Here is a 211,299-nt window from a genome sequence, read left to right on the forward strand (position 1 = left end):
CAGCTAATCCAGAACAACTTATAACTAAAGATCTTTTTTACTGCTTGCTTCCTTTCGAAGCGGGGTGCAAAGGTAGATAACCTTTTTCTTTTCACCAAATCTTTTTGAAGATTTTTTTCAAAGTCTTTCCAGCTTTTATACCGGAAAATTTTTAAACCCCAACATCTTTAAGAACTGCGCCTGGCCTGCTTCTCAGCGTTTCAAGCGGGTTGCAAAGGTAGATAACGTTTTTCTTTTCACCAAAACTTTTTTCAAAGTTTTTTATCCCGTTTCTGTTGCTGTATACTATAATATAGTATCACTCCAAAACTCTCCTCTGTTAACTCCACGCTATATTTCTATGAACTTTCCCTTAAACCGTTCCGCTAAGGGAGCGCAAAGATAGAAGTCCTATACCGTTCCACAAAATGTTTTTAACAGATCGATTGAGCTTTGTTTACCATATCTCAGTAACAGCAACACTTACAAGCCAGATATATTTTTTGAATTCAAGTATTGAGGGGGGAGATGTTAGGTATTAGATGTTAGATAATAGATGTAAGTAGTGAGATGGTAGATGTGAGATGTTAGATGGCAGATGGTAGATGTGAGATGGTAGATATGGGATGTGTCATCCTGAGCGCAGCGAAGGATCTTAACGGAGGGAGCACGACTTGAAATTAGCAATAAGCATAACTATATAAAGCCAGCTAACAGAGGACAGCCTTCGTGAAGCAGGATGAGCCCCCCACTCCCTCTTAATAAAGCCGGCTAACTGATGAGATCCTTCGCGAAGCTCAGGATGACAGCGAACACTTCAACAGTTTAAAATTCAAAACTCAAAATTCAAAATTACCCAGCTGCGCTCAGGATGACAATCGTCCTCTTGATACTTGATACCTGATACCTGATACTTTAATGACTTCATATTATAAAAGGAGCGCCCGGGTGGACGCTCCTTTTATAATATGATAATCGCTTCTATAGTTTTATCAGAACCAGCTTCCGATAAAGGCTTCGTTTACATTATCACCCTTACGGAGCCGCTGCCTGCGACGACGCACATCGCGCCTGTGCCTGATGGCGGTGATGATCATAAGCGGGATGAACAACAGGGTAAGCGGCGGAATACCCATAAAGGAAATCCACTTGCCGCCATAATGCCTGCGCATAGGACGCTTAAGCCGCTCATAGATCAGGTACATACTCGGCACCATAATAAGGGTCATAAAGAAGGCGAACGCCAGACCAAAGATGATGGTCCAGGAAAGCGGCTTCCAGAACATAACGTTATCGCCGCCAAAGAAGATGCGGGGATTAAGCTCGGAGAACAGGGTAATGAAGTTGATATTGAAACCCACAGCCAGCGGTATCAGCGCCAGGATTGCCGCCAGCGCGGTAAGCAGTACCGGGATGATACGGGTTTTACCGGCCTGGATCACGGCTTCCCTGGTTTTCAATCCCCTACCCCTGAGCTCATCGGCAAATTCAATGACCAGGATACCATTTTTGATTACAATGCCCGCCAGGCCAAGGATACCCACACCGGTCATTACTACCGATACTTCCATGCCGGTAATGGAGAAACCAAGCAGCACACCAATTACACTGAATATGATCTCGGTAAGGATAATGACAGATTTACCCACAGAGTTAAACTGTAATACCAGTGTAAACAGGATCAGCATCAGGGCTATACCCAGGGCTTTACCCAGGAATGCACCGGTTTCGGCCTGCTGCTCCCCTTCCCCGGTCTGGGCAATGGTAACGCCTTCGGCTTTTCCTTTAAATGCTTTGATCTCCTTGGCCAGCTGCACATTGACAGCTGTAGGCGTATAACCCTGCAGCACATTGGAACGCAGGGTGATTACCCGCTTCTGGTTTTTACGTTTTACACTACCCAGGGTATTACTGTAGTCGATCTTAACGAGCGAACTGATAGGAATGCTTTTAACAGCGCCACCCGCAGCCATATCCTGGAAGGTTACATTCATATTAAGCAGGTCGACGAGGTTTTTACGCTGTGTAAATTCATTACGCAGCTGGATCTTATACTCATCCTCACCCTCTTTTACCTTGGACACTTCTTTACCGAACAATGCAGTCCTGATCTGTGCGCCGATCTGCGCCGAAGATACCCCTTCCATCAGGGCCCGCTCCCGGTCTACCGTGAGGGCGATCTCGGGATTGCTGAGGTCGATATCCATTTTCAGCTCTTCCACACCGGGCACCTGCAGGTTATCCAGGTAGTTTTTCAGGGCAACGGCCGTCTTGATCATCTGGTCGAGATCTTCGCTGGCTACCTCGATATTGACCGGCGGGTCGGTAGGCGGACCATTCTGTTCTTTATCCACAGAGAGCTCCGCGCCCGGTATACCTTTTACGATCTTGCGGATAGAATCGAGGTAAGGAGCAGTTTGCCTGCCATGCCTTTTTTCATATTCCACGAAAGAGACCTGGATCCTGCCCAGCTCGGGACGCGTACTGCGATCACCGCTCGACGGATCGGATGCGCCGATGGCCACGTTGGCGATCACACTTTCCACGATGGGGTTCTTTCCTCCCTTATCCATACCCAGTACTTTGTTGACCTTGGTCTCCAGGGTGCGGGTAATGGAATCGGTGTATTCAACAGCCGTACCGGCCGGCAGTTTCAGGTATACATAAATCTGGTTGGGTTGTCCTCCCGGGAAGAATACCACCGGAACCTTACGTACCCCAAAAAACATAATGGAGAAGAAGAACAGGCCTACAGCACCCAACAACAGTTTTACCGGCCGCCAGCCCGCCAGTGCCCATACCAGCAGGGTCTCGTAATGGCCCATGATCCAGGGCAGCACTTTATTCTGGAAGCTGTGGATCCAGCCATCCAACACATATTTATTGAATACGATCAGCAGGGCTACGAACAGCAACAGGTTGCCCAGGAAGAAATAAGGCGCCTGCGGTATAGGCGGTTCGCCCAGCAACTCGTCCATCTTAACCGGAACAGCCGTGGCCTTAACGATAAAACCGATGATGAGCAGCAACAAACCACTGCATAAGGGTATCAGGAAGGAAGGCTTGCGGAATACGGCCGATTTCTTCGGTTTTTCATGATGCTCCTCAGGGTGGTTCATAAAGTCTACGGCAAATACCGGGTTCATGATAAAGGCCACGATGAGGGAAGCCACCAGGGTAAATATGAGCATGGTAGGCAGGTACACCATGAACTTACCAATAATACCCGGCCAGAACAGCAAGGGGAAGAAGGGTGCCAGTGTAGTGACCGTACCCGCGAGCACCGGCACGAATACTTCGCCCGCGGCCATCATGGCCGACTTCTGCGCATTGACCTCGCCCTTTCCTTCGGTAAATATCCTGTGGGTATTTTCGATAACCACGATCGCATCGTCCACGATAATACCCAGGCCAAACAACAGGGCAAACAATACCATAAAGTTGAGCGTGACATGCGCCCCGACGATAAGATCGGCCGCCGGCAGGAACATAAAGGCCACAAACATACTGAGCGGCACGGAAAGCGCCACGAAGAAGGCATTGGTAACCCCCATAAAGAACATGAGGATCAGCAATACCAGTACGAAACCGATAACGATGGAGTTAACCAGGTCGTTAAAAGAGGTACGGGTCGACTTACTCATATCGCCGGTGATCACCAGCTTAAGATTGGGCGGGAAGGTGGAGGCCTTCATTTCGGCTACGGTCTTCTTAACCAGGTCGGAGGTCTCGATCAGGTTTTCTCCCGAACGCTTAATGATATTGAGGGTGATTACATTCTTGCCGTTCAAACGGGCAAAACTTTCATGCTCCTTGATGGTGTCTTTGATCTCGGCAATGTCTTTGAGGTAGATGGCTGCGCCCTTGGTATTGCGCAATACCACTTTCTCGATATCTTCGGCAGTTTTGATCTGGCCTTTCAGCTGTAGGGTACGTTTCATATTCCCTACTTCCAGCAAACCACCAGATATATCCATATTCTCACGGGCTACGGCACTCTCGATATTATCGAAGGTAATGCCGGCAGCCTGCATCCGCATATTATCCACATTGATCTGGAACTCGCGCTCCGGGGCGCCTACAAGGTCTACACGGTTGATCTGCGATAAGGATTCCAATTGATCCTGCAGGTCTTCGGCATATTTTTTAAGTCGCACCATATCGAAGTCGCCGCTCACGTTTACATACATGATCGGCTGGTCCGAAAAACTGACCTCCTGTACCGTAGGCTCTTTAGTAAGATCGGTAGGCAGGTCCTGCTTGGCCTTATCCACCGCGTCTTTTACCTTCTGTAGGGCTACGTCTACCTTTACGCTGGCATCGAATTCCACCATAATCGCGGAGAAGTCCTGCACGGATGTACTCGTGGTCTTGGTGATCTTGGCGCCGGTAATACCTTTGATCTGTTTTTCGATCGGCTGGGTTACCAGGTTCTCCATATCCTTGGGAGAGTTGCCCACATTGATCGTCTGTACATAAATAGTAGGAATAACGATATCGGGAAACTGTTCTTTAGGCAGGGTCATGAACTGGACCACACCCACGATCGTGATGATGACCATCAACAGGTATATCGAGCTCCTGTTCTTCACCGACCAACTGGTCAGCTTAAACTCTTTAAATTTATCTGTAAAGTTTTCTAAGGCACTCATAAGTTTTTAGTTTAGCTGTATTGCCCGCCCGGCATGCAAGCCGCGGGTAATTACAGGAGTAGAGGAAATGATACCTGCCTGTTGTTATGGATTGGCAAGCGTTACACGCTGACCGTCATATAAGCTCTGGAAGCCTTCTGTAATGATGTTTTCCCCGGCGGAGAGGCCGTTTTTCACTTCCAGCTGATCGCCATACAATTCACCGATCTCAACCGGCCTTTTACGGGCTATCAGTTTTCCTTTTTCTTCTACTGCTACCAATACAAACTTGCCTTTATCATCAGTCTGCAGGGTATTTACCGGTATAGTTATCGCATCTGGCACGGCATAATCCTCGATGCGTACCATGGCCATCTGGTTAGCCCGGATATCTTTGTCCACCGGTATTTTTCCTTCTACATAAAAGGAACGGGTAATGGGATCGATGAGCTTACCAGCCACGTTCACCTTTGTCGATATGGTTTTGTTGTTCGATTCGGGCAGGGTAACCATAAGCGTGCTGCCCATTTTTACACGGTCGATGTAATTTTCGGGAACATTTACGGTCACTTTAAGATCGTTGTTGTTTACAACCTGGATCTGTTGAGCGCCGTTAAAGAACTCGCCTACTTTAACGTTTACGGCATTAACCACGCCACTGATCTCGGAAATAACATTGGTGGTATTGACCTGCTCCTGGGCCAGGCTGATATTTGCCTTGGCTGCGTTGTACTGGCTCTGCAGCGCCTCCATATTGGTTTTGGCGTTAAGCACCTGGATTTCGGTACCGATGTTTTGCTTCCAGAGGTTTTGCTGGCGCTGGTAAATGCTCTGTGCCTGGTCGAGCTGGGCTTTTACGCCACTCAGCTGCTGCTGCGCCGCTGTAAGGCTCTGGCGCAGTACGGCATCGTCGAGTTTGAGCAATACCTCTCCTTTTTTAACCTGGTCGCCCTGTTTTACATATACCGCTTTTACAAAGCCGCCCTGTCCGCGCGGGGCCACGTTAGCCACGTTGTAGGCATCTATTTTACCCCTGAGGTCGATAAAATGGTTAAACGCGCCGGGGCCGATGGGCTTAATGGTAACCAGTTTAGCATTGGCGTTGGCCGATGTGGGATCCAGTTTATCGATCTCGTCCTGCAAAGTGCCCACTTTTTCGGCCAGGGTTTTCTGTTCGGCTTTGAGCTTTTCGAGCTCCGCCTTTTTTTCGGTGAGCGGATCTTTTTTAGCCTTACCACCGCAAGCGGCCATGAGCAGGACCAGCGAAGACAATACGGTTACTGTGAGGACGCGGTTTCGCATGTTATGTATGTTTAATTTCATTGTTTACGATTTTGAAGGGTTACAGTTTGCCGGTGGCTTTGAGGAAATCCACTTTAGCAATAATGGCGTCGTACAACGCATTGATATAATTAGACTGTGCTGTTTTCAGATCGGTCTGCGCGGTATTGATCTCGGTCTGCGAGCCGGTTCCTATTTCAAATTTCTTCTTGGTCTGACCATATACCGTTTCGGCCAGTTTCATATTTTTCTTCTGGTAATCCATTACGGCTACTGCCGATTTGAAACTGTTCTTGGCTGTTTCTATTTCGTTGTCGATACTGAGCTTCAGGTTATCGACCTGGTTGTTGTTCTGTAGCACAGCCAGCCGGGCCTGGTTGATCTTGGCATTGGTAGCAAAACCCCGGAAGATGGGCCAGGAAACCCGTAGCGCGATATAGGAAGCTGTAAACCAGTCGCCGCCGAAATTGAGCTCGTTACGCTGTATCTGTTTGTTATAGTTGGCAGCCAGCGAGAAGGAGGGTAATTTGCTGTACTGGTAGCGCTTCACATTATATTCGTTAAGCCGCTTCGACAATTGCAGGTACTGGAAGTCGCGGCGGTCTTCGTACTGGAAGTCGGCGGTTTGCAATACACCGGCTTTGATCTGCTCGTCGTTAAGCGTATCGGTCAGCACCAGTTCGTCGCGCACCGGGATACCCAACAGGATCTTCAGGCCATTGTAGCCGGTAGTTACCGACAGCAATACCTTTTCCTTTTCCGTTTCGAGGTTGGTGAGCTGCACATCGCTTTTATCCACGTCCAGTTTTTCGGCAAAACCATTGTCGTACATAACCTGGGCGTCGTGTTTCAGCTTTTTCAACAGGTCTATGTTCGCATCCAGCAGGGCTATTTGTGTGCGGCTCAGCACTAACTGATAATAGACTTTATAAACATTGGTACGGATCATCTCTTCGGTGATCTCGGCGTTTTTGGCTTTCCAGGCCAGCGATGTTCTGCGTGCCTGCAGCCCCACCAATACCTGGCCGTCGAATACGACCTGGCTCAGGTCGACACTGCCGCTGGTGATGTACTTGGTACCGAAAGTTACCGGTACAAAGGTACCCGGGGGCTGCCCCAGAAATTCGCCGGGCAACAGGGTGGTCTGCAGTTTCAGGTTGTCCGTGATGCTGCCGCTCGCTGTTATAGACGGATAAGCCGCCGCAGCTACTTCGCGGTTGGCCTCCTTTTGTATGCGGATATCCAGCAGGGCATTTTTGACCTGTGCATTGTTCTTGCCCGCATAGGCCAGCGCCTCCTGCAAAGAGAAACTATGCCGTACAGGTGCGGACGGCTGCTGCGCTGCTGCGCCGTAAGCGCCGGCAACAAGACCTGCAACTACGAGTAAAGAGTGTAAGGTTGCTTTCATTATTAAGTGTTTCAAGAAGTAATTTCGGGAACAGTGAGCCTGGGGCCGGCATGCTGGGGCCTTAAGGATTCCAGTTTGTCGGCAGTGGCCTTGATGGTATTTATGGTTTGTAAACGGTCTTCGGAACTGAAGGCGGTAAAGATCTCTTCTTCGATCTTTTTCATAATATTCTTGATCTGCTGGGCAATGAAGGAGCCCGTATCGGTGGTTTGCAGGATATTTTTCCGCTTGTCGGTCTCGTCGCCGGAGATGCGTACCAGGCCTTTTTTCTGCAATGCCGTAATCGTACGCTGTATCGACGATTTGTCGCGGCTGGTTATATCGGCCACTTCCTGTTGCGATACTTTACCGGTATTGTAAACGGTCATCAACACAGGCAATTGTTCGATCTTAACCGGTACCGCGGCTTCGTGGATCAGGGTATTGGCTACGCGGAACATTACACTATGTACGCGATGCATCTGGAACAAGAGGGTGTCTCTCATATCCGGGTAACAATTACTCCAGGGCAACATATCCGGTTCGTTGCGCTTTTTCTTACGCATAAGTATCAGGGTTAACAGGTTTTCGGCAAAACCGATAGCTATTTTTTAGCCGCTATCGCTATCGCCGGTCAGGATATCGGATCAAAGAACGCGTTAAATATATTAAAAATTCAATAAGTTGATCTGTCCACTAATGAAACATGAAAGATTTTCATTTTATTTAACGAACCAAAAGTAAGCATGCCTTATAGCCGGGAAAATATTTTTTATACCAACCAACGGATACCTTCGATAAACCGACGATATTTATCGGTAAACGGTTTGGCCGCGATACCACCACTTAATTCCCCGGGCAGGTACCCGGTAAAAGCGTAAAAATTACGATACCGGTGTCTACTTTATATTTAGACTCTACCGCACAAATGCCTTTCAACCCATGACCTGTCTCCTGTTACCGATCGCGGTACAAACCTACAGCGACCGGGGCGATATAAGGTGGTGTAAATACGGCAATTTAGGGGGCCGGCTGCGCCATATGGAGCAACATAAGGATGCAACAGCGATAACAGGCTGCAGGTAAGAAGCAAAAACAGACAAAAACAGGGAGAAGGACGGGGTGTAAAGGCCGGGATGAAGGCATACTTGTTGTCCGGGCTACATGACCCTGTTGGCCATGCAGCACCGGGAACGAGATAACGGCCTGTAGAAAATACAGCACTGGTCCAATAAAAAAGACCTGGTTGCGTTAGTTTCGGAAAAATGCCGATGGCTGCAAACAGTATCAGCTAAATAGTTTTCAGGAATGGGATAGTTCCGATAGGATTCAAATATAGGATGCGGCTATAGCTTCGGGATATTATTTGTATCAACCGCCCTTTTACGGGGACTAACCTGTTTATGCCCGGTACGAGCCTAAACTTGCACCGGATGACTTGATCTCTAAACAAAAAAAATCCTGATTTTTTTAATGATCAGGCAACCTGCAGTATTTTTCCTGCATTTATAATACCAAGACCAAAACTATACGAACCGACCCTATGACCGAGACCGTGTTAATTGAAGCCTGCAAAAGACGGGAGTCTTTTGCGCAGAGGTTGCTATATGACCGGTTCGTAGATAAAATGTATGTGCTTTGCCTGAGGTATATCGTCAGCCCGACCGATGCAGAAGAGGTACTCTCCGATGGTTTTTTTAAGTTTTTCCGCAATATCGATCAGTTCACTTATATCGGCGAAGGCAGTGTGCAGGCCTGGCTGAGTAAGATCGTCGTCAACGAATGCCTGATGTTCCTGCGCAAAAAAAAGCAACTGGTACTGACTATAGACGATCATGTTACCCACAGCAACCTGGCCGAAAACGATACCGCATTGCAACAGATGGCCACCAAAGATATACTGCGCTATATACAGGAGATGCCTGCCGGCTACCGTACCGTACTTAACCTTTATGTATTCGAAGACCGCAGCCACAAAGAGATTGCCTCCCTGCTGCAGATATCGGAGAGCACCTCTAAATCGCAGCTGTTTAAAGCCAGGGCTATGCTCCGGCAGCGCATAGCCGGGGTCGGGTACAACAATTAATATTTACTGATGCTATTAAATACAGTGAGATGAGCAGTTCATTTGAACAACAGTTGAAAGAGCGACTGGAGCAAAGCAGCCCGGAAGACCTGGGATACCGGCCTGACCGGGAGCAGCTCTGGAACAAGATAGCGACACAGCAAAAGTCCAGGAAGATCCCGCTCCGTCTTTGGGTATCGCATGCCGCCGCCATTGCCGCAGGTTTGCTGATCGGCGTTTTTTTCCTGGCCACATATAAAGACCGCGAAGGCGATAGCGGTCTGAAGCCGTACTCTGCGCCACAGGTAACAGCTGTAGCGCCACAGCAGGAGGCCGCCCCACCCGCCACTACAGGCAATACACCCGGAGCTCCTACAGCCGCTACGCAACAGGCAGCCGTACTGCCCCAACAAAGCTTGCCGGTGCAACGCCGGCAAGTGGCCTCACCACCGCAGGGTACAGCGGTTGCCACCAAAACGCCGGCAACAGGGCCCAATGCACCACCAGCACAGGACCTGCCGGCTGTACAGGAAAAAGAACAAACCCCTGTTGTGGCCCAGGCCGAACGCCGTAAACCCAAAGTACTGCACTTGATGGATATCGACAATGAGAACACCCGCGTCATGCGCAGTCCGCAGCAACAGAATATGGCCTGGGCCTGGCTGGTACCGCCCAACCAAGCCACTTCAGCAGGCACCAGCTTCTCTGCACAGTTAAAGCAGGACATTCTTAAATTTAAAAACTAACAGCAGCCCTTACCTTATTTATGCGATCCGGACTTTATTTTTTGTTATGCCTTGTGCTTGCCTGCACCTGCTCCTATGCTCAAAACAGGACACCCCTTTCGACTGACGAAGACCGCCCGGCTCCGGCACCACAACTCTTTAACCTGAATCCCCTGCAGGAAAACCATCACTTCCACATCAAACTTCCCAACGATGGCCTGCTCGATATCGATTTCCAACGGTTGAGCGACTGGGGCGATCAAAACCGGCTGCTGGATATGGCAACAATAGCCAATACCCAGGTACAACAACTAAAGGACTCCTTCCGCCAGGGATATACAGCCAAACTAATAGCCATTAATATCCCCATCCGGGAAGACATTATCTCAGTCAGCTATGGCGAAGACGTGTCGAAGAAAAACCAGCTGGCCTATCGCAATGGCAATTATTACGAGCTGAAAACAGACTTCGATACCGTACGGATTATCCGCAACGTGGGTATACGGCAGAAACCGGGTATCGATTCGGGCCTGGTACAGATCCGGTATAATTTTGTGCTGAAAGACCTGGACGATCTCGACAAACTGGTGCATAATGCGGCGCTGTTCGACCATATAGGCCGGGAGATCGACCGTGCAATCGCAGATAAAAGAAAAGCCTGGCGCCGGCCCGACGCCAGCTACTACCAACTGCTGCTCGATTACGACCCGGACAAGCCCGAGCCCATGGAGGTTGTAAGCGACCGTAAGATATGGTCTCCTTTTATACAAAAGAAGATAGGCCTATACCTGAGCCTTGGCGCCGTTTTGTACCAGAGTACCGTTTCGCCTTATTTCGATTATACCCTGGCCTATTTATTGCCTTCCCATGGCAGGTCGCAGCGGTTTGTAGGACTCAACTTCACCTCCTTTGCACGTTTTAACAGCGATATGTCGTTAAGACGGAATTATACCGCACTGAACGTAGAATTTGGTGTGTTCAGCGCGGGCCGGGGTGGAACCGGGTTACTGGGACAGAAAACCGCGCTGGCCTATGGTATTATGTTCGATGCCCAGCATAGCGACAAGCTGATGTTCAATATGTCGCTCAGCTTCGGCCTCACCTCTTACATGTCTTTTGGTTTTGGCGCGGCATCGAACTTTACCAAAGACCCGGAAAGCAGCCTGCTAATGATGAACCTCAAATTTAATTTATAACAAACGCCGGTGCAAAAGGCTGCGATCGGCGATACTTAAAGGCGGTCATGCTCCCGGCGCAGGTTAAGGCGGGCCTGTGTTTCAAACCGGTCGGAGAAATGCTCCGTTTTGAAGATACGGGGCATAGCCAGGAAGCGCGCCAGTACTGCTTTGCGCCCTGGCAGGTATAAGGCGTCGGGAAATACGGCATACTCGCTGCGTACCTGCAGGCTGTACCGGTCATAGGCTGCTTCGTCGCGCCCGAGTATGGCCAGGTCGGCATCGGTAAACAGGTCGGTATCTTTATCGTTTGTTGCCCGGTGATGCGCGGTAGCCAGTATAAGCTGCCTGCATTGGGCAACCCTTCCGGCCGGCACACCGATGCGCTGCATCATGTCGCCGGCCTGCACCGCGCTCTGGGCCTCGTTGTCATCCGCCCTTACCTCGTAAACGATATCATGATAATACAGGCTGAACCATACGGCATCCGGGTCATGGAACTGGTGCTGCACCTCGCCCAGGTCAGCCAGCAACTGCGACAGGTGATTAAGGGTATGATAGTGCCGGCCACCGGCGCTATAGGCTGCTTCGAGTTGTTGCCAGCCGGCCGATACCAGTTCGCGGTCTTGTGTATAACGGCCCAGTAATGAGGCATAGGTTTCCTGGAGCATAGGTTTTATTTAGACCAAATATACGTTAATACCCGGGGGCATAAAATGCCCCCGGCAGTATACAACTTTGTAATTCACCAAAACACATCCTATGAAGAAGCAAAAGGTAATGCTCAAAAAACTATCTATCCATAAAGGCACGATTGCCGCACTGACCGATAACCTGCAGGAAGGTGCAAAAGGCGGTGCATCGGGCACCGGCTGGGGTTGTAAAGGTCCCAGTTACTGCGAGTGGAGTAAGCCGCCCGAGTGCACACAACCTACACAGCTTTGCCCCGTTACCGTAAACCTCTGCGGTCCTTCGGTAGATATCATCTGTATACCATAAGCCGGCTATTGCCCGGCGCAAAGGAGCTGCAGTATCGCGGCTCCCTTACTATGCTATCCTGCCCCCGTCTTAGCCGCCAATCAGGTTTGCAACAACAAGCCCTGTAAGCTGTTTCCAACCGGCAACGCATCGTTGATCCTGCGAATAACGGGGTTGGTACCAAAAACTGGTCGTGTGCTGTAATAAGGGGTAATTTTATTTTAAATATTTAAAGCCTGTTCTTGTATGAAAAAGAAAAAAGTAGCGCTGAAAAGCCTTAAGCTTGATAAAGCTCACCTGTTAAACCTTAATGCTATTGAAGGCGGCAAGGGTGTTGAAGGAAAAACAATCATCAAAATCACAACTGATGATCCAAACAACCCTACCAATGCCACCTGGTGTTTCTTCTGTCCTCCTAACCAAAGCCTGGACAGGCTCTGCCTCTGATTCTAAAGAGCAGTGGCAACAAAAGCCCGGCAGCCTTGGCTTGCCGGGCTTTTGTTATGCCCCAACCCGGCCGGTGTACAGCCGCACGAGCCGGTAACAAGCCCTGCAAACAGGGGCATTTTTTGCCCCCATGACGCCGGATCTTTGTTCTTCACCAAACAAAATCCGGCCTTATGAAAAAAACGATCCTCTTCCTGTGCTGCTGCCTGCTGGCTACAGCCGGGCTGCGCGCCAATCAGCTCACCATTGTCAATACCCTGCTCTGCGACTTCGACTTCTATTTTATGATGGGCTCTCCCGACATCCATTCCAACAACGTCTTTATTCCTGCCAATTTCAATACCGTATATCCCGATGGCACCGCCGTACCCACGATCTGGAGCATGCCCCTTACCCCGGCACAACTGGCAGCCGCCAATTTCACCTCGGTTATGTTTCACCCGATCGATCCTACACCCGGCAGCAGCGGTTATGGTTTCCTGAGCCCGACCAATACGACCTACAGCAGCACGCCGTATGCACCCGCCTGTAATAGCAGCACCGCATACAACGCGACCTGGATACCAGCACCGCCCAATGTAATTGTATTGCTTTATTAGGCAAACACGACCCGGACCGGGCCTGCAGCATTTGAAATATTTTACACTATTTCGGCTTACTTAACAGTAACTATCCTGCACCGCAGGTACATTTGCCTCACCTTATAGATTTTGCTTAGGAATTAAGGTTTTTTATCTCATGAGCGAAGGGCGCCCCCTACAGGCGCCCTTTGTATTTTTCCAGGGGCGACCGCTATTTCGCTCCCAGCCATCGGTCCTTTCTTTTATTTGCCGCGCTCCGCAGCCCGATTTAACGGCGCTTTTCGCGGGCAAGTTGTAAAAGAATGCTTAACTTTCAGCTCCTGGAATAGCCGCCGATAGCGGTTGTTGATCCCCCCGATCCTACAGGAAAAAATTGCAAGACACCGGCATGGACAGTACAGAAAGTATACAGAAATTAAACGAGCGACAAACAACAGCCCCATCATTTTCAGAAGCGTTACGGTTTTGGTTTATTTTAGGCTGGATCAGCTTCGGCGGCACCACCGGCCATATCACCATCATGCACGACTTCCTGGTCCTTAAGAAACGATGGATCAGCAACCGCAAATTTTATCATGCCCTGAATGCCTGTATGATCCTGCCCGGACCCGAAGCCCACCAGTTATCGATATTCCTGGGTTGGAAACTGCATGGCGTCAAAGGCGGTATTGTCTCCGGCATTTTCTTCATACTGCCCTCTATAGCCATCCTTACCGGGTTAAGTATTATTTATGCCATTTATGGCAATACCCCACTGTTGGGATCTATCTTCAATGGGTTAAAGCCGGCGGTACTCGGCATTATCATTTATGCCACCTGGAAGGTAGGCCGCCAGGCACTGACTTCCCCTGCGCATTACTGCGCAGCGATTGCAGCCTTCGTGCTCTCTTATTTCGCAGGCGTACCCATGCCCTGGATTATTTTAGGCACGATTGTTTTCGGCATCTTACTAAGTTTTGTTCCGGTAAAATATAGCGGGCTAAAAAACAGCAAACGTAAAACAGCAGAAAGTGCGGAGCCGGAAGACCTCTATTACATCAACAGTGATCAGCCCCTGCAAAAACAGCCATCCCGAACCCTGGTAAAATATGCCGTGGTATTCCTGTTGCTCTGGCTGGTTCCTTTTGTCATATTAATCTGCTGCTCGGCCGATGCCGCTTTTTGGCAAAAAACATCATTGCTGTTTACCCGGGCGGCCTTCCTGACCATCGGTGGTTCCTATACCGTGATCCCCTATGTAGCCGGCCTGGTAACTACCAAACTGATGTGGCTCAGTAAAACACAAATGATCGACGGCTTCGCGCTCGCCGAAACAACGCCCGGCCCATTGGTCGTTGTACTCTCTTATGTAGGATTCATGGCGGCTTTCAATCATTTCCACGGCTCGCTGTTAATGGGCACACTGGGCTTACTGGTCGCCAGCTATTTTACGTTTCTGCCCAATTTTATCCTGATTTTTATGGGAGCAGGTTTTATCGAAAAGACCCAGGACTATCCCGTTATACAAACTGTTTTATCCTTAATTACCGCTACTGTTGTAGGCGTTATCGTCAACCTGGCCTGTTACCTGGGCGGAGCCATCCTGTTCGGGCAGCAGGGCGCCGGGCTTTTTGCAATCGATTGGGTATCCCTGGCCTGGGTGGTATTTTCGTTTATCCTGCTGGCCCGCTACCGGATCAATATGCTTTACCTGATCCTGCTCAGCATCCTGTTCGGGTTACTGCGCTTTGGTATTGAGATGTGAGATGTGAGATGTGAGATGTGAGATGTTAGATGTGAGATGTTAGATGTGAGATGTTAGATGTGAGATGTGAGATGTGAGATGTGAGATGTGAGATGTGAGAATTGAGAATTGAGAATTGAGAATTGAGATGTGAGGTGGGAGATTTCAGATGTCAGATATGAGTAGTGGGGTGCGCACAATGGTGTTGTTCCGGATCAGGCGGAATTTCTGGGGGAGTGAAGATCGAGTCTGCAGATCTGTCCGTATGTTATTTATTTAAGGAAATTAATAGGGAGCGCTTTAGTTATTCAGGATAGATAAATACACTGCAATACCAGTTCCTTGCCGGCGAATGTGATGCTGTGCATTTCATTTTTTCTCGCAGCGATACGGCGACGCAGCGAACGGGTGCATATTGGTCGTAACATCTGGTCACTAACCGCGTAGAAATGCTTTGCCCAACGCCCATTACATGCACTGCCGGGACGTCAAGCCAGGAAACAACCAAACATACCGACCTTTAGAAAAAGGGCGTTAATAAAATGCCGCAGGACGCCGTATAGAAAGAAATACAGCTCCCACAGTCTGGCCCTGTACTTTAGTTCGTTTGTCATTCCTTCGTCCATTTTTTTACTACTGCCCGGACTTATTTCTTTTAGGCGTACAAGGCATTTTTAGCACTTTTTCTACAGTCTTGATTTTTGCTTCTTTGTATTAAGACAAAGAAGAATAAAAAATTAGGGTAAGTACACCGGAGTACCCCAACTTTTCCGCTTGATCCTCAATAAACGGACCTTAGGTTAAGGTAGCCGATGAAAAAGTGAAAAGAAAAAAGCAGCCCGTGTGGACTGCTTTTGTGACCCTGTCAGGATTCAAACCTGAAACCTTCTCATCCGTAGTGAGATGCTCTATTCAATTGAGCTACAGAGCCGGAGTAGGCTGCGAAGGTAAGCATATTTCCCCGAAATCGCCAACAAAATTTTCGAAACACGGCCCGGTCTCCTCCATCTTATAATCCCGCGAAATGCTTACCCATGGCGGGCCGGCATTACCAGCCACCCTGTATTTAAAAGGAAAAAAGCAGCCCATGTGGACTGCTTTTTGTGACCCTGTCAGGATTCAAACCTGAAACCTTCTCATCCGTAGTGAGATGCTCTATTCAATTGAGCTACAGAGCCATCGTTTTGATTGGATTGCAAAGGTAAAAACATTTTTTTAATTACCAAAAAAAACTTTCTTTGCATCAAAATCAAAAGCGAAAATGAATATCGAGATCTGGTCATTAGGTAAAGCCAACGAGGATTTTATTGCGTCCGGGCTTCAATATTATTTTCAGAAAACAAAACCCTGGAACCCTGTAGAGCTGGTCATTCTTCAGCTCCCGAAAAAGGCGCTGACCAGCGATGTGGCCCGCACAAAACTACAGGAGGAAGAATTGATCCTGAAAAAACTTCAGTCCCATCATTACCTGGTATTGCTCGACGAGCGGGGCAAGGCCTTGAATTCGGTGCAGTGGTCGCAACAGTTCCAGCAATGCATGAACCAGGGGGTAAAAACGCTGGTGATCCTGATCGGCGGCGCATTTGGTGTTACCGATGCCATCCGGAATCATGCCCGGCAATGCTGGTCGCTATCCAATCTCGTATTTCCCCATCAAATGGTACGCCTGATCGTGGCCGAACAGGTCTACCGCGCCTTCAGTATCCTGAACAATTCGCCTTATCATCATGAGTGATATTAGATATCAGATATTAGATATCAGATATTAGATATTAGATATCAGATATTAGATATTAGATATTAGATATTAGATGTGAGATATTAGATGTGAGATGTGAGATGTGAGATGTTGGATATTAGATATTAGATGTGAGATGTTGGATATTAGATGAGGAAGGACCATTGTTATATGGCTACTCCCGATGTTATCCTGATACTTGATACCTGATACGCTAATAAAGCCGGCTTATGGGCGAGATCCTTCGCTGCGCTCAGGATGACAATCGTTCTCTTGGTAATTGATGTTTGCCCTTCTAATACGGCCAGCTAACCGATGAGATGCTTCGCTGCGCTCAGGATGACAGGCATCTTCCTGATACCTGATACTTGATACGCTAATACGGCCGGCTTACCGGTGAGATCCTTCGCTGCGCTCAGGATGACAGGCTTCCTCTTGATACTTGATACTTGATACCTGATACCTGATACTAATTATACCATCTGCCGGCTTTTCAGCTCGAGGTATTTGTTTACCACATCAACGGTCAGGTCCTGGGGGGTAGTGAGTACCGAAATGATCCCATAACGGCGCAGTTCTTTTACGATCTGCTTTTTCTCAAAATCAAAACGGTCCGCGATCGTTTTGATATAGATGCCCTCCAGGGTATCGGCATGTCCCTCGCGGATCTCTTTCAGCAAGGTATTCTGGAAGAACACTACGCATAACAGGTGACGGGAAGCCAGTTTGCGCAGGTAATGCAGCTGTCTTTCGAGCGAAGCCATAGTCTCGAAATTGGTAAAGAGCAGCAGGAAGCTGCGATGCGAGAGTTTATGCAATACCGTAGCCGTAAGCGCTTCGTAACTGCTGTCGCTATAGTCGGTTGTTTGCCGGTAAAGTGTTTCGTTGAGTTTATGTAATTGGGTGGAGTTGCGTTCGGCAGCGACCAACTCGTTAATTTTGGATGAGAAGGTAATCAATCCTGCGCGATCCTGTTTGAGCAGGGCAACATTTAAAAATACGAGTGCGGCATTGATCGAGTAGTCCAGCAGGCTGAGCCCGTCGAACGGCATTTTCATGCCCCGGCCTTTATCGATCACACAATAGATCTGCTGGCTGCGGGCATCGATAAAGTTATTGACCATAAGTCCGCCCCGCCTGGCAGTCGCTTTCCAGTTGATACTGCGCACATCGTCGCCCTGCACATAATCCTTTATTTGTTCGAACTCCATACTATGCCCCACCCTGCGTATCTTTTTACTGCCGGCAAACTGCATATTGTCGCTCAGGGCCAGCAATTGGTATTTGCGCAGGTACCGGGTAGAGGGATATACTTTTACCAGTTGCTCGGCCTCGATACGGATACGGCGCTGCAACAGGCATAAAGGGCTGCTTACATAACAGAGTATGCGTCCGAAGCGGTATTCGCCACGGGATAAGGGTCTTAAGGTATAGGGTAATGTGGTTTTGTGCCCGGCAGGAATGGTAAGGGCACGTTTAAAGTTACGCTCCTGGAACTGGACCGGCAATTCGTCGAGCACTTCGGCATGCACCGGGAAGGGAAAGAGGTTAAGCAGGCTGATACCGATCTCGTTTTCATCGCCGAGATTCAGTCGCTCGCCGGTAATACGCCGGGCCTGCAAGCCGCGGTTACCGGCAAACAGCAGGAGGTATTCGAGCAGGGTTAATCCGCCGAAAACAAGCAGTACTACCATAGCCACGCTCCAAAGCCAGGGTATAAAAAAAGCGAAAAGAAAAAGGAAGGCCGTAATGCTGATCCCGATATACCAGCGGGTATGAATAAAAAGGTCTTTGATGAAATGCTTCTTCATGAGCGGCCTGTATATCAAATAATAAAGCCCTTAAAAAAATTAAGGGCTTTACAAACATAAGCATTTTATTTTACCGGGAATCGCAATTTATTATTTAACCCAGATAGAAGAATTGGTACCACCGCCGAAGCCATAGTCGTTAACACTGCCATCGCCTGACACTACCCTGTAGTTCACTACCAGCTTGCCATGCAGGCCATAGAAAGCCTCGGGCACCACATAACCTTTACCTTCGATCGTTTTGGTATCTTCGCCCACTTCGATCGTGGTCAGAGGAATATGGATGGTATCGCCTTTTACTTTGGCAATTACTTCTTTATTAAACAGGTTGTTGAAATTACGGATCTTCACTTCATCGATCGAGCCACCATCCTCAACAGATACGGCATATTGTGCAGGGCTGCTCGCAGTACCATCTTCAGTTACGCTCCAGGTACCTTTAAATTTGCTGCGGGTAACGGTTTCGCAACGCTCTCCTTCATAACCTGTAGGACAGGTGCAGGATCCATCATCATTACATACACCACCATAAGCACATACGGTCGTTTTGCATTTATCTTCAGAACAAGAGGTGATGGTTAAAGTGGAGAAAAGAGCGAACACTCCCATTGCTGTAAGTAAAAATGTCTTCATTTGATTGCGCATGTTTTTATTAGATTTTAAGAATGCTGCGAAATACCGCCGGACGGGCATAGTTTCATATCCTGTATTTCGAGGCTTAAAAATAGATAAAGAAATTGAAAAAGCAAATTTTCACCTAAAAATACCTTCGAAAACAAAAAGGGTCAGCCCTCCCAGCTTAAAGACGCTCCTGCAGGCCTCCACGTTGGCTATATGCCCCGTTCTTTTTTAAATATCCGGCATTAACGGGTCAGCTCCATAAACCTTGCTTCCAGGCTTTTTTGTTTCAGGCTCAGGTGGCTGAGCACGATACCCTGTTCGAAACAGTAGCGGTTCAGGTCGCCTGCCGTAAGCGGTTCGTCCAGCACCAGGCTCAGCACTTTACCCTTATGTGTCAGTGCCTGTACGCCTTTAAGTCCCTGCAATACCTGCTGCAGCCTTGCCAGGTCGGCAGCACCTACTTCCAGCATATCGCCATCGCGGAATATTTCGGCGACATCGCCCGAGAGCAATAAGGCGCCCTCTTTCAATATGGCGGCATGGGTGCATACTTTTTCCACTTCGTCGAGCAGGTGGCTCGCCATGATCACGGTAATCCCTTCGGCGTTCAACGTACGGATCAGCTCGCGGATCTCGGCAATACCTTCGGGATCGAGTCCGTTGGTAGGCTCGTCGAGCAGCAATACCCTGGGCCTGCCCAGTAGCGCATTGGCAATGGCCAGTCTTTGTTTCATACCCAGAGAGTAGGTACTGAACTTTGAATCTTTACGATGGCTGAGCTTTACGATATCGAGCACGCGACCTATATCATCCTGGCCGCGCCCTTTGATGGCTGCGTTGATCTCGAGGTTACGTACTGCGCTCAGGTAATGATAAAAATTAGGCGTTTCGAGCAGGGAGCCGATCTGGCGCCGTGCCGCCTGGTGATCGATACCGCCAAACCAGGCGAAGCTACCGCCATCGGCCTGCAGCACATCGAGCAGGATACCCAGCAGGGTGGTCTTACCGCTGCCATTGGGCCCCAGCACGCCAAACACACTGCCTTCCGGCACATCGAAAGAGATACCTTTTAAAGCCTGTACGGGGCCATAAGCTTTTGCAATCTGCCGGATAGAGAGTATCGGAGCCATAGGGTTGTGTTTCAGGGAGGGGTTACATACCCGCAAACAAAGATAACCAGGATTCATAAAGCAGGGTTCTTTTTTTGCAGCGCCACGGCATCGTGTCGCTGCAGGCCTTACCTTTATACCTCTTGTTCCCTTTTTTAAAAAATCGAATGTACAACCGTTATACGTAGTTTTGCATTCAAATTATTCAATCTATTGGCAGCGATCAAACAATTGGCCGGACAAACCCTGTGGTACGGCGTCAGTAATATTGGAGCGAAGTTTCTGAACTACCTGCTTACCCCTTTAATTACCTATTTGCTGAAAGACAGTTCGGGCGTAAAGGAATACGGCGATTACAGCTTGATGTATGTGTGGATAGCGGTACTCAATATCATTTTCACTTATGGATTCGAAACGGGCTATTTCCGGTTTTCCAACCGCGAAAACATAGATCGCAAGAGCCTGTTCCAGACCACCTTCGGATCGATGGTGATCAGCACAGTGGGCCTTGTGTTCCTGTTTTCCCTGTTCCGGGTACCTATTAATAATTTCCTGGGCCTCGAAGGCCATCCTGAATATATAGTCTGGGCCCTGTGCCTGATCGGTTTCGACGCGCTCTCCGCCATTCCCTTTGCCAAGCTGCGCCAGGAGAACCGGCCGAAGAAATATGCCTTTATCAAGATCGCCGGCATCCTGGTCAATATCGTGGCCGTGGTCTTCTTCCTGGTATACCTGCCGCAGATGGCGCTTAAATCGCCGGGCAGCTGGCTGGCCAACTGGCATGCGGGCAACAACCGGGTAGGCTTCCTGCTGATGGCCAACCTGCTGCAGACGATCTTCGTATTCCTGATGCTGTTTCCCGAATGGAAGATATTCCGTTTCCGGATGGACCTGGACCTCTGGAAAAAGATATTTGCCTATAGCGCGCCGATGATCATTATCGGTCTGGCGGGTATGATCAACGAGGTGATGGACCGCCAGATGCTGGCTAAGTTCCTGCCCATGGCGCCCGACGAAGCCAAGCGGCTGGTCGGTATTTACTCTGCGAATTATAAACTGGCCATTTTTATTACCCTGTTTATCCAGGCTTTTAAGATGGCGGCCGAGCCCTTTTTCTTTAACCAGGCCAACGACAAGAATGCGCCGCAGACCTATGCCCGCGTTATGAAATGGTTTGTAATCGTACTGGCGCTGGCCTTTCTTTCCACGGCGCTATACCTCGACATCCTTAAGTACTGGATCAGCCAGGCCTACCACAGCGGCCTGGGCGTGGTGCCCATATTGCTGTTTGCCAATATCTGCCTGGGCATGTATTACAACCTTTCGGTATGGTATAAACTTACCGACCGTATGAATATGGGTCTGTATATTACCCTGGCGGGCGCCATCATTACCCTGGTGGGTAATTACTATTTCATACCCGTATACGGCATATACGCCTCTGCCTGGTCTACGCTGATCTGCTACCTGTGTATGACAGTGCTGGCTTACTTCCTGGGTCAAAAATACTTCCCGGTGCCCTACCCGGTAAAAAAGATACTGGCCTACCTCACGGTGATGCTGGTGTTTTTCTTTATCAAAAAAGGCGTGGACTTCGCTACTGCTTCGCTGAATACCTTGCCGATGCTGGCGATAAGGGTGGTTGCGGCTACGGTATTAATGCTGTTGTACCTGCGCCTGATCCTGAAAGCAGAAGGTAAAGAACTGAAATCGATGCCGTTTGTAGGCCGGTTTGTGAAAGGGTAAGGTGGCTGGTTGTTACAGCCAGCTAACCGGTGAGATCCTTCGCGATGCTCAGGATGACAACACTCCCCTTGGTGCTTGATGCTTTGCACGCTAATAAAGCCTGCTAATGGGTGAGATCCTTCGCTGCGCTCAGGATGACAGGCGTCCTCCTGGTGTATGCCCCTTTAATACGGCCAGCTAATGGATGAGATCCTTCGCTGCGCTCAGGATGACAATCGCACACGTGATACTTGCTACTTGATACCTGATACTAATAAAAATGAGATCCTTCGCCGCGCTCCCGATGACAGGCTCACCCTTATTATCTAACATCTCATATCTAACATCTCATATCTAACATCTCATATCTAACATCTCAATACTAAATACTCAACTAACCCAACAATTCGCAGGGCTTCATGCCTGCAATTTTCTTAAAGGAAGTGCTGAAGTGCGAGGCGCTGCCAAAGCCCATTTTAAAGGCCACTTCATTGATGGAGAGATTGCCCTGCAATAACAATTCCTTGGAACGCTCGATGCGCTGGAACTGCTGGAACTCGTGAATGGTTTTCCCGAACATGGCCTTAAAACCTTTCTTCAGGTAACATTCGTTCATCCCTACTTCGCGGGAAAGCTCTTTGATGGTTAAAGGCCGGTCGAGATGATCGAGGATAATACGCTGGGCATCGAGCACCTTATCGCGTTCGCCGGAATGGCTCAGGAAGCTACAAGCCGGCAGGCGGTTGGCTTCATCAGGTACCAGGAAGGCTTCGAGCGCATGACGCAGCAAGGCTATTGCAGCCTCCTGGCGGCGCAGGGCATGGATAAAATCGTCTGTTTCGGCGCAGGGTTTGAGCAACAACTCAAGCGATTCGCGGCTTTGCGCATTCAGGGCAAAGGCCTGTTCGGTGCTCCTGTCAAACCGGAAAGGCTGTTTTTTACAGATCAGTCCATTGGACCACTGGCAGAAGAATGCCGGGTTAAACACCATCTGGACAACACGGTAGCTATCGTCGGCCGATTTGACGCCACGCTCGGGCAGGAAAGAAAGCTGGAGGTAATAGTTGCCTTCATCAACCGGGTAAAAATTCAGGAAAGCGACTTCCTCCGGCTGATCCTGGGCGGGAGAAATCATCACATCGGCATAGTGCAATTGCACCCCCGTACTGATAATCTCCTTATGAGTTTCTACGGCCACCACATCCTCACCAAAAAACCGCTGAAGAAATTCAGCTTTAGGACGGATGATCTCGGTAACTGGCGCCATAGTCATTTTCATAGCTCGCAAAGATAAATCAAAAAGTGGATCGGGCAGTCGATATTCTCTATAGGCGCATTTCCTGACCGATGTCAACCTGCTGGTTTAACGGCGTACGAACACCCGCGTTCCCGGCCATACGAACCGGTAAAAATCGTTGATATCTTCGGGTTTCATGGCTACACAGCCATCGGTCCAGCCCATACCCCAGTCTACCATTTTTACCCCGCTGGTAAAGGTGCCGTGTATGCCTACCGAATTGCCGATAGAAGCGCCCGAAGGGATAAGACCATCCTGTTTTCTTTTATTGAATTTGGCATAGGACTCCTCGTTGGGGTAGTCGATCAGGATAAATTTCTGCCAGTTGCTGTGCTCTTTTTTACTCACGATTTTAAACCAGCCTTCGGGCGTATTACGGTCGCCGGCCATCATCTTGTCGACGAGCGGCGTAGGCCCGAATACGGCCCGGTATTGCCTGATCCGTTTTCTTTTATACACGATCGCTACCAGGTAATTGCTCTTTTCGACCAATACCAGCACCGAATCCCGGTTCAGGGTATCGGGATCGACTTTAGGACGCTCCTTGATACCCGGGAAGGGGGGCATAATGATCTCCTGGGTGATTTTAACATTGCCCTCGTAGTACTGCACCTTGCGTATGGTATTCCCATGCCGGTCCTTCACTTCACTCACAACTTTAAAATCTCTTTTTTCTTTTTCCTTCTGGGCATGGGCAAGCGGGCCGGTTACGACAAGCGCTACACCCAGAAGCCAAAAAGCAAAGGGCAACACGTTAAACTTCATTACAGAGAAAATATTTGGATTTTATGCAAGAGACGAAGATAAAGTTTTTAGCCGAAAAGTAAAAGGTAGCCATAGCTGCATCCTTCGGGCCCGCTTTGCCCGCAACTGGTCCGGCAGGGAACCGGGAAGCCTCCTTTGCAGGCCAGGCTGCATTCTCCATACACATAGCCTCTAAATTACTGGTTATCAAACTACTGACAAAACCCTGAAGCCAGGGAGGATTTTACCACAACATGCCTTAGTTTGATTTCCAATACATATATTTACTGAAAATCACTACAAAACAAATAAAAAACCAAATCCATACCCAAGCATAAAGACCGGGTACCGACACACAACCGCACACAAAGTCAAATCCTCCAGACAGGCAATACCAGGGTAATCATCGCCGATTTTACAAGATAATTAAGGGATTCGCATTTGTTGGCCCAACAGACAACAAACAAAAACGACGGCAACAGGCTTGCCGCCACTGACCGCTTTATTCTTTAACCATTAAATTTTCTTTCATGAGAAAAGTGTCCCTTTCCTTAATTACTTTGCTCGCCCTGGCCTCCTGCCAGAAACAACAGCCCGACAGCCGGCCCGCAACCGACCAGAAAATGGTTGCCATGAACGGCGACGGCAACGGCGATGTGTTTACCCCTTCGATGCCGGTTGAAGTAGACCATGGCATGTATGTTTTTGCCGATTACAATGATTACGGAAAATTCCTGTCCGAAATACAGGACGCCACGCCGCAAGCCGTGCAACAATGGGAAGATGCGGCGGGCGTACGCACCATACGGACCCGGTTTAACATGATTGCCAAAGCCGAGGCCGACTACGACGCCTACCTGGAAACCCTGCCCGATGCCGAGCAGCAAACCCTGAGAAACGGCCCCGAGCAGCATACCACCGAATATACCCAGGGCATGGACGACGGCATTATCGTTGCCCACGACGACCCGCAAGCCGCCGCCTGGGACTATGCTGTTTGCCAACCGGGCGATGCCGGTGCGCTGAACGAAGGCGGTTTTGTAAAAGTGGGCACCCGCATTTACCAATATACGACTACCGCCACTAAAATTATCCTGGACGGCGATTTCAATAAAATACCCGAACTCAGCAGCCACAACCAGGACTTTTACCAGCAGGGCAACCCTATTACCGTAGACGTATTTACCGCGGCTAAAAAGACGGCAAGCCTGTACACCTCTTTCTCCAGCTCCGTACCCGACTGGCATTACGACGGCAACCGCAAACGCAGTAAAATGTGGATCAGCGGCTATTCCTACCCCTGGGCCATTTTCGGCACAGGTGGTCTCAGCAGCGACTGTACCCAGTTCCTGGGTTGCGTGTTCGAGATCCGTACCGAGGCTCAGAACAAAAACTTCTGGGGCAAATGGGTGTTCAACAGCTATTGGCCTTCGCTGATCATACAAAACGGCAACTGGAGCTATTATTACCGCCGGTATAACGGTGGCGGCTGCGGGCTCTCCACCTTTACTTCGGGCAATAACCTGGTGTATTCTTCCAGCCCGCATCCCTGGTACCCCGTTATTACCAACCGTAATGTAGGCGGCACCAACAAAGGCTTTTTCCGTTGCGTGCCCCATGGCGTATGGTCGGCCAGCTTTAACCCCGGTTATTTCGCCAGCGGCTTTGATGTCCATTACAATTTCAACTTTAGCTACGGCGGCAAAAACTATAACTATACCTTCTAAATACCCCAACCTTCACGCATCACGAAAACAAAAAAAGGCTGCCCTCGGGCAGCCTTTCCTATGATCACGAATCCGGTTATCTCCGGCTACCGAAAAGGCGCAGCAGGTAAATAAACAGGTTGATAAAGTCGAGGTACAGGGCCAGGGCGCCCAGGATAGCGCCTTTTTTACGGTCTTCTTCGCTTTCCAGCAGCGCATAAGCTTTGATCTTCTGGGTATCGTAAGCGATAAGGCCAACGAAAACAGCCACACCTACATAGGAAATGATCCAGTAAAGGGTAGTGCTATGCGCAAAAATATTTACCACGGAAGCTATGATAACACCTACCAGCCCCATAAACATAAGCTTACCGAAAGAAGTAAGGTCCTGCTTGGTGAAATAACCTACAGCCGCCATGATCGCAAAAGTACCCGCTGTAATACCAAATACAAAGATCAGCGAACTCATCTTAAACATTGCAAAGAGGAGTGCAAATGTGAGACCATTTAATGCTGCATATCCTAAAAAGACGGCAGTAGCCGTCATAGAGCTCATTTTATGAACCCGAAGTGCCAAAAAGCCAACCATTACAAGTTGCCCGATGAAAAAGAGCATTCTGAAGTTATATATAGAAACAAGCAATTGCGGCGTTGAAGCGATTAATATTCCGACTGCCCCGGTAATTAAAAGGCCTAAAAACATCCAGCCATATACTTTGGCCATGTATTGGGCAATATAAGAGCTGTTGATCTGGGCCGGGTTACTGTTGTACTGGTTGTAAGAGGAATGTCCTGAAATCTGATTAGGGTCCATATTCAATTTTTATTTTTTGTTGTACCAAAGATACGGAATTTTCGGATGCCCACCCGGGGCCGGGGGAACCGGACACCCTGGTTCTGCGCAGATTAACCAGTATTTAGGAAAGCCGGCGCCATGCAGAACAAAGCAGCCGGCGCCGCGCCGACCGGGCATTTCCGGGGGCCGCCGGGGCGGCGGCACCGGAGCCCGCAGGCCGGCATGCGACCCTGTTTATGCCTATTTCCGGGCGGGGCAGGTATTTTCTAAATAAAAAACTATTTTCGCCTACCTTTTCAAATCAATTACCTTTGCACACCGGTTGGCGCCTCCGGGTATAGAACCAGAATACATTTTAATGAAACACCTTCCCAATATCTGCACGCTGGCCAATCTCTTTTTCGGTTGTACGGCGATCACCTTTATCCTGAACGCTCCGGCATTTTTAAATACGATTACCGGCGAAGACTACTTCCCGGTGATGGGCATGGAGCAGATGTACTATGGAAGTGTGTTTATTGCGCTGGCGGCACTGATGGATGTGCTCGACGGTTTTGCAGCCCGCTCGCTTAAGGTGCATTCGCTGATCGGCAAGGACCTGGACTCGCTGGCCGATGTGGTTTCGTTTGGTGTAGCCCCCTCCATGATCCTGTTCAAATTCCTTTGGTTTGCCTATATGTCGGAGCCCGGTGCACTGGATGCGCCTATGCTGGCCACTACGCCTGCCTTCCTGGTTGCCTGCTTCGGGGCCCTGCGCCTGGCTACGTTCAACCAGACCAGCGGTCAGCAGCAAAACCATTTTGTGGGTATGCCTATACCGGCTGTTGGCCTTATTGTGGCCTCCCTGCCGCTCCTGGTATGGTTCCCCTCGCCTATCGACATCAAGCCTTTCCTGTACAATAAATGGTCGCTTTATATCCTGATCGCCCTGTTGTGCTTTTTTATGGTGAGCAAGATCCGTTTCCTGAAATGGAAAGCATCCGGCAAAGGCATCGGCGCCTGGTGGCCCCAGATCCTGATGCTGGTGGTACTTGCCGCGGGCGCGCCATTTCTTAAATTTGCCGTGGTACCGCTAGTGTTTATCGTATATGTCCTTTGCTCGATCGTATACCGTTATCCACAGGCGCAAGAGCAGGTTAAGGCCTGAAGCTCCCTTGAAAAACTGTAATTTTTTATTTTAAATATTCAAATAGCAACGATGAAATTCACTGCACACGTAAATGTAATGCCTCTTAAAGAATTGCTGGATCCGCAAGGTAAAGCGGTAACAGAAAGCCTGCATAACCTCGGCCTTACCCAGATCGATAATGTGCGTATCGGCAAACACATTACCCTGCTGATCGAAGCGGCATCTGAAGAAGAAGCAAAAGCCAAAACCGAAGAAGCCTGCAAAAAACTGCTGGCCAACCAGGTGATGGAATCTTTCGACTTTACGTTAACAGCCAACGCCTAAGCGTATATCCATGAAATTGTATCTGGTGCCCACACCCATCGGCAACCTTACCGACATTACCCTGCGTGCGCTCGACGTGCTGAAGCAGGCCGATGCCGTGTTGTGCGAAGATACCCGTACGAGTGGCTTTTTGCTGAAACATTACGACATCAAAAAGCCACTCTACGCTTACCACCAGCACAATGAACACAAAGTGCTGGAACAGCTGATCAGCCAGCTGCAATCGGGTAAGACCCTGGCCTTGCTTACCGATGCGGGCACCCCGGGCATATCCGACCCTGGTTACCTGTTGCTGCGCGAATGCCTGAAACACGACATTCCCGTAGAATGCCTTCCCGGCGCAACAGCCTTTGTACCCGCCCTGGTACAAAGCGGATTACCCACCAACAGTTTCGTATTCGAAGGTTTCCTGCCACTTAAAAAGGGCCGTAAGACCAAACTGGAGCAACTGGCCACAGAGCCCAGGACCATTATCCTCTATGAATCGCCGCATCGACTGGCCAAAACACTGGAAGAAATGAAGGCTTTTTTCGGCGCCACACGCCAGGCAACGGTAAGCCGCGAACTGACGAAAATGTTTGAAGAGACCCGCCGCGACAGCCTGGAAAACCTGGCCGCACACTATGCCCAGCATGCCCCAAAAGGCGAGATCGTGATGGTGATCGAAGGCTACCAACCGCCATCAAAAAAGGCAGCTTACAAAAGGGACGACGAAGACGAAGATTAACCTGCAGCCGCTTCGCAACCCCGGCGCCAGCCTCCCGGAGCCGGTAAAAAATGACAGTACTATTACAATAGCCTATAGCGCTATCCGGCTTTTCCTTGCCGACTTTGCTATCTTTGCAATCCGGTTTTCCGGGGGAATAATCCTGCGATTTAATCTTAGAAAACAATGTCAAAAAACGAATCCAAAGCATCGCTGCTGGTAGTGGAAGACGAGGAAAGCTTAAGGGAAGCGATAAAGCTGAACCTTGAACTGGAAGGTTACGAAGTAACTACGGTAGACAACGGCGCCTCGGTGCTGAAGGCCGTGAAGCACGAATATTTCGACCTGATCATACTGGACATTATGCTGCCCGAAATGGATGGCATTACCGTATGCGAAAACATCAGGATGCAGAATAACGAAGTGCCTATCCTTTTCCTGTCGGCCCGTAACAGCGGCGCCGACCGCATCGAAGGACTGAAAAAAGGCGGCGACGACTATATGACCAAACCCTTTAACCTTGAAGAGCTATTGCTCCGCGTGGAAAAGCTGGTGGTCAAGAACAAAAAACTGAAAGAAAGGAATGCAGCGCCTGATGTGTATGCGTTTGGCCGTTGCAAGATCGACTTCTCGGCACAATCGGGCAAAGACAAGGACGGCAAAACCCTGGAACTCAGCAAAAAAGAAATGGCCCTGCTGAAACTGCTGATCGAGCACAAGAACGAGGTCGTATCGCGCGAGCATATCCTGCAGGTGGTTTGGGGCTATAATGTATACCCAACCACACGTACGATCGATAATTTCATCCTGAATTTCCGGAAATATTTCGAGAAAGATACCCGCAATCCCCGGCACTTTCATTCTGTAAGGGGCGTGGGTTATAAGTTTACCGAATAATTTTTTTGATTTTCTGAATGGATTGTATATTTTTAACCATTCAATTTTTACAATCCATGATGAAAAAATACGCTTTGCTGTTTGCCGGTACCATCCTGTTGTCTGCCTTCGTGGCCTGCAATAAAGATAAAGACATGGTAGATGCCACCATTGTAGATACCGGCGATATCACCAACGAAGGCTGCGGATACCTGCTCCAGCTGGAAGACAAAGCCGTAGTACAGCCCAGCTACCTGCCCTCGGCTTACCAGCACGGCGGTCTGAAGGTAAGGGTAAAGTACAACCACACCGGTATTAAAGACACCTGCAAATTCGGCAGTGTGATCTATGACCTGGTCTCTATCCAGGAAATAAAAAGGAATAACGATAATTAATCCAAGGCCGGTTACCAGGCCAGGTCGTCATCGGGCCGGGTACTCCTGAATTGATTTCTCGATATAATTTTCTCCAGTTGCCGTTCGTATATCAGAACGGCAATTTTTTTTGTCACTTCGTGATCCAGCGCCATGGCCGCCTTGATACGGGCTTCCGAGATATCGAGCCGGTACAGCATCGAGAACAGCTGGTCGGGGTTGCCGGCTATAAGCTCTTCCACGCGTAGGGTAAGCGCTTCGATAATCTTCTCTTCCGATACCAGGTCGCTAATGGCCAGGCCAAAGCTCTGGGCCAGGGTATCTCTTAATACATCTGTTGGGTTGGGCGCCATATGCTAAGCATTAGCGTTGCACCGGGAAGTATCCCGGTGCAACGCCTTATTTTTATTTTTTCACAAACCTGTAGGTACTGCCGTCGGCGAGCTTCAGGAAGTAGATACCCGAAGCCCAGCTGCGCACTTCTATTCCGGCCACAGCCGTGACGGTAAAATGCGTAACCTGCCTGCCCTGCAGATCGGTTACATAAGCCGTAGTACCCAACAGCGCCTCGTCGGCTACGAGCAGGTTAAGCTGTGCCGTGGCCGGGTTGGGGCTGAGGCTTACCGAACCGCCGGTAGACCGTATCACCTGCCGTACCGGGCTGTACACATCATTGCCACCGGCATAGCGCATCTTTAAGCGGTAAAAGGAACGGCCGGTCAGCGGGCTAAGATCGGCATGTTGGTAAGCCGCCGGATCAGCATTAACGGCAGCTACCGTTGCCAGGCGGTTAAAACTGCGACTGTCTGTACTCCGCTCCACGTCAAAACCGGTGAGCGCCTGATCCGAAGTTACCGTCCATTGCAACAGGGTCTTGGCCGGCTGAGCGGTGGCGGTAAACTGCAACAGTTCCAGGGCCAGGCCTACCGCGGTATTGGTTATTTTACGCACACGCCGGTTCTTTTCATCCGCCACATACAGGTCGGTTCCTTTAATATAAAGATCCGAGGGCAGGTTGAGTGCCGCGCCGATAGCCAGGCCGTTGTCGCCGCCAAAAGCACCGGTGGCGTTACCGCCGGCAATAGTACTGTGTGTACCTGCCGTTATTTTACGGATGGCGTTACCTGCAGCACCGGTAGTTACAAAGATATTGCCGGCATCGTCGACCGCTACGCCGGTAGCGGCGCCGATACCGGTACCGGTAATAGCCGTAGTGCCATCGCCGGCAACCGTAGTAATGGTTTGCGTGGCCAGGTCGATACTGCGGATGCGCCTGTTCTTACAATCGGCCACATACAGTTTATTGCTGCTGACGTACAGGTCGGCGGGCAGGTTAAGCGTGGCCGCAGCAGCGGCATTGTTATCGCCCGAGAAACCGGCAACGCCCGTACCGGCGAAAGTAGTCGTTACGCCGGCAGGCGTTATTTTACGGATCATATTGCGCGCACCGGTGGCGGCGTAAATATTGCCCGCCGTATCGACGGCTATAGCATTGGCCGCGCCGATACCGTTGCCTGTAATGCCTGCCGTTCCATCGCCGGCAACCGTGGTTACTGTATTGGTCGCCAGGTCGATCTTACGGATCCGGCGATTGCCGGCATCGGCTATATACAGGTTGTTGCGGCTGATGTAGAGATCCTGTATATTTTTAAATGTAGCGGAGGCCGCAGTATTGTTATCGCCCGAGAAACCGGCGACTCCGGTACCGGCAAAGGTAGTGACCACGTTGGCAGGTGTTATTTTGCGAATGGTGTTTAAGCCGCCGGTAGCCACATAGATATTACCGGCCGTATCGACGGCTACGCTATTACTGCCCCCAATACCTGCTGCCCCGATCGCGGCACTGCCATCGCCGGCCACCGTACTGATGGTTTGCTGGGCAGCGCTATGCCAGGCGCCGACAGTAAGCAGCAGCCCGGAGAACAAGCAACCTAACCTGCGATAATGTATAAACTTGTGTTTCATATCGTACAGATTAAAGGTTATGGAGTAGGGAATATGCCTTGCAGCGAAATGATAAAGGTTACCGAAAGACTGGGTTGCTTAATAGGCACCGGTATACCGCTACCGGTGGCCGAAACAGTAGCGGCATTTAAGGTAGTATTAGGCGCTGTAGTACCGAAGGCATTGGCGCGCGACAAGTCGGCGTTTTGCACCAGGGACAGGTATGACGTACTGCCGGACAGCGAATCGAGGGTACCGGAACCGTTGTAAATATTGATCAGGTGATTGTGTGGTGGCAGGTTGGCGGTAACCAGGGTAACCTGTTCGGAACCTTGCTGCATGCCGGGTATAGTAGGCGTAAGCCCGGGGCCATTGCCCGTACCCATCGGCACCCGTCCGCGCATATCGGGCAAGGCAAAGGTATTAATACCATCGCCGCCATAGGTAGTACCCAGCAGCGCAAACAGGGGGGTATACTGGGCGATAGACAACAACTGACCTTCACACTTCATCCATCCCTGGGGCGCAAAGGTACCGGCAAACATCTTGATCTCGCCCACATACTGGTTTTGGGCAAAACTGCGGGACAAAGGTGCAGCAAAAAGGGCCAGCAGCAGGGCCAGGAGTAAACATGTCTTTTTCATAATGCTATCTTTTAGCGGAAAAAAAATTCACTACAAAGCTACGCGCCATTCCCCTGAATTTCCTTCTTTTTAACACGAAAAATAACGGGCAACCCCATAAAAAAAAGCCCGAAAAACCCGGGCTTTTACACAGTATAATCATCCTGGTTAAGCGTTGATCGCCTTCATCACGATATTTTTCACTTCACTCATCGGCACCCTTTCCTGCTCCATAGAGTCACGATGACGGATGGTAACCATCTGATCTTCCTTGGTCTGGTGGTCGATGGTTACGCAGAACGGCGTACCGATGGCATCCATACGGCGGTAGCGCCTGCCGATCGTATCTTTCTCTTCGTAGAAACATTTGAAATGCTGCCTGCACTCTTTCATCAACTCTTCGGCCAACTCAGGTAAACCGTCCTTTTTCGTCAGCGGCAAAATGGCCAGTTTGATCGGGGCCAGTTTGGGTATAAACTTCAGCACCACGCGGCTGTCCTGTTTTTCTTCGGTGCTCAGGTCTTCCTCTACATATGCCTCGCTCAGGATCATGAGTACCGTACGGTCCAGGCCGATCGAGGTTTCGATTACATAAGGAATATAGTTGCCGTATGCCTTACCGTTCTCGTCGAGGTCGGCATCGAAGTACTGCATTTTTTTCTTGCTATAGGTCTGGTGCTGGGTCAGGTCGAAATCGGTGCGGCTGTGTATACCTTCTAGCTCTTTAAAGCCCATCGGGAAGTCGTATTCAATATCGCAGGCAGCATCGGCATAGTGCGCCAGTTTTACGTGGTCGTGGAAGCGGTATTTGCTTTCGGGTATACCGAGGGTGCGGTGCCATTCCATACGTTGCTCCTTCCAGTATTCGTACCACTGTTTTTGTGTGCCGGGGCGCACGAAGAACTGCATTTCCATCTGCTCGAATTCGCGCATACGGAAAATAAAACCTCGGGCCACGATCTCGTTACGGAAAGCCTTACCTACCTGGGCGATACCAAAGGGGATCTTCATCCGGCCGGTTTTCTGTACGTTCAGAAAGTTGACGAAAATACCCTGGGCTGTTTCGGGACGCAGGAAGATCTCGTTAGACTCTTCGGCTACAGAACCCACCTGGGTAGAGAACATAAGGTTGAACTGGCGGATATCGGTCCAGTTTACCGTACCGCTCACACCGCATTTGATCTTATTATTTTCGATCAGGGTTTTCAGGCCGGCAAAGTCGTCGGCTGCCAGCAATTGCTCCATCTGCTCCAGCAGGGCTTTCCCGTCTGCTTCGGGCAGGGTCTCTGCAAAACCTTCGATCAGGTGATCTACGCGGTAGCGCTTTTTGCTGTCTTTATTATCGATCATGGGATCGCTGAAATTATCCACGTGACCGCTTGCCTTCCAGGTAGTCGGATGCATAAAGATAGCGGCATCGATACCCACGATGTTCTGTTCGTTCATCTGGGTCATCCAACGCCACCAGTAATCGCGGATATTGCGTTTCAGCTCCACACCCCATTGCCCGTAATCGTATACCGCACCTAAACCATCATATATTTCGCTCGAAGGAAATACAAAACCATATTCCTTTGCATGGCCGATAATGGCCTGTAATTTGTTTTCGTTTGCCATAATAAGATATGCCGGTTTTACGGAATCCTGCTGTTTGCACAGCGGTGGGCTGAGGCCTTAACCGGTCGGCCTTTTTTAGATCGGTGGCAAATATACAGCTAATTAGAAGTGCTGAAAAATCATCTTTAAGAAAAACACATTTTCCTGCCGGGTGTATCCTGTGGTAGGTACCACCGCCCTGCAAGTGCAATTACTCGATCAGCCTGCACGGCTACCAGGCATCGTTCAGCGGCTAAGCAATCCTGCTTTATCCTTGCCGATAAGACCGATAACTTCAAGGAACAAAAATGTATGTTTTATGAAAAAGAAAGTAGTTGTTTTGAAAAAACTAAGCCTGGATAAGCAAGTAATTGCCGCACTTGACCAGGTGCAACAAGACCAGGCTCGCGGCGGCGCTAACAGTATATGGGAAGCCTGTGCCTACACCAGGGCCCTCTCCTGCGGAGCCGGTTGCGTTACCGTAGCAGGACTCACCTGCACCCCTGACAACCTCTGCAAGGGCACCCTTAATGCCCAAAGCTGTATTTCCTGCCGCGGCGATTCCGGCTGCCCTTCCCAGGCGCCTTATTGCATTTCGCAATAGACTGCAGGCTCTACCTGCTTTCCAAAAGCGATGCTCAAGCGGGAATGCGCTTTTTTAACCGGTAGTAAATACGAGTGAAAGAAAAACAATAATATGACGATGCATACCGGCAAACTTTCGTACGGTCTTCCGGTGTGCAGTTAAATGCAGTTATCACTCAATTGTATAATCGCCCGTATCACCAGCTAAGTTGCAGGCTGCCAGGCGCTTGTTTCCCGGTATCTTTAAGGAAATCAAATTACAGGATACATGAAAAAGAAAAAAATTGCCCTCAAAAAACTCAGCCTGAACAAGGAAGTGATTGCAGCCCTGGACGGCGTACAGCAACAGCGCGCCCTGGGCGGCGGCGACAGCGTAATCAAGTGGGAAATGTGCAACTACAGCCAGCAACCTTCCTGCAACGACAACTGTGTTACGGTAAAAGGACAGACCTGCGAACAGCTCGCGTTCTGTATCGGCACCAATAACAGCTGCATTTCCTGTGCAGGCGGTACGGGTTGCCCTACCCGTCCGCCTTATTGCCAGATCGGCAACTAAGCCCTGATTTTCCTTTATTCCAAAGCCATCCCGCAACCGGGATGGTTTTTTTTGTGCTACCCGTCATTACGATAGGCCACAAGAGCCTGATCATGCCCACCGTAAAGCCTGGTTCATTTTTTCTTTTCTTTGACAAATGGCCTTCGCTTAAAAGCCTACCTTTAAAGGGCTTGCGGCCGCGCCGGGCTCCCTTTTTGTTCGTTTGTTTATTAAAACTTAACATTGGGGAGCAAAAAGAAAAATATTTTTGCGCTGCCATAACACACATTATTTATGAAAAAAACAAAAAATACGTCTATAATCCGGGATATGAGCTGGCTGGCCTTTAACGACAGGGTGATGCAGGAAGCCAAAGATGACACCAACCATATCTACGACAGGCTACGTTTTTTGGGCATTTTTTCCAATAACCAGGATGAATTTTTCAGGGTGCGGGTAGCGGCATTATCGCGTATGTTGAAACTGGGTAAAGCTGCCAAGATGCACCTGGAGCAGAACCCGGAGAAAATACTGCAGGCGATCCAGGACCGTGTAAAGGAACAGCAACGCGACTTCGACGCCACTTATGCGGGTATTATCCGTGAACTGGGCAAGAACAATATTTTTATCAAGAACGAAAAACAGCTCAGCAGCAAACAGCAATCGTTCATAAAAGCCTATTTCGAAGAAAAAGCACGTACACAGATCGTGCCGTTGATGATCGAAAGTATCCCGCAGCTGCCGCTGCTGCACGACAAATCCATATACCTGGCCTGTGTGCTGGGCAGTAACGAGAACCCGATGATGCAGCGTTATGCGCTGATCGAGATACCGACCCGCAACCTGCCGCGCTTCGTGCTGCTGCCTTCGGAAAAAGATACCCGCGATATCATCCTGCTGGAAGATATTATCCGCTGGAACCTTCCTAACCTCTTTGCGCCATTCGGCTTTAACCGTTTTCTCGGTTATATCATTAAAGTAACACGCGATGCGGAGTTCGACCTGGATTACGATGTAAACAAGAACCTTGTAGATGAACTGGAAAAAGGGGTTAAGAATCGTAAAAAGGGCAAGGCCACCCGTTTTGTTTACGACCGGCATATCGATCCGGGTCTGCTCGATTACCTGACCAAAAGGCTGAGCCTTACCAAAAAAGACAACCTGATCGCAGGCGGGCGTATCCATAATTTTAAGGATTTTATGGACTTCCCCTCCACGATCTTCCACGACCTGGTACCGCGCCAGAAGCCGCTGGTGCACCCCTTGCTGATACAGCCCTGCCGCATTATGGAAGTGCTGAACCGCAAAGATGTAATGCTGCATATGCCTTATCACTCGTTCGATTCCATTATCGACCTGTTGCGCGAGGCTGCGATCGATCCTTTTGTACAAAGCATCAAGATAACCTGTTACCGGCTGGCCAAAGATTCCAAGATCGTAAACGCCCTGATCAATGCCGTGCGTAACGGTAAAAGCGTGACGGCCGTACTGGAACTGCGCGCCCGCTTCGACGAGGAAGCCAATATGCTGTGGAAAACCCAACTGGAAGATGAGGGTGTGAACGTGATCCTGGGTCTGCCGGATATGAAGATCCACGCCAAAATCTGCGTGATCAAAAAACGCGAATTCGAACATACCAAAGAATACGGCTTTATCAGTACCGGTAACTTTAACGAGAATACGGCCCAGTTTTATGGCGACCATTGCCTGCTGACTTCCGATCGCAGGATCATGGCCGATATCAACCGGGTATTTAACTACCTCGAATTCCCGGTGCAGAAAGCCGCACAGCTTAAGGCCTGCAAAACACTGCCTACTTCGCCGCTAACGATGCGCAGTGCTTTCGTAAACCTGATCGACAAGGAGATAAAAGCCGCCAAAAACGGCAAGGAAGCCGGTATCATCGTAAAGCTGAACAGCCTGGTCGACACCGTACTGATCGATAAATTATACGACGCGGCCAATGCGGGTGTAAAAGTGAGCCTGATTATCCGCGGTATCTGCTGTGTACTTACCAAGCAAAAGACCTTTAAACAGCCGATAAAAGCCATCAGCATTATCGATGAATACCTCGAGCATGCCCGTGTTTTTGTATTCCACAACGACGGCGATCCGAAAGTATACCTCTCCTCGGCCGACTGGATGGTACGTAACCTCGACCACCGCGTAGAGGTAGCCACCCCGATATTCGACAAGGAAATTGCCCAGGAACTGATCGATATCCTGAACATACAGCTGTCGGAAAACGTTAAAGGAAGGATACTGGACAACAACCAGCGCAACGAATATGTACCCGTAGAGGAGGATGCTCCCGAAATTCGTTCCCAGGTAGCGATCTACGATTTCCTGCTGAACAAGACCATTGCTATATAAAAACTTAAACTGTTTTGACAGGTTTCGGTAATGATTTAAGTTTGCCTGAATTTTCCCTCTAAAAAAATTACGCTATTGATTTTAGCCGCGATAGACATAGGATCCAATGCTGCACGCCTGCTGATTACAGAAGTAAAGAACTATAAGGACGGGACGGTCGATTATACCAAGCTCAACCTGCTGCGTATACCTTTGCGCCTGGGTTTCGACGTATTCCAGACCGGCACTATTCCACCCGCCAAGGTAAAAAAGCTGGTCGACACCATGAAAGCCTATAAGCTATTGCTGGAGATTTATAACGTGGAAGCCATAAAAGCCTGCGCCACATCGGCCATGCGCGATGCCAGCAACGGCCCGGATATTGTACGCGAAGTGAAAGAGACCACGGGTATCGAGATCAATATCATCAGCGGCAGCGAAGAGGCTAATATCATTTACGAAACCCATATTGCCGAGAATATGAACAGCGGCCAGTCCTACCTCTATATCGACGTAGGCGGCGGCAGCACCGAGCTTACCATGTTCTCCGACAACCATATCGTGTTTAAGGAATCGTTCAATATCGGTACGGTGCGTATGCTCAGCAATAAAGTATCGGATACCCAATGGGAGCATATGAAATGGGTTGTGAAGAACTATACCAAGGATATGAACAATATCAAAGCCATCGGCTCCGGGGGTAATATCAACAAGGTGTTTTCAATATCGAAACGCAAAGAGGGCCGCCCGCTTAACCTCGACCTGCTGAAGGACTATTATAAAGAACTGAGCAGCTCGACCGTGGAGGAACGCATGCACCTGTACAACCTGCGCGAGGACCGCGCCGACGTAATCGTACCGGCCTTGCAGATCTATACTACCGTAATGCGCTGGGCCAATGCCGACGAGATCTTCGTACCCAAGATCGGGCTGGCCGACGGACTGATCAAAGTACTCTATGCCGAACGGACGGCAACAGCAGGATAAAATATGGAAACGCAGCCAGGAGGCTGCGTTTTGCGTTCGGGGCCAATGCCCGGACTTTAGCCCTTGTTCGTGGCGAGACGCTACGACCTTTACCCCAACGCTTGTTGTTCCAATATGCTCTGCGCCGCGATATAACCGGTGGTCCAGGCATTCTGGAAGTTAAAGCCGCCGGTAATGCCATCTACGTTCAGCAACTCCCCGGCAAAGTAAAGACCGGGTATTTTTTTGCTCATCAGGGTATGACTGTCCACTTCGTTTAACTCGATACCACCCGCGGTCACGAACTCTTCCTTGAAAGTTGTTTTCCCCTTTACCTCCAGCTCATAAGCGCACAGGTATTTTACCAGGCGGTTCTGTTCTTTGGCGGGCAGTTCGGCCCAGCGGCAATCTTCGGGCACACCGGCCTCCTGCAGCAGGAACTCCCATAAGCGGGCAGGCAGGCCGAAAGCATTGCGGTTAGCAACCTTTTGCGTGGCCTGGGCAAAACGCAGGCGTTGCATTTCTTCTTTAAGGGTTTCTTCGTTATACGCCGGCGCCCAGTTTACCTGCACCGGGAAGTGCCAGTTTTTATCCGACAGCTCGCGTGCGCCCCAGGCGCTCAAACGCAGTATGGCCGGGCCACTCAGCCCCCAGTGGGTAATCAGCACCGGGCCGGTTTCTTTTAACCTGGTACCATTTATTCTTACAGCCGCGGTCTCCAAGCTGATGCCCATCAGCCGGGTAAGACCATGCGCCGGTATATTAAAAGTAAATAAGGAAGGCACGGGCGCTTCGATGGTATGCCCCAGGTTGCGCATCCAATCAAACATACTTGCCTTGGGATACCCGCCGCTGGCCATGCATACATAATCGGCTTCAAGTGTTTGGCCATTGGCCAGTTGCAGTTTAAAACGATCCTCCTTATGCTCCAGGCTTTCTACACCGGCGCGCATGCGGATTTCCACATGATGCCGCGCCGCCTCCTGCAACAGGCAGTCGATAATGGTCTGCGAGCTATCGGTTACGGGAAACATACGGCCATCGGCTTCGGCCTTCAGTTCCACACCCCGTTGGGCAAACCAGTCGATGGTGTCCTGGGTAAAGAAACGATGAAAGGTTTTCTTCACGAAATTACCGCCCCTCGGGTATTTTTTCGCCATTTCGCTGATACTGAAGCAGGCATGGGTCACGTTACAACGCCCGCCGCCGCTGATCTTTACCTTACTGAGCAGCTTATCGGATTTTTCCAGTACAATAACCCGCAAACGCCCGCCTGCTGCGGCGTTTACCGCACAGAAAAAGCCGGCAGCACCGCCGCCGATCACCACCAGGGTGGGTACACCTCTTTGTTTACTCATAACCTAATGCCTCGTAGATATAACTCTGGGCCTTGACGCGCACCTTAAGACTGTTGATCAGCTGGTTGTCGGCCGAAGGATTGATCCTGTTGGAAAGAAAAATAAAAATGATACCGGTCTCGGGGTCTGCCCAGGCACAGGTGCCGGTAAAACCCTGGTGGCCGAATGTGGTTTTGGTACAATCATCGGAAGCCGGGCCGCCGTCTCCGCGGGCCTTCTCCGGCTTGTCGAAGCCATAAGCACGGCGGCTTATGGTAGAGCGGTAGCCGGTAAAGAGCTGTACGGTTTCTTTTTGCAGGTAACGCTGTCCTTTATACACACCGCCGTTCAACAGCATCTGCATGATAACGGAAAGGTCCCTGACATTGGAAAAGATACCGGCATGTCCGGCCACACCACCAAGCATGGAGGTACCCGGATCGTGCACATAACCCTGGATGTGCTGGAAGCGGAAATATTTATCGTTCTCCGTAGGCACACACTGGCGGGTCAGGTTCCGTTTCCAGGGATTGTACATCGTGTACTTCAGGTTAAGCGGTTTGTAAAAGTTGGTTTGCACATAAGGTTCCAGCGTAGTGCCGGATACTGCCTCCGCTACCTTTTGCAGGAAGTAGAAGTCCAGGTCGCTGTATACATAACGTCCACGGTCCATCGGGCTGGTCAGGATATCTTCCCAGATCGAATCTTCGTAGTCGTTACGCATATAAAAATTGGCGGCAACCGGTACGGAGAAGGTCTTATCGGGATAGGTATGAAAGAGATCGGTACGCGGGCTGCCGGTAAGCGGGTCTATCGTTTTTTTGTAAAAGGGGATAAAGGCCTTGAGCCCGGCCTGGTGCAGCAGCAGGTCTTTAATGGTAATATACTCCTTGCTGGTACCTTTTACGAAGGGCAGGTAATTGCGCAGGTAAGCGTCTATATTGATCTTGTCCTCTTCGTACAGTTTCATAATGGCCAGCGTGGTAGCGGCTACCTTCGTTACCGATGCAATGTCGAAAAGCGAACTATCGGTAACCGGCTGCATACGGTCGTAAGAGAAATAACCGAAATTTTTCTGGTAAATGATCTCGCCGTCTTTAGCGGCAAACACCTGGCAACCGGGGAAGGCGCCCTGGCTGATACAACTGCGGATAAAATTATCGAGGTTGACCAGGGCCTGCGGGTTCTTTACCAGTGCCGAAGTACCCGAACGGTCGCCATGGATCACCGATACTTTATCGAAAGCGCCTACACCACTTGCGGGCGGCTCATAAGAACGGGCCGGTGCTGCGGTCTTTTTCGAAGCTTTCCCTTTTTTCTTTGCGGCTTTCGCGCTTTTCGCTTTATGAGCTCCGGCACTCCGGCCTGCTTTCCCTTTTGCTTTGCGCGACTGGGCATGGGCGGGATCTACCGCAAACAGCAGCGCTAAGGCTGCCAGGCAAAAGAAGACTTTCCGCATAGCGATATAAATTAAAAGGCCGGCGAAGCTAAGCTTCCCGGCCCTGTGTTTTTTTCCGGGTGAATAATTAAAGATCCTGCTTTATTTGCAGGGCTTTACAGGCAGCCTGCCCCCGGGGGTCAGAGTCCCCGTAAGCACGTCAAATACAGCCTGTTCGGCAAACTTATCGTCTTCGTAAGTTACGATGGCCGCCTTAGCTGTGCAAATATATTTAACCAGGTAAGCATTGCCAAATACGGCAAAAATTACCTGTTTCTTTTTGGACAGTTCTTTCAACCCGTTTACCTGTTGGGTATCGAGCCCGTAGGTACCGGTTTTGCCTGGGTACCAGGCCAGGTCGTGTATGCCCACGATCACGGCATCATACTTATCTGCACTGCTCACCACTTGCTTAACGGTAGCGGCAGTAACCTTGGCCGGCAGCCGCATCACCTGTATGTCGGCAAATTTCTTTTTAAGCGCGGCCTTCAAATGGGTACTGTCTGTACCGTTTATATTGATATAGGCCAGTTTGCTGCCGGCCTTTATTTTAGGGATCAGCTTCTGCTGGTCCCGCACCAGCGTAATGCCGGCGCGTGTTGTTTTTTCACGGATCAGGTCGATGTCTTTATTCAGATCGGCCGTAGCATTGGCCGCTTTTAATGATTGGAAGTGATAAAGACCTGCATCGTATTTAGCGTTCAATACCTTTTTCACACTAGCTTCCAGCATCTCCGGCGCAATCTTGCCGGTCTTCAGCGCCCAGGCAATCTTCTCGATCGCCAGCGGTACGTTCTGTGAAAACAACAGTACATCGTTACCGGCCATAAATGCACGCAGGTCGGCTTCGCCCGCCGGGTAATACTTGGTCAGCCCGCTCATGTTCAGCGCATCGGTAAATACGAGCCCGTTGAAACCCATTTCTTTTTTCAGGAGATCGGTCACCACTTTTTTGGACAGGGTAGTCGGCTGGTTTTTGGTATCGTCCAGCGCCGGCACGCTCAGGTGCGCGATCATAGCGCCCTGTACGCCACCTTCGATCAGTTTACGGAAGGGATAAAACTCGGTTTCTTCCAACTGGGCGCGGGTCTTATTGATCACCGGCATATCCAGGTGCGAATCTACCGACACATCGCCATGCCCCGGAAAGTGTTTGGCACAGGCCATTACGTCATGATCCTGCAGGCCGCGCATATAAGCCAGGCCCAGGTTGGCCACCCAGGTTTTGTCTTCGCCGAAGGAGCGGAAGTTGATCACGGGGTTTTTAGGATTGTTGTTAACATCGACGTCCGGTGCAAAGTCGACATGCACCCCCAATCGCCTGCACTGTGCTGCCACGGCCGTTCCCATTTCGTACATCAATGCCGTATCGCGCGTAGCGCCGATCATCATTTGCCGCGGAAAGTTTTTAACGCCGGTCAGCCGCATACCCAGCCCCCACTCGGCATCCATACCAATCAATAAATGCACCTGGGCATTCTTCTGGTATCGGTTGGTCAGTCTTACCTGCTCTTCGGGCGTGCCCTGCATAAAAATCACACCACCGATCTGGCGATCGGCAATCAGCTTATCGATCAGGTCCTGGTTAAAGTTCTTGCCCCCGCTGTAAGCGGCCACCATAAACAGCTGCCCTATACGCTCCTGGTCGTTGAGCGCGTTATACACGCTGTCCACCCAACGCCGTTTAAAAGGCTGGGCCTGGCTTTGCAAGGTCATAAAACAGGAAAGGATCAATACAAGAAAGCGTAGTGTTTTGCTCATATGCGTACAATAAATGATTTACAAAGTTCGGACAATAGCCGCAAAAGCAGCTTAACAGGCCTTACAGCCCTTCCAATGTCTTTTGCAGGCCAAACATCTTATCACGCAGCCTTGCTGCTTCCATAAAGTCCAGGTCTTTGGCGGCCTTTTCCATTTCTTTCTTGGTCTGGGCAATCGCTTTTTCCAGTTGCGGTTTGCTCAGGTACTCCACATCCTCCTCGGCGGCTACCTGCACCAGCTCCGGCGCTGCCAGGTCGCTGTCTTCGTCATAACCTTTAATATCCAGCACCGAGGTCTGTTTCAGGATCTGGTCTACCGACTTACGCACGGTAGTCGGGTTGATGCCATGTTCTTTATTGTAGGCCACCTGCTTTTCGCGGCGCCTGCCGGTCTCGTCCATCGTGCGCTGCATGCTTTCCGTGATCTTATCGGCATAGAAAATAACAAGCCCGTCGACATTACGCGCCGCACGGCCTGCCATCTGCGTCAGGGAGCGTTCGTCGCGCAGGAAACCTTCCTTATCGGCGTCCAGTATCGCCACCAGCGATACTTCGGGCAGATCGAGCCCTTCCCTCAGGAGGTTAACGCCCACCAATACGTCGATATTGCCCAGCCTCAGGTTACGCAGGATCTCCACCCGTTCCAGGGTATCTACTTCGGAGTGGATATAGCGGGAGTTGATATTGATGCGCTGCAGGTATTTATCCAGCTCTTCCGACATGCGTTTGGTGAGCGTGGTTACCAGTATGCGGTCGCCCATTTTGATGCGTTTGTCGATCTCTTCCAGCAGGTCGTCGATCTGGTTTACCGAAGGCCTGATCTCGATGGGCGGATCGAGCAGCCCCGTGGGCCGTACCACCTGCTCTACCACCACACCTTCGGACTGGTCCAGTTCGTAAGCTGCCGGTGTGGCGCTTACAAACACAGTTTGATTGAGCATGGTTTCGAATTCGTAAAAGTTAAGCGGCCTGTTGTCCAGCGCCGAAGGCAGCCGGAAGCCGAAGTCTACCAGGTTTAGCTTACGCGACCGGTCGCCACCATACATACCGCTGATCTGGGGTATGGTAGCATGGCTCTCATCCACGAACAGCAGGAAGTCTTTGGGAAAATAATCGATCAGGCAGAAGGGACGTGTACCGGGCGTACGACGGTCGAGGAAACGCGAATAGTTCTCGATGCCGCTGCAGTAGCCCAGTTCCTGGATCATTTCGATGTCATAACTTACCCGCTCCTTAATTCTTTGCGCTTCGATATGTTTGCCGATGCCTTTAAAATATTCGACCTGGGCCGTCATTTCATCCTGGATATCGCGGATGATCTGCGCCATCTGGTCTTTGGGCGCCATATACAGGTTGGCCGGGAAGATAGCGGCATTGGTCATTTTACCGATACGCTTACCCGACTCCACTTCGAAGCTTTCGATCTCCTCGATCTCGTCGCCGAAGAAGGTAACCCGGTAACCATAATCCACATAAGGCAGGTTAATGTCCACGGTATCGCCTTTTACCCGGAAGGTGCCCCGCGTAAAGTCGCCCTGGCTGCGGTTATACAGGGAGTTGACCAGACTATGGAGGAAAGCGTTGCGCGGTACATTGTCGCCGGTATTGATCCGGATAATCCCGTTTTCGTATTCGGTAGGGTTACCCATACCGTAGATGCAGGACACCGAAGCGACCACCAGGATATCGCGCCTGCCGCTCAGCAGGTTGGTAGTGGTACGCAGGCGCAGCTTCTCCAGCTCTTCGTTAATGGCCAGGTCTTTTTCGATATAGGTATCGCTTACCGGCATATAAGCCTCGGGCTGGTAGTAGTCGTAGTAAGACACGAAATACTCCACGGCGTTATCGGGAAAGAACTGCCGGAACTCGCCATAGAGCTGCGCTACCAGCGTTTTGTTATGGGTAAGCACCAGGGTGGGCTTCTGTACCTCCTGGATGATATTGGCCATGGTAAAGGTCTTACCCGAGCCGGTTACGCCCAGCAGGGTCTGGAACTTTTCTCCGTTAATAATACCTTCGCTCAGTTCTTTTATCGCCGAAGGCTGATCGCCGGCGGGCTGGTAGGGTCGTTCTATCTTAAACATAACAGAACGAAGTTAAGTGTTTCAATGCATAGCCCTTATACCGCCTCTTCCAATTTTTCGCCAGGGTTTAATTTTTAGAACAATCCTAACAATCCGGCCTACAGAGCGCTGCTGCACCTCCCGTACCCGGGCATACCGGTAACCGGACATAAAGCGGGGCATGACCGGGGAAACAATTTGTGGTCCCGGCTTGTTGAGTAACAATAAAGCCGGCCGTACCGGCTTTGTTTCACCAAAACAGGATCGTATGCAGCAAACTGGTTTCAAAACTAAATTAACGAACATAGCAAAGGTTGCCGGCGGCACATTCACTGCCTTTATGAATGACAAGGGACTTAAACTAAGCGCCTCCTTGTCCTATTACACCGTGTTCTCGCTGGGCCCGCTGCTGCTGCTGCTCATTTCGCTGGTCAGTATCTTTTTCGGGAAAGATGCGGTACAGGGTAAATTATTTTCGGATATCAACGGGCTTATCGGTAGCAATGCCGCATTGCAGGTACAGGATATGATCAAAAATATCGAGCTTTCGGGCAAGTCTACCCTATCGCTGGTCATCGCCGTGGTCACGCTTATCGTAGGCGCCACATCGGTATTCGGCGAGATCCAGGATTCGATCAATATGATCTGGAAAGTAAAAGCAAAACCCAAACGCGGTTGGGTAAAGCTGCTTAAAGACCGGCTCCTCTCCTCTTCGCTCATTATCAGCATCGGGTTCCTGCTGGTGGTCTCCCTGGTGGTGAACGGCTTTATCCTCGCGCTGAGCGCTTATTTCACCCGGCTGTTTCCCGGCATGGCCCTTATCCTGGTCAATTTGCTGAATATGGCGCTGAGCTTCCTGTTCACGACCATACTGTTCGGCATCATCTTTAAAGTGCTGCCCGATGTGAAGATCGGCTGGAAAGACGTACGGGCCGGGGCTTTCTTTACCGCCCTGCTCTTCCTGATCGGCCGCTTCCTGATCGGTTTTTATATCGAGACCACCGCCACCGGCTCGGCCTTCGGCGCTGCGGGGTCGGTTATCGTGATCCTGGTATGGGTGTATTATACGGCCGCCATCCTGTATATGGGCGCAGAGTTTACCCAGACCTATGCCGAATTTAAAGGTTCGCGTATACGCCCCGCCGACTATGCCGTACATGTAGAACAGACCGAAACCCTGAGCGACGTACCGGTACTGCCCCCGCAGCACGATTTTGACGGGGAGGGCAAAACAGGAACGGGCAAAAGTGATAATACCTAATTTAATTAGGCATTATTATAAAGAGAGCGGTTTCTGCTTTTTTATAGTTTGTCTATAGCCTTGGCCAGCTCCCGGTCTTTATCGGTAACGATATCGCCGGCATCGTGGGTATTGAGCCATATCTCGACTTTGTTATACGTATTGGTCCAGGTGGGATGATGGTCCTGCGCATCGGCCAGCGCGGCCACACGGGTCATAAAGGCAAAGGCTTCTTTAAAATCGCCGAAGGTAAAGGCGCGGTAGAGCTTGTTTTCTTTTTCTGTCCACATAAAAATCAAGGGTAAGATGCGTGATAAAATTGCGGCTTTTTGCCGGGAGGATAACAATAAAAAAACGATTGGGTTGTATTAAGCCTTATTTTTGTCCGGACGGGTTATATTGTCCCCGGTTTCCTGCATATGAAGTTTATTCTTGTTGCCGTGCTTTTGCTGGCCATTTTTGGTTTTTTCCGGAAAAAGAAAAAAAAGGAGGAAGAAGCGCCCGGTATCGTGCCCGATCATATGCACGACCTGCTGGCGCAACATGTAGACTTCTACGCTAAACTGGCGCCGGAAGCACAGGCGCAATTCCGCGCAAGGGTGCAGCATTTCCTGGCGACTACGCGGATCAGCCCGGTAGATGGTGTCGAGATCACCGAGCTGGACCGGCTGTATGTGGGCGCCAGCGCTATTATCCCTATTTTCTCCTTTAGCGACTGGGCGTATAACAACCTCGACGAAGTGCTGCTCTACCCCGGCACCTTTACCAAAGACTTCGATACGGAACACGCCGACAAGAATGTATTGGGTATGGTGGGCGACGGCGCCATGCACCGTATGATGATCCTTTCGCAACCTGCACTGCGGGCCGGCTTCGAGCAACATGGCGCAGGCAATACCGGTATCCACGAGTTTGTACACCTGCTCGACAAAGCCGACGGCGCTACCGACGGCGTACCGGAATATATGCTGCCTGCCGACCTGGCCACACCCTGGATCAAATATATGCACCAGGAAATACGGCAGATCAGGGAACATCATTCCGACCTGAATCCCTATGCCGGCACCAATGAGGCCGAGTTTTTCGCAGTGCTGTCGGAATACTTTTTCCAGAAGCCGCAACTGCTCAAGGATCATCATCCCGAACTGTTCCGGATACTGGAAGCTACCTACAAACAACAGCCGCTCGGCGAGGACTAAGCCTGTGTTTTAAACAAATCCCTGATCCGTGTTTCGCGGTATTCGAAAAGCGCCTGCAACTGCCGGCGTACAAACAGGCCATGCGCGAACCGGCCAAGCGGGCCCATCGGCAATGCATAATGAATCTTATCGTTCATAAGGGTACCCTGCGGCGCATCGCTAAAGGTATGGGTATGCTCCCAAAGCGCATAAGGCCCACTGCGCTGGGTATCCATAAACCGGTTTCCCGGGTCCACATCCTTAATCTCCGTTACCCATTTTAAAGGCATATTTAATACCGGGCTTACCCGGTATTCGATCAGCATGCCGGTAAAGATCTCCGGCACATCGGGACAGGATAGGATACGAAAATTCATATAGGCCGGTGTGATCTTTAATAAGTTACCGGGACTGGAAAAGAAAGCCCATACTTCGTCTTTGGGGGCATGTACCAGGATCTCCTTTTCGAACGTGTATACCTTCATGGTTCGTTTTTTTAAAGCATGGTCCAGGATAAAAGGACAAGGCTGTAATTATCAACAGGAACACAAACGCGTCTCCTCTGTTTATTAAATGCTGTTATCGTCGTCTTTGTTCATCGCGAGTTTCCTTTGTTGTATCAACCATTGCTGCAATTCTTCCGGTTTTTCCGGGCACGCATCGGCTCTGTCATAATAAACGATGGCTTTATCAAAGTCGCCGACCCTGCGATACAAGTCACCCACGAGATAATTGATTTCAGCGTCTCTGGGTACGCTGTAGGCCTTATTGTCCAGTGCTTTAATAAAATAGGACGCGCAGGCCAATTGCAACGCCTTCCGTTTGGCTGTTTGCTGTGTATCTGTTTTTAAAAGATAAGAGGCGACCAGGTACAGGTTGGCGATATCATCATCGCTCCTTTTAAAATATTTATGCATCCCGATAGCGATCTCCAGTTCTTTAAGCGGCGTCATCTTTTGCCTGCGGTACGGGATCAATAACTTTAAAAGATCCCGTTTTGCAATTGCTGGGAGCACCGTATCCATATCGCCTCTGGATCCGGAGTAATGACACCTCGGGCAGGCATGAACATAAAGTTCATACATATATCCCGTCCCGCCTACCTTCTGAAAATCGGCAAGGGTACCAAAGACCGTATAACTTACCGTCTCTTCTATTTCGAAATGGTAGCCGTCGACAGGGCATTTTACGGAGTCAACTATAGCCACATGACTATATGACAAAAGGGGGATCAACAGTCCGGCTGTCAGTAAAAAAGTCCGCAGGATATTTTTCATCGCTTTATTTTTTTACACGTTGCAATTTATAATTATTCAACCGAAAACCTGTATTATCAATAGTCTTAACAACAGTTCCACGAATGCTTCCGCATCTATTTCGGTAACATTTCTGTAAAAACCGGAGCCGCAGGCCTGTCTTTCGGGCAAATACCAGATTTTTTCTCTTATTTTGGCACGTGAATTGTTGATCTCCATAGCACGGCCCGTCCGCAACTGCCACGTTTTAAATAAGAACACCCCAACCAATGCCCCAGAAGAAAATCAAACATGTAGCCATTGCCGGAAACATCGGTGCCGGGAAAACCACGCTGACCCAGATGCTTGCCCGGCATTATAAATGGGAGGCGCAGTTCGAATCTACGGAAGACAATCCCTACCTGAGCGACTTCTATAATGATATGCACCGCTGGTCGTTTAACCTGCAGGTATACTTCCTCAACAGCCGCCTGCGCCAACTGCTCGATATACAAAACGGGAAACATACGGTCATACAGGACCGCACCATTTACGAGGACGCGCATATCTTTGCGCCCAACCTGCATGAAATGGGATTAATGTCGCGCCGCGACTTTGAAAACTATGCCCAGTTTTTCCAGACCCTGAAGAAAATGGTGCAACCACCCGATCTGCTGATCTACCTGAAAGCCTCGATACCCACGCTGGTAGACCGCATACAGAAAAGGGGCCGGGATTATGAAGAGAATATACGCCTCGACTACCTGAAACGATTGAACGAGCACTATAATAACTGGATCGACAAATACGACGATGGCCCGCTGCTGGTTATCGAAAGCGATACGATACAGTTCGACAACGAAGACGACTTTGCGCTGATCATCGGCAAGATCGATGCACAGATCAATGGCTTGTTTTAAGCGATTGCCTCCGATTTAAGATTTTCCTCCAAGCCGGTTAATACCGGCTTTTGCTTTTTGGTCCAGCGACGATTTGTAGTCGTGGTTCTTCATGCTGATGCATTGCCGGTAGCTGGCAATGGCCTTGTCGTTTTGTCCCTCCTGTTCATAAATCTGGCCCAGTTCGAGTGCCGACCGTGCCGCATAATGCTCCTGGCGCGTGCTGCCGGTCCTGATCGTGGCTTCGTAAAAAGGGATAGCCCGCTCGGGCTGCCCCATCAGGGTATAAATACGGGCGTAGCGGTAATTGAATTCCAGTTTGTCTGCGATATCCGGGAAGTCGCCGGCCCGCTTGCCTTTCAGCACGCCCAGCGCCTGGCTGAAATAGCCGCCGTCGCAGAGCAGCCTGGCCTTAAGCAGGAAAGGATTGGGCATGGGCACGTTTTCGGCAAAACGCTGGGCCTGTTTATCCGCATCGGTCTGCGCGGTGCCGCTTTGCAGGATCTTGTTCTTGTAAACGATGCCCTGTGGCAGGTTGCCTACCGAAAGGCAATAATAGGCCATTTTCTGGTAGGCGTCTTTCACGAAGAGGTTGCCTTTATATTTATTCAGGAAGCGTTGAAAATAGCCCAGACAGTCCTCATCGGTCTTCTGCATGAGGGCCACCCCCATCTGGTAATCGAAGATGGGCGCCTGCAGGTAACCGGCCACCTGGCTGCGCCCGCTCAGCACCTGTTCGGCCACTGCGGCTTTGTTGTCGTTAAGCGCCAGGTTGGCCTTCAGGAAAACATACAGGTGATTGTTCCGCATATCCAGGTCGCTTTCGTCCAGGTATTTCCATACGGCCTTCTGGTCGGAAAGCAGGAAAAACTTAAGATAGCAATAGTAGAATATGGCTTCTTCCCTTAATACCGAAGCGCTGCCATCGCGGTGATTGAGGAAGTCGGCGATCTGCCCCACGCCTCTTTTCACATCGCCCCGCATGCCCAGGATATTGGTAATCCATTTGTAACTGTCGGGTATGGTGCCGACCACGGTTTCTTCTACGCCCAGCAGTACCTGGTTATAGCGGAAATCGGGAAATTTCTTGCGGTTGTCCTTAAGGGTAAGGAAGGATTTGCGGAAAGCCGTACCGGCCGAGAAGTTTTCGTTGAAACGGATATAAACGGCGGCCCATTGAAAATAAAGACTGCCGATGCAATAGTTATACCATGGGGAAAGCTGATCGCCTTTTTCGAGCATATCGAGCCGTTTCGAAAAGTTAGCCTTACGGGCCTTGTATTCGGCCGCGTTGCCATTAAACAAAAGTGTAAGGCAATCGTCGTAGTTGGCCAGCATCACGGGGATCAGGTTTTCCGGGTTGTCGCGCTGCTCGTCCTGCAATAAGCGGTTGGCATCCGCTATACGCAGCGCAATCATAGCCTGGTAGGCCTGCCTGCAGCGGTTGTTGAAGTCGAAAGTATATTTCAGCTCGCCATTTTTGGGCAGGGCCGCCACCGGCAGGGACAGGAGTAATCCCAACACAAGAACAAGCGCAACACGAAGACTTTTTGGCATAACGGCGACAAAGATAAAGTAAAAATTCAGGCGCCGCTTTTGGAGCAGGCGGGCGTAAGCGATGCTGTGATCCGTATATTTGCAGCCGGCACACCACAACAGTAAGACGACCATTGTGCTTTATTCCCCCATCCGGGAGGCGCCCGGTTTCCTATAACGGATCTTATGAAACAAATATTTTTCTTCTTTACCGCAAACAAAAACCGGGCCATTCTTTTTGCCGTTTTATGGACCCTGCTCATCCTGGTGGCCTGTTTTATACCGGGCCGCGAGGTACCGGATGTCCGTATTCCTTTTATCGACAAATGGGTACATTTCGTACTCTTCGGCGGTTTTAGCTTCCTGTGGTTGTGCACCCGCAAACGGGCTGTACCCTGCACCGGGCTGGTGGTTTTCCTGGCATCTGTTGCTTTGGGCTACGGTGTGGAGCTGATCCAGGGCAGCGGCATCACTTCGGGCCGCTCCTACGATATGTACGATGTATATGCCGATTCGGTAGGCGGCCTGTTGGGCGTACTGCTTTTCTTCCTGTGGCGCCGTACCATTCCGGGCGAAATCCGGTAGGTTCCTGTTTCCTTCCTGCTTCTCCTATGCATTACCCGCCTCAAAACCGCGGGGAGCCTTGCTTTTGCCTAAAATTTTAACCTTGTTAAAGTCGCCTGTTGCGGGATCAAGTGGTTATTTCCTCGTTATCTTGCCCCGGTAATTTCTTCAAACCAAAAACGCAATTATGAAAAAAAACACTACACACCTTCGTGTTGTGGGTAGGGGATTTTGTACCCTGCTCGCAATCATTGCCCTCGGCGTCAACCTGCATGCCCAGACTTCACTCGTTAAATGGGAAGACTTTTTTTTCGGTCCACCTGTATCGGCCACCAGTTACCTGCCTATGAATAATGGCAAGCAACTAACCGCTGTAGGCCAGAGCAGTGTGGTCATAACCGATGCCGGCACCTCCACCGGGCAAATCCTGCTGGCCAACGGCTGGAGCATGGGCAACTACTTCCAGATCAATTTCTCATCCGTCAACTATGGCAGCCTTAACGTGAGCTTCCTGCTGGGCGCCTTTTCGCTGGGACAACAAAATTTCAAAACCCAGTATGCCACGGCAGCAGCTGGTCCTTTCAACGATTTCGGATCGGCTATCAACCTCGGCGGCACACAGTCAGTATACAACATTAGCCTGCCAACGGCCTGTAACAACCAGGCGAATGTGTATATCCGCTTTGTGGCCAGCACCGCTCCTTCGGGCACCGGCGGCAGCTATATCGACAATATCAATGTTACGGGTACCGCTCAATCTGCGGCTACCATTACTACGCAGCCCAGTTCGCATGCCGTTTGCGAAAACGCGGCCAACACCACCTTCTCCGTAGTGGCCAATAATGCGATCAGCTACCAGTGGCAATACCGCAGCTCGTCAGCGGGCGTTTATGCCAATGTACCAAGCAACAGCACCTACGATAATGAAACTACCGCTACGCTTACCATCAACAACCCGACCACTGCCTTAAACGGCTACCAGTACCGCTGTGTGGTAACCGGCGGCATTGCCCCCAACGCTACGAGCAACGACGCTACCCTTACCGTAAATGCCTATGGCACCTGGAACGGCTCGACCAACAGCGACTGGAACAACGCCAACAACTGGAACTGCGGCCAGGTACCCTCAGCGACCACCAATGTGACCATTAACAGTGGTGGTAACCAGCCGGTAGTTAATATCAACAGTGCCACCTGCAACAACCTGACCATCAACAGCGGCGCCACCCTGTCCTTTACCGGCACCACCAATGTACTGGATATAAAAGGTACGATTTCGGGTAGCGGCACGCTGAACGGTTCGGCCGGCAAAATCATCCTTTCGGGCGCAGCAGCGCAAACCCTGCCCTCCGGCACCTATAAAGACCTCCAGATGAACAGCGCCGCCGGCAAGACCCTGGCCGGTAATACCAGTATCACCGGAGTATTGACCCTGACCAGTGGGGTACTTTCCCTGAATGGTAATAGCCTGACCCTGGCCAATACCGGTACCACGACCGGCGCCAATGCCACATCCTTTGTCGCCACTACGAATAACGGCGCTATGACGATCCAGAATATAGGCACCGGTGGCAGAACCGGCAATGTTACCTTCCCCCTGGGCAGCTCCGCCACTTCGTATACCCCGCTGATCATTGCCAACAGCGGCACTGCCGATAACTTTACGGCGATCGTAAAAGACAATGCCTACGGCAGTTACAGCGGCAACAATGGCAGCGGCTCGCCCATTGCCCTGAATGTTGTTAATAAAACCTGGTTCCTGTCCGAAGCCGTGGCCGGTGGCTCGGTGGTGAATATGCAGCTGAGTTGGAATGAGAACAACGAATCTGGCGGGTTTGACCGGAATAACTGTGCCATTTCCCATTTTACCGGCGGCCTGTGGCAAACCGTTACACCCGGCGCCGCGCTGGGCGGCAACCCTTATTTTATTTCCCGCTCGGGCATTACCAGCTTCTCGCCCTTTGGTGTAGGCAGCACGGGTAGCCCGCTGCCGCTCGACCTGCTTTCTTTTAAAGGCAGCGCAACCGCAGCCGGCAACCAGCTGAACTGGGTTACGGCCAACGAGCAGCGCATAAGCCGTTTCGAGATCGAGCGTTCGGAAGATGGCAGCACCTTTAAACCGGCCGGCGCCGTTGTTACCGGCAACCGGGGCGATGAGCAGGCCTACAGCTACCTCGACGCCGCGCCCACACAAAGCCCTGTTTTATTTTACCGTTTAAAAATCAACGAGACCAACGGGCGGTTTACCTATTCCCGCACACTGCGTATCGATGGCGCAAGCAGGAACAACATCAGCCTGTCGCCAAACCCGGTACGTAATGGCCGGCTGCGCATCGATGCCGGTATAAACATTGCTGCCGGTTCCAGGATCGTCGTTACCGACCTGATGGGCCGTAAGGTGATCGACCAGCCGCTGCCCGCCGGTATCGACGCCGGCAATGAGTATACCCTGCCTGTAAACAGCCTGGCGGCCGGCACCTATATCCTGCAGCTGAACAGCACCCGCATCCAGTTTGTAAAAGAATAAACAGGACCTGTTATCCTGCACAAAAAACGGCCTGCACCAAGTGTGCAGGCCGTTTCGTTATGATCGTGTATTGTATATGCGTTATACCTGGAATACACCGCCTTTCCATTCCTGCACGATCGGTGCATGGTTGGCGGCAGCGATACCTTCGGAGATCACTTTACGGGTATCGGCCGGATCGATGATCTCGTCTACCCAAAGCCGGGCAGCGGCATAATACGCCGAAGTCTGTTCGTTATAGCGATCGGTGATCTTCTGCAACAGTTCTTTTTCTTTTTCCGGCTCTATGGTTTCGCCTTTGGATTTCAGGGCTGCAACCTGGATCTGCAGCAATGTTTTGGCGGCCTGTTCACCACCCATTACCGCGATCTTGGCATTGGGCCAGGCGTAGATAAAGCGCGGATCATAGGCCTTGCCACACATAGCATAGTTACCGGCGCCGTAGCTGTTACCGATTACGATGGTAATTTTGGGCACAACGGAGTTGGACACAGCGTTAACCAGTTTGGCGCCGTCTTTGATAATGCCGGACTGTTCGCTGCGGGTACCGACCATAAAGCCGGTTACATCCTGCAGGAACACCAGGGGTATCCTTTTCTGGTTGCAGTTCTGGATAAAACGGGCGGCCTTGTCGGCGCTGTCGTTGTAAATTACGCCACCCAGCTGCATTTCCTTTTTACCACTCTTCACGATGGTACGCTGGTTGGCCACAATACCGACCGCCCAGCCTTCGATACGGGCATAACCGCATACGATGGTCTTGCCATAGTCCTGTTTAAACTGGTCGAACTCCGAATTGTCGACCAGGCGCTCGATCACTTCTACGATATCATAAGGTTTAGCATTATCGACCGATACGATGCCGTAGATCTCTTTGGTATCTTTTTGGGGCGCTGCGGGAGCTACGCGGTCGAAACCGGCGCGGGGCTGCTCACCCAGCTTGTCCATAATACGGCGTACTTGGTCGAGGCATTCCTGTTCGGTTTCAAATTTATAGTCGGCGATACCGCTTACTTCGGTATGCATTTTAGCGCCGCCCAGCGATTCGGCATCCGCATCTTCGCCGATAGCCGCCTTAACCAGGTAAGGGCCGGCCAGGAAGATAGATCCGTTGCCTTCCACCATCAGGGTTTCGTCGCTCATAATGGGCAGGTAAGCCCCACCGGCAACACAGCTGCCCATTACGGCGGCGATCTGGGTAATACCCATAGCGCTCATCTGCGCATTGTTGCGGAAAATACGGCCGAAGTGTTCTTTATCCGGGAAAATTTCGTCCTGCATGGGCAGGTATACCCCGGCGCTGTCTACGATATAGATTACCGGCAGGCGGTTTTCCATAGCGATCTCCTGCAGGCGCAGGTTCTTTTTGCCGGTAATGGGGAACCAGGCCCCGGCTTTTACGGTATTGTCGTTGGCCACAATAATGCACTGGCGGCCACTTACATAACCCACACCGGCTACGGTACCACCGGCCGGGCATCCGCCTTCTTCTTTATACATATCGTAGCCTGCAAAGGCGCCGATCTCTACAAACCTGCTATCTTTATCGATCAGATACTGGATACGCTCACGCGGGGCCATTTTATTTTTGGCACGGGCCTTTTCCATGGCCTTCTTGCCTCCACCCTCTTCAATTTTTGCAAAACGTTGTTTCATCTGACTGATAGCTAAACGCATAGCATCGTCATTCTTATTAAATTCTAAGTTCATGCTCCGTTTTAAGTTTGAGGCCGTAAAAATAAAAGAATTCTCCCTGGTTTTCAGCTACAATTAACAGGCTGGTACTTATTTTCTGCAAATTAACGTGAACAGGGCCCTCTGCAAGGCCCGGTCGCCGGTACAAAACAGGGCAGTAAAAGTAATCGCATACAGATCAACACCTTAAAAATCCAGGCTTTCCCTTGTTGGAACAAATTGCAAAAAAGTCTAAATTTCGCTAACTTTAAGCCCAACCCATTCTGTAAAAGCATGAGTCTTTGAGGATATAGCACAGGCACCAGGTCCGGTAGCACATGAGTTTGTTTTTTTGTTTTCACCATCCACTAACCAGCAAAAACCAAATACCGCATGAGCAAACGTCTATTTTCCCTTCTCGTTTTTTTTGTTTTGTTACGATTGCCCGGGTTACACGCCCAATTATTACCTCCTAACCAACCCGAACAGGATGCCTGTAATGCCCTTGTTCTTTGCGGTAATACCTTTACCTCTCCTTATGGTTACCAGGGCATTGGCCTGGTAAGCGACCTGCCCAATACACCCTGCTTCGGCGGCGAAGGCAATGTAATGTGGCTGCGGCTCAAGATCAATACCGCCGGCTCTATCGTATTCGTGATCTCGCCTACCACGGTAACAGACGACTACGATTTCGCCATCGTCGATATGACCAACCACGACTGCAGCGACCTGAGCACTGCACCGGTTATCCGTTGTAACTTCAACAATAATACCGTGCCGGGCAGTAATGTAAACGGGCAGATCGGCCTCAACAGCACGTCCACCATCCCGTTTACCACCTCGGGGGCCACCGGCGGCTCTTACCTGCAGCAGATCAATGCCAATGCCGGCGATGTATACCTGATTATGATCAACAACTTCGGCACGGGCTTCAGCGGCCCGGTATCGGGGTTCACCATCGACTTTACGGGTAGTACGGCTACCTTTAACCAACCGCCGCCGCCCGCCTTCCAGGAAATACTGCCTTATTGCGACCTTTCGCACGAGGTTACCCTCAAGCTCAGCGACAATGTTTATTGTAACTCTATCGCAGCCGATGCCAGCGACTTTTACCTGACCCCTTCCGGAACAATACAGAGCGTATCGGGCATTAACTGCAGCAGCCCTTCGGGATACACCAATAAGATCAAGATCACCTTTAACGGTATCCTGCCCAACGGCGACTATACCCTGCATGCCAGGACCGGCACTGACGGCAATACCCTGCTGGGACTTTGCAACTCGCCCCTGGCCCTGCCCGATTCGCTTAACTTCCATGTGGGTATCGATCCTATCGTGATGGCTTCTGTAGACTCGCCGGCCTGCCAGGTGCTGTCGGTAAACCTGAACACCCCGGCTGCCTGTAATTCAATAGCAGCCAATGGTTCCGACTTTACCATTACCGGCCCCTCGGCCGTTTATGTCGCCTCTGCCACAGGCCAGGGTTGTGTGCCCGGCGGTTTTACGCAGAAGGTAAAAATAACCCTGAGCGCTCCCATTGCCGTAGACGGGTTGTACAAAATAATATCGGCTATCGGCACCGACGGCAATTCCCTGATCGACAGCTGCGGCCGCATACTGCTGCCCGGCAGCTATATCGACTTTAAAGTAAACTCTTTCAACGGCCTGTTAAAAGCCTTGCCCGATACAACCATCTGTACCCAGGGTGGCGCCGTAAACCTCTACGGCATCAACAATGCGCCGCCACCGGCAGGTGGCTTCAGCTATCAATGGACCGGCAGCGGTGTGCAAAACCCCGGCAACCTGAATACACAAGCCAATATGCCTGCCGCCATCAATTATTACGTGCTCGCCACGGTCGATGCTAATGGCTGTTATATCCGCGACTCGGCTACGATCAAGGTGGTACCTTTCCACGGCGGCCTGCAGCCCCTGCAGGGCGAGACCTGCCTGCACGACCCGCTGCAGCTGACCGCCTCGGCCGGCAGCACCTATAACTGGTACGACAATCCTTCGCTGACCGGCGTACCCGCTACGCTCAGCTGCCATACCTGTCCCAACCCGCAGGCCCTGCCGCCATTGGGTACTACGACCTATTATGTGGTCGTTACCAATAGCGACGGCTGTAAAGACACCCTGCAGACCGACATTACCGTAAACCCGCTGCCGGTGATCGAGGCCTTCCCGGCAGATACCACCGTACGTTACGGCGACCAGGCTTACCTTTCGGCAACCGGTGGTACGGCCTATTCCTGGTCTCCTTCGGGTACGCTCAACGATGCCTTTTCGGTGCACCCTGTAGCTACGCCAAAGAACCATACAGCCTATGTGGTAACCGGCGCCAACAGTTACGGCTGCCTGGCTACCGATACCGCCTGGGTACATGTCGACTTCCGGAACCCCATACTGGTACCCAATGCCTTTTCGCCCAACGGCGACGGGCTTAACGACATCTTCCGGATCGAGCACCTGAAATTCGAGAAACTGCTGGCCTTCCAGGTATTCGACCGCTGGGGCAAACTGGTATTCGAAACCTCAGACCCGGCGCGGGGCTGGGACGGGACCGTAAGCGGCAAACCCGCCAATGCCGATGTATACTACTACTTCATCCACCTTGGGTATCCCGACAATTATGAGCAAACGATCAAAGGCGATCTGACCCTGATCCGCTAACCGTTTTTGCGCGGGAGCTATTAAAAAAAACCTTGCCACGGAATACGGCAAGGTTTTTTTACGTCTTTTTCCTTCAATAACATTATTTTTGGCTTCGTTAAAAAGGTGCAACCACCTTCCTGAAAATAATTATAAAGCAATTTCAACAATGTATCAAACGATTAAAACCGACTTAAGCGAAGGTATATACACCATTACCATCAACCGTCCCGATAAACTGAACGCGCTCAATAAAGATGTGATCGCCGAGCTGGGCCAGGCCCTGGAAGAAGTGTACAACAACCCCGAGATCCGTTCTGCAATCCTCACGGGCGAAGGCGCGAAATCGTTTGTTGCCGGCGCCGACATTACCGAGTTCACCGACCTCGATGCCCAGGGCGGCGCAGCACTGGCACAGGTAGGCCAGGATAAAGTGTTCAGTAAAATTGAAAATGCACCTAAGCCTATTATTGCTGCCGTAAACGGCTTCTCCCTGGGTGGAGGCTGCGAACTGGCTATGGCCTGTCATTTCCGTACGGCAAGCGAAAATGCCAAGTTCGGACAACCCGAAGTAAACCTGGGCCTGATACCAGGTTACGGTGGCACCCAGCGCCTGGTACAACTGATCGGCAAAGGCAAAGCCATGGAACTGCTGATGACCGCAGACATGATCAAAGCCGACGAAGCCAAGACCCTGGGCCTGGTTAATCACGTATTTACCGCCGAAGAACTGCTGCCCAAAACACGCGAGATCCTGCTTAAGATCCAGGGCAAAGCGCCCCTGGCTGTAGGCAAGATCATTGCCCTCGTTAACGAAGCGGCCACCGCCAGCAAAACCGGCCTGAGCAACGAAGTAAAAGCTTTCGGCGACAGCTTCGGTACTGAAGATAAAAAAGAAGGCACCGCTGCTTTCCTCGAAAAAAGAGCGGCTGTTTTCACCGGGAAATAAAGATCATTTCCCCATACAAAACAGGAAGATGCTGCTATCACCGTAGCAGCATCTTCGTTTTAGGGCAACAGGCAAGCCTTTTAGAAGGATGGGCGCTTACCCAACTGAAATTTTATTTTTAGCTGTCTTTGCTTTGAGATTTAAACATTTTTTTATAATCTTGAGAAAAATTTAGGTACATGCAGAAAGGATTTCTACCTTCCGTCTTATTAGCGTCTTTAATTTCATTGACAGCACTCCAGGGCTGTAAAAAAGAAAGTGCATTAGGCATTGATAATGACAAGGTGGTTAAAACACCCTACAGTTTCTACGCCGCAAACAGCGAAGGCTGGCTGATCAATACCAATGACGGGGAAACATTTTCCAGTATTTTCCCACCGGACGGGTATGCAACGAGCGCAATTCTTACTGCCGGCAAGAACCTGCTTTTCCTGAAGCAGAACCTGCATGTAAGCACCAACAACGGTAAAAATTTCAATCCGGCTTATACCAATGTAAAAAAATTCCCCTGGCAGAGTTCGGTATACTACTGCCTGGGCCAGGATCGCGTATACACCACCAGCAATGCCGGTAAAGGTATCGCGATAAGCAGCGACAAGGGCATGTCCTTCCAGGACGATATCAACTGGGATGCCGGTATCCCACCGGTGTTCGAGGTATCCAGCTTTGCAGCGCTGGGCGACAATATCATGTTTGCCTATTCGAACCTGAACAATGTAACCTTCCGCAAAGACAATGCCGGCGCCAACTGGAGGCCGGTTACGGCAGAAGGCCTCTTCCCGGTTGACGGGCCAAGCTATTACCTCAGCTCCAACAGCAATACCCTCTTCCTGACCGACTATGCGGGTCTGGGTGGCGTATGGTATACCGAAGACCAGGGTGTACACTGGTTCCGTTTCGGACAAGGCGAACTGCCCTTTAACCGTCACTGGAACTGTGCCGCTTCACCTACAGGCGGACAGAGCTTCCTGGTCGGCACCGATTCGTCTGGTGTGTTCCGGGTACAGAACGGCACTTTCGTAGCCTCTAACGTAGGCCTCGAAAAAAACATGAGCATCTACAGCATGGCTGTAAAAAAGAATGTTTATAAAAACGACGTAACGCGTGTTTATGTGTTCATCGGTACCAATAAAGGCATCTACCGCAGCGAAGACTTCGGCGTAACCTGGGATAAGATGACCTCCGGCTCTTTCGACGGTAAATATACCGCGGCTTACTAAGCGCCCGGGTTTCCTAAGCTATTCAATGCCCTGCAATCTTTTGCAGGGCATTTCTTTTACCTGTAAATGCGCGTGGGTATGGAATTTCTGAGGGTAGGCTCTGCATTGCGATAATTGCAAAAAAAGATTTGGCGAATTAAAACTGCCCCCTTATCTTTGCACTCCTTTCGAAAGCGAAAGCAACGTTTAAAGCGTTGAAATATAAAAGTTTGGATTGGTAGTTCAGTTGGTTAGAATGCCGCCCTGTCACGGCGGAGGTCGCGGGTTCGAGTCCCGTCCAGTCCGCAAAAGCCTCACAGATGTGAGGCTTTTTTGTGTTTATTACAACTTACATTCAGGCCCTCCTTTGTTGTTGGTGACAACACCAACAACGGCGTTAAATTAGTGGAAGGGTGTTTCTCCCTTATGCGAAGTGGTAAACATATTCTCTCCGCGAAGGCCTCACAGATGTGAGGCTTTTTTGTGTTTATTACAACTTACATTCAGGCCCTCCTTTGTTGTTGGTGACAACACCGACAACGGCGGTAAAAATTCCTACCCGGATCATTTTATCCCTAAAAATCTCCTTTTATCCCAAAATCAGTCTTTTTCAAAAGTACTTTTTTTATATTCGTGCTGTTTCTTTATAGAAACATTAACTTTTACGGGCTGTGCAACCAAAATATGCGTTATTAATAGGGTCGTTGATGGGAGTACATGCGTTGTTCGCCCAGCGGTTGTCCATACAGCAACAGGTAGCCAGGATCGACAGCCTGATTTTATATAGAAATTTTGAAGCAGGCGAAAAGCAACTGGATCATTTGTACGATTCGATCATCCAAAGCGGTTCCAGGCACGAGCTCAGGGAAAGCGAGCTCAGGTTACTGCTCAACAAGGCTTATTTATATAAGGAAAATAAAAAAGAGAGCAACGCACTTAAAGCCGCACTCGACGTTATTGAAGCGGCGGAAAAACTCCACTTTTTCGAAATCGAATATGAGGCCTGCCTGATGGCTGCACTTGTTTATGAACTTTCAAACGAGTTTGATTTGTGCAAAACCTACCTGGGCCGGGCGCACCGCCTTTATAAGCAACAGCACCTGGAAAGCTTATACAGTCATTATTGTATCCGGGTATCGTCCTATTATCGTTTCGTAAAACAAAAAGATACGGCCTTATATTTTGCCACCCAGGGATTTAACTATGCCCGGGTATATAAGAATAAACGGGACTACCTGGATGGCTGCCTGTTGCTGGGTATATTATTACCAAAGCATGATCTGGAAGGGGCGGTAAAATATGCTTCGCTTGCAGCATATGGTTTCCTGGAACTGAATGATTATTACCGTGCGTCCAGTATGTACAATAATATTGCGCATAAATACCTGCTGCGCGGCGATAACGACAAAGCGCGCCAATACAATGATTCTGCTTTATGGATTTTCAACAACAACGCCCTGCCCGCAAATTTTCAATCTTTTAAAATAAGATATTTATTATTTGACACCTTAGGAAAGGTCGATTCTGCCTACTACTATTTTCGTAAATATCATGATGCCTACGTAGCAGCCAACGATAGTATAAAGGCAGCGAATATAAAGAAGGTAACGGAGCAGTATGAAAACGACAAGAAACAGGCCATTATAAAAAGTAAGGACCGCCAACTTGCCTTTATCATCCTCTTACTCCTGGTCATAGCAACCGCCTCTTTTTTGCTGATCAGGAAGAACAGGAAGATCAATATCCAGAATAAGGTCATCCGCAAACAGGTTGAAGAGCTGATGAAAATGCTGGAGCAAAAGCAGGTACTGTTGTCCGAATTACAGCACCGGGTAAAGAACAACCTGCAGCATGTCATCAGCATACTGGAACTGCAGAAGGAATCGGTCAACTTCAACAATATAGACGAGCTGATCAGGGGCAACCAGAACCGCATTCACTCCATGGCATTGCTGCATAAAAAGCTGAATGTTTCGGAGCATGTGAATGAAGTGGATCTAGAAAAGTATATCCTTGATCTTTCTGAATTGGTGAAAGACTCTTACGACACCCCACGCAAGAAAATAAGCATGGATGTTACCTGCACCATAGCGCAGATGTCAATCGAGAAGGCATTACCGGTAGGGCTCATTATCGTAGAGTTGGTGAGTAACAGTATGAAACACGCATTTGTGAAACGGCACACCGGCACGATCCATATTACGCTCGGCCAGGATATAGCAACAGGAAAAAACATCCTGTACTATGCAGATAATGGACGCGGTTTTGATTTTAATAAGCATAGCGAAAAAGGACTCGGCATGGAGATCATTAAAGGGCTGATAGGGCAACTGGACGCTACCGCTAAAAGCAGCCCCGGCAATGGCTTTGAGCTTACCCTCCATTTTAAATGATGACAATCATGGAAACAAAAACAATATTACTCGTAGAAGATGATTTTTTAAACAGGAGGCTTTCCAAAAAAATTCTTGCTGAAACCGGCTACCAGGTCCTGGAAGCGAAAAATGCCAGGGAGGCATTTGAAATATTGAAAAAGGAAAAGGTAACGCTTGCTATCCTGGACATCAACCTGGGAGAACAGGAACAGGATGGCATAAGCATAGGCGAACAACTGCAAAAAATCTACTGCATACCTTTCTTGTACCTGACGGCTTACGATGTAAATGAAATCGTGACTAAAGCAATAGCCACCGTTCCCCAGGCCTATCTTACCAAACCCTTTAAAAATATCGACCTGCTTACCACAGTACAATTAGTCATTCAAAAGTTCGCCAAGCAGGAAACAAACAGGCCTTCGATGCGCGTAAAAGACGGCGCCTATTATGTAGAGCTTTTCGTAGATGAAATTGACTATATCGAAGCAGAGGGCAATTACCTGCTGTCCCGCGCTCATAATAAGGTGTATAAAAGCCGGTCTTCGATCAAGCAAATACTGGAAGCGCTACCCCCTTCCCTATTTGTCCAAACCCACAGGGCATTTATCGTCAACAAGACCAAGATCGATAAATTCAATATAAAGAGCCTCGTTGTTAAAGGAGAAGTCATTCCTGTATCAAGGAACTACATAGAGCACATCGATATGATTTGCCGTATAGGATAAAGAACGGGCGAACTGCCTAATCACATTTTTTTACCCTACCGTTATCCGTACCTGTTGTAAGACAGGTGCGCCTTATTGCATCCTGTACATTGGGGTAACGCAAGTATCGGGGCAGGTACAAGCAAGAGAGGCTGCCTTAAGCAGGCAGCCTCTCCGAGAGCGATTCCAGGGACAGTTATTTATTGGTCCAAACCACTTGTCCGGCTGCGGTGTAGAGTTTTAACGCACCGTCATTTTCCAAAACTACTTTTACCGGTTTATATTGGGGATCCCGGTATTTGGCATCGTAGTAGCCCTGCGTTTGAGAAGACCACTGGTCTTTACTGTTGCCGTCATAAACAACTAAATTTCCGTCGTTCTGCATGATCAATTTTGCATTTTTAAAACCATGCTTCATGGTACACCACACAAATGCACCCTGTTTCCCGTTTTCGATTTTGTAGATGCAAAGGTTACCATCTTCTTCCTGCATTCTCAGCATGTAGGCATTATTTGCAGAAGTCAATTTCTCCCCGGCTTTTAAGGTACCGCCAGCGGCCAATGAATTCTTTTGTGCCGATGCAGCACTTACGCTGAACAGGGCGGCCAGGGCCAGTCCGAGTTTCATTTTTGTTTTCATTTTTTGTTTTTTTGGGATTAAGATGATTGCCTACTCTGATTAGCATTTTCGGCGTACTGCTTATAGGTAGCGCAAAGATGAAAAGCGTATGTTATAACCGGAAATATCTGGGACAGAACAGCTTTTTTTGGGATACAATGTATTTTTCCTCATAGATAAGAGCATTAAAGCTTAACAAATTAGGACCACATCTACTGCTATTCACTTAATGTACAACTCATGCCCCCAACCGGGCCATGTTCCTCACTAAACGATAAAACCCGCTCTGGTAGCGGGTTTCATTGTTTAGTTCATACAGCAGACCTGGCTTATGCTATTTCATAAAAAGGCCAAAGGCAGTCGCAGAAAGCATATCATCGTATTTAAACTCTTTGCTGTAGCTGCTTGGGCGTAAGGTGGTATTTCTGTTTAAAAGAAGCTATAAAATGGGCCGGTGTCTCGAACCCGGTCTCGTAGGCGATTTCCGTTACATTTTTATCCGAGGAAACCAGGAGTTCGTATGCGGCTTCCAGCCTGCGCTGCATAATCCATTTGCCGGGATTTGTTTTGAAGGTCTGCGTAAATTTCCGTTTGAACGTGGAGAGGCTGCAATTGGCCAGGAAGGCATATTGCTCCAGGGAAATGTGCTCCTGGTAATAGCGCTCCTTGAGCTGTACCAGGCCGGGATTTACGTGCCTATCCATGCTGCGCAACTGTCGCTCGAAATATTGTCCACCGGGAGCGGAAATCAATACCTGGAACAGTTCGAGTACTTTTTTCGGCAAAAGGTCGCGTAAACGTTCAGGGGTCGTATTTACACACAGCCATGTTTTAAGCTGCAGGGCAAGAACATGCATCAGTTCATCTTTGGCAAGCAATGTGCTGTCGCCGGGAGGCTGGCCGCCCTGTTCAGGAGATACGTACTTTGAACAAGCCGATATCGCCTCAAACTGCCCGCTTAACCATTCATCAGAGAAGAAGATCACGATTGCCTCATAACCTTTACCCGGATCGGTAATGGTATCGGTAACCAGGTACGCCCCCTTTTTCATGAAAAAGCCGGCGCCGGCAGGCACTACCGTTTTACTGTCTTTACCTAAAATTTCTTTCTGCCCCTGCAAAACGATCCCGATGTGGTTCATGTGCACACACATATTTGCGCGGAACACGTCTTCATACCGGAGATAACTCATCAGGAAAACATCCTGGTTCCAGGATAACACCTGCGGACTCTCCTTTATTATTTTACCGCAGTTCAGATCTTTCATAAGCTACAGTTTATTTCAGGGGCAAATATCAGGCTGCGCACAGTGGCCGGACATGCATAAAATGATTGGGCAACGGACAATGGACATCTTCCTACAATACAAGGATTATACCATCAGATAGCGCCCCTGTTGAACCCTATCGTATTGCGGTAAAACTGCGGGGAGGTGTCGGTTTTGCTTTTAAATACCCGGCTGAAATAAAATTCATCATCATAGCCGAGTTCATAGGCGATTTCCTTAACCGTTTTATCGGTCAGGTACAGCTCCCGTTTGGCCTCGATAATGATCCGTTCGGTAATCAGGTCCGACAGTGTTTTATTGAAATGTTTTTTGGTGATGCGTGCAAGCGAAGCAGGCGTCAGGTGCAACATACTCGCGTATTCGCTGGCCGAATGCCTGGTGCGGAAATTGTCTTCAATAGCGTTTTTTAAGTTCTGGATTAAAAACTGTTGCTTGCCGGCACCGCTTTCAGCATCCTGGAGGGTTTGTTGTTCGAGCTTGAGCCTGGTGGCTGTTACCAGCAATATTTTCAGGTAGGCCACAAGCGCCTCGTCTTTTCTAAAACCTTCCTCCCTCAGCTCGCTTGCTATGCCGCGGATAAGGTATAAGATCTTGCTTTTACTATCCTCGTCCAGGCAAATAAAAGGCTGCTCGTAAACATTATTGAACAGGATGCCGTTAGCGGCGATTTCCTGGTGGTGGCGGTAAATACAAAAAAAATCGTGGTGAAACTGTAGCGCAATGCCCATCAGTTGCTTTTTCGACTGCAACATGAAGGGCTGATAGGGATAAAACGCAAACAGGGTATCTTCTTTAAAACGGTAATCGCAGAGGTCTACTTTCGCAGTACCCTCGCCCGAAGTAACGAGGACCAGGCTGAAATAATTATTGCGCTGGATATGGTCGAAATAACTGTTATTATCAAACTCGAACAGCTTGAAAGCAAGATCGCCGTTCTGCTGGTTAACCAGGGTATAAACCGATTGGGACAACATAATGCTTTAAGGTTTGATTAATGTATCGAATTGTTCGCTCAGGAGCATAGCCTCCCGGGCACACATCCCGGCCCTAACCTTGGGGCTATTCCCCCATTTGGGCACATCGACTGTGGTTAACAGATCAAACTTCGAACTTGCACCGCCAACATGAGCAACCGCGCTTCCATAGACGATTTCGGAGATTTTATGGTGGCGAATCACATAGGAGCACATAATGCAGGGCTCATGCGTAGTGTACATGACCGATTGGTGGAGCTGTCCGCCAAAGCCATGCCCGATCGCATCGCGCACCGCCAGTATTTCGGCATGATTGGTAATATCGCCGCTTGTCCTGCCCGATTCGGTGCCCCTTCCGATTACCGCGCCGTCTAGTACCAGCACAGCGCCGACCGGCGGATTACCCGATGCCAGTGCATCTTTTGCAAGGTCCAGGCATTGCTGCATATAATACTGATCATCTTTTTTCGTCATCATTACATTTCGTTTTTCATTGGAGTGGCACTCCGTTCAGCCTAAGCTAATTTACCCAAAATTAGCCGATTCTTAATTACAGTAAATTTCCGGCTGTACACCATGGCGCACAGCCGGAAACCTTTACTAGAAGACCAGGATATCGTAACCTTCTTTCCTTAAGCTCAGGTGACTTGGCAGGCCGGGCGTACCGGGCACTTCGTTGTCATGTAACAGTTCGTAACCGGAAACTTCGGTTCCGAATACGGCCACACAACCTTTAGACAGGCCATGTACGTGATCTTTTACTTCCGAATAAAGTGCATGAACCGGGTGTTCAGGTTTTTCAAGATACTCCGGCCAACGGATACCGGTACCCTGGAAAATGATTTTCACATCCTCTCCCGCATGTTTAAATTCATAGGCCGATGCTAAAGCGTTAAATACGCGTCCGAGTGATTCTTCCGAACCAGCCTTAGGATCAGAAAGGATAACAATTGCAGTCTTTTTCATTTTTTTAAAAGTTTTATTTTTAATGTTCGTGAAACAGCCATGTTTTTTTGAATTTTGGTCCATGACCTTCTTATCAATTTTCACTTTGCAAAGATGGCGCCGTGGCTGCTTTTAAAACATGGATGATTTTTACTAAATCATGGAGATTTTGTACTTTTTCCACTGCGGTATATACACCGTCACTTCGAGCCCGGAACAACAAAAGTCTGCCAGCCCCGCATGGTCTCGATAAACCGTTCGCTCAGGCCACCTTCTCTCAGGTATGCTGCGGTAACCGGAAGTTTGGGACTTTCGTACAAGGGATTTTGCTGCACCTGTAAGGGGAAGTCTCGCTGGAGAATGCCGGCCCTGGCAATCAGGACAAAATCGCAACCCTCGTCCAACAGTTCAGCTGCACGCCTGGCCGTCATGATCTTCCCTGCCACACCCAAGCGGACACCCTTCCGTGGTATCCCGGTAAAAACGCTTAACATGGTTTTGCCGGCAAAACTGCCCTCCCGGACCACTTGCGCGGAATCCCATAAAGCCAGGTCCAGGTAATCGATCAGTTCGCGGTCAAAGATATCGGCAGTAAGCTCCCGCAACTCTTCCAACCGGAGTCCGTAACGTTCGACCGATAGCCGCCAACCGATCTGGAAGTCAGGCCCACAGGTCTTCCTGATCCCTTCGATTACTTCCAGGGTAAAACGGGAACGATTTTCCAGATTGCCGCCATACTTGTCCTTACGATCGTTCAGATTGGGCGACAGGAATTCCGAAAGGATCCATCCGAAAGCACCATGAACAGAAACGCCATCGAAACCTGCAGCCTGCGCTCTTCTTGCAGCTGCAATAAAGCTGTCGCGGATACGTTCCACTTCCTCGGTCGTTATAGCCTCTACCCCGGGCAGGGTTTTACCGGACGCCGGCGCCGGTATGCCGCCAATTGCTGGCTTTGCACGGTGTCCGGCATGGTGCAGTTGCACTGCCGAAAGTGCACCACCCTCCCGTACCACCCGGGCCATTTCGGTAAGGCCGGGAAGCTGCGCATCGCTGTGGATGCCCAACTGGCGCTCAAAAGCAATACCCCCCGCCTCGACCGTGGCAGCACTGGTCTGGATCAACCCATAACCGCTTTGCGCCAATTGCTTCATCCAAAATTGATCGTATTCGGAAGCGGTACCATCATATTCGCTCTGCTGGCTGGTTAAAGGCGCCAGCATAAAACGGTTGCTCATTGCCGGACCATGTAGCATGGTAAGGGGTTTAAATAAATCAGAAACAGACATTTTGCTCAGATTTTGAAGATTTAAAAAACACAAATCATTTTCTGGAACAAAGGTGAACTGATCTGCCGGAGCAGGGAATGGAGGATTCTCAGGATATCATGGACTTTTTTTGTACGCTATTCAGATCATGCCCGGCTATACGATTTCGACGGGGTATCAACGCGCAATTTGAGAGGGAAGGCAGTCGGCTTAACAGGGCCGCCGGTTGGACTTTAGCCGATGTTTTTTGAACCGCTGATGACACAGGCGGCACAGGCGGCTTACTAATTTTGTCCTGTCAAAAACAAAGAGGTATACCGATAAGGAGCTTACAGGTTGCACATTTGAACGCCGGACTCCTGTAATAGATATGCCCACATTACTTACCAACAAAATATACTTTAAAAATGAAGAAAACATTGATTGTCGTCACACATCCTGATATGGATAACTCCGTGATCAACAAAAGGTGGCTTAAAGCATTAGAAAAATTCCCGGAGCAGTACCGCATACACCAATTGCATAAGGTATATCCTGATCAGCAATTTGATATCAAAGCAGAGCAAAAGCTGGTTGAAGAACATGACCGGATCATTTTTCAATTTCCTTACTATTGGTACCATTCGCCTGCGTTGTTGAAAAAGTGGTTTGACGAAGTACTCACCCGTGGTTGGGCATATGGCAGTAGCAGCGGCTTTAAGTTTACGGGTAAAAAAGTGGCGCTGGCTATTTCCCTGGGCTTGAAGGAAGAGCATTTACAGCATGGTACAATTTTCAAATATACCCTTGAAGAACTGACCCGTCCGTTTGAAGCGTTATTCGACTACATAAAAGCCGATTACAGGCCGCTTTTTGCCTACTACGGCATGACGTTTGCGCCTACAGAAGCGTGGATCGAAAGGAGTGTGCCATTATATCTTGATTTCCTGGATCGTTTTGGTCGCGATAGCGATGATACCCAGGTTGCTTAGGCATATACAGCGCTGACGCATTAAACAAGAGCAGGGTTTGCTTTAGTGTTACAACATTTCAGGCCGGGGGCCGGGCCCAGGCAAGTTGAGCACCGGTGCGGACCAACGGAAAGGATACAGCTGGCGCCCGGCGTAGTACGTGGCGTAGTACCTATGGTACACATAAAATCACAGGAAGCCCGCGAAAACAGCACCGGGTGCCCGGATCTGCACAAGACAAAGCGCCTGTATACGAATACCAATAAATAATAGGCAAGTATAGCCTACAGGATTATTACTTTTACAGCAGGTGCTATCTCCTTACTAAGTTCAAATGCGTGTCAGGAGACAGCTCCTGCCTAAGTGTTAGCGGGATGCAGCAGCAGCAGCAGCAGCAGTCCTGTTGCTAAAAAATCGATTCGCTATGGCAACTACACCGGCAGTCCTGCGGTTAATGATCGCTGATGAACATGGGCCAAACACCATGCCAGCCAAAGCATATAAGTCATGAAAAAAATTGCACAACATATTACGATCCGGGTTTTAATCCTATTGGTTCCCTATCTGACCTTTTGTTTTGTATTCGCAGAAAATAATTATCAAAGACAGGCTTACGACCTCGACCTGGTTCCACTCTACCTGTTCTTTATCCTGATGTTTGCTCTTTTAGTAGAAACCGTTGTATTGCTCTTTAGGAACAGGGCGAAGTTCCTTGCCAATGCCTGTATCTTGATCTTACTGTTGCTCCTTTATTTCGTACTTCCACATTACCGCGTAGCACAGATTTCCGATACCTTTTTCTTTTGATGTTTTAATACGCCTTAATGCCCCCGCATCATGCAAGGTAAAGTTACAACAACAGAAACCTGCCCGGGCAGCCCGCTACAGGCCAAAGGCATTGATCATGCCAGTAAAAAAGCACAGTTACCCGCCGGCCGGCTTGTTTACTCCTTGATATGCCTCACCTGCTCATTATCGCTTGTACCGGTAAGGCTTGATGCGTAATATGTGGTATAAGCGCCCGGATTATCGGGCATTTACAAAAAACTACATGTCATGAAAAAGAAAAAAATGGATTTAAATCCGAAGTTATTCCTGCAAAAGCAAGCGATAGCAGCACTGAACAAGGACCAGTCAAATGTGATCCTGGGAGGAGCGACCGAGTACAATGACCCTGCAGTTTCCGGCGGCACCTGTGGTCCTTGCCATACCGTTACCCTGCAATATTCCAGGTGCCACACCGTTAATAATGCCAATGGTGTATGCTGTTCGGTGATCAACACTGGCATCAACGGCCCGTGCTGACCCTGACTGTTTAATCCGATTTTTTTGAGCACTTGCCCGGTAATAGACTCCCGCTGCTACCGGGCTTTTTATACCCTCCTCCCTGACGGGCCGCGGGGACCCCGGCGAGCATGCCTGAGATCACGGGCAATTGCAGGCTGAACCTTTTGACTCGAAAGCCCCTTTATTTGTCCGGGAGCGCCCGCATCTTATCCAATGCTATCGTTTACTTTTATGACCTGCTTAATCACACTTAAAAACGAAGGCTATGCGAACCGTAACATTCGGCATGAATATCAGTATAGACGGCTATTGCGATCATACCCTCTTCCATCCCGACCCGACGCTGCACGACTACTTTACCGACATGATGCGCGATGTGGACCTGCTCTTTTTCGGCAGGGTGATGTACGAGCTTATGTTTCCTTATTGGGCCGATGTAGCCAGGGACCAATCGGGCACACCGGATGAAAACCGGTTTGCAGCAACACTTACAGCTATCGACCGCATTGTCGTGTCGCGGTCATTGACGCTTAAAGATGACAAAGCACAAATCGTACGCAATAACCCGGCCGAAGCCTTGCGCCAGCTGAAACAACTGCCCGGTAAAAAGATTTCGGTGGACACGGTAAGTATGCTGCCGGAACTGGCAAGCGCAGGACTTATCGATGAGTTTTACCTCGTCGTACACCCGGTAATTATCGGCCGGGGAAGACGCCTGTTCGCCGACGGTAGCCTGAAAGATAACCTTGACCTAAAGCTGGTAAGCACCCGGGCCTTCTCATCGGGGTGTGTGGCACATCATTATCATAAACGGTAAACATGCCCCCAGCGGAACGCCACCACTAGCGTGGAGTATAAAAAGAGTGAGCATCGCAGCGCGGCATTACGACCTGGACAACAAAACAAAGTCATAGCGGGACGCTATGACCAGGATTTAGAAATCTTCTTCGACCAGGAAACGCATGTTTGCACCGGATACCGGGTGGATAAATTCGAGCAAGGCTGCATGCAGGTATAAACGCGCAGCCGGTGTTCCGTACAGGTCGTCGCCCACAATCGGGGCGTGTAGCCCCTGTTCGTGTGCGGCATGCATCCGCAATTGATGCGTACGCCCGGTAAGCGGCCAGAAGTGTATTTTCGTTTGTCCTTCCATACGGGATACCACCTGCCAGCGGGTAACGGCCTTTTTCCCGAATTCAAAACAAACCAATTGCCTGGGCCGGTTATCCAGGTCGCCCCTCAGGGGCAAGCTGATCTCGCCTGCTTCGCCTGTTATCTCCCGGCTTAGCAAGGCCGTATAACGCTTGTGTACTGTACGTTTCAGGAACTGTTGCTGGATATGCTTATGCGCCGCTTTGGTTTTGGCAACCACCAGCAAACCCGAGGTGGCCATATCCAGCCGGTGAATGATCAGTGGTTCGATATCCTTAAACCGTTGTTTCAACCGGGTGTAAACCGAATCGCTGATATTGATGCCTGGTACGGAAAGCAAGCCGTGGGGCTTGTTAACCACAACGAAACTTTCGTCTTCAAAAACGACATCCAGTGTTTTAAATGAGCCGGGGTTATGTAACATCGGATCTTCATCCAGTTCGATACCCTCCAGCATATGTTTGAGTATGGGTTTGCATTTGCCGGTACAGGCAGGATAGAACCGGCCATGCACCCTGATCTCCGATTTGGGCGGGGCGCCCCACCAGAACTCCGCCATGGCAAGGGGTTTGTAACCTTGCAGGAAAGCATATTGCAGCAATTTAGGCGTGGCACATTCGCCGGCGGCTGCGGGCGGCACACCAAAAACCGTTTCGCTGAAAATAGCATGCAGGCTCTTCAATTGTCCATCCTTATTCAGGAAAGCATACTGTTCGAAAAGCTGTTGCTGCAATGCGGCCGACCGTTCCCTGCGTTCTTTTTTGAGCGCCTCTATACGATCGCTGCATGGAGCAAGCCGGAGCTGCAACTCGTTGAGGCTACCGGCACAGGAGGCCTGGAGCACCGCCAGACGGTGTTTATCATGCAGGCTGGACCTGACCATCAGTGCCTCAAACTCTTCGTAGGCTTCGGGCGACAGGCAGGCCTTTTGTTCCCGGCGCTGCCGCTTGCGGTCCTGTTTATTAATCCTGAGCTCCTCTTTAAAAGCAGCTATTTCTTTTTCCGTTTGTACCGACAGGCTTTCCAGTTCCTGTTGCAGGGCAATATAACTTTCGTCATTTTCCAGTGCTTTAACCTCCCGGTTGATATCGTTGAGGATATACTGTCCTTCCAGGAAAAAACTACCTTCGGCCAGCATATCAAAAACAGGCGGTACAAAACGGGGATGGTTATTGGAATTGGCCAGTTTTCCCGAGAAGGCAGACAAATAACCCAGTCTCCCTTCCTTATCCTGTACCACCAATACGCCGAACATCTTGCCAATTGCCATTTCCTGCACATCCTGGTCCAGGCCGAAATTATGATCGAGCCCGGATTGAGCGCCCAGGTACTGTTTCAGCCCCTCCGCCGCAATAGCAGCCAAGGGGTGCGGATCATAATAAAAGGGAAAGGTAAACCGCTCCGGCATGGCTATTCCCGACACTTCCTGTTCCTCAAAATAAATAACCTTCCCGGTCATACTGCGTATTCCAATTTTGCTGCAAAAGTAAGCTAAAGCGACCATCCTGCAGGACGTAAAAACGGAATACCGTTAACCGCCCCCGTTAAGCGCACCTTCAAACCTGCCCAGGGCGCTACGGCTATCTGCCTTTTGTAACACTTATTCCGATTCCCCAACGCTTATACAGTTGTTATTGCGACGATACTCTAACCTGCTTTGTTTTGCAGTCAAAGCCCCTATCCTTTCACGATTGAAAAATTTTATCCAAACCAACAATATCTCTTAACCTCCAAACAACAAACCATGATGTTACCCAACATGCCCCGGCAAACCAAAACCCGGAAAACACTGGCCAGGCAGGCTATTTTACTGGTCGGCCTATGCTGCCTTACCCTGAATGCAGGCGCCCAGGTGATTACTATTAACAATAACCCCACCCAGGTCGCGTTTACCATGGGATTCAATGGTTATCTCCCCCCGGTACAATTGCGTTATGTAGACACACGGCCCGGAGCCCCTGTGGTAACCGGCTGGGCCGTGAGCGCCAGCGCGCCGCTGCTTGCCCCGACCAGTAGCGGCGGCACTTACGGCTACAACCTGCCTTTCCCGACAGCTACTACAACCGTGAACGCACCGACTTATACCAGCTACGGAGATGCCACGGTTAATGCCTTTAATGCCAGCGGCCTGGTCGCTTCCAAAGCCATTACGATCTACCCGCGCGATGTAGCGGTGCCTAACTCTATCAGCTATACGGCCGGTAATGTATCCGGCGCCAAAACCTTTACGGCGACAGGTAACCGGTGGGTTAACGGAGCCGCCTATTACGGCTGGACGGCCTCTGAAAACTATACGATAACAGGCAGTGGCGCTACCGCTACAGTAAGCCCGCAGCCCTGGGCGCCATTCGATGAGTTCCTGAGTGTATCCTGTTATTTTGTGCCCAACGGGGCGCCATTCAGCAGTTCGGAAGGCTACCTGCCCTATGGCCAAACGCCTGCAGGCGCTATCAGCCGCGAAGCCTGGATCACCTCTGACAATCCCAGCAATATCGTTTGCGGCTTCACTGCGGTTGTGCTGACGGTAGATGCGGACGACCATCCGAATGCAGGACCTTATACCCCCGGCGGCACCTCGGCGGCCACAGGACCGCAATCCTGGAAACTGAGGCATTTCACCCGCCAATGGTTCAAGAATATGGTCCCGATCCCGGGCGCTACAGGAAGAAACCTTATCGTAGCCGGCCCCGGCTCCTACCATTGCGTTATCAAGCAATACAACCAGGTTGCCGGGTCCGGCGGTACCTATGTCTGGTCCGGCACCGCTGCCGCGGAAAAAACCAGTAATACGATCGCGGTCAATAGCCCGACCCCGGTCAGCAGTTTTAGCGCGCCCGACTTCACGATCAACGGGCTGGATGTATCGACAAGGAAGGATGTTTATTCCTGTAATCCCATCACCTTCAACCGTACGGCGGGTGGTGGTAATAGCGCTTACAGGATCGACATCAAACAAGGCACACCTGTTGTATGGAGCAGCGGCGTTGTACAGGGGATGGCGCCCGCCGCATTCGATCTCAGGTCGGCATACCCGGCTATTACCGCAGGGGGTAACTTCGACATTGTTTATACCCTGGTTAACCAATGCGGCGAGAGCGGCGCATCTAAAACAGGGAAAATAAACGTACTGGTTCCGACCTCCAACCTGGCGCTTCAAACCAATGCAGCTACCCTGACCGGCGTCGACAAGAATTATTTCCCGGTTAGTACCAGTATCAGTAGCCCGGACGACGTGGGCCCTACCGAAACCACATTTGTCATTGCGGGGGACTACTCATCGCCAACGGGTGCAGGTGTCTGCAATTACAGTTACCATGTGGAGCAACTGGTGGGTGCAACATGGACACCGGTAGGCGTAACGACCACCAAGTTATCGGACTGCACAAAGACGCTGGCAAAAACAGTAGGCATTAATGTTGCCGCCGGAGGCGCTCCATCCGGGTTTATGGATTATTTCAAGAATGTTGCCGGGGATATGACTACCTGGCGCTTCGTGGTAGACCTGACGAACGATTGCGGCACAAATACGAAATACGCAGTATTCCGGCTGAACAAGGGTGGGTACGCCCGGCCCGGCAAAACAAGTATCCGGGCAAATGAAGACCTGGCGGACAAGATCAGCTTTGCGCCCATGCCTTTTACCAATACCCTCAATGCACAGCTTGAGCTTGGCGCAACAGCAAAGATCAATATGCGGATATACACCATCGACGGACGACTGGTATACGAACTGAAAGACCGCAGTATGGCAGCGGGCAGCCAGTCGCTCGAAATTGCAACGGACAACTGGCAGCCGGGTATCTACTTCTATACGGGTAATATCGGCGACCAGGCGATTAACGGCAAGCTTATACGCCGCTAAACAACAGTCCCTTCTTTAATAGTATACAAGGCAGACCTGCTGCCGGTAACGCCTGCGCGCCTGTACATCCGGGCCGCAGGCGTTTTACCGTACAGGCAGCAAGACCGGCACCGGCAATGCAACTAATGCTTCAGCATACGTTCGGCATATTGCATACCGATACCATAGGTACCCGCATAACGTTTCATCAGTTTAGACACCGCGCCCGCCGTCGGGCGGTTCCAGTCCCGCTGCAGCTCCAATACGTACTGCACGGCGGTAATGGGTTGCACGCCTGCCTGTACCATACGGTCCATGGCTCTTTCGTGCGCTTCGGTAGATACATCGCCACAGGCATCTGCGATCACGTATACTTCATAGCCCTCTTCCAATGCAGACAGGGCGGGATATACGATACAGACGCTGGTCCAGAGGCCGGCCATCACGATTTTCTTTTTGCCCGGCTTTATAATAGCCTGGTAAGCGGCTTCATCTTCCCAGGTATTCATCGATGTACGGTCGATATACGGGTATTCCGCTTTGGGATAGTGTTCCAGGATTTCGGGAAATACCGGTCCGGCAAAATGATCCTCCCCCACCGTCGTATTAATGGTAGGAATAGCGAATACTTTAGATCCGCCGCAGACCAGGCCCACATTCTGCCGCAGTTCCTGCATAGCATGGCTGTGCGTTGCAAACGCCATCTGACCTTCGTAGTCGATCAGCACCAGGGTATGGTTATCGGGCGCCAGTAATTTATCAGCTGGTTTCATTGCATTTATTGTTCTTGTGAAGTACAATAATAGGGCAATATTGTTTATGCCGGCAACTGAAGCTGTTTTAGGCGTAAAGACACGGCGCTGCTGCCCCTTCCGGCCGGTAAGGATAAATTTGTCCAAAGCAAAAAAACCGGGCTGAATAGCCCGGCTTGCTCCTACTCGTACCTTAATCCACGTTATGGCTGATACAAGATCTTGCATACTAAAGACTCCCCGGTAGAAAAAGGAAGGCCGCAATATGTATATGGGATACCATCATCATCCCTGCAACAAAACCCTAGTTCCGGGCTATACCGTGCATGCAGGATAATTTGCATTTTTCTGAAATTTCCAATGGGCTTCACAACGATAAAAGGCTGCCGATATTACTATCGACAGCCTTGATCAACCACCTTAACCAAAAGGATCTTTATTATAACTTAATCACCTTGCGGGAAACGACTGCTCCGCCCGGTGCAATAACCCGGATATGATAGAGGCCTTGAGGCATACCGCTCAGCTGCAGGGTAGCAGTTGTACCGGAAACCTGGCTCTCTTTTATTTTCCGACCGGAAGCGTCCAGGATATGGATCGTTTCCGTGCCGTCCAGGCCGCTCACCGTTACAAAGTCGCGGGCCGGGTTGGGCAGGATCTGGATTGCCGCTCCGTTTCCGGTTACGACCTGCCTGATATTGCTATATACGTACCGGCCATCGTTATCGGTTTGCTTTAAGCGATAATAGCTCTGTCCTTTAAGCGGCTGCAGGTCGGCATGCTGGTAAGCCAGTGCAGTGGCGCTGTTGCCTCCGGGTGCACGCGAGGTTACGAAACCGATCGCTGTCCACTGCTTGCTGTCTGCGCTGCGCTCTACCGCAAACCCACGGTTGTTGTGTTCGGATGCCGTAAGCCAGTCCAGTACGACCTGGCTGCCCTGTACCTTAGCCGTAAACGAGGTAAGCGTAACGGGTAATACTACACCGGCAGGCTCTGTAGAGGATACGAATACAAAGCTGGAGAAACTGCTTACGTTATAGAAATCTACATAAGCAACGCCATCCTCGGTACCGCTGGCATCAGGTATTACCTGCATAGCAGCGCCACCCGTAAATACGCCATTGGTATTGATATCGCCGGCGATCGTTGCAGCATTGCCCTGGTATTTGAACCAGCCATTGGTCTGTGCATTGCTGATCTGGGTAGCCGCCTTTTCGGCTGCGCTGTAGTATACCCTTACTTTCACACCGGTATAGTTGCCATTGCTGGCGTCTGTAATAGTGGTCACACGCGGCATAAGCCGGGTTTGCCTCCCGTTGTTGTTGTACTGTGCACCGGTTGGTGTTATGGTTACGCCCAGGTTGCCCAGCTGTACAGTGGTCATACCGCTTATCGCCAGGTACTTATTGCTTCCTGCGGTTTGTTTGGCATACCGCCAGCTGTTGGTACTGCAGGTAGAAAAGTTAGGCACAGTAGTCGTAGTTGCAGGTAAGGTAACCAATCCCGGTTCCACACCGGCCAGTTTCGCGAACGTGAAATAGCTGGCGCCTTGCGGGAAATTGTTCAGGGCTTCGTAATCGGTGCCATTTACGGTAAGCGGCGCTACCACAAGGCCCGAAGTAAAGTTCTCATCGCTGGCATAGATAATGGCATACTGTGTACAACCGTCTTCGGCCGCGAGCGTGGTCGTACCGACTGAGGCCACGGGGAAGCGGAGTTTCACGGTTTGACCAACGCCGCTGTTACGTACTTTCCATACGCGTTTCATCCTGCGGTTGGCGGCGTTGCCATTATAACTGAACGTGGTATATGTAGCGGCGTTATTGGTCATCGCCGACACGCTGCCGTTATCGCCCCAGAGCATAAACTGTCCGTCGGCCAGTGTACCGGTATTGGCGGCATTGGTAGCATACAGGCTGCCCAATCCCATAGCCACCTGGTTATTGGTGTTGGTATGCTGGCTGGAACTCTGTTTCTGGTACAGGGCGGAGATGGTATCCCTGCCGATACCGGCTACATTATGATAGTAAGCGCTATCTGCTTGTTTATCCCAAACGATTGCTGCTTTCGAGCTCAGATAATGACGGCTCGTATCGAGCGTTACACCATATTTAATCGCGAGGTAAGCATCGACGCGGTTACGTTCTTCTGCGGTGATATTACCATTACCATAGATAATCACTTCGCCTACACTACCGACAATACCGCCATCATCACCACTGGTACCTGCACCGGTGTTCGCACCGAAGATATGTCCGCCGGTAACCTCGCCGATGGCTGCATGGGTGTATACCGTACCGGTAGCAGAACCATTCACACCTTTGCTGAAACTCTGATCGTGGAAGTTGTTATACGAGATGCTGGATACATTCGACGCAACCGCCGGCACAGTGCCAGAATTGAACAACAGGCTACCGCCATTGTCACGACGGGCTATAGCGCCATTACCATAAAGCCCCGGAGCATCCCAGTTGGTACCGTTAAGCGTCGTATTGTTCATGCCGACGTTGAAATAACGACCACCGGACATGCCCTCTTTCGTCAGGGTAAAGATGTCGAAATCCAGGCTATTCAGGGTACCTACGGTTATATTCCCGATCTTCTGATCGGCAGCCGTAAAGTTGATACCCGGGTTAAAGTTGAAGTAATTGGCCGCACCTGCTCTGAATACCGGCAGGTTGGCCGTCGCGATCTGTGATGCAGTAACACCCGAGGCATAATCGGTCCAGGCAGTAACGCTGGTACCGTCGCCGGTAGCGGTTACATTCATATCGGCACGATACCAGTGGCTAAGCCCGTTGGCCACACCACCCGGTGCGTGCGCCACATAGGCAGCGAAGGTAAAGTACTGACCATTGGCCAGGGTTACATCGGCATAGTTATAAACAGTCCCGTTTATAGTCGTCGTATTGGTCGTCATACCGGTCAGCACATCGCTGGCATTAAATACCGAGTCGGCGCTTTGCAACAGGGACAAGTTGTTGAGTCCTGCAGGCCATGCCACGCGTACGGCACCTACACTACCCGTATTCTGTACTTTCCATATGGATTTGAACCGGTAGTTCACGCCGTTGAGCCCATCAATCAGCACACCCGGCGATTTGCTCTGGCCGTTGTCTCCCCATACGAGGTACTGCCCATCATTCAGCAAACCTACGGTGTTCAGGTCATTGGCGTTAGCCAGACCGGTAGTTCCGATCAGTACCTGCTTACCCGTATTTACACTCCTCGATTGTTTCTGGTTTAAGCCGGAACTATAGTCATAGGCAATACCGGCTATATTCTGCGCAAAACCGTTGTTTTGCGTGGCATTCCATACATTCACAGCATTGCTGCTGAGGTAGTCGGCAGTGCCGGTACCGGCGTCATTGCTGAGTGTGATACCATATTTCACGGCCAGGTAAGAATTGATCCGTTGCTTTTCGGTACCTGTAGCGTTCTGCAGGTCTGTGCTGTAAGCAAACACTTCGGAGATACCGCCCTGGAACACTTCGTTGCCGTTACCGGTAAGCCCAAAGCCTTCCGAGCCGATCGCGAAGTTATTGGCATTATTGAGAGTTCCGATATTATAGGCCGTGGTATTATACACCCTGCCGTTCAGGTTGAGGTAGATACCGTTATTGGCAGTTCCGCTACCCTTCCAGGCCATACCGGCAATGTGTACGGGCAGGTTGCCTGCGCCTACGTTCTGATCCAGCGGCAGACCGTTATCCCGCCATACCTGGTAATTATCCCCGGCCCTTACGAGGTTCGGATCATCATCGCCCCAACCGAAAGCAGTACGGTAGCCAGTAGCAGCCGAGTTGTGCATTACCCCATAAGCCGTGCCCGCGCTGGTGTCGGAAGGGAAATAGCTATCATTATCCCGGTAGAAGAATTGGTTGGTACCGTTGAAGTAGTAAAAAGGATTGAAGTTAAAGCCATAGTTTTTACTGTCTGCTGCATACGTGGCATCCGTAACCAGGTTGGGCCTGTAAGCCGCATTATTGTCCTGGCTTACCGTATGGCCATTACCAGAAAGGTCCTGCCACAGGTTTTTCGGACCTGCCGTGGCCGTGCCGTCATCGGCTTTATGCCACATCATCAGGCCACCCACTACGCCACCCGGCGCCTGTACATAGGCTGCAAGGGTAAAGTACTGGCCATTGGTCAGCGTTACATCGGCATACACATAAGGCTCGCCGTTGTCGATCACAGTGGTCGTGCTGGTCATATCGGTCACTACATCGGTAGCATCGATAGTCGCATCGGTACTCTGGATCAGCTTAAGCGCGGCATACTGTTTAGGCCAGGCCACACGTACGGTGCCTACGCTACCGGTATTCTGCACTTTCCATACCGAGGCAAAACGGTAATTGATACCGGGTATACCGGTGATCGCTACGGTCGGCTTTTTGGCCTGCCCGTTATCGCCCCATACCAGGAACTGGCCATCGGTAAGCGATTGGGTATTACCGGCATTGGCATGCTGCAGACCAGTAGTGCTGATCACCACCTGTTGCCCTGTATTGCCGCTGCGTGATTGTTTCTGATGCAGGTTACCTGCATTGTCGCGGCCTATGCCTGCTATATTATAATGATAGCCGGCATTGGTGGTAGCGCTCCAGGTAACACCCGAAGCCGCATTTTTATAATCGCGGGTACCGCCGGCATAGGTCGTCCCGTATTTAATGGCCATATAGCTTTCTACACGATCCATTTCGTCGACGGTCAGTTTGTTTTCGAATACCATCATTTCATTCAACTGCCCGTTAAGCGAGCCCCAGTTGGTATCGCCACCCACACGGATATCGCGGGAGTTGTTGTTGACCACGGCATTCTGCAGCTGGTTACCGGAGTAATCGGTGCGCGTACCATTCAGGGAAACGGTGGCAGCGGCATAGGCTGCTGTAGCGCCGGCGCCATTCAGCCAGCCCGCACCCGCAGAGAAATAGCTGCCTGCGGTAAAGCTGTTGGTACTCAGTCCCTGGTAACCGGGGCCACCGGTAAAGAACAAGAGGTTATACAGCCCGTTGTTCGAAGTATGCAGACCCGGGTAGTCCATAGAGGCGTCAAAGCCCAGGAAACCGCATCCGGTCAACTGGTTCATATATCCTGCTGCATAGAGGTGACCGCTGGCCCTGTCGATAATATTAACACCGGTTGCCGGCTGGAAGGCCATAAAATCGGCGTTAAAAGTAACCGTCGGGTTAAAGTTGGCCAGTGTTGCCGCATTGGAAAACGTAGGCCGGGAGCCCGCTACGGCCTGCAGCAGGTTGAAGCCGGTACCTGTAAATTCGTTCCACTGGTATACCGTAGTATTATCCGTTGCCGCGGTGGTGCCGGCATCCGAAAACAGCATACCTGTAGCATCGGCTCTATACCATGCCGACACAGGAACCCCGCCGGGGTTCTGTGCCTGGGCAACATGGCCATATAATAGCGATGCGAACAATCCATTGTAAAGTAGAGTTCGTCTTAACATGATCTTGTTTTTAAATGAAGAATATAGGATGAGTTATTGGGGCTGAAAAAAGAGCGTGTTGTATTGCCGGGTAATGGACTAAGCGCCTGGCCTTACGCTACGGGTAACACCGGTTTTAAACTTCGCCCATTATCTATCCGGATGCAAAACAAGATCATCATCAGAACTTTTTTTTTCATAATTGTAATACCTGAATATCAGAATTGAGGTTTTCGGCTACAGTAGCGCAATGCGTACCCCACTGAAAAAACACGGCACCTGTTCCTGCCGGAAGCCGCACAACCCATGCAGGCCACTATTGCACAGCATCGCTTCGCAGGAGCATCTTCTTTCTGTCATTTATTTAGGCGCAGCAACAGCAATAGGGAATATTCAATTTTTGTATTGAGCATCTACAACAGGAGCACCCGAACCGGAATGCATATATTAGCTTTGGCCCCCGTTTCATAAATTTACCGGGAGGCATTTTTTATACGAAACCAGCCGCTCCGGGTAGCTTACCTTTACGGTCGTAATCCTGCCCGGCAGCAGGAAGGCCGGGCAGGGAGCCTGTTATTCCCGTATTTTCTAAGGCGTATTTTTAAGATTAAGATGAAAACAACATACAAATCGGTTTTGGTGATAGACGACCACAAGATGGTGGCGAACGGCATTAAACTGATCATCGGCGATCTCTTCGACAATTTTTATATGGCGCACGACGGGGCAACGGGTATGAGTTATGCCCTGCAGCATTTTCCCGACCTGATCATCGTAGACTATACTTTACCGGATACTTCGGGCGAGCTGCTGGTACGGGAACTGAAATTTAAAATGCCGGCTTCCAGGATACTCGGTTATTCCTTTACCTATTCGGCCGATGTGATCGTAAAAATGTTCCGCTCGGGTATAAACGGTTATATCATCAAGAAAGATAACGACGAAGAATTCCTGAAAGCTGTACAGGCCCTGATGAACGGCAGGGACTACTTTTGTAAGGAAGCACGCAATCATGTGATCGGCAGGTTATCGGCAGATGAAGAAGATGAAGAGCTGGCCATGAAACAACTGATCGCGAATACTGAATTTTCGGCCAAACAGATCGCCCTGATCAAACTGCTCTGCAAACAGATGAGCACGAAGGAGATCGGTCTTCACCTCAACCTCACCGAACGAACCGTAGAACAATACCGCAGTAATATTTCCCAGAAGATCGGCGCCAAAAACCTGGCCGGCATCGTGAAATTCGCGCTGCAGAACGGCATCCTGGAACTGGATGACCTGTAACACCTGCTCCATGCAGTACCTGCGGTATATGAATATGCCGGGAAAGCCGTAGATTTATGGCCGGAAACCAACCGGTACGTCTATGAAAAAATTTACGACACTGCTGCTGCTCGCTTCATCTACGTTATTCCATACAGCCTCCGGCTATGAAGACGGTAAATGTATGATGGCTGTTACCTATAGCGAAATGGCTTACCTGACCTTCAAAAAAGCCACCAAAGCCACCAGCACAGAGGCTTTCGGGCAAGCCATCAAAAAAGGAATGGAACAGGCCCAGCAGGCCGCTGCCTACGCCGTACAATGCTCCTGTACCAACGCTGAGACCTACACCCTTACCGCATACACTATAGGTAAAAAAGGCCTGGACCGGACCGAACTCAAAGACATGCAGGCTGCAGCGAAAAAGGCCATGGACCTTTGCCTGGATGCAATGAGTGCGGCTCAGCAATGCAACAAATAACAACCCCGCCCGACTCAGGCGTGCCCTTGCACCCGCTGTACCGGCAGGCGCCGGGTACTGCAATAGCTGCATAAACCCCAGGGACTATTCACCCACAACTCATGCCTATGCGTTTCCTTACCTACCTGATCCTGTCCGTTTGCTGCTTTGTACCCGTCCGCGCCCAACATGCGGACTCCGTAACTGCCCGTACGACCGACACTTCGTTATCGCCTTTTGTAAGTAAGGTATGGGCTGCTGCCGAGCAGGATAAAAGCCGGAACCGCTCTCATTACGAGACGGTAAAGATGAAACTTAAGCAACAGGCCATATGGAATGAGCTGAGCGAAACGGCAAACCAGGTAAAGTTATACCTGGCAACCAATGCAGAACTGAAACGGACCACGCAGGATATCGCCTATATTAAAAATTGCCACAACCTGGTACAGGAAGGAATTTTCACGAACAAGGGCAGCGCGCAGACGGAAAGGAATTTATCGGTATCCTCGGTGATCCTGTCGCAGCTGATCAGCGAAACGGAAACCAACAAGAAGAAATACGATAAATATGCCACGGAACTCACGACCTACAGGGTCCATATGGACTCGCTCTTAAGCGACCCGGTCCTGTATGCATTTCCAAAAGATTCGGTAGCGGTGGTAAAATACATCATGCGACTCAGGATCATCTCTGCTGCCGGCGACCCTTCGGATAATGCCCTTAACCAGGAACTGGAAACGGCACAAACGGTACAGAACGAACTCGACGGCCTGTTGTTTACCCTGTATGCTTCTTATGAAAAGATAGAACGGTACCGGGACCAGCTCAGCGAACGCAGCCTGCAAAAAGAGTTCAACAGCCTTTGGGAAGCCCCCAAACAATACCGCCCTTTCAAGGAGATTCTCGGTTTCTCCTACGCCAAAGAAAAGATGGCCTTGCAGTTCTACCTGCAGGAACATCTATTCCGTATAATCCTTGTATCCGGTATTGCCCTGTTGATCTGCCTGGGCGTGTTCACCTTAAAAAAGAGGATACGGCAGGACGAGCGGCTCCGCCCGCTGGATGACACGCTGCTGCTGCAACACCCCATAGCTGCGTCGCTGATCGTGGTGCTGAGCATTTTCCAGTTTGCATTTGTCAACGCGCCCTATATTTTCAACTTTTGTCTCTGGGCAGCGGGCATTGCCTGCCTGCTCCTGCTGCTGAAGGGGTATATTACCCGCTTCTGGGTCAACTTCTGGATCGTGCTGGCGAGCCTGTTCCTCCTGGTCAACCTGGATAATTTTATCCTGCAGGCCTCACGTGCAGAACGCTGGCTTATGCTGGGGCTTGCACTGGCAGGCGTACTGTTCGGCAGCTTCATCCTGTTCAGCCGGCAGCAACGTACCGCGTTAAAGGAGAAATACATCCTGCTCTTTATCCGTTTCCTGGTACTTGCAGAAGTTTTATCGCTGCTGCTCAATGCCACCGGGCGGTATAACCTTTCCAAAACCCTGCTGGTAGCAGGTTATACGGGAACAGTATGTGCCATTCTCTTCCTTTGGGTGATCCGGCTTATCGACGAAGGCCTGCGCCTGGGCACCCTGCTGTACCGCAGTACCGGCAAGAAACCTTTCCAGCTCAACTTTAACCGGCTGGGCGACAAGGCCCCCACCACACTCTATGTGCTGCTGGTCGCGGGTTGGTGTATCATTATCGGGCGTCATTTCTATTTTTTCAGGAAGCTATCGGCGCCGTTCAACGATTTCCTGCACCGGCAGCGAACGCTGGGCAGCTACAGCTTTTCTATCGATGGCCTGGTCCTCTTTATCGTGATCGTTGCCTGTTCCCTGGTCTTGTCGCGGATCGTTTCCTTTTTTGCCGACGATCCGCTGGCGGTACACAGCAATACCCCGCATTCGTCCAGGCGGGTGCCTGTCGGCAGCTGGATCCTGCTGATCCGTATCGGGATCATCAGCCTGGGTTTGTTCCTGGCCTTTGCAGCCGTAGGGTTTCCTTTAGATAAGGTTACCATCATACTGGGAGCGCTGAGCGTAGGCATTGGACTTGGCCTGCAGGGCCTGGTCAGCAACCTTGTAAGCGGCCTGATCATCGCTTTTGAAAAACCGGTCAAAGTCGGCGACCTGATAGAGGTAGACGGCAAATCGGGTGTGATGAAATCCGTAGGTTTCCGCAGCAGTATTGTTACCCTCCGCAACGGTTCGCACCTGGTGGTGCCCAATGGCGACCTGCTGAACAACCACCTCGTCAATTGGTCGGATGCGCGCAATGCCCGGAAAGTGGTGATTCCGCTGGGTGTAGCCTACGGATCCGATCTAAAAAAAGCCAAAGCCGTGTTGGAAGAGATCGCAAGGGCCGACGAGCATATTATGGACACACCGGCCCCGGCCGCCGTACCACGCGGCTTTGGCAATAATGTGATCCAGATCGACCTGGTATGCTGGGCGGCCAACCTGCACGATGCAGAAACCCTGACCGGCAATATCATGCTGGAAATCGATGCCGCTTTCCGCCAACACCAGATCGAAATGCCGGTACCACTGCAGGATATCCGTATCTATACCGAACAGAGCACCGGCGCCGGTGAAGCAAATACAGAAGACCGATGAACCGATTAACGTTGCTCGCAGGAATGATGTCTTTGCTTGTTGCGGCCCGGGCGCAGGCACAACCGTCGTTGCCCGACAGCAGCAATTTTATTTCTTACTTCGACAAGATCCTGATCAAGTGTAACGTAAGTACCCAATCGGACCGCTATTCCATAATCGACAAAACCGGCAAGGACGTGGATTTACGCGCCAATACGGAATACCGGGCTTTCCTCTCGCTCGATTATGAATTTATCGGTTTCAGCTATGGATTTTCGCCAAGGTTCCTGGCAGCCAACGACGACCGGCTTAAAGGCCACTCCTCGTTCAGGAATTACAAATTACAGTTCTTCCCCGGCCGGTTCCTGCAAACGGTCGCCTTCGACCGTACCAAAGGATATTATGTAAAGAACACCGGCGATTTTGTGCCGGGCTGGATAGCGGGCACCCATCCCTATATCCAGATACCGGATCTGAAGATCACGCAATGGTCGGGCAGCACGTCGTATATCCTCAACCCCGATTTCTCGATCAAGAACCTGATCTACCAGACCCAATGGCAAAAGCGCAGTGCGGGCAGTTTTGTACCTTCCCTGTTTTACGACTACACCCGCTACACCATGAACCTGCTAGGCGTCCCTACGCGCCAGGAGGATTTCAACTTCCGGCTTGGATTGGGTTATTACTATACCTGGATCATCGGTAAACATTTTTTTGTCTCCCCCAATTTACTGCCCTCGCTGGGACTGCGCTACTCCCGCGCTAACACGGATAAAGACAGCACCACTGATAAGGGCGACAAATTTTACTTTACCCGCTTCCTGGAAGGCGGTATCAAAATCGGGCTCAATACGGACCGCTGGGTTGCGGGGGCCGGGCTCAACTTCAATATCAACTGGTATAACGAGAACAAAACAATGGCGGTGCAAAACAATAAAATTTTCGGCATCCTCTATCTCGGCTACCGCTTCAATACCCCGCGCTTTATCAGCCGCGCACACCAGGAATTGATGAAACGACTACCCTAACCTACTTAGGTATTATACAAAAAAAGGCGTCCCTGCCGTAACAGGAACGCCTGGAAAACGCATTTTCGCCGGGATCTGAAAAACTTAGTCGTGTAACCCTTTACTACGCAGGTATTGCAGCAGTTCATAAGGACGGTCGGTCTGGATCGCATTCGCACCCAACGCCAACAGGTAACCCCAGTTGGCATCGGCATCCGTCATGGCACGTTCGTCATCATGACCGGCATTCTGCGAAGCCCAGAGCGCATTGAGCCATACGGTAACGCCCGCGGCTTTTACTTTCGGGATACACTCCGTTACCACAGGCGATTTTTCCTGGTCGAAGCCCAGCTCGAAACCTGCGGGGCGGTATTGTTTAAAAAAACCGTCGATCAGGTTGGGTGGTAAAAACTCCGGCCCGGCGCTTGTTGCATATAATGCCGGGCTGATCATAGGCATATAATGTATACTGTCGACGATCGGCCCGAATTGCTTACGCAGTTGGGCGAGTGGCAATACACCTTTAAACAGGCCCTGTTCTACCGTCCCGGTCTTTTTGAGCACAGCATATACATCAGGAATAATATCCCAGCATTTGTCGAGGTTCACCAGGATGGGCTTGCCTTTTACCGCGCGCATAAACGCTTCGAAGGTGGGGATCCGTTCTTCGGTTGGTCCGCCATGGCCCTGTTTCAGGGTCAGCTGTTCCAGTTCTTCCCAGGTATGTTCCGACACCAGGCCTTTACCCGATGTGGTCCGGTCTATTTTCGGGTCATGCATCAGGATCAGTACACCGTCTTTGGTCTTCACCACGTCGGTCTCCATTATGTCTACCCCCATCTTCAGGCATAGATCCAGGGCATGCAGGGAGTTTTCGGGTGCATTGCGCCAGTCGCCGCGATGCGCTGCCACCAGCACATAGTGGCTGGAGGGATGCAGGAAATGCGTCATAATACTTTGTGCGGTCCGGGGTTGTTGCGCATGCAGCAAACCCGCAGCCAGGAAGGAAACCAGGAAAGCTATTCTTTTCATCGGTCTGTTATTTTTTTGTTTGTAAGAATGATATTAATACCCCTCGTTTTGCAGGATCGCAGGATCGGTATTCACCTGGTCCTGCGGAACAGGCATCAGCAGGTGATGTTTGTCGATACGGATATTGACTGACTGAGCCGTGAACCAATCGTTCATTACCTGTACGGCATTGCCTTTACGCAACAGGTCGAACCAGCGATGCCCCTCGCCGATTAGCTCCAGCTGTCTTTCGAGCGCGATCTCCGCGTCCAGCGCCTGTTTCGAAGTGTTTTCAAAATTGCTCAGTCCTGCACGCTTCCGCACCTGGTTCAGGTTATCGAGGGCGCCGGCGCTATTGCCCAGCTCGTTGTGCGCCTCGGCCAGCATCAGCAATACATCGGCATAGCGCAACACCACGTAATCGCTTCCGCCATCGCTGAGATTAGCCGGGTTGGCTACATATTTTTTACAATAAGGCACACCCTGTTTGGTCGTATCTACATAAATACCTTTGCGGGTATCCGCGCTGGAATAAAGCCTGTACAGGGAAAGGTTGGGCAGGTTATGTCCCTTGGCGCCGCTCTCGAAGCCTGAAGGGCTGAATTGTTGCTGCAGCGCGCTGCCTTCGGTAGCGCCGTTAACACCCGAGGCATATTGTACCACAAAAATGATCTCGGCATTGTTCTCGTTGTTGAGCGCAAAAACCTTGTCCGTGGTCGCCATCAGGCTGTGTTGTCCCGATGTCACTACATCCTGCAATACGGCAACCGCGTCCTGGTAGCGCCCCCGGGTAAGGTACACCTTACCCAGCAGAGCCTGTGCGGCGGAACGCCTGATACCGCCAGCCTTATCGGCCTTAAGCGGCAGCCGTACCATGGCATCCTGCAGGTCTTTGATCACCTGTGTGTACACCTCTTCCGCAGCCGTTCTACCCTGCCCGAAGTAGGCATTTGGATCAGTGGTCTCTTTGGTAACCAGGGGCACATCGCCATAGGTCCTTACCAGATTGAAATACATCAGCGCGCGGATAAATTCCATGGCCCCTACCCTGGCGGTCTTGATGCTATCGTTCTGGTAGGTGATCGCATCTATCCGGTGTAACACTACATTCGCACGCTGTATGGCCACATAGGCATCCTGCCAGTTGCGCGAAAGGATACCATTGGACGGGATCGTGGAGAACAGGTCCAATTGACCGGCCCAGCCGTTATCATTGGCCGGCACCTGGTCCCAGGTATTATCCGAGGGTATTTCGCTGATGCAGGGCTGGTACTGTCCGTAGAGCCCCTGCGATTGCAAGGCCGCATAGGTCGCATTTACATATTCTTCCGATTCGCTTTCGGTGGTAAAGAAATTGCTTAACACCTTGGAGGTGTCCGGGATCTGCGTCAGCTGCTTGGTACAGGCCGAAGCCGTTACCATAAGCCCCAGGACTGCCATCCGTAATTTCCGGTTTTTCATTTTTAGAGATCGTTTAAGGATAATGCTGTTTAGATTAAAAAGTAAGATTCACACCGAGTATATAGGATTTGGCTACCGGGTAATTACTGTAGGCATAACCCGAAGTCAGCACGTTGTCGGTAGTGGTGGCGTCGGGATTGAAGCCCCGGTAACTGGTAAAGGTGAAGGGATTGTTGGCGGTTGCATATACGCGCAGACCGGTAATGAACTTCGACCTCAGGTTAAAGCGGTAAGCCAGCTGGATATTACGGATACGCAGGTAATCGCCGCTATACACAAACTGGTTGCTGGCCCGGGCATTCAGCCGGTTAGCCGACAGGTTGGTGGTAGGCCGTGCCAGGGTACCATCGGGATTATCCTTGGGGTCCCAGCGGTTTTTATAATAGTACTCGTTGGCCAGGCCAAAAGATTCGCCCGATTCCATACTCCATAAAGCCGCATCGTATATCTTACGGCCCACGATACCGTTAAGCCCGATGCTCAGTTCAAAATTGCCATAGCTGAAGGTGTTCTGGAAGCCATATACCAGTTTAGGCGCATAACTGCCAAAGCCTTTACGGTCGGCCGTTGTGATCTTACCATCGCCATCGATATCGCGCATGATATAGTCGCCTACTACAGTACCGTCCATATGCGGCGTGCTGTTGATCTGGTCCTGCGATTTATAGATACCGGTCACATCGTAACCATACATCTCGGCGATGGGCCCGCCCACTTTAGTCAGGAACACACTGTTGGAGCCGGTAAGGATCTGCGTCTGGCCGGGAGCCAGCGCCAGCACCGTATTCCGGTTGGTGGTAAGGTTGGCATTAAAGCTCCATTTTACTTTACCCAGGCTGATATTGTTACCGGCAAGTTCGAACTCGAAACCGGTGTTCTTTACTTTGCCCAGGTTCTGCAGGGAGCTGATATAACCGGATTGGGCAGGTACCGGTACATTCAGCAACAGGTCGGAAGTGATGGTCCGGTAGAAATTGGCCGATAAGGTAAGCACATGAAACAAGCCCAGGTCGAAACCGGCATTGATCGCCTGTTTGCTTTCCCAGCCCAGGTTGGCATTGGGCGCTGCAGCGGCCGCATATCCCGGCGCCAGGTTGCCGCCGTATACATAGTTATCGGGATTAACCAAAGCCAGGGCGCCATAGGAGCCGATCTGGTTATTTCCGGCTTTGCCCCAGGAGGCCCGCAGCTTCAGCAGGTCCAGCCAGGATTGCTTTTGCAGGAAGGCTTCATTGCTCAGGATCCAGCCGGCGGTAACGGAAGGAAAGTTGCCGTATTTGCTCTGGGCGCCGAAGCGCGAAGAGCCATCGCGCCTGATCGCTGCCGTAAGCAGGTATTTGTCTTTATAGGCATATTGAAAACGGGAAAAGTAGGAGATCTGCGCCCAGGTATAAGCCGTCTTTATTACGGAGAAATTAGAAGCGCCGGCAATATTACCCAGGTTATCATCTGGTATATTGGTACCGTTAACCAGGGTGCTGTTGCCGTTTTCTTTCTGGAAGGAATACCCCGCCAGCACATTGATATCATGATCGCCGAAGCGTTTATCGTAGGTCAGCGTGTTTTCGGAAATATAGTTCCATACATAACCGTTGGTTTCGGAAGCTACCGCGGGTTTGGGAGCCGCGGTACGATAGGCGCCTACGGTTGAGGGCGAATAATAATTGATATAATTGGACTGGAAGTCGCCGCCCAGTAAGGTTTTGAAGCTAAGGCCATCGGCAATGTGAAACTCCAGGAAGGTGTTACCGAAGTTCCTGAAAAAATTCCGGTTATAAGTATTCATCTTCAGGATCGCTACCGGGTTTTCCATCAGTGCGCCATCCTCTGGCGTATTGGCTTTTATCTGCTGACTGATGGCCAGGCTGCCGTCGGCGTTGTACGGACTGAACATCGGGTACATAACCAGCGCAGAGCTGATGGGGTCGGTACTGCGGTCGGCATTGTTGTTGAAATATCGCTGCTGGTTATACGAAGGCACAAGGGACAGGCCGGTCTTCAGCCAGCTGAAGGGACGCGAGCCCACTTTAATATCCATACTGTAGCGCTTCAGCCCGGTATTGAGTACGATGCCCTGCTGGTTAAAATAGTTGGCGGAAAGATAGTAATTGCTTTTGGCGCCCGCGCTACCCGATACCGACAGCGTATAACTGTTGATGGGTGCGGTGCGGGTAATGGCATCCAGCCAGTTGGTATTGGTAAGCCCCGGCTGGTTGGCCAGGTAAGGATCCATATAACTGAGCCTGTAATCTCTTGCTGTAGCGCCATTCGCCTTTCTCGTCGCTACATCGTCATCGGGCTTACGCTTCGCGGGATCTTTGGAAACATAACCCCAGTCGCGGGCTTCAGTCGAATATAATGCGTACTGGTACCCATCCACCAGCTTTACCTTATCGGCCCGTTGCTGGAACCCGGAGTAAGCGTCGAAGCTTACCGTTGTTTTATCTTTCTGTGCAGACCTGGTCGTGATCAGGATGACACCGTTGGCCGCGCGCGATCCATAGATCGCTGCCGATGAAGGATCTTTGAGGATGTCCATGGTTTCGATATCCTGCGGGTTGATCGAATTCAGCGAGCTGCCTTCGCTTAAAGGGAAACCATCGACAACGATCAGCGGGTTAGCGCCTGCTGTAAGCGTACTGACACCACGGATAACGATCTGCGGATCGGTACCGGGCATACCGGAAGCCTCGTTGATGGTAACGCCGGCTACTTTGCCTGCCAGCTGCGAACCGAAGCTGCTACCCGCATACTTATTCAGATCGGCCGACCTGATCTGCGAGATAGCCCCGGTTACACGGGCCTTGCTTTGCGTACCATAACCGACCACGATCACATCGTTGAGCGACTTGCGCGCCACCTTCATTCTTACCAGCAGGGAATTGTTATCGCCCTGGTTGATCTTAAACCTGCTTACAGTATCGTTTTCATAACCTACTGCGGTAAAAATGAAATCATACACACCGTTATCTTCGATAGGATCGAGCATAAAGATGCCCTCTCCATCCGACATCGTATTGAACTGCTTATGATCTGCATTGCTGATCACGGCAATCGTTACCCCGGGCATGCCTGCACCCTTTTCGTCCAGTACGGTACCCTTTACTTTGTTCTGGGCCAGGGCAGGCCCGGCAAATAACAAAAGCGGAAGAACCTGCAGGAGGCGCTGTTTACCCGTCTTGTACAATTGTTTTTTCATAGATTATTGTGATTTTCCAGGGCATAACATGCCCCTTCGCCTGTTGAAGCGATTAAAAAATGGCGTTAAATAATTAATGGTTATTTGTTCCTGGCTATGATATAGGCCTGCTTTGTTTTCTGGTAGTTGAGCCCGTTCAGGTTACAGATAATCTTCAGTGCAGTTTCTATTGGGTCGGTGGGTTCTATCGTTCCGGTAAAGGTCAGTTCTCTCAGGTCTGCTGCGGAGCAGGTAATGGGTACCCGTTCCCTGGTTTCCAGTTTTGCAAATACCTCGGTAAGCGGCGTCTTATCAAACACAAGCCGCTCTTTGGCCAGCGCCTGCACATCGGGTGCAGCCGCAGCGGCCTGCTGTTTGGGCGCCGCTCTGGCCAGGATCATTTTCCTGCCGGAGTCGTCCCAGCGGGCTTCATCTCCGGGTTGCAGGATCATATCGTCCAGCTGAAGCCCGCTATTGGGCATGGCGGCCACGCGCACACTGCCTTCTTTCAGCGCCAGCCGGAAAGTATGTTCGCCCGGTGCATCGATCATAAATTCCGTACCGATATCTGTTGTCCGGATATTGCCGGTTATAACCTCAAATGTTTTTGCCGCATCATGATGTACTTTAAAGTCGGCCTTGCCTTTAAGGCTGACGCTCCGCACCGCCTGGGTATGGAACGGTTGCCGGAAACGGATCGAGCTATGGGGATACAGGTGCAATACCGATCCGTCGCTCATCACCAGTTCTTTTACTGCGGGGCCGGGGTTATCGATTATACGGAAGTCGGTGGCAATGGCGCCGGCGTCTTTATCTGCGGGGGTAACCCTGTAGTACTGCCAGGTAAAAAAGGAAGCAAGACCGGTAACCAGCAGGGCCGCCGCCCAGCGGAACAGGCCGGGGCGCCTACGTTGCGGCATCTCGATCGAACGTGCCGCACGGCTGCCGATCTCCCGGTGCAGGGATTCCAGCATACGCTGTGATGTTTCGGACGATAAATGCCCCGGAGTGGAAGCGCCGTTTTCATAGTCGCGCTGCAGCGCCGCTTTAATCACCTCTTCCCGTTCCACCATCATCTTATAGAGCTGCAGTTTTTCCTGCTCTGAAGCATTGCCCTTCCAGAATTTTTCCAAGAGTACCTCGTAGTCTTTCATAGCTTGTATATACTAAATACTCCGTTGCGAGAAAAAGGGGATGCCCCGGCGTGTTACCAAATTATTACGAAAACAGGCATGGCTTATTTATGCCATGCCTGCCAGGTAAAAGGAAGTTTAGTGCAACGATAGTGTAAGAATCAAAACCCCTGCCAGCGCGAGGTCTGAGGCATACTCGTTCCGGACGTAGTGCTTGAGCAGCCGGGAAGATTGTTTAAGGTAGTCGCGTACCGAATTGACGGATATACCCAGGATCTGGGCAGTCTCTTCGACCGACTTGCCTTCGAAGCGGCAAAGCCGGAATACCTTTTGTTTACGCTCGGGCAGCGTGCACACCGCCTGCTCCAGGAGCTCCAGTTGTTTCTGGTAAAACTGTTCGTCGACAACCGGCGCTTCCATAAGCCGGTCTACCAATGCCGGGTCTTCCAGCAATACGGTAGCCTCTTTCAGTTTTTTCTTCAGGAAAGAAACAGACTTGTTATAACTGACCACGAAAAGCCAGCCGCCTATGGAAGCCTGTCCCGACAGCCTGGCCCTGTTTTCCCAAAAGGCCAGGAACACATCCTGCAGGATATCTTCGGCTGCATGCGGCAATTGCACGATCTTGATAATATTGGCGTAGACCGGCTGATGGTATTGATGATAGTAGAAATCGAAAGCTTCCATATTGCCCTGCGGTAACAGCACGGCAGCCGCCTCCTCATTAAAAATTACACCCATATGGATCCCTTAATTCAGGGCAAAAGTAAAAACTCGGCAACGGCACATTTATTATGTTATTGTAAACAAACCAGCCCAGCAAAGGCAAAACCCTTAACTGGCGCCACTTACAGGGTCGTTGAGCCCAACGACTTCCACGAGCTGCATACCCTGAAAAGCAGGCATATTTAAAAATTACACCATCTGAACAGCCTCCTCTTACTACTACAGATCATACCAAGTTATAGAAAATCTAAATAGGGCATTAGGCGCTGTAATGGCCGTATACTGCAATATTCAGGCCTTGATAATGGCCGGGGAATGAAAAAGATCAGGTAACTTTGGCCCGTTTGGGCCTTTGCGTCGCCGGTAAGGTGGTCGCAGGGGCCGGAACGGTGCCGAGCTTGCCCTATCCCGGCGGGGAGCGGGCCGGCCGTTCGTCCGTAATGCTCCGGTGCGGATGCATCCTGGTATAATCATTCAACAATTAAAACACAGCGTAAAATGAAAAAACTGATTATGGTATTGGCCGCGGGCGTGTTTGCCCTGTCGGCCTGTAACAATGCAGATAACAACGATGAAGCACAAACGCCGCCACCGGCAGTAGTTGCCGATCCGGAACCGGTACCAGGCAGTATTATACTGCGTGCCGGCGACGATATGAAATTCGACCAGCGCGAAATAAAAGTAAAAGCAGGCGACACCGTAAAACTCACATTAAAGCATACCGGCAAAGCTCCCAAAACCGCCATGGGACATAATTTCGTCTTACTGAAGTCCGGCGTATCCGTCGATGATTTTATTGCCAAAGCCGTTGAGGCCAAAGACAACGATTATATACCCGCGGGCACTAAAGACGTGATTGCCCATACACGGCTGATTGGCGGCGGCGAATCCGATCACATAGAATTTGTAGCTCCGGCTAAAGGCACCTATACTTATATCTGTTCTTTCCCGGCACATGCTATGATCATGAACGGTAAACTTATCGTAGAATAAACAGGTAATACAAACAGGTACACCCGGGCAATATACCGAAACCGGAGCGCGGTAGGCTCAGGAACACAAGGAACGGCCGGTTCATCATCAATGATGAACCGGCAGTTCTGTTTTTAGAGCCTCCGGGATACCTCCGCTCACGCCTGCGCGCGGAGTCCGTTCTACCCTTTAAAGGTTGGGTAAAAAGAGAGGGAAAAATCCCTAAATCATTCAGTTTTTTATCTGTAGGAATTGCGGGAAAAGCCTTATATTTTTACAACATAGATCAATAAGTAACTCTTAATTATTGACAAATCAAAGTCATTAATTCATATACTTAATTTACAAAAAGAAGATTGCAGGAGACAAAAACAGGTTTGCAATACACGAACACAGCCACCTGTTTCCTTTTCCCCGGACGGGCATATCAGCCATGCCATAGCCCCGGATCGCCGGAAAAAATTTTGTCTTCCGGTAAACACCGTGTTATCAAGAAATCCGCATGCAGGCATACCGCGGATGCAGGCAGCAGATACCTGATATAAGGCCGTACCCGAAAAGCCTGAACAGAGTAGGGATTATACCATAACCAGAATCTATGAAATTACCAGTTATCCCGGGGCTTATAGCCCTGCAGCTTGCTGCTGCCCTTACGGCTTCAGCGCAGAATTACTACATCAAACTTACCGGGGACCATGGTACCCGCGTAGCCGATCATGGCGCCTGGGAGCAGGGTATCCCGGCCAACTTCGACGAAAGTATCGAAGCTTATAACGTAGAGGTAAGCGGTGGCGGCAACGGCATTGGCCTGATGCGCTTCAACGGCCCGGCAGGTACCTATAGCTGGGCAGTACACCACCGGCTCAATGCTGCTCCTGAAGAGGTAGAGGCCCGCAGGATCCTCACGCCCCAGTACAATAATATGCTTTATGTAATTGGCGAAAAATACGGGATAGGCCCCAAAAGCGCTGTGGTATTGCAATACGACGCCAGCAACGGGCATCTTACCGCAGCTAACCACTTACCTGCCCTGCCCCAGGGGTATAGCCTTATCCGCGTTTACGACGTTATTTCCGAACCCGACTTCCAAAACAGGATGCGTATTCTTTGCAGGGTTTCGGATGGCAGCGCAGAGTCGATTATGGAGTTGCTGTATGATGCATCCTCCAATACCTACAGGGTTAAAAACTACAAGCCGGACAACATCGCCCCCGACCGGTACGCTTCTGCCTATTACGTAAGGGCCTACCACTATGGTAATTTCAACCTGGGCGATGTTTCCTTCTACGGCCTGGCTACCTATTCGAACGAAAGGGTTGCCTATTGCTATACAGAAAACAAATATGAAATGTACCAACTGCAATCGCTAACCGGTGCAAAAGGCATATTCGGTGTACAAATGAACGGATCGTACGGCGCCGACGGTACGCATCGCCGGATCGACATGGCCTTTATCGATCGTGATGGTGCGCTTTGCATGCAGCAGAAAGACGAACTGACAACGCTGAACTGGCGGAGGTTCTACCAGTTGCCCAGGGGATCGAAGTTTGAAATGGGTTACGGCCGCGACGGCCATGGCACCAAACAAGGCGGCGGCATGGATTACTTTATGGCGACCACCCACTTCCCGGGCGATGCCAACTCCGACGGCCATGTTACCAGCCTGCATTACGATGCCTTCAACGGCAACCTGAATAAGCCTAATGTCTATAACCTTTCCGGCATAGGTGTCCAGAAAGATGGCGGCTTCCCGAATACGACCTATGATCCGCATAACCGGTACACTTTTATTGCCGATCGCTTTAACCGCCTGAACGGTTTCAAATTCGGTATCAGCAATGCCTCTTATGATGGCGAGATTCCTTGTACCAAACCGGTTAGCTTCAGGGAGTTCAAAAATGACCTGAGCGAAAAGCTGGATGATATGCATATAGAGGAATATGGTCCGTTCGATGCCGAGTCTATAGAAATGGCGGAAGCAGAAATCACCGTTGATATCGTAGAAGAATGCAATGTAGAACAACGCGGTGCGGCCACTAACAGCAACCTGCTGCAAGGCAGCAGCAACCTGTATATGGACGCCACTCAACTGCGCCTGGAAGCTACCGGCAAAACCATCAGCGCTATGCGCGTACTGTCAATAGACGGCCGCCTCATCGCCGAGCAACACAACCTGAACAGCAACCGTTATGAGCAGCACTTCAACACACCACTGGTACCCGGCATCTATGTGATCAGCCTGGAATTTGCCGATCATAGCCGCGAAAACCGTAAAATAAGTGTTCATTAAAACAGGGTGTCTACTACCCGTAGAAGCCTGCAGGTCTATACCTGCAGGTTTTTTATACCCCGTCCGCGCAATCAGGGCATAAGCCCCCCATATAAAGGCCGTCCCCGAAAAGCCTCGAACAGAGTAGGGATTATACCATAACCAGCATCTATGAAACTAACCGTTATCCCGGGGCTTATAGCCCTGCAGCTTGCTGCTGCCCTTACAGCTTCAGCACAGAATTATTATGTAAAGATCGGCGGCGATCTCGGCACCCGTGTTGCCGACCATGCCTCCTGGGAACAGGGACCTATCAACCAGGACGAAAGCCTTGAAGCCTATAACATCCAGATCAGCGGAGGCTACAATGCAGTAGGCCTGATGCGCTTTTATAGTCCCACCGGAAGTTATAGCTGGGCTACACATCACCAGTCCGGTTTACGCAACCTGGTGATGGCGCGCAGGATCCTCACGCCCACATCCGGCAATACGGTTTATGTGGCCGGAGAACAGCTTAATGCTTCCGGTCGTGTCACAGGCGCTGTTGTGCTGCAGTATGATCTGCTCAACGGCCAGCTGATCGCCGCCAAAGAATTGGCTACATTCCCCCTGGGTTACACCCTGCTCCGTGTTTTTGACGTCACCGCCGAACCCGGTTTCCCGGACAAGATGCGCATCTTATGCCTGGTACAGAACAACGGCATACAAACGGTTACGGAATTGCTTTACGATGCCGGCGCCGGTACCTATGGGATTAAAAAGTATAAGCCCGCAAACCTGGCCCCCGAAAGATACACTTCTGCCTATTATATCAAAGCCTATCACTACAGCGCTTTAAACCTCGGAGATATTGCCTTCTACGGAATGGCAAGTTTTGAAAATGAAAGCGTAGGTTATTGTTATGCGGCAAACAAATTCGAAATATACAACCTGTCGTCTGTAAAAGCTGCACTGGGCGTAACAGGCATACAGATGAACGGTTCTTATGGCGGCAACGGCCTGACCGGCAGGATCGACATGGCCTTTACCGACATGGACGGCGGCCTTTGCATACAGCAAAAAGACGACATGAACCCGGCAAACTGGACCCGTTCTTACCAGGTTCCCGACGTAAAACTTGCTTTGGGTTACGGTCGCAACGGCCATGGCACCAAGGAGGGCGGTGGTATGAATTACTTTATGGCAGCGACCTACTTATCCGATGATGTCAAGGCCACCGGCTATGTTACCAGCCTTCATTACAACACGGCAAACGGCGACCTGACTAAGCCTTACCGCTACAACATGTCCGGCATAGGGATCCAACGAGACGGCGGCTTCCCGAATACCACCTATGATCCGTACACCAACTATTCCTTTATCGCCGACCGGTTCAACCAGCTGAATGGCTTTAAACTAGGCGTAAGCAACGCTTCGACAGTGGGTAACATAGCTTGTACAGAACAAACTGCGCTTACAGAATTATCGAACAAACTGACAGAAAGAGGCGATGATATGACCGTAGAAGAATTCGGAGTCTACACTGCTACACCGATCACAATGAAACCAATAAACGACATCGAGGTGAAGATTATTGAGGAATGCAATGTAGAACAACGCGGTACTGCAACCAACGGCAACCTGCTACAGGGCGGCAGCAACCTGTATATGGATGCTACACAACTGCGCCTGGAAGCTACCGGCAAGACCATCAGCGCTATACGTGTGCTGTCGATCGACGGCCGCCTCATCGCCGAACAACACAGCCTGAACAGCAACCGCTATGAGCAGTACTTCAACACACCACTGGTACCCGGCATCTATGTGATCAGCCTGGTATATGCCGATCATAGCCGCGAAAACCGTAAAATAAGTGTTCATTAAACAGGGTGTCTACAACCCGCAAAGGCCTGCAGGTATATGCCTGCAGGCTATTTTCATACCGCTCCCGCCGGCCCCGGGCATAACACGATATGCAAAAACCGCAGGCGCAAAACGCGGCCAGGCAATATCCTGGTTACGGCAGAGGACGACGGACCGGGCTTTACCACCAAAACGGCAGGAGACACCAGGTCACTGGGCTTGCATATATCCAAGACCAGGGCTGCATCAGGACAGATTGCAGAATACCTGAAAGGCAAGAATGGCGGGGTTTATATGGTGGTACACGACCGCGTGCAGCTGGAAGTATCGGTAAGAAAAAAGGAGATCCTGGCCCGGCTGTTCGACAACCTCGGGCTTAGCTAACAAGCAGCGGGCCCGCGCATATGGAGCCATCATCATTAAAAGATAATATTATCAAATCCTGAAGCATGCCCAGGGCAAACAGGTGCATCGTAATTTGCCGGCCAAAATTTACCAGATATGCGCTTACGCGTTCTTGCTCTTTTTATTTGCGCCCTGATCAACCAGGGTTGCCACCACCGTTTGCCTGCGGCATCCACTGCCGTACCTGCCGGCGAGGTTACCACCATTGCATTCGGCTCCTGCAGCGACCAGAAACGCGCCCAGCCTTTATGGGACGATATCCGCCAACAGCAGCCCCAGGTATGGATATGGCTGGGAGACAATATCTACGGCGACTCTGAAAACATGGATACCCTTAAAGCCAAGTATGACCGGCAAAAATCGAACACAGCATACCAGGAGCTGCGCCGCGCCACGAAGATCATCGGGGTATGGGACGATCATGACTATGGGGTAAACGATGGCGGCAAGGAATACCCGATGAAAAAAGAAAGCCAGCAACTGATGCTGGACTTTCTCGACGTAGATAAAAAAGATGCATTGCGTAAACAGGAAGGCGCCTACTCGGTGCACACTTATGGCCCCAAAGGAAAACGGGTAAAGATCATCCTGCTCGATGGCCGCTACTTCCGCGACCCGCTGAAGAAAGCCGGTAAAAACAATATTCCCGATCCCGCCGGCGATATGCTGGGCGAAGCGCAATGGCGCTGGCTGGAGCAACAGCTAAGCGGATCGGATGCCGACATGCACCTGATCGGTTGTGGTATCCAGTTCCTGTCCGAAGAACATCCTTACGAGAAATGGGCCAATTTCCCCACAGCACGTAAACGTTTGCTGGACCTGTTTTCCAGGACCAAACCCAAAGGCCTGCTATTGATGAGCGGCGACCGCCATATGGCCGAGGTATCCGGCATAGACCTGCCAGGACTGGATTACAAGTTGTACGACATTACCAGCAGCGGGCTTACCCACGTATCCAAACCCCACGAAGAGCCCAACAGGTACCGTTCGGGCCCCATGGTCACCGAACTGAACTATGGCCTGATCCGTATCAACTGGCAACATCAACCCTTGTCGGCTACGGTCCAAATCAAAGGCGATAACGATGCCACCTATCTCGAGCAGACGCTGACCTTTTAAACCAGGGGGAACGGGTAGCACCAGCATTGTACTACACTTATTGCCCGTAATATAAAACCGGGGCGCCATATCTCCTGGTGCCCCGGTGTATTAAAAGCCTGTGTGGCTGCAATCGCTAGCCCGCATTAAACCGTTTCGGATAACCTTTTATGGCTACCGGTTCAAAATACGCGTCCAGCTCTGTTACGTCTGTACTCTTGTAATAAATATTCAGGGCGGCGATGAAGCGCTCCAGGTCGGGTGCTATTACATTGCGGTCTTTGTCGGCGTGCCAGAAAGCGATCAGTTGTCCCTGGTCGCCGGTAAACAAACCGGCAAGATCATAACAGGTATAATCGCCGCCGCCATTGTGTAATATGGGTATCCACTGTTCGTGCCACCAATGTTTCAATTCAAAATCCAGGTCGATCATACTGGTCAGTTCTGCGGCGGTATCCAGCGCTTCCTCCAAAGGCAGGAACATACTGTTACCGGCAAAGGCTTCATAACAATCGGCGGCCTGGCCGTTCTTCCACCGGTATAGCGCCAGCAGGTCTGCGGGCAATACCACATTGTACTGTTGCTGCAGGCTGTTCAGCGTTGCATCCGGCAAGGGCGGCTGCAGCTCCGCATAATACTCCGGTCTTAGCCGGAGCAGGTGTTGTTCGAGTTCGTTGATCACGTCGTTCATACCTGGTGCTTATATACGTGCATAAGCCGGCACATAGGCTTTATAGTAAAATACATAGGAAACCATCAGTACGGCCAGCACCACGAGCGGGAACAGGGCGTTACCGCCAAAACCATCGATTGCCCAGTGGCTGACACAAGCGGCGATAAAATCGAAGGTAAAACCAGCATAGGCCCATTCTTTAATCCTGCGGGGCACCTGCGGTATGATGAGGGCCAGGGCGCCCAGTACTTTGAAGACCACCAGCATCACGCCGAAATAATCGGGATAACCTAAATGCCGGATGCCTTCTTTTGCCAGTTCCGTCTGTGAAGTAAGCGCCGGCATTACTCCTTCGAAGAGGAAAATCAGCACGGTTGCGATCCAAAAAATTACCTTGTTCTTTTTCATGTCTATATTTGTTTGGTATAAGCAAAACCGTCCTTTTTATACGGGCCGGCAATCAAAAACAAGATAAAAAAAATTAATAAGTTCGCATACAGGATGCACATTTTAACCCGTTTTAGAACAAAATTGTGCTCATTTTTATTTATTTGCCCGGAGTGTAGGATTTTTAAAAATTGTCGCTTATCTTTGCACTCCTTCCGGAAACGGATCGTACCACAAAGAACGTATTGGATTGGTAGTTCAGTTGGTTAGAATGCCGCCCTGTCACGGCGGAGGTCGCGGGTTCGAGTCCCGTCCAGTCCGCAGAAGCTTCACAGAAATGTGAGGCTTTTTTGTGTTTATTACAATTTACATTCAAGCTCCCTCTTTGTTGTTGGTGACAACACCAACAACGGCGAAGAGTAAGTTTATATGTTTTTAAATCATGAATATACGTTCCGCTGATTATCTTAGCGGCAATATCAACCGTAAAAAAAACAAAATGGCAAACTTCAAAATCACATTACTGACCTTCCTTTTCGTTAGCACTACTCTGCTAACTTTCGGACAGAACAGTAAAATAGAGATTCCGGCTTTTAACGATAAGTATTCAAAATATGTGCAACAACTTGAAAACGGCGACTTAGACATCGATTACACAGACTTCAGAAGTAGCTTCCTGGACAGCAAACAGTTTAGTAAAAAAGGAAAAGTTTATGATAGCCTCAAGAAAGAGGTATTCACTGCAATAAAAAATAAAAATTACCAGGGAGTCCTGAACCTGACAAAGGCCATGCTCAGCATTGACTATACGAGTATGTTTGGGCACAAGTACTTACAACAGACCTACAAAATCCTCGGAGACACCGTAAATAAAAAGAAGTATCATGATATTGAATTTGGTCTTCTAAATTCCCTAACAGGAAGTGGAGATGGAAAATCTTGTGAGACGGGTTGGCACGTAACACAAATTGAAGAGGAGTATTTTATCTTAAGTATGCTGGGCGCTCAACTACAAACACAAAGCATAAGCACCGGCGGCAAAAACATGTGTGACAAAATGGTTGTCAAGACAGAGGAAGGCGAAACAAAAACTTATTTTTTTGAGGCTAACATAATTTTTGAACAGGAACGCAAATTATTTGAAAAATAAACAACCAGGAACATTCGCTTTTGCGCAAACTGACCTGCATTGAAGCATATAATACAGATCCGGAGCCTCACAATGTGAGGCTTTTTTGCTTTACGGCATTTTGACTTCGCTCCCGTGGGGTAGGAATACTTTACGCAGCGTCCCATATAGAAGGCATTGCGGGAATATCAGGAGCAGAGGAGCCTATTTTTGTTGCTCGCAGCGATGCGGCGACGTAGCGACGGGAACATCACGCTACCATTCGCAATGCGCAGCAAAAAACTCGTAGCGAGATGTGACGAGCAACACAAGAACGCTGCGCCGCTGCGAGACCTCAACAGTCTTAAAGCTGAAGGTATTACCCAGCGACCTTTCCAAAGAAAAATAAAAAAACTTCACGGAGAAATTTAGCCCGTAGCAAGACGCTATGAACAGTAGACGTTTTGTTTCTCGCAGCGATGCAACGAAGGACACACCACGCCATCCTTCATAATGCACAACAAAAAAGCCCGCAGCAAGACGCTACGAGCAGCATAGCAGCGTAAGAACGCTGCTGCGTGGGCCCTCAAGCAGGTCGGCCGATTTTCGTCGCGACGACTACTGAAAGGGACGATGCGCGTGGGCGGCAGTTTATCAGGTCGGAAGGAATACGCATTTGATGCCATTTACTCCTGTTGCCTGCCCTCCGCAGGGTCCCTTTGCAGGAGACCCTGCGGGGACATCCAAGAACGCTGCGCCGCTGCGAGATCTCAACAGTCTTCAAGCTGAAGGTATTACCCAGCGACCTTTCCAAAGAAAAATAAAAAAACTTCACGGAGAATTTGAGCCCGTAGCAGGACGCCACGAGCATCATAGCAACGCCAGAACGCTGCTGCGTGGGCCCTCAAGCAGGTCGGCCGATTTTCGTCGCGACGGCTACTGTAAGGGACGTTGCGCGTGGGCGGCAGTTTATCTGGTCGGTAGGGATACGCATTTGATACCATTTACTCCTGTTGCCTGCCCTCCGCAGGGTCCCTTTGCAGGAGACCCTGCGGGTACATCCAAGAACGTTGCGCCGCTGCGAGACGTTAAACAAACATCAAGCTGAAGGCATTGCCCGGCGGCCTTTTCAGAGTAGCATAAAGAAATTGCAAGGAGCAAAAGTTAGGTCGTCGCAGGACGCTACGACCAAATAGAGACGCCACAAACAGCGTAGTAAAAATATACGGTATCAAAAAACTGCCCGTAGCGAGACGCCACGGGCAGCATAAAGAGTATAAGCACTATCTCCAGGCAATATGCCTGTTCAAAAAACGAAACACGCCAGGATTATACAGCACCCAGGCTTTTCAGCTTGGTTTTATACTGGCTGAATTTCGAATGCACTTTCAGCGCATTCAATACCCCCTGGAAACCCACGCTCTTAGGCGCATACAACTGCGGATAGGTGAACGGATCTTCCGTGATACCAAACCACTTCAGGGTTTGCCGCGCAGCTACATCGATAAACGTAGCCACCGTCTCTATCGGGTAAGAGAAGACATAGGTATCGAGGGCCATTTTTTTATCCAGCTCCGTTACCAGTTCCAATGCATGGTTCATTTCTTCCTGGTCGTTGTTGAACTGCAGTTCCGAAGAGTTGCTGATTACCGTATTCATCAACGAACCGGCATAGTCCAGCAGATTGCCCGTTTCGTTTTCGGGTTTAAACAAGTGCCGGGCCTTATCGTCTATCTGGGGCAGCCCCAGCAGCAAGCCCAACACTTTAGGATTGATATTGCCACGCTGGTAGGGATAACTTTGTTTACTACCGGGGGCGGGTTTATCGAACACCCGTATCGGGTTGTTATTTTTCACACCGCCATCTACCCATATACCGCGCAACACGCCGGCTTCGGGTACCGTATAGGCTTCTTCATCCCAGATCTTGAATCCCTTGAAATAAACAGGGATGGACATCGACATCCTTACCGCATCTGCGATACGGATATTGGGTGTGGTTTTCTTCGAAAAATAAAAAGGCTGCCCTCTTTCCACCTGGGTGGCGCAAAGCACCAGTTCGGTGTTGAATACCTGTGCATGCTCCGCAAAAGTATAACTGAGCCAGGTTTTCTTTTTTTGCAGCGCCTCGTTCACCGCTTTGTATTTACCCGAAGCAGATACAGCAGCAGTTGCGGCCGAAATCACCTTCTTGGTAAAGAATACCGGATCCGGCAGCGAAACTTCCGGGAATGTAATAACCGGGAAAGGTTGTGGCAAATAAGGCGCCCGCTTCGGCTTGACCGTCACACTCTCGCCCGGGGGCAGGAGGGATATTGAATAAGGAGAGCGGGTGATCTGCTTTTGGGTACGTGCCACCTCGTTACCTATGCCCCGCCCCATCAGGAAATCGAGATAGTTGCGCAACACGAAGCCATGCTTCAATCCGTAGTCAACCGAAACATTCTGCATATTGGCCATCACGGTTGAAGAAGAAAGGGCTAGTGCTGTAGCTGCCTGCCCAAGCGGGTTCAGGAATAGCGGCGACAGTTTAAGTACGAGGTCCAGGTGTGTCTTCTTCATCACGCCTTTCATTTTATTCTGCCGGTAGTCACTGTTCCGGTCTACCGACCAGAAGCCGGTATACGAAGAGATACTGGGAATCAGCGCGGTCTTCTCGCTGGTATCGTCATCGCCGAAGAGATCGAGATAGCTCTTGTTCCCGGTAAGCAGGTCGTCGAGCGCACTATGTGTTTTATTGCTTTTGCCGCCGGTAGTCATCAGGTCAATGATTTCTTCCAGGCTTACCTTACAGGCGAGCAATGCACAGGCTATGGAGCCGGCCGATGTGCCGGCCATGCCTTTTATCGTATTGGTGTTGAGATAATGCCGACGCGTTTGTTCGTCGTAATACATGATACGGCCTTTGAACGCCGGGTGCAGAAACGCGATAAGGCTACCCAGGTAAGCCAGCCCACGGCCGCCCCCGCCTTCGAAGGACAGGTATTCTATATCTTCAGGTTTTATTCTTGCCATGATTCAGGGTTTATAGGGATAAGAAAGTAAAAGGGCTGCCGGTTGCAGCAGCCCTTTGTTGTTAGATACCATTGGGGTTGCAGGGCAATCCGCTTTCATCGATACCGGAGGCATCTTTTTGCAATATGGTCAGGGTCGTTGGTACGCGCACCTGCCAAGGATCACCTTCTACTATACCGATTGGCTTCTTCATCTCGTCCACCAGCGATACATAATAAGGATCGTTGATGCCCGGGGCATCGCCACCACCCCATACTGTGCCGTCTGCAGCAAAACGCAGGGCAGCCTGCTCAAAGCCTTCACGCACCGGCACGACCACGCGGGCATAACCGGCCTGCAGGAATTGCAGGAATACAGGATCGGCGTCATCGAGCTGGTAGATCTTCTTCCATTGCGCTTTACGGCTCCAGAAGTAAGGATAGAACGAATACGTCATCAGTTGCCAGTCGAAACAGTTCTCCACGAACTGTACATACTTACCATCGCGTATCGCGGTGCAGCAATCGAAGTCGGGGTATTCGCCACCGCCATAACGGTCCTGCATGGCTTCGGAAGGCACAAAGGTGCAACTGCTCAGCAGCCGTACGCTGTGTTTCTTCAGCTCGTTCTGCTCGATCTGGCGGTTGATGGCCGGGTTGGTACCGCGGATCTCGACGCCGTTACCGGATTTCACTTCAGCAATCGCATTGTTGTACTGGGCCAGCAGGGCTTCATAAGCATCCATCACCGCCTTGAACGTTTTCACTTTCCAGTTCTGCATGGTTTCAGGCAGGCAGGAACATTGTACCTCCACGTTCAGACCAAAGGCATCCATACGGCCCATAACACTTACCGGGATCATACCGGTTTCGTTGTTCAGTGCAAAGGAGGCATTCAGGGAACCATTGTTACCCACGAAGTAACCGTTATAACCTACGTTTACGGTCGACCAGGCTACATTGGAAGGATTCTTGGAACCGCCACGCACCATGCTGATATAAGCGGTCATCGCTTTATAACCGTCAGGTACGATGAGGTCGGTATAAGAAAAGGCATCGGAAGTGGTGCCATCATTGGCCACCCTGGTCTGGCTTTTACCTATGGCGACTACCTGGTAGTCGGCCGGCGGCGCAGACACGTTGGCATTGTATAAGCCTGCCCAGAAGAGGTAGTTGCCGCGGTCGATATTATCGGCCGATTTCAGCGGCGCTATACCGGGGAACTTCTGTTGAATTGCCTGGATATCGGCAATGGGATCCAGCGGCTTGGCGATGCTGACCTGGCTGGCAATCGGCGTACTCATCGCGTAGCGATGGAATGCACCCGGATCGGGCACCATGAATTCGAACATCAGCCTTCTGCCGTAGTTAACCACTTTGGCTTCGTAGATCTTGTCTACCCAACGGTAAAGTCCTACGATATGATCCGCACCACCTACATTGTTCAGGGTATGCTTGTTGATCTCTTCGAATTCTTCCAGCACCCTGTGGATCTGCTGTTCGCTTGTTTTTTGAATAACACGCTGTAAAGCACGGCTGGTAACATCCTTGGCATAGGTCGTCGCCTGGCTGTCGGATTGGGTCGAAGAATTAGACGTGGTAAAATTCGCCGTAGCCTGTACGGAAGTCACGCCATAACTACCCTGTACCGAAACCCCGATCGCCAGCGACTGGTCCTTCTGCACGACTTTACCCACCTCTTTTTCGATCTGGTAACGGTCGGTAGTAATGGTATCGCGTTCATCGGTTTTCTCCGATTCTGTAGTCAGGATGGTGGTGTCTTCCGTTTGGGAAAGCCTGCGCGTACTGCGTTCTTTGCCTTCACCCTTCAGGATGTTTTCGATATGCGCTACCTCGCCGGGTTTATAACAGATCAGAGTTTGCTCTACCCTGCGGTAATCGGCAATACCCAGCGGTTTCACACGGCAACCTTTATTGTCGTTGAATACGGTGCCGGGGTCGAAGGTTACCGGGTCTTTGATCGGCGTATCTCTGATCGGTGTCTGCTTGTCCGTAAAGTTGATGGTCTTCTGGAACAAAGCATTACCTACGAGGATCACGTCCTGGTTGAGTTTCAGGTTTTGCTGCACGGTTTTATTATGCGCCGCCAACTCATCCTGTAACTGCTGTACCACGAAAGGCACCTGTACATTCTGGGTATACTTACGTTCCTGCAAAATGTCGTTGGTCGCAGCCGCCAGCCTGCCCTTAAATTGCGGGTCGATCACACCGGTTTTCACGCTCACGGTATTCTCCTGCTGTACAGGATTACCCTGGTCGTCGAATTGCGGTATTTTAGGACCGGTGGTCGTTACCCGCACTTCTTCCACCTGCTGACCAAAGGCAGCATTCAGGTTATCGATCGCCCCTTGTATACGGGCAATCTGCGACAGGGAGGCATTTACTTTAGCCACCTGTTCATCGGTCATCAGGGTATCGTCGTAGGCCTGCTCTTCCTGCGTGTTCTCTCTTTCCAGCTTCGGCAAAGGAAACACCGAAGAAGGCAGCATCACACTGGCTTTAAGCAGGTTGTCGACCTGAGCATTTTCCCTGTTAATATTAAGTTGCTGCAGCAGGTAATCCGCGCGCAGGATGCTCATCACATATTGCATGGTTGGCGTATCGCTGCCGATAATGTTATAGGTAAACAGGTTGTCCCAGGCTACAGAAGCCAGGGGGACATTCTCCCAGGAAGGAAGACTCCGCGCATCGCCCAGCGTACGCGTAGCGATACCCATGATCTTATCTATGGTCTTTTCTTTGTCACCCAGGGCGGCTACGCCATCGATGAACTGCTGCACTGAAGGAAATTTACGCTTCCAGTTGTCTTCAGTATCAATAAAAGAGCCGGTGTTCCTGAATTGCGAGGCTTCATCCACAAGGCCGCTGAAGATGTCTTTGTTCTCTCCGCCGGCGTTTCGCCTCGCGGTCAGTTTAGCGAGGTATCCGCTGCGCATCATCTGGTATTCGGCCGTGCCCTCAGCGGGGTAAGCCAGGAAAGAAGAAGCGGTAGCAGCCGTGGAGGGCGGAGAAGCGCTTCCCGCTGCAGTAGCAGTAAGTTTGCGGGGTTCGGGGTTCCGGACGGTTACAAACCGGAACAGTTCGGTTGTGATTTTAGGGGCGTCTGCCATGGTTAGTTGTTTTATGGGATAAGGAAATCGGTGTTTAAAAATCGGCACGTCAGGGCATGCCTCATGAAGTGTTTTTATGTGGTTTCATAGTTTAAGGGGTTATAGGGATAAGAAATAAAGGCCTGGGACCGCGCTTCCTGAAGCAGTACGGATTATAGGTTGTCGTCTGTAAGGAAGTACCGGCGGGGGTTCTGGCCCTGTAGTAAAATCAAAGGTATTATGCCGGTACGCTAACAGGTGGCGTAGCAGATAATTTTTTTTATAAAGTGTAATTATTTTCCCCGGAGCAAAGCGGGCAGGACCTGCTGCACAAATACCGATCTATAGGTATGAAAACGGTTCCATCTTATAACGACTTTTGAACAGCGTCATGCATCAACAATCATCACCCTTTGAAGGCATACTGTAAATCATAAAACCATGTGGGACAAAATTCTTAAAGGCGTCATCAAAACAGGTATAGACATTGGCAGGAAAGCATACCAAAAACAGCAGTTAAACAAAAAGGCCAATGCATGTGGCCCCGTTATCGACACCATTTCCTGTGTGCTCAAAAGAAGCGGCATCTCCTTTTGGCAAGACGGCCAACTCGCCATCACCGGGGAATACCTGTTGTTTGCCGTGATCGGCCAGCAGAAAAATTTATCAGGCAGCGAGACCATTCCGCTGGCCGGCTTTTCCTATTCCAGGACTACGATAAAAACAATTTTCGGGAAGCAGGATGCAATCGAGTTCAGGCACCGGGGACTCGACTTTCAAATTACTTTTGCAAAAGGTAACCGCGCAAGGTTGGAAAAAGCACTCGCGACTGCAAGCGCATAACCCTATTTTTACAACACGCCTTGATACTACAACGCCCTGAAGCATTTGCCAGGCCCGCATTTTAAGCAAAGGAGCAGCATGCCTAACGTGGATCTTTAAATGCAGGTAAGATATACCGGGCCAGCATTTCGAAAGCCTGTTTGGCTTTAAACGAACCATAATTACCCTGGGTAAATACCACGGCAAGATTTAGCCGTTTGATAATGAAAATATACTGTCCGCCGTTACCGGATGCAAAGCTTAGTTGTTCCTCCCCTTCTTTTGTTTTGAGCACTTCCCGGTACCAATAATAACCGTAGTAGGCCGGCTGCGGTTCGGCTATTTTGCTCCTGCTTGATTTCATGAACGAAAAATCCGGGATGGCAATCCCGCATTGCGTAGACGCGGCAATCCATTCGGGGGAAATGATCTGCCTGCCCTTCCATACCCCTTTATCCCGGACCAGCTGCCCCAATCGCAGCATATCCATAGGCTTCATATAAAACGAACCTGCCGTCATGGCATTGCCGCTGGGATCTATCGTCCATTTGTAGGTACTGATACCCAACGGTTCAAACAGGTATCTACCGGCAAAGTCGGTTGCAGGCATACCGCTGACCTTACGAAGCACAGCGCCTAAAATAACAGGAGCAGCCGAAGTGTAGGCCCATACTGTTCCTGGCTTGTATTTCATGGGCAGTTGCAAGGCAAACTTCACCCAGTCCCGGCTTTGCTCCATAACCTCTTCACAGTCTTTAGTTCCGTTGAACTCCTCGCAATCGAAACCCGCTTTCATCTCCAGTAAATCTTTAAGCGTCATGAGTCGTTTAAGCGAATCTGTTTCCAGGAATGGATATTCCGGAAAAAACTCAGCCACGCTTTGATTCACATCTTTGATCAGGCCCTTATCAATGGCGATTCCGACAAGCAGGCTCGTAACCGATTTAAAAGCAGAACGCGTATCGTGCAAGGAGTCCCGGGTAAAACCATTGAAATATTGCTCGTAAACCAACTGGTCGCCTGCAGCAATGAGTACCCCATGAACAGCCGGGTAACGGCCGCCCGAAATGGCGTCTGTCAATTGCAACAGCGGACCGGGCGTATCGGTCTGGCACAGCGCCCTGGCGGCAAACAGGCATAAAGCGGCAACAAAGAACAGGTGTTTCATAAATGAGCTATTAAAGCGACTTTGCGGTTGCATCGACGAGTACCGGACAGGCACGGCCCCAAAGATCAACTTAGTTCCGGAGAAGTGGGCACTTTTCTTTTGGGCCTCGATGTTATACTCCGGGTATTCAAAAATCTGCCCCTGGCCGTAGTGTCCAACACGACCAGGGGCTATGAAAATGATATCCATCAGAAAAACACCAACAATAAATTTATCAGCGACAAGCACTTGTTTCCGCTTTGGGTTTATAACCCGCAATGCTTATATTCGTTATTCTATCATCATTACCAGGCATGCAATATACCCGCGAACAGGTGCTCCATATGGCGCCTGACGATGCCTCGGCCAAGGCAGGACAACAATTGGCCAATAGTTCAAAATGGACCGTAAAATGTATCAGCGACACGGCACTTTGGGGCGACTGCCAGGGCAGCGGAAAGAACCCCTACAAAACCATTGTAGACCTTACGAATATCGCTTTTAAATGCTCCTGCCCGAGCCGGAAATTCCCTTGCAAACACGGCATCGGGCTCATGTTGCTCTACACGCAACAAGCCGATGTATTCAGCACCGCAACGGATATACCGGAGCATGTAACCGAATGGCTGGCCAAAAGACAGGAAAAAGAAGTAGCCAAAGAACAAAAAGAGGCGAAACCGGTAGATGCTGCGGCACAGGCCAAACGTGCCACAGCGCGTAAAAAAAAGGTAGATGCCGGCATTGGGGAGCTACGCATATGGATCAGGGATGTAGTACGGGCAGGCATTATGAATATACCCCAGCAAAGCCACCAGTTCTACCTGAACATAACCGCCCGCATGGTCGATGCGCAGGCCGGCGGCCTCGCCGCACAACTGCGGCAGATCAATACCATTAACTTTTATACGGAAGGATGGCAACGTATGCTACTCCGGAGACTGGCCGCGCTCTATCTGATTACCGAAGCCTATCAACGCATCGACGATCTTCCGGAGGCCATGGCTCAGGAACTGCAAACCCTAATCGGCTGGACCACCGCGAAGGAAGAAGTGCTGCAAAGCCAACCCGTATCCGGCACCTGGGCGGTACTATCCGTTACTATGGAAGAAGAGGGCAATATCGTTACCGAACGCAGCTGGCTGTATAACAAAAGCGACGGGCGATTTGCCCTGTTGCTGAATTTCTATGCCGGCAACCAGGTCCCGCAGGCGCTCCTGGTGCCGGGCGCCCATATAACGGCCGATGTTGTCTATTTTCCCGGCATCCATCCCTTACGGGCATTAATAAAAGAGCAACACAGCTTACCGCACAGCCATATCGATATCACAGCCGGGCATTCCCTGCGCTCCATGTATCACGAACTTTCCGCCGGCTTAACGGAAAACCCGTTTAAGGAACAAGTCCCTTTTGTACTGAACGAAGTGTATATACATGTTACAGAAGCGACCTGGCTGTTGTCTGACGGGGATAATGATGGCATCGCCCTCTCCAATACCACTGAGACATGCTGGCAGATGCTGGCCTTTACCAAAGGTAAAACCTGCTCCTGCTTTGGTGTCTATGAAAGAGACCACTTCCAGATCCTTAGCCTTTGGGCAGACCATAAAACGTATTTTGTAAAATGATAACGGACGAAATCATAAAAGCAGCACTGCTGGGCACCGACAAATATATGCCTGAGCCCTCCGTATTATTGCAGGAGACAGGCGCCAAAATTGCCGCCTTACCTACAGATAAAGAGGATCGCCTGCTTAAACTGGCGATTACTACATTATGGTACGAAGAGGCAGGCCGCATACCCCTGAAAGTTGCAAACAGACTTCCCGAATGCCCGCCGGAAACAAACCCGGAGGCTTCTGAAAAACGATGCAGCCTTGTGCGCTCGGCACTGCTGGCCAAAGAGGATGCCTGGCTGGCCTACCTGGTTTATACGATAGCGAAAGCAGGGGAAGTACTATCCTCCGACCTGGTTCCTTTAATCCTGGATAAAGCGCTAAGCAACAGGAAAACGGCGCCGGTCCTTATTAAGATCTGCGGACAAGCCGGGCAATGGTTATGCGGGCTGAACACCCAATGGCAGATCTTTTTCCGCGAAGAAGAAGAGAACACCTGGGAAACCGGCCATATAGACCAGCGTAAGGAATACCTGAAAAACCTCAGGCAGGCCGATCCCGCAATGGCCGTAACGCTATTGGAGCAGACCTTTGCCAGCGAAAATGCCGCTACGCGCCTGGCTTTCCTGGAACTATTATCAGACCAGCTATCCCCGGCCGACGAGGCCTTCCTGCAAAGTTTATCCAAAGACAAAAGTCAGAAAGTAAAGGAAACCGCAACTGCATTCCTCCGCAGGATACAAGGTTCAGCGCTCAATAAGCGATACCTGGAATATGCGCTGAACGTGATCCATATTAAAGAAGAGCGGCATTTACTGGTCTATAAAAAGAAAATACTGGAGCTCGATGCCGGGGTCCAACCCGACGAAGAGCTGTTCAAAACCGGCATCGACAAAATAAGCCGGAACAAGGGTGTACCTGATTATATCTATATCCTGGGCCAGGTGCTGCAGGAGATAGACCCTGCGATACTGGCCGGCAGGCTGGACATCACGGATGCTGAGCTGATCGCATTATTGTTAGCGCATAAGGAGGCCAAACACCTGCTTATGTTCCTTTCCTCCGCAGCAACAACATTCCGCAACAAAGCCTGGGCCCTGGCCTTGCTCCCGCAACCCGGCATACAGGACATCAGCCTGCTGGATGCCTTGCAGCCAGCGGAACGCCCCGATTTCTACGGACAATTTATAGATCATAACCTGCCGCAATTATTAACCTATATCCTGGATGATGACTACAGCACGCTCTCCCTGCCCTTATCGGAAGCCTTGCTGCAATTCCTGTCCAGGAATCCCTACCAGGTAACACAACCCATCTATCAACGACTGGCCCTGCATTTACCGGCACAAGCAAAACCCATGCTGGAAAACTTTGTACAGGATAGCCGCGAAGATTATCAAACCCGTTATTTCAGAACCCAGGCGCTGGAGATGCTCCGTATTATCGACCTTAAAAACAACCTTCATTAAAACATTTGTATGTCAGCAACCATTTTACGTCATTCAGCAGAACAACAATTTGCCCAGGAAATAGAAGAGCTCCAGAAACAGGACAAGCAAACCCGGCCGGTTAACTGGCTCCTGTCGCCGCAGGCCGTAGTCACCTACCTGATGGGCGGCACCCTGGACAATGGCTTTGCCATTAGCCCCAAATATATCGGCAACCGGCGGCTTATGGAGATAGCCGTGGCTACACTTACCACCGACCGCGCCCTGCTCCTGTATGGCTTACCCGGCACCGCCAAATCCTGGGTATCGGAACATATCAGCGCGGCGATATCCGGCAATTCGGCACTGGTTATCCAGGGTACTGCCGGCACCAGCGAGGAAGCGGTAAGGTACGGATGGAATTATGCACAACTGTTAGCCGCAGGCCCCTCGAAGGAAGCCATCGTAGAAACGCCGGTAATGCGCGGCATGCAGGAAGGCAAGATCGTAAGGATCGAAGAACTGACCCGTATCGGGTCTGATGTACAGGATACCCTGATCACCATTTTATCTGAAAAAATGCTGCCCATCCCGGAACTGAACACACAGATACAGGCGATACAGGGCTTTAATATCATCGCCACCGCCAACAACCGCGACAAAGGCGTCAACGACCTGTCCAGCGCATTGAAGCGCAGGTTCAACACCGTTATCCTGCCGGTTCCGGCCACGATGGATGAAGAAGTGGAGATCGTACAACAACGTGTAGCCAGCTTCAGCAAAGGCATAGCGCTGCCCATCGAAAAACCGATCCTGGAAGAAATCAACCGGGTGGTAACCATTTTCAGGGAGTTGAGAAACGGCGTATCGGCCGATGGCAAAACAAAATTAAAATCGCCCTCCGGTACCTTGAGCACCGCCGAAGCCATATCCGTAATGAACAGCGGCCTGTCGCTCGCTTACCACTTTGGCGACAACAGCCTTAAAGCCGACGACCTGGCCAGTGGCCTGATCGGCGCAGTTATTAAAGACCCGGTGCAGGACAAAATCGTATTCCAGGAGTATATGGAAACGGTATTGAAACAACGCGAGGGATGGAAAGACATCTACAGGGCATGCCGGGATATTGTCTGATACCGTATCCTTGTTTTGAGCCTGTAACTGTTTAAACTTTCAAAGAAATGTCCCTTCACCTTCTTGGAATCAGGCATCATGGTCCCGGGTCGTCCAGGCATATACTGGATGCGCTCGAAGCGACCAGGCCGGATATTATACTTATCGAAGGCCCGCCGGAAGGCGAGGCCATGCTTCCCTGGGTCGCACATGCCGACATGAAGCCACCCGTGGCCCTACTGGCTTACGTTCCGGACAACCCGCAACAGGCGGTCTTCTACCCCTTTGCCACCTTCAGCCCGGAATGGAACGCGATCCAATATGCCCTGGAACACAAGATCCCGGCACGATTCATAGACATGCCGCTTACCCATAGCCTGGCACAAAAGGAAACGCCTGCTGCGGATCCGGCAACGACTATCGATAGCGAAGCCGGACAACCGGCAACACCGCCTGCTATCAAACGCAACCCCATTGCCTACCTCGCGGAGATCGCCGGGTTTGATGACGCAGAGGAATGGTGGGAACACCAGTTTGAAATTGCGCATCATGCTACGGATGTCTTCAAAGCGATAGAACAGGCAATGGGCGCCTTACGGGACAGTCTGCCGCAGGAGCGGGATGATAACGAAGCCCGGCGCGAAGCCTTTATGCGCAGGGCCGTCCGGCTGGCACAAAAGGAAATGTATGCCGAGATCGTTGTGGTTTGCGGCGCCTGGCACGTACCGGCATTAAGCAATATGCCCTCCCAGAAAGAGGATGATGCGCTTTTAAAAAACCTGCCCAAAGTAAAAGTTGAAACCACCTGGATACCCTGGACCAATGACCGCCTGTCGCTGGCAAGCGGTTATGGCGCAGGACTGGAATCACCGGGCTGGTACAGCCATGCCTGGCAGCATCCGCAGGATAACGGCGCATTATGGTTATCGCATACCGCACGCGTATTCCGCGATCACAAGATCGACATTTCCGCTGCACATATTATCGAATCGGTACGCCTGGCGAACGCCCTGGCCGGACTGAGAATATTGCCCAGGCCGGGTTTAAAAGAATTTACAGAAGCAACGCTGGCAGTAATGTGTATGGGCGACCCCATTTTTATGCGCCTCATACACCGCGAACTAATCGTTGGCAAAACCCTGGGGCAAATCCCCGAAGGCACACCGCAGGTACCCCTTCAGAAAAACCTGGAACAGCTTATCAAAAAGCTGCGTTTGAAAATCAGCGACCAGGAAAAAACACTTACACTGGATCTGCGCGAAGAAAACGACCTGGCCAGGAGTATCCTGTTACACCGGCTCGTTGTACTGGACATAGACTGGGCCAGCCTGCAACGCAGCAACAGCAAGGGTACGTTTAAAGAAGAATGGTCACTATGCTGGTCGCCGGAGCTAACGATCAAATTGCTGGAAAAAGCCCCCTGGGGTACCACGATCGAAGAAGCCGCAGGCAACTACCTGCAACACCAGGCTGCCGGCTGTACCCGCCTGGATGAGATTACGGCATTGGTCCATAAAACGCTGCCCGCTGATCTGCGCCATGCCGTACAGTTTACCATGAAACGTATGGATGAGCTGGCAGCCGGCACCACCGATATCAGCGTACTGATGGATGCCTTTATCCCGCTGGTACAGGTAAGCCGTTACGGCAATGTGCGCAAAACCGATCTGGATACCATCGCGCTGATCATCACAACCGTATTTTACAGGATCGCAGCCGGACTGCCGCCAAGTTGCGCCGGCATCAATGAGGACCAGGCTGCAGCGCTTGCGGAACAGATCAAAAATGTGCAGCAGGCCATCCTGTTGCTGGATGATGAAGAGCTAAAAAATACCTGGACCGGCACGATCACAAAGATCACAGGATCCGCACAGGCCGCTGCTGTTATACAGGGTTGCTGCTGCAAAATATTGTACGATACCCGGGTGCTCGGCAGTGAAGCCACAGCGCTAGAATTTTCGAAAGCCTTATCGGTAAACAACAACCCCGATTTTTCGGCCGGCTGGCTGGAAGGGTTCCTGAAAGATGCCGCCACGGTATTGATCCTGGACGACAACATCTGGCATATCGTCAATACCTGGTTATCGGACCTGGCCGAAGCCGATTTTATCCGGATCATTCCTTTGCTGCGCCGTACATTTTCGATGTATACGCAGGTGGAGAAACGCAAAATAGCGCAGCGTGTGGGACAAGGCCAACCGCAAGCCAGGCTTGCGTTGCAGGATACCGGTATAGACCAGGAACGGGCAAACCGTGTGCTTCCGGTGCTGGAAAAGCTATTGGGTTTATAATAAAAAAAATTATGGATAATAACGATATCGCCAAACGTTGGCGCATGGTGCTGGGACGGGAAACCCATGAAGAGTTGCCGGTTTCGTTTACGAAAGAAGAAACAGGTATCGACAAAACACTCGAGGCTTTATACAACACGGAAAGAAAAGGCGGGCTGGGCGCATCCTCGCCCAATGTCGCGCGTTGGCTGGGCGATATCAGGACCTATTTCCCGGCATCGGTAGTGCAGGTAATGCAGCAGGATGCGCTGAAGCGGCTTAATTTAACGGCCATGCTTACCGAGCCCGAGATGCTGGAGACCGTGGTGCCCGACATACACCTGGTTGCCAACCTGATGTCGCTCGGGCAACTGATACCCGAAAAGACAAAAGCAACGGCCAGGCAGGTCGTAAAAAAGGTGGTCGACGAATTGATGCAAAAGCTCTCAGGCCCTACCCAACAGGCCATTGCGGGCATGCTGAACCGTGCTGCCAGGAATACACGTCCGCGGCACAACGAGATCAACTGGAGCGAGACCATCCGGAGAAACCTCAAACACTACCAGCCGGAGTACAAGACGATTATTCCTGAAGTAAAAATCGGCTATGGACGGAAGCGCAAGGCGATGAAGGATGTCGTGCTTTGTATCGATCAAAGCGGGTCTATGGGCACCTCGGTAATCTACTCCGGTATTTTTGGTGCGGTTATGGCATCGATTCCTGCGGTAAGCACGAAAATGGTCGTATTCGATACTGCGGTCGTCGATCTTACAGAAGAGCTGCAAGACCCGGTGGACCTGCTGTTTGGCGTACAACTGGGCGGCGGTACCGATATACACAAAGCCCTGAGTTATTGCCAGCAATTGGTAACCCGGCCACTGGATACTGTACTGGTACTGATCAGCGACCTGTATGAAGGAGGTAACGAAAGCGAAATGCGTAAGAAGGCGGTACAGCTGGTAAGCAGCGGCGTAGACGTTATAGCGCTGCTGGCGTTAAATGACGAAGGCGCGCCTTATTACGATCATCAGAACGCCGACTTTTTTGCCTCGATCGGCATCCCGGTATTTGCCTGTACGCCCGACAAGTTTCCCGAACTGATGGCTGCGGCATTAAGCAAACAAGACATCGCTACCTGGGCCGGCGCCCAGGATATTAAAATGCAAACGACGCGTTGAGCGGTACCGGTATAAAGTTTATGTCCTGTTCGTAGCGAGGCGCTGCGAGCAGAATGGGCAACGACATGTCATGAATGAGCTGAATTGTTACGAACTACTGCCACCAAAATAAAAAGCGTTAACAGGAGCAACAACAAAACTAAACCAGGCTGCCATGGTTACGGCGTCATTAATATTTTCAATCGCATTAGTACCTTCCTGATAGTTCCAATAGACTTGTGAGATAATAAATAATACAATCACATTAAAAAGGAGTGTACAACAAATGGCAAGCGTAAACCGGCGCTTACCCGCCTGTAGCGTTTTAGCCGGGGGGAAGGGACGGATAAACCAAAAAGCCAGGACACCACTCAAATATGGGAAGTAGAGATTACGAACAGGGCGCCATGCCGCCACACGATCATCGCTTAATAAAAACGGGATACCATCTCCGTTTTTGAAATAAAAAAAAGACTCAACTAGGCACAGGCACAGCACAAAAGATGCCAGCCAGACAATAGTTAGTATCCATTTTTTCTTCATACCTATTTTTTTTTCGGATAAAGTTTATCCAATTTAGCCTTGATATCATTCAAAAGAAGATTACTGAAATAAGCCCCGGAATATTGGCCTTTGAATAGAGACCAGGGCCCAGCGGCTCCACGTTGAAAAAGCGTTGTCACGGTAGTGATGTTCATACGCTTCGTACCGTCCAATATGTCCTTTTGATAAAGAACTTTATATTGTAACGCATAATAGCGATCCGCGGGCATGGACATGGTTTTATTAGATTCATTATAGGCCTTTAGCTTCTCGCGATCCATAGCAACAGTATCTGTAAAATACCATCGTCCCATTTCCAACAATGCATTCTTACCATTAGGATCATAATTCAAAACGCTGTACTGATTCTCCTGTAGTACAGAAAATAAAATGTCTGTCATCGCTTTTCTTTCCAGGTCAAATGGGATGACATTCACGTTCATTCCTCCCCCTGCGCCAGCTCCCTGGTACTTGTAATAAAACGACAACCTTACTTCAGCGTCATTATATTCTGCACTATCCCGTATATCCTGGGCCAGAACAGAAGACCACCAAAAGAAAGGATAACACAGCAGGGACATTAAGATATTTTTTTTCATAGAAGCGAAAATGAGTTAGATAATCTGTCAGAAAAATTTCTTCCTATGTCTTCTAAAAACTTCTTCCTCATCACTTTCTTTTTGACCTTGTACTTATATTCCTTGTAGCAATAGGAGAACACTTCCTTGGCAGCGGCAACTCTTTCGGCGTTCCCGGGATAATTATTTTCTCCCTCGCTGCCATACCGGCTAAAAGTCAGTTCATAACCTTTATTAAAAAAGATCAGGTAACCTAAATAGGTTTCCGCATCGTCTTTGCGGAGATTGTACATATAGACGTACCGGGGCTGAGTATAACCAAAGGGAACGGCAAGTGGATCGTAACTATAGGGACTAAACTTAATTCTTGTTACGGCCAGCGCCATATATGGCTCCGATAATAAAAAGGTAGCAAACCGGTCGGCATCAAGTTCATTCTGTTTGAATAAGGTGGTATCGAAATGCTCCGCGGGTTTAACGGTTTTAAAAACAGTATGCCCTAATTCATGTGCCAGCACAAACAGTAAAGAGCCCCAATACTGATCTTCTATTGTTTTGATCAGGCTTGCCAGGTCTGCGAATTGGAAATACCCCGTGCTAAATCCCAAAAAATCCTCCCAAGAGGTCAACATATCAAAGAAGGTTGGCTGTACAAACTGCGACAGCTCATCTCGCTTCGACTTTAATATACCGAGGATATCGCGCTCTGTCAAGGTATCAATCACAGATCGGCCAGTCGAATCCTTTAGCATTTCCTTCAGCCCGTAACCGAGACTTGCATGAAAGTTTCCCTCCAGAAGCGCATAGTCGATATTCATCTGTACGCTGTTATCATTTAAAAATTCTGTATAAGCCCCACCGGTACCATTCGTCATGTTTAATAAGATATCAGGAACCCTGGGCATATCGACCTTAAAATACTTTGTAAATTCACTCTTTCTCGACCTGTAATGCTTTTGAATCTTATCCAACATTTTTTGCGTTATCTGTTTCAGCCATTCTTTTTGTTTGGCACTCAGACTTAAAGCATTAGGATTGGGTTTATCCTTATAATATACTGCTTCATCGCGGATGAAAACATCGGCCGCCTGGTATAAAAAGGAGTTATCAACTCTTCTTTTCAGTTCACTGACCGACAAACCAACCTCATCCTGAGAAAACGCTCTGGTAGCCATTAAAGCCAATATCACAAAGATGATTCGTGTGAATATTGTTTTAGAAAGACTTAAATAAGCAATTTCTTTATTCATAAAAACGAATTTATTATTACCAATAAAACCAATAGGCCATACAGCAAAATATTCACCCGCTACAATGGTTTTATCAATACTGATAAAAATTAAAAATAGCCATAAGCCCAACCACGCTTTACCCTTAAAACCGATTCCCTCACCCCAATATTGCCTTCAGCAGCAAACAGGTGAGTACAACAAGCACAATACCGAATACCAGGTACAATAAGGGCTTCCAAAAATGCCTTCGTCCCATATCCAGTTTACGCATGCGCATATCGACCAGCAAAGCCAGGAGCAGCGAGCCCGTGGCCAATACCCACTTGAAAACCTGTACATACCGGAACAGGCAACACTCGAAATCCTTATCGTTTATGGCCCGGCTTAAAAGCTGGTTTTCGCCCCAGTCAGACAACATATAACCGGCAGTCATAAACAGCAGGAGGTAAAACCAAAATGGCGCACCAATCACGACAAGCGTAACTGCCGCCGTTTGCTTTTGTTGCAGTACCAGGGTTCGCTGCGCGCGCAAACCGAACGCATATGCCAACAGGAACAAACCGAAGAACAACACGAAGCAATTATCGTATTGCAGCATATGGCGGAATTTATCCTGCTGTGCCGGTTCCATCCCGATGAAGTAATCCCGGAACGCCGCAACAGAGCAGTATACCAATGCCCCGCCCTTGCTGCCCAGCTGCAGGTAGGCCATAATACCGAACAGCATGGACGACAATAAAAAACAAATCCGTTGTATTATTTGCGTGATCATAATTTAGCCCTCTCTGTTTTATAGGTGTTCCAGTCAAAACGTTCCAGGTATTGCAGCGCAGCCTCTACGCCTTTCATAAAAAGTGCATCCTTCTGTTCGGTGGTTAAATCAAAATTCAGCCAGTTAACCTTGGTCTGGTAGGCCTTGATCTCTGCGATACAGAACCTTTTGTAAAAAGGGTTAGCTGCAATGAACGAACTATCTTCGTTGCCGCGGAGTGTATTGATGATGCTGCCCACAAAATAACCAAGCGACATCCGCTGCGTTACCTTGTAGGCGGAAGTAGGTTTTTCATCCATAATCCTTACACCCATTACCGGTAAACGCGGCGATTGGATTTTGGCTTCATGAAAAAGATTGATCGGAAAATTGGATAAGGACCCACCGTCTATCAAAATGCCCTTATCCTCCACCTCGTTGGCGCCGATGCCTTTTACCCGCCACCATTTCTTTTTCAGCACCTTGCTGATCAAGGTGCCCGGTTTATCTTTTTCGGGTTTATCGGGAAAAAACTGCGGCTCAAAAAACAAAGGAATGGCCATGGAGGCGCGCACAAATGCTGCCGGGTTTACCGGTCTTACCTCCTGGAAATACAGGTAGGCATCTTTAGGCAGGATCACCTTGCACTTGTTGGCAATATCTGTGGCGACCAGCGATATATCGTACCTGATTTTATAATAGTTGGCATTCAGTGTATTCGTAACCGGGTTAGTCTGCCCGGCGCCGGGGCGCAAGGACAGGAATATTTTATCCGGGTTGGGCAAAGGATCGTCGGAATAAAGCCATGCCGAATATAAGCCCGAAACAGGGTCAAGCTTAAAAGTACCGCTGCCTTTGGCTTTTCCATAAAGCTCTTTGGTAGCGGTTACCCCAAAACCAGCCAGTTCCTCTTCTACAAATTCTGTAAACTTACGACCCGGGTTGATCCCGAAATTGTACCGGCTGAGCCGGGCCAGTAAACTGACCAGGACTACCGTCGAAACAATAAAAAGGCATAAGACCAGGAGATACATCACCAGGCCTTCCTTGCCCAGGATGCTGATCAGCGGCAAGGGCAAGAGCACCATAACCAGCAGTGCGATAAACGAGACCGCAAGATTGGAAAGCAGGCCCATACCTTTACCCAACGAAAAGATCAGCCAGCGCACGACCTTCTTTTTAGCATCCACAAAACTTTTCATATTGAACCGCTTGTCATCGGTCATCATATCATAGAGTTCGGGCGTTTTGGGATCATCTTTCTTCCCGATAGCCGCGAGAAACATGGTATTGATAGCGCCCGCGCTTGTTCCGGCCAGCCTTAAAAACCGGATACCTAAATACTCCAGTACAAACACAAAGCCCACCAGCGAGATGCCCAGTGTACCACCGCCCTCCTGGACCAGGTGCACCCATTGCAATTCGTCGCCATCAACGGTTGGTGTAATGACATCGGAATACTGCTTCTTTTGGTTTTTCAGCTTTTTCAATCGTTCCGTTGCCTTAGGCGGCCCATCCTGGAGCGTGAGTTTCTTTTGCGCAGCTATCTGCTCCCGCTGCTTTTGCTGTTGCGCTTCGATGCGCCCGAGATCTGCGAGTATCTTGTCGAAAGCAACATTAACAGGTTTACTTCCTTTGACATTATTTTTATCCATAGTGATTATTTTATAAACCCTGCGCGGACAGGACTTCCAAGCCGTATTTAAGACGCACAGGCTATTTCGCCCTGGAAGCGGCCTGCATTTTTTCTTTTTGTTTTATCGCTGCCCTGCCTTCCATAATTAAATAATAACCCGGGTTATGTTCCAGGTATTGGATCCTGATGTCATGAAAGAAATCGCTGTTTAGCCGCTGCAGGGCTACACGCTCCCCTTGCTGCAACCGGATGTTATGCGTCGACGGCTTTTTGCTGTTGACGACAACAACATTGAGATACCCGCCCGAAGCCTGCACCGTTACACTGTAATCTTTTACCAGGTCGGAAGTATAGACCTGGCGGATGTCGATATATTGCAACACATGGGTCCTGTTGATATTTTCGGTGTATATCGCGTCCTTTAGGGTAGCAGCATTTTCAGGCGGATGAGCGGCGGTATCGAAATCGGGCACCGTAATGATCCTGACCCGCAGATCGCCGTTAAGAAAATAGACGGTATCCCGCTGCCCATAAGCCTTACCGGCAAACAGGCACGAAAAGAACAGACCAACCAGGATTGCGCCAACTTGCTTATTCATAGGAAGCTGCTTTAAATGAAGGAATTGGTTGCGGCGTGGTAAGTTTTATTAAAAACACCATTACCCTCCAGGTTCTTTATACTTTTTTTGAGCGTTGCGATCCGGTCGGCATAGTTCACCTCACCGATAGAACAGAGATTGAGATAGGCTTTTTCATAATTACCTTTCGTATCCAATGCACTGGCAATACGGTCATACCGGGCGCGCCCCTGGTGCAATATATCGCAGACCATAAAGCATACCTTGGCCGGGTAACCGTCGAGCCCCAGTCTTTTGTGGTATTTCACCATATTGGACTTATACAGCCCGATCGACTCTTCCACCTGTATTTTGCGATGGGCGCTGTCGTTGGTCGCCCAATGGATCATCCGGGCCGAACAGATCAGTTCCTGTTGCTCGACTTCACTTAAGCCGGGGTTCAGGTATTTCATCAGGGGCTGCGTGGAGGTATCGGATTCCAGCTGCGTTTTTGCGCCATTGTCCGCCAGGTAAAAGATCCGCCCATCGATCAGCTTCAACCTTGGGAAATAATCGGCGGCATTAGCCAGCGCCAACAGGCTGCGCAGGAAAATCACGAAGTCGCCATTGGGCACATGTGCCGCAAATTGCATAAACCCGAAAGTAAAGTAAGCCCTGTCATAGGTGTTCAGACAAATGAAGGATGCGCCGCTTTCTGCGAGCGCCGTGGGCTCTATAAACATGGCCCAGAAACCAAACTGGGCTTCGTAATCTGCGCCTTTATAACGCAGGTCGGTCTTTTGCGCCGAATTATATAACCCGTATGCATCCTGCTCTTTGTAATAGGTTTTGTAACCGACAAAGAACTCGTTCTCCCCGGAGCCCGAAAGCTTTGCATAATAGGCCGTCTTACCTTTTTCGGTAACAGTACTCCTTATTTTGAAATCGTATGCCATAGGTATTTTATTTCAGGTTTTCAATAATGGATATAAAGGGATTGGCCGTACGTTGTTTAACAAAGCCATTTTTGTCGAGTCGTATTTCCTTTACCCGGATCGAGTCTCCTTCATTACCGCCGATGGTGAGCGCATATTTTCCTTTATTATCTTCACCGACTTCGATAACGATCGCCGAATGCGATTCGTAACCCTCATGGGCTTTAGCATATGCATAGGTAAAGGTGTTGCCGCCACGATTGTTGTGCAGGATATCGCCCAGTTTAGGCGCATATTCGGTGATCTGCCTTCCCCTGAATACCCCTCTATTTTGCTGTGCATTGGCAATGGCGGCATACACGAATTTGGAATGACTTTGTGCAAACCGGAACTCTTCGGCCGTAGCGCCGGCCTGCTTCAGGCACCAAGAAACAAAAACCGCCGACCAGGGTACTGCTACACAACTGGTAAACGTGAAGCCCAGCCCCGTCCAGTATTGCTGTATCTGCTTGCAGAGTTTGGATTCTGCCTCATCCATATTCTTATGCAACGCGTATTGCTGTTGCGTTATGTCCACTAATTTTTTTGCAAAAGCTGTTGTAGCCATGAGATAAGTTTTAGGGGTTTTGAACAACGCCTCGGCCAACCCAAAGGGATAAACGGGCGCTTTGTTATTGTAAAAATATTACTACGCTTTTGAATATAAAACCGTATTTATACGCATTTTTATCTCATTATTAATACTTAACTTATTCCTGTTTATCCACAATTATACTGCATACAGAACGGCACAACCGGCCATAGGCAGGTCAGCGACAGCAACACGGAATAGGTAGAACAAAGCATTGCTCCTGCCATACAGCACAAAAGCCTCACTATAAAAGTGAGGCTTCCGGGTATTACGATACAGGTATCTTTACCTTACTATTCCTGTACGGCCAGGCCCCTGGTGCTCCTGGCAGCCAGCAGCACACTGACCAGCAATAAGACAGCGCCAAGAATAAACGGCGCTTCGGGAAAGTAAACAGCTCCACCCGGCCGGGTAAAATAGGAAAAGGTATAGGTCATCACCAGCGGACCGACAATCTGCGTGAGACTAAGGAGACTGGTAAGCGCTCCCTGTAACTCGCCCTGTTCGTTGGCCGGCACCTGGTTGGACATAATGCCCCGCAGGGCCGGTTCGCAAATACCGCCCAGGCAATAAGGGATCATAAATACAAACAGCATCCAGCTCTGCGTTGCAAAGGCAACCAGGATCAGGCCGGCAAAATACAACAACAGGCCGCTGAGCATTGCATTCTTCTTACCGATGCTGGGGATAATCACCCGCACCAATCCACCACTGACAATCACCACGGTAATGCCGATAAACATAAGCGACATGCCTACCCACTGTTCGTTCCAGTTAAACTTCATCATGGTATAAAATACCCAGGTGGTGTGTATGGCAAAACTGGAAATATAAGACAGGAGCAAGGTTATCACCAGGCCGGCTATAACGGGGTAACGTCGCAGGTAGATCAGCGAACCGATGGGGTTGGCCCGGCGCAGGTCAAACTTCCTGCGGTTCTCCCTGGGCAGGGATTCGGGCAGGATAAAGAGACCGTAGATAAAATTCAGGAAGGTCAATGCAGCAGAAGCGATAAAGGGTGCACGCAGGCCCCATTGGCTGAGCAGTGCGCCCAGGCCGGGTCCGATAATCAAACCCAGGCCGAAAGCGGCGCCAACCAGGCCGAAATTCTGCGCCCGCTTCTCGGGACTGCTGATATCGGCAATATAAGCCGTAGCGGTAGCCATACTGGCGCCGGTAATACCGGCTACGATACGCCCGACGAACAACAGGTTAATATCCGTAACGAAAGCCATGAACACATAGTCCAGTCCGAAACCCAGCATGGACAGCAGGAGCACGGGCCGCCTGCCATACTTATCACTCAGGCCGCCGATTAAAGGAGAGCATATAAACTGCGCGGCGGCATAGGCAAAGGTAAGCCAGCCGCTGTAACGCGCCGCATCGCTCAAACCCTTACCGGTAAGGTGTTCGATCAGCTTGGGCATGACCGGCAATATGATACCCAGGCCGATCACATCCAGTAAAAGGGTAACAAAAATAAAGCCTAAGGCTGCACTTCTTTTTGCACTCATAACAACAATCTTATTTAATCAGGGATAAACGGCAGGATCGCGGGAACAACGGCCCCTTGCCATTGTTCCCGGCCCAACCGGGAAAGTAGTACCACCGGAACAGCGTTTAATCTTCGAGCAATACGCCGGTATTCAGTTCTTTGACCCGTTGCAGGAAATACCCGGCTACAGCCATATCGAATATAGCCATGCCCATCGGGTTGAACATGATTACCTGCTCAGCCACATCGGCGCCAAACAAGCCGCCGCAAATAACATCGGCGATCGTGTGTACATCCGATTCCTGCAGCCCTTCGTTTTTATGCATCATTTCGATGTCGGTATTTTCGCGGCAGATCTCTTCCCAGTCATCGACTACCATAGTATCTACAAACTGCAGGAACGAAGACTCGTAATCACGCAGCGAAACATTTAAATGCAGCGAAGGCTTCAACGGTTTTTTACCGATATAACGATGATCGGATACCGTACAGGTCATAAACACATCGGACTGATCAAAAACTTCTTCCCAGCCGGCAGCATACTCGATACGGGGATCGGCGCCATACTGCTCATACAGGTTATTTCTCAGGTCGTATACCACTACCTTTTCGATGTGATCGGCGAAAGCGTTCAATACCATATCGAGGTGCAATTGCCCGATAGGGCCCAGGCCAATGATGCCGAAGACCAGCTTTTTACCGGCGGGCAGGGCATCGATATATTTACGGATAAGGGTACCGGACACGCCTGCGGTACGGATACCACTGATCCTCGCGGTATTGATTACCGACAAGGGTTTACCGGTTTCGGCTTCGTTGAGTACGATTACGGAGTGGGCGCGCGGCAGACCGGAGTCGATATTACCCGGGAAGCTGGCAATCCATTTAATACCCGACACATTATGCCGGCCACCCAGGAATGCAGGCATGGCTATGATCCTGTTCTTAGGGTTGCCATACCGCAGGTAAGGTTTTACCGGCTGACTGAAATCGCCGGCATGCAGTGTTGCCGTGGCTAACTCAATCTGGTCAAAAACTTCTGCCCATTGGATGGGCGTCTCTGTAATGATCTTCTCATTAATGTAAATCATGCTATTTCGTATTTAGGCTGGTTAATGTATTTTTCGATCCACACTTCGTTGTAAACATTGTTGACATAGGCATCACCGCTGTCGGGCGCTATAAACAGGATGTTCATATCGGGGTTGCCGACCTGGCGGATCTTTTCCTGGGCTGCATAATAAGCGGCACCGCTGGAAGCGCCGGAAAACAGGCCTTGTTTTTTCAACAGGGCATGACAACCGTTTACGATCTCTTCCTGCGAAAGGATCATGATTTCGTCGATAAGCGCATTATCAAAAAACGGGGTACGCAAGCTGGCGCCCATACCGGTTATCTTACGCTTCTTGGGACCGCCACCAAAGATCACAGAGCCTTCAACATCTACGGCAACGATCTTTACATTGGGGAATTTTTCCTTTACACGCAGGGAAATACCGGCTACGGAACCACCGGTGCTGACACTCATGACCAGGTAGTCGAGGCGATCGAAACGCTCGCTGATCTCGACCCCGAGACCGTGGTAATAGGCCTGGTAGTTGTCTTCATTACCATACTGGTTGGGATGAAAGACATTGTCGTTATTCAGCTTATATTCCTGTACGGCTTTAAGGCGGGACAAGAGGTAGCCGCCGGTTTCATCGAGTTCTGTTACCTTGTGCACATCGTCGCAAAGCAGGCGTAATACATGCTCTTTCTCGCTGGTGATATTGGGGTCGATTACGGGTATAAAAGTCAATCCCAGGAGCTTGCAGATACGCGCCAGGGCTATAGCATAGTTACCGGATGAGGATTCTACGATAATGGTATTTTCGTCAATATCGCCGCGTTGCAGCGCTTTGCTGATCACATAAAAAGCAGGCCTGTCTTTTATACTGCCGAAGGCATTGTACTGTTCCAGTTTTACATACAGTCCGGCGTCTACGCTATCCAGTTTTAACACGGGCGTATTACCGATCATCTTACTGACTTTCTGCAGCTGTTGCTGCATTTCTCGTTTTGAATGGGCCATTTGTTTAGGGGATGGTTTGGTTAACATTTTTTGTTATGATCGAGGCGGTTTATGATTGGGTTTATTCAGTGTTTGTTTTATCCCGGGAAGCGGGTTCCAGGCATTCGCGTATCAACAGGGCCAGGGTCCTGGCATGTTTACCCTTCACCATGCTTTCATGATCGCCCGGTGTATCCAGGGTCTTTAATACCGTTGCATAAGACGTCCAGCCCATAGTGGCATCACCGTCGGAATGAACTTGGTCTGCAGCCCTGAAAATGGTCAGGGGCGCCTTTACCATACCGGACAAGCCAAAGTCCATGGTAGCATTGCGGATCATCAGGCGGAAAACACGCACCAGGAAAGCGCCTAGCCTGTCGTCCTGCAGGCATTGTTCCCGTATAAACCCGATCATGAAGTCCGGCATCTGCTCTGCCGGCAAAACTTCCATTTTCGATTTCAAGCCGGGTAACCAGTGCGGTTCAGGGCTTTCCACCAGTTTATACATCAGCAGGTAAGGCAATACTTCATCCAGGAGTGCATCTGCATTCATGTGGAAAGTATTTTGCTGCGCAGGGGCGTCGAGAATGGCTGCGAATTGCACTTCGTCCTGTCCTGCTTCCAGTTGCCGTATCATTTCGTGTAATACATAAGCGCCGAAAGAGTGGCCAGCCAGGCGATACGGTCCATGGGGCTGTATGGCTTTGATCCAGCTTATGTTTTGCGCAGCTATTTCCGGTATCGTATCCAGGGGCAATTCACCTTCCAGCAAACCGGTCATATTAAGTCCATATACGGGTGCAGCATCGCCTATAGCCTGCCCCAGCTCTGTATATACATCTACAATACCAACACCGCCCGGCAGGATAAACAGTGGCTGCCCTTCCTGTACGGGGTTCAAAGGAAGGATATGGCCACTCTCCGACCAGTTGCGGAGCGCCTGCTGTGTGATACCGGTATGTTGTTCGAGCAACAGCGCCTGTGCCTCCAGGGTACTGTGTACCACCAGGTCGCTCAGGGCCAGGTTATAACCAGCCTGGCGGATCTGCGCCAGTAATCGTATGGCTAAAAGCGAATGTCCCCCGGCTGCAAAGAAATCGTCATGCAGACCCGCTTTTTCCAGCCCGAGCAATTGCTCCCAGATACCGGCCAGCAATTGCGCTTCTGCTGTTACGGGTGCAACATAGTCCTGCTGTGGCAATTCGTCGAACGCCGCTTCGGGCAATGCCCTGCGATCCACTTTACCATTTGCGGTAAGCGGTATGGCATCGAGTTGTATCCAAAGCGCCGGTATCATATACGCCGGTAAACGGGCGGCCAGCCAGGTTTGTACGGTTGCTTTACTGAAGTGCTGTCCGGCGACTACATATGCGACCAGCCGCCTGGCGCCGTCCTGGCCTGTTGTAGCCAGTACTACTGCCTGTTCTATCTCTTCAGCTTGTTGTAACACATGTTCTATTTCGCCGGTCTCGATACGGAAGCCGTTAATTTTAACCTGGTCATCCGTCCTTCCTCCGTATTCGATGGTACCATCGGGTAACCAGCGGCCGATATCACCGGTCCTGTAAATACGCTTTGATGACAAACCGGGGAAGGTAACGTCGATGAATTTTTCGGCGCTAAGATCAGGGCGACCCAGGTACCCTCTTGCCAGGCCATCACCTGCAATACAGATTTCACCGAACACACCCACCGGTACCGCATTGCGGTTATCATCCACGATAAACAGGTCCACGTTATCGATCGGCTTACCGATTGAGATACTGGCATACCGGTCTGCAGGATAGTTACAAGTATTAAAGGTGAAGGTAGTACAGCCTACGGTGGCTTCTGTAGGACCGTATTCGTTTACGATCTCGACATCCAGTTTATGATCGGTCCAGTAACGCAGGTGAGCAGGCTCGAGCGCTTCGCCCCCAACAACCAGTTTATGGGTAAAGGGCGTTCCGCCGTTTTTCTCGATAGCCAGCGCCAGGAGCGGCAAATGCGCCGGGGTCAGCTTTATAAAATCGTAAGGCGCATTGTTGATAAAGGTTGGCTCTTCAAAGGCAGACAATGCATCCGCCGCACCGATTACCAGGGTCTTGCCGGCAAGCAAAGGCATAAACATGGCGGAGAGCGAAGCATCAAAAGTATAAGACAGGTGCGCGAAGCTCCCGGTAGTATCGCTGGCATCGTCGACGTAATGCGTCTTATCGTTGCAGAGATAACTCATAAGGCTGCGATGTTCGATCATGACGCCTTTGGGCTTACCTGTACTGCCTGAAGTATAAATAATATAAGCAAGCTGGCCGGGTTCGATCTGCTGCGGATCATCAACAACAGGACAACCCGTGATCTGCGCCTGGTCTGCATCCAACAGTAATACAGCGCGACCTTCCTGCTGCGGCAGTATAACAGCGCAGGCGCTGTTGCTCACCACCAGGGTCGCCCCGGTATCTTCCAGGATATAACTGATGCGTTCAGCCGGGTATGCAGGATCGAGCGGCACGTATGCTGCGCCTGCTTTGAGTATGCCGAATATAGCGACGATCATATCGGCCGAACGTTCGAGGCATACCGGCACCAGGGCTCCGGCTTTAACACCCGCAGTCCTGAGGTAAGCGGCCAATTGCTCGGAGCGCAGGTCCAGGTCGGTATAACTCAATACGACATCCGCATAGCGGATCGCCACCGCATCCCGGCTTTGTGCAACCTGTTCCCGGAACCGGGCCACTACGGTTGTATCGCGCGGCCAACCGGCGCCGGCGCCTTTGAAATCTGTAAATAATATTTTTTGCTCTGCTACGGTAAGCAGGGACAAGCCGCCCAGCCTGCTTTCCGCCCCGCTAACGATCTGCCGGAGCACTTGTTCGAAGTGACCGGATAAGTTATGGACATAACCGTCTTCCAGCACACTGGCATTATAACCGAACATGACCCGGATCGTATCATTGGCTGTTATGATAATGTTCAGCGGGTAATTGGTATGCTCGTGTAAATGCAGGTTTTCGATTTTCAACGCACGGTCGCCGGCAATAGCGGCATCGTTAAGCGGGTAGTTTTCATATACCAGGATACTGTCGAAAAGTTCACCGGTTACGGGCGTCCATTTCTGGATGGCACTTAAAGCAGTGTGCTCGTACTCGCGCGACCGGATCTGGTCCTGCTGGATCGCCGACAACCAGGTTACGATGTTCTGTTCCCGGTCAATGCCCGTATGTAGAGGGATCGTGTTGATATACATGCCCACCCTTTGTTCCACATCGGGCAAGGCCGCTGGACGGCCCGATACCGTCACTCCGTAAACAACCTGCTGGTTACCGGTATAGGCATGGAGTATAAAGGCCCATACCCCCTGCATGATCGTATTGACCGTAAGGCCCTGCAGGCGCGCATAACTATTGATCTGTGCCGTCACACCGGCATCGAGCGACAGGTAGTGTTCTTTATAGGTGCCGATGCCTTTGGAACGGTCGCGCGCCGTGTTTACGAACGGCAGGTAACTCGCCGACTCCAGGCCCTTCATATACGAACGCCAGTATTGCTCCTCTCCTTCCCGGTCGCGGCGGCTGATGTAACGGATATAATCTTCGTAATGATCTACTGCCCGCTCCGGTACCGTTTTACCGGCCAGCAACAGTTCGTAGTTCTGTAGTAACTCTTCCAGTAATACCGGCAGCGACCAGCCATCCATCAGCAGGTGATGATAGGTCCATACCATACGGTAGGCCTCATCGCCGGTCTGCAACAGTGTAATACGCATCAGCGGCGGACGGCTGAAGTCGAAGCCCTGCATCCGGTCCTGGTCCAGGTATTGCTGCTCCTCCAGAGCCTGGGCTGCGGTATCCAGGTGGCGGTAGTCGATCAGGGTAAAGGGTAAGTTTACCTGTTCGTGTACGCATTGTACGGGAAGATCCAGGGCCTCGTAGCTAAAACTGCTCCGCAGGATGCTGTGCCGGTCCAGGATATATTGCCAGGCTTGTTCAAAGACCGCGATATCCAGCTCATATAGATTACAGGTGAACTGCTCGATATAGGCCACTACTTCCTGGTCGTATAAACCATGGAATAACATGCCTTCCTGCAACCCGCTTAAACGGTACAGGGAAGTTATTTTACTGTTTACGTTATTATTGTTGTTTTCGTTTAAGAACTGGTCCAGTTTCTGGTAGCTTACCCCGGTCAGACCATAATCCGATGGTGTACGGCTTGGGATAACCTGTGCCACACAATGGCTGATCAGGGTCGTTAGTTCGCCGATGTAAGCGGCGGCCAGTGTCTCGATGGTTGCCGGTTCGTAATGTTTGCCGCTATAGACCCAATCGAAGTATAAGGCCCCATCCTGTACCCGGCCCGTTACCGAGATCAGGTCCCGGAGCGGGTATTGTTGTCCCTCCGATGGTCCTGCATGCTCGGCTGCCATGCCCAGCCACTGGCTGCCGCCCGTGGCATTGTCCAGCTGGCCCAGGTAGTTGAACACGATGGTCCAGGGATCGCTTTGCTGTAAACCGGGCTCTTTGCTGATGTATTTTAATACGCCATAACCCAGCCCTTTGTCCGGGATGTTACGCAGTTGTTCTTTGATGCTTTTTACCAGGTCGCCGGTGTGCGCTGCCTCCGGCAGTTCCAGCAATACCGGGTACAGGCTCGTAAACCAGCCTACGGTACGGCTCGTATCGATACTGCCGCCAATGTCTTCGCGGCCATGGCCTTCCAGGCCAATCACGACACCGCGTTGCCCGCTCCACTTCGTAAGACTCGCCGTAAGGCCAGCCAGCAGCAGGTCGTTGATCTCGGTAAGGTAAGCACCGGATACGTCCTGTAACAGTTGACGCGTAAGCGCTGTATCCAGGTGTTGGGTATAGGTTTTGCTATCGGCTACGAAAGCCGTCGTTGCTTCCTTATGATCGACCGGCAGTTGATAACCCGCTTGACGGGCCTGCTGCCAATAACGGCGCTGATCCAGTAAGCGTTTGCTTTGTCCGTACAGGGACAGCTGTTCATGCCATTGCCGGTAAGAGCTGGTCTTGGCCGTGAGTTGGCTGCTGCCTTCCAGCAGTTGCCCGATATCTTCGAGCAGGATACGCCACGATACGCCATCAATGACCAGGTGATGGGCTGCGATCAGTAAACGGTTTGTTTGGCTTTGATCCGGCAGGCGCATCCATACCATACGCAGTACCTCCTGTTGCTCTATATCGAGGCTGCCCTGGTAATAACTGCAGCAGGCTGTTATTTTGGCTTCCAGATCTGCAGGTGTTATGGCGCTGAAGTCTTCTTCTATTATGGCACTGTATCCATCGCCATAGCGCTGTTGCCAGCCTTCGCCGGTTTTATGATAACTGAAGCGCAGGGCATCGTGCTGCTGCTGCAACCGGTGTACTACCTGCTGTAGCTGATCTTTGCCGATGTGTTTATCCAGGGTAAATAAAACGCTCTGGTTATAATGATGGATCGCCGCTTGTTGTTGCGGTTCCTGTTCAAAGAACCATTGCTGGATCGGCAGTAAGGGCGCTTCGCCCTCCAGCAGGCCCTGTTCGCCTGTGCCCGTCTGGCCGCCGTCTTTGCGGCTATCGGCTATTGCTGCCAGTTCTGCGATGGTCTGGTGCAGGAAGATGTCTTTGGGTTGCAGGTCGTAACCCAAACGCTTGCAACGGCTCACGACCTGGATGGCGATGATCGAGTCGCCGCCAAGGGTAAAGAAGTTATCGTGGATGCCCACCTGCACCAGGCCCAGCAGGTCCTGCCAGATACCGGCCAATGTATGTTCGGTATCGCTTACCGGCGCTATGTAAGTGCCGGCGCCAGCCAGCGACATATCCGGCTCGGGAAGTCCCTTGCGGTCTATCTTGCCGTTGGCCGTTAAGGGAATGTGGGTAAGGCTTACCCATACGCCCGGTACCATATATTCCGGCAACTGTTCTTTCAGGTGGTTGATGATGGCCTCCTGGCTGCTGTTGGCTTCCGGTACGATATAACCTACCAGTCGTTTATTGCCCGCCGGATCGGTCTTGGCCAGCACTACGGCCTGTTGTACTAAACCGGAGTGTTGCAGTACGCTCTCGATCTCGCCCAGTTCGATACGGTAACCCCGGATCTTGACCTGGTCGTCTATACGACCGGTATAGGCTACGGTGCCATCGGGCAGCCAATGACCCAGGTCGCCGGTACGGTACATCCGTACTGCCTGATCAGGACCAAAGGGATCATGGATAAATTGTTTGGCCGTAAGCTCCGCACGGTTGATATAACCCCGGCCTACGCCGATGCCGGCTACGCAGATCTCGCCCGTAACGCCTACAGGGCACAGCTGCATCGCTGCATCTACTATATAGATATACATGTTCTGTACCGGTTTACCCACAGGTACGCTATGGCCCGCCGGTACATCGTACATAATGTGATGGGTGATATCATCGGAGGCTTCGGTAGGACCATAGGCATTGACAACAGGGATACGTTTGTACTGCCCATGACTGAACCAGCCCGCCAGTACATGGCGGCTTACGGCTTCGCCCGTTACCAGCAGGTATTGCAGCTGTCTTAAGGCTACGCTTATGTTCTCCTGTAATACGGCCGCCAGGTACGAAGGTACCAGCTCCAGGATGCTGACCTGTTGCCGGTCTACGGCTTCCATTAATTGTGCAGGCTGCAGTACCTGGTCTTCGGTATAGATCACCGTGGTGCCACCGCAGAGCAAGGCCGAAAACATCTGCCATACGGAGATATCGAAAGTGTAGGAGGCCGTATAGGCCACTACGCTGCCCGGGTGCATATGCAGGTCGTTGACCTTGGCATACAAATGGTTCAGCATGCCCCGGTGCTCGATCATGGCTCCTTTCGGCTTGCCCGTACTGCCGGAGGTGTAAATGATATAGGACAGGTCTGCAGGGTCCGGGGCTGTGGCCGGCGCTGTTACCGGCTCCCGGCCTATCGCTTCGTCATCGAGCAGTACCAGGCCCGACACCGATCCCAGGTGTGTACTGGCTACTGTGGTGCTCAGTACCAGCTGCGCTCCGCTGTCTTCTAAAATAAAGGCGACACGGTCGCCGGGATAGGCCGGATCGATCGGGATATAAGCACCGCCTGCTTTCCAGACGCCTAATATGGCGATCACCATGGCAAAGCCACGCTCCGTACAGATGCCTACCAGACTATCGGCCTGGACCCCACGCCCACGCAGGTAATGCGCCAGCTGGTTGGCCCGGCTATCCAGCTCCGCATAAGACAACTGATCCCTACCCTGCACCAGTGCTATACTGCCCGGATCGGCCGCTACACGCGTCGCAAATAAAGAAACAAAGGTCTGATCGGAAGGATAAGCTAAGGCATATCCACTGAAGTTATGCAGTAAAGTCTCTTCTGAAGAAGTAAGTAGTTTTACGGCACCCAGTTTTTGTTGCTGCCCCCCGATAAACTGCCGGAGCACTTGTTCGAAGTGACCGGATAAGTTATGGATATAACCGTCCTCCAGCACACTGGCATTATAACCAAACATGACACTGATCGTATCCGATACCGTGATCATGATATTTAACGGGTAATTGGAACGTTCCTTCAGGTAAATATTATCGACTTTAAGTTTCCAGTTGCCGGACCGGGCGACTTCGCTGATCGGGTAATTCTGGAACACCAGGGTACTGTCGAAAAGCTCACCGGTTACGGGCGTCCATTTCTGGATGGCACTTAAAGCAGTGTGCTCGTACTCGCGCGAACGGATCTGGTCCTGCTGGATCGCCGACAACCAGGTTACGATGTCCTGCTCCCGGTCAATGCCCGTATGTAAAGGGATCGTGTTGATATACATACCCACCCTTTGCTCTACATCGGCTAAGGCCGCTGGACGGCCCGATACCAGGATGCCATAAGACACCTGCTGGTTACCGGTATAGGCATGGAGTATAAAGGCCCATACCCCCTGCATGATCGTATTGACCGTAAGGCCCTGCAGGCGCGCATAACTATTGATCTGTGCCGTCACACCGGCATCGAGCGACAGGTAGTGTTCTTTATAGGTGCCGATGCCTTTGGAACGGTCGCGCGCCGTGTTTACGAACGGCAGGTAACTCGCCGACTCCAGGCCCTTCATATACGAACGCCAGTACTGCTCCTCTCCTTCCCGGTCGCGGCGGCTGATGTAACGGATATAATCTTCGTAATGGTCTACTGCCCGCTCCGGTAAAGCTTTGCCGGCCAGCAACAGTTCGTAGTTCTGTAGTAACTCTTCCAGTAATACCGGCAGCGACCAGCCATCCATCAGCAGGTGATGATAGGTCCATACCATACGGTAGGCCTCATCGCCGGTCTGCAACAGTGTAATACGCATCAGCGGCGGACGGCTGAAGTCGAAGCCCTGCATCCGGTCCTGGTCCAGGTATTGCTGCTCCTCCAGAGCCTGGGCTGCGGTATCCAGGTGGCGGTAGTCGATCAGGGTAAAGGGTAAGTTTACCTGTTCGTGTACGCATTGTACGGGAAGATCCAGGGCCTCGTAGCTAAAACTGCTCCGCAGGATGCTGTGCCGGTCCAGGATATATTGCCAGGCTTGTTCAAAGACCGCGATATCCAGCTCATATAGATTACAGGTGAACTGCTCGATATAGGCCACTACTTCCTGGTCGTATAAACCATGGAATAACATGCCTTCCTGCAACCCGCTTAAACGGTACAGGGAAGTTATTTTACTGTTTACGTTATTATTGTTGTTTTCGTTTAAGAACTGGTCCAGTTTCTGGTAGCTTACCCCGGTCAGACCATAATCCGATGGTGTACGGCTTGGGATAACCTGTGCCACACAATGGCTGATCAGGGTCGTTAGTTCGCCGATGTAAGCGGCGGCCAGTGTCTCGATGGTTGCCGGTTCGTAATGTTTGCCGCTATAGACCCAATCGAAGTATAAGGCCCCATCCTGTACCCGGCCCGTTACCGAGATCAGGTCCCGGAGCGGGTATTGTTGTCCCTCCGATGGTCCTGCATGCTCGGCTGCCATGCCCAGCCACTGGCTGCCGCCCGTGGCATTGTCCAGCTGGCCCAGGTAGTTGAACACGATGGTCCAGGGATCGCTTTGCTGTAAACCGGGCTCTTTGCTGATGTATTTTAATACGCCATAACCCAGCCCTTTGTCCGGGATGTTACGCAGTTGTTCTTTGATGCTTTTTACCAGGTCGCCGGTGTGCGCTGCCTCCGGCAGTTCCAGCAATACCGGGTACAGGCTCGTAAACCAGCCTACGGTACGGCTCGTATCGATACTGCCGCCAATGTCTTCGCGGCCATGGCCTTCCAGGCCAATCACGACACCGCGTTGCCCGCTCCACTTCGTAAGACTCGCCGTAAGGCCAGCCAGCAGCAGGTCGTTGATCTCGGTAAGGTAAGCACCGGATACGTCCTGTAACAGTTGACGCGTAAGCGCTGTATCCAGGTGTTGGGTATAGGTTTTGCTATCGGCTACGAAAGCCGTCGTTGCTTCCTTATGATCGACCGGCAGTTGATAACCCGCTTGACGGGCCTGCTGCCAATAACGGCGCTGATCCAGTAAGCGTTTGCTTTGTCCGTACAGGGACAGCTGTTCATGCCATTGCCGGTAAGAGCTGGTCTTGGCCGTGAGTTGGCTGCTGCCTTCCAGCAGTTGCCCGATATCTTCGAGCAGGATACGCCACGATACGCCATCAATGACCAGGTGATGGGCTGCGATCAGTAAACGGTTTGTTTGGCTTTGATCCGGCAGGCGCATCCATACCATACGCAGTACCTCCTGTTGCTCTATATCGAGGCTGCCCTGGTAATAACTGCAGCAGGCTGTTATTTTGGCTTCCAGATCTGCAGGTGTTATGGCGCTGAAGTCTTCTTCTATTATGGCACTGTATCCATCGCCATAGCGCTGTTGCCAGCCTTCGCCGGTTTTATGATAACTGAAGCGCAGGGCATCGTGCTGCTGCTGCAACCGGTGTACTACCTGCTGTAGCTGATCTTTGCCGATGTGTTTATCCAGGGTAAATAAAACGCTCTGGTTATAATGATGGATCGCCGCTTGTTGTTGCGGTTCCTGTTCAAAGAACCATTGCTGGATCGGCAGTAAGGGCGCTTCGCCCTCCAGCAGGCCCTGTTCGCCTGTGCCCGTCTGGCCGCCGTCTTTGCGGCTATCGGCTATTGCTGCCAGTTCTGCGATGGTCTGGTGCAGGAAGATGTCTTTGGGTTGCAGGTCGTAACCCAAACGCTTGCAACGGCTCACGACCTGGATGGCGATGATCGAGTCGCCGCCAAGGGTAAAGAAGTTATCGTGGATGCCCACCTGCACCAGGCCCAGCAGGTCCTGCCAGATACCGGCCAATGTATGTTCGGTATCGCTTACCGGCGCTATGTAAGTGCCGGCGCCAGCCAGCGACATATCCGGCTCGGGAAGTCCCTTGCGGTCTATCTTGCCGTTGGCCGTTAAGGGAATGTGGGTAAGGCTTACCCATACGCCCGGTACCATATATTCCGGCAACTGTTCTTTCAGGTGGTTGATGATGGCCTCCTGGCTGCTGTTGGCTTCCGGTACGATATAACCTACCAGTCGTTTATTGCCCGCCGGATCGGTCTTGGCCAGCACTACGGCCTGTTGTACTAAACCGGAGTGTTGCAGTACGCTCTCGATCTCGCCCAGTTCGATACGGTAACCCCGGATCTTGACCTGGTCGTCTATACGACCGGTATAGGCTACGGTGCCATCGGGCAGCCAATGACCCAGGTCGCCGGTACGGTACATCCGTACTGCCTGATCAGGACCAAAGGGATCATGGATAAATTGTTTGGCCGTAAGCTCCGCACGGTTGATATAACCCCGGCCTACGCCGATGCCGGCTACGCAGATCTCGCCCGTAACGCCTACAGGGCACAGCTGCATCGCTGCATCTACTATATAGATATACATGTTCTGTACCGGTTTACCCACAGGTACGCTATGGCCCGCCGGTACATCGTACATAATGTGATGGGTGATATCATCGGAGGCTTCGGTAGGACCATAGGCATTGACAACAGGGATACGTTTGTACTGCCCATGACTGAACCAGCCCGCCAGTACATGGCGGCTTACGGCTTCGCCCGTTACCAGCAGGTATTGCAGCTGTCTTAAGGCTACGCTTATGTTCTCCTGTAATACGGCCGCCAGGTACGAAGGTACCAGCTCCAGGATGCTGACCTGTTGCCGGTCTACGGCTTCCATTAATTGTGCAGGCTGCAGTACCTGGTCTTCGGTATAGATCACCGTGGTGCCACCGCAGAGCAAGGCCGAAAACATCTGCCATACGGAGATATCGAAGGTGTAGGAGGCCGTATAGGCCACTACGCTGCCCGGGTGCATATGCAGGTCGTTGACCTTGGCATACAAATGGTTCAGCATGCCCCGGTGCTCGATCATGGCTCCTTTCGGCTTGCCCGTACTGCCGGAGGTGTAAATGATATAGGACAGGTCTGCAGGATCCGGTGCTGTATCCGGCGCTGTTACAGGCTCCCGGTCTATCGCTTCGTCATCGAGCAGTACCAGGCCCGACACCGATCCCAGGTGTGTACTGGCCACTGTGGTGCTCAGTACCAGCTGCGCTCCGCTGTCTTCTAAAATAAAGGCGACACGGTCGCCGGGATAGGCCGGATCGATCGGGATATAAGCACCGCCCGCTTTCCAGACGCCTAATATGGCGATCACCATGGCAAAGCCACGCTCCGTACAGATGCCCACAAGGCTATCGGCCTGGACACCTCGCCCACGCAGGTAATGCGACAGCTGGTTGGCACGGCTATCCAGCTCTGTATAAGACAACTGCTCCCTACCCTGCACCAAAGCTATACTGCCCGGATCGGCCGCTACACGCGTCGCAAATAAAGAAACAAAGGTCTGATCGGAAGGATAAGCTAAGGCATAACCACTGAAGCTATGCAGTAAAGTCTCTTCTGAAGAAGTAAGCATCGGCAACAGTGCTACAGGCATTTCGGGTGTAAGCACCACCGCCTGCAGCAATTGTACAAAATGCCCGGCCATCCTGCTTATGGTATCCGCATGAAATAAATCGGTACAATATTCGATATAACCACCCAGGCCATTTTCGTTTTCCTTCATGGCGAAGATCAGGTCAAACAAGGCTGTAGTATGCGTTATGGCAGCTGCAGACAACTGCATATCGCCGAAGCTGAGTACGGGTGCATCGGGGGTATTGAACAGTTCGAACATCACCTGGAATAAAGGCGTACGGCTCATGTCCCGCTCCCGCACAACGGCTTCCACCACCTTTTCAAAGGGAGCGTCCTGGTGGTCATAGGCTTCCAGCGTTGTTTGCCGGATACGGGCCAGCAATGTCGAGAATGCAGGATTATCACCCAGGTCGTTACGCAACACCAGGGTATTGACGAAGAAACCGATCAATGCTTCTTCCGCTTCCCGCGCCCGGCCGGCCACGGAAGTGCCGATAGCAATGTCTCCCTGTCCGCTATGTCTGTATAATAATACTTTAAAGGCCGACAGCAGGGTCATGAACAAAGTAGCGCCATGCTGCCGGGATAACTGTTGTAATTGGGAAGTCAGTTCTTGGTCGAGCTGGAAATAATGCCGTGCACCACGCGTGCTTTGCACAGCAGGCCTGGAGTAATCTGCAGGCAGGTTCAAGGGTTCGATACCGGCCAGGCGTTCTTTCCAGTAAGCCAGCTTTTGCTCCAGCACTGTATATTCCAGGTAACTGCGCTGCGCTAAAGTATAGTCGATGTATTGCATCGCAAGTTCCGGCAACTGCATGGCCTTCCCCGTTGAAAAGGCGCCGTATAAACTTACCAGTTCCCGGAAGGTGATCCCAGCCGACCAGCCATCGAATGCAATATGATGTATCGTCAGTAACAACAGGTGTTTTTCCTGTGCGAAACGGAGCAGGTGCACCCGCAGCATCATATCATTGGCGAGGTCGAATGGCGCCTGCACCAGGTCGGTAATGTATTGTTCCAGGCCGGGCTGATCTGCGGCATAAGGTACGTTCCCGATCACGGTCATGGTCCAGGAGCCGGCATCCATCACCTGTTGATAGGCCCTGCCCTCTTCTTCGCGGATAACGGTACGCAATACTTCATGACGGTCGATAATCGTATGTAATGCGGTTTCCATAGCCGGTTTATCCAGCTTACCTTCCAACCAGAAACCGGCATACTCGTGGTAGGCGATACTGCCCCCGATCTGGTCGAGCAGCCATAAGCTTTCCTGGTTAAAGGAAAGCGGGATCCTTACCGGTACTGCAAGCCCATCCTTATCTTCCGTTGGCGGCATTTCGGCTACAAGCTCCGTAGTAGCTATATCCTGGCCATTTTGCAGCCCAGATGCGCCATGGGCATAATGCTTACCATTGCTATTGCCATTATAGGCAGTGTGCCCGTTGCCCGTATGCCAGGCCGGCTCCGTATCTTTTCTCAACTGTTGGGTCAACTGGCGGAATTGTTGCTCCAGGGTATCGGCAAGCTGTTGCCTGATTACCTGGAACTCGTTCCGGATCAGCGTGCTGATTTGGTCGCCGATCTGTGTTTGATCCATAAGCCCCATGACTGACGTTGCCGCTGCATCCTTCGCCAACTTCGGAGCAGCAAGCGCCTCAGCAGGCAATTGGGTCTCTATATAGGCGGCCAGCTCGTCAAGCGTGATCACGGTATCGAACAGTTGTTTGATGGTCAGCTTCAGGCCATACTCCTGTTCTACCGCTTTAACCATACTGCTCATCATCAGCGAATTGGCGCCCAACAATAAGAAGTCGGCATGTACATCGATATCACCCGGCGCCATTTTCAATAAGCGCCCCAGGGCTCCGGCCAGGAATGTGATAATGCTTTCTTTACGGTCCAAAACAGGAAGAGCCGCCGGCGCTTCCATAGCCGCAGCGGCCGGAACAGCCGCCGGAACTGCATCCGGGCGCAATACGATGCTATTTTTTTGCCGTTCCCCCGGTGTAACCCAATATGTTTGCCGGTTAAAGGCATATAAAGGCAGGTTTACCTTTTTATATCCCTTACCGGTATAAAACGCGCTCCAGTTAATGGCTATGCCTTTTACATATAAAGCCAGGAGGCTATCCAGCACGGCATCCCAGGATGATTTACCGATAGACATGCAAGGCAGTAAACAGTCGGCTTCATAAAGGGCGATCTGGTCTACCATAGACAAGAGATTGGGCTGTGGCCCCAGCTCCATCAGCAGTTCTCCGCCATTCTCCTTAACCGTTCTGATACTTCTCAGAAACTGTACCGGCTGCAGGATATGCCGGCACCAGTAATCCGCATCTGTTACTTCCGTGGTAACGACGGCGCCGGTAAGGTTGGAAACAAGCTCCAGCGTTGGGGTATGATATGCGATGCTTTCCGCCACCTTACGGAATTCCTCCAGCATAGGCTCCATAAGCGGCGAGTGGGATGCTTGTGCGATCAGTAGTTCTCTTCCTCCGATACCTTCGGCTTCCATTGCTTTTAATGCCGCCCGCACGGCCTGTTGTTTACCGGAGATTACGGTCAATGCAGGCGCATTGACTGCAGCAATGGATAAGTCCTTGCCAAAGGGCAGGATAAGTGAAGCAACGGTCTCTTCTGCGGCGAATATGGTGGCCATAGCGCCCGGTTCCCGGATCTCCTGCATTAAACGGGCCCTGGCAGTAACCAGCTTCAGACCGTCATCGAGGCTAAAAACGCCGGCGGTATAAGCGGCTGCGTATTCGCCCATGCTGTGACCCAACACCATCGCCGGGGTAATGCCCCAGGACTTCCACACCCCGGCCAAAGCGCAGGATACCGCAAATATTGCAGGCTGGAAATAGGTCATCTGCTGCAGGAGGATATTGGCTTCTTCCTTATCTTTTTCGTACAGGAGGTGGATCAGCGAAAAGCCCCAACAGGTTTGCAGGTAAGCATCGCAATGATCGATTATATTTTTAAATACGGTATTGTGTTCGTAGAGTTCGCGACCCATGCCCCAATACTGTGCACCGCCGCCTGTAAATAGCCATACCAGTTTGCCGCCCCGGCCCGGGGCAGTCATGCCCTGGATCAAGGCTTTATCAGGCCTGTCCTCGAGGAAAGCAGTGATCGCTTTTTGAGCTTCTGACCAATCTGCAACCCGGAGTGCGAGCCGGTATTTGAACAGGTCGCGTGTCATAGCCGTGCTGTAGGCAATGTCCGGTAAGAGGGCTCCGGTAGTATCCGGCAGCGCTGCGTATTTACGGGCCAGCGCCTGCAGGGACTGCGGCGTTTTTGCAGCAAGCAGTACGGGATAAGCAGGCAAAGCGGCTACAGCTGCGGCCAGGGCCGGTACCTGGTCCGCTTCTTCCAGCAACACATGTACATTGGTACCGCTCAGGCCGAATGCACTTACCGCCGCCCTTCGTTTGCCGGTAGTGCCCGGCCAGGCCATCAGGCGGTCTGCTACTTTAACCGTCATTTTATCCCAGGGAATAAACCGGTTGGGTTTGCTGAAATGCAGGTTGCCCGGTATTTCTCCGTGTTGCAGGCATAAAATTGTTTTGATCAGGCCGGCAATACCTGCCGCCGCTTCGAGATGCCCGATATTACTTTTAACCGCGCCGATCACCAAGGGTTGATCTGCAGCGCGGCCACGGCCATATACGGCGTTCAATGCCTGTACCTCTACCGGGTCGCCAAGCGGGGTGCCGGTACCATGGGTTTCTATATATTGTACGGAGCCGGCAGGGATGCCCGCATCGGCCAGTGCCTTTTCCAGCAATTGTTGTTGCGCCAGGCCATTGGGTGCAGTAAGGCCATTGCTCAGGCCATCGTGGTTAACGGCCGAGCCATTAATGATGCCCAGGATGGTATCATTCGCTTCCAGTGCGTCTTCCAGGCGCTTGAGTACTACGATGCCGGCGCCCTCGCCCCGTACATAACCATCGGCGCTATCGTCGAAAGTCTTGCAGGAGTCTGTAGGCGAAAGTGCTTTCATACGACAAAGCTTGACGGTATAATCGGCAAGCAGCATCAGGTTTACACCACCGGCAAGCATCAGCGTAGTTTCGCCCTGCAACAGGCTTTTACAGGCCTGGTGAATGCTTAACAAAGAAGAAGAGCAGGCGGTATCCAGCTGCATAACCGGTCCGTGAAAATCAAGTGCATAGGCAATACGCCCGGCTGTAATACTCCTTTCCGTACCCAACGAAGTAAAGGCATCGTCCGCACCGCCATCGGGGGTATTGTTATAGACGATCTGCTGGTAGTCGTCGGTACCCATACCGATAAAGATGCCGCTGTTGCTGCCTCTCAGCGCAGCAGGAGGAATACCTGCATGCTCCAGGGCTTCCCAGCAGACCTCGAGCAACAGGCGTTGCTGCGGATCCATGCCGGCAGCTTCGCGTGGAGCGATACCGAAGAACAAAGGATCGAACTCCGCTACCTGTTCTATAAAGCCGCCTTTGCGGGTATACATCTTGCCCGGTGCATCGGGGTCTTCGTCAAAAAAATCGGCTATATCCCAGCGATCGGCCGGGATACTTGTTATGCCATCTCCCTGTTCTGTTAAGAGTTTCCAGAAAGCATCGGGCGAGTTGATGCCACCGGGAAAACGGCAGCCGATGCCCACAACGGCAATACGCTTATCGGAAGACGCCGGGGCAGCAGGCTGTGCCGGAGTTTGCTGCGGTCCGGACGCTCCTGCGAGATAGGCCGCAAGCGCCTTTATGGTTGAGAAATTATAGATCAGTACCTTGTCGATTTCCCGGTCGAGCCATTGTTCCAGCTCACCGGCCAGGGCTACAGCCTGCATCGATACCATTCCGTATGCGGCAAAAGTGAGGTCTGCGGCAAGCTCTGCAGCCGACAGCCCAAAACGTTGCTGCATCCAGTGTTCCAGCCATTGCCGGATCTCTTTTTCGGAACGTGCCGTTACCTGTTCGCTGGCTGCAGTTACAGGTCCCGCTTCTATTGCGGCAGCCGGCCGGTTGGCAGCCTGCATTTCGCTGATCAGTTCAGCATAAGCGCCACGCCGGTATTCCTCGGCAAAGAAGCTGCGCTTTACTTTACCGCTGGTGGTTTTAAATATTTTACGCACCGGTATCACCTGTTTTACCTGCAAGCCCAAACGCTCGGCCACAAAGCGTTTTACGCTTGCAGCCAGGGGCAGGAACTGTGTTGCCGATTGTTTAAAAACAACAAATACGGCAACGGTCTCCGATTCGGTTTCCGGATCGGGAATGCCGCAGGCCACCACTTTACCGCTCTCTATGCCTTCCAGGGTTTCGAGCGCCTGTTCGATATCATGCGGGTAGATGTTAAGCCCATTGACAAAGATGATATCCTTTACACGTCCTACTACGTGTAAGGCGCCGTTCCAGGTAAAGCCGGTATCGCCCGTATTGAGCCAGCCGTCTTTTTTGATCACGGCTTTCGTGGCGGCTTCATTATTATAATAACGCCGGGTAACACTTTCGCCACGCAGCCAGATAATACCAGTATGCCCGTCTTCCAATTGTTTGCCCTGTTCGTCGGTAATCTTCAGGAACATACCCTCGATGGGTACGCCTACGTTAACCACCTCCAGGCAATCGGCACCGGCATCCTGTTCCTGCTGTACATGTACCTTATGCCCTATAACCAGTGCATCGCGGCTGATCTGTATACTGGTAACCGGCAAATCAACAGGACGTGGGGCTGTAGCCTGTAAGGTAGCTTCGGCCAGGCCATATACCGGGCGTATAACTTCAGGGGCCAGGTTAAAGGGGGCCATGGTTTCGTAAAACCTGCGGCATAAAGGAGCCGATATAGGCTCGGCGCCGTTATAGATGATGCGCAGGGCTGAAAGATCCAGCCCGGCGCCCTTTTCGGGGCTGAACTGGTTGAGGTAATATTTATAGCCGAAGTTGGGCGAACTGGTAATGGTAACGCGGTGTTCCGATACTTTTTGTAACCAGAGTAAGGGGTGCCGTATGAATAAGTCGGTCGGTATAATATAATGTTGTGTACCTGCGGTAAGCGGGTAAAGGTGAAAACCGATAAGGCCCATATCGTGGGTCAGCGGCATCCAGCTCAGGTGTTTATCGGCAGCGGTACACTGCTGGTAAGCCAATGCGCCGCTGATGTTATGCACCAGGTTACCATGCGTTAATACAACGCCTTTGGGATTGCCCGTGGACCCTGAAGAAAACTGTATAAAAGCGATATCCGCAGCAGTAACATCAGCAATGGTCCCGGCTGTGCCATATTCCTTTACCGCTTCTGTAAAAACAGTTTTCCCGGCAAAAAATGCAGATCCGTCTGGGCTTTCAGACAGCTTGGTAAAATGTGTTTTACTGATCAGCAGATAAGGGTTGTCCAGGAACTTCCATACTTCGAAAAGCTTATGCGCATTTTCGCCGGTATAGTTTACCGATACCGGTACCGGAATAACAGCACCGAGTATACAAGCCCAGAAAAGCTGTATAAAAGTCTTGCTGTCGTCTACCTGGAATACCAGTTCATCGCCCTTCTGGATACCCAGGCTCTGGAGATAACCCAAGGCTTCCAGGGCTGTATGATAGAGTTCATGATAAGACAGGAATTCTTCTTTATTGCCCCCGCTGATAAATGTTACGCCTTTATCTTTTGTCTCTTTATGTCCGGCAAGCACTTCGGTCAGCGTACCTGCTTTACGTATATTCGTCATGATAAATTATGTATTTTAAATATTCTTAATTGTAGATTTAACTTTTTAATCATCTTCATAAAAATCATAATCCGACAGAACGCAAGATGCCCTGAGGCCCTTATTTCAGCCCCTGAAACCCCAATCTGCTACAAAAAATAAAAAGTACCCGTTCCCTGCCTATGCATTCCCGGGGTTAAATAATGTCCTCCTGTTAAAGTCAAGGACCTGGATACAGCTGCTCTTTTTTGAAGGGGTAGTGCCAGGAAACGGTATTTCCCTTCAACCATGCGTATTCTATTTACTGATCCGTGACAAGACACGGCAACGCCTCTGTATACTCCCAACGGGGAGCAGGTAAAAATGCTGTATCAAAAAGGAAAGGCCCTGGCAACTTTCTACCAGGCGATAGCTTTAAGACAACCCTTCGACAGGGTATACGGCACCTGTGTACCGCACAGCAACAATTAAAAAAGAATGGAAAAAACTTTACAGCGGGCATTTTTTTTAGTTCCTGCCAACTGTATAACAGGGCCGCAAATTAGTACTATCTGGTTCAGTACAGACCCAAATTGCAATTAAAAAATTATTAAAAAGTATATAAGCGCCAAAGGTCATTACCAACCCAACTTTGCGTCTTACATAAACCCGATTTATTTTTGAACTTTTCTTTATTATAGCGAATTACAAGCGAAAACAAATATGTACAAGATGAAAATCTTTTCGCTTTTAAACCTAAGAAATCCGCGCAGAAAATAACATTATCCGCGCGGAGCTCATTTGCAGTACCGTTATTTACTACCGCATGTAATTTTAAGGATAAGCGGTACGCGGGGTTGCCCGGGTACCGAGCAAAGTGGTATTGATGAGAGAGATCATTTGCGGTTTGGCAGCATGGAGAAAAAAATGTCCGCCGTCAAAAAAGTAAGACTTATGGGTTTTGCGGGTATGCTTTTCCCAACCGGCAACCTGTTCCGGACTCAGGTCATCTTCCCTGCCCAACATAACCGAGATATCCGTATCCAGGGGTTGGATCTGTTCAGGCGTTACCGCCGTTTCCGCGATCCTGAAATCATTTTTTAAAATGGGCAGGAAGAGGTCCATCAGTTCGGGATGTTCAAAAAATTCGCGGGGTGTGCCGCCCAGGTGAAAGACCGCTTGTTTAAATTCTGCATCATCCATCAGCGCATACTGCTTTTTATCTGCACGTATAATATGCGGCGCTCCCGCACCGGAGAAGAAGAGATGCTGCGGCAAGGGCACCGAAGGATCGGCGGCCAGCCGTTGCGCCAGGCGGTAAACGATCCGGCTGCCGAGACTATGACCGAACAAGGCGTATGGTCCATCTTTTATTTCCCGCTTTACAATCGCCGATACATCATCGATCGCCGCCGTCATGTCCTTGTATAAACCCTCATTCATCCGTTTGCCGCGACCTGCAATTTCTATAGGCAACAGCTCGATACGCGGATCCAGGTAATCTTTCCAGTCCCTGAATATAGCAACGGAGCCGCCTGCATAAGCGAAGCAGCATAACTTGATTTTATCCATCCTTACTCTTATTTGTCTTTTATATAAATGATATCCTAACTTTCGGAGGTCCGTTCTTCGGCCCAGTCCAACCTGCCGGTCAGATCAACCGGCACGATAGGGAGCGGGGACAGTTGCGGCGCCGCCACGACCAGGTGATAGTCCTCCCGGAAGGCAATTTGTTTATAGGCATACTGTTCCGCAGCCACCCGGGCATAACCCACTCCTATATGTACATCAGCCAAAGGTATGCTGAGCCCCTTGCCTATGGCTTTTATCACTGCCTCTTTAATACACCAGCTCTTAAAAAACTGCCCCGTGGGATCCTCGCTTTCCATAATTCTACGCCACTCCATAGGCGTAAAGCAATTTTCAAAATCGGCCAGGGTCAATGATCCGCGGGCTTCAATATCGATACCCACAGCCCCCTGCATGCTGATCGCCACCACCACATACCTACCCGAATGGGAAATATTAAAATCGGCAAAACCGGCGCCCGAAGCGAAATAGGGCCGGCCATAGGCATCTCTTTGCAGGCTACTCCAATCAAGGGCGAAGCCCCTGTCTGTCGCAGCTATCATCAATAAAGCCTTACCCACCAGGGCAGCCAGGCGATCCTGTTCTCTTTTGTAGTTTTCGATCCTGACTTGTTCGGACCGCGGCAGCCGGTCTTTATAGCCGTCAAAGCAGGATTGCTTCAGCGGCCTGTCCAGTTGGGCATAGTAAACCTGTATATCACCGGGGATCATAAATAATAGCGTCAATAATAATTAAAAAATAATACAGACCTGCACAAGTGCACCCCACATTACAGGCACCGGTTGACATCCGGCTTTATGGGTTTCGAAGTAGTTAATCCCCCGATGCTATTGCTATACGGGCAGGTCATGTATTTTCAGGAAAGATAACTTGTCCCAATAGCCCCGCTGGAACTTTATCTTACCGGATACCACATGAAAAAAACCGCAGCCCCGGAGACCGAGCGGATCTTTCCATTCCAGTATGGCCCAGTCGCCATCCTGGAAGATCTGTTCGGGAATACAAACCATTTCTACTGTTGCAAATTCGCGAACAAACATGGCATGAATTGCCTCCCTGCCTGTAACCGGTTCATTAGCTACCTGGTGATTTACGGCATCATCGTGATACAAAGCGCCCAGGGCATCGGCATCTCCTTTGTTGAAAGCGGCGATCCAGGCCTGCACTATAGTTTTAGGTTCCATAAGATAGGCTTTAGGAGTTCGCGCCAAAGTTAATAAGATTTGCAGCAGCTGCAAACGCTTCCTCCATACAGTCCGGGCAGTATCCACTATAAAGAAGTATGTCGTTTGCCACAGACGCACTCCTGAAACATAAAACCCCGGCGCTTGCCGGGGGCTTTATGGTATATCTTTCTTTTACCCTGCAGCGATGAGGTTCTACGGCATCATCAAACCGAGGGCAATGCGAAGAAGAAGGTGGTGCCTTTGCCCAGGTCCGACTCGAGCCAAATACGGCCGTTATGCCGTTCGATAATCCGCTTAACGATTGTCAAACCCATGCCCACGCCTTCGTAACCACTTTTGTTGTCGTGCAGGCGGCCAAAGATCTCGAATATCTTTTTGTGATCGGCCGGCGCAATGCCGATACCGTTATCTTTTATGGCAAATACCTGCTCCTGGTCCTGTTCGAAGCTATACAGGCTGAGTTCGGGCGTTTTATCGCCCCGGTACTTAATCCCGTTACCCAACAGGTTCTGGAACAGCTGCACCATTTGTACATAACTCGCATGGACCTGCGGCATAGGACCGATATGTACTATCGCACCACATTCCTTTACCTTGAGCTCCAGGTTCTGCAAAGCCTCTTCTGCGGCGTGTTTCATATCGACCCTTACAAAAGCGTCGGCGCCAGAATCCAGTACGGTATACTGGTATATGCCTTCGATCGTATTGGTGATATTATTGGAAACCCGGGTAAGCATCGCCATGGTTTCCTGTATATCGGGCGCCAGGTCTGCGCCCTGCAATTGCAACAGGTCGATAAGCGTAAGACAGGAGGCAAAGGGCGAACGCAGATCGTGGGCAATGATCTGTGCAAAACGTTCCAGGTCCTGGTTCTTTAATTGCAACATATCCAGCAGGCCGTGGTTATATGTTTCCAGCTTTTTTAAATTGAGCACTGATTTTACGATGCTTGGTAATATCAGCATATGCTCGCCCATGTTTTTATCCTTGATCAGGTAATCGGCAGCGCCGAATTTCATTAATTCGACGGCTGTTTTTTCCGAGCCCTGCGCCGTAACAATTACAATAGGGATATTGATCTCGTTTGCGATCGCAATGGAATCAAAGGCATTGCCATCCGGCAGGTTGAAGTCGGATACGACCAGGTCGTACTTTTGCAGGCGCACCTGTTCTTTCAAGGCCGCAATACTGGATACGATATCGCATTCATACCGGGGATTCAATTTGATGAATTTCCTTTTAATGAACATGATATCGATCTCTTCATCCTCGACAAACAGGATGCGGCTTTGGCCGCTTATAGCCAATTGCTCGTCCGTTATTTGCAGGACAAGCTCCGGCAGCTTTTGCAGGCAGTTATTTGCCTCATCTTTGACCAGTGTCCTGAAAGCCGCGTTCCGGAAGGGCTTAGGGCTATCGTCATGATCAGCCAGTATCAATAAAGGGATCCGGATTAAATCCAGGTAAGGCGCCAATTGGATATAGAAATTCCTGTTGACCAGGGCTTCCTGGACAATCAGCAAATCATAATTGTGGAGCTTTACCGTCCGTTCAAAATCTTCCTGGCGCGCATAACAGGTAATCTGTGTCTGCTGTAATGCTGTGTCCAGTTCCTTACTCACCAGTAGTTGCACCTGCTGTTCCGCAAGCAGTGCAATTCTCAGATTATTCATCGTATATCTGCTAATTAGGATATGGAAAAACTATTCCTGCGTTGGCTTGGGTGGTTGGTTGAGCATGAGCCAATACATACCCAGTTGTTTCACGCAATCGGCGAAGCTCATAAAGTCGATCGGCTTTACGATATAACTGTTCACGCCCAGGCTATAAGCTTTCTGGATATCGACATCTTCTTTCGACGAAGTCATCATGATCACGGGTATCGAGCGCAGCACATCGGAGGCCTTAATCTGCTCCAATACCTCCAGACCATTTACCCGCGGCAGTTTCAGATCGAGCAGGATGAGTTTCGGAATAGCCTGCAACACTTTTTCCGGGCCGGTACCAAACAGGTAGTCCAGCGCTTGCTGCCCATCTTCCAGCCATTTAATTTCGTTGATCAGGTTGTATTTTTTCAGCGCCCTTATCGTGAGCGTTGCATCCTCTTCGCGGTCTTCGACCAAGAGTACTTCCGGGTATTCTTTAATCGTCATGATGGTAAAATTATATGTGGATTATCGGGAATAAACGTCCTGCATTAAAGCAAAGGCAGGCTAAAACTGAAGGAGGCGCCCTGATCCGGCACGCCGGCAGCGTGAACGGTACCGCCATGCCGATCGATCACCTTTTTTACGATACTGAGGCCGATACCGGTTCCTTCGAAGTCGCGATCGAGGTGCAGGCGCGAGAATATTTTGAATAGTTTGTTCCGGTATTTTTCGTCAAAACCGGCGCCGTTGTCCTTTACGGTATAAACGATATCATGGTCGTTTATCACAGAAGACACTTCGATCCGGGTTTCCGGTTTATTGCGGGAGTACTTTAAGGCATTCGTTATAAAGTTGGTGACCACCTGGGTAATCATGGCCTGGTCACCCACCGCCGGCGCGAGTGGCCCCAGTTCGAAAACAATCTTACGTTCCGGGGATTCCTGTTTTACCAGCTCGTCGAATACGCTGCGGAACATCTGTTTCATATCCAGCGGTGCATTGACCTTCTCCGCCCTGCTTAGCTTCGAGAACGACAGGATATCGTCGATCAGTGTGCCCATGCGGAGCGCATTGCTTACAATGACATTTAAAGTCTTCTGGCCTTCCGCATCCAGCTTATCGCCATAGTCCTCCAGCATAATATTGCTGAAACCGGCAATGGCACGCAAGGGCGCCCTTAAGTCATGGCTAACGGAATACGAGAAGGTTTCTAGTTCTTCGTTGGCATGGATCAGCGCCTGGGTGCGCTCTGCCACCAGTTGTTCCAGGTGATTTTTATGTTCCAGCAATTCGGCCCGGATGCGCCGGTTTTCTATGGCGAGGTTGGCAAACCGTGCGCCATAGGCGATCCTGTCCAGGTCTGCCTTTTGCGGCGTCCGGGGTTCGCGGTGATAAATAGCAAAGGTGCCCACCATGTCGCCCGTGCCCGACAGGATAGGTTGCGACCAGCAGGACTGTACACCGGCGCGGAACGCCAGCTCTTTAAACGCGGCCCAGTAAGGATGGGTACCGATATTATCAACGCATACCAGTTGCTTGGAGAATGCAGCACTGCCGCAGGACCCGATGCCCTCGCCCACCGATATACCGTCTATGGCTTCGTTGTAGAAATCCGGCATGCCCGGGGCTGCGCCTGTAGTCAGGGTATTCGTAGCTTTATCATGCAGCAATATGGTACAGATCGAGTTGATATCTTCTTCTTCGATCGAGCGCACAACAGAGCCCATAATCGTAAAGATATCGACATCGCCGGCCAGCTGCTCCAGTATCTGCGCCCGGTTGCGTTCCCGGATGCGCAACAGGTTGCGTTCGGTAACGTCCTTTATAATACATTCGTAAAAGGCAGCGCCGTCGCGGTCGAAGCTCCGGTAGTGTATTTCTACGGGGAAGGCCTTACCGTCCTTTTTCTGAAAGTCGCGTTGCAGGATCAGTGCGCTTTCTTTCAGCAAACCGGCCCATTCGTTTTGTGCAGCAATGATGCCCAACCCCGTTTCGAGATCGGCAATATTCATCTGCAGTAATTCTTCCTTGGCATATCCCAAAACCCTGCAGGCTTCGACGTTTGCATCGGTTAAACGCCCGCTGTTATCATGCACCAGGATGCCATCGGCATTGCCATCGAAATAGGCCCGGTATTGCTGCTGTTGCTGCCGCTCCATAGCAGACAGGGTGGATTGACTGTCGTTTATGTTCATAGAGAAACCTTAAAGCGACGAAAATAATTCATTTTGTTTTTCCTTCGAAAAACGCTTTCATCTCTTAAACATCTATTAACAGGAGCTGCACATCACAACCCTTTTTTCATGCCGGCCTTCACTTTATCCAGGCCGCAAGCAATGACACCGTTTATGATTAAAGGACATTAAAACCCGGGAACAAATTTTGTGGCATGGCTGTATACAACAGGGAGTCACCTGAGCCGGCGCCTATAAATTACGGGCCGGTACACCGAACTCTTTTTTGAAAGCAAAAGAAAAATGGGAGAGATCTTCAAAACCCAGGTCCAGGTAGATATCCGTGGGTCTTTGCCGTTTTTCTTCGATCAGGAAACGGGCCTCCTGCAAGCGTCTTTTGATGAGCCAGCGATTAGGCGTTTCGTTAAAGATCTTTTTAAAATCCCGTTTAAATGCAGATAGGCTGCGTCCGGTAAGAAAGGCAAACCGTTCCATGCTAACATGAAACTTATAATTCTTTTGCATAAAGGCCTCGAGGTCCAGTCGTCCGGGTATACCAAAATCGAACAGGATGCCCGATAAAGAGGGATCCGACTGGAGCAGGATCAGTAACAATTCTTCTCTTTTTACATCGGCGAATACCGGGTTGATACTGCCCGAACCTGTGTAATAAGGTTCCAGCGACAGCAGGAACGCAGGGATGAGTGTATCTTTCTTCAACCGGATAAAGGCGTCTTTCGGCGTATGTGCAGATAAGGGCGGGTTATACTTACGGAAAAATTCCCGCAGGAATGCCTCGTCAAAAAGCAGGACCACCTTTTCAAATTCCCCGTTGTCCCTTACTTTATTATACCGCGCCAGCCTGTTTTTACACACCAGGCAGCTTTCGCCCGCCTTAAGCGTATAATGCCTGTTGCCGTCATAACCGTTCATGTTTCCTTTTGCCAGGAATAAAAAGAAATGCTCGGCGATAAACTGCTCCGGCGAAATGGCGGGTCCCACGAAACAGGATTTGATCTCGGTAATTTTCATAGTATACAGATTGGGGCGCTGCAAACGCTTATACACCGGCCCGGGACAAGACGGGCCGTTCCATTTATTTGGCCTGCAATTTTATATCCTTCACTTCCAATACCGGCCGGCTGTAGCCACGGGTTACGCAATGGATCATGGCAAGCCCCACCTCGCGCATGGTACAGATCCAACCGGGAAACAACAGGTACCATACCGGCGCCAAAGCATTGAACACGCGATAGATGGTTTTTACATTTTTTTGCCCTTTTACGGGTTGCATAAACCCGGGACGGAAATTATACACTGCTTTAAAAGGCAGGCGGAGCAAGGCATTTTCGGTACGGCCTTTTACCCTGGCCCACATAACCTTACCCTGTTCGGTACTGTCGGTTCGGGTTCCGGATACATAGATAAACGTCATCGCCGCATTGATGCTGCACAAAGTAGTGGCAAAGGGTACCACGAAGTCAAAGGTCTTACGGGTAAACGAGGCTTCATCTTCACCGATGGAGCTAACACCGGCACAAAAGAAGCAGGCGTCATAACCCCTTAGTGCGGTCGCCTGAGCGGGCAGTTCCGAAAAATCTGCCACAACCAGTTGCCGTAGCCTGGGATGCTGCAGGGGCAGGGATTTACGGCCGATAACCAGCACCTCTGTAATCGCAGGCTGCTCCAGGCAAAGCAGCATAACGCCTTCGCCTACCATACCTGTGGCCCCGGTAATGATTATTTTCATGTGTCTGTTTTTGTTTGTAAGGAAGAAACAAGCTTGTTTTTAAACCATCGTTACAAGCGGCTTTTACCGTCGCGTATTATACAATACCAAATTTAATCAAACTATCGGCAGTAGCCGTAATAGATTCGGCAGTACTGCGTGGCTGCCAGCCCAGCAAACTAATGGCTTTCTGGCTGCTGGCACGCTTTACCATGCCCAGGTAGGGCGCTACCGCCCTGAGTTTGGGATTGAATACCGCCATTAGTCTGATGAGCCAGTTCGGTAATTCGCGGGTAGGCACTGTACTTGCCTTTGCGCCCAGGTGTTTGTGTAGTACCCGGGCAATATCCACCAGCGAAAGCCCTTCGCCCGAAGCCGCAATAAAACGTTGCCCGGCAGCCTGGGGCAGGGTCATCGCCTTAACATGCAGGTCGGCAACATCGCGCACATCCACATAGGCCGAGATGATCTTGGGACAGGCTTTCATGCTCCCGTTCAGCATTTGTTTTATATTTTGAATAGAATGCGAAAAGTCACCGGATAAAACAGGACCCAATACACCGGTAGGGTTTACAACGGCCAGCTCCATTCCCTGCCCTTCCTTTTTCATAAAGTCCCAGGCTGCCCGCTCCGAAATGGTTTTCGACTTTTGGTAAGGAAATACGGTATCGTTCAACACGGTCCAGTCCTCCTCGGTATAGGGGCTTGTTTTTACAGTGCCAAAACCCACGGCGCCAAAGGCCGAGGTGAGCACCACGCGCTTTACCCCGGCCTTCTTTGCCGCTCTTAATACGAAAAGCACACCGTTCCGCGCAGGAATCACGAAGTCGTCTTCGGACCTAGCCTCGGTATGCGGCGTTGGCGATGCCACATGGATCGCATACCGGCAACCGGCCAGGGCCTGCTCCCAGCCTGCCTCCTGCTGCAGGTCGGCGATCACGAAGGAGAGGCCTTCCAGATCCCGGAGCCCACCCTCATGCAGCATTTGTTTTACCAATTCTGCTTTTTGAAGCGTACGCAAGGTAGCCTTTACGTTATACCCCTTGCGGAGCAGGGTGAGGATACAATAAGATGCGATAAAACCGGAACCGCCGGTTACCAGCACAGTCTCTTTATGTTCCATTGTTTTCTTTTTTTAATAAGGCAAAGGTCCATCCTAAAACAAAAAAACGGTTTGTTCTAAAGTCCAATTTTGTTTGTTGACAGGTCCAATAACCTGGCCCGGATAACAGGTACTTTTATTACAAAACAAAGCAGTCCGGGCATCGCCCAAATACAACAGGCTCCGCCCTGGGGCGGAGCCTGTTGTATTCCTGTTATCATAACACCTTATTCCTATTCCACCACCAGTTTCAAATTGGTGGTTACCGCCCGGCTTTGTCCGGTAACCTTCAGCAGGTATATGCCCTGCCGGATACCGGACAGCGAAAGGCCTTCGCCGGTGGTTACCTTGTTATAACGACGAACCAGGCGTCCCGACATATCGTACAAGGCCGCATCATAAGTTTCCGTATGACCGGGATACAATAACCGGAAACTACCGGTAGCAGGATTAGGGTACACGGCAGGTCCGCCGCTTATGCCATTGACCAAAGCCGCGCCCGAACGGTAATCCTGCGCAACACTGCCTGCCGAGCAATGTGCCAGCTCGGGGCCACCGGGCAGGTCGTAGTCGGTAACATGAATTTTAGGAACCAGTTTGGCATAGGGTGCATCGGGGTTACAGGTACCGCACATCAGCTGTTTAAAGAAACAGGCCGCCCTGCCTATGCGGAACTGCAGGCCGTCCGGGTACAGGATTTCGTCATTCCACACGCCATGACCGGCGCCGGCCAGTACCGTTATATCCGCACAGATACGGTGTGCTACCAGGGAGTCGTATAATCCCACCGTACCCATAATGGAATCGTTCATGCCGCAGTCGGGCACCTTGTTGTTGTACTTCTTATCGACCTCAGGGGGCACCACTTTATCGCTGGCCCCATGAAAACCTACCATAGGCACGGCTTCCCCAATATCGAAATAGTCGAGGTTGATACCGCCCCAATTGTTGAAGATACCTTTGATCTTATAGTTATTGCCAGCGCCCCGCAAGGGTCCGAGCTGCACCTGGATATTGGGCGACAAAGGGATCAGGCTGTTGGCTTCCGATTGCTCCACATACACCATACCATTGCAGATACCGGCGCCGGCACTGTAACCACCGGCAAACAGCCATGCAGTGTCGATTTTATAATCGGCAGCATGGGCTACGATATAACGCATAGCGGCATCGCCATCCTGTATGGCGCGGTATTGCGCCTTCTCTTCCGAATAAGGATCGGGAGCCAGGGTCAGCGGATTTTCGCAGGGCTTAAGCGTATCCTTACCCAGTCGATAGTCGATCGTTGCCGTCACAAAACCGCGTTTGGTAAATTCATAACAATAGTTGGCCATCATGGTACGGTTGCCATCTACAAAACCACCGCCGAAAATAAGCAGGATAAAAGGCCTTTTGCGCAAGGGATCCAGGGTAGTGTCGGGATAGTACACATCCATATAAAGCGACTGCAAGGCAGTACTGTTCCAGGGTTGCGCCTGCCGGTAAAGCAGGTTATAAGCCACCCTGATTGAATCGGGATCCGTATCGCTGATAACAGGCGTTTCGGTAAAGCGCTTAAAGCCGGGACCGGGGTTACAATAGTAAGCCAGCTTTTGCGGACCGGGCTGGGCCCTCAGTATCGGTGCTCCCGGGAAGCCGGCCAGCAGGAGCAGCAGGGCCAGCGGGCATAACATGCGGAGTAATTTCTTTTTCATAAGAGGTTTGTGGTTTGGGGTAAAAAATTATCTATTAAAAATAATCACAAACTGACATTGACCGTATGTTAAATTATCGCCCAAAAAAATCAGGCAATCCGAAATCCAGGCCCGGCTGCCATCTTACAGTAGCCGAGCCTCATAAACAATGTAAACACGTAACTATCCCTTAAACCGCCTCTTTCCCTGCCTATACCAATGCCCGGACAATACAAACAAAGCCCGGGTTGCCCGCTTTGAACAGAATGCGTCCTGCCCATGCAACTGCCTGCAGGCGCATAAGCACAAACACCGGGCATCGCAAGAACACGAAGGAATAACATGACCCATGTAGTCTTCCGGCAAATATTGAATCCTGTATAGCCGCCAACTGTTCTGTAGCGGAGCTATAGCGTACGTAGCTCCAGAGGGATACTTAGTGGGCCTACCTTAAAAAGACCGGTACGCATGGGGAAAAAACTCAAAATCAAGCGCTTAACAGGTAAAAAACTGCATAAATCAGGTATAATTACCTATGGCCCTACAAGAAAAAATCAGCAATTTTGGCTTCGCAAATATTCTGACAGGTACAAGCAGCTTGTCCGGAAGTTTTATCTATATACCTAAACTATGCTTATGAAACTTTTTTACGCCAGGAGGCTTAACACCTCCTTCTCCTTACTACCGGCACTGGTAATCCTGCTTACCTGCGTGATCTGTACCCTGACCAGCCGGGCGCAGACAACGACCGTACAGGTTGGCACAGGAACCGGCACTTCGCAGAATATTCCCATAACCGCTTACTACGGGTATTCCTACAGCCAGCAGATTTATACGGCCGAACGCCTTTATGCTGCCGGCGGCCTGCCCGGCGCCGCCATACAGAAGATCCGCTTTTACTATGCAAGCGGACCGGCCTCCGTTGCCAATAGTGCCAGCTGGGATGTGTACATCGGCCATACAGCGAAAACGCAGTTCGGTTCAAATACAGACTGGGTACCGGGCACCAACATAACCCAGGTGTTTACCGGCACGGTAAGCTTCCCCGCCACAGGCAACTGGCTGGAAGTTACCTTGACCACACCCTTTACCTGGAATGGCCTGGACAACCTGGTAATTGCCGTTGACGAAAACACCCCCGGCTATGCCAGCTCGAGTTGCAACTGGCAGGTAACGTCCACCGGGCAGGACAATGGCATTTACTTTTACAGCGACAATAACAATCCCAACCCGGCATCACCACCTTCGGCCACCGCCCGTATCGGCGCGACCAGCAACCTGCAGATCGACTTCCAGCAAACCCCGTGCAGCGGCACACCCGCCCCCGGCACCACAACTGCTGCAACGCCTTCGCTATGCGCCGGAGGCGCTACCACACTTACGCTTCAAAACAACTATGGCGCTAATTCCGGGATCAGCTACCAGTGGCAGTCGTCGGCAAACGGCAGTACAGGCTGGCAGAACATCAATGGCGCTACCAGCTTTTATTATACCGCCCAACCCGGCGTTACCACCTGGTATCGTGCAGTGTTGACCTGCGGTGCGAATTCCGGCAACTCCACACCGGCGAACGTAACGATCAACCCGCTGCCCAATGTTACCGTAAACCACGCCAATATCACTTACTGCACGGGAACCCCGGCCAGCATAACCGCAGCAGGCGCCGCTACTTACAACTGGTCGCCCGCCACCGGTTTGAACGCAGATACCGGCGCTACCGTACAGGCTGCACCAACCGCCCCGCAAACCTATAAAGTGACCGGTACCGATAGTTATGGCTGTAAGGATACGGCATATGTGCGGGTTTCACCCATCGCCAGCTTCAGACCTGCCGCCGGTATCAGCCCTGCAGTCAGCTGCAGTGCCGGTACGCCGGTAACCGTTACCGTAAACAATGCGGCTGCCGGTGGCCTGGAATACCAGCTTGCCGATGCAGCAGGTAATGTAACCGCTCCCTGGCAAAGCAGCCCTACCTTTACCTTTACCCCTACCAGCGAAGGCAATCTCAAATACAACCTGGTCGCACGCGCTACCGGCTGCAGCAATACCCTTTCCGATACCGGCCTCGTGTATATACCCTATGGCTTTACCGCCGATGTACAAGCACTGTTCGACTGTTCGGGTGCCCATAACAGCATCATTATCTCCAATCCGCAGGGCGCCAGTTCGGTGACCAGTACCTTGCAGCAAAGCTTCGACGGTTCCACGCCACCGGCCGGGACAACCCTGTACGGCTCCGCTACCATTACCGGCGGCAGGGCGGTGATCACGCCATCTGCCACTTCCTTAAAGGGCGGACTCGGTATCGCTCCTTTCAGCACGGTAAATCCCCGCGCTATCGAAATGGATTTCCTGCTTACCGCAGATCAACCCATCAACACATTCGGCACAGGCGGCGCCGATGGTATCGCCTGGAGTTTCGGCAACGACAATACGTTCACCAATGGCATTAGCAATGGCGCCGGCTCCAAGCTGCGCCTGGTATTCGATGCTGCCAATAACGGCACTGAAAACGGGAATATAACCGGCATCTATCTTACCTATGGCTATAGTTCGAATACACAGATGGGACCCGCTTCTACCGGGGTGCTCGCCTACAGTGCCAATATGACCTGGAAGTTCCAGGCCGACAAACCGGTTAAAGTAACGATCGATGAAGAAAGTAAACTCACCATGACCTACGACGGCGCGACCATATTCAACCAGGTACAGCTTCCGCAGGCTTACGACACTGCCGACAAATCGCAGTGGCGACACCTGTTTACGGCCTTTACCGGCGGCGATGCCATGCGGTTTGCCATCGACGAACTCAGCATCAAATACAAACGCCAGGACTTTGTATACGGCATCAGCCCCGGGGGTTCGGGGCAGGCGCCTGCCAGCTGGCAGACTTCCGATACTTTTGCCAACCTTGTTACCCCCGACTCTTTTGATGTATGGATTGCTTCGGCAGATACGACAGTAAGCTGCCATAAACGATTGGGCACTTACCGTTTCCTCTACCCAGTACACATTGCTAACGTAAGCCACACACCGGTTACTACCTGTGCAGGCAGCGATGCCAGTATTACCCTCGAAGGTCTTATCCCGGCAATCACTTATACTATTGCCTATACCAAAGACAGCACCCAAAATGTAAGCCTGGCGGCCACTGCCGACACCCTGGGCCGTATCCGTATCAGTAACCTTTCGCAAGGGCATTACAGCGCGATCATTGCCAGCCTGGACAGTTGCAGCAGTGCAGCGGCCGGCCCGGTTACCATACCCGCCTTCGTTCCGGCTGCGCTCAGTGTGGTAGTCAGCGATACCAACAGCGGCTGTGTAGTGCCTAATGGCGTGCTTAAACTTTCTTCTACCGACTTCGTACCCGGCGCCTCTTATGATCTCTGGTACAACGGCGCTATGCAGGGCAGTTTTGTCGCAGACAGCACAAAACACCTGAGGGTCAGCGGCCTGGCTACCGGCGCCTACAACCAGGTTTATGTCGTCATGCCCCTGCTTTGTCATTCCGATACCGTAACGACAGTTGCCATGCCCGGCGTGCTGCCCCCCGCAGTCATTACTGGCCTTAGCATCCTGGCCGCGCCCAATTGCAGCGGATCAGGCGGCATACTGCAGTTTACCGGCACCTTCAATCCCGGCACGACCCATGTTGCGTACCGCCGCAACGGCATTTGGGTAACCGCCCCGGTAGCGCAGGATGCAGCCGGGCTAAGGCTTGCAGGGCTTTCGCCCGCTGTATATGACAGCTTTAATGTAACCGGCAGCTGTCCGTCCAATTACTGGAATACCATAACCCTTTCAGATGCGGCTAACCCGCCGCTTGCCGCTGCCACTACAACAAAAACAGACCTGCAGGGCCAGGGCGTAACGGTGGCTTATACCAGCAACTGTTCGCTCATTGCCCGTATCAACTCCGCTACCGCCAGCCTGGGTAGTGTTACGGTAAAAGTAAACGTACTCGATTCGACCCTGCTGCATGCCAACCAGCCTTATATAGGCCGTTATTACGACATCAACGCCGGCAACAATGCCGGGGGCACGGTAACCCTTTACTTTAAAGATGCCGAGATCAACAACTACAATGCCAAGGTAGCCGCTATGGGTAATACCCTGTATCCACAGATAGGCCCGGCCGGCCAAAACCTGCAGATCACCGCATTCCACGCGGCTGGTACGGGTAACGGCCCGCAGGGTTATAACACCACCGGTGCGGAAGTGATCATCCCCTCGGCAATCGTGCACAATACCGCGGGCGGCTACTGGGAAGTAACTTTCTACACCTCAGCCTTCTCCGGTTTCTTTGCCCATACCAATACCAACGGCACCCCGCTGCCGGTAACACTCGCTAGTGTAACAGCGACCAACCTCGGTACTGTGAACCGTATCGATTGGCATACCATGCAGGAAACGAAGGGAGATGCCTATACCGTAGAACGCAGCCGGGACGGCAAGCAGTTCTCTGCGATCGGCACCGTAACTGCAAAAGGAAGCACCGGCAATAATTATAGCCTGACCGATAACACGCCGTTCCCCGGTATCAATTACTACCGTATCCAGGTACAGGGTATCGATGGCAGCAACTTCTACAGCAAAATAGTACAGGCGCGCCTTAATACCAGCCAGGCCCTGTTTACCGCTACCCCCAACCCCGTACGCGACGAGCTGACGGTAACCCTGCGGGAGGGTGAAGATGGTATCCTCTTACTGATGGATGTAACGGGCAAACAGATCCGCGAGATGGTACTCGAAAAGAACACGCCGCTCCGGGTTTCTATGCACAACCTGGCCCCGGGCCTTTACCTGCTTCATTATCGCCAGGGCAATACCAGCCAGACCCTGAAGGTGATGAAACAATAGATACGCCCCGGTCTTGTTCCTAGGAATGAGACCAGGATCTGTATAAGCGCTAAAAACCAGTACAGCACCGGTTTTTAGCGCTTTTTTATTACGGTTATATGGAAGAAAGGGTATTGATTTTATCTTCAAACCGGGCTGCCGTAGCCTGTTACCGGCATGACAGCAGGCATACTTAATGCCCGGCCATAAGCCGCCAGTAGCGGTCAGCCAGGGTACGCCAGTCGTTTAGCGGTTCGGGTATGCCCAGGGCCTTCCCGATCAGGATATAGATGTCGGCAGGCTTCCAGCCTTCCTTACGCAGGTAACGGACCGAAGTATCCCCGGCGGATTTAGAAAGCTTATCGCCGGAAAGCGCCAGGAGCAGGTCGTGGTGATAAAAAACAGTATTCCCGAACGATGGCTTTGATAAGGCCTGTGCCAGGTAAAGCTGCGCCAGGGTAGAATCGTAGAGGTCCTGGCCCCGCACGGTCAGATCCACGCCAAAGAAGATATCGTCGACCACGGAAGCCAGTTGATAAGCCGGAAAAGTATCTTTCTTCCGGACGATGAAATATTGTTGTGTCGCCGGCAAGACTGCAGCCGCCGGGCCATCCGGGCCATGATACTGCAACACCGCGCCCGGCGGGGTATACAGCCTCCAGCTTACATCTGTGGTATTAGGATCGAGGTGTTTATGGATACAGCTACCGGTGTAAATGCCCTGTTCGTTTTGGGTCAGTATGCGCTTACGCGAACAGTTGCAGGCAAAGATGCGTTCATCTTCTTTTAACTGTTCCAAAGCCTGCCGGTACAAAGGCATGCGGTGCTCCTGGGCATATTCGTTTGCAAACATCATGGCATCTTTAGGTCCTTCATGCCAGGGCAGTTCCAGGAAATGCAGCGTATCGAAAATATCCTGTATATATTCCGGCCTTACGCGTTCGCGGTCGAGATCGTCGATGCGCAGCAGGATCCGGGCGCCGCAGTTTTCGGCCAGGAAAGCGGTAAGCGCAAAAGAGAATACATTACCCAGGTGGAGATAACCGCTGGGAGTAGGCGCTATACGGGTTTTCAGGCGGGCCGGGAAAGGCCGGGGAACAGCGGGGATTTGCACACTGCAAAATCGCATCTTTTTCCGAAAAAGCGTGTGCTCTAAATTTTTTTTGCCGCTTTGCCCGACTTATCGTTTTTCTTTTTTACTTTTGCTGCCCAACCAAGGATTGGTAGTTCAGTTGGTTAGAATGCCGCCCTGTCACGGCGGAGGTCGCGGGTTCGAGTCCCGTCCAGTCCGCAAAAGCCTCACAGTAATGTGAGGCTTTTTTGTGTTTATTACAATTTACATTCAAGCTCCCACTTTGTTGTTGGTGACAACACCAACAACGGCGGTAAAATTCAGCAACTGAATGCTTCGGGTCAAGCGGAAAAGTTGGGGACTCCGGTATACCTATGCTGTTTTTTTATTCTTCTTTGTCTTGATACAAAGAAGCAAAAATCAAGACTGTAGAAAAAGGGCTAAAAATGCCTTGTACGCCTAAAAGAAATATTCCGGGCAGTAGTAAGAAATGGACGAAGGAATGACGAATGAACTAAAGTACAGTTCCAGACTTTGGGAACTGTATTTCTTTTTATACGGCGTCCTGCAGCATTTATTCGCTGTATTTTTATTTTCTCATTGGTGCTCATGAGCGCTACGCGGTTTATTGACGCCCTTTTTCTAAAGGTCGGTATGTTTGGTTGTTTCCTGTCTTGATGTCCCGGCAGGTTATGTAATGGGTGTTGAGCAAAGCATCCCTACGCGGTTGATGGCCAGATGTTACGACCAATATGCACCCGCTGTGTCGCAGCTCCGCTATTGATATAGCCTATAATTCCCACTACGAACTGCGTAGTGCGCCTTATGGACATTGCAGGGATATCAGGATTTTCTTTTTGCTCGCCGCGAGACCTTAATTAAATATAGGCCCGCAAGCCGCACAATCGACCGACCTTAGAAAAAGAATCCCCCGTAAATTCTGCTTGATCCAATGCTTCCCCGAAAAATTGTTTAAAGACATCATAAACGATCCGGTTGATTAAAATGCTGCCCTGTTACAGTCTCCAACAGCGTTAGGGACGGGTTCGAGTCCCGTCCAGTCCGCAAAAGCTTCACTGATGTGAGGCTTTTTTGTGTTTGTTACAATTTACATTCAAGCTCCCCCTTTGTTGTTGGTGACAACACCAACAACGGCGGTAGATCTATAGTTAAGCAAGTTATAGGCGATGCAGATTTATGAAATCAGGTATTTCTACGTATTGGATTTTCTCTCAATCACATTACATTGCCGATATAAAATCGATATATAAATATTCACATTTGGTTTTCATACTACCATCTCATAAACCCAGGTATTTAGATGCAAAACACAATTACGGTTAAACCCATTAACGATGTCCTTGGTAAAACTTTTTTTGTACCATCATACCAACGAGGATACCGGTGGACAAATATTGAAGTCCGTGACCTTTTAGACGATATTTTTCAATTCATAAACGAAAATCAAACATCGCCCAAAGAAGTATTTTACTGCCTTCAGCCATTAGTTGTTTATGAACAATCCGACAAATTGGTACTGATAGATGGGCAGCAAAGGCTTACGACTATTCACTTGATCCTAACTTATCTAAAGGATTTCCTGACGATGTTTAATAAAGTAAAATACAATATTGAATATGAAACGAGAATAGGCAGTACAGAGTTCTTGAATAGCATTCAAATCAACGCTGATAATGAGGGAGAGGACAACGTGGATTATTACCACATGCGCGAAGCTTTTAAAACCATAGATGAGTGGTTTAAGGAAAAGGATGGGACTGTTCAATTTAGACTTCTCCAGGCATTAGTAAACGATGATGACAGCGGCAAAAACGTTAAGGTTATTTGGTATGAAATCAATCCGGATGAAGCTATTGACATTTTCACAAGAATAAACATCGGCAAAATTCCGCTAACAAATGCTGAACTTATTAAAGCACTATTTCTGCAGAAAAGCAATTTCAGCAACTCTTTTGAACTTAAACAGATTCAAATAGCATCGGAATGGGATTTGATGGAAAAAAGATTACAGGATGACTCATTTTGGTATTTCATAAATTCATCGACAAGTGAGAATAATTACGAAAACAGAATTGAATTTGTTTTTGATTTAGTAAAAGACAAACGGAGTGAACATGAAGATTTGTACACATTCCATAAGTTCGATGATGCCTTTGAAAAGGACAAGCAAAATGACAAAACTGTGAATATTGATAAGCATTGGCTTGAAGTAAAACAATGTTTCGGAACACTCGAACAGTGGTTTACAAATTCAGAATTATATCACCACATAGGTTTTCTGATCGAATATAAATATTCCATCAATAAATTAATTATTGCTTCAAAAACCAAGGATAAAAATGAATTCATCATTTTTATTAAAGAAGAAATAAAAGATCATTTTAAGGATGTCGATGTCAGTAATCTTGATTTTGGCTCCAATAGCGATAAGTTGAAAATAAAAAAGATACTATTACTGTTTAATATAGAAACTCTTCTGACGACTCAAAAGGCAATTGTGCGGTTTCCCTTTGATCGATATAAAAAGGAAAAATGGGACATTGAACATGTTAATGCACAAGCAGACTTCGAACTCGATAAAAGAAATTATAAAAAATGGGCTGCTGATCTATACGAGTACTTTACAGGAATTGACTTTAAAGAACTAAATCCCGATGACGGCGAAGACGCTTCTGGTCTTTTTCCAGAGGATTTTAAGATTTATGCTGGCAGGATTTTAGGCCTGCTAAATAGTGATACCCATAACGAGCATGAGGTCAGCAACTTAGCCGACGATCTCCGAAGGGAATTTAAAGAAGATGAAATAGAAGAAAATAACGGCATTTCTAATCTCGCTTTGCTTGACGAGCGAACCAATAGGAGCTACAAAAATGCCATGTTCCCTATTAAAAGGAAGAGAATAATTGAAAATGACAGAAAGGGCTTATTTGTACCCATCTGCACAAAGAATATGTTTCTAAAATACTACAGCAAGCAGCTGGGAGAAATAATGTACTGGCAAAAAAGAGATGCTGACGACTATTATGATGCACTGATAACAACCTTATCCTACTACCTACCTAAAAAAGACAATTAAATGGAAAAAGCTATAGGCAAGAGGTACTCATTTATGGAATTACTCAAATCCCATGACTATTCTATTGAAATTCCTATTATTCAAAGAGACTATGCACAGGGGCGAAACTCACAAAAAGAGGTACGTGATAATTTTTTGGATGCCTTAAAAATTTACTTGCGAGATGGATTACCAAACAGGGACTTGGATTTTGTGTATGGCTACTCTTATAAAGAAATCGATGGTAATAAATTTGTTCCCTTAGATGGCCAGCAACGGTTAACAACCTTGTTCCTTCTGCATTGGTATTTAGCCAACATTTCGGATAACTTAGATGTACTGCGCGGGAGCCTTTATCGTAACAACGCATCAAGATTTTCATATAAAACAAGATCAACTTCTGCTGAATTCTGTGATGCGTTGATAAGCAATGAAATAGTAGTAACTGAATTAATTTCTGCTGACAATCGCGATATGAGCAATTCATTTTCGAATACAATTAAAAATAAAAGCTGGTATTTTAATGCGTGGAACAATGACCCTACCGTACAATCTATGTTAGTGATGTTAGATGCAATTCATTTGGAGTTTAAAGAATGCGCCGATTTTTTTGATAAACTCATTGATGAAAATACTCCTATTATCACATTTCTATACTTAGACTTACAGACACTGCAACAAAATGACGACCTGTATATAAAGATGAACTCCCGCGGTAAGCCATTGACGGACTTTGAAAACTTCAAAGCAAAATTTGAACAACTTATTTCGTTTTCTTTTGCCAAAGACAATGTTCAATACAAACTATTAATGGATGGAAAAGAAATTCCCGTCAAACTGAAACAGTATTTTTCATTTAAGATAGATACCGTATGGAGCAATTTGTTCTGGAACTACAGAAGCTTAGTAGCCACAAACCCGAATTCTTATGATGACGAGATGCTGAACTTTATTCGTGTCGTTGTTTCCAATAAATACGCTGTCAGTAACGGTAAAGAGTTAGAGAACATTGATTTGCTATTTAAGAATAGTACCATCTCTTTTCAAAAATACTCCAGAATGAATGTGCTGACAAACGAGGCTATACTAAGTTTAGTAAAGTCATTTGACTCACTAACAAACGGAAATAAACGTCTCAAAAAGCTCTTAGCAAATGATTTTTACTTCGACGAAGAAGAGGTTTTTAAAAAGGTTTTAACCAACAGTTTGTCTTATCCTGAACGGGCCTTGTTCTATGCTTATGTTGAATACTTGAACGCTTATCCTAAAAAAGCAGAAGGCTTACAAAGTTGGATGCGTGTTGTACATAACCTTGTTGAAAATACCAGAATTGACGGTGTTGATTTAGGGATCAATGCACTAAGAGCAATTAATAACATGCTTCCTTTTGCAGACGATATTGTCGCGTATTTAGTAGGTGATAATTGCAAAATTGATTTCTTTTCGTCAGGACAAGTTAAAGAGGAGAAAATAAAAGCACGTCTTATTAAAAAATCACAAACATGGCAGGACTTAATTGTCCTTTATGAATCTCAGATTTTTCATAAAGGACAGATTGCCTATTTATTGGAGTTTGCCGGAGTATTATCAGAATGGGACGCCAATAATACATTTGAATGGACAGCGGCAGAAGAAGAATCACTAATAAATAATTTCAAACGCTATAAAGAGAAATCGGTTTATGTGTTTTCTGTTCTCGCTGGACAGCAAAATGAAGAATATTATTTGGAGCGAGCGTTGTTAACAAAAGGAAGCTATCTACTGCCTTCTCCCAATTCGAAATACAATTTTAGTAGCGCGAAAGGATTACAAAACTATGAAAGGGATTTTAGCTGGAAAAGGATGTTACGTATAGATTCGACCGATGAAGCAGCGGACAATGGTGTTACTTTTTTAGACCGAAGGATGTATCTGAAGGAGCTTTTGGATGATAAAAGAATAACACATACAAATGCACAAGATGATTTGAAAAATATAATTAGAGACGGTGCAGAAGATTGGCGGAGCAGTTTTATAACGGAACCTCGATTAATTCAATATTGTAAGAAGGGTTTTATACATGCCCAGTCATTTTCAAATATAAAATTACTAAATGCGTCACAAATAAACCATCTATGGTCAGACATGACCACCTACAATTTAGCTCTTGAATTGGCTGATGCCCAAAGCAAATTTAAACCGTTTGAAAGTGTATGGAATTTTGACGGTAGAGGGATTTTTGACCGATCCTTTTGCAGGCTCTATGATTGGACTTACAAAAAGATCCAGTACGTCTTCGAAATCGAATATTCTTTCGATTCAAATTCCCAAAATGGAAAATACAGACTTATATTCAAAAAGCTCAAAGGAGACAGTAAGCTTGATTCTTATAACAATCAATTGGTCGATATAGTGCAAGAGCAAAAACTTAAATGGAATGACACCAATCGACATTTCGCATTTGAATCAAGGTCGAAAGATTCTATTAAAAAATCGCTTTACAAATTGTGTGACGCATTCGTAGAATTGAAAAAGTAGTGCTGCCTTAAATACCCGTTATGACTTTTAAGTACATCAACATTTCAAATTCTGAATACCTTACCAATGGCCTAACATTACCCTTAATTTACATGCATAGTGTAAACATCTGAAAAGTACAGCCCCCCTGAGCTTTCCTGTACTTTTCAGATGGCTCTGGTTGACCATGCGCTTTCCTGCCCTTTCTTTCTTAACCCACTTTTCATTTCAGTAATGTGTATGCTGGCAATAATGTAATGCAGCAACAATAAAGCTGTTTAATATTAAAATGATTTAAAAAGACTAATATGAATGGGATACTGATAATTATTTTATTTTTAGGATTAAAACCTAAATATGAAATTAAATTTACGTCCCTTAGTGCTTCTCGTTGCTCTACCCCAGCTATCATTTGGACAAACTTTGGAAACTTTCGAGTCAGTAACGCAGACTACCGTTAATCAAAGACCCACCACATTTACCAGTAATGGACAATCATTTACTACTACATCTGACAATTGCGGGACAGGAGGTATTTTCGGTGTGTGGATACCAGGACAACAATATGCCAATTGCAATGGCACAAACTCTACGAATTCTACAAATAGTTATTACGGAGTAGGAGCAAGCTGTACCGGAACAGGCAACTGCACAGACTATTCTGCCCAATTTATAGACAACGGTTTAGTCCCGCCTGCGGTGGCAACAACGGGGCATGTATACGGTTTGAAAACAACTAATGGCGCTCCGTTTACTGTTAAATCTATTTTTATCTACCTGTCTACTGATAATGGTACAAACCCATCCAGCGCCGGAGGGGTAACGATCACAGGTAAGCTTGCAGGCAATACCGTATTTACGTATACAAAAACTACAGGTTTTGCAACTAACTTCACCAACAATAGCGGTTTTACATTTATCGATTTTTCGGCAGGCACTAATTATAGCAATTCTAATATCGATCAATTACTCATCCAAAGCCCCAATGCGAACTATGTGGCTTTAGATAATTTTAAATGGGGTGCAAGCATCCCCTTACCATTAGGACTTTTATCATTCGACCTGAAGAAAAATGGCAATACCGTCTATTTAAATTGGAAGGCAGCTTCAAATGCAGCTATCATGGATTATCAAATTGAGAGAAGTACTGACGGAAAGTTATTTTCCCGTTTGGGTAACATGACCGTGAATAATTCGGGCAATTATCAATTCCCGGATTTAAGTCCACTTGCAGGTGATAATTTTTACAGATTGGCTATTACGTCAAAAGATGGCAATGTAACCTATTCTGACGTTAAAGGTATATTTATGTCTACCAAAGAAAAGGCTGACAACCTGCTCTATCCGAACCCGACAACAGGTATACTATTTGCAAAAGTTCCGGGAGCAGCGGTATGGAACATTCAAATAACAGATATAACCGGCAGAATGGTATCTAATGCTAAATTTTCCGCTCAAACGAATAGTTTAAGCATTGCTTCTTTACCAAACACCATTTATTTCTACAAATTGAGCGATGCAAATACAGGAGTAATACTGGAAGAAGGAAAAATTAACAAACTATAATCTCATAGTCCAACAAATCCCTTTTCAGGTAGCAAGATTGGTATTGTAAAAAAAAACAATCTTGTATTCCGACCCAATCATTCATCGATCGAACAGGGACACATTCCCCGCAAAAAGCCTGTAAATGTCATTATTTACAGGCTTTTGCTATTGAATCACCGGGTATTATTTTAGCTGAATACCCGAATTCAACAGCCTGTTCCCCGGTCGGATAAAGACAAAAGCTGATGTACCGGAATTGAAAATAAGGTATTGCACAGGAGCCCACCATATTTAATTTTCAATTAATTTTTACGATCTTAACCTGGGATAAGATGGAATGATTTTGCCCGCGCTACTTTTGTTAAACAGTTACCGCAAAAACTACCAAACACTAAACAATCACAAACCGTAAAATTTAAGAAAAATGAGCACACTAAAATTAAAAGACGGAACAGAGATTTTTTATAAAGACCAGGGGAAAGGCCCGGTATTAATGTTTCATCATGGATGGCCATTATCTTCTGACGACTGGGATGCACAGGTGATTTTCTTTTTACAAAAAGGTTATCGCGTCATTGCGCACGACAGGAGAGGTCATGGTCGCTCCAGCCAGGATATCTATAACCATACTATTGAGCAATACGCTGCTGATGCGGCTGAACTGGTGGAATTTTTAGATTTAAAAGATGTAGTACACATCGGCCACTCTACAGGGGGCGGCGAAGTAATCCGTTACGTAAACAAATATGCCAAGGGCAGAGCGAAAAAGGCTGTTTTAATCAGTGCAGTGCCGCCCGTTATGGTAAAAAGTGAAGCTAATCCTGATGGTGTTCCCATGGAGGTATTTGACAATATCAGGGAACAGACGTTAAACAACAGAAACCAATTTTATATCGACTTAACGATCCCTTTTTATGGCTATAACCGGGAAGGTGCGGCTGTAAAGGAAGGCGTACAGAGAAACTGGTGGAGACAGGGAATGATGGGTGGTATCGTTGCCCACTATGATGGGATTAAAGCTTTTTCTGAAACCGATTTTACGGAAGATTTAAAGGCAGTTGATATTCCCGTCCTGGTATTACACGGAGAAGATGACCAAATTGTACCCATAGAGAATTCAGCAATTAAATCTGCAAAGCTGCTGAAAAACGGGAAGCTGATTACTTACCCTGGTTTCCCGCACGGAATGCCGACCACAGAGCATCAGACTATTAATAAAGATCTTTTGGCGTTTATCGAATCTTAGTTAAGCATAGTCATCCTGATGGCGACCGGACCTGGTTGTTACGTATTACCAGGTTCCTGGCCTCGAGATGCCGGCTGCTATAGATTTTCTACAGACAGCCGGCGATGACAGTCCTGAAACAAAAAATGAAGGAGCGTAGCAACAGCATTTTTGTTATCCCTCGTTCTTAAAGGGATGATGTAAATAATCCCATCGTTTACGCGAAAGCCCCCCGGTAATGGGAGGCTTTCGCGTGTTTATGAGCATTTGCATTCTATTAGGCTGTGGCAAGCCGCTATGACTCCCCCCTGTTCGTAGCCTCCCGCTACGAACTTTTTTAATGAACATAAGTTCGGTCGCCCTGGGAAACCGTAACGACATAGTACGATAAAAAACACATGTTACCCGGAACTTGCTTTTCTCTATCTTTGCGGCGCATTTTGGTGCTCTCAACGAGAGCTTAAAAGGGAATTTCGTGTAAACCGAAAGCTGTTCCCGCAACTGTAACGCTGTACTTCAAACTTATTTAGTCAATACCACTGGACGATACTCCGGGAAGGTTTAAATAAGGCGGCTAAGCCAGGAGACCTGCCCGATGCGGCTTACCTGTTTGTTTTCGGAGAAAGAACAAGGGTGAAAGACTTCCTGTGTATACCCCTCAGCGTTGCGCTTCCCTTCCATACCCGTTTGCAAACCGGTAGCTTTTAACTCGTCAATTTTAAAACAAACAATAACGATGAAGAAGCTATTTTTACTTTCAATAGCATTGGGTGCGGGCATTTTTGCGCAGGCACAAAGTTCCAAAAACTACCGGCTTACGGTGGTAGCGGAAGGTAACTTCGGAACGCCCAACGGGGATGTATTCCGCGTATTACGTCAAAACCAGGCCACCACGGTACAAGGTCCCCTGTATAAGAATGCAAACAGCACCACGAACAGCATCGATGTGCTCCAGGACTTCGATTTCTGGCAGACCAAAGCCGTGATTTGCGGCAAAGGCGCACAGCCCTTAAAATTTGCAGTGGTCAACTACCCAGCCATGGATACTGTATTTACCGTAACATCGGGCCTGGGCGGCTTACAGCGATGCGGCATGGTAAGCGATCATAAAGCTTATATATTAGGCGCCAATTCCAGTGTGGTGAAATATGTCAATATCGACAACCACACCATAACAGACGTATCCGACCCGGGCGGTAATTTCGCTTCCGGCGTACATTCGATGATTGGTTATAACGCGACTATGTATGTGGCCAACGGTACTAAAGTGGTAAAGATCGATACGGTTACCCAAGCTACAACCGGGTCTATTGTTACCGGTCTTACCGGCATCAATACCATGGTTAAAGACACCGCAAACCAATGCCTGTGGCTGCTGGGCAAAAGCGGGGCGACCAATGCGCTTGTAAAGATCGAGGTCAATAACAACAATACGGTGAGCGCGCCGATCCTGCTGACCGGTTTTTCCAATGCCAAACTTTTACGCGTAGGCCCCAACAAATTGTATTTTGTTTCCGGCTCCGGGTTTTATGTGTACGACCTCAGCACACAGACCGTACCCACCGCGCCGGTATACACCACACCTTTTACCGGTTTTTCGGTAATGTATGACCGCTCCTTTACCGTAGACCCCGCCAGCGGCGACTTTGCCTACAGCACTGCCGGGGCTTATGTAGCACCCGGGTTATTCGAAATAATCGATGGCACCAACTATACCAAAATTGACTCCGGCGCGGTAACAGGTGCAGCGATACCCAACGAGCTGTTCCTGACCACCTGGCCGGGCGGACCCAGCTGGGATACCACGAGCCTCCCCCATTTGTATGCACAGTGCTCCATTACGTTAACGGCCCCTACAGCTACGAAGGGGACCAGTACGGTAACCGGCACAACAACCCAGATGACCTATAATACCCAGGGCAATCATACCATCGAGTGGAAATATGTTTCCGGTACCGACTCTATTACCCAAACGCAATTGCTGACCATAGCCGATACCATAGCCCCTGTTGCCAATACCGCGCAGCTCGCAGACCTCAGGGTTAATTGCCCTTATACCCTGACGCCGCCTACGGCAACTGATAATTGTCTTGGTCTTGTTACCGGTACCACGGATTCTTTGACGTTTACCGTAGCAGGCACCTATACCTTAACCTGGAAATATACCGACGGCGCAGGTAACATCACGACACAACAGCAATCACTGGTTGTCAGCTGCGGAACAAGCATACGGGAAATACCGGAACTGCTGACCAGCGTTTATCCTAACCCGGCGAATACAGAACTGGTTATTGAATTAAAAGCGGCCGATAATTATCACATCAATATCATGAACGCGCTGGGCCAGGCTGTGCTTAACCGTCCGGAACATGGTAATAAAATCCAGCTCGACGTTACACACCTGCAGGAAGGTATGTATTGGCTGCGTATTCAAAATAGCAAAGGCCTGATGTCGACCAGGAAAATTATAATCAGGCACTAAAACGCCCTCCAGGAAAGCCCTCCAAGCTTCCACACAAAAGCCTCACAGTAATGTGAGGCTTTTGTGTACCCGTTTTTCTGCGCCCGCGGCTTCTCTCCGACAACCGCATTAAATAGTACGATTGCTTCCACAAGCTCTTTCCCGCACGATTGGCAATAAGATGAGCAAACGCGACAGGATATAAAACAACAGGCCGCAACTCCCGCTACCGCGACAGGATATCATTGACGGCCCCGGTGGCCAGGCTGTAAAAACGTAAAAGCGTAATAGCATCGTAATGTATACCCGGGCGGGAAAAAAAACTTGCCGGCAGCACAGCCAAACGCCTCTGGCAAGTGTCTTAACTATAAACCTTGTATTCCTGTTCATGATTAAATACACCTTTACCTTATTATGCTTAGCTTTTACCTGGGCCGCCAGCGGCCAGGATAAGGGCATTACCTTCCAGGTCGAAGCGCTAAAGCGTCCCGATGGTTTGATCACGGAACTACCCGGCAAGGAGATTACCGCCCGGATAGCGCCGGAAGCCCTGGTCAGCAGCATCGACCGGGACAACCAGGTATACCTTGGCGCACATCCTTTTTTTAACGGCATGTACAAAGCCTATGCCGAACACCGTCCCTTCGAACTATCACCGGATATGATATGGCTGCTGATCTGCCAGGGTTTCGCACAGCATGTCAATAATAATGCAGAAGCTTTGCGCAGCTATTTCGTGAATTTTGAAGGCAGGAAAAGCCTGGTAGTCGGGTCAAAAGAAATAGCGTCTCCCGGCAAACTAAGCACCTGGGAAAACCTGTTACCGAAATTGCTGGAACAGGCCGGTGCAAGTAGCGACCCGGAGTTATTTGCAACCCTGGCCCCTACCTTCTCGACAACAGGTGCCTCAGAACGTCTGGCCATGCAGATAACGGCGCTCGAATCCACGAAGGCCTATTTTGAATATATTGTTCTTTATGTTGCCTGCGGCATCCCGGAAATAACCCTGAAGGGCACACCCGAAGACTAGAAACAAGTGGCAGCCAAAGCAGCGCTATTACGTAAGTATAACCTGGACTGGTGGATCGATGAGCTTGCCCCATTACTGGAACAATTCGTACAAGCCTCGGAGGGAAAAACAGACCGGCCGTTCTGGCGTAATATGTTCAAGTATCATACCCGCAAAGTATATGGCGCTCCTAAAGTTATAGACGGCTGGATCGTTAAGTTCTTTCCCTATAACAACAAACGGCAACGCAACGATCTAAAAAGTATCAGCAATGCAGACGACCTGCCGGATGAGCGGGTAAAGGTAGACTTCTCACTCCTAAAGGTCTTGCCCGATGGCCGGACAGAGACCCTGCCGATGCAGTTTATTGCCGGTTTTACCAGCCTGAAACAGGACCATAAAACCATGCGGCTCACACCACAGATCGGCTGGCTGGTAAGCCCTCCGCAACAAAACCCTCATTTGGCCCGTTTGAAAAAAGAGAGCAGGTCCGGGTCGGAACCCATAAGGATCAGGGTAAGCGAAGTACCGGAAGCAATCCTGGCGCTAAAGACGATTGAAGCGATTGAAATAGAGTTTTTAGATTCGATCCGTATACCGGAGCAAATGGCGACATTAAAAATCGAATGGATGATGCTCTCGGGCAAAATCACGAACGAAGAAAAGACCAGGATCGCTATGCTGTTCCCGGACACCTATATCAAGATCAACGATGAAGCGCAAAAAAACCGGCAATACGAAGTCATCAAAAAGCGGGAAGCACAGGAAATGGCAGAACTGCTTCGGGAAATCCGCGAAGAGCAAGCAGGCGCTACAAATCAAACCGGCAACTAAAAAACAGAACGGGGAAGCATTGAGAAAACGCAAAGAGCATCAGGTACCGGTATAGCAAGCTCCCTTCAGGCTTCAGGAAAGCATACCAGCTCATGCGCTATCTTCCCGGGCAAGTAAAAAAAAATTCCGGGGCATACAACCTACCCGTCCCGGTCATCTCCCGTATCGAAACGCTGAACCCATCCGATAGCCTTAAGACCAGGATAGCCCCCAATAAGCCCGCACAGCATAACCCATAGCGATGCAGGAACACATGCCCATCGCATGAGAAGCACCTGCCGCAACAGGTACAAGGTAACGGAACCGCATCAGGGCAATAAAGCCAGGTCGCCTTTCAGCACATGTTCGTCGCTGCGATCCTGTTCTACATACCGGATATAATAAAAGTAAGTGCCCACATCGCAAGGCTTCCCGTTAAAGGTACCATCCCAGCCCTTCGAGGCATGACTGGCATTGAAAATACGCTGCCCGTACCGGTTGTAGATATCGAATGCAATGAGTTTGAAGTTCCCCCCCTCTATACGAAACACATCATTGAGTCCATCGCCATTGGGCGAAAAGGCGTTAGGTACAAATACTACAGGATCGCCGGTAAGCTCCAGGCAATGGCTTACCGAGTCCTGGTCGCCGCATTTATTGGTAGCCACCAAGGTGAGGCAATGTTTGCCTGCCGTGGCAAAACGATGTACCAGGTCTTCAGAAGTAGCAAGCAACCGCCCGGCTTCGTACCATTTATAACTTACCGCATGGGCAGACTGGTTGATAAAATTAACGGGCGTGTTGAGGTAAGTCTTAAGCGGGTTGATTGCAAAAGCCGCGCGGGGCGGCGGTGGCAGGGTTAGGGTAACGGTAATGGAGTCATAACCCATACAGGGATTATCCGGCAGGGTAACTACAGCATGACTCCTGGCAATGCCACCGTAAAAAACGATATAACCCGCAGCATTGTCTATACGACTCCCGGCAGCCGGGCTTACCCTTACCTGCGCCCCTGCGGGTATAGCCATCAGCGCACTGTCGCCGGCACAAAGCTCGGTGACGGCAGGCGGCTCCAGGCGCCCCACGGAGGTAAGCCCCGAACGGATACAAGCGGAATCGGGTGTAAACTTCCAGAGATCATTGAGCGGTGTACTGGCCGGCACATTGGGGTTAGGAAGGGCATCGGGCACCAAACCACCGAACAGGTATACATTGCCCGCCTTATCGGTCCAGAGGGCAGCCCTGCTGCGGCCCCGGGGCAAATTACCCGGAGCGGGCACACCTTTTATGCCGTAGTGGTAAGGGATGGGTGTACCGGTACTAAACCCCTTGACCTTGATCCAGCTTTGTTTATCGGCGTTAATGAGCCAGAGATCGTTGCATAAATTATTTTGAAGCGGTACCTGGGAGCCAATGCCACCGCCAAATCCCCAATAGGTACGGGCGCAGCCTGTAGGTCCTTTGGTTACAGAAAACCAGTTGCGGGCCCGCATACGCAGCACGGTATCGGCCGTACAATAGGTGCCATCCGTGCCCCCGCCGATACCCGGACCGGCATTGCCATCCAGCCAGGTCCAAAGCCTGGTAGCGATATCGTATTGCCACAGGTCGTTGAACGGAGCATTGTAAGTGCTCCCCGAAAACAGGAATAACCGCTGTTGTCCGTCGCTCCAACCGGCGGCGGCAACACGGGTGGGCGGCATATTTGCAGCACTGGCAACTCCTTTTACGCCATAATTACCCGTGCCATTCAAGCCTTGCTCCCCCGCTTCCCATATCCAATTATTGGAGGCCTTGTTATAGCGCCACAGGTCATTCTTCAGCGAAAGATAACCCACAGAAGCCCCGCCTCCAAACAGCCAGAAATCATTACCCATCACCCAATCGCTATAGTCGCCGGTGCCGGCTTTAGAACCCGGCGTATTGGCGGCGTTTGCTACATGCAGGGTTCCGTATACAGCCGGTGGTTCCCCGGTGATACCCGGTGTAACGCCCGGGTAACCTTTCATCCAGGTCCACTCGTCGGTGGCCACCTGGTAGCGCCATAGCGCATCGAGGCTAAACCCCGAACTATTGGTACCGCCAAAAAGCCAGAAGTCGCCGTCGGCATCGGTCCAGCATATAGGTGTATGAAGCGCCGGCGGATAGTTCAGGGGAGAAGGCAGCCCCTGTATGCCGTACACGCCGTTGCTACCCGAAGCATGTACATAGGTCCATACATTAGCCACGGGATCGTATCGCCACAGCCCGTTATAGGCCATACACCAGAAGTTGCCCTGCAGATCGGTCCAGTGGCCATAACCGGAAAAGTAAGGTGCATTATTAGCAGGATCCGGCACGCCAATGGCGCCATAGTTCCCGTAATTATACAAAGTAGAATCGCCTTTCAACCAAACCCACTGACCGCTCTGCGCCCAAAGGGGCAGGCGGAGCAGGCATAACAACACAAGCACTTTCAGCCGGATATTTATGTTCATGTTTCTTGAATACGTTACGAAAAATCAGGAGCAACAACAGCGGGCGCCTTCCTTAAGGTGCAACCGCTGCAGGCTGCGGGATCAGTTCACCCAGTACCTGCCCGTCCCGGTCTATGCGATACCATTTGCCCTGGCGCAGCACTTCGGCCTTACCACCATGAAAAGGCCGGGCATCGTCGAATGCCGTTGCTATTGCGGCTTTGCCCCCGCTATCCACAAAGCGGCACCGGCCGTCGGTCTCCCATACCAGGGCAAGCCCTTCGCTAAACCCGGTAGCCTGGCGATAGCGGGGCGCGATCACTTCGCAGAGCGTCGTATCGATAAAGCCGTACAGGTTATCTTTTTTAACCAATGCCCTGCCTGCTGCAAAAGCATATACGGCTTCGTACACGGGCTGTATTACCCAGGATCCCGACTCATCGATAAACCCATAACGGTCGGCAAGTTTTACCGCGGCATAGCCACCGGTAAAAGGCTGGGCATCGCGGTAGATCAAGGGTACCTGCACCTGCCCCCCGGCATTGAGATACCCCCTGCGCCCGTTTTGCACCACGATCGCATAACCATTACTGAATTCACTACCGGCATCGTATTGCGCCGCCACGGTCACATGACCCTGTGCATCCCGGTAACCCACCTTTGCGTTTTCGTAAAAACGCTGCAGCGGCGGAGCCTGGCCCAGGACAAAATGAGCAGGCATACTTACTGCGATGATGAGTATGATTTTTTTTAGCGATTTGTGGAGCCAGCGTCCGGCGAAGTATTGATGCATATCGGGCGATAAAGTATCGGGAATAATAATTATAGGTCTGCCTGGTCTTTTACCGCTTGCAGCGCAATACGGCAAAGACCATTAAAGAATAGACGCAGCTTCGCCCTGTTTTATTAGCCAGCACTACTTTTTTTTAAAAATTTGAAAGCGCCGCCTCCCCGTATAATTTAGTTGGCAATCGTTTTTCTACATCATAGAGATTTCTCCTAATTTTGAGGATATGAGCACCGGATTGGACACTTACCTGCGTATGCATACCGGCCTGGACGACGACACGATCGCCCGGATCAGGGAATCTGCCCGCCCCCGAACCCTCCGGCGCAACGAGCTGTTGCTGCAACAGGGACAGGTTTGCCGGTATAAAACATTTGTACAACAAGGTCTCCTGCGCACCTTTGGCACCGATGAGGCAGGCGTGGAGCATATCCTGCAGTTTGCACCCGAACTGCACTGGACGCTCGATGCTGAAAGTTACGACCGGCAGGAACCTGCCCGCTTCAGCATATCCGCGGTAGAACCCAGCGAACTATTCCTCTGGACCAAAACAGACTTCGATCGCCTGCTGACCGATATACCCGTGCTGGCCAAATTTTCTCAACAATTAGTATCGCGCAACATACACAACAGCCGGCATCGCCTGTTCTCCGCACTGAGCGCCACGCCCGAAGAGAAGTACAACGAATTTGTAAACACCAGCCCCGACTTGCTGGCCAGGCTGCCCCTGCATATGATCGCTTCTTACCTGGGCATTTCCCTCAAAACCCTTACGCGCATCCGTCATGCGCAATGGCACCGTTAAACAGATTATGGTCAAATGACCACCTTTCTCCGCCGCCCCCGGTGCAATTTTGCTATTCTAAATCAATCCATGCATATGCAAGTATTCGTTACCGGGGCCTCTGGCTTTGTAGGCTCCGCCATTGTACAACAATTGCTGCAGCAGGGGCATGGGGTACTGGGCCTGGCCCGTACGGCCGAAGCCGCCGAAAAACTCAGACAAGCAGGCGCTACAGCGCACGAGGGCGATCTTAATGACCTTAATCGTTTAAAAACCGGCGCCGCACAATGTGATGCGGTGATCCACACGGCATTTAACCACGACTTCAGCCGTTTTAAAGCCAGTTGCGAAGAAGACCGCCAGGTAATACTTGCGCTGGGCGAGGCACTGGCGGGCAGCAACCGGCCACTGATCGTAACCTCGGGTATCGGCCTGCTGCACCAGGACCGCCTGGTTACCGAAGCAGACCGCCCCGCAAGCGCCGAAACCACACCCCGCGCGGCCTCTGAAGAAGCCGTACATAACCTGGTCGCACAAGGCGGCAATGCCTATATCCTGCGCCTGCCGCCAACCGTGCACGATAAGGGCGATCATGGCTTTATACCTATGGTGATCCAGATGGCGCGTACCCATGGCGTTTCGGCCTATATCGGCGAGGGCAGCAACCGCTGGCCCGCCGTGCACCGGCAGGATGCGGCACAGATGTACCGGCTTATCCTGGAGCAACAACCGGAACAACGCGTGTTTCATGCGGTAGCCGAAGAAGGTATCCCTTTCCGGCAGATTGCTACGGCTATCGGCAAAGGCCTGCAATTACCCGTGACCGGTAAAGACGAAGCCGGCGCAGAAGCCCATTTCGGTTGGTTCAAACATTTTGCCGCGATAGACTGTGCCGCATCCAGTGCGCAAAGCCGTGCAACCCTCGGCTGGACGCCGCAGTACCCGGGCTTAATGGCCGACCTGGTACCGGGCATTTATTTTTAAATCCGGCAGGCATAAAAAAAAACAGGCCGGAGTACTAACTCCGGCCTGTTGCATCCTACGATTATACTCAGGCCTGTCCCGGCAGGTCGTTAAACAGGTTGAGCATATGTTGTGCAGCGCCTGCCGAATGCAGGGCTTCGGTCTGCTCCAGGGTAAGTGTAGCCGTTTCGGCTATGCGTTGCCGCATACTATTTTCATAAGCGCTTATAGCAGCGCCGGTATCGGTGTAACGTTCATCGCAAAGACATTCGCTGAGCTCCAGCGCATCCAGCATGGCCATATTTACACCTTCGCCGGCATAAGGCGGCATTACATGGGCTGCGTCGCCCAGCATGGTCAGGTCGGCTTGGGCGGTCCAGGTCTGATCGGGCGGCATACAGTACTGCGGCCGCGGCATCAGGGGAGTTTCCGCATTAACGATCAGCTCCTGCCATAAAGGATCCCAGTCTTTAAACTCATCGCGAAACCAGGCCAGTACCTGGTCCTTGTCTGCGAAATCGATACCGCTATCCTTTACCCAGTCCGCATCCGTTCTGCAACCGGTATAGAAGGCCAGGCTGCCGTCGCCCTTCGTGCTTACGATCAGGCTACGTACACCATCGAGAGCAAACACCTTACCGCCGTTCAGCAATTGGTCGATATACGGCAGGGCTGTTGCCACATGATAGACCGCGCCTTCGACTACGGTAATACCGGAGTAAAAAGGTTTTGCCTCCGTGATCAGGGGACGGATACGGGAGTTGGCGCCATCGGCCGCCACCACGAGATCGGCGGTTGCAGTGCTGCCGTTGCGGAATTGAAGCAACCATCGGCCATCGGCCTTTTCCAGGCTGCTCAGCTGGCTGTCCCATACCACGGTACCGGGCTGCAGCGATTCCAGCAGTATTTTTCTCAGTGGCCCGCGGTCTATTTCGGGACGAAAAGCGCCGGTAGCCTCGCTGCCCTGCTCATCCATAAGGATATGCGCATGCTGATCCACGATGCGCATCTTATCTGCCCCCGGCCGGTAATTGGCCTTAAAGGCATCCATCAGGCCGGCATGCTCCAGGGCTTTCAGGCCCGACTCTTCATGAAGATCCAGGGTAGCGCCCTGCACCCGCACATCTTTATGAAGGTCGCGTTCGTAAACCCGGACGGAGGCGCCCTCTTGTTGCAGGAGCCGTGCCAGGGTGAGGCCCCCGGGGCCGCCGCCAACTATAGCGATCTGTTTATTGCTGATCGTATGCATGGTACTTTATTTTTACAGGATAAAAAAAATCAGGATTGCAGGCCTTTAATAACGGTATCGCAACAGGCCATTAATTGCTGCTCGGTAATGATCTGCCGGCCCCGCTCGCGGTGTTCGAAATACTCGTGGACCAGGTCCAATAAGGGCGCAAAAAGCAAAGCCCGGTAAACCTTTTGCGGGTATTCCGCAATAATCCCCTCTTTAGCCTTTTGGCTCAGAAAGCGGTGTACCGTTCCGAAAGAACTGCCCTCCTTTATATTCCGTTCGCGGAATGCTTTATTGAGCAGGGGGGAAGACTTACCATATTCCATCAATACAAAAGCATGCCGGTTCTTTTTAAAATAGCTGAAGGTATTCGCCCAAATTTTCCGGATGCCTTCCGGGAACGCCATATCTTCCGAAAAGCCCTCCAGTGCCGCCTTTTCATAAGCACCCAATACGACATCGATAAACAGTTTAACCAGGAGATCTTCCTTGTTTTCATACTTGATGTAAATAGTACGGGGCGATATATTCGCCGCTTTGGCCAGCTGTTGCATGCTCAGGTTTTCGAGCCCCTGTTCGGCTATGATTTGCAGGGCAATGCTGCGTATCGCCTCTTCCTTTTCCGTGTTTTTAGGCCGCATCGGCATGTCGCATTTTGGAGATAAAGACTATTTGATTACAAAAGTAAGTAAATGTTCATTTACTTATTAATTTATTTTTCGGCAGGCGTATTTTTAACATTCCCCAAAAAGAAAAGCCCTGTCGCAATACAATGCTGCGACAGGGGGATATGATTTTACACAGGGAAAACTCAGGACTGCATGGCGGCCCGCTGCTGTTTATGCTTTTTAAGCAGGTATTTTTTATGCTGTTCTCCCCAGACCCTCAGTGCGCCGATAATTTCTTTCAGCGAATCGCTGTAAGGCGTCAGCTCATAGGAGATCTGCACCGGCACGGCATCATAGACCTTGCGCTCCACGAACTCGTTCAGCTCCAGGTCGCGCAGTTCCTTGGATAATACCTTGGGCGTGATGCCTTCTATAGCCCGTTCGATCTCTTTAAAACGTTTGGGTCCGTCGGATAAGACAACGATGACCAGGAGCTTCCATTTCCCGTTCAATACATACAATGCGTCGCGCACGGCATTGACACTGTTATTACATTCTTCCCTGCTGGTAGCACACATAAGCGATTCATTTTAGGAGGCGGTATCCCGAAGGATACCGCTATACAAAAGTATACTGCTATACTTTGTAAAGCTACTGAAAATAATTTTGCCGGATAAAAATGTAAAAAACATGAACATACTTCATCTGGTATCCAGTCCCAGGGGCGAAGCCTCTGCCAGCATACAACTGGGTAATGCCATTGTACAGCAACTACAGGCCCGGTACCCCGGCGGCACCCTGGTTACCCGCGACCTCGCCACGGCCCCCTTTCCCCACCTTGAAGAACAGCACCTTGCTTCCTTTTTTACCCCACCGGAGGCCCGCAACGAAGCGCAGGCCGCCGCTGCCAGTCCTTCGGAACAGGCCATTGCCGAACTGCAACAGGCCGATGCTATTGTGATCGGTGTACCCATGTATAACTTTAACCTGCCCTCTACCCTGAAGGCCTGGATCGACCATGTAGTACGCGCAGGACTGACCTTCAGCTACAGCGAAGCAGGCCCGTCAGGTTTGCTGCAACACAAGAAAGTATACCTTGCCCTGGCGAGCGGCGGCATATACAGCGAGGGACCGATGAAAACGGTCGATTTTTCGGAGCCCTACCTGCGCCATATGCTCAGCTTTATCGGCCTCAGCGATATTACCACCTATCGCGCAGAAGGCCTGGCCTTGCCCGACCGGAAAGATACCGCCCTGGAAAAAGCCATACAGGCCATAGCTGTATAAAGCCGGGTAATAATACGTTAAGACGGGAGCGCCAACTGCGTCCCTGTCTTATCCTTTACTGCTTTTACCTAATTTCGCGGTCATAACACCCGGGCTAAGCCCTTTAAGCATGATATACCGGCACAACAACCCGAATACAGGCGCCGAATGCAATATGATCGTGGAAGAACCCGGCTTCGACCGTACATTTTACGGCCGCGACCGGCACAACAAACTGCTGACGATAGCCTGGAACCCGGGCCCTGCCAGCACTGTAACCATCGATGGCGTCAACTATGTATTCCCTGCCCAGAGCCTGCTCTGCCTTATGGTCAACGAATCCTTCCGGTTTGAAGATGCGGCCGCAATTATTGCCTGGCAGTTTAACCGCGAGTTCTATTGCATCGTGGATCATGACAAGGAAGTGAGCTGTGCGGGTTTCCTGTTCTATAGCTCGGCGCAACGTTTATTTATTGCCCTGGACGATACCGGGGAACGCAAAATGCGGATACTGTCGGAAGTATTCCGCGAAGAATTTGAAACGGAAGACAAGATCCAGGGCGAAATGCTACAGGCTCTGCTCAAAAGACTGATCATTATGGCTACCCGCCTGGCGCGGCTGCAATACACCGACCAGCAAACTCTTACCGACGATAAGCTGGATACGATCCGGAAATACAATATGCTCGTCGAACATCATTACCGCAACGAGCACCAGGTGGCCTTTTACGCCGGCCAACTGCATAAGTCGCCCAAAACGCTGTCCAATCTTTTTGCCCTGTATAACCACAGTTCGCCACTGGCCGTGATCCAGGATCGGATCCAGCTCGAAGCCCGCCGCCTGCTTACCTATACGGACAAGTCGGCTAAAGAGATCGCATATGAACTGGGGTTCGAGGATGCCACACACTTCAGTAAATTTTTCAAAAAAGGCGCCGGCCAGTCGCCCACCGACTTCCGCAAAGGGAGTGTAAGCCCGGCGCAGCTCCCTGCAAACCTGCAATAAACCCCGGAACGGGAAAAATAGACTATTCCCCGGGAAGTCCTGCCATTGTTCCGGCGACCCGCCGGTATGACCTTTGTGTTATCAAAATCATCCGAAAAATCACAAAAATTAAAACAATGAAAAGTTTCCCCATTCCAACCCGCGCCGATGTAACTCCAGGCAACCAGCAGATCTTCGATAACCTGACCAAAATGGTAGGTCATGTACCTAACCTCTATGCAGCCTTTGCGCAATCGGAACACGCACTGGGCAACTACCTGGCGCTGCAGGGCGGTAAGACCTCGCTGCGGGCCAAAGAGCTGGAAGTCGTGAACCTCGTGGTGAGCCAGGTGAACAATTGTGTGTATTGCCTGAGCGCCCACAGCGCCCTTGCCAAACGCCAGGGCTTTACAGAAGACCAAATATTGTCTATAAGAAAAGCAGACATCAGCTTCGACAGCAAGCTGGACGCCCTGGCCCAACTGGCCAAAAGCATCACCGAAAACCGTGGTCATGCCGACCCCGCTGTAGTGGAAGCATTTTATGCAGCCGGTTATAACGAAGGCAACCTGGTAGACCTGGTCATGATCGTCGGCGATAAAACGATTACCAATTACCTGTATGCGCTTACCGAAGTACCGGTAGACTGGCCGGCGGTACCCGTATTGTAATACGATCCTGATAAGCAAAGATTCCGGGCCCATGGCCCGGAATCTGCGTTTTATAAGCCTTTGCATTAATTCACACAGAGCACCAAACGTAAGCGCAGTCCTGCAGCGTCTTTCAAGGCCAAAACATAAAAACAATGATGCGCACCAACAGGCTGGGAGGCTTATTCCTGCTGCTGTTTATCCTCAACCAGCTAACCGTTAACGGACAGGTAAAGAAGGCTTTATTTATTGGCAATAGTCTTACCTATTTCAATGATATGCCACAAACCGTGAAAGCCCTGGGCATGGCATTGGGCGACACACTGGATGTAACGGTATATGCACCGGGCGGCACCGGCTTCGTGAACCATCATGCAGACCCGGTAGTATTTCAGCGGCTGGCTCAAGGAGACTGGCAATACATTATCCTCCAACCCGGTTCTAACGAATCGCCGGCATTCTCCGCACCGCTGGACTCTACCATAAGCTGGGGGCGCATCCTGGCCGACTCGGCCCGCAAACACAATCCCTGTGCACAAATTGCACTCTACGAAATCAGCTATGGGGTAGCCGCCGCAACGGCACAGGCCAATACCAATTATTATTATGCCCAATCGCGGATCAGGGAAAACCTGCTGGTACTGTCGGACAGCCTGCAGGCCTGTTGCGTGCCTGCCGGTGAAGTGATGCGCCGCATCTGGACCAATGATACGCAGACACTGATCTGGAACAGTTTCGGTGATATCCATCCTAATGCCTATGGCTCTTATGCCATAGCCTGCGCCTTTGCGGCTGCGCTATTCCGGAAACCCGTATCGCAGCTCACCGTATATAACGGGCTGGACACAGCACGCTGTCGTAATTACCAGCACATTGCCGACAGCATCGTACTGACCACACCCGGGCAATGGAAGCTGGGCGGTTATTTCCCTATGGCCAGGTTTGCCCCGGCTATAAATAACAACGCGGTTACCTTCCAGAACCAAAGCCTGCATTATGACCAGGTCTCCTGGCAATTCGGCGATGGCACCAGCTCCACGCAGGTATCGCCGGTAAAGGTTTATAATGCGCCGGGCAACTACCGCGTCGTGTTAAAGGCTTCGCAAGGCGACTGTTACGATACCTATAGCAGCACTGTGACCATAACCGGGAGCGGCACAGCGATACCGCCATTGCCCGCAACGGCCGGCATCAAACTCTACCCGAATCCTGCCACGCAATATGTTACGATCGAACAGGAAACCGCAGCACCCTTGCAGATACGGGTATATGATATGACAGGCCGCTTGTTGTTATCGGAGGCCATAAACAGCAGGCAGGCTACCTTAAGCACCCGGGGACTAGTGCCCGGCGGGTACCTGTATGTATTGAGCAGCGGGACCAAGAGGAGTTATGGCAGGCTGCAGGTAGTCCCATAGCGCGCCGACAAGCTATAACCTGTATTTATACTGCCGAAAATTACAAGCGGCAGAATGCGTACCTTTATCCTATGTTCGATTTTCGTTTGCAAGTTTTCTATACCGTAGCCAAACGGCTGAACTTTACGCGTGCAGCCGAAGAGCTTTGTATTACGCAGCCGGCTGTAACCAAACATATCCATGAGCTGGAAGCTTATTTCAAAGTAAAGCTGCTGGACCGCAAAGGCAATAAGACCTTGCTAACGGCCGCCGGCGAAACCCTGCTGCAACAAACAGAAGCCTTACAACTGCTGTACCGCAATATGGAATTTGAAATGAGCGCCCATGTACGCAAGCATAAGGGCCAGTTGCGTATCGGGGCCAGCACCACCGTGGCGCAATATGTACTGCCCCAGGTATTGGCCGCCTTCCGCAAAAAATTTCCGGATATCACGGTAAGCCTTACGACGGGCAATACCGAGCAAACCGAACGGGCGCTGGAGCATAGGGAGATCGACCTGGGTGTGATCGAAGGCCACTCCCGGAAAGCACAGGTGCGGTATACAGAATTTATCAGGGATGAGCTGGTGCTGGTATCGCGGGTGCAAAACCCGCTGGCCGCCAAAGCCAGCATCAGCGCGGAAGAGCTGAAACAAATACCACTGCTGTTGCGCGAACCCGGGTCGGGCACCCTGGAGGTATTGGCACATGCCCTGAAACCGCTGCACATAAAAACGGGTGACCTGAAAAAAGAAATGCAGCTCAGCAGTACGGAAAGCATCAAACGTTACCTGCTGCACTCCGACAGCATGGCTTTCGTTTCGATCTATGCGGTACTTAAAGAACTGGAACTCCGGGAGTGTTGCGTGATCGATGTGACCGGGCTGGATATAAACCGGCACTTCTACTTTATAGAACCGCAGGGACAGACGCCTGCACTACCCGCACTGTTTAAACGGTTTGCACTGCGCTATAACTTCAGGTAATAGCAGATTATTAAGGGTGATTTCCCGCAATGGGACAAGGGGCAGACCTTTGCCCTGTAATCATCCTCCAATATCATGCAACAGGAAATTCCCCATACTGCATCCCGCAACCCGCAAAAGCGTTTCCGTAAAATAATATTCCTGCTGGCGGCCCTGCTTTGTCTCTGTCCTTTTGTAGGCGCGCCTATAGCCCTGGCCCTCGGCCTGCTTATGGCCTGGCTGGTCGGACATCCTTACCCGCAGTTCAATCACAAAGCAACCCATTGGTTGCTGCAGGCCTCGGTAGTAGGCCTGGGTTTTGGCATGAATGCCGGTAGCGCCCTCCGGGCAGGACGCGAAGGCTTCCTGTTTACCATCGTTTCTATTACCGCTGTGCTGGTACTGGGTTACCTGACCGGCCGCCTGTTTAAGATAGACAGGAAGACTTCCTATCTGATCACCGCCGGAACCGCTATTTGCGGCGGCAGCGCTATCGCCGCTTTGTCGCCGGTAATCAAAGCCGGAGAAAAACAGATCTCCGTAGCGCTGGGCACGGTTTTTATCCTGAATGCAGCAGCCTTGCTGATCTTCCCGGCTATAGGCAAACACCTGCATTTAAGCCAGGAACAATTCGGCCTCTGGTGCGCCATTGCCATTCATGACACCAGTTCGGTAGTCGGTGCGGCGAGCAAATACGGAAGTACGGCATTACTTATTGCCACGACCGTGAAACTGGCCCGGGCGCTCTGGATTATCCCTTTATCTTTAGGTTCCGCCCTGTTGTTCCGCGCCAAAGACAGCAAGATCAAACTGCCCTTCTTTATCGGCCTGTTTATACTGGCCATGCTGCTGAACAGCTACCTGCCACCCGTAGCCCGGCTGGCGCCCTGTATCACCCTGGCGGCCAAAGCCGGCCTGACGCTCAGCCTGTTCCTGATCGGTTCCGGTCTTTCGCCCAAAGTAATACGCGCCGTTGGCTTTAAACCCATGTTGCAGGGTATCCTGCTCTGGGCCTTTATCGCCACGGGTACGCTGCTTACGATCATTTACCTGGCTTAAGCCCGCAAAGCAGGTATAACAAAGGGCCGCCAAATGGCGGCCCTGCTTCAATATTGTTCCGGCATCCGGTACCGGGGGCCTGTTCTTAAACGGTATAATGCACCACTACGCGATCGACCAGTTGCTGCCCGTTAAAATGCAATTGTTCGGCCGATCGTTTACCGGTAGCCATATTGGTATAATAAAGCGTAATACCTTCCATACCGGTGAGCAGGTCCAGCAGATCGAAATGCAGGTCCGGTATCATTTCCAGGGCTTTATTCCAATAGGCGCGTACCTGTTCCTTGCCACTTACCCGGCCATCGTTGCCGGGCAGTACCCGTATGGCTACGGGTGTTTCTATGGTAAAGTCTTCGGTATAGTGGCGCAACACACGCTCCACATCATGAGCGTTCCAGGCGGCGATCCATTCTTCGGCGAAGTTTTGGGCAAACTGCGTATCGATCATAAAGGAAATTTTGCCCTGAATGTAGCGCTATTTGCCGCAACGGCAATTTTACCGGCTGCACTTGTCCCGGCTATTGTACCTGCGCTGCGGCCGGAACCTGCAGGTCGAGCACCATCTGGATATTGGCCCTTTCGTAGGGCGTGGGTCGCCCGGTCACTTTTTCAAACCCCAGCCGGTGGTACAGGCTGATGGCCGGTTTCAGGATCGTATTGCTTTCGAGAAAAACATTCCTTGCGCCCAATTGCCTGGCCCTGTCTACGATCGCATCGCCCAGCAGGCGACCGATATTCTTGCCCTGGGCTGCAGGACTCACCGCCATCTTGGCCAGCTCGTAATCATAATCGGGATCATCCATTTTCAACAAAGCGCAAACCCCTACGGGCTGGCCCTTCCACAACGCCACCAGGATATGGCCGCCGCGGTTTAAGATATATCCTTCGGGGTCATCGAGCGCTTTGTAATCGGCGGCTTCCATTTTAAAATAGGTGGATATCCAGGCCTCGTTCAGGTCGCGGAAAGCCTGCCGGTAGGCCGGTGTATAATCGACGATCTGCACTTCCGATTCTGTTCTTTTGCGTTGTTGTTCCTGTACGCGACGCAACAGCGACTTTTGTTCCAGCAGGTATTCCCATTCGCCGATCGCCTGCCACAGATCGTGGTTGGCCTGTGCCGAAAGCGTGGTGATGGCCTGCTCCACATCTGCATACTGGTCCTGTATAGCTTCGGCGAGCTGATGGCCGGCCGGCGCAAGACCAATCCGGTTTTTCCTGCCATCGGTAGCATCTTTTTCTTCAGCAACCAGGCCATGCGCCGTCATCTCGCCCACGATACGGCTTACCGAGGGGTGGGAATGGCCGATCTCCCGGGCGATTTCTGTAATCGTTTTGGGGCCTTCCTGCGACAGGATATAAAATACAGGGAACCATTTAGGCTGTAAGTCGATATGGTATAAGGCATAGATCGCGGCGGCATCTTCGGTTACCTTTTCGGTAAGCATACGCAGGCGGCTCCCGATGGCCATCCTGCCCGTTTTATTAAAAAAGTCCATACAAAGTCAATTACGTAATTAGTTACGCAATTTAGTACATAATTTTCATACTGGCATCATGATCCTGCATTTCAGACCGGCAATTTTAAATAGAATATATTTTAAAATAAGTAAGAAGATCAAAAGCAACAAGTAGCACGCCGCAACCATCGGAAGCAGATAACAGGTAGTCCTTTTCACGGGAAAGCGCGCATGGACGGGGCTTTGCGGGCAGCTGCTAAATAAAAGGTAATTTATGTGTGGGGGAAGAATAAAAATAAAAAAAAATTAATTTTGCCTCACCTATCATTAAATAATTATTCCATATGAGCCATTAAAACAAAAGCAGAACCACAACCAAAACCAAACCAATAACCGCTTTATGAAATTTACAGTTGCCCTACTATGTGCTGTGTTATTACAGCACATCGGTCCCTGCTGTTCTTTTGCCCAAACCCCTTATGCATCATCCGGCCAGCAGGATGCTGATTATGTGGCCAGCGACGCCGTCAGGGTCGACCGTGTGCAATGGTGGTACCAGGCCAATAACAACAGCAATGCAGCAACAGCCGAAATTACGGTTTCCAATCAAACCGATAAACAGATAAAGCGCATCGACTTTAATGTGGTAGCGACCGACAGCTCGGGCCTCGTACTGGAAAGCGAGGGATTTGCCATCAAAAAGCTGGTCGTTACCGATACTATGGCTCCCCATTCCCGTAAAACCTTCAATTTTGACCAGGCATTCGTCAACCGGAATGTAGCCGACCTGGACGTGAACAATGCGATCGTTGAATACGACAACGGCTCTATCGAAATATTGACAAAAAAGAGATAATACCCGAGCAAAATTTTCCTTAAAAAACTGGTCCCGGCAGGCGTACGGGACGAAGATCCGGTGCCCGCCGGCACATCTATAACCGCATTTCCACGTGCACTTGCCGGGCATATGATCCAGGCAGGTGCGTGTATTCCTGTTTGCCCCGGCCCGGCATTGCGGGCAAGTGCGGCAATTAAGCGATTATCTGTAAATTGCAATCCATTTTAAAGGACCCCGAAAAAAATACAATAGCTATATGTCATTACCGCAATTACGCAACTATGCCAACGGGCAATGGATTGCAGGACAAGGAGAAGGCGAAACACTGCATAACGCGATCACCGGCGAGGCGATCTATACGGCAAGCAGCAAAGGACTGGACTTTGCCGGCATGATGCAATACGCCAGGACCAAAGCAGGACCGGTACTGCGCCGCATGACCTTCCAGGAGCGCGGCCGCATGCTGAAGGCGCTGGCCCTCTACCTGATGGAGCGTAAAGAAAAATACTATACCATAAGCCGTTATACCGGCGCAACCCGCGCCGATAGCTGGGTAGATATCGAAGGGGGTATCGGCAACCTTTTTGCCAATGCTTCGCTGCGCCGCCAGTTTCCCAACGAGCCCTTTTATGTAGACGGCGATCCGGCTATACTTTCTAAAAACGGCACCTTTATCGGTCACCACATTATGGTACCCCGCCGCGGCGTGGCCATCCATATCAATGCCTTTAACTTCCCGGTATGGGGTATGCTCGAAAAGATCGCGGTAAACCTGCTGGCAGGTGTGCCGGCTATCGTAAAACCGGCGACCATTACCTCGTTCCTTACCGAAGCCGTAGTTGAAGACATCATCGCATCGGGTATACTGCCCGAAGGCGCGCTGCAGCTGATTTGTGGCTCGGCCCGGGGTATCCTCGACTTCGTGGAAAACGGCGACGTGGTTACCTTTACCGGTTCGGCCTCTACTGGCAAAATGCTGAAAGCACACCCCAGGCTGATCGACGAAGCGGTACCCTTCAATATGGAAGCCGATTCGCTCAACTGCTCCGTACTGGGCGCAGACGTAAAACCCGGCATGCCGGAGTTCGACCTGTTTATTAAAGAAGTGGCCCGCGAGATTACCACCAAAGCAGGCCAGAAATGTACGGCAGTGCGCCGTATTATCGTACCGGCGGGCAGTGTTGAAGATGTCCAGATCGCGCTGGGCAAAAGGCTGGCGGGTACCCTTATCGGCGACCCCTCGGTAGAAGGCGTGCGTATGGGCGCCCTGGCCGGTATGTCGCAGAAACAGGAAGTGCTGGAGAAAATTGCAGAACTTTCTCGTTCGCAGGAGATCGTGATCGGCGACCTGGACAACTACGAGCTGCACGGCGCAGATAAAGAAAAGGGCGCATTCCTGCCCCCGATCGTGTTCCTCAATAATAATCCATTTACCAATACAGCCTGTCATGATATCGAGGCCTTCGGACCGGTAAGCACCATTATGCCTTACGATACGATGGACGAAGCCATCGAACTGTCCAAACTCGGTAAGGGTTCGCTGGTAAGCTCGATCATTACGGCCGACGATAAGATTGCCAAAGCATATGTACTGGAAGCGGCCTCTATGCACGGCCGTATCCTGGTGCTGAACAGCGATTGCGCCAAAGAGAGCACCGGCCACGGATCGCCGATGCCCCTGCTGGTGCATGGCGGCCCCGGACGCGCGGGCGGCGGCGAAGAGATGGGCGGTAAAAGAGGCGTACTGCATTATATGCAACGTACTGCCATACAGGGTTCCCCCACCACGATTTCCCATATTACCAATGTATACCAGCAAAACGGCCGCCAGAACGAAACCGAGGTACACCCGTTCCGGAAGCATTTCGAAGACCTCGAAGTCGGCGACACCCTGATCACCGCCAAACATACCGTTACCGAAACCGACATTACCAACTTTGCCAATGTGAGCGGCGATAACTTCTACGCCCACATGGACGCCACTTCGCTCGAAGGCACTATATTCGAACAACGCGTGGCCCACGGCTATTTTGTATTATCGAAAGCTGCAGGCCTTTTTGTAGATGCGAAGAAAGGACCGGTACTGCTGAACTACGGTATCGACGAAGCCCGCTTTACCAAACCGGTTTACCCCGGTGCTACCATTGGTGTGAAGCTGACGGTAAAACAAAAGGTAGACCAGGAAAAACGCAGCGAAGACGATATTGCCAAAGGCATCGTGAAATGGCTGGTGGATGTATACGACGAAACCGGCGAAACGGTGGCCATCGCTACCATCCTGACCATGGTAAAAAAACGCAACCAGGATTAATTTTTTCAAACCGGTAAACCGGTACAGCCCGGCAGCACAAGCGCTGCCGGGCTTTTTTATGTAACCCTGTCTTATTTTTTTCACAGTTCTTTAAACCTTGATACTTTTGCGCCATCGAACAGATAATCCTGTTCCTTAATTTATAAAAACGCTACCCATGAAACGCCTGTTTTACCTCCTGGTCCTGCTCAGTGCTCTAAACAGCAGCGCTGTTTACGCCCAGGGCAACGACCTCAGCGACCAACCCTTCCGCGTGCTCGATACCCCCCGGGCCAGCCTGGGCATTTTTGCCGCCACCATGCCTTTTATACGGCAACAATCATTTGGCCTGGGCGCCGATATGAAACTGAATATCACGCCTATGTTCTCGATGGGTATAAGCGGCCTGGTAACCGGCCGGAAGGTAGATCCCAAATTCGGCTATAATATCGGCGAGGCCAAACTGCTCTATTACGATATCAGCCTGTTTCCCGAGCTGACCCTGTACCGCAACCGGGGCCTCGAAGCGGCTGTACGGCTTTACGCCGGCTTTTCCGCCTTCAACCTGTCCGACAATTCGATCCGGGAAATTTACTGGTGGTACGACGAATATGGCAATGCCTACCAAGGCGAACGTGCGCTGCCGATCGCCAATAATTACTTCCTGAGGCTGGCGCCGGCTTTCGCGGTGAGCTATCGTGTGGCCCGCGATGTACGCCTAGAAGCCAGCGGTAGTTACAGCATGTTCTTTGGCGAGGCCACTTACGCCCACCGCAGCGATTTTAACAATTATGTATTCCAGTTGGGCGTACGGGTGGCTATCGATTAAAGGGCCGGTTTTAAACTTCTAACCCTCAGTTTATTATTCGGTCCTCGCCCCCTTTTACATGTTACAGAAATTATATTATACTTATTCTCTTTCATAATGAACATTCATTCAGCTATCATGGCATAGTTATTGAGCCGTTTTAGGAGAAACAAAAATGTTGTTTATGAAAAAGTATCGTGTAATAGGTGTACCGGTAATGATTTTGGGAAGTACCCTGGTATTGGCTTCCTGCTCGAAGGATAACGATCCGGAGCTGAGCAGGAAAGAGATGATGGTAGGTACCTGGAGCATCGTGCAGGTGGCACATGATAACAACAACAATGGCATTGCCGATCCATCGGAGATCCTGACCGTCCCGCCGGGTAGTACCGATGTCAATACCGAAACATTTAACGCTAACGGCACCGGTATGGTACGGATTAAAAATGCAGCCGCCGATACCACGATAGCTATGACCTGGGCCATTACAGGCGATGATGCTTACCTTGAAGTAACGGTACCCGGCGCACCCACGGTTAACAATAAGATCCTTAACATGACCAAAACCGATCTGCAGCTGGAAAACAGTACCAACCCCGACGGGAAAGACTGGACCTGGCTGAAAAAACAATAAGCCTGTGCGCAACAGGCCACAAAGGGAGACTATAGCAAAAGCCGTCGCGATTTATTATCTTCGCGACGGTTTTTACATACATTTATACAAGGTACACAACATTGAAAGCAGTTCTCTATTATATCAGCCTACCCTTTCTCTATCTTATTTCCCTATTGCCGTTCCCTGTATTATACCTTGTAGCAGACTTCTTTTTCCTGCTGCTGTATTACGTGATCGGGTACCGGAAAGGGCTGGTGCTGCAGAACCTGCGCAATTCCTTCCCGGGAAAAACGGACCGGGAGATACGGCTGATCCGCCGCAAATTTTACCGTTACCTCTGCGACCTGTTTCTCGAAACCTTTAAGACCCTGACGATAAAACCGGCCACCATGCTGAAACATTGCAGCATGAGCCCGGAGGCCGTAACGCTGTTTGACCGGTATGCCACTGAAGGCAAAAGCATTATACTGGTAATGGGACACCTCGGTAACTGGGAATGGGCAGGTAATACCTTTAGCCTGGTCAATAAAGCCCAGCTTTATGTGATCTACCACCCGCTGGCCAACCCGTATATGAACGGGCTGATCATCAAAATGCGCACCCGCTTCGGCACCCGGCTTATCGCCATGAAAGATACCTTTAAGGAAATGATAGCCCGTCGCAAGGAACTGACCGCTACCGCTTTTATTGCCGACCAGACGCCACACCCCGACCATGCCTACTGGACTACCTTCCTGAACCAGGATACCCCCGTGTTTCTCGGTACGGAACGTATAGCCGGCAAGCTGAAATTCCCCATCGTTTATGCCCGGGTCAAAAAACTGAAAAGGGGTTATTACGAGATCCAGGCCGAAACCCTGATCGAAGATCCCGCCAATATGGAGGAAGGAGCGATTACCCGGATCCATACGCAACGCCTGGAGCGGGACATTATCGAACAACCCGAAACCTGGTTATGGTCGCACCGGCGCTGGAAACACAAAAGAAAACCGGCAGAAGCCTGAGGGCAGAACGCCCGTTAATTGTCTCCCTGATAAACCCGTACCCCGGGTTACCGGAACGGGAAATTTCCTCCACAACTGCCCGGCGACAGTTTTCACAATAATAACAGGAGGATACACAATAAAAAAGTATTATTACCGTTGGTTCAATACAGACAACGGTACCATTAATTAAAGATGCGAAAAGGTAAAGAATTAATTCTGGCCACCAAGGCCTTTGCAGTGGAAGACAGGAAGAAGAGCTGGTGGCATTTGTTGTCTACGTTGTTTTTGTTCCTGGCGCTTATTGCTGTCGCCTTGTTGAGTCCCTGGTTCCCGGTAAAGATTATCGCCGGTGTATTACAGGCGCTCGTTATCGTGCGGCTCTTTGTCATTTACCACGATTACCAGCATCATACCATCCTGCAAAAGTCCAAACTGGCCAATGCCATCATGACGGCCTTCGGCATTTATATCCTGGCGCCGCAAAGTATCTGGAAACGTTCGCACGATTACCACCACAGTCATAATTCCAAACTGTTCAGCGCCAGCATCGGTTCTTATCCCATTGCCACCCGCAGCAAATTCAACAGCATGAGTGCAGGCGAGCGCCGGGAATACCTGGCTATCCGTCACCCGCTTACCATCCTGCTGGGTTATTTTTCCATGTTTATGATCGGTATGTGCGTATCCTCGCTCAGGAGCAGCCCCCGCCGGCACCTCGACTCGCTGCTGGCCCTGGTGCTGCATGCCGTACAGATTACCCTGGCCTTTATCTTCCTGGGCTGGCAGAATACGGTAGCTATCGTTTTTATCCCTTTCTTTATTTCTACTGCCATCGGCGCCTATCTCTTTTATGCGCAGCATAATTTCCCGGGCGTTATCTTCAAATCCAATGCGGACTGGGCCTACGAGACCGCAGCGCTGCAATCGTCGAGTTATATGAAGATGAACCCCTTCTGGCAATGGGTTACCGCCAATATCGGTTATCATCACATCCATCACCTCAATTCCCGCATCCCCTTTTATCGCTTGCCCGAGGTTATGGCGCACTTCCCCGAACTGCAACAGCCCAAGGTTACCTCCTTGTCGCCGAAAGATATACGCGACTGCCTGCGACTCAAAATCTGGGACCCCGAACTGGGCCAGATGACCGGCACCCGGTAAGCCCCGTATTGTTTTTCATTATGCCGCCTTCAGTACGCCCGGTTGCTGAGCGGGAATTTGTATTTTTGAGGGAATTTATTCCCGTATGAAATACCTGATCGTCCTGTTACTGGGCCTGGGAAGCGTAACCCTGACCAACGCGCAACAAAGCTATACTGATAGCCTGCAAGCCTTCCGGGTAAAGTACCTCGACGAACTGTACCCGATCATCAAAGCCGATACGGCACATATCCGTTTCTACCCGGTCCATGCCGCATTAAGGGTAAAAGCAAAAGTCGAGTTGCTGCAGGACCAACCGGTATTTAAGCTGGCTACCTCCTCAGGCAAGACCAAAGAGGCGCGCAAATATGCCCTGCTCCGTTTTAAGCTTAAGGGCAAAAGCTGCAGCCTGTATGCCTATCAATTACTGGGCCTGATGAACAAGGAAGAGACCGCCCGGCACCTGTTCCTGCCCTTTACCGATCTGAGCTCGGGCGGGGAAAGCTACGGCGGCGGCCGTTATATCGACCTGGAGATCGACGATATACAAGCCGACCAGACCGTAACCATCGACTTCAACAAAGCCTATAATCCTTACTGCGCCTTTACTACAGGGTATAACTGCCCCGTACCTCCGCGCGAAAATGCCCTGCCCGTGTCTATAAAAGCCGGGGAGCGCTACCAACCCGAAAAATTTGAACATTAACCCGGCCCCCTTACGGGCCTTAGCCCATTAAAATTATCCTGATGAACCAGAATCCATTGCTGCAACCCTTCAATACTCCGTTTCAAAGCGTACCCTTTGACCAGATCCGCCAGGAAGACTACCGCGAAGCGATTATACAAGCCATAGAAACAGCCCGGCAGGAAATAGCCGCGATCAGCAATAACCCGGAAACACCAACCTTCGACAATACCCTGGTTACCCGCGAAGAAGCAGGCCGGCAGCTGGCCGTAGCCAGCGAGGCTTTTTTTAACCTGAACTCGGCAGAGACCAGCGATTACCTGCAGGAAGTAGCCGAAGAAATATCGCCGCTGCTGGCCGCGTTCAGCAACGACATCAACCTGGATGAAGCCTTGTTTGCCCGGGTAAAACACGTTTATGAACAAGCCGACAGAACGGGCTTCAGCACGGAGATGCAACGCCTGCTCGACAAGAGTTACAAACACTTTACCCGCAACGGCGCCCTGCTGAGCGAAGCCGATAAACAGACCCTGCGGCAGATCGACCAGGAGCTCTCCGGGCTTACGGTAAAATTTTCGCAGAACGTATTGCAGGAAACCAATGCCTACAGTATGCATATCGAAGACGAAGCCGGGCTGGAAGGCTTACCCGCATCGATCGTAGCACAGGCCAGGGCCGAGGCTGAAACCCGCTCTCTCACCGGTTGGGTATTTACGCTGCAGTTCCCGAGTTATGTTCCCTTCCTGAAGTATGCGGCCAACCGCGAACGCCGTAAAGAGCTATACCTGGCCTCGGCACAGAAAGCCTTTAAGGATAATGCCTATAACAACGAAGCGATCATTAAAAAGATCGTGAGCCTGCGCGACCAGCGGGCGCGCCTGCTGGGCTTTGCCTCGCATGCGGCCTTTGTGCTGGAAGAACGCATGGCCGGCACACCCGATGCCGTTACCGGTTTCCTGAACGACCTGCTGGAAAAGGCCAGGCCCTTTGCCCACCAGGATGTAGCCTCGCTGCAGCCGCTGGCGGCGCGCGACGGTCTTACCGAACTGATGCCCTACGACCATGCTTACTATGCTGAAAAGCTGCGCGAAGAAAAATATGATTATTCGGAAGAAGCGCTGAAACCCTACTTCCCGCTGCAACAGGTGCTGCAGGCGGCTTTTGCGGCTGCCGGTAAGTTATACGGCCTCAGCTTCAGCGAACGTACCGATATACCCACTTACCACGAAGAGGTAACCGTATACGAAGTGCTGGAAGAGGGCCGTCATAAAGCTCTGCTGTATACCGACTGGCACCCGAGAAAAGGGAAACGCGCCGGCGCCTGGATGACCTCGTTTAAAGGTCAGTACCGCAATGCAGACGGCGAGCACCGTCCGCATATTTCTATTGTCTGCAACTTCTCCCGCCCAACAGGCGATACGCCTTCGCTGCTTACCTTTAACGAGGTGACGACCCTGTTCCATGAATTTGGTCATGCACTTCATGGTATGCTTGCCGATACCCGTTACGAAAGCCTTTCGGGCACCAATGTATACTGGGACTTTGTAGAGCTGCCTTCGCAGTTTATGGAAAACTTCTGTTACCAGAAGGAGTTCCTGGCAACATTTGCCCATCATTACAAAACCGGCGAACTGCTGCCCGAAGCACAAATCGACAAGATCGTGGCCTCCGCCAATTTTATGGAAGGCTACCAAACCCTGCGCCAGCTTGCCTTTGGCCTGTTGGATATGGCTTACCATACCGGCGGCCTGGCAGAACAGGATACCATCGAACATTTCGAAAAAGAGATTACGCGCAGTGCGCAGCTTTACCCTGCACTGCCGCATACGGCGCAAAGCCCTTCCTTCTCGCATATATTTGCAGGTGGTTACAGCGCCGGTTATTACTCCTACAAATGGTCGGAAGTACTGGATGCCGATGCCTTCGCCTACTTTAAAGAGACCGGCATCTTCAACCCCGAAACGGCAGCACTGTTTAAGACCCTGCTCAGCAAAGGCGGTACCGAAGATCCCATGGATCTGTATGTCGCCTTCCGCGGCCGTAAACCGGAAGTAAATGCATTATTGCAAAGGGCAGGACTTAACTAAAAACTGCTGCCGAACCATATACGATACCCTGCTGCATCCCTGTAGCAGGGTATTTTTTTATACAGGAAAACCAGTATACCAGCATTTTAAAAATAAACAACATTGTTAATGTTTTTAGAAAATGCAGAGCAGCCCTAAGGGTAACATAAGAAGCCGCCTCGTACTCACGTCCTTATAACAGGGGAGCAAAAGAAGCGCTGCAGCATACCCTTGCCCGGAGTCAGAAGCCGTGTTAAACGGGCTTGTTATCCTGTAATTTTACGGGGAAGAACAACATGCCTTTCGCTTGTACCCTTGCTGTTTTGTATAACAACAGCCATTTGCAACCCTTACAAAGTACCTCCCTCTTTTATTGTTTCACCAGTAATTTAAATCTGTTTATTATGAAAAAGAAAAGCCTGAATTCGAAATTGTCCGTTCACAAAAACACGATTGCCTTACTCAGCAGGGATAACCTGCAGGAAATACTGGGCGGCGACCTGGTTGTAAAAACCCTTATCGTTACCTGCCCCGGGGTATCCAAACCCTGCGGCTCCGAAGTAGATCCCTATACCTGTCTCAGCGTTAACTGTCCGCCTACCAGCCGGATGATCGGCTGCGCCTAGCGTCCGGTAGTTTATCAAACAGAGTTTGTAATAAGGGAGGTACTTTGTAATTTTAAGCTTTATCATTACCAGACAAACAAACAACCCGGTTACCTATGTGGAAAGCCCTTACCAGCCAGACTCCGGAAGGAGCCCGGAACAATGCCCTGTTGCAACAGATCGCCCAGGATGTAGACCAGTTCAATTATCCCGGCAACGGGCTTTACAGCGGCAATTTAGGCAAAGCCCTTTTTTATATTTTTTACGGCGTATACCGTTCCGACGAAACCTATGTAGATAAAGGGCTTGGCGTACTCGAATACATTATTCAAAGCACCTCGGAGGATGAGTTTCCGCAGATGACGTTTTCCAATGGTTTAAGCGGTCTTGCCCATGCCCTGCTTATGCTGCGGGAGGCCGACCTGCTGGAGTTGTCGGACGAAGACCTTGGCCAGTTCGATATGGTGCTGGCCGGTGCGGTACAATATTACCACCGCGAGGGCAATTTCGATTTCCTGCACGGGCTTACCGGTTGTGCCGCTTACTTTGCACGGCGGGCACAGGCTTTCGGTCCCGACGAAACCTCGATACAAGTGATCGGGGAAACCATCGGTTATCTCGAAGGTATTACCGTAAAAGCGGCAATAGGTTCGTACCCTGTTACGCGGATCACGTTTGGGGATATCCATTTCCAGGGCATCAATTTCGGCCTGGCCCATGGCATGCCCAGCTTTATTTTCCTGCTGTTGCAGGCGCACCGTGCCGGTATAGAAGAGGAGCGCAGCCGCCACCTGATCTACGAGTACATCGACTTTATGCTGAGCAGGACCAATAGTATGCCGGGCAGTCCGTCCTATTTCCCGACCGCGATCCCGCTGCGTGCCGAAGATTATGAAGGCGACCTGAGCACCAGCCGGATAGCCTGGTGTTATGGCGACCTGGGCGCCGGTATGGTATTGCTGCAGGTCGCTACCCATTTTAAAGACCGCGCCCTGTTTGAAAAAGCGGAGGAAATATTACTGTTCCAGGCTACGCGCCAGGACCCTTCGATGGATGAATCAGGCCTCTGTCATGGTACGAGCGGCCTGATGCATATGTTTAACCGCCTGTTCCAGATGACGGGTAATAACACCTTTAAAACGGCAGCGGAATACTGGCAGGAAGAAACATATAAACTGGCAATACACGCCGGCAACCACTCGGGGCTGCAAACGCCCGACTGGAAAACCAAACAGCCCCAGCCCGATGGCAGCCTGCTAACGGGTGTAGCCGGTACAGGGCTTACGCTTATGGCCATGAACAGTGATCTTATGCCCTACTGGGACCAGCTGCTGCTGATTTCTTAAACAGATATTGCACCTGCCAGGAAAGCCGTGCCCTTACAGCACGGCTTTTTTGATGGTACGGTACAGCAACCGCGTATGATCTGCTGCTGCACGCTTCTTTACAAAAAGGTCAGCGGGTTTTGACCTGGATACTGCCCGGCGCCTTACCGGCCCTGTTGAGCTTATAGGTAAAAGACAACATAAAGTATCGCCCGATGACGTTAGAGCGTTGTTCGATCAGGTTATTGAGCTGGCTGATGCGTTGCACGGCCTTATTGCGATCTAGCAGGTCGAAGCCCCTCAGGCTGACCGTGCCGCGCTGGTTGGCTAAGATATAACGCGATACCTCGGCCTTCAGGATCGGTATGGTGACCGCTGCATCGAAGCTTTTAGCCGTATAGTGCGTTATATCGCCCGACAGGGAAAAATACCAGTGCTCATTAGGCTGATAAGCGATACGGGCAAACCCGCTATAGTTATAAAAGTTGTTGTTCAGCTCTTTGTTGAGCGAGTAGCGGGCATTGCTGATACTGATATTACCGCCCCAGCGCAGGTCCCATACATCGTTGTTCAGGTTGCTGAATTCCAGTTCCAGCTGATGTTTGAGCGTGTTGTTGGTATTCTCTACGCCATTCACGGGACTTACCGCGCGGTTCCAGCTTTCATCCAGATTGACACTGATATTCAGGCCCAACCTGCGTACAGGTCTTGCATACTGCCCGCTCAGCGTCAGCAGCGCGGCATAGCGGGTATTGATCATTTGTGCATCCTGGCTCAGGTCGGGGTATACGGTGCGGCTCCAGTCGATCTTATTAAGCGTATACCTTGCGTTGAAAAAAGCGAAAAAAGAAGTCATGGAAAACTGGTCGAAATTGGTATAACTCAGGTTCAGGTTATGCGCATACTCCGGCGCCAGGTCTACATTGCCGCGGGTACGGGTAAGCGGGTTGTTATAATTGACAAAGGGCATAAGCTGCGCGGCAGCAGGCGCCGTTACTTCGGTCGAATACCGCGCAGAGAGGCGTTCCCCGTTTTTAATATTCCATTCCAGTAGAGCGGCAGGCATCAGATAGCGGTAGCTCCTTGTTGTCATAGCGGCGTTATTGGCATAAGGGCTAAGCCATAAACCGGCGCCCTTCAGCTCTAGGTTCCAGCGCAGCTCTTTCTTATTGTTCTTTAAAGTGATGGCCGGATCAACGCGGTATACATCGCGGTAAAAAGAGGGACTGAGCGAATCGGTCAATGTTTCGTTGTACATGCCCTGCTGCCGGTTGCTGGCATCCCGGTTAAAAGCCCCGGCCAGCCTGGGTTCCAGGTACAGTCCGTGACCAAGCCGGCGCACCATGCTTACAGCGCCTTCGGTATTTAACCGTCCGCCAAAGTTGTACTGGTACTGGGCATCTCGTATCACCGCATTGCTGTCGGTATAACGCAGGTTGTTTTGCCATTCGCTTTCCACCCGGTTATAGGTATAGTCGGCAGCGAGCCTGGCCTGCAGCAGTTGCCATTTACCTTTCAGTTTACGGGTAAGATTAGCCGAAACGCCCAGCCCGGAGCCGTTTTCGCGGGTCGTGCTGTTCCGGTCCAGGCGGTTTTGCAGCAGGTCGGCTATATAAGATTCCGAATAGCCGTTTTGGCGGTCTTTGCTGTTATCGTGCTTAACGTAACCTTTTATGCCGAGCAGGTTGGCCGAGTCTACCTGGTTGCGCCAGTTGAAAGAAAGGCGGTTGGTAAGCGTATTGAGCTTGCTTTGCCCGTTATCGTTCTTATCGAAATTACCTGCCGGTGTAAAGTTGCGCACCTGGGTTTGCCGGTCCAGGAACTTCTGTACCCCGTTGCCCATATAACTTATATTAAAACGATTACCATCGCGCGGCGTTACGGAATAATTGAGGCCCAGAGCGCCCGAGGCCACCTTGCCCGTTACCGGCTGACCAAAATCCACAGGCATGTCGTCTGTATTTACATTCATGGCTCCCCCCTCGCCCATCATGCTGCCGATGCCTCCGTTATAATCGAGGTAATCCTGGAAGGTAAAGCCAAATTTATTGATGTTGTTCAGCATACCCAGGGCAGCCAGCTGGCTTTTGGGTTTGAATTTGAAAGCCTTCAGCGAGGCATCGTATTGTTCCGGCAAACCCAGTGCACCACTGGCCTCGCCAAAGTAGCCGGTCTTTTTATCGGGCTTCAGCAGGAGATTCAGGGTCTGTTCGCGGTCGCCATCGTCGATACCGCTAAACAAGGCCTGGTCGGATTTCTTCTCGAAAGCCTGTATCTTATCAACGGCATCGGCAGGCAGGTTTTTGGTGGCCACTTTCGGATCGTCGCCAAAAAATTCTTTACCGTCCACCAGTACCCGGCTTACACTTTTACCCATCGATTTAATATTCCCTTCTTTATCGACCTGTACCCCGGGCAGTTTACGCAACAGGTCTTCGACCACGGCATTGGGCTTTACCTTATACGAGCCGGCATTGTATTCCAGCGTATCTCCCTTTACGCGTATCGGTATCTTTTCTCCCGAAATAACCACCTCATCCAGTTGAGTCAGGCGGTCGTTGTTCTTTAGCCGCAGATATAACTGTTCGCCGGCATCGAGGGGTATATGGAGCGATCTGTATTCGGTAAAATAGCCCATCATAGCGGCTTGCAACAGGTAGTCTCCTGCGGGCACATCCTTTACCAGGAACGTGCCTTTACTGCTTATGGCGAAAGTGACCAATGTAGAGTCCTCGGGACGCAGTAAAGCGATAGAGGCAGCGTCCAGCCCGGCACCCGTACTATCGGTAATTTTACCCGATACTTCATGAAACCCGGCATGGGCGGGGCATACGATTCCTGCCAGCAGCAGGAAGAGCCAGCATATTCTCAGCATAACGATAGCGTTGGGGATTAGTTACGGATGGTGGTCGATTTAATGATCACATTGCCTTTGCCACCGAACTCTTTTTGCAGCTCTTTAATTTTTTCTTCAGACAGTTTGTTGTATTCCGCTTCGGTAACGGCTTTGCCTTTGGTCGGGGCCTTTATTTTTTTAGCTACGTCTTCGGTATGATCTATCCTGGTTGCTTTAATGCTTACATTGTCGCCTACATTTACTTCGAGGATCATACCCGGTAAGCCTGCAAAATCTTTAGGGCCTCCCGACACCGGTATCGCAGTAGTATACCACGCCGTTACCGAGTCTTTCTCGTCCATACGATAAGCCTCCTGGCAGGGCATACCCAGTATGTTTTTCTGCCGGTTGGTAAACTTCCATTTTTCGGGGCTTACGGTTTCCTTTACCAGGAACATGCGCCCCATCAGGTCGCGCTGGGCAAGCTTTTCGCGGCTTTTGAAATCGACAAATATTTTTTCATCCGGGCGGCTGCGTTCCATCCGTATTTTCATGCCATCCTGCTCAAACTCTTCGGAGCCCTCGTCTTTACCGGCCTTACCATTTTCATACAGCGATTGATCGGCGTTAAAGTAGAGTACTTTTACTGACTTCTGTTCCTTGGGCACAAAGGCCCGCATACTTTCGGGAATGTCTTGTCCCTTGAGATCGATGGTAAGTTTCTCTTCGTAACTGATGGTACCCGAAGTGTGTTGTGCGTATAAGGGTAAAGCAAAAAGGCTTGCAGTAAGCAGGAATAAAATTTTCATTGTTCTGTATTTTTGTTGCGACAAAGCTATTGCCGGTGCTGCTGCATTGCGGTTAACCTCAACCCAAATAAGGTTAAAAAAGGTTAATATCCAGCCGGAATGCACGGGGCATTTACTTTCTTTGTAGCCATTAATCCAGTATTATGAAGCAACGGGGAGAAACACGCAGGTTAAAGACTATAGGCTGGCTGATGCTGGTCAGCGAACTGATGCTGGCGGCATTTACCGGCAGCTGGCTCAGGGCCCAATACCGGGAAGAAGAGCAGCGGCTGCATAAAGACCTGCAACTGGTATATGTCAAAACACGCGACAGCATTATGAATGCAGCGCTGGATCGTGAAGTATCGGCGGTGTTGCGCGACACTACGAAGGCAGGCAAACCGTCGATCAAACTGCAATTCCATGTTACGGACGTACTGAGTAACGAAATGCCCGATACGCTGCACCGGGGCACCCCGGGCAATATACAGTCCATCACGATCGTAAAAAGATTCAGCGACTCTTTGTCTCCGCTACCCGATAATAATGCAGCAGCGAGTTACCCGGCATTCAAGGCACAGGTGCTGCGTTCGGTGCTGAGCCGTACACTTGCGGCTACTGACGATGGCCTGTATAAAAACTTCCTGGCAACGGTAGACAGCGCACAATTTACCACCGCCTTCGGCGAAGCCCTGCAAAGAAAGAACAGCCGTTTCGGTATCGTACATACCGCATTGCAGGGACCGGACAGTATTTTCGTTTTTGAAACGCCCGAACTCAATAACTCTTTTCTTAAAGTAGAAGGATACCGGCCTTTCCTCTTCAAACAGATCCTGCCGCAAGCAGCATTCAGCCTGGTGTTGCTGCTGCTTAGCGGGCTTACTTTTATCCTGGCCTTCCGGAATATGCGCAGGCAGCAGCGCTTCAGCCAACAGAAAGACAACTTTATCAGCAACGTGTCGCATGAACTAAAGACACCGGTAGCCACGACGAAAGTGGCGCTGGAAGCGCTTTCCAACTATAATGCACTTGACGATCCAAAGCGTGCGAAACAATACCTGCAGATGGCCACCTGGGAAATGGAGCGGCTGGAACAGCTGGTCAACAGCGTGCTTAATACCGTACAGTCCGAACAGGGTGCGCTGCAGCTCGATAAAGAAGCCCTGGACCTTGCCGGATTGCTTACGGAGATCAGGCAAAGCATCAATCCCTTAATCGAAGAGCAGCAGATCACTTTCTCGATACAGGCGCCGGAGAACCCGGTTATTGTTGTTGCCGATAAAATACATCTGCGCGGTGTTTTCTATAACCTGGTCGATAATGCCCTTAAGTACGGGGGCAAAATGCTCGCAATTAATATCAGCACCTACGAACAGCATGCCCGTGTAAGTATATGGGATAATGGCGAAGGCATTCCTTCCATCTACCACGAAAGTATATTTGAAAAATTTTTCCGGGTGCCCAAGGGGAATAAGCATGATGTAAAGGGACATGGGCTGGGCCTGAGTTATGCCCGGTATGTATTGCAGGCACACCGGGGCATGATAACGCTCAGCAGCAGCCCGGGCGAGGGTACTGTATTTGTGGTTACCTTACCTTTAACCGACGCTTCATGAAGACCAAAGTATTCTATGTAGAAGATGAAAATTACCTAGCCAGGATCGTTACCGATACCCTGGAGCTGAAGGGGTATACGGTATTGCACCGTAAAGACGGACTGGGCCTGCTGGAGCATATCTCGGCCTTTAGTCCAGACATATGCGTGCTGGATGTGATGCTGCCGCATATCGACGGATTCAGCCTGGGCAGCACCATTCGCCATATATATCCTGATCTGCCGATTATTTTTCTAACGGCCAAAAGCCAGACTCAGGATGTGCTCGAAGGCTTTTCCTCTGGTGGTACCGACTACCTCAAAAAGCCGTTCAGTATGGAAGAGCTGATGGTCCGTATCGACAACCAGGTACGCCTGTCGAAGCTAACTACACAGCCACAGCAAGGTACCGCTACTAAAGATATACAGCTGGGCAATTTCGTGTATAGCCCTACCCGCCTGGAATTACGCGGCCCTGTAGTGACTACGAAAATCTCGAACCGCGAGGCCGAGATCCTGAATATACTCTGTATGCACCAGAACCAGATCCTGGATCGCCGCAAACTGATGCAAATGGTATGGGGAGATGATTCGTATTTTATCAGCCGCAACCTGGATGTGTATATCCGCAGGTTAAGGGATTATTTTGCAGGTGGTGGCGGGGTAGAGATCATTACGCTTAAAGGGAAGGGGTATCACTTCAGCATACATCCTGCCTGAAATAAAGAAGATGTGAGTATTGAGTATTGGGTATTGAGATATTAGATATTGGATGTTAGATATTAGGAGTTAGATGAAGGTCATCCTGCTAATCTGATGTCATCCTGAGCACTGCGAAGGATCTTACCAGAGGGAGGAAAAAGTGCAAATGAGTAGTAGTCTATCAGGGAAGACGATTGTCATCCTGAGCATCGCGAAGGATCTTAATGGAGGGAGGAGAAAGTGAAAAAATGAACGTTAGTCTATCAGGGAAGACGATTGTCATCCTGAGCATCGCGAAGGATCTTAATGGAGGGAGGAGAAAGTGCAAAAATGAGCAGTAGTCTATCAGGGAAGACGATTGTCATCCTGAGCCTTGCGAAGGATCTTAACAGAGGGAGGGGAAAGTGCAAAAATGAGCAGTAGTCTATCAGGGAAGACGATTGTCATCCTGAGCCTCGCGAAGGATCTTACCAGAGAGAGGGGAAAAGTGCAAAAATGAGCGGTAGTCTATCAGGGAAGCCGGCTGTCATCCTGAGCCTCGCGAAGGATCTTACCAGAGGGAGGGGAGCTGCAAATAAGCGATGAGTACAACTCGCGCAACATGCGCCCTTAGACAAAGCCGGCTTACTGCTGAGATCCTTCGCTGCGCTCAGGATGACCCGTAAACGCTTGTTACTTTTCTTCAAACACTCCTGGTCTTGCTACCTGATACTTGATACCTGCTACCCCCGGCTGTCATCCTGAGCCTCGCGAAGGATCTTAACAGAGGGAGGAGAAAGTGAAAAAATGAGCAGTAGTCTATCAGGGAAGACGCTTGTCATCCTGAGCGCAGCGAAGGATCTTAACAGAGGGAGGGGAAAGTGAAAAAATGAGCAGTAGCCTATAAGGAAGACGATTGTCATCCTGAGCCTTGCGAAGGATCTTAACGGAGGGAGGGGAGCTGCTGGTAAGCGATAAGTACAACTCGTGTAACATTCATCATCAAACAAAGCCGGCTTACTGCTGAGATCCTTCGCTGCGCTCCGAATGACCGGTAAACGCTTGCTGCTTGCAAGCTGCAGTTTGGGGTATAGGCACAAAAAAAAGCCCCTCGACTTTCGTCGAAGGGCTTCAATAAATATGGCGGCTACCTACTCTCCCGGAGTTAACCAGTACCATCGGCCATA

151 protein-coding genes, 5 tRNA genes, 1 pseudogene and 1 riboswitch are annotated in these 211,299 nt (G+C 50.4%); of the genes and pseudogenes, 80 read left to right on the forward strand and 77 right to left on the reverse strand.

Features of this window, described 5'->3' with window-relative positions:
• Nucleotides 1-971: 971 nt before the first annotated feature.
• From B0I18_RS20880 to B0I18_RS20895, 4 genes are all read right to left on the reverse strand, one after another.
• Nucleotides 972-4,631, reverse strand: coding sequence for an efflux RND transporter permease subunit (locus B0I18_RS20880; RefSeq protein WP_106524704.1), 3,660 nt, complete (start codon nt 4,629-4,631; stop codon nt 972-974).
• An 84-nt stretch (nt 4,632-4,715) separates the two neighbouring features.
• On the reverse strand, nt 4,716-5,912 hold the full coding sequence (locus B0I18_RS20885) for an efflux RND transporter periplasmic adaptor subunit (RefSeq protein WP_106524849.1): 1,197 nt from the start codon (nt 5,910-5,912) through the stop codon (nt 4,716-4,718).
• Nucleotides 5,913-5,952: 40 nt separating this feature from the next.
• Nucleotides 5,953-7,299, reverse strand: a complete 1,347-nt coding sequence (locus tag B0I18_RS20890) for a TolC family protein (RefSeq protein ID WP_106524705.1) — start codon at nt 7,297-7,299, stop codon at nt 5,953-5,955.
• 11 nt (nt 7,300-7,310) lie between these two features.
• A complete protein-coding gene (locus tag B0I18_RS20895; protein ID WP_106524706.1) occupies nt 7,311-7,844 on the reverse strand; it encodes a MarR family winged helix-turn-helix transcriptional regulator in 534 nt (177 codons plus the stop codon).
• 977 nt (nt 7,845-8,821) lie between these two features.
• On the opposite strand from B0I18_RS20895, the gene B0I18_RS20900 reads away from it, so the two are divergent.
• Genes B0I18_RS20900 through B0I18_RS20910 form a run of 3 tightly spaced genes read left to right on the forward strand, consistent with a single transcriptional unit; the run spans nt 8,822 to nt 11,264 of the window.
• On the forward strand, nt 8,822-9,364 hold the full coding sequence (locus tag B0I18_RS20900) for an RNA polymerase sigma factor (protein WP_106524707.1): 543 nt from the start codon (nt 8,822-8,824) through the stop codon (nt 9,362-9,364).
• A 29-nt stretch (nt 9,365-9,393) separates the two neighbouring features.
• Nucleotides 9,394-10,089 carry a hypothetical protein gene (locus tag B0I18_RS20905; protein ID WP_106524708.1) on the forward strand — a complete coding sequence of 232 codons (696 nt, stop codon included), beginning with the start codon at nt 9,394-9,396 and terminating at the stop codon, nt 10,087-10,089.
• 20 nt (nt 10,090-10,109) lie between these two features.
• The gene (locus B0I18_RS20910) at nt 10,110-11,264 is read left to right on the forward strand and encodes a hypothetical protein (RefSeq protein WP_106524709.1); all 1,155 of its coding nucleotides are present in this window, start codon (nt 10,110-10,112) and stop codon (nt 11,262-11,264) included.
• A 35-nt stretch (nt 11,265-11,299) separates the two neighbouring features.
• Here the strand turns inward: B0I18_RS20910 and B0I18_RS20915 are convergent, their stop codons facing one another.
• Nucleotides 11,300-11,914: an HD domain-containing protein gene (locus B0I18_RS20915; RefSeq protein WP_106524710.1), complete on the reverse strand. Its 615-nt coding sequence runs from the start codon at nt 11,912-11,914 to the stop codon at nt 11,300-11,302.
• 91 nt (nt 11,915-12,005) lie between these two features.
• Between B0I18_RS20915 and B0I18_RS20920 the strand changes: the two genes are divergently transcribed.
• The 4 genes from B0I18_RS20920 (at nt 12,006) to chrA (ending at nt 14,993) form a co-directional block, all read left to right on the forward strand.
• Nucleotides 12,006-12,242 carry a class I lanthipeptide gene (locus B0I18_RS20920; RefSeq protein ID WP_106524711.1) on the forward strand — a complete coding sequence of 79 codons (237 nt, stop codon included), beginning with the start codon at nt 12,006-12,008 and terminating at the stop codon, nt 12,240-12,242.
• Nucleotides 12,243-12,467: 225 nt separating this feature from the next.
• Complete coding sequence (locus B0I18_RS20925; RefSeq protein ID WP_106524712.1) at nt 12,468-12,668, forward strand: hypothetical protein; 201 nt, start codon at nt 12,468-12,470, stop codon at nt 12,666-12,668.
• Nucleotides 12,669-12,841: 173 nt separating this feature from the next.
• Nucleotides 12,842-13,267 carry a hypothetical protein gene (locus B0I18_RS20930; RefSeq protein WP_106524713.1) on the forward strand — a complete coding sequence of 142 codons (426 nt, stop codon included), beginning with the start codon at nt 12,842-12,844 and terminating at the stop codon, nt 13,265-13,267.
• Between the two features lie 370 nt (nt 13,268-13,637).
• On the forward strand, nt 13,638-14,993 hold the full coding sequence (gene chrA / locus B0I18_RS20935) for a chromate efflux transporter (protein ID WP_106524714.1): 1,356 nt from the start codon (nt 13,638-13,640) through the stop codon (nt 14,991-14,993).
• 836 nt (nt 14,994-15,829) lie between these two features.
• Here chrA and B0I18_RS20940 read toward each other — a convergent pair.
• Nucleotides 15,830-15,903, reverse strand: a tRNA-Arg gene (locus tag B0I18_RS20940).
• Nucleotides 15,904-16,076: 173 nt separating this feature from the next.
• Nucleotides 16,077-16,150: transfer RNA gene (locus B0I18_RS20945), tRNA-Arg, on the reverse strand.
• 83 nt (nt 16,151-16,233) lie between these two features.
• On the opposite strand from B0I18_RS20945, the gene B0I18_RS20950 reads away from it, so the two are divergent.
• Nucleotides 16,234-16,707, forward strand: a complete 474-nt coding sequence (locus tag B0I18_RS20950; RefSeq protein WP_106524715.1) for a 23S rRNA (pseudouridine(1915)-N(3))-methyltransferase RlmH — start codon at nt 16,234-16,236, stop codon at nt 16,705-16,707.
• A gap of 476 nt (nt 16,708-17,183) precedes the next feature.
• Here the strand turns inward: B0I18_RS20950 and B0I18_RS20955 are convergent, their stop codons facing one another.
• The 3 genes from B0I18_RS20955 to B0I18_RS20970 all read right to left on the reverse strand — a co-directional run bounded on the left by B0I18_RS20955 (nt 17,184) and on the right by B0I18_RS20970 (nt 20,272).
• A complete protein-coding gene (locus tag B0I18_RS20955) occupies nt 17,184-18,521 on the reverse strand; it encodes a DUF58 domain-containing protein (RefSeq protein ID WP_106524716.1) in 1,338 nt (445 codons plus the stop codon).
• A gap of 90 nt (nt 18,522-18,611) precedes the next feature.
• Nucleotides 18,612-19,154, reverse strand: a complete 543-nt coding sequence (locus B0I18_RS20960) for a calcium-binding EGF-like domain-containing protein (protein WP_146146826.1) — start codon at nt 19,152-19,154, stop codon at nt 18,612-18,614.
• Between the two features lie 230 nt (nt 19,155-19,384).
• Nucleotides 19,385-20,272 (reverse strand): ABC transporter ATP-binding protein, encoded by an 888-nt coding sequence (locus B0I18_RS20970; protein ID WP_106524850.1) that lies wholly within the window; start codon nt 20,270-20,272, stop codon nt 19,385-19,387.
• A gap of 192 nt (nt 20,273-20,464) precedes the next feature.
• Between B0I18_RS20970 and B0I18_RS20975 the strand changes: the two genes are divergently transcribed.
• The gene (locus B0I18_RS20975; protein WP_106524719.1) at nt 20,465-21,997 is read left to right on the forward strand and encodes a lipopolysaccharide biosynthesis protein; all 1,533 of its coding nucleotides are present in this window, start codon (nt 20,465-20,467) and stop codon (nt 21,995-21,997) included.
• Nucleotides 21,998-22,370: 373 nt separating this feature from the next.
• Here B0I18_RS20975 and B0I18_RS20980 read toward each other — a convergent pair whose 3' ends face one another.
• Together B0I18_RS20980 and B0I18_RS20985 are read right to left on the reverse strand one after the other, a co-directional pair.
• On the reverse strand, nt 22,371-23,255 hold the full coding sequence (locus B0I18_RS20980) for a helix-turn-helix domain-containing protein (RefSeq protein WP_106524720.1): 885 nt from the start codon (nt 23,253-23,255) through the stop codon (nt 22,371-22,373).
• An 84-nt stretch (nt 23,256-23,339) separates the two neighbouring features.
• Complete coding sequence (locus B0I18_RS20985) at nt 23,340-24,038, reverse strand: L,D-transpeptidase family protein (protein ID WP_106524721.1); 699 nt, start codon at nt 24,036-24,038, stop codon at nt 23,340-23,342.
• 509 nt (nt 24,039-24,547) lie between these two features.
• Here B0I18_RS20985 and B0I18_RS20990 point away from each other — a divergent pair.
• Nucleotides 24,548-25,744, forward strand: coding sequence for a hypothetical protein (locus B0I18_RS20990; RefSeq protein WP_106524722.1), 1,197 nt, complete (start codon nt 24,548-24,550; stop codon nt 25,742-25,744).
• A 76-nt stretch (nt 25,745-25,820) separates the two neighbouring features.
• Here the strand turns inward: B0I18_RS20990 and B0I18_RS20995 are convergent, their stop codons facing one another.
• Nucleotides 25,821-26,537 (reverse strand): Bax inhibitor-1/YccA family protein, encoded by a 717-nt coding sequence (locus tag B0I18_RS20995; protein WP_106524723.1) that lies wholly within the window; start codon nt 26,535-26,537, stop codon nt 25,821-25,823.
• 340 nt (nt 26,538-26,877) lie between these two features.
• On the opposite strand from B0I18_RS20995, the gene B0I18_RS21000 reads away from it, so the two are divergent.
• From B0I18_RS21000 to B0I18_RS21020, 5 genes are all read left to right on the forward strand, one after another.
• Nucleotides 26,878-27,666 carry a CDP-alcohol phosphatidyltransferase family protein gene (locus B0I18_RS21000; RefSeq protein WP_106524724.1) on the forward strand — a complete coding sequence of 263 codons (789 nt, stop codon included), beginning with the start codon at nt 26,878-26,880 and terminating at the stop codon, nt 27,664-27,666.
• Nucleotides 27,667-27,717: 51 nt separating this feature from the next.
• Nucleotides 27,718-27,972 carry a phosphoribosylformylglycinamidine synthase subunit PurS gene (purS, locus tag B0I18_RS21005; RefSeq protein WP_106524725.1) on the forward strand — a complete coding sequence of 85 codons (255 nt, stop codon included), beginning with the start codon at nt 27,718-27,720 and terminating at the stop codon, nt 27,970-27,972.
• A 10-nt stretch (nt 27,973-27,982) separates the two neighbouring features.
• A complete protein-coding gene (gene rsmI / locus B0I18_RS21010) occupies nt 27,983-28,699 on the forward strand; it encodes a 16S rRNA (cytidine(1402)-2'-O)-methyltransferase (RefSeq protein ID WP_106524726.1) in 717 nt (238 codons plus the stop codon).
• Nucleotides 28,700-28,864: 165 nt separating this feature from the next.
• Complete coding sequence (locus B0I18_RS21015; protein ID WP_106524727.1) at nt 28,865-29,575, forward strand: response regulator transcription factor; 711 nt, start codon at nt 28,865-28,867, stop codon at nt 29,573-29,575.
• 56 nt (nt 29,576-29,631) lie between these two features.
• Entirely contained in the window at nt 29,632-29,949 is a 318-nt protein-coding gene (locus tag B0I18_RS21020; protein WP_146146827.1) for a hypothetical protein, read from the forward strand.
• An 11-nt stretch (nt 29,950-29,960) separates the two neighbouring features.
• On the opposite strand, the gene B0I18_RS21025 is transcribed toward B0I18_RS21020, so the two are convergent.
• The 4 genes from B0I18_RS21025 to B0I18_RS21040 all read right to left on the reverse strand — a co-directional run bounded on the left by B0I18_RS21025 (nt 29,961) and on the right by B0I18_RS21040 (nt 34,112).
• Entirely contained in the window at nt 29,961-30,281 is a 321-nt protein-coding gene (locus tag B0I18_RS21025) for a hypothetical protein (RefSeq protein ID WP_106524729.1), read from the reverse strand.
• Nucleotides 30,282-30,333: 52 nt separating this feature from the next.
• Nucleotides 30,334-31,893, reverse strand: coding sequence for a T9SS type A sorting domain-containing protein (locus B0I18_RS21030; RefSeq protein ID WP_106524730.1), 1,560 nt, complete (start codon nt 31,891-31,893; stop codon nt 30,334-30,336).
• A 17-nt stretch (nt 31,894-31,910) separates the two neighbouring features.
• Nucleotides 31,911-32,516: a phage tail protein gene (locus B0I18_RS21035; protein WP_219906026.1), complete on the reverse strand. Its 606-nt coding sequence runs from the start codon at nt 32,514-32,516 to the stop codon at nt 31,911-31,913.
• 147 nt (nt 32,517-32,663) lie between these two features.
• The gene (locus B0I18_RS21040; protein WP_146146828.1) at nt 32,664-34,112 is read right to left on the reverse strand and encodes a glycine--tRNA ligase; all 1,449 of its coding nucleotides are present in this window, start codon (nt 34,110-34,112) and stop codon (nt 32,664-32,666) included.
• A 298-nt stretch (nt 34,113-34,410) separates the two neighbouring features.
• Here B0I18_RS21040 and B0I18_RS21045 point away from each other — a divergent pair, with 298 nt between their 5' ends.
• From B0I18_RS21045 to B0I18_RS21060, 4 genes are all read left to right on the forward strand, one after another.
• Nucleotides 34,411-34,695: a class I lanthipeptide gene (locus B0I18_RS21045; RefSeq protein WP_106524732.1), complete on the forward strand. Its 285-nt coding sequence runs from the start codon at nt 34,411-34,413 to the stop codon at nt 34,693-34,695.
• Nucleotides 34,696-34,944: 249 nt separating this feature from the next.
• A complete protein-coding gene (locus tag B0I18_RS21050) occupies nt 34,945-35,232 on the forward strand; it encodes a class I lanthipeptide (protein ID WP_106524733.1) in 288 nt (95 codons plus the stop codon).
• A 273-nt stretch (nt 35,233-35,505) separates the two neighbouring features.
• Nucleotides 35,506-37,584, forward strand: coding sequence for a polyphosphate kinase 1 (gene ppk1, locus B0I18_RS21055; protein ID WP_106524734.1), 2,079 nt, complete (start codon nt 35,506-35,508; stop codon nt 37,582-37,584).
• A gap of 75 nt (nt 37,585-37,659) precedes the next feature.
• Nucleotides 37,660-38,550 (forward strand): Ppx/GppA phosphatase family protein, encoded by an 891-nt coding sequence (locus B0I18_RS21060; RefSeq protein WP_106524735.1) that lies wholly within the window; start codon nt 37,660-37,662, stop codon nt 38,548-38,550.
• An 89-nt stretch (nt 38,551-38,639) separates the two neighbouring features.
• On the opposite strand, the gene B0I18_RS21065 is transcribed toward B0I18_RS21060, so the two are convergent.
• The 4 genes from B0I18_RS21065 to uvrB all read right to left on the reverse strand — a co-directional run bounded on the left by B0I18_RS21065 (nt 38,640) and on the right by uvrB (nt 45,148).
• Nucleotides 38,640-39,887, reverse strand: a complete 1,248-nt coding sequence (locus B0I18_RS21065; protein ID WP_106524736.1) for a BaiN/RdsA family NAD(P)/FAD-dependent oxidoreductase — start codon at nt 39,885-39,887, stop codon at nt 38,640-38,642.
• Nucleotides 39,880-41,325 carry a serine hydrolase domain-containing protein gene (locus B0I18_RS21070; RefSeq protein ID WP_106524737.1) on the reverse strand — a complete coding sequence of 482 codons (1,446 nt, stop codon included), beginning with the start codon at nt 41,323-41,325 and terminating at the stop codon, nt 39,880-39,882. Before B0I18_RS21070 ends, B0I18_RS21065 begins: the two co-directional genes overlap by 8 nt.
• A gap of 81 nt (nt 41,326-41,406) precedes the next feature.
• Complete coding sequence (locus B0I18_RS21075) at nt 41,407-43,065, reverse strand: glycoside hydrolase family 3 protein (protein ID WP_106524738.1); 1,659 nt, start codon at nt 43,063-43,065, stop codon at nt 41,407-41,409.
• Between the two features lie 61 nt (nt 43,066-43,126).
• Complete coding sequence (gene uvrB, locus B0I18_RS21080; RefSeq protein ID WP_106524739.1) at nt 43,127-45,148, reverse strand: excinuclease ABC subunit UvrB; 2,022 nt, start codon at nt 45,146-45,148, stop codon at nt 43,127-43,129.
• A 247-nt stretch (nt 45,149-45,395) separates the two neighbouring features.
• Here uvrB and B0I18_RS21085 point away from each other — a divergent pair, with 247 nt between their 5' ends.
• The gene (locus B0I18_RS21085) at nt 45,396-46,388 is read left to right on the forward strand and encodes a YihY/virulence factor BrkB family protein (protein WP_106524852.1); all 993 of its coding nucleotides are present in this window, start codon (nt 45,396-45,398) and stop codon (nt 46,386-46,388) included.
• 41 nt (nt 46,389-46,429) lie between these two features.
• On the opposite strand, the gene B0I18_RS21090 is transcribed toward B0I18_RS21085, so the two are convergent.
• Nucleotides 46,430-46,657 carry a 4a-hydroxytetrahydrobiopterin dehydratase gene (locus B0I18_RS21090; protein ID WP_106524853.1) on the reverse strand — a complete coding sequence of 76 codons (228 nt, stop codon included), beginning with the start codon at nt 46,655-46,657 and terminating at the stop codon, nt 46,430-46,432.
• A gap of 129 nt (nt 46,658-46,786) precedes the next feature.
• On the opposite strand from B0I18_RS21090, the gene B0I18_RS21095 reads away from it, so the two are divergent.
• Nucleotides 46,787-47,566 (forward strand): M90 family metallopeptidase, encoded by a 780-nt coding sequence (locus B0I18_RS21095; RefSeq protein WP_106524740.1) that lies wholly within the window; start codon nt 46,787-46,789, stop codon nt 47,564-47,566.
• On the opposite strand, the gene B0I18_RS21100 is transcribed toward B0I18_RS21095, so the two are convergent.
• Both B0I18_RS21100 and B0I18_RS21105 read right to left on the reverse strand, forming a co-directional pair.
• Nucleotides 47,563-48,030: an SRPBCC family protein gene (locus tag B0I18_RS21100; protein WP_106524741.1), complete on the reverse strand. Its 468-nt coding sequence runs from the start codon at nt 48,028-48,030 to the stop codon at nt 47,563-47,565. The genes B0I18_RS21095 and B0I18_RS21100 overlap by 4 nt on opposite strands.
• Nucleotides 48,031-48,114: 84 nt before the next feature.
• Nucleotides 48,115-48,822: a DUF2225 domain-containing protein gene (locus tag B0I18_RS21105; protein WP_106524742.1), complete on the reverse strand. Its 708-nt coding sequence runs from the start codon at nt 48,820-48,822 to the stop codon at nt 48,115-48,117.
• 248 nt (nt 48,823-49,070) lie between these two features.
• On the opposite strand from B0I18_RS21105, the gene B0I18_RS21110 reads away from it, so the two are divergent.
• Nucleotides 49,071-49,700 carry a deoxynucleoside kinase gene (locus B0I18_RS21110; protein ID WP_106524743.1) on the forward strand — a complete coding sequence of 210 codons (630 nt, stop codon included), beginning with the start codon at nt 49,071-49,073 and terminating at the stop codon, nt 49,698-49,700.
• A 15-nt stretch (nt 49,701-49,715) separates the two neighbouring features.
• Here the strand turns inward: B0I18_RS21110 and B0I18_RS21115 are convergent, their stop codons facing one another.
• Nucleotides 49,716-51,236: a tetratricopeptide repeat protein gene (locus tag B0I18_RS21115; protein WP_181358568.1), complete on the reverse strand. Its 1,521-nt coding sequence runs from the start codon at nt 51,234-51,236 to the stop codon at nt 49,716-49,718.
• A gap of 165 nt (nt 51,237-51,401) precedes the next feature.
• Between B0I18_RS21115 and B0I18_RS21120 the strand changes: the two genes are divergently transcribed.
• Together B0I18_RS21120 and B0I18_RS21125 are read left to right on the forward strand one after the other, a co-directional pair.
• Nucleotides 51,402-51,800, forward strand: coding sequence for a VanZ family protein (locus B0I18_RS21120; RefSeq protein ID WP_106524745.1), 399 nt, complete (start codon nt 51,402-51,404; stop codon nt 51,798-51,800).
• Between the two features lie 166 nt (nt 51,801-51,966).
• Complete coding sequence (locus B0I18_RS21125) at nt 51,967-54,306, forward strand: T9SS type A sorting domain-containing protein (RefSeq protein WP_106524746.1); 2,340 nt, start codon at nt 51,967-51,969, stop codon at nt 54,304-54,306.
• Between the two features lie 81 nt (nt 54,307-54,387).
• Here the strand turns inward: B0I18_RS21125 and B0I18_RS21130 are convergent, their stop codons facing one another.
• Nucleotides 54,388-56,016 carry an acyl-CoA carboxylase subunit beta gene (locus tag B0I18_RS21130; protein ID WP_106524747.1) on the reverse strand — a complete coding sequence of 543 codons (1,629 nt, stop codon included), beginning with the start codon at nt 56,014-56,016 and terminating at the stop codon, nt 54,388-54,390.
• A 357-nt stretch (nt 56,017-56,373) separates the two neighbouring features.
• On the opposite strand from B0I18_RS21130, the gene B0I18_RS21135 reads away from it, so the two are divergent.
• The 6 genes from B0I18_RS21135 to B0I18_RS21160 all read left to right on the forward strand — a co-directional run bounded on the left by B0I18_RS21135 (nt 56,374) and on the right by B0I18_RS21160 (nt 63,880).
• Entirely contained in the window at nt 56,374-58,653 is a 2,280-nt protein-coding gene (locus B0I18_RS21135; protein WP_106524748.1) for a T9SS type B sorting domain-containing protein, read from the forward strand.
• A gap of 148 nt (nt 58,654-58,801) precedes the next feature.
• The gene (locus B0I18_RS21140; RefSeq protein WP_106524749.1) at nt 58,802-59,581 is read left to right on the forward strand and encodes an enoyl-CoA hydratase/isomerase family protein; all 780 of its coding nucleotides are present in this window, start codon (nt 58,802-58,804) and stop codon (nt 59,579-59,581) included.
• Nucleotides 59,582-59,760: 179 nt separating this feature from the next.
• Entirely contained in the window at nt 59,761-60,801 is a 1,041-nt protein-coding gene (locus B0I18_RS21145; protein ID WP_146146829.1) for a sialidase family protein, read from the forward strand.
• 211 nt (nt 60,802-61,012) lie between these two features.
• Nucleotides 61,013-61,086, forward strand: a tRNA-Asp gene (locus B0I18_RS21150).
• A 401-nt stretch (nt 61,087-61,487) separates the two neighbouring features.
• Nucleotides 61,488-63,173, forward strand: coding sequence for a sensor histidine kinase (locus tag B0I18_RS21155; RefSeq protein ID WP_106524751.1), 1,686 nt, complete (start codon nt 61,488-61,490; stop codon nt 63,171-63,173).
• A gap of 8 nt (nt 63,174-63,181) precedes the next feature.
• The gene (locus B0I18_RS21160) at nt 63,182-63,880 is read left to right on the forward strand and encodes a LytR/AlgR family response regulator transcription factor (protein WP_106524854.1); all 699 of its coding nucleotides are present in this window, start codon (nt 63,182-63,184) and stop codon (nt 63,878-63,880) included.
• A 175-nt stretch (nt 63,881-64,055) separates the two neighbouring features.
• On the opposite strand, the gene B0I18_RS21165 is transcribed toward B0I18_RS21160, so the two are convergent.
• The 6 genes from B0I18_RS21165 to B0I18_RS21190 form a co-directional block, all read right to left on the reverse strand.
• Nucleotides 64,056-64,499, reverse strand: a complete 444-nt coding sequence (locus B0I18_RS21165; RefSeq protein ID WP_106524752.1) for a hypothetical protein — start codon at nt 64,497-64,499, stop codon at nt 64,056-64,058.
• 362 nt (nt 64,500-64,861) lie between these two features.
• Nucleotides 64,862-65,746 carry a helix-turn-helix domain-containing protein gene (locus B0I18_RS21170; RefSeq protein WP_106524753.1) on the reverse strand — a complete coding sequence of 295 codons (885 nt, stop codon included), beginning with the start codon at nt 65,744-65,746 and terminating at the stop codon, nt 64,862-64,864.
• A gap of 113 nt (nt 65,747-65,859) precedes the next feature.
• Nucleotides 65,860-66,741, reverse strand: coding sequence for a helix-turn-helix domain-containing protein (locus B0I18_RS21175; RefSeq protein WP_106524754.1), 882 nt, complete (start codon nt 66,739-66,741; stop codon nt 65,860-65,862).
• A gap of 6 nt (nt 66,742-66,747) precedes the next feature.
• A complete protein-coding gene (locus B0I18_RS21180) occupies nt 66,748-67,215 on the reverse strand; it encodes a nucleoside deaminase (protein WP_106524855.1) in 468 nt (155 codons plus the stop codon).
• Between the two features lie 126 nt (nt 67,216-67,341).
• Nucleotides 67,342-67,707, reverse strand: a complete 366-nt coding sequence (locus B0I18_RS21185; protein WP_106524856.1) for a DsrE family protein — start codon at nt 67,705-67,707, stop codon at nt 67,342-67,344.
• Between the two features lie 179 nt (nt 67,708-67,886).
• Nucleotides 67,887-68,975, reverse strand: a complete 1,089-nt coding sequence (locus B0I18_RS21190; RefSeq protein ID WP_106524755.1) for an NADH:flavin oxidoreductase — start codon at nt 68,973-68,975, stop codon at nt 67,887-67,889.
• Between the two features lie 386 nt (nt 68,976-69,361).
• Here B0I18_RS21190 and B0I18_RS21195 point away from each other — a divergent pair, with 386 nt between their 5' ends.
• The 4 genes from B0I18_RS21195 (at nt 69,362) to B0I18_RS21210 (ending at nt 72,008) form a co-directional block, all read left to right on the forward strand.
• Nucleotides 69,362-69,925 carry an NAD(P)H-dependent oxidoreductase gene (locus tag B0I18_RS21195; protein ID WP_106524756.1) on the forward strand — a complete coding sequence of 188 codons (564 nt, stop codon included), beginning with the start codon at nt 69,362-69,364 and terminating at the stop codon, nt 69,923-69,925.
• A 486-nt stretch (nt 69,926-70,411) separates the two neighbouring features.
• On the forward strand, nt 70,412-70,711 hold the full coding sequence (locus B0I18_RS21200; protein WP_106524757.1) for a hypothetical protein: 300 nt from the start codon (nt 70,412-70,414) through the stop codon (nt 70,709-70,711).
• A 249-nt stretch (nt 70,712-70,960) separates the two neighbouring features.
• Nucleotides 70,961-71,209 carry a class I lanthipeptide gene (locus B0I18_RS21205; RefSeq protein ID WP_106524758.1) on the forward strand — a complete coding sequence of 83 codons (249 nt, stop codon included), beginning with the start codon at nt 70,961-70,963 and terminating at the stop codon, nt 71,207-71,209.
• Between the two features lie 247 nt (nt 71,210-71,456).
• Nucleotides 71,457-72,008: a dihydrofolate reductase family protein gene (locus B0I18_RS21210; RefSeq protein WP_106524759.1), complete on the forward strand. Its 552-nt coding sequence runs from the start codon at nt 71,457-71,459 to the stop codon at nt 72,006-72,008.
• A 117-nt stretch (nt 72,009-72,125) separates the two neighbouring features.
• On the opposite strand, the gene B0I18_RS21215 is transcribed toward B0I18_RS21210, so the two are convergent.
• A complete protein-coding gene (locus B0I18_RS21215) occupies nt 72,126-73,802 on the reverse strand; it encodes an RluA family pseudouridine synthase (RefSeq protein ID WP_106524760.1) in 1,677 nt (558 codons plus the stop codon).
• 285 nt (nt 73,803-74,087) lie between these two features.
• Between B0I18_RS21215 and B0I18_RS21220 the strand changes: the two genes are divergently transcribed.
• Entirely contained in the window at nt 74,088-76,205 is a 2,118-nt protein-coding gene (locus B0I18_RS21220; RefSeq protein ID WP_106524761.1) for a T9SS type A sorting domain-containing protein, read from the forward strand.
• Between the two features lie 122 nt (nt 76,206-76,327).
• Here the strand turns inward: B0I18_RS21220 and B0I18_RS21225 are convergent, their stop codons facing one another.
• A complete protein-coding gene (locus tag B0I18_RS21225) occupies nt 76,328-76,957 on the reverse strand; it encodes a hydrolase (protein WP_106524762.1) in 630 nt (209 codons plus the stop codon).
• A 418-nt stretch (nt 76,958-77,375) separates the two neighbouring features.
• On the reverse strand, nt 77,376-82,400 hold the full coding sequence (locus B0I18_RS21230) for a T9SS type A sorting domain-containing protein (RefSeq protein ID WP_106524763.1): 5,025 nt from the start codon (nt 82,398-82,400) through the stop codon (nt 77,376-77,378).
• 591 nt (nt 82,401-82,991) lie between these two features.
• Between B0I18_RS21230 and B0I18_RS21235 the strand changes: the two genes are divergently transcribed.
• The 4 genes from B0I18_RS21235 to B0I18_RS21250 all read left to right on the forward strand — a co-directional run bounded on the left by B0I18_RS21235 (nt 82,992) and on the right by B0I18_RS21250 (nt 87,721).
• A complete protein-coding gene (locus tag B0I18_RS21235) occupies nt 82,992-83,666 on the forward strand; it encodes a response regulator (protein WP_106524764.1) in 675 nt (224 codons plus the stop codon).
• Nucleotides 83,667-83,748: 82 nt separating this feature from the next.
• A complete protein-coding gene (locus tag B0I18_RS21240) occupies nt 83,749-84,126 on the forward strand; it encodes a hypothetical protein (protein ID WP_106524765.1) in 378 nt (125 codons plus the stop codon).
• Nucleotides 84,127-84,233: 107 nt separating this feature from the next.
• Entirely contained in the window at nt 84,234-86,714 is a 2,481-nt protein-coding gene (locus B0I18_RS21245) for a mechanosensitive ion channel family protein (RefSeq protein ID WP_181358569.1), read from the forward strand.
• Nucleotides 86,711-87,721 (forward strand): DUF4421 family protein, encoded by a 1,011-nt coding sequence (locus B0I18_RS21250; RefSeq protein WP_106524767.1) that lies wholly within the window; start codon nt 86,711-86,713, stop codon nt 87,719-87,721. Before B0I18_RS21245 ends, B0I18_RS21250 begins: the two co-directional genes overlap by 4 nt.
• Before the next feature lie 84 nt (nt 87,722-87,805).
• Here the strand turns inward: B0I18_RS21250 and B0I18_RS21255 are convergent, their stop codons facing one another.
• The 5 genes from B0I18_RS21255 to B0I18_RS21275 all read right to left on the reverse strand — a co-directional run bounded on the left by B0I18_RS21255 (nt 87,806) and on the right by B0I18_RS21275 (nt 95,224).
• The gene (locus B0I18_RS21255) at nt 87,806-88,732 is read right to left on the reverse strand and encodes a glycerophosphodiester phosphodiesterase family protein (protein WP_106524768.1); all 927 of its coding nucleotides are present in this window, start codon (nt 88,730-88,732) and stop codon (nt 87,806-87,808) included.
• A 33-nt stretch (nt 88,733-88,765) separates the two neighbouring features.
• Complete coding sequence (locus tag B0I18_RS21260) at nt 88,766-90,172, reverse strand: RagB/SusD family nutrient uptake outer membrane protein (protein WP_106524769.1); 1,407 nt, start codon at nt 90,170-90,172, stop codon at nt 88,766-88,768.
• 34 nt (nt 90,173-90,206) lie between these two features.
• Nucleotides 90,207-93,371, reverse strand: a complete 3,165-nt coding sequence (locus B0I18_RS21265; protein ID WP_106524770.1) for a SusC/RagA family TonB-linked outer membrane protein — start codon at nt 93,369-93,371, stop codon at nt 90,207-90,209.
• A gap of 80 nt (nt 93,372-93,451) precedes the next feature.
• Nucleotides 93,452-94,504 carry a FecR family protein gene (locus tag B0I18_RS21270; protein ID WP_106524771.1) on the reverse strand — a complete coding sequence of 351 codons (1,053 nt, stop codon included), beginning with the start codon at nt 94,502-94,504 and terminating at the stop codon, nt 93,452-93,454.
• A gap of 117 nt (nt 94,505-94,621) precedes the next feature.
• Entirely contained in the window at nt 94,622-95,224 is a 603-nt protein-coding gene (locus B0I18_RS21275; protein WP_106524772.1) for an RNA polymerase sigma factor, read from the reverse strand.
• 483 nt (nt 95,225-95,707) lie between these two features.
• Here B0I18_RS21275 and azu point away from each other — a divergent pair, with 483 nt between their 5' ends.
• From azu to B0I18_RS21300, 5 genes are all read left to right on the forward strand, one after another.
• Nucleotides 95,708-96,202, forward strand: coding sequence for an azurin (gene azu, locus B0I18_RS21280; RefSeq protein ID WP_106524773.1), 495 nt, complete (start codon nt 95,708-95,710; stop codon nt 96,200-96,202).
• A gap of 577 nt (nt 96,203-96,779) precedes the next feature.
• A complete protein-coding gene (locus tag B0I18_RS21285) occupies nt 96,780-98,471 on the forward strand; it encodes a hypothetical protein (RefSeq protein ID WP_106524774.1) in 1,692 nt (563 codons plus the stop codon).
• A gap of 150 nt (nt 98,472-98,621) precedes the next feature.
• Entirely contained in the window at nt 98,622-100,313 is a 1,692-nt protein-coding gene (locus B0I18_RS21290; protein WP_106524775.1) for a hypothetical protein, read from the forward strand.
• Nucleotides 100,314-100,349: 36 nt separating this feature from the next.
• Complete coding sequence (locus tag B0I18_RS21295) at nt 100,350-100,676, forward strand: hypothetical protein (RefSeq protein WP_106524776.1); 327 nt, start codon at nt 100,350-100,352, stop codon at nt 100,674-100,676.
• Between the two features lie 117 nt (nt 100,677-100,793).
• Complete coding sequence (locus B0I18_RS21300) at nt 100,794-101,816, forward strand: alkaline phosphatase D family protein (protein ID WP_106524777.1); 1,023 nt, start codon at nt 100,794-100,796, stop codon at nt 101,814-101,816.
• A gap of 115 nt (nt 101,817-101,931) precedes the next feature.
• Here B0I18_RS21300 and B0I18_RS21305 read toward each other — a convergent pair whose 3' ends face one another.
• Nucleotides 101,932-102,486: an SMI1/KNR4 family protein gene (locus B0I18_RS21305; RefSeq protein ID WP_106524778.1), complete on the reverse strand. Its 555-nt coding sequence runs from the start codon at nt 102,484-102,486 to the stop codon at nt 101,932-101,934.
• A 9-nt stretch (nt 102,487-102,495) separates the two neighbouring features.
• Nucleotides 102,496-102,876 carry a DoxX family protein gene (locus B0I18_RS21310; RefSeq protein WP_106524779.1) on the reverse strand — a complete coding sequence of 127 codons (381 nt, stop codon included), beginning with the start codon at nt 102,874-102,876 and terminating at the stop codon, nt 102,496-102,498.
• 226 nt (nt 102,877-103,102) lie between these two features.
• Here B0I18_RS21310 and B0I18_RS21315 point away from each other — a divergent pair.
• Nucleotides 103,103-103,176, forward strand: a tRNA-Asp gene (locus B0I18_RS21315).
• Nucleotides 103,177-103,297: 121 nt separating this feature from the next.
• Nucleotides 103,298-104,005 (forward strand): DUF4919 domain-containing protein, encoded by a 708-nt coding sequence (locus B0I18_RS21320; protein WP_106524780.1) that lies wholly within the window; start codon nt 103,298-103,300, stop codon nt 104,003-104,005.
• A 1,287-nt stretch (nt 104,006-105,292) separates the two neighbouring features.
• On the opposite strand, the gene B0I18_RS21330 is transcribed toward B0I18_RS21320, so the two are convergent.
• Nucleotides 105,293-106,978 carry a patatin-like phospholipase family protein gene (locus tag B0I18_RS21330; protein ID WP_106524782.1) on the reverse strand — a complete coding sequence of 562 codons (1,686 nt, stop codon included), beginning with the start codon at nt 106,976-106,978 and terminating at the stop codon, nt 105,293-105,295.
• Nucleotides 106,979-107,039: 61 nt separating this feature from the next.
• On the reverse strand, nt 107,040-110,087 hold the full coding sequence (locus tag B0I18_RS21335; protein WP_106524783.1) for a hypothetical protein: 3,048 nt from the start codon (nt 110,085-110,087) through the stop codon (nt 107,040-107,042).
• 420 nt (nt 110,088-110,507) lie between these two features.
• Between B0I18_RS21335 and B0I18_RS21340 the strand changes: the two genes are divergently transcribed.
• Nucleotides 110,508-110,909 carry a hypothetical protein gene (locus tag B0I18_RS21340; RefSeq protein ID WP_106524784.1) on the forward strand — a complete coding sequence of 134 codons (402 nt, stop codon included), beginning with the start codon at nt 110,508-110,510 and terminating at the stop codon, nt 110,907-110,909.
• A gap of 82 nt (nt 110,910-110,991) precedes the next feature.
• Here B0I18_RS21340 and B0I18_RS21345 read toward each other — a convergent pair whose 3' ends face one another.
• Nucleotides 110,992-112,056 carry a serine hydrolase domain-containing protein gene (locus tag B0I18_RS21345; RefSeq protein ID WP_181358570.1) on the reverse strand — a complete coding sequence of 355 codons (1,065 nt, stop codon included), beginning with the start codon at nt 112,054-112,056 and terminating at the stop codon, nt 110,992-110,994.
• 257 nt (nt 112,057-112,313) lie between these two features.
• Between B0I18_RS21345 and B0I18_RS21350 the strand changes: the two genes are divergently transcribed.
• Genes B0I18_RS21350 through B0I18_RS21370 form a run of 5 tightly spaced genes read left to right on the forward strand, consistent with a single transcriptional unit; the run spans nt 112,314 to nt 119,636 of the window.
• Nucleotides 112,314-113,660: an SWIM zinc finger family protein gene (locus tag B0I18_RS21350; RefSeq protein WP_181358571.1), complete on the forward strand. Its 1,347-nt coding sequence runs from the start codon at nt 112,314-112,316 to the stop codon at nt 113,658-113,660.
• The gene (locus B0I18_RS21355) at nt 113,657-115,117 is read left to right on the forward strand and encodes a DUF5691 domain-containing protein (RefSeq protein ID WP_106524787.1); all 1,461 of its coding nucleotides are present in this window, start codon (nt 113,657-113,659) and stop codon (nt 115,115-115,117) included. The genes B0I18_RS21350 and B0I18_RS21355 overlap by 4 nt, the downstream gene beginning before the upstream one ends.
• 9 nt (nt 115,118-115,126) lie before the next feature.
• Nucleotides 115,127-116,209, forward strand: coding sequence for an ATP-binding protein (locus B0I18_RS21360; protein ID WP_106524788.1), 1,083 nt, complete (start codon nt 115,127-115,129; stop codon nt 116,207-116,209).
• Between the two features lie 47 nt (nt 116,210-116,256).
• The gene (locus B0I18_RS21365) at nt 116,257-118,479 is read left to right on the forward strand and encodes a DUF5682 family protein (RefSeq protein WP_106524789.1); all 2,223 of its coding nucleotides are present in this window, start codon (nt 116,257-116,259) and stop codon (nt 118,477-118,479) included.
• 11 nt (nt 118,480-118,490) lie between these two features.
• A complete protein-coding gene (locus tag B0I18_RS21370; protein WP_106524790.1) occupies nt 118,491-119,636 on the forward strand; it encodes a VWA domain-containing protein in 1,146 nt (381 codons plus the stop codon).
• Between the two features lie 87 nt (nt 119,637-119,723).
• Here B0I18_RS21370 and B0I18_RS21375 read toward each other — a convergent pair whose 3' ends face one another.
• From B0I18_RS21375 to B0I18_RS21480, 22 genes are all read right to left on the reverse strand, one after another.
• Nucleotides 119,724-120,158, reverse strand: a complete 435-nt coding sequence (locus B0I18_RS21375) for a hypothetical protein (protein WP_106524791.1) — start codon at nt 120,156-120,158, stop codon at nt 119,724-119,726.
• Between the two features lie 2 nt (nt 120,159-120,160).
• Nucleotides 120,161-120,757: a hypothetical protein gene (locus B0I18_RS21380; RefSeq protein ID WP_146146830.1), complete on the reverse strand. Its 597-nt coding sequence runs from the start codon at nt 120,755-120,757 to the stop codon at nt 120,161-120,163.
• On the reverse strand, nt 120,754-121,986 hold the full coding sequence (locus B0I18_RS21385; RefSeq protein ID WP_146146831.1) for an ImmA/IrrE family metallo-endopeptidase: 1,233 nt from the start codon (nt 121,984-121,986) through the stop codon (nt 120,754-120,756). The genes B0I18_RS21380 and B0I18_RS21385 overlap by 4 nt, the downstream gene beginning before the upstream one ends.
• Before the next feature lie 139 nt (nt 121,987-122,125).
• Nucleotides 122,126-122,740 (reverse strand): hypothetical protein, encoded by a 615-nt coding sequence (locus B0I18_RS21390; protein ID WP_146146832.1) that lies wholly within the window; start codon nt 122,738-122,740, stop codon nt 122,126-122,128.
• Complete coding sequence (locus B0I18_RS21395; RefSeq protein WP_106524795.1) at nt 122,737-124,374, reverse strand: patatin-like phospholipase family protein; 1,638 nt, start codon at nt 124,372-124,374, stop codon at nt 122,737-122,739. Before B0I18_RS21395 ends, B0I18_RS21390 begins: the two co-directional genes overlap by 4 nt.
• 61 nt (nt 124,375-124,435) lie before the next feature.
• The gene (locus tag B0I18_RS21400; RefSeq protein WP_106524796.1) at nt 124,436-124,954 is read right to left on the reverse strand and encodes a hypothetical protein; all 519 of its coding nucleotides are present in this window, start codon (nt 124,952-124,954) and stop codon (nt 124,436-124,438) included.
• A gap of 11 nt (nt 124,955-124,965) precedes the next feature.
• Nucleotides 124,966-125,868: a hypothetical protein gene (locus B0I18_RS21405; protein WP_106524797.1), complete on the reverse strand. Its 903-nt coding sequence runs from the start codon at nt 125,866-125,868 to the stop codon at nt 124,966-124,968.
• 7 nt (nt 125,869-125,875) lie between these two features.
• Nucleotides 125,876-126,454 (reverse strand): DUF2272 domain-containing protein, encoded by a 579-nt coding sequence (locus tag B0I18_RS21410; protein WP_106524798.1) that lies wholly within the window; start codon nt 126,452-126,454, stop codon nt 125,876-125,878.
• A gap of 317 nt (nt 126,455-126,771) precedes the next feature.
• Entirely contained in the window at nt 126,772-127,992 is a 1,221-nt protein-coding gene (locus B0I18_RS21415) for a TCR/Tet family MFS transporter (protein WP_106524799.1), read from the reverse strand.
• Between the two features lie 106 nt (nt 127,993-128,098).
• On the reverse strand, nt 128,099-129,064 hold the full coding sequence (locus B0I18_RS21420; protein ID WP_106524800.1) for a 2,3-diaminopropionate biosynthesis protein SbnB: 966 nt from the start codon (nt 129,062-129,064) through the stop codon (nt 128,099-128,101).
• Nucleotides 129,061-130,044: a 2,3-diaminopropionate biosynthesis protein SbnA gene (gene sbnA / locus B0I18_RS21425; RefSeq protein WP_181358572.1), complete on the reverse strand. Its 984-nt coding sequence runs from the start codon at nt 130,042-130,044 to the stop codon at nt 129,061-129,063. Before sbnA ends, B0I18_RS21420 begins: the two co-directional genes overlap by 4 nt.
• A 61-nt stretch (nt 130,045-130,105) precedes the next feature.
• Nucleotides 130,106-148,642: a hybrid non-ribosomal peptide synthetase/type I polyketide synthase gene (locus tag B0I18_RS21430; RefSeq protein ID WP_106524802.1), complete on the reverse strand. Its 18,537-nt coding sequence runs from the start codon at nt 148,640-148,642 to the stop codon at nt 130,106-130,108.
• A 792-nt stretch (nt 148,643-149,434) separates the two neighbouring features.
• Entirely contained in the window at nt 149,435-150,172 is a 738-nt protein-coding gene (locus B0I18_RS21435) for a thioesterase II family protein (protein ID WP_106524803.1), read from the reverse strand.
• 35 nt (nt 150,173-150,207) lie between these two features.
• Nucleotides 150,208-150,900 carry a 4'-phosphopantetheinyl transferase family protein gene (locus B0I18_RS21440; protein WP_106524804.1) on the reverse strand — a complete coding sequence of 231 codons (693 nt, stop codon included), beginning with the start codon at nt 150,898-150,900 and terminating at the stop codon, nt 150,208-150,210.
• A 123-nt stretch (nt 150,901-151,023) separates the two neighbouring features.
• Nucleotides 151,024-151,374: a nuclear transport factor 2 family protein gene (locus tag B0I18_RS21445; protein ID WP_106524805.1), complete on the reverse strand. Its 351-nt coding sequence runs from the start codon at nt 151,372-151,374 to the stop codon at nt 151,024-151,026.
• Nucleotides 151,375-151,580: 206 nt separating this feature from the next.
• On the reverse strand, nt 151,581-153,050 hold the full coding sequence (locus B0I18_RS21450; RefSeq protein WP_106524806.1) for a sensor histidine kinase: 1,470 nt from the start codon (nt 153,048-153,050) through the stop codon (nt 151,581-151,583).
• 30 nt (nt 153,051-153,080) lie between these two features.
• Nucleotides 153,081-153,530 (reverse strand): response regulator, encoded by a 450-nt coding sequence (locus tag B0I18_RS21455; RefSeq protein ID WP_106524807.1) that lies wholly within the window; start codon nt 153,528-153,530, stop codon nt 153,081-153,083.
• 44 nt (nt 153,531-153,574) lie between these two features.
• Nucleotides 153,575-155,221, reverse strand: coding sequence for an ATP-binding protein (locus tag B0I18_RS21460; RefSeq protein ID WP_106524808.1), 1,647 nt, complete (start codon nt 155,219-155,221; stop codon nt 153,575-153,577).
• A gap of 231 nt (nt 155,222-155,452) precedes the next feature.
• Entirely contained in the window at nt 155,453-156,232 is a 780-nt protein-coding gene (locus B0I18_RS21465; RefSeq protein WP_106524857.1) for a helix-turn-helix domain-containing protein, read from the reverse strand.
• A 64-nt stretch (nt 156,233-156,296) separates the two neighbouring features.
• Nucleotides 156,297-156,950, reverse strand: coding sequence for an NAD-dependent epimerase/dehydratase family protein (locus B0I18_RS21470; protein ID WP_106524809.1), 654 nt, complete (start codon nt 156,948-156,950; stop codon nt 156,297-156,299).
• 76 nt (nt 156,951-157,026) lie between these two features.
• The gene (locus B0I18_RS21475; RefSeq protein ID WP_106524810.1) at nt 157,027-158,052 is read right to left on the reverse strand and encodes an SDR family oxidoreductase; all 1,026 of its coding nucleotides are present in this window, start codon (nt 158,050-158,052) and stop codon (nt 157,027-157,029) included.
• Between the two features lie 212 nt (nt 158,053-158,264).
• A complete protein-coding gene (locus B0I18_RS21480) occupies nt 158,265-159,725 on the reverse strand; it encodes a T9SS type A sorting domain-containing protein (protein WP_106524811.1) in 1,461 nt (486 codons plus the stop codon).
• Between the two features lie 615 nt (nt 159,726-160,340).
• On the opposite strand from B0I18_RS21480, the gene B0I18_RS21485 reads away from it, so the two are divergent.
• On the forward strand, nt 160,341-164,564 hold the full coding sequence (locus B0I18_RS21485) for a T9SS type A sorting domain-containing protein (protein ID WP_181358573.1): 4,224 nt from the start codon (nt 160,341-160,343) through the stop codon (nt 164,562-164,564).
• Nucleotides 164,565-164,736: 172 nt separating this feature from the next.
• On the opposite strand, the gene B0I18_RS21490 is transcribed toward B0I18_RS21485, so the two are convergent.
• Complete coding sequence (locus B0I18_RS21490; RefSeq protein WP_219906027.1) at nt 164,737-165,657, reverse strand: glutamate--tRNA ligase family protein; 921 nt, start codon at nt 165,655-165,657, stop codon at nt 164,737-164,739.
• A 103-nt stretch (nt 165,658-165,760) separates the two neighbouring features.
• Between B0I18_RS21490 and B0I18_RS21495 the strand changes: the two genes are divergently transcribed.
• The 7 genes and pseudogenes from B0I18_RS21495 to B0I18_RS21530 all read left to right on the forward strand — a co-directional run bounded on the left by B0I18_RS21495 (nt 165,761) and on the right by B0I18_RS21530 (nt 178,264).
• Nucleotides 165,761-165,834, forward strand: a tRNA-Asp gene (locus B0I18_RS21495).
• 1,102 nt (nt 165,835-166,936) lie between these two features.
• A complete protein-coding gene (locus B0I18_RS21500; RefSeq protein ID WP_106524814.1) occupies nt 166,937-168,712 on the forward strand; it encodes a DUF262 domain-containing protein in 1,776 nt (591 codons plus the stop codon).
• Nucleotides 168,713-171,208: a DUF262 domain-containing protein gene (locus tag B0I18_RS21505; RefSeq protein ID WP_106524815.1), complete on the forward strand. Its 2,496-nt coding sequence runs from the start codon at nt 168,713-168,715 to the stop codon at nt 171,206-171,208.
• Nucleotides 171,209-171,544: 336 nt separating this feature from the next.
• The gene (locus B0I18_RS21510; protein WP_106524816.1) at nt 171,545-172,753 is read left to right on the forward strand and encodes a T9SS type A sorting domain-containing protein; all 1,209 of its coding nucleotides are present in this window, start codon (nt 171,545-171,547) and stop codon (nt 172,751-172,753) included.
• A gap of 406 nt (nt 172,754-173,159) precedes the next feature.
• Complete coding sequence (locus B0I18_RS21515) at nt 173,160-173,981, forward strand: alpha/beta fold hydrolase (RefSeq protein WP_106524817.1); 822 nt, start codon at nt 173,160-173,162, stop codon at nt 173,979-173,981.
• Nucleotides 173,982-174,384: 403 nt separating this feature from the next.
• Nucleotides 174,385-174,570, forward strand: a riboswitch (cobalamin riboswitch).
• A gap of 126 nt (nt 174,571-174,696) precedes the next feature.
• Nucleotides 174,697-176,442 carry a T9SS type A sorting domain-containing protein gene (locus B0I18_RS21520; RefSeq protein ID WP_106524818.1) on the forward strand — a complete coding sequence of 582 codons (1,746 nt, stop codon included), beginning with the start codon at nt 174,697-174,699 and terminating at the stop codon, nt 176,440-176,442.
• A gap of 367 nt (nt 176,443-176,809) precedes the next feature.
• A pseudogene (locus B0I18_RS21530) lies at nt 176,810-178,264 on the forward strand (DUF4419 domain-containing protein).
• Nucleotides 178,265-178,572: 308 nt separating this feature from the next.
• On the opposite strand, the gene B0I18_RS21535 reads toward B0I18_RS21530, so the two are convergent.
• Nucleotides 178,573-180,720, reverse strand: a complete 2,148-nt coding sequence (locus B0I18_RS21535) for a T9SS type B sorting domain-containing protein (protein ID WP_106524821.1) — start codon at nt 180,718-180,720, stop codon at nt 178,573-178,575.
• Nucleotides 180,721-180,772: 52 nt separating this feature from the next.
• Nucleotides 180,773-181,492 carry a WG repeat-containing protein gene (locus B0I18_RS21540; protein ID WP_146146833.1) on the reverse strand — a complete coding sequence of 240 codons (720 nt, stop codon included), beginning with the start codon at nt 181,490-181,492 and terminating at the stop codon, nt 180,773-180,775.
• A gap of 220 nt (nt 181,493-181,712) precedes the next feature.
• Between B0I18_RS21540 and B0I18_RS21545 the strand changes: the two genes are divergently transcribed.
• Both B0I18_RS21545 and B0I18_RS21550 read left to right on the forward strand, forming a co-directional pair.
• Nucleotides 181,713-182,291 (forward strand): Crp/Fnr family transcriptional regulator, encoded by a 579-nt coding sequence (locus tag B0I18_RS21545; RefSeq protein WP_106524823.1) that lies wholly within the window; start codon nt 181,713-181,715, stop codon nt 182,289-182,291.
• Nucleotides 182,292-182,366: 75 nt separating this feature from the next.
• Nucleotides 182,367-183,254, forward strand: a complete 888-nt coding sequence (locus B0I18_RS21550) for an SDR family oxidoreductase (protein ID WP_106524858.1) — start codon at nt 182,367-182,369, stop codon at nt 183,252-183,254.
• 67 nt (nt 183,255-183,321) lie between these two features.
• Here B0I18_RS21550 and B0I18_RS21555 read toward each other — a convergent pair whose 3' ends face one another.
• From B0I18_RS21555 to B0I18_RS21565, 3 genes are all read right to left on the reverse strand, one after another.
• Entirely contained in the window at nt 183,322-184,482 is a 1,161-nt protein-coding gene (locus B0I18_RS21555; protein WP_106524824.1) for an FAD-dependent oxidoreductase, read from the reverse strand.
• Between the two features lie 29 nt (nt 184,483-184,511).
• The gene (locus B0I18_RS21560; protein WP_106524825.1) at nt 184,512-185,108 is read right to left on the reverse strand and encodes a TetR/AcrR family transcriptional regulator; all 597 of its coding nucleotides are present in this window, start codon (nt 185,106-185,108) and stop codon (nt 184,512-184,514) included.
• Nucleotides 185,109-185,278: 170 nt separating this feature from the next.
• Nucleotides 185,279-185,653, reverse strand: a complete 375-nt coding sequence (locus B0I18_RS21565; RefSeq protein WP_106524826.1) for a winged helix-turn-helix transcriptional regulator — start codon at nt 185,651-185,653, stop codon at nt 185,279-185,281.
• Between the two features lie 112 nt (nt 185,654-185,765).
• Here B0I18_RS21565 and B0I18_RS21570 point away from each other — a divergent pair, with 112 nt between their 5' ends.
• From B0I18_RS21570 to B0I18_RS21595, 6 genes are all read left to right on the forward strand, one after another.
• Nucleotides 185,766-186,362, forward strand: coding sequence for an FMN-dependent NADH-azoreductase (locus tag B0I18_RS21570; protein WP_106524827.1), 597 nt, complete (start codon nt 185,766-185,768; stop codon nt 186,360-186,362).
• A 109-nt stretch (nt 186,363-186,471) separates the two neighbouring features.
• Nucleotides 186,472-187,347, forward strand: coding sequence for an AraC family transcriptional regulator (locus B0I18_RS21575; RefSeq protein WP_106524828.1), 876 nt, complete (start codon nt 186,472-186,474; stop codon nt 187,345-187,347).
• A gap of 116 nt (nt 187,348-187,463) precedes the next feature.
• Nucleotides 187,464-187,997, forward strand: a complete 534-nt coding sequence (locus B0I18_RS21580; RefSeq protein WP_106524829.1) for a carboxymuconolactone decarboxylase family protein — start codon at nt 187,464-187,466, stop codon at nt 187,995-187,997.
• A gap of 134 nt (nt 187,998-188,131) precedes the next feature.
• Nucleotides 188,132-189,394, forward strand: coding sequence for a T9SS type A sorting domain-containing protein (locus tag B0I18_RS21585; protein WP_106524830.1), 1,263 nt, complete (start codon nt 188,132-188,134; stop codon nt 189,392-189,394).
• Nucleotides 189,395-189,465: 71 nt separating this feature from the next.
• Complete coding sequence (locus B0I18_RS21590) at nt 189,466-190,359, forward strand: LysR family transcriptional regulator (protein WP_106524831.1); 894 nt, start codon at nt 189,466-189,468, stop codon at nt 190,357-190,359.
• Nucleotides 190,360-190,434: 75 nt separating this feature from the next.
• Nucleotides 190,435-191,397 (forward strand): YeiH family protein, encoded by a 963-nt coding sequence (locus B0I18_RS21595; RefSeq protein ID WP_106524832.1) that lies wholly within the window; start codon nt 190,435-190,437, stop codon nt 191,395-191,397.
• Nucleotides 191,398-191,482: 85 nt separating this feature from the next.
• On the opposite strand, the gene B0I18_RS21600 is transcribed toward B0I18_RS21595, so the two are convergent.
• Entirely contained in the window at nt 191,483-191,845 is a 363-nt protein-coding gene (locus tag B0I18_RS21600; RefSeq protein WP_106524833.1) for a nuclear transport factor 2 family protein, read from the reverse strand.
• Between the two features lie 70 nt (nt 191,846-191,915).
• The gene (locus B0I18_RS21605) at nt 191,916-192,893 is read right to left on the reverse strand and encodes a bifunctional helix-turn-helix transcriptional regulator/GNAT family N-acetyltransferase (protein ID WP_106524834.1); all 978 of its coding nucleotides are present in this window, start codon (nt 192,891-192,893) and stop codon (nt 191,916-191,918) included.
• 361 nt (nt 192,894-193,254) lie between these two features.
• Here B0I18_RS21605 and B0I18_RS21610 point away from each other — a divergent pair, with 361 nt between their 5' ends.
• From B0I18_RS21610 to B0I18_RS21655, 10 genes are all read left to right on the forward strand, one after another.
• Entirely contained in the window at nt 193,255-193,710 is a 456-nt protein-coding gene (locus B0I18_RS21610; RefSeq protein WP_106524835.1) for a hypothetical protein, read from the forward strand.
• Nucleotides 193,711-193,948: 238 nt separating this feature from the next.
• Nucleotides 193,949-196,003: a phenylacetic acid degradation bifunctional protein PaaZ gene (paaZ, locus tag B0I18_RS21615; RefSeq protein WP_106524836.1), complete on the forward strand. Its 2,055-nt coding sequence runs from the start codon at nt 193,949-193,951 to the stop codon at nt 196,001-196,003.
• Between the two features lie 157 nt (nt 196,004-196,160).
• Nucleotides 196,161-196,811, forward strand: coding sequence for a hypothetical protein (locus tag B0I18_RS21620; protein ID WP_106524837.1), 651 nt, complete (start codon nt 196,161-196,163; stop codon nt 196,809-196,811).
• A gap of 163 nt (nt 196,812-196,974) precedes the next feature.
• Nucleotides 196,975-197,424 (forward strand): lipocalin family protein, encoded by a 450-nt coding sequence (locus B0I18_RS21625; protein WP_106524838.1) that lies wholly within the window; start codon nt 196,975-196,977, stop codon nt 197,422-197,424.
• 101 nt (nt 197,425-197,525) lie between these two features.
• A complete protein-coding gene (locus tag B0I18_RS21630; RefSeq protein WP_106524839.1) occupies nt 197,526-198,410 on the forward strand; it encodes a lysophospholipid acyltransferase family protein in 885 nt (294 codons plus the stop codon).
• Between the two features lie 174 nt (nt 198,411-198,584).
• Nucleotides 198,585-199,553, forward strand: a complete 969-nt coding sequence (locus tag B0I18_RS21635) for a fatty acid desaturase (RefSeq protein ID WP_106524840.1) — start codon at nt 198,585-198,587, stop codon at nt 199,551-199,553.
• Nucleotides 199,554-199,638: 85 nt separating this feature from the next.
• Complete coding sequence (locus B0I18_RS21640; RefSeq protein ID WP_106524841.1) at nt 199,639-200,238, forward strand: DUF1684 domain-containing protein; 600 nt, start codon at nt 199,639-199,641, stop codon at nt 200,236-200,238.
• 41 nt (nt 200,239-200,279) lie between these two features.
• Nucleotides 200,280-202,304, forward strand: a complete 2,025-nt coding sequence (locus B0I18_RS21645) for a M3 family metallopeptidase (protein WP_106524842.1) — start codon at nt 200,280-200,282, stop codon at nt 202,302-202,304.
• A gap of 383 nt (nt 202,305-202,687) precedes the next feature.
• Nucleotides 202,688-202,909, forward strand: a complete 222-nt coding sequence (locus tag B0I18_RS21650; RefSeq protein WP_146146834.1) for a class I lanthipeptide — start codon at nt 202,688-202,690, stop codon at nt 202,907-202,909.
• A 95-nt stretch (nt 202,910-203,004) separates the two neighbouring features.
• Nucleotides 203,005-204,234 (forward strand): lanthionine synthetase LanC family protein, encoded by a 1,230-nt coding sequence (locus B0I18_RS21655; protein WP_106524844.1) that lies wholly within the window; start codon nt 203,005-203,007, stop codon nt 204,232-204,234.
• A gap of 109 nt (nt 204,235-204,343) precedes the next feature.
• Here B0I18_RS21655 and B0I18_RS21660 read toward each other — a convergent pair whose 3' ends face one another.
• Both B0I18_RS21660 and B0I18_RS21665 read right to left on the reverse strand, forming a co-directional pair.
• On the reverse strand, nt 204,344-207,088 hold the full coding sequence (locus tag B0I18_RS21660; RefSeq protein ID WP_106524845.1) for a TonB-dependent receptor: 2,745 nt from the start codon (nt 207,086-207,088) through the stop codon (nt 204,344-204,346).
• A gap of 17 nt (nt 207,089-207,105) precedes the next feature.
• Nucleotides 207,106-207,858 (reverse strand): GLPGLI family protein, encoded by a 753-nt coding sequence (locus B0I18_RS21665; protein WP_106524846.1) that lies wholly within the window; start codon nt 207,856-207,858, stop codon nt 207,106-207,108.
• A 143-nt stretch (nt 207,859-208,001) separates the two neighbouring features.
• Here B0I18_RS21665 and B0I18_RS21670 point away from each other — a divergent pair, with 143 nt between their 5' ends.
• On the forward strand, nt 208,002-209,453 hold the full coding sequence (locus B0I18_RS21670) for a sensor histidine kinase (protein ID WP_106524847.1): 1,452 nt from the start codon (nt 208,002-208,004) through the stop codon (nt 209,451-209,453).
• Nucleotides 209,450-210,151: a response regulator transcription factor gene (locus tag B0I18_RS21675; protein ID WP_106524848.1), complete on the forward strand. Its 702-nt coding sequence runs from the start codon at nt 209,450-209,452 to the stop codon at nt 210,149-210,151. Before B0I18_RS21670 ends, B0I18_RS21675 begins: the two co-directional genes overlap by 4 nt.
• Nucleotides 210,152-211,299: the final 1,148 nt, after the last annotated feature.

Origin of the sequence: Taibaiella chishuiensis, from assembly GCF_003014535.1 — a bacterium.
Lineage (GTDB): Bacteria > Bacteroidota > Bacteroidia > Chitinophagales > Chitinophagaceae > Taibaiella > Taibaiella chishuiensis.

What these genes read in the sequence shown, in the direction of transcription:
- B0I18_RS20880 (WP_106524704.1), bottom strand. Translation starts at nt 4,631, where the DNA reads ATGAGTGCCTTAGAAAACTTTACAGATAAATTTAAAGAGTTTAAGCTG.
- B0I18_RS20885 (WP_106524849.1), bottom strand. Translation starts at nt 5,912, where the DNA reads ATGCGAAACCGCGTCCTCACAGTAACCGTATTGTCTTCGCTGGTCCTG.
- B0I18_RS20890 (WP_106524705.1), bottom strand. Translation starts at nt 7,299, where the DNA reads ATGAAAGCAACCTTACACTCTTTACTCGTAGTTGCAGGTCTTGTTGCC.
- B0I18_RS20895 (WP_106524706.1), bottom strand. Translation starts at nt 7,844, where the DNA reads ATGCGTAAGAAAAAGCGCAACGAACCGGATATGTTGCCCTGGAGTAAT.
- B0I18_RS20900 (WP_106524707.1), top strand. Translation starts at nt 8,822, where the DNA reads ATGACCGAGACCGTGTTAATTGAAGCCTGCAAAAGACGGGAGTCTTTT.
- B0I18_RS20905 (WP_106524708.1), top strand. Translation starts at nt 9,394, where the DNA reads ATGAGCAGTTCATTTGAACAACAGTTGAAAGAGCGACTGGAGCAAAGC.
- B0I18_RS20910 (WP_106524709.1), top strand. Translation starts at nt 10,110, where the DNA reads ATGCGATCCGGACTTTATTTTTTGTTATGCCTTGTGCTTGCCTGCACC.
- B0I18_RS20915 (WP_106524710.1), bottom strand. Translation starts at nt 11,914, where the DNA reads ATGCTCCAGGAAACCTATGCCTCATTACTGGGCCGTTATACACAAGAC.
- B0I18_RS20920 (WP_106524711.1), top strand. Translation starts at nt 12,006, where the DNA reads ATGAAGAAGCAAAAGGTAATGCTCAAAAAACTATCTATCCATAAAGGC.
- B0I18_RS20925 (WP_106524712.1), top strand. Translation starts at nt 12,468, where the DNA reads ATGAAAAAGAAAAAAGTAGCGCTGAAAAGCCTTAAGCTTGATAAAGCT.
- B0I18_RS20930 (WP_106524713.1), top strand. Translation starts at nt 12,842, where the DNA reads ATGAAAAAAACGATCCTCTTCCTGTGCTGCTGCCTGCTGGCTACAGCC.
- chrA (WP_106524714.1), top strand. Translation starts at nt 13,638, where the DNA reads ATGGACAGTACAGAAAGTATACAGAAATTAAACGAGCGACAAACAACA.
- B0I18_RS20950 (WP_106524715.1), top strand. Translation starts at nt 16,234, where the DNA reads ATGAATATCGAGATCTGGTCATTAGGTAAAGCCAACGAGGATTTTATT.
- B0I18_RS20955 (WP_106524716.1), bottom strand. Translation starts at nt 18,521, where the DNA reads ATGAAGAAGCATTTCATCAAAGACCTTTTTATTCATACCCGCTGGTAT.
- B0I18_RS20960 (WP_146146826.1), bottom strand. Translation starts at nt 19,154, where the DNA reads ATGAAGACATTTTTACTTACAGCAATGGGAGTGTTCGCTCTTTTCTCC.
- B0I18_RS20970 (WP_106524850.1), bottom strand. Translation starts at nt 20,272, where the DNA reads ATGGCTCCGATACTCTCTATCCGGCAGATTGCAAAAGCTTATGGCCCC.
- B0I18_RS20980 (WP_106524720.1), bottom strand. Translation starts at nt 23,255, where the DNA reads ATGAAAATGACTATGGCGCCAGTTACCGAGATCATCCGTCCTAAAGCT.
- B0I18_RS20985 (WP_106524721.1), bottom strand. Translation starts at nt 24,038, where the DNA reads ATGAAGTTTAACGTGTTGCCCTTTGCTTTTTGGCTTCTGGGTGTAGCG.
- B0I18_RS20990 (WP_106524722.1), top strand. Translation starts at nt 24,548, where the DNA reads ATGAGAAAAGTGTCCCTTTCCTTAATTACTTTGCTCGCCCTGGCCTCC.
- B0I18_RS20995 (WP_106524723.1), bottom strand. Translation starts at nt 26,537, where the DNA reads ATGGACCCTAATCAGATTTCAGGACATTCCTCTTACAACCAGTACAAC.
- B0I18_RS21000 (WP_106524724.1), top strand. Translation starts at nt 26,878, where the DNA reads ATGAAACACCTTCCCAATATCTGCACGCTGGCCAATCTCTTTTTCGGT.
- purS (WP_106524725.1), top strand. Translation starts at nt 27,718, where the DNA reads ATGAAATTCACTGCACACGTAAATGTAATGCCTCTTAAAGAATTGCTG.
- rsmI (WP_106524726.1), top strand. Translation starts at nt 27,983, where the DNA reads ATGAAATTGTATCTGGTGCCCACACCCATCGGCAACCTTACCGACATT.
- B0I18_RS21015 (WP_106524727.1), top strand. Translation starts at nt 28,865, where the DNA reads ATGTCAAAAAACGAATCCAAAGCATCGCTGCTGGTAGTGGAAGACGAG.
- B0I18_RS21020 (WP_146146827.1), top strand. Translation starts at nt 29,632, where the DNA reads ATGATGAAAAAATACGCTTTGCTGTTTGCCGGTACCATCCTGTTGTCT.
- B0I18_RS21025 (WP_106524729.1), bottom strand. Translation starts at nt 30,281, where the DNA reads ATGGCGCCCAACCCAACAGATGTATTAAGAGATACCCTGGCCCAGAGC.
- B0I18_RS21030 (WP_106524730.1), bottom strand. Translation starts at nt 31,893, where the DNA reads ATGAAACACAAGTTTATACATTATCGCAGGTTAGGTTGCTTGTTCTCC.
- B0I18_RS21035 (WP_219906026.1), bottom strand. Translation starts at nt 32,516, where the DNA reads ATGAAAAAGACATGTTTACTCCTGGCCCTGCTGCTGGCCCTTTTTGCT.
- B0I18_RS21040 (WP_146146828.1), bottom strand. Translation starts at nt 34,112, where the DNA reads ATGGCAAACGAAAACAAATTACAGGCCATTATCGGCCATGCAAAGGAA.
- B0I18_RS21045 (WP_106524732.1), top strand. Translation starts at nt 34,411, where the DNA reads ATGAAAAAGAAAGTAGTTGTTTTGAAAAAACTAAGCCTGGATAAGCAA.
- B0I18_RS21050 (WP_106524733.1), top strand. Translation starts at nt 34,945, where the DNA reads ATGAAAAAGAAAAAAATTGCCCTCAAAAAACTCAGCCTGAACAAGGAA.
- ppk1 (WP_106524734.1), top strand. Translation starts at nt 35,506, where the DNA reads ATGAAAAAAACAAAAAATACGTCTATAATCCGGGATATGAGCTGGCTG.
- B0I18_RS21065 (WP_106524736.1), bottom strand. Translation starts at nt 39,887, where the DNA reads ATGAGTAAACAAAGAGGTGTACCCACCCTGGTGGTGATCGGCGGCGGT.
- B0I18_RS21070 (WP_106524737.1), bottom strand. Translation starts at nt 41,325, where the DNA reads ATGCGGAAAGTCTTCTTTTGCCTGGCAGCCTTAGCGCTGCTGTTTGCG.
- B0I18_RS21075 (WP_106524738.1), bottom strand. Translation starts at nt 43,065, where the DNA reads ATGAGCAAAACACTACGCTTTCTTGTATTGATCCTTTCCTGTTTTATG.
- uvrB (WP_106524739.1), bottom strand. Translation starts at nt 45,148, where the DNA reads ATGTTTAAGATAGAACGACCCTACCAGCCCGCCGGCGATCAGCCTTCG.
- B0I18_RS21085 (WP_106524852.1), top strand. Translation starts at nt 45,396, where the DNA reads ATGCAGCAAACTGGTTTCAAAACTAAATTAACGAACATAGCAAAGGTT.
- B0I18_RS21090 (WP_106524853.1), bottom strand. Translation starts at nt 46,657, where the DNA reads ATGTGGACAGAAAAAGAAAACAAGCTCTACCGCGCCTTTACCTTCGGC.
- B0I18_RS21095 (WP_106524740.1), top strand. Translation starts at nt 46,787, where the DNA reads ATGAAGTTTATTCTTGTTGCCGTGCTTTTGCTGGCCATTTTTGGTTTT.
- B0I18_RS21100 (WP_106524741.1), bottom strand. Translation starts at nt 48,030, where the DNA reads ATGAAGGTATACACGTTCGAAAAGGAGATCCTGGTACATGCCCCCAAA.
- B0I18_RS21105 (WP_106524742.1), bottom strand. Translation starts at nt 48,822, where the DNA reads ATGAAAAATATCCTGCGGACTTTTTTACTGACAGCCGGACTGTTGATC.
- B0I18_RS21110 (WP_106524743.1), top strand. Translation starts at nt 49,071, where the DNA reads ATGCCCCAGAAGAAAATCAAACATGTAGCCATTGCCGGAAACATCGGT.
- B0I18_RS21115 (WP_181358568.1), bottom strand. Translation starts at nt 51,236, where the DNA reads ATGCCAAAAAGTCTTCGTGTTGCGCTTGTTCTTGTGTTGGGATTACTC.
- B0I18_RS21120 (WP_106524745.1), top strand. Translation starts at nt 51,402, where the DNA reads ATGAAACAAATATTTTTCTTCTTTACCGCAAACAAAAACCGGGCCATT.
- B0I18_RS21125 (WP_106524746.1), top strand. Translation starts at nt 51,967, where the DNA reads ATGAAAAAAAACACTACACACCTTCGTGTTGTGGGTAGGGGATTTTGT.
- B0I18_RS21130 (WP_106524747.1), bottom strand. Translation starts at nt 56,016, where the DNA reads ATGAACTTAGAATTTAATAAGAATGACGATGCTATGCGTTTAGCTATC.
- B0I18_RS21135 (WP_106524748.1), top strand. Translation starts at nt 56,374, where the DNA reads ATGAGCAAACGTCTATTTTCCCTTCTCGTTTTTTTTGTTTTGTTACGA.
- B0I18_RS21140 (WP_106524749.1), top strand. Translation starts at nt 58,802, where the DNA reads ATGTATCAAACGATTAAAACCGACTTAAGCGAAGGTATATACACCATT.
- B0I18_RS21145 (WP_146146829.1), top strand. Translation starts at nt 59,761, where the DNA reads ATGCAGAAAGGATTTCTACCTTCCGTCTTATTAGCGTCTTTAATTTCA.
- B0I18_RS21155 (WP_106524751.1), top strand. Translation starts at nt 61,488, where the DNA reads ATGGGAGTACATGCGTTGTTCGCCCAGCGGTTGTCCATACAGCAACAG.
- B0I18_RS21160 (WP_106524854.1), top strand. Translation starts at nt 63,182, where the DNA reads ATGGAAACAAAAACAATATTACTCGTAGAAGATGATTTTTTAAACAGG.
- B0I18_RS21165 (WP_106524752.1), bottom strand. Translation starts at nt 64,499, where the DNA reads ATGAAAACAAAAATGAAACTCGGACTGGCCCTGGCCGCCCTGTTCAGC.
- B0I18_RS21170 (WP_106524753.1), bottom strand. Translation starts at nt 65,746, where the DNA reads ATGAAAGATCTGAACTGCGGTAAAATAATAAAGGAGAGTCCGCAGGTG.
- B0I18_RS21175 (WP_106524754.1), bottom strand. Translation starts at nt 66,741, where the DNA reads ATGTTGTCCCAATCGGTTTATACCCTGGTTAACCAGCAGAACGGCGAT.
- B0I18_RS21180 (WP_106524855.1), bottom strand. Translation starts at nt 67,215, where the DNA reads ATGACGAAAAAAGATGATCAGTATTATATGCAGCAATGCCTGGACCTT.
- B0I18_RS21185 (WP_106524856.1), bottom strand. Translation starts at nt 67,707, where the DNA reads ATGAAAAAGACTGCAATTGTTATCCTTTCTGATCCTAAGGCTGGTTCG.
- B0I18_RS21190 (WP_106524755.1), bottom strand. Translation starts at nt 68,975, where the DNA reads ATGTCTGTTTCTGATTTATTTAAACCCCTTACCATGCTACATGGTCCG.
- B0I18_RS21195 (WP_106524756.1), top strand. Translation starts at nt 69,362, where the DNA reads ATGAAGAAAACATTGATTGTCGTCACACATCCTGATATGGATAACTCC.
- B0I18_RS21200 (WP_106524757.1), top strand. Translation starts at nt 70,412, where the DNA reads ATGAAAAAAATTGCACAACATATTACGATCCGGGTTTTAATCCTATTG.
- B0I18_RS21205 (WP_106524758.1), top strand. Translation starts at nt 70,961, where the DNA reads ATGAAAAAGAAAAAAATGGATTTAAATCCGAAGTTATTCCTGCAAAAG.
- B0I18_RS21210 (WP_106524759.1), top strand. Translation starts at nt 71,457, where the DNA reads ATGCGAACCGTAACATTCGGCATGAATATCAGTATAGACGGCTATTGC.
- B0I18_RS21215 (WP_106524760.1), bottom strand. Translation starts at nt 73,802, where the DNA reads ATGACCGGGAAGGTTATTTATTTTGAGGAACAGGAAGTGTCGGGAATA.
- B0I18_RS21220 (WP_106524761.1), top strand. Translation starts at nt 74,088, where the DNA reads ATGATGTTACCCAACATGCCCCGGCAAACCAAAACCCGGAAAACACTG.
- B0I18_RS21225 (WP_106524762.1), bottom strand. Translation starts at nt 76,957, where the DNA reads ATGAAACCAGCTGATAAATTACTGGCGCCCGATAACCATACCCTGGTG.
- B0I18_RS21230 (WP_106524763.1), bottom strand. Translation starts at nt 82,400, where the DNA reads ATGTTAAGACGAACTCTACTTTACAATGGATTGTTCGCATCGCTATTA.
- B0I18_RS21235 (WP_106524764.1), top strand. Translation starts at nt 82,992, where the DNA reads ATGAAAACAACATACAAATCGGTTTTGGTGATAGACGACCACAAGATG.
- B0I18_RS21240 (WP_106524765.1), top strand. Translation starts at nt 83,749, where the DNA reads ATGAAAAAATTTACGACACTGCTGCTGCTCGCTTCATCTACGTTATTC.
- B0I18_RS21245 (WP_181358569.1), top strand. Translation starts at nt 84,234, where the DNA reads ATGCGTTTCCTTACCTACCTGATCCTGTCCGTTTGCTGCTTTGTACCC.
- B0I18_RS21250 (WP_106524767.1), top strand. Translation starts at nt 86,711, where the DNA reads ATGAACCGATTAACGTTGCTCGCAGGAATGATGTCTTTGCTTGTTGCG.
- B0I18_RS21255 (WP_106524768.1), bottom strand. Translation starts at nt 88,732, where the DNA reads ATGAAAAGAATAGCTTTCCTGGTTTCCTTCCTGGCTGCGGGTTTGCTG.
- B0I18_RS21260 (WP_106524769.1), bottom strand. Translation starts at nt 90,172, where the DNA reads ATGAAAAACCGGAAATTACGGATGGCAGTCCTGGGGCTTATGGTAACG.
- B0I18_RS21265 (WP_106524770.1), bottom strand. Translation starts at nt 93,371, where the DNA reads ATGAAAAAACAATTGTACAAGACGGGTAAACAGCGCCTCCTGCAGGTT.
- B0I18_RS21270 (WP_106524771.1), bottom strand. Translation starts at nt 94,504, where the DNA reads ATGAAAGACTACGAGGTACTCTTGGAAAAATTCTGGAAGGGCAATGCT.
- B0I18_RS21275 (WP_106524772.1), bottom strand. Translation starts at nt 95,224, where the DNA reads ATGGGTGTAATTTTTAATGAGGAGGCGGCTGCCGTGCTGTTACCGCAG.
- azu (WP_106524773.1), top strand. Translation starts at nt 95,708, where the DNA reads ATGAAAAAACTGATTATGGTATTGGCCGCGGGCGTGTTTGCCCTGTCG.
- B0I18_RS21285 (WP_106524774.1), top strand. Translation starts at nt 96,780, where the DNA reads ATGAAATTACCAGTTATCCCGGGGCTTATAGCCCTGCAGCTTGCTGCT.
- B0I18_RS21290 (WP_106524775.1), top strand. Translation starts at nt 98,622, where the DNA reads ATGAAACTAACCGTTATCCCGGGGCTTATAGCCCTGCAGCTTGCTGCT.
- B0I18_RS21295 (WP_106524776.1), top strand. Translation starts at nt 100,350, where the DNA reads ATGCCTGCAGGCTATTTTCATACCGCTCCCGCCGGCCCCGGGCATAAC.
- B0I18_RS21300 (WP_106524777.1), top strand. Translation starts at nt 100,794, where the DNA reads ATGCGCTTACGCGTTCTTGCTCTTTTTATTTGCGCCCTGATCAACCAG.
- B0I18_RS21305 (WP_106524778.1), bottom strand. Translation starts at nt 102,486, where the DNA reads ATGAACGACGTGATCAACGAACTCGAACAACACCTGCTCCGGCTAAGA.
- B0I18_RS21310 (WP_106524779.1), bottom strand. Translation starts at nt 102,876, where the DNA reads ATGAAAAAGAACAAGGTAATTTTTTGGATCGCAACCGTGCTGATTTTC.
- B0I18_RS21320 (WP_106524780.1), top strand. Translation starts at nt 103,298, where the DNA reads ATGAATATACGTTCCGCTGATTATCTTAGCGGCAATATCAACCGTAAA.
- B0I18_RS21330 (WP_106524782.1), bottom strand. Translation starts at nt 106,978, where the DNA reads ATGGCAAGAATAAAACCTGAAGATATAGAATACCTGTCCTTCGAAGGC.
- B0I18_RS21335 (WP_106524783.1), bottom strand. Translation starts at nt 110,087, where the DNA reads ATGGCAGACGCCCCTAAAATCACAACCGAACTGTTCCGGTTTGTAACC.
- B0I18_RS21340 (WP_106524784.1), top strand. Translation starts at nt 110,508, where the DNA reads ATGTGGGACAAAATTCTTAAAGGCGTCATCAAAACAGGTATAGACATT.
- B0I18_RS21345 (WP_181358570.1), bottom strand. Translation starts at nt 112,056, where the DNA reads ATGAAACACCTGTTCTTTGTTGCCGCTTTATGCCTGTTTGCCGCCAGG.
- B0I18_RS21350 (WP_181358571.1), top strand. Translation starts at nt 112,314, where the DNA reads ATGCTTATATTCGTTATTCTATCATCATTACCAGGCATGCAATATACC.
- B0I18_RS21355 (WP_106524787.1), top strand. Translation starts at nt 113,657, where the DNA reads ATGATAACGGACGAAATCATAAAAGCAGCACTGCTGGGCACCGACAAA.
- B0I18_RS21360 (WP_106524788.1), top strand. Translation starts at nt 115,127, where the DNA reads ATGTCAGCAACCATTTTACGTCATTCAGCAGAACAACAATTTGCCCAG.
- B0I18_RS21365 (WP_106524789.1), top strand. Translation starts at nt 116,257, where the DNA reads ATGTCCCTTCACCTTCTTGGAATCAGGCATCATGGTCCCGGGTCGTCC.
- B0I18_RS21370 (WP_106524790.1), top strand. Translation starts at nt 118,491, where the DNA reads ATGGATAATAACGATATCGCCAAACGTTGGCGCATGGTGCTGGGACGG.
- B0I18_RS21375 (WP_106524791.1), bottom strand. Translation starts at nt 120,158, where the DNA reads ATGAAGAAAAAATGGATACTAACTATTGTCTGGCTGGCATCTTTTGTG.
- B0I18_RS21380 (WP_146146830.1), bottom strand. Translation starts at nt 120,757, where the DNA reads ATGAAAAAAAATATCTTAATGTCCCTGCTGTGTTATCCTTTCTTTTGG.
- B0I18_RS21385 (WP_146146831.1), bottom strand. Translation starts at nt 121,986, where the DNA reads ATGAATAAAGAAATTGCTTATTTAAGTCTTTCTAAAACAATATTCACA.
- B0I18_RS21390 (WP_146146832.1), bottom strand. Translation starts at nt 122,740, where the DNA reads ATGATCACGCAAATAATACAACGGATTTGTTTTTTATTGTCGTCCATG.
- B0I18_RS21395 (WP_106524795.1), bottom strand. Translation starts at nt 124,374, where the DNA reads ATGGATAAAAATAATGTCAAAGGAAGTAAACCTGTTAATGTTGCTTTC.
- B0I18_RS21400 (WP_106524796.1), bottom strand. Translation starts at nt 124,954, where the DNA reads ATGAATAAGCAAGTTGGCGCAATCCTGGTTGGTCTGTTCTTTTCGTGC.
- B0I18_RS21405 (WP_106524797.1), bottom strand. Translation starts at nt 125,868, where the DNA reads ATGGCATACGATTTCAAAATAAGGAGTACTGTTACCGAAAAAGGTAAG.
- B0I18_RS21410 (WP_106524798.1), bottom strand. Translation starts at nt 126,454, where the DNA reads ATGGCTACAACAGCTTTTGCAAAAAAATTAGTGGACATAACGCAACAG.
- B0I18_RS21415 (WP_106524799.1), bottom strand. Translation starts at nt 127,992, where the DNA reads ATGAGTGCAAAAAGAAGTGCAGCCTTAGGCTTTATTTTTGTTACCCTT.
- B0I18_RS21420 (WP_106524800.1), bottom strand. Translation starts at nt 129,064, where the DNA reads ATGATTTACATTAATGAGAAGATCATTACAGAGACGCCCATCCAATGG.
- sbnA (WP_181358572.1), bottom strand. Translation starts at nt 130,044, where the DNA reads ATGGCCCATTCAAAACGAGAAATGCAGCAACAGCTGCAGAAAGTCAGT.
- B0I18_RS21430 (WP_106524802.1), bottom strand. Translation starts at nt 148,642, where the DNA reads ATGACGAATATACGTAAAGCAGGTACGCTGACCGAAGTGCTTGCCGGA.
- B0I18_RS21435 (WP_106524803.1), bottom strand. Translation starts at nt 150,172, where the DNA reads ATGGATAAAATCAAGTTATGCTGCTTCGCTTATGCAGGCGGCTCCGTT.
- B0I18_RS21440 (WP_106524804.1), bottom strand. Translation starts at nt 150,900, where the DNA reads ATGATCCCCGGTGATATACAGGTTTACTATGCCCAACTGGACAGGCCG.
- B0I18_RS21445 (WP_106524805.1), bottom strand. Translation starts at nt 151,374, where the DNA reads ATGGAACCTAAAACTATAGTGCAGGCCTGGATCGCCGCTTTCAACAAA.
- B0I18_RS21450 (WP_106524806.1), bottom strand. Translation starts at nt 153,050, where the DNA reads ATGAATAATCTGAGAATTGCACTGCTTGCGGAACAGCAGGTGCAACTA.
- B0I18_RS21455 (WP_106524807.1), bottom strand. Translation starts at nt 153,530, where the DNA reads ATGACGATTAAAGAATACCCGGAAGTACTCTTGGTCGAAGACCGCGAA.
- B0I18_RS21460 (WP_106524808.1), bottom strand. Translation starts at nt 155,221, where the DNA reads ATGAACATAAACGACAGTCAATCCACCCTGTCTGCTATGGAGCGGCAG.
- B0I18_RS21465 (WP_106524857.1), bottom strand. Translation starts at nt 156,232, where the DNA reads ATGAAAATTACCGAGATCAAATCCTGTTTCGTGGGACCCGCCATTTCG.
- B0I18_RS21470 (WP_106524809.1), bottom strand. Translation starts at nt 156,950, where the DNA reads ATGAAAATAATCATTACCGGGGCCACAGGTATGGTAGGCGAAGGCGTT.
- B0I18_RS21475 (WP_106524810.1), bottom strand. Translation starts at nt 158,052, where the DNA reads ATGGAACATAAAGAGACTGTGCTGGTAACCGGCGGTTCCGGTTTTATC.
- B0I18_RS21480 (WP_106524811.1), bottom strand. Translation starts at nt 159,725, where the DNA reads ATGAAAAAGAAATTACTCCGCATGTTATGCCCGCTGGCCCTGCTGCTC.
- B0I18_RS21485 (WP_181358573.1), top strand. Translation starts at nt 160,341, where the DNA reads ATGAAACTTTTTTACGCCAGGAGGCTTAACACCTCCTTCTCCTTACTA.
- B0I18_RS21500 (WP_106524814.1), top strand. Translation starts at nt 166,937, where the DNA reads ATGCAAAACACAATTACGGTTAAACCCATTAACGATGTCCTTGGTAAA.
- B0I18_RS21505 (WP_106524815.1), top strand. Translation starts at nt 168,713, where the DNA reads ATGGAAAAAGCTATAGGCAAGAGGTACTCATTTATGGAATTACTCAAA.
- B0I18_RS21510 (WP_106524816.1), top strand. Translation starts at nt 171,545, where the DNA reads ATGAAATTAAATTTACGTCCCTTAGTGCTTCTCGTTGCTCTACCCCAG.
- B0I18_RS21515 (WP_106524817.1), top strand. Translation starts at nt 173,160, where the DNA reads ATGAGCACACTAAAATTAAAAGACGGAACAGAGATTTTTTATAAAGAC.
- B0I18_RS21520 (WP_106524818.1), top strand. Translation starts at nt 174,697, where the DNA reads ATGAAGAAGCTATTTTTACTTTCAATAGCATTGGGTGCGGGCATTTTT.
- B0I18_RS21535 (WP_106524821.1), bottom strand. Translation starts at nt 180,720, where the DNA reads ATGAACATAAATATCCGGCTGAAAGTGCTTGTGTTGTTATGCCTGCTC.
- B0I18_RS21540 (WP_146146833.1), bottom strand. Translation starts at nt 181,492, where the DNA reads ATGCATCAATACTTCGCCGGACGCTGGCTCCACAAATCGCTAAAAAAA.
- B0I18_RS21545 (WP_106524823.1), top strand. Translation starts at nt 181,713, where the DNA reads ATGAGCACCGGATTGGACACTTACCTGCGTATGCATACCGGCCTGGAC.
- B0I18_RS21550 (WP_106524858.1), top strand. Translation starts at nt 182,367, where the DNA reads ATGCAAGTATTCGTTACCGGGGCCTCTGGCTTTGTAGGCTCCGCCATT.
- B0I18_RS21555 (WP_106524824.1), bottom strand. Translation starts at nt 184,482, where the DNA reads ATGCATACGATCAGCAATAAACAGATCGCTATAGTTGGCGGCGGCCCC.
- B0I18_RS21560 (WP_106524825.1), bottom strand. Translation starts at nt 185,108, where the DNA reads ATGCGGCCTAAAAACACGGAAAAGGAAGAGGCGATACGCAGCATTGCC.
- B0I18_RS21565 (WP_106524826.1), bottom strand. Translation starts at nt 185,653, where the DNA reads ATGTGTGCTACCAGCAGGGAAGAATGTAATAACAGTGTCAATGCCGTG.
- B0I18_RS21570 (WP_106524827.1), top strand. Translation starts at nt 185,766, where the DNA reads ATGAACATACTTCATCTGGTATCCAGTCCCAGGGGCGAAGCCTCTGCC.
- B0I18_RS21575 (WP_106524828.1), top strand. Translation starts at nt 186,472, where the DNA reads ATGATATACCGGCACAACAACCCGAATACAGGCGCCGAATGCAATATG.
- B0I18_RS21580 (WP_106524829.1), top strand. Translation starts at nt 187,464, where the DNA reads ATGAAAAGTTTCCCCATTCCAACCCGCGCCGATGTAACTCCAGGCAAC.
- B0I18_RS21585 (WP_106524830.1), top strand. Translation starts at nt 188,132, where the DNA reads ATGATGCGCACCAACAGGCTGGGAGGCTTATTCCTGCTGCTGTTTATC.
- B0I18_RS21590 (WP_106524831.1), top strand. Translation starts at nt 189,466, where the DNA reads ATGTTCGATTTTCGTTTGCAAGTTTTCTATACCGTAGCCAAACGGCTG.
- B0I18_RS21595 (WP_106524832.1), top strand. Translation starts at nt 190,435, where the DNA reads ATGCAACAGGAAATTCCCCATACTGCATCCCGCAACCCGCAAAAGCGT.
- B0I18_RS21600 (WP_106524833.1), bottom strand. Translation starts at nt 191,845, where the DNA reads ATGATCGATACGCAGTTTGCCCAAAACTTCGCCGAAGAATGGATCGCC.
- B0I18_RS21605 (WP_106524834.1), bottom strand. Translation starts at nt 192,893, where the DNA reads ATGGACTTTTTTAATAAAACGGGCAGGATGGCCATCGGGAGCCGCCTG.
- B0I18_RS21610 (WP_106524835.1), top strand. Translation starts at nt 193,255, where the DNA reads ATGAAATTTACAGTTGCCCTACTATGTGCTGTGTTATTACAGCACATC.
- paaZ (WP_106524836.1), top strand. Translation starts at nt 193,949, where the DNA reads ATGTCATTACCGCAATTACGCAACTATGCCAACGGGCAATGGATTGCA.
- B0I18_RS21620 (WP_106524837.1), top strand. Translation starts at nt 196,161, where the DNA reads ATGAAACGCCTGTTTTACCTCCTGGTCCTGCTCAGTGCTCTAAACAGC.
- B0I18_RS21625 (WP_106524838.1), top strand. Translation starts at nt 196,975, where the DNA reads ATGAAAAAGTATCGTGTAATAGGTGTACCGGTAATGATTTTGGGAAGT.
- B0I18_RS21635 (WP_106524840.1), top strand. Translation starts at nt 198,585, where the DNA reads ATGCGAAAAGGTAAAGAATTAATTCTGGCCACCAAGGCCTTTGCAGTG.
- B0I18_RS21640 (WP_106524841.1), top strand. Translation starts at nt 199,639, where the DNA reads ATGAAATACCTGATCGTCCTGTTACTGGGCCTGGGAAGCGTAACCCTG.
- B0I18_RS21645 (WP_106524842.1), top strand. Translation starts at nt 200,280, where the DNA reads ATGAACCAGAATCCATTGCTGCAACCCTTCAATACTCCGTTTCAAAGC.
- B0I18_RS21650 (WP_146146834.1), top strand. Translation starts at nt 202,688, where the DNA reads ATGAAAAAGAAAAGCCTGAATTCGAAATTGTCCGTTCACAAAAACACG.
- B0I18_RS21655 (WP_106524844.1), top strand. Translation starts at nt 203,005, where the DNA reads ATGTGGAAAGCCCTTACCAGCCAGACTCCGGAAGGAGCCCGGAACAAT.
- B0I18_RS21660 (WP_106524845.1), bottom strand. Translation starts at nt 207,088, where the DNA reads ATGCTGAGAATATGCTGGCTCTTCCTGCTGCTGGCAGGAATCGTATGC.
- B0I18_RS21665 (WP_106524846.1), bottom strand. Translation starts at nt 207,858, where the DNA reads ATGAAAATTTTATTCCTGCTTACTGCAAGCCTTTTTGCTTTACCCTTA.
- B0I18_RS21670 (WP_106524847.1), top strand. Translation starts at nt 208,002, where the DNA reads ATGAAGCAACGGGGAGAAACACGCAGGTTAAAGACTATAGGCTGGCTG.
- B0I18_RS21675 (WP_106524848.1), top strand. Translation starts at nt 209,450, where the DNA reads ATGAAGACCAAAGTATTCTATGTAGAAGATGAAAATTACCTAGCCAGG.